General features: G+C 36.4%; 133 protein-coding genes, 1 tRNA gene, 8 pseudogenes and 2 riboswitches (1 of these 144 cut by a window edge). Of the genes and pseudogenes, 71 read left to right on the top strand and 71 right to left on the bottom strand.

Annotated elements, in window-relative coordinates:
* Positions 1-1,093: the 3' portion of an HlyD family secretion protein gene (locus tag HWV54_RS02050; protein WP_005864676.1), read on the top strand. It extends 17 nt beyond the left edge of the window; 1,093 of the gene's 1,110 nt are visible here — the last part of the coding sequence; its start codon lies beyond the left edge, outside the window; it ends in the stop codon at positions 1,091-1,093.
* Between the two features lie 7 nt (positions 1,094-1,100).
* Positions 1,101-2,672 carry a DHA2 family efflux MFS transporter permease subunit gene (locus HWV54_RS02055; RefSeq protein WP_005864674.1) on the top strand — a complete coding sequence of 524 codons (1,572 nt, stop codon included), beginning with the start codon at positions 1,101-1,103 and terminating at the stop codon, positions 2,670-2,672.
* A gap of 1,188 nt (positions 2,673-3,860) precedes the next feature.
* On the opposite strand, the gene HWV54_RS02060 is transcribed toward HWV54_RS02055, so the two are convergent.
* From HWV54_RS02060 to trhO, 3 genes are all read right to left on the bottom strand, one after another.
* Positions 3,861-4,445, bottom strand: a complete 585-nt coding sequence (locus HWV54_RS02060; protein WP_040296360.1) for a GNAT family N-acetyltransferase — start codon at positions 4,443-4,445, stop codon at positions 3,861-3,863.
* A gap of 50 nt (positions 4,446-4,495) precedes the next feature.
* Positions 4,496-5,629 carry a type III PLP-dependent enzyme gene (locus HWV54_RS02065; protein WP_005864671.1) on the bottom strand — a complete coding sequence of 378 codons (1,134 nt, stop codon included), beginning with the start codon at positions 5,627-5,629 and terminating at the stop codon, positions 4,496-4,498.
* A gap of 1,144 nt (positions 5,630-6,773) precedes the next feature.
* Positions 6,774-7,691: an oxygen-dependent tRNA uridine(34) hydroxylase TrhO gene (gene trhO, locus HWV54_RS02070; protein WP_040296437.1), complete on the bottom strand. Its 918-nt coding sequence runs from the start codon at positions 7,689-7,691 to the stop codon at positions 6,774-6,776.
* A gap of 318 nt (positions 7,692-8,009) precedes the next feature.
* Between trhO and HWV54_RS07140 the strand changes: the two genes are divergently transcribed.
* Both HWV54_RS07140 and HWV54_RS07145 read left to right on the top strand, forming a co-directional pair.
* A complete protein-coding gene (locus HWV54_RS07140; RefSeq protein ID WP_280641476.1) occupies positions 8,010-8,111 on the top strand; it encodes a hypothetical protein in 102 nt (33 codons plus the stop codon).
* Positions 8,112-8,172: 61 nt separating this feature from the next.
* Positions 8,173-8,364 (top strand): hypothetical protein, encoded by a 192-nt coding sequence (locus tag HWV54_RS07145; protein ID WP_280641470.1) that lies wholly within the window; start codon positions 8,173-8,175, stop codon positions 8,362-8,364.
* Positions 8,365-8,649: 285 nt separating this feature from the next.
* Here the strand turns inward: HWV54_RS07145 and HWV54_RS02080 are convergent, their stop codons facing one another.
* Positions 8,650-9,480 (bottom strand): ferredoxin--NADP reductase, encoded by an 831-nt coding sequence (locus HWV54_RS02080; RefSeq protein WP_005864668.1) that lies wholly within the window; start codon positions 9,478-9,480, stop codon positions 8,650-8,652.
* A 2,350-nt stretch (positions 9,481-11,830) separates the two neighbouring features.
* Between HWV54_RS02080 and alr the strand changes: the two genes are divergently transcribed.
* Positions 11,831-12,952: an alanine racemase gene (alr, locus tag HWV54_RS02085; protein ID WP_005864665.1), complete on the top strand. Its 1,122-nt coding sequence runs from the start codon at positions 11,831-11,833 to the stop codon at positions 12,950-12,952.
* A gap of 319 nt (positions 12,953-13,271) precedes the next feature.
* Here the strand turns inward: alr and gcvP are convergent, their stop codons facing one another.
* From gcvP to gcvT, 3 genes are read right to left on the bottom strand one after another with little or no spacing between them, the layout of a single operon-like run.
* Complete coding sequence (gene gcvP / locus HWV54_RS02090) at positions 13,272-16,067, bottom strand: aminomethyl-transferring glycine dehydrogenase (RefSeq protein ID WP_005864664.1); 2,796 nt, start codon at positions 16,065-16,067, stop codon at positions 13,272-13,274.
* A 4-nt stretch (positions 16,068-16,071) separates the two neighbouring features.
* Positions 16,072-16,440 (bottom strand): glycine cleavage system protein GcvH, encoded by a 369-nt coding sequence (gcvH, locus tag HWV54_RS02095; protein ID WP_005864662.1) that lies wholly within the window; start codon positions 16,438-16,440, stop codon positions 16,072-16,074.
* Positions 16,441-16,445: 5 nt separating this feature from the next.
* Entirely contained in the window at positions 16,446-17,564 is a 1,119-nt protein-coding gene (gene gcvT / locus HWV54_RS02100; protein ID WP_005864660.1) for a glycine cleavage system aminomethyltransferase GcvT, read from the bottom strand.
* 44 nt (positions 17,565-17,608) lie between these two features.
* Positions 17,609-17,702, bottom strand: a riboswitch (glycine riboswitch).
* Positions 17,703-17,802, bottom strand: a riboswitch (glycine riboswitch).
* A 437-nt stretch (positions 17,803-18,239) separates the two neighbouring features.
* On the opposite strand from gcvT, the gene HWV54_RS02105 reads away from it, so the two are divergent.
* From HWV54_RS02105 to HWV54_RS02115, 3 genes are all read left to right on the top strand, one after another.
* The gene (locus HWV54_RS02105) at positions 18,240-18,902 is read left to right on the top strand and encodes an LON peptidase substrate-binding domain-containing protein (protein WP_040296358.1); all 663 of its coding nucleotides are present in this window, start codon (positions 18,240-18,242) and stop codon (positions 18,900-18,902) included.
* A gap of 13 nt (positions 18,903-18,915) precedes the next feature.
* Positions 18,916-19,116, top strand: a complete 201-nt coding sequence (locus HWV54_RS02110) for a Trm112 family protein (RefSeq protein ID WP_005864656.1) — start codon at positions 18,916-18,918, stop codon at positions 19,114-19,116.
* 2,325 nt (positions 19,117-21,441) lie between these two features.
* Positions 21,442-22,473: an aspartate-semialdehyde dehydrogenase gene (locus HWV54_RS02115; protein ID WP_005864652.1), complete on the top strand. Its 1,032-nt coding sequence runs from the start codon at positions 21,442-21,444 to the stop codon at positions 22,471-22,473.
* 112 nt (positions 22,474-22,585) lie between these two features.
* On the opposite strand, the gene HWV54_RS02120 is transcribed toward HWV54_RS02115, so the two are convergent.
* A complete protein-coding gene (locus HWV54_RS02120) occupies positions 22,586-23,209 on the bottom strand; it encodes an SH3 domain-containing protein (protein WP_005864651.1) in 624 nt (207 codons plus the stop codon).
* Positions 23,210-23,722: 513 nt separating this feature from the next.
* Between HWV54_RS02120 and HWV54_RS02125 the strand changes: the two genes are divergently transcribed.
* Genes HWV54_RS02125 through HWV54_RS02135 form a run of 3 tightly spaced genes read left to right on the top strand, consistent with a single transcriptional unit; the run spans position 23,723 to position 26,235 of the window.
* Positions 23,723-24,541: a MetQ/NlpA family ABC transporter substrate-binding protein gene (locus HWV54_RS02125; protein WP_005864649.1), complete on the top strand. Its 819-nt coding sequence runs from the start codon at positions 23,723-23,725 to the stop codon at positions 24,539-24,541.
* A 7-nt stretch (positions 24,542-24,548) separates the two neighbouring features.
* On the top strand, positions 24,549-25,583 hold the full coding sequence (locus HWV54_RS02130; protein ID WP_005864647.1) for a methionine ABC transporter ATP-binding protein: 1,035 nt from the start codon (positions 24,549-24,551) through the stop codon (positions 25,581-25,583).
* A complete protein-coding gene (locus tag HWV54_RS02135; RefSeq protein ID WP_005864645.1) occupies positions 25,576-26,235 on the top strand; it encodes a methionine ABC transporter permease in 660 nt (219 codons plus the stop codon). Before HWV54_RS02130 ends, HWV54_RS02135 begins: the two co-directional genes overlap by 8 nt.
* A 5-nt stretch (positions 26,236-26,240) precedes the next feature.
* Here the strand turns inward: HWV54_RS02135 and HWV54_RS02140 are convergent, their stop codons facing one another.
* The gene (locus tag HWV54_RS02140; protein ID WP_005864644.1) at positions 26,241-26,720 is read right to left on the bottom strand and encodes a MaoC family dehydratase; all 480 of its coding nucleotides are present in this window, start codon (positions 26,718-26,720) and stop codon (positions 26,241-26,243) included.
* Between the two features lie 166 nt (positions 26,721-26,886).
* Between HWV54_RS02140 and HWV54_RS02145 the strand changes: the two genes are divergently transcribed.
* Positions 26,887-28,224, top strand: a complete 1,338-nt coding sequence (locus HWV54_RS02145) for an NAD(P)H-dependent oxidoreductase (RefSeq protein ID WP_005864643.1) — start codon at positions 26,887-26,889, stop codon at positions 28,222-28,224.
* A 255-nt stretch (positions 28,225-28,479) separates the two neighbouring features.
* Here HWV54_RS02145 and HWV54_RS02150 read toward each other — a convergent pair whose 3' ends face one another.
* On the bottom strand, positions 28,480-28,818 hold the full coding sequence (locus tag HWV54_RS02150) for a hypothetical protein (RefSeq protein WP_005864642.1): 339 nt from the start codon (positions 28,816-28,818) through the stop codon (positions 28,480-28,482).
* 1,483 nt (positions 28,819-30,301) lie between these two features.
* Here HWV54_RS02150 and HWV54_RS02155 point away from each other — a divergent pair.
* The 3 genes from HWV54_RS02155 to HWV54_RS02165 are packed head-to-tail and all read left to right on the top strand — an operon-like array spanning position 30,302 to position 33,068.
* Positions 30,302-31,045 (top strand): creatininase family protein, encoded by a 744-nt coding sequence (locus HWV54_RS02155; protein WP_005864641.1) that lies wholly within the window; start codon positions 30,302-30,304, stop codon positions 31,043-31,045.
* Between the two features lie 12 nt (positions 31,046-31,057).
* Positions 31,058-32,086, top strand: a complete 1,029-nt coding sequence (locus HWV54_RS02160; protein WP_005864640.1) for a CobW family GTP-binding protein — start codon at positions 31,058-31,060, stop codon at positions 32,084-32,086.
* Between the two features lie 10 nt (positions 32,087-32,096).
* Complete coding sequence (locus HWV54_RS02165; protein ID WP_005864639.1) at positions 32,097-33,068, top strand: WD40 repeat domain-containing protein; 972 nt, start codon at positions 32,097-32,099, stop codon at positions 33,066-33,068.
* 1,257 nt (positions 33,069-34,325) lie between these two features.
* Here HWV54_RS02165 and HWV54_RS02170 read toward each other — a convergent pair.
* The 4 genes from HWV54_RS02170 to HWV54_RS02185 form a co-directional block, all read right to left on the bottom strand.
* The gene (locus HWV54_RS02170; protein ID WP_005864638.1) at positions 34,326-37,457 is read right to left on the bottom strand and encodes an autotransporter outer membrane beta-barrel domain-containing protein; all 3,132 of its coding nucleotides are present in this window, start codon (positions 37,455-37,457) and stop codon (positions 34,326-34,328) included.
* 479 nt (positions 37,458-37,936) lie between these two features.
* Entirely contained in the window at positions 37,937-40,732 is a 2,796-nt protein-coding gene (locus HWV54_RS02175; protein WP_005864637.1) for an autotransporter family protein, read from the bottom strand.
* 466 nt (positions 40,733-41,198) lie between these two features.
* Entirely contained in the window at positions 41,199-44,147 is a 2,949-nt protein-coding gene (locus tag HWV54_RS02180) for an autotransporter family protein (RefSeq protein WP_005864636.1), read from the bottom strand.
* A 679-nt stretch (positions 44,148-44,826) separates the two neighbouring features.
* On the bottom strand, positions 44,827-50,109 hold the full coding sequence (locus HWV54_RS02185; protein WP_005864634.1) for an autotransporter outer membrane beta-barrel domain-containing protein: 5,283 nt from the start codon (positions 50,107-50,109) through the stop codon (positions 44,827-44,829).
* Between the two features lie 227 nt (positions 50,110-50,336).
* Here HWV54_RS02185 and HWV54_RS02190 point away from each other — a divergent pair, with 227 nt between their 5' ends.
* The 5 genes from HWV54_RS02190 to HWV54_RS02210 all read left to right on the top strand — a co-directional run bounded on the left by HWV54_RS02190 (position 50,337) and on the right by HWV54_RS02210 (position 54,185).
* Positions 50,337-51,275, top strand: coding sequence for a siderophore ABC transporter substrate-binding protein (locus HWV54_RS02190; RefSeq protein WP_005864632.1), 939 nt, complete (start codon positions 50,337-50,339; stop codon positions 51,273-51,275).
* 95 nt (positions 51,276-51,370) lie between these two features.
* A complete protein-coding gene (locus tag HWV54_RS02195) occupies positions 51,371-52,327 on the top strand; it encodes an ABC transporter permease (RefSeq protein WP_005864630.1) in 957 nt (318 codons plus the stop codon).
* Positions 52,320-53,270: an iron chelate uptake ABC transporter family permease subunit gene (locus HWV54_RS02200; RefSeq protein WP_005864628.1), complete on the top strand. Its 951-nt coding sequence runs from the start codon at positions 52,320-52,322 to the stop codon at positions 53,268-53,270. Before HWV54_RS02195 ends, HWV54_RS02200 begins: the two co-directional genes overlap by 8 nt.
* The gene (locus HWV54_RS02205) at positions 53,267-54,025 is read left to right on the top strand and encodes an iron ABC transporter ATP-binding protein (protein ID WP_005864626.1); all 759 of its coding nucleotides are present in this window, start codon (positions 53,267-53,269) and stop codon (positions 54,023-54,025) included. The genes HWV54_RS02200 and HWV54_RS02205 overlap by 4 nt, the downstream gene beginning before the upstream one ends.
* A gap of 86 nt (positions 54,026-54,111) precedes the next feature.
* A tRNA-Gln gene (locus HWV54_RS02210) sits at positions 54,112-54,185 on the top strand.
* A 77-nt stretch (positions 54,186-54,262) separates the two neighbouring features.
* Here the strand turns inward: HWV54_RS02210 and HWV54_RS02215 are convergent.
* From HWV54_RS02215 to HWV54_RS02230, 4 genes and pseudogenes are all read right to left on the bottom strand, one after another.
* A pseudogene (locus tag HWV54_RS02215) lies at positions 54,263-54,958 on the bottom strand (ParB/RepB/Spo0J family partition protein); the annotation flags it as partial.
* Positions 54,958-55,356, bottom strand: a complete 399-nt coding sequence (locus HWV54_RS02220; protein ID WP_005864623.1) for a hypothetical protein — start codon at positions 55,354-55,356, stop codon at positions 54,958-54,960. The pseudogene HWV54_RS02215 and the gene HWV54_RS02220, both read right to left, overlap by 1 nt.
* Complete coding sequence (locus tag HWV54_RS02225) at positions 55,340-55,480, bottom strand: hypothetical protein (protein ID WP_005864621.1); 141 nt, start codon at positions 55,478-55,480, stop codon at positions 55,340-55,342. The genes HWV54_RS02220 and HWV54_RS02225 overlap by 17 nt, the downstream gene beginning before the upstream one ends.
* Positions 55,481-55,553: 73 nt before the next feature.
* Entirely contained in the window at positions 55,554-55,859 is a 306-nt protein-coding gene (locus tag HWV54_RS02230; RefSeq protein ID WP_005864619.1) for a helix-turn-helix domain-containing protein, read from the bottom strand.
* 152 nt (positions 55,860-56,011) lie between these two features.
* On the opposite strand from HWV54_RS02230, the gene HWV54_RS02235 reads away from it, so the two are divergent.
* Both HWV54_RS02235 and HWV54_RS02240 read left to right on the top strand, forming a co-directional pair.
* Positions 56,012-56,542: a helix-turn-helix domain-containing protein gene (locus tag HWV54_RS02235; protein ID WP_005864615.1), complete on the top strand. Its 531-nt coding sequence runs from the start codon at positions 56,012-56,014 to the stop codon at positions 56,540-56,542.
* A gap of 80 nt (positions 56,543-56,622) precedes the next feature.
* The gene (locus tag HWV54_RS02240; RefSeq protein ID WP_005864613.1) at positions 56,623-57,153 is read left to right on the top strand and encodes a helix-turn-helix domain-containing protein; all 531 of its coding nucleotides are present in this window, start codon (positions 56,623-56,625) and stop codon (positions 57,151-57,153) included.
* A gap of 869 nt (positions 57,154-58,022) precedes the next feature.
* Here HWV54_RS02240 and HWV54_RS02245 read toward each other — a convergent pair.
* On the bottom strand, positions 58,023-59,156 hold the full coding sequence (locus HWV54_RS02245; protein WP_005864612.1) for a metallophosphoesterase: 1,134 nt from the start codon (positions 59,154-59,156) through the stop codon (positions 58,023-58,025).
* Between the two features lie 1,666 nt (positions 59,157-60,822).
* On the opposite strand from HWV54_RS02245, the gene HWV54_RS02250 reads away from it, so the two are divergent.
* A complete protein-coding gene (locus tag HWV54_RS02250) occupies positions 60,823-63,132 on the top strand; it encodes an autotransporter outer membrane beta-barrel domain-containing protein (protein ID WP_005864609.1) in 2,310 nt (769 codons plus the stop codon).
* 2,415 nt (positions 63,133-65,547) lie between these two features.
* Positions 65,548-68,148 carry an autotransporter outer membrane beta-barrel domain-containing protein gene (locus HWV54_RS02255; protein ID WP_005864605.1) on the top strand — a complete coding sequence of 867 codons (2,601 nt, stop codon included), beginning with the start codon at positions 65,548-65,550 and terminating at the stop codon, positions 68,146-68,148.
* 276 nt (positions 68,149-68,424) lie between these two features.
* Here HWV54_RS02255 and HWV54_RS02260 read toward each other — a convergent pair whose 3' ends face one another.
* The 3 genes from HWV54_RS02260 to parA form a co-directional block, all read right to left on the bottom strand.
* Complete coding sequence (locus HWV54_RS02260) at positions 68,425-68,868, bottom strand: hypothetical protein (protein WP_005864603.1); 444 nt, start codon at positions 68,866-68,868, stop codon at positions 68,425-68,427.
* 1,371 nt (positions 68,869-70,239) lie between these two features.
* Positions 70,240-70,470, bottom strand: a complete 231-nt coding sequence (locus HWV54_RS02265; protein WP_005864600.1) for a plasmid partition protein ParG — start codon at positions 70,468-70,470, stop codon at positions 70,240-70,242.
* Positions 70,467-71,096, bottom strand: coding sequence for a ParA family partition ATPase (gene parA / locus HWV54_RS02270; RefSeq protein WP_005864599.1), 630 nt, complete (start codon positions 71,094-71,096; stop codon positions 70,467-70,469). Before parA ends, HWV54_RS02265 begins: the two co-directional genes overlap by 4 nt.
* 1,316 nt (positions 71,097-72,412) lie before the next feature.
* On the opposite strand from parA, the gene HWV54_RS02275 reads away from it, so the two are divergent.
* Positions 72,413-72,742, top strand: coding sequence for a protein tyrosine phosphatase family protein (locus HWV54_RS02275; RefSeq protein WP_005864597.1), 330 nt, complete (start codon positions 72,413-72,415; stop codon positions 72,740-72,742).
* Positions 72,743-72,984: 242 nt separating this feature from the next.
* On the opposite strand, the gene HWV54_RS02280 is transcribed toward HWV54_RS02275, so the two are convergent.
* The 5 genes from HWV54_RS02280 to HWV54_RS06910 form a co-directional block, all read right to left on the bottom strand.
* Positions 72,985-73,986, bottom strand: coding sequence for a bifunctional riboflavin kinase/FAD synthetase (locus HWV54_RS02280; RefSeq protein WP_005864595.1), 1,002 nt, complete (start codon positions 73,984-73,986; stop codon positions 72,985-72,987).
* Positions 73,986-74,831: a TIGR01459 family HAD-type hydrolase gene (locus HWV54_RS02285; protein WP_005864594.1), complete on the bottom strand. Its 846-nt coding sequence runs from the start codon at positions 74,829-74,831 to the stop codon at positions 73,986-73,988. Before HWV54_RS02285 ends, HWV54_RS02280 begins: the two co-directional genes overlap by 1 nt.
* Positions 74,832-76,841: 2,010 nt before the next feature.
* Entirely contained in the window at positions 76,842-77,090 is a 249-nt protein-coding gene (locus HWV54_RS07150) for a helix-turn-helix domain-containing protein (RefSeq protein WP_005864592.1), read from the bottom strand.
* On the bottom strand, positions 77,030-77,410 hold the full coding sequence (locus HWV54_RS02295; RefSeq protein WP_005864590.1) for a helix-turn-helix domain-containing protein: 381 nt from the start codon (positions 77,408-77,410) through the stop codon (positions 77,030-77,032). Before HWV54_RS02295 ends, HWV54_RS07150 begins: the two co-directional genes overlap by 61 nt.
* A gap of 366 nt (positions 77,411-77,776) precedes the next feature.
* Positions 77,777-77,959: a hypothetical protein gene (locus HWV54_RS06910; protein WP_245256313.1), complete on the bottom strand. Its 183-nt coding sequence runs from the start codon at positions 77,957-77,959 to the stop codon at positions 77,777-77,779.
* Between the two features lie 318 nt (positions 77,960-78,277).
* Between HWV54_RS06910 and HWV54_RS06915 the strand changes: the two are divergent.
* The 12 genes and pseudogenes from HWV54_RS06915 to virB11 (HWV54_RS02355) all read left to right on the top strand — a co-directional run bounded on the left by HWV54_RS06915 (position 78,278) and on the right by virB11 (HWV54_RS02355) (position 88,530).
* Positions 78,278-78,861: pseudogene (locus HWV54_RS06915) on the top strand (hypothetical protein).
* Positions 78,862-79,371: 510 nt separating this feature from the next.
* The gene (locus HWV54_RS02305) at positions 79,372-79,719 is read left to right on the top strand and encodes a TrbC/VirB2 family protein (RefSeq protein ID WP_005864588.1); all 348 of its coding nucleotides are present in this window, start codon (positions 79,372-79,374) and stop codon (positions 79,717-79,719) included.
* A 26-nt stretch (positions 79,720-79,745) separates the two neighbouring features.
* Positions 79,746-80,069 carry a VirB3 family type IV secretion system protein gene (locus tag HWV54_RS02310; protein WP_005864586.1) on the top strand — a complete coding sequence of 108 codons (324 nt, stop codon included), beginning with the start codon at positions 79,746-79,748 and terminating at the stop codon, positions 80,067-80,069.
* Complete coding sequence (locus tag HWV54_RS02315; RefSeq protein ID WP_005864585.1) at positions 80,069-82,429, top strand: VirB4 family type IV secretion/conjugal transfer ATPase; 2,361 nt, start codon at positions 80,069-80,071, stop codon at positions 82,427-82,429. The genes HWV54_RS02310 and HWV54_RS02315 overlap by 1 nt, the downstream gene beginning before the upstream one ends.
* Entirely contained in the window at positions 82,426-83,139 is a 714-nt protein-coding gene (locus HWV54_RS02320; protein WP_005864583.1) for a TrbJ/VirB5 family protein, read from the top strand. The genes HWV54_RS02315 and HWV54_RS02320 overlap by 4 nt, the downstream gene beginning before the upstream one ends.
* Positions 83,140-83,162: 23 nt before the next feature.
* Positions 83,163-83,492, top strand: a complete 330-nt coding sequence (locus HWV54_RS02325) for an EexN family lipoprotein (RefSeq protein WP_005864582.1) — start codon at positions 83,163-83,165, stop codon at positions 83,490-83,492.
* A 32-nt stretch (positions 83,493-83,524) separates the two neighbouring features.
* Complete coding sequence (locus HWV54_RS02330; RefSeq protein ID WP_005864580.1) at positions 83,525-84,463, top strand: TrbL/VirB6 family protein; 939 nt, start codon at positions 83,525-83,527, stop codon at positions 84,461-84,463.
* 9 nt (positions 84,464-84,472) lie between these two features.
* Positions 84,473-84,766 carry a hypothetical protein gene (locus tag HWV54_RS02335; RefSeq protein ID WP_005864579.1) on the top strand — a complete coding sequence of 98 codons (294 nt, stop codon included), beginning with the start codon at positions 84,473-84,475 and terminating at the stop codon, positions 84,764-84,766.
* A complete protein-coding gene (locus tag HWV54_RS02340) occupies positions 84,763-85,434 on the top strand; it encodes a VirB8 family type IV secretion system protein (protein WP_005864578.1) in 672 nt (223 codons plus the stop codon). Before HWV54_RS02335 ends, HWV54_RS02340 begins: the two co-directional genes overlap by 4 nt.
* Positions 85,435-85,437: 3 nt before the next feature.
* On the top strand, positions 85,438-86,292 hold the full coding sequence (virB9, locus tag HWV54_RS02345; protein ID WP_005864576.1) for a P-type conjugative transfer protein VirB9: 855 nt from the start codon (positions 85,438-85,440) through the stop codon (positions 86,290-86,292).
* A gap of 24 nt (positions 86,293-86,316) precedes the next feature.
* A complete protein-coding gene (gene virB10 / locus HWV54_RS02350; RefSeq protein ID WP_005864575.1) occupies positions 86,317-87,453 on the top strand; it encodes a type IV secretion system protein VirB10 in 1,137 nt (378 codons plus the stop codon).
* Between the two features lie 12 nt (positions 87,454-87,465).
* A complete protein-coding gene (gene virB11 / locus HWV54_RS02355; RefSeq protein ID WP_005864573.1) occupies positions 87,466-88,530 on the top strand; it encodes a P-type DNA transfer ATPase VirB11 in 1,065 nt (354 codons plus the stop codon).
* Between the two features lie 86 nt (positions 88,531-88,616).
* Here the strand turns inward: virB11 (HWV54_RS02355) and HWV54_RS02360 are convergent, their stop codons facing one another.
* Both HWV54_RS02360 and HWV54_RS02365 read right to left on the bottom strand, forming a co-directional pair.
* On the bottom strand, positions 88,617-88,889 hold the full coding sequence (locus tag HWV54_RS02360) for a type II toxin-antitoxin system RelB/DinJ family antitoxin (protein ID WP_005864571.1): 273 nt from the start codon (positions 88,887-88,889) through the stop codon (positions 88,617-88,619).
* Between the two features lie 68 nt (positions 88,890-88,957).
* Complete coding sequence (locus tag HWV54_RS02365; RefSeq protein ID WP_005864569.1) at positions 88,958-89,812, bottom strand: BID domain-containing protein; 855 nt, start codon at positions 89,810-89,812, stop codon at positions 88,958-88,960.
* Between HWV54_RS02365 and HWV54_RS02370 the strand changes: the two are divergent.
* A pseudogene (locus HWV54_RS02370) lies at positions 89,797-89,895 on the top strand (type II toxin-antitoxin system RelE/ParE family toxin); the annotation flags it as partial. The gene HWV54_RS02365 and the pseudogene HWV54_RS02370 overlap by 16 nt on opposite strands.
* Positions 89,896-89,912: 17 nt before the next feature.
* The gene (locus HWV54_RS02375; RefSeq protein ID WP_005864567.1) at positions 89,913-90,200 is read left to right on the top strand and encodes a HigA family addiction module antitoxin; all 288 of its coding nucleotides are present in this window, start codon (positions 89,913-89,915) and stop codon (positions 90,198-90,200) included.
* 49 nt (positions 90,201-90,249) lie between these two features.
* On the opposite strand, the gene HWV54_RS06920 is transcribed toward HWV54_RS02375, so the two are convergent.
* The 3 genes from HWV54_RS06920 to HWV54_RS02390 form a co-directional block, all read right to left on the bottom strand.
* Entirely contained in the window at positions 90,250-90,426 is a 177-nt protein-coding gene (locus HWV54_RS06920) for a hypothetical protein (RefSeq protein ID WP_245256311.1), read from the bottom strand.
* Between the two features lie 1,052 nt (positions 90,427-91,478).
* Entirely contained in the window at positions 91,479-91,796 is a 318-nt protein-coding gene (locus tag HWV54_RS02385; RefSeq protein WP_005864561.1) for a hypothetical protein, read from the bottom strand.
* Complete coding sequence (locus HWV54_RS02390; RefSeq protein ID WP_005864560.1) at positions 91,793-92,485, bottom strand: ParA family protein; 693 nt, start codon at positions 92,483-92,485, stop codon at positions 91,793-91,795. The genes HWV54_RS02385 and HWV54_RS02390 overlap by 4 nt, the downstream gene beginning before the upstream one ends.
* Positions 92,486-92,732: 247 nt before the next feature.
* On the opposite strand from HWV54_RS02390, the gene HWV54_RS02395 reads away from it, so the two are divergent.
* Together HWV54_RS02395 and HWV54_RS02400 are read left to right on the top strand one after the other, a co-directional pair.
* Complete coding sequence (locus HWV54_RS02395; protein ID WP_005864558.1) at positions 92,733-92,984, top strand: AbrB/MazE/SpoVT family DNA-binding domain-containing protein; 252 nt, start codon at positions 92,733-92,735, stop codon at positions 92,982-92,984.
* On the top strand, positions 92,981-93,379 hold the full coding sequence (locus HWV54_RS02400; RefSeq protein ID WP_004857195.1) for a type II toxin-antitoxin system VapC family toxin: 399 nt from the start codon (positions 92,981-92,983) through the stop codon (positions 93,377-93,379). Before HWV54_RS02395 ends, HWV54_RS02400 begins: the two co-directional genes overlap by 4 nt.
* 221 nt (positions 93,380-93,600) lie before the next feature.
* Here the strand turns inward: HWV54_RS02400 and HWV54_RS06925 are convergent.
* The 5 genes and pseudogenes from HWV54_RS06925 to HWV54_RS06930 form a co-directional block, all read right to left on the bottom strand.
* Positions 93,601-93,759: pseudogene (locus HWV54_RS06925) on the bottom strand (recombinase family protein); the annotation flags it as partial.
* A gap of 41 nt (positions 93,760-93,800) precedes the next feature.
* Complete coding sequence (locus tag HWV54_RS02405; protein ID WP_005864553.1) at positions 93,801-95,036, bottom strand: MFS transporter; 1,236 nt, start codon at positions 95,034-95,036, stop codon at positions 93,801-93,803.
* Between the two features lie 156 nt (positions 95,037-95,192).
* Positions 95,193-96,308, bottom strand: a complete 1,116-nt coding sequence (locus tag HWV54_RS02410) for a radical SAM protein (RefSeq protein ID WP_156785826.1) — start codon at positions 96,306-96,308, stop codon at positions 95,193-95,195.
* Positions 96,280-96,738: pseudogene (locus HWV54_RS02415) on the bottom strand (recombinase family protein); the annotation flags it as partial. The gene HWV54_RS02410 and the pseudogene HWV54_RS02415, both read right to left, overlap by 29 nt.
* Positions 96,739-97,227: 489 nt before the next feature.
* The gene (locus HWV54_RS06930; protein ID WP_245256313.1) at positions 97,228-97,410 is read right to left on the bottom strand and encodes a hypothetical protein; all 183 of its coding nucleotides are present in this window, start codon (positions 97,408-97,410) and stop codon (positions 97,228-97,230) included.
* 603 nt (positions 97,411-98,013) lie between these two features.
* Here HWV54_RS06930 and HWV54_RS06935 point away from each other — a divergent pair.
* Positions 98,014-98,340: a hypothetical protein gene (locus HWV54_RS06935; RefSeq protein WP_246271235.1), complete on the top strand. Its 327-nt coding sequence runs from the start codon at positions 98,014-98,016 to the stop codon at positions 98,338-98,340.
* A 451-nt stretch (positions 98,341-98,791) separates the two neighbouring features.
* Positions 98,792-98,956: a hypothetical protein gene (locus tag HWV54_RS02430; protein ID WP_005864545.1), complete on the top strand. Its 165-nt coding sequence runs from the start codon at positions 98,792-98,794 to the stop codon at positions 98,954-98,956.
* A 32-nt stretch (positions 98,957-98,988) separates the two neighbouring features.
* On the opposite strand, the gene trbL is transcribed toward HWV54_RS02430, so the two are convergent.
* The 26 genes and pseudogenes from trbL to HWV54_RS02530 all read right to left on the bottom strand — a co-directional run bounded on the left by trbL (position 98,989) and on the right by HWV54_RS02530 (position 121,243).
* On the bottom strand, positions 98,989-100,617 hold the full coding sequence (gene trbL / locus HWV54_RS02435) for a P-type conjugative transfer protein TrbL (RefSeq protein WP_176953550.1): 1,629 nt from the start codon (positions 100,615-100,617) through the stop codon (positions 98,989-98,991).
* Between the two features lie 2 nt (positions 100,618-100,619).
* Positions 100,620-101,378 carry a P-type conjugative transfer protein TrbJ gene (gene trbJ, locus HWV54_RS02440; protein WP_005864540.1) on the bottom strand — a complete coding sequence of 253 codons (759 nt, stop codon included), beginning with the start codon at positions 101,376-101,378 and terminating at the stop codon, positions 100,620-100,622.
* Positions 101,353-103,857: a VirB4 family type IV secretion/conjugal transfer ATPase gene (locus HWV54_RS02445; RefSeq protein ID WP_005864538.1), complete on the bottom strand. Its 2,505-nt coding sequence runs from the start codon at positions 103,855-103,857 to the stop codon at positions 101,353-101,355. The genes trbJ and HWV54_RS02445 overlap by 26 nt, the downstream gene beginning before the upstream one ends.
* Positions 103,857-104,162 carry a conjugal transfer protein TrbD gene (gene trbD, locus HWV54_RS02450; protein ID WP_005864536.1) on the bottom strand — a complete coding sequence of 102 codons (306 nt, stop codon included), beginning with the start codon at positions 104,160-104,162 and terminating at the stop codon, positions 103,857-103,859. The genes HWV54_RS02445 and trbD overlap by 1 nt, the downstream gene beginning before the upstream one ends.
* Positions 104,162-104,560: a TrbC/VirB2 family protein gene (locus HWV54_RS02455; RefSeq protein WP_005864534.1), complete on the bottom strand. Its 399-nt coding sequence runs from the start codon at positions 104,558-104,560 to the stop codon at positions 104,162-104,164. Before HWV54_RS02455 ends, trbD begins: the two co-directional genes overlap by 1 nt.
* A 10-nt stretch (positions 104,561-104,570) precedes the next feature.
* Complete coding sequence (gene trbB / locus HWV54_RS02460; RefSeq protein WP_005864533.1) at positions 104,571-105,545, bottom strand: P-type conjugative transfer ATPase TrbB; 975 nt, start codon at positions 105,543-105,545, stop codon at positions 104,571-104,573.
* A 706-nt stretch (positions 105,546-106,251) separates the two neighbouring features.
* The gene (locus tag HWV54_RS06940) at positions 106,252-106,668 is read right to left on the bottom strand and encodes a primase/helicase family protein (protein WP_005864531.1); all 417 of its coding nucleotides are present in this window, start codon (positions 106,666-106,668) and stop codon (positions 106,252-106,254) included.
* Positions 106,669-106,803 carry a hypothetical protein gene (locus HWV54_RS07155; protein ID WP_005864528.1) on the bottom strand — a complete coding sequence of 45 codons (135 nt, stop codon included), beginning with the start codon at positions 106,801-106,803 and terminating at the stop codon, positions 106,669-106,671. It abuts the gene before it with no gap.
* Positions 106,804-106,919: 116 nt separating this feature from the next.
* Positions 106,920-107,219: a hypothetical protein gene (locus HWV54_RS06945; RefSeq protein WP_005864526.1), complete on the bottom strand. Its 300-nt coding sequence runs from the start codon at positions 107,217-107,219 to the stop codon at positions 106,920-106,922.
* A 137-nt stretch (positions 107,220-107,356) separates the two neighbouring features.
* Positions 107,357-108,091: a zincin-like metallopeptidase domain-containing protein gene (locus HWV54_RS06950; protein WP_005864522.1), complete on the bottom strand. Its 735-nt coding sequence runs from the start codon at positions 108,089-108,091 to the stop codon at positions 107,357-107,359.
* Positions 108,092-108,231: 140 nt separating this feature from the next.
* Positions 108,232-108,501 (bottom strand): annotated as a pseudogene (locus tag HWV54_RS06955) (ArdC-like ssDNA-binding domain-containing protein).
* Positions 108,502-108,718: 217 nt separating this feature from the next.
* Positions 108,719-109,237, bottom strand: a complete 519-nt coding sequence (traF, locus tag HWV54_RS02470; protein ID WP_005864517.1) for a conjugative transfer signal peptidase TraF — start codon at positions 109,235-109,237, stop codon at positions 108,719-108,721.
* The gene (locus HWV54_RS02475) at positions 109,234-111,159 is read right to left on the bottom strand and encodes a type IV secretory system conjugative DNA transfer family protein (RefSeq protein WP_245256310.1); all 1,926 of its coding nucleotides are present in this window, start codon (positions 111,157-111,159) and stop codon (positions 109,234-109,236) included. The genes traF and HWV54_RS02475 overlap by 4 nt, the downstream gene beginning before the upstream one ends.
* Before the next feature lie 79 nt (positions 111,160-111,238).
* Entirely contained in the window at positions 111,239-111,448 is a 210-nt protein-coding gene (locus HWV54_RS06960) for a hypothetical protein (protein ID WP_005864513.1), read from the bottom strand.
* Positions 111,449-111,547: 99 nt separating this feature from the next.
* Entirely contained in the window at positions 111,548-111,745 is a 198-nt protein-coding gene (locus tag HWV54_RS02485) for a hypothetical protein (RefSeq protein WP_005864511.1), read from the bottom strand.
* A gap of 46 nt (positions 111,746-111,791) precedes the next feature.
* Positions 111,792-112,070, bottom strand: a complete 279-nt coding sequence (locus HWV54_RS02490; protein WP_005864509.1) for a hypothetical protein — start codon at positions 112,068-112,070, stop codon at positions 111,792-111,794.
* Positions 112,071-112,163: 93 nt separating this feature from the next.
* On the bottom strand, positions 112,164-112,727 hold the full coding sequence (locus tag HWV54_RS02495; RefSeq protein WP_005864507.1) for a recombinase family protein: 564 nt from the start codon (positions 112,725-112,727) through the stop codon (positions 112,164-112,166).
* 445 nt (positions 112,728-113,172) lie between these two features.
* Positions 113,173-113,811 (bottom strand): P-loop NTPase family protein, encoded by a 639-nt coding sequence (locus tag HWV54_RS02500; protein ID WP_005864506.1) that lies wholly within the window; start codon positions 113,809-113,811, stop codon positions 113,173-113,175.
* Between the two features lie 738 nt (positions 113,812-114,549).
* Positions 114,550-115,845: a TrbI/VirB10 family protein gene (locus HWV54_RS02505; protein WP_005864504.1), complete on the bottom strand. Its 1,296-nt coding sequence runs from the start codon at positions 115,843-115,845 to the stop codon at positions 114,550-114,552.
* Positions 115,842-116,303, bottom strand: coding sequence for a hypothetical protein (locus HWV54_RS02510; RefSeq protein WP_005864501.1), 462 nt, complete (start codon positions 116,301-116,303; stop codon positions 115,842-115,844). Before HWV54_RS02510 ends, HWV54_RS02505 begins: the two co-directional genes overlap by 4 nt.
* Before the next feature lies 1 nt (position 116,304).
* Positions 116,305-117,186, bottom strand: coding sequence for a P-type conjugative transfer protein TrbG (trbG, locus tag HWV54_RS02515; RefSeq protein ID WP_005864499.1), 882 nt, complete (start codon positions 117,184-117,186; stop codon positions 116,305-116,307).
* 33 nt (positions 117,187-117,219) lie between these two features.
* The gene (locus HWV54_RS02520) at positions 117,220-117,897 is read right to left on the bottom strand and encodes a VirB8/TrbF family protein (protein ID WP_005864497.1); all 678 of its coding nucleotides are present in this window, start codon (positions 117,895-117,897) and stop codon (positions 117,220-117,222) included.
* Positions 117,898-118,142: 245 nt separating this feature from the next.
* Positions 118,143-118,601 (bottom strand): LPD7 domain-containing protein, encoded by a 459-nt coding sequence (locus HWV54_RS06965; RefSeq protein WP_005864496.1) that lies wholly within the window; start codon positions 118,599-118,601, stop codon positions 118,143-118,145.
* On the bottom strand, positions 118,508-118,915 hold the full coding sequence (locus HWV54_RS06970) for a hypothetical protein (RefSeq protein WP_246271236.1): 408 nt from the start codon (positions 118,913-118,915) through the stop codon (positions 118,508-118,510). The genes HWV54_RS06965 and HWV54_RS06970 overlap by 94 nt, the downstream gene beginning before the upstream one ends.
* Before the next feature lie 278 nt (positions 118,916-119,193).
* Entirely contained in the window at positions 119,194-119,883 is a 690-nt protein-coding gene (locus HWV54_RS06975) for a relaxase/mobilization nuclease domain-containing protein (RefSeq protein ID WP_245256309.1), read from the bottom strand.
* A gap of 616 nt (positions 119,884-120,499) precedes the next feature.
* Positions 120,500-121,243 carry a hypothetical protein gene (locus HWV54_RS02530; RefSeq protein WP_005864492.1) on the bottom strand — a complete coding sequence of 248 codons (744 nt, stop codon included), beginning with the start codon at positions 121,241-121,243 and terminating at the stop codon, positions 120,500-120,502.
* A 357-nt stretch (positions 121,244-121,600) separates the two neighbouring features.
* Here HWV54_RS02530 and HWV54_RS02535 point away from each other — a divergent pair, with 357 nt between their 5' ends.
* The 22 genes from HWV54_RS02535 to HWV54_RS02640 all read left to right on the top strand — a co-directional run bounded on the left by HWV54_RS02535 (position 121,601) and on the right by HWV54_RS02640 (position 151,700).
* A complete protein-coding gene (locus HWV54_RS02535; RefSeq protein ID WP_005864490.1) occupies positions 121,601-121,918 on the top strand; it encodes a TrbC/VirB2 family protein in 318 nt (105 codons plus the stop codon).
* Positions 121,919-122,230, top strand: a complete 312-nt coding sequence (locus HWV54_RS02540) for a VirB3 family type IV secretion system protein (protein WP_005864488.1) — start codon at positions 121,919-121,921, stop codon at positions 122,228-122,230. It begins immediately after the preceding gene.
* Positions 122,227-124,590 (top strand): VirB4 family type IV secretion/conjugal transfer ATPase, encoded by a 2,364-nt coding sequence (locus tag HWV54_RS02545; RefSeq protein ID WP_005864486.1) that lies wholly within the window; start codon positions 122,227-122,229, stop codon positions 124,588-124,590. Before HWV54_RS02540 ends, HWV54_RS02545 begins: the two co-directional genes overlap by 4 nt.
* Positions 124,587-125,024 (top strand): TrbJ/VirB5 family protein, encoded by a 438-nt coding sequence (locus HWV54_RS02550; RefSeq protein WP_005864484.1) that lies wholly within the window; start codon positions 124,587-124,589, stop codon positions 125,022-125,024. Before HWV54_RS02545 ends, HWV54_RS02550 begins: the two co-directional genes overlap by 4 nt.
* Positions 125,011-125,997, top strand: coding sequence for a TrbL/VirB6 family protein (locus tag HWV54_RS02555; protein WP_005864482.1), 987 nt, complete (start codon positions 125,011-125,013; stop codon positions 125,995-125,997). The genes HWV54_RS02550 and HWV54_RS02555 overlap by 14 nt, the downstream gene beginning before the upstream one ends.
* Positions 125,998-126,202: 205 nt before the next feature.
* Positions 126,203-126,517, top strand: coding sequence for a hypothetical protein (locus HWV54_RS02560; protein WP_005864480.1), 315 nt, complete (start codon positions 126,203-126,205; stop codon positions 126,515-126,517).
* Positions 126,471-127,175, top strand: coding sequence for a VirB8 family type IV secretion system protein (locus tag HWV54_RS02565; RefSeq protein WP_198001858.1), 705 nt, complete (start codon positions 126,471-126,473; stop codon positions 127,173-127,175). Before HWV54_RS02560 ends, HWV54_RS02565 begins: the two co-directional genes overlap by 47 nt.
* Positions 127,172-128,035, top strand: coding sequence for a P-type conjugative transfer protein VirB9 (gene virB9, locus HWV54_RS02570; RefSeq protein ID WP_005864477.1), 864 nt, complete (start codon positions 127,172-127,174; stop codon positions 128,033-128,035). The genes HWV54_RS02565 and virB9 (HWV54_RS02570) overlap by 4 nt, the downstream gene beginning before the upstream one ends.
* On the top strand, positions 128,032-129,192 hold the full coding sequence (virB10, locus tag HWV54_RS02575) for a type IV secretion system protein VirB10 (RefSeq protein WP_005864475.1): 1,161 nt from the start codon (positions 128,032-128,034) through the stop codon (positions 129,190-129,192). The genes virB9 (HWV54_RS02570) and virB10 (HWV54_RS02575) overlap by 4 nt, the downstream gene beginning before the upstream one ends.
* Positions 129,189-130,259 (top strand): P-type DNA transfer ATPase VirB11, encoded by a 1,071-nt coding sequence (gene virB11 / locus HWV54_RS02580; protein WP_005864473.1) that lies wholly within the window; start codon positions 129,189-129,191, stop codon positions 130,257-130,259. The genes virB10 (HWV54_RS02575) and virB11 (HWV54_RS02580) overlap by 4 nt, the downstream gene beginning before the upstream one ends.
* A 69-nt stretch (positions 130,260-130,328) precedes the next feature.
* Complete coding sequence (locus tag HWV54_RS02585; protein WP_005864471.1) at positions 130,329-130,535, top strand: antitoxin VbhA family protein; 207 nt, start codon at positions 130,329-130,331, stop codon at positions 130,533-130,535.
* A gap of 10 nt (positions 130,536-130,545) precedes the next feature.
* The gene (locus HWV54_RS02590; protein WP_005864469.1) at positions 130,546-132,186 is read left to right on the top strand and encodes a BID domain-containing T4SS effector; all 1,641 of its coding nucleotides are present in this window, start codon (positions 130,546-130,548) and stop codon (positions 132,184-132,186) included.
* Positions 132,187-132,343: 157 nt separating this feature from the next.
* Entirely contained in the window at positions 132,344-134,263 is a 1,920-nt protein-coding gene (traG, locus tag HWV54_RS02595; RefSeq protein WP_005864467.1) for a Ti-type conjugative transfer system protein TraG, read from the top strand.
* A gap of 534 nt (positions 134,264-134,797) precedes the next feature.
* Entirely contained in the window at positions 134,798-136,396 is a 1,599-nt protein-coding gene (locus HWV54_RS02600; RefSeq protein ID WP_005864465.1) for a BID domain-containing T4SS effector, read from the top strand.
* 315 nt (positions 136,397-136,711) lie between these two features.
* On the top strand, positions 136,712-137,737 hold the full coding sequence (locus HWV54_RS02605) for a BID domain-containing T4SS effector (RefSeq protein WP_176953551.1): 1,026 nt from the start codon (positions 136,712-136,714) through the stop codon (positions 137,735-137,737).
* Positions 137,738-138,051: 314 nt separating this feature from the next.
* The gene (locus tag HWV54_RS02610; protein ID WP_005864461.1) at positions 138,052-139,524 is read left to right on the top strand and encodes a BID domain-containing T4SS effector; all 1,473 of its coding nucleotides are present in this window, start codon (positions 138,052-138,054) and stop codon (positions 139,522-139,524) included.
* Positions 139,525-139,819: 295 nt separating this feature from the next.
* Positions 139,820-141,883 (top strand): BID domain-containing T4SS effector, encoded by a 2,064-nt coding sequence (locus HWV54_RS02615; protein WP_005864457.1) that lies wholly within the window; start codon positions 139,820-139,822, stop codon positions 141,881-141,883.
* Positions 141,884-142,181: 298 nt separating this feature from the next.
* Complete coding sequence (locus tag HWV54_RS02620; RefSeq protein WP_005864455.1) at positions 142,182-144,896, top strand: BID domain-containing T4SS effector; 2,715 nt, start codon at positions 142,182-142,184, stop codon at positions 144,894-144,896.
* Between the two features lie 2,895 nt (positions 144,897-147,791).
* A complete protein-coding gene (murJ, locus tag HWV54_RS02625) occupies positions 147,792-149,363 on the top strand; it encodes a murein biosynthesis integral membrane protein MurJ (protein ID WP_005864453.1) in 1,572 nt (523 codons plus the stop codon).
* 77 nt (positions 149,364-149,440) lie between these two features.
* Complete coding sequence (gene trpS, locus HWV54_RS02630; RefSeq protein ID WP_005864452.1) at positions 149,441-150,511, top strand: tryptophan--tRNA ligase; 1,071 nt, start codon at positions 149,441-149,443, stop codon at positions 150,509-150,511.
* A gap of 63 nt (positions 150,512-150,574) precedes the next feature.
* The gene (locus HWV54_RS02635; protein ID WP_005864450.1) at positions 150,575-151,066 is read left to right on the top strand and encodes a universal stress protein; all 492 of its coding nucleotides are present in this window, start codon (positions 150,575-150,577) and stop codon (positions 151,064-151,066) included.
* 55 nt (positions 151,067-151,121) lie between these two features.
* Positions 151,122-151,700 (top strand): NifU family protein, encoded by a 579-nt coding sequence (locus HWV54_RS02640; protein ID WP_005864448.1) that lies wholly within the window; start codon positions 151,122-151,124, stop codon positions 151,698-151,700.
* Positions 151,701-152,021: 321 nt separating this feature from the next.
* Here HWV54_RS02640 and HWV54_RS02645 read toward each other — a convergent pair whose 3' ends face one another.
* The 3 genes from HWV54_RS02645 to groES all read right to left on the bottom strand — a co-directional run bounded on the left by HWV54_RS02645 (position 152,022) and on the right by groES (position 155,063).
* Positions 152,022-152,357, bottom strand: a complete 336-nt coding sequence (locus HWV54_RS02645) for a zinc ribbon domain-containing protein YjdM (RefSeq protein ID WP_005864446.1) — start codon at positions 152,355-152,357, stop codon at positions 152,022-152,024.
* 687 nt (positions 152,358-153,044) lie between these two features.
* Entirely contained in the window at positions 153,045-154,688 is a 1,644-nt protein-coding gene (gene groL / locus HWV54_RS02650) for a chaperonin GroEL (protein ID WP_005864443.1), read from the bottom strand.
* A 78-nt stretch (positions 154,689-154,766) separates the two neighbouring features.
* Positions 154,767-155,063: a co-chaperone GroES gene (gene groES / locus HWV54_RS02655; RefSeq protein ID WP_005864441.1), complete on the bottom strand. Its 297-nt coding sequence runs from the start codon at positions 155,061-155,063 to the stop codon at positions 154,767-154,769.
* 213 nt (positions 155,064-155,276) lie between these two features.
* Between groES and fumC the strand changes: the two genes are divergently transcribed.
* A complete protein-coding gene (gene fumC, locus HWV54_RS02660; RefSeq protein WP_005864439.1) occupies positions 155,277-156,665 on the top strand; it encodes a class II fumarate hydratase in 1,389 nt (462 codons plus the stop codon).
* Between the two features lie 1,193 nt (positions 156,666-157,858).
* Here the strand turns inward: fumC and HWV54_RS02665 are convergent.
* Positions 157,859-159,484 carry an alpha-D-glucose phosphate-specific phosphoglucomutase gene (locus HWV54_RS02665; protein ID WP_005864437.1) on the bottom strand — a complete coding sequence of 542 codons (1,626 nt, stop codon included), beginning with the start codon at positions 159,482-159,484 and terminating at the stop codon, positions 157,859-157,861.
* A 202-nt stretch (positions 159,485-159,686) separates the two neighbouring features.
* Between HWV54_RS02665 and HWV54_RS02670 the strand changes: the two genes are divergently transcribed.
* Positions 159,687-160,211: a peroxiredoxin gene (locus HWV54_RS02670; protein ID WP_005864436.1), complete on the top strand. Its 525-nt coding sequence runs from the start codon at positions 159,687-159,689 to the stop codon at positions 160,209-160,211.
* 375 nt (positions 160,212-160,586) lie between these two features.
* Here HWV54_RS02670 and HWV54_RS06980 read toward each other — a convergent pair whose 3' ends face one another.
* Positions 160,587-160,790 (bottom strand): hypothetical protein, encoded by a 204-nt coding sequence (locus tag HWV54_RS06980; RefSeq protein ID WP_245256308.1) that lies wholly within the window; start codon positions 160,788-160,790, stop codon positions 160,587-160,589.
* A gap of 884 nt (positions 160,791-161,674) precedes the next feature.
* On the bottom strand, positions 161,675-163,168 hold the full coding sequence (hisS, locus tag HWV54_RS02680) for a histidine--tRNA ligase (protein ID WP_005864434.1): 1,494 nt from the start codon (positions 163,166-163,168) through the stop codon (positions 161,675-161,677).
* Between the two features lie 902 nt (positions 163,169-164,070).
* Here hisS and HWV54_RS02685 point away from each other — a divergent pair.
* Positions 164,071-164,456: pseudogene (locus HWV54_RS02685) on the top strand (recombinase family protein).
* A 1,006-nt stretch (positions 164,457-165,462) separates the two neighbouring features.
* Positions 165,463-166,080: pseudogene (locus tag HWV54_RS07235) on the top strand (IS607 family transposase).
* A gap of 348 nt (positions 166,081-166,428) precedes the next feature.
* On the opposite strand, the gene HWV54_RS07160 reads toward HWV54_RS07235, so the two are convergent.
* A complete protein-coding gene (locus HWV54_RS07160; protein WP_280641468.1) occupies positions 166,429-166,563 on the bottom strand; it encodes a hypothetical protein in 135 nt (44 codons plus the stop codon).
* 399 nt (positions 166,564-166,962) lie between these two features.
* Between HWV54_RS07160 and HWV54_RS06985 the strand changes: the two genes are divergently transcribed.
* Positions 166,963-167,187 (top strand): transposase, encoded by a 225-nt coding sequence (locus HWV54_RS06985; RefSeq protein WP_245256306.1) that lies wholly within the window; start codon positions 166,963-166,965, stop codon positions 167,185-167,187.
* Between the two features lie 359 nt (positions 167,188-167,546).
* On the opposite strand, the gene pyrF is transcribed toward HWV54_RS06985, so the two are convergent.
* On the bottom strand, positions 167,547-168,392 hold the full coding sequence (gene pyrF / locus HWV54_RS02695; protein WP_005864427.1) for an orotidine-5'-phosphate decarboxylase: 846 nt from the start codon (positions 168,390-168,392) through the stop codon (positions 167,547-167,549).
* 397 nt (positions 168,393-168,789) lie between these two features.
* Between pyrF and HWV54_RS02700 the strand changes: the two genes are divergently transcribed.
* Positions 168,790-169,878 carry a YrzE family protein gene (locus HWV54_RS02700; protein WP_005864425.1) on the top strand — a complete coding sequence of 363 codons (1,089 nt, stop codon included), beginning with the start codon at positions 168,790-168,792 and terminating at the stop codon, positions 169,876-169,878.
* Positions 169,879-170,000 lie beyond the last annotated feature (122 nt).

Below are 170,000 nucleotides of genomic sequence, written 5' to 3' on the forward strand. Positions count from 1 at the left end.
AATTGTTTCAAATAAACATTTTAATAGAATAAAAGGAAGGAAAATAACTAGTGCTCTTCTTATTGTTCTTGCACTTTTTGTGCTTTGGTTTAGCTATAAATGGATAACACATTGGCGTTACATGCTTACTACTGAAGATGCTTATGTACAAGGAGATATAGCGGCTATTGCTCCTAAATTAAATGGATATATTGAGGAAATTGCTATTAAAGCCAACCAAATTGTAAAAAAAGACGATGTCTTATTCCGCTTAGATAATGGAGATTATCAAATAGCCTTGGAACAAACAGAAGCCCGTCTTAACACACAAAAAAAAACTCTTCTACGTATTGATACACAAATTACAGCTGCTCACAGTGCTTTAGATGATGCACAAGCACAAAAAGCTGCTGCTTCAGCTGTAGCGACCAACACACAACTAATCTTAAAACGCATCACAGAACTTAAAGCTAGTCGTTATGCCCCTCAATCTGAAGTTGATAATGCTAAATCAGCTTATGAACAAGCCATTGCTAATGTTAACCGTGCGGAAGCACAAATAGCCGCAGCACGAGCAAATATCCAAGTTTTAGAAGCACAACGAAGTGAAACAGAAAGCCAAACAAAGAGTTTAGAACTTATGCGTGAAAAAGCACGACGTGATCTCAATTCAACTATTATACGGGCTCCATTTGATGGTGTTATTGGAAATTTAACAGCGAAAATGGGAGATTTTGTTATGAATGGACAACGTCTAGCAGCATTAGTCCCTATGCATGCACTTTATATTGAAGCAAACTATAAAGAAACGCAGTTGCAAAATATTCATGTTGGCCAAACAGCTTATATTACTGTTGATGCCTTCAAAAAAGAAGTATTTACAGGTACAGTACTTTCTATTGCACCTGCCACAGGAGCTGTTTTTTCTCTCCTCCCTCCACAAAATGCCACCGGCAATTTTACTAAGATAGTTCAACGCATTCCAGTCCGTATCTCTATTCCAGAAGAAGCATTGAAAAGCGGGCGTATTCGGGCAGGAATGAGTGTTTCTGTAGAAATTGATACACGCACAAAGCCGCAAAATAAAAATCTCTCAATAAATAAAAACGAATGATCTTACTATGATATCTTCCATACCAGAAACCACGCATTCTCAAGAGCGTATAGAAATTAGCAAAATCGTTGTTTTTATTGCCATGGCCTTTGGCATGTTCATGGCTATTTTGGATATCCAAATCGTTTCCTCTTCCTTAGCTGAAATTCAGGCTGGTCTTTCAGCAAGCTCTGAAGAAATTTCCTGGGTTCAAACTTCCTATCTCATCGCTGAAGTCATTATGCTGCCCCTTTCTGGATTCTTAGGAAGAATGCTTTCAACACGCGTTTTCTTTAGCATATCAGCTATCGGATTTACGATTACCTCTATCCTTTGTGCAACAGCAACATCTATTGAAGAGATGATTGTATACCGCGCACTCCAAGGCTTTATTGGTGGAGGAATTATTCCTAGCGTTTTTGTCGCCTCTTATATACTTTTTCCCCCTTCCAAACGCCCAATTGTTACTCCTATCGTTGGACTGGTCGCAACATTAGCACCTACTATTGGCCCAACAGTAGGAGGCTACCTCTGTCATATCACATCATGGCATTGGCTTTTTCTCATCAATGTACCCTGCGGAATTATTATCTCAATTCTCGCTTGGAAATTAATTGATTTCGATAAAGCCAACCCCTCTTTAATAACTCAACTTGACTGGTTAGGCCTCATTTCTATGGCTGTTTTTCTAGGAACTTTGGAATATATTCTAGAAGAAGGTGCACGTCATGATTGGTTAAATGACAATTTAATTCTAAACTTATTCATTCTCATGATTTTGTCTGCAGCCTTATTCTTCTGGCGTGCTTTTACTGCAAAAGAACCAATTGTTGATCTTTCAGCTTTTTCCAATTTCAATTTTTCAACCGCAGCGGTTTTTTCTTTTATGCTTGGAATAGGTCTTTACGGACTCACATATCTTTATCCTGTCTATTTGAGCCAAATTCGCCATTATGATGCTCTAATGATCGGAAAAACGCTGTTTCTTTCGGGATTTATCATGCTATTAACCGCTCCCCTTGCTGGATTTCTTTCAGCACGAATTGATGCACGTCTTATGATGGCAATAGGACTTTTTGGTTTTGCAATAGGAACCTGGATGTCTAGCGCCATCACAGACAACTGGGAATTTGAGGAACTCTTTTGGCCCCAAATTTTCCGTGGTGCTTCCGTTATGTTATGCATGGTTCCTGTCAACAATATTGCTCTCGGATCACTTCCACCAGAACGAATGCAAAACGCCTCTGGACTTTTTAATCTTACACGTAATCTTGGTGGTGCGGTAGGACTTGCTATTATCAGCACTCTTATAACAAAACGCACAGATTTACACTATGAGCGAATAGCCGAAACTCTCCAACAAGGAAACAGCCAAGTAACTGAAATGCTTTCAAAGCTTATGTTTTACCTCAAAACTGCAACTTTTGATCCACATGCTCTTGCTCTCCTCCAACTTTTTAATATGGCACGCATACAAGCAACGGTTATGGCTTTTAGTGACATTTTCTTCATAATAACCATTATTTTTAGTGTCTTGACATTCATGACTATTTTTCTCAAAAAAACACCACCACTTACCGATCCCTCTTCAGGTCACTGAATTTAACTCAAAAAAGTTGAGGAGTATCCTTTATTTTTCATCAATCGTTTTCTCCTATTCCCTATGATTTTTTAGATGACATCAGTGTCACAACATCGATACTGAGTGATTATTCCTAAGCGAAATCTTACTAATACATTAAATACCAAGTAATTGCGTATGTTCAAAAATTCCCCTTTCATAAATGAAAGAATTGGACAGTTTTAGATTATAATGAAAAGCTCTTATTTTATCTAAAGCACTTAAAGTTCTTATACTGTATAGATAAATTAGTTATTTCTATAAGATTTTTGCTTCCTGATCCTATAACAGGAAAAAACCATTGGAATAATGTTTGTATCTTTACTCCAAAGAGTATTGTGACGATACGTTATTTTCAAAGAAAAGCTGCTCTTAAATATATAAATTTACCGTTTTCAGCCCTAAAGAAACTAGATATCTAAATTTTGATCCCAATACTAAGAGATTCTCCCACCATTACTATTTCAACACGAACTTAATTCGTAAAAAATTCTCAAACTATTTATTTTTCTAAACATAATAACACATCGAACAGTATAAAACCAAACAACGCTTATATTCTCTTTCTATGACAGTTAGCTTCAAAACTGTTAAGCGCAGCAACAAACAATCGTATTATTAGAATGTACATTCACAACTTGTTCAAAGCCATTAAGAACTAATATTTTGCCTCATTTAACGCAGCAGAAAATACTTAAATACATCCTTCTCTATTTATAGATTATCATTTTCAATTTACAAAATTCTCAAGGTACAAACTTAATAATTGTAGTTGCATCCATAAATTATAAAAAACTAACCCTTTTAGCATCGTAATTTATGAAATACCACCACTATTTCAAAACAGCTTTTGATCAATTTCTGCTGGTTCGCGCCTTATATCTTATTACTCAATTAAGATTTTTTTCAACATCAACCAACTAAACGCTCTATAAAAACTAGTGATAAAAGATGACATCAATAACCTTACTAAAATCATCCAAGACACAGTAAAACACTGAGTATCCTCAAAAAATTAAAAGAAACTATTAAAGATTAAAAAAATGCAAATGAAAAAATCGTGCAATACAATAAAGCTATTCTAAAACTTTGCATTTCATAAAAACACCTTGCCATGAATAAAAAATGGATAACTCCTTTAATTACCATTTTTAGAAAATAAAACTCTCAAGCTACTTTATGAGGCTGAAAACGATGCAAATATTCTCGTTCTCCACTAGGAGCTAAAGTACCATGACATGCAGAAAGATGTCCTGGTATTAATTCCAGCGCCTGAAAACGGTGTTTCTCATAAGGGCCAGGCATCGCTAAATTTTTCGTTAAGCTGCTGGAAAAACCAAAACGCCGATAAAATGCACAATCACCTACAAGTAAAATAGCACCATAACCGAATTTTTTTGCCGTTCTAATTGCATGTTGCATAAGAACAGACCCTATGCCCAAACCAGAATATTCTGCTGAAACAGCCAGAGGCCCCAAAAGCAAAGCATGCTGTATGCCATTTTTCCCTTTGTTAAACCGCACATGCCAAAGACGTATACTGCCCACAAGCTCTCCAAGCGCATTTTTAACAACAAAGGAAAGCCCATACGCAGCCAACCGGCCCCGACGTAAAGCCTCTGACGACTTACGCTTACGCCCTTTTCCCAGAGCTAAATCAAGTAATTGTTCCCGATATGGCTTATCAGCTTCTTGTTCGCATGCAAGTGTAAAAAGTGCACCATCTTTTGTTTGAAAATTAATCATATTCATACTTGTTACACGCCCTACTATTCTACCCTTTGTTATCATAAAGTAAAGACTCAAATCACATAGGATCGCAAAGGCTCAAAACCATTAAAGGCAACAGATGCATAAGTTGCCGTGTAAGCACCAGTCCCATGAATCAACAACTCATCCCCCACCGTAAGAGATAGAGGTAACAAATAAGGTGTTTTTTCATAGAGAACATCTGCAGAATCACATGTCGGTCCCGCTAAAATACAAGGCTCCATTGCTTTATCGTCATGAGGTGTTTCAATAGGATAGCGAATTGCTTCATCCATAGTCTCAACAAGACCATTAAATTTTCCAACATCAAGATAAACCCATCGGACATTATCATTGTCTGCTTTTTTGGATATAAGAACAACTTCTGTGCGAATAACACCAGCATTACCAACCATTCCACGCCCTGGTTCAATGATTGTTTCAGGAATACGATTGCCAAAATATTTTTTCAAAGAATCAAAAACAGCCATACCGTAAACTTGTTCTGTAGGAACATCTTTCAAATAACGTGTTGGAAACCCCCCCCCCATATTAACTAATTTCAACGAAATTCCTTCTTGCTCCAAACGTTTAAAAACTGTAGCTGCATCCGATAAAGCACGATCCCATGCGCTAAGATCCGTCTGCTGAGATCCCACATGAAAAGAAACACCATACGCTTTCAAGCCTAATTGATGTGCCCGACGCAACACATCAACCGCCATAGCAGGAACACAACCAAACTTACGTGACAATGGCCAATCCGCGCCTTTTCCGTCGGTAAGAACTCGGCAAAAAACGCGAACTCCTGGAGCAGCACGCGCAATTTTTTCAACCTCTTCAATACAATCAACCGCGTAAAGTGAAATACCAAGTGCATATGCACGCGCAATATCGCGCTCTTTTTTAATAGTATTTCCAAAAGAAATACGCTCAGGTGTTGCTCCCGCTTTTAAAGCCATTTCAATTTCAGCAACAGAAGCCGCATCAAAAGACGAGCCTAAAGAAGCAAGTAAATTCAAAATCTCAGGAGCTGGATTTGCTTTTATCGCGTAAAAAATACGAGATTGCGGAAGAGCTTTTTGAAAATTTAAATAATTTTCACGAACAACATCAAGATCAACAACTAAGCATGGACCTTCAAAACAATGTGTCGCAAGAAAATCGCGAATACGTTGCGTCGCCATCTACCAATTCTCCCAAGGGAATAAAATCCCTACTCTATGCCTGGACAGCACAGAGCCGCCAATAGCCAAAGGACAAAATACACATAGCTAGCATTAGCACTCCGATTACTTTAATAATCAGGAAGAACTAACATTGCATGTAACGAAAGAACACCGCAGAAAATGCGTTGTCCTATCTTTTTCTGCCTTTTTGATTGGAATGAGAAAACCACTTCCGCACTGAAGGCAATGAGGTGTGCCTCTATAGTTATCCCAGCATTTTTGCTGGAAGACACCAGAAAGGCCCGCACCGTCGTTGCTTCAAGATGTCCTCACCCTTCGGTTGGCCGTAAGAATGACTGGAGCGGTTAGTTCCAGGTACCGTACCGGTTAATCTCACCATTTGAGAACCAGCGGACACCCACAGGCACGTGCGACTTTGGGCAAAAAGTTATATAAAACGAATTCTTATTTATTTCAATTATTTTTTTTGTTTTAAACATTTTTTAATTTTTAAAGACAAGATGATGTAAAAAAACAACATCTCCCTAACAAACTAAGTCTCTTTATCTTCTTTAATAGCTTACAGCCTTTATAAGATCCCCACATCATTGTGTTACGAATTCACAACTTTGTTTTTAAAAATCTCTGTGTGTGAACTTCTTGTTGGAAAGTTGCAGCTATTAATCCATAGTACAGTTCGTGCATCTCATCATAAGAATACTGATAATAGTACTCTTATAGCTCCATTATCCTTATGTTTATGAAATAATAAATCAGTCATCATCATATTTACCTACTACCTACCCCACAATAAACTTGCTCCTGCACTTAAATAGCCCGTTCATCGTATATTTTATTTTGAAAACTAATTTTCAAGTCACACGTCCGTCCTTTAGACTATTTTCGCCATTAAACTATCAATGAAAGCATTTTTACTGATTCAAAATTAAAAGTATTAAAATTAGCCAAATACCACAAGATTAAAGACGCCTGATCAAAATAGGCAGAAATGACTTAATTTATAAGTCAATAACTTAAATTTCACAGCTAACAAAAGACAGAACGATGCTCCACCTGCTAAAATACTTTCCCATTGGCACTGCAAATTCTTCTCTCTTCACAAGAAAAAAGTTAAAATTTTAAATACTAAAATACAATGTCTTTAGGACTCTTGATGGGAATCAATCGTACGCAATTTTGATAATTGAAATTGCCTATGGCGTTCGCGAAAACGTTGCCTATCAACTTCACTGCGCATACTATAACAAGCATCACACGAAACACCTTCTTCATAATGAGGAGACAATTTGCTCTCAGCATTAAGAGGAAAACGACATGCACGACATAACTCGCGCTCACATTCTTCAAGACCATGTTTAACAGAAACACGCTCATCAAAAACAAAGCACTCTCCCCACCACAAACTTTCTTCTTTTGGAATTATTTCCAAATATTTCAGAATCCCACCTTTTAAATGGTAAACCTGTTCATAGCCAAGTTCACGAACATAAGCTGTTGATTTTTCACAACGAATACCGCCTGTACAAAACATAGCAATTTTCTTCTTCTTCTTTAAATCAGCTTCATGCTTGAGTATCCATGCAGGAAATTCACGAAATGTCTTAATATGCGGATCAATTGCTCCTTGAAAGCTCCCAATAGCATATTCATAATCGTTACGCGTATCAATTAAAATTGTCTCTTCATCTTGAATAAGGGCATTCCAATCCTTAGGATCAACATAAGTCCCAACAACCTTTAACGGATCAACACCTTCAACTCCCATTGTTACAATTTCTCTTTTCAATCGTACTTTCATACGCCGAAAAGGCATTTTTGATGCCCATGAGTACTTAATTTCTGGTATTTGAAACGCTGGTTCAGCTTTAATAAAATCCACTAATGTTTCAATAGCAGCCCAAGATCCTGCAACAGTCCCATTAATACCCTCTTGTGCTAAAAGAAGGGTACCTCTGATATCCTTTGCTTGACATAAATCCTGCAAAGGCTTTTGTAATTTACGATAATGCTTCAAATCCGCGAAGCAATAAATAGCAGCAACTCTAATTTTTTTTTCCATGTGTTTTGCCATAACGCGGGTTTCATTCAATTTCAAGATTTATTCATCTATGCTTTAACATTTAACACATTGTGCTTACTCAGACTATAAACAATATCATCTCTTAGAGAAAAATCATGCGTGCCAGAAATAGATGACCTTTTATCACTGTCCAAAGAACAAACCATCGTACCTGTTTTGAGCATTGACAATCTACAAAAGTGTAGTATCCTTAACTGGTGCTCTTGTCAAAGATGGATTGAAAATAATTGAGATCACATTGCGCTCTCCTATGCGTACAATACAATAAAAGCAATAAGACAAAAAGCATCCAAAGCAATTGTTGGAGCAGGAAGAATTCTCAACATTATCCATTATAATAAACAAGCCGAATACACAGGAGCAAAATTTATCGTAAACCCCGGATTATCAATAAATTGATTGATTGTGCAAAAATAGTGAAATCTCTTTTCTTCCCAAAGCAATGAAACCAAATAAATTAATGCAAACATGGAACAAAGATTATTCATATTTTAAATTTTTTCCTGCTGAAACAACAGGAAGTATAACCTTTGTCCAAACCCTAGCATCTCCTTTATCTGAAATCCGATTTTGCCCAACAGGCGGCATTACAAAAAACACGGTGCAATGGCTCAGCTTTCTAACGTCTTTTGCGTTGGGGGTTCTTGGATAGCACCCAAAACAGCTTATTGCAGCAAGTGATTAAAACATGATCAGCACATTAGCACATGCAACAACAGAGCTATCCTCTCATCCTTCCAAAAGCACGCTCCGCAACATGAAGGTGCAGATGCATTATTGACACCTTCAAAAAGACCATCCTCTCATATATTCCTGTCATAATCCTTCAGCATCGCCATAGAACCACAAATCATCATATCTTGATCAGAAGTAATTTTGGATAAACACTTCTTTTAAAAAATATCATTTTCCAGATAAAAAAGAGAAAAATCCTCTCTCATCCGACAAAAGCTCGCTCCACAACATATGTAGCAGGTGCATTATTAGCGCCCTCAACAAGACCAAAAGATTCGCACATCCTTGCACAATCTTTTAGCATCGCTATAGAGCCACAAATCATCACGCGATCTTCATCAGGAGAAATTTTTGGTAGACCAGTCGTTTCAAAAAAAGTGCCACTCTCCATAACAACTGTAATGCGCCCCATATGCTCGGAAAATTCACGAGTAGTCATAGGATAAAATTTCAACTGTTGTGCATACTCACCAATCAATGGATCTTGTTGTAAAGAGGCAACAAGATCTTTTGCATAAACAAGTTCATCTCGCTCACGAGTTGTTTGAATAAGGACGACTTCTGAAAATTTTTCATAAGTTTCAGGATCACGAACAAGGCTTGCAAAGGGTGCAACCCCAGTCCCAGTTGAAAGAAGATATAGACGCTTTCCAGGAACAAGAGCATCAAGAACTAATGTTCCGGTAGATTTCTTACGCATTAAAACTGTATCACCAATTTTAATTTTTTGGAGATGCTCGGTTAATGGTCCCCCAGGAACTTTGATTGAAAAAAACTCAAGCTGTTCATCCCAAAATGGACTTGCAATCGAATAAGCACGATAAATTGGTTTTTCTGCATTTGGTAAACCAATCATAACAAATTCACCAGAACGAAAACGAAAACTTCTCGGACGATTCAAACGAAATTTAAACAAACGGTCTGTATAATGACACACTTCCTGAACAGTAAGAGCAAACACATTTTCAGGAATAGGAAAGCTCGATGCAATACCATTGATGTTTGGCTGAACATTGGTAGTAGACGTATTCATAAACGCTTCCCTATAGCTTTATTCAACGTTAAATCTTCAAATTGATATAATACTTGCATCACCATCTACCAATATTTTTCTCAAAACACAAACTAAGAGATTAACACTTTTGTATCAAAATTAGACGAAAGAGAAAAACTGAACAAAACTCATATCATCCAATAGAAACATCAAAATATTGAATATTAAAAAAACTCAACATTCTCATAAGTTGTAAGACATAATTAATATCAAACATTGCTTATAAAAATATAAAAAATCTCTAATTTTTCAAAAATTATAATCAAAAATATTTAAATAATAGAAATAAAGCTTATGTCTATTTAATGATAATTTTACAATTTCTTAATAAAATCCCCAATAAATTAGTTTTTCTGATTATTATTTGACAATTACGCTACAATACTTGAGAAAAGCTCACCAATACATTATTTTTATAATTAACCTATCAACATCAATAAATCCCTCTTCCCAAAAAACTTTTAAACTTTGCAATCAAAAAATATAAAACCCTGAATTATATCTGTACCTTGAATGAAACAGAAACGACCCCACAGTCTAAACAAAAGCTAAAGAAAAAACCTGTAAAGAACACTACATTGCATTACCGTTGTTAGCAAAAAAAGAAAATATAACACAGGCATCTTTAAAGGATCATCCAAACAATAAGTATAATATTCTACGCAAATATGCTCCTACTCAATCAAATCCATAACAATGAAACAGCAATGTGTCTACATTCAACACAATACATAACATCCACTACTATTCACGTCTTTATCAAAGTAAAATAGGACGTTTCAGAACAAATTTTCAAACACAAAATCACTTAATAATACCGCTCAATTTATGCTTACGTTCTTACTAGTAAACAAATATTAGCAATATCAGAAAGTAGATCAATAACTCGTTTTTAATGCGTTTTGATAGACTTTCCAGCGATAACCACCAAACACATATTACTGGTATTTTGTATTCTCCCATTGATCTCTGTTATCCCTATTATTAACATGAACAGATGAACTATAAGATGCTCAGTGGTCAATAAAATTCGATTTCTGCTTAAATAAACCAGTTTATGAGAAATAAATATAAGACACCCAATAACCATCTTTGGAACGAACAACAATAAAATCAACTGCTTTCAACACATCAGAAAGACTTTTCGCATTTAAATCTTTCCCATTAACCAAGAGCAACTTCATATGCATGAGATGACGCTATCACTCCAAAATTGCTTACAGTATTTATTAATGCAAGTATCATCACTATAGACAATTCGAACTACATAGGAATTATTGCAATCTCTGTAAGTTGGGTGCTTCTTTTACTTTGATTGTATTATCGTCTATAGGAGCTCTAAAGACTGAACTCTGCGTACCTATCATAAAATGAAACGTAAATTGCCAAACCCTTTAGGAATAGTTTCCAACGAAACTAAGAGAATTATAAAATTTATCAAATGTTTTTGAAACTCTAGTAACATCTATAATAGTTTTTGCACCATCTTCTTTTAAATTTGTTATGATAGCAGAAACCAAATTTTCATTTTTAAAAATATCTAATCTGTACTGATGGCCCGTTTTCCATGGAACTCCGATACGACATTGCTTTCCAAAGCCTTCAAGATTGAAATAATAACATTGATGACTCTTCCAATCTATAAACTTCCAAAGAGAGTAATTAACGAAATAAATGCCTTATATCCACCATTCCCGTTTAAAAAAAACTGGTTTGTCCCGTAATAATGAAAACTCGCTTCTCTATTTTTACTAATTTGCTCAAAGCAAGATAAATTATCAAATCCCAAATGAACAAGCTATACATGTCCAACAAGAACAACCCTACCAGCAATAACAGTGTAGCTTAGTGAGCTTATTAAAAACGAATAACATTTTTTGATTCTCCAATTAATGATGAATTTCTCCCTTCATTGATACAAATAAAGTTAAGTTTATTAAAATCACATTTTATAATCTAATGTCGCCAAAAGAGCTTTTGATTCTATTTCTGATTTCACTATGAATGATATAATGCTACAACTTAGCCTTTGTTTTTTAATGCTTCAAACAAAAAGAGTTAAGTAAAACACAAAAATCTAAGCCTTACCAATCATTAAATAAATTACGTGTTCATAAAAATACAAATAGAGAGTAAAATTTCTATTGATTATACTCAAAATAAGCATTTTACCTTAAAAGATTGCTTTGATGATATATAATTCAATGTAAAATGCTCATGATTTTGACAATAACAAACAATACGCACCTCTTTGCCATATATCACAGAAAACTATATGAAATAGTCAAAGGGAATTTCGTGTCTCACTGACTCGAGAGAAGATTTTGAAATGAACAAGTCCAGTAATGATGAAACAAATGCATTCTTTCCTTATACAGCTGTAGCAACCATCGATGTTAGTGCCATAGCTGCTAATTATACCACTTTAGCCCAACGCGTTGCACCAACAGAATGTTCAGCTGTTTTGAAAGCAAATGCTTATGGACTAGGTGCTGATAAAATCGCTCCTGCACTTTATCAAGCTGGCTGCCGTACTTTTTTTGTATCCCAAATTAAAGAAGCACTTCAATTAAAAGACATTTTACCATCAAACACCACCCTATTCCTTCTTAATGATATTCCACCCAATGCAGAAGAATTCACAGCGCAAGCTGGACTTGTTCCTGTCCTTAATTCTTGGCAAGCCATCGAAAGTTGGCAAACACTTTGTCAAAAAAAAAGCAAAAGATTTCCAGCAGTCATTCAAATTGATACCAATATGAACCGATTAGGACTTGATCAGGAAGAGCTAAAACAACTGATTAAACAGCCCACTCTTTTCGAAAAAGCAGAAATAAAATATATTATTAGTCACCTCGCTAACGGAGATGATAATACACATTCATCCAATTATGCTCAATTAACTGCTTTTAAAACTGCGCTTGGACAACTACCTACCTGTAAAGTTTCCTTTGCTAATTCTGGAGGTATTTTTCTGGGTCCAGATTTTCATTTTGATCTTGTTCGTCCTGGCATTGCACTTTACGGAATTAATCCCCATGAAAAAAAAACAACATCTCTCAAACCTGTTTTAAAACTTGAAGCCCAAATCATTCAAAGTCGTTCTATTGATGCAGGACGACCTGTCGGTTATGGAGGTAGCTTCATTACCCGTAGACCAAGTTATCTCATAACCATTTCTATAGGCTATGCAGATGGTTGGTTGCGCGCTCTTTCTAATAAAGGTACCGTTTATTTCAACGGATACAAACTACCCATTGTTGGACGAGTTTCTATGGATTCCATAATCGTTGACGCTACTGACCTTAAACATGCAAAGCCTCAAAGAGGTGATTGGGTAGAACTCATTGGAACATACCAGACACTTGAAAAAGTTTCCGCAGATGCCAAAACCATTCCTCACGAAATTCTAACTTCTATTGGTCCCCGTTATAAACGTATTTACATTTAGAACCACTAAAAAATGAAATAGGGAAAACATCATGATAGTTAGAACAGCAACCTTATCAGCCTTTTTATAAAATTCTTTACGACAATTAACCATATACTCTTGTATATCAATGGTTCCTATCCAACATTCTATTTATCAATATTGTCCATGAAAATTTTAAAAAAAATAATGGAAATCATTAATTAGTATTTTTTTAAGTACCAATAATAAAACGAATATAAATAAAAACTAAAAACAATATCACTCAAATTAATAATGGCTGATTCAAAAAACCCACACATTCTGTATGGGCTTTTCTCGTCAATGAAAACAAATAAATTTAGTACGTATTTTTCAATGGAGGACAGGAACAAATAAGTGTTCTGTCTCCTGCAACATTATCAATACGGGAAACAGGAGGCCAATATTTATCTTCTGGTTCAACAGAGGAATTGGGAAAAGCAGCCTCTTGCCGTGAATAAGGTCGTGCCCAAGCATCATCTAAAGTGTCTACCAATGTATGTGGTGCATTTACTAACGGATTATCTTCTTTTGGCCAAACCCCTTCACCAACTTTTTTAGCTTCTTCAGCAATAGAGAGTAAAGCATCACAGAAACGGTCAATCTCTGCTTTAGGCTCTGATTCTGTTGGCTCAATCATCAAAGTTCCAGGTACTGGAAAAGACATTGTTGGTGCATGAAATCCATAATCAATCAAACGTTTTGCAATATCATCAACACTCACCCCATATTGTTCTTTCAACACGCGTGTATCCACAATACATTCGTGAGCAACACGTCCATGTTTGCCTCGATAAAGAATAGAATAAGCCTGTGAAAGACGCGCAGCAATATAATTAGCATTCAAAATTGCCGTTTGTGTTGCATATTTCAAGCCATCAGCGCCCATCATCCGAATATACATCCATGTAATAACAAGAATAGATGCACTTCCGTAAGGAGCAGCAGAAACCGCATGTGTTGTTTTATCTTTTTCATGACCTGGTAAAAATGGCTTTAGATGCGCTGCTACCCCAATTGGACCTACGCCAGGACCACCACCACCATGGGGAATAGCAAATGTTTTATGAAGGTTCATATGACAAACATCCGCCCCAATATCTGCAGGACGAGCAAGTCCTACAAGCGCATTTAAATTAGCACCATCAAAATAGACTTGTCCTCCATTTTCATGGATAAGAGAACAAATGTCCTTAATACCTTCCTCATAAACACCATGCGTCGAAGGATAAGTAATCATTAAAGCAGCTAACTTATCGCTATGCAATTGCACCTTCATTTTGAGGTCATCAATATCAACATCACCATCACTTAAGCATTTCACAAAAACAACTTCCATACCTGCCATATGGGCTGAAGCTGGATTAGTCCCATGTGCCGATGCAGGAATAAGACAAATATTACGTTGATGTTCCCCACACGATTGATGATATCGACGTATCGCCAAAAGCCCCGCATATTCACCTTGAGCCCCAGAATTAGGCTGGAAAGAAACTTGAACAAACCCTGTGATTTCACACAACCAAGCATTTAACTGATGAATCATTTCCTGATAACCGACAGTATCCTCCTGCGGAACAAAGGGATGTATATTAGCTACCGTTGGCCAACTCACAGGCATTAATTCAGCTGCTGCATTAAGCTTCATTGTACAAGAACCAAGCGGAATCATTGTTCGGTCCAATGCTAAATCCTTATCCGATAAACGCCTCAAAAAGCGCATCATATCTGTCTCTGAGTGAATCGCATGGAAAAATGGTTGTGAAAGAAAAGCAGCATCACGGCCTTTCCCTAAAAGCCGAAAAGAAACCTGATCAACTAATTGTGCGCCCAAAAGCTGTGCCAAAGCACAAGCATCTTCTTCTGTTGACAATTCATCAAAATTGATTGCAATTCTATCATCATCAATAACACGTACAAGGCGCCCACCCATTTTCGCTTGACGAGCAATTTCTTGAGCTCTTCCTTTAACGAAAATACTTATACAATCAAAAAAGTATTTGCCTTCACAATGAATTCCGGCTGCCTCTAAACCACCAACAAAGCGGCATGTTAAATGATGAATCCGCCGAGCGATTTCTTGTAAACCTTGCGGCCCATGCCAAATAGCGTAAGCTGTTGCCATATTCGCTAACAAAGCCTGTGCTGTACAAATATTTGACGTCGCTTTATCGCGTCGAATATGTTGTTCACGTGTTTGCAATGCTAAACGAAAACCAACACGCCCTTTCGTATCCACTGATTGACCAACAATACGTCCTGGAATAAAGCGTGTTAAAGAATCATTTACCGCAAGATAACCAGCATGAGGACCACCAAATCCCATTGGAACCCCATAACGTTGCATAGAACCAACAACAATATCAGCGCCCCACTGAGCTGGTGGTTCCATAAGGGTAAGCGCCAAAGGATCTGCAACAACGATCACCAACGCTCCTTTTTCCTTTGCCTCCTTGATGACTTCGGTGTAATCATTAAAATAACCTTTTGTATCTGGCCAAGATAAAACAATTGCAGCTGTATCAAAACAAATTCCGCCCTTTTCGTCAATGTAAATACCTTGTGTTTCAGCACGCGTTTGCGCAACACTCAAAGTCTGGGGATGCAAAAAACTTTGAATAGAAATTTTTGTTCTTTTCTCACGTGCAAAGCGTACAGCTACCGCATTGGCTTCTGCTAAAGCTGTGGCTTCATCAAGAAGTGAAGCCGCCGCAACCGGCAAACCGGTGAGTTCACTTACTAATGTCTGAAAATAAAATAAAAGCTCTAAACGGCCTTGACTAATTTCTGCTTGATAGGGGGTATAAGCAGTATACCAAGCAGGATTTTCAAAAAGATTGCGCAAAATAACGGGAGGTACATCTGTTCCATGATACCCCTGCCCAATAAAACTTTTATGCACATGGTTACGCCCCATTATCTTGGAGAGTTCTTCCAAGGCTTCCCTTTCACTAACTGCCTTTGGAAGATTAAGTGAACGCCCCAAATGAATAGAGTGCGGAACAGCTTGAGAAATAAGTGCATCAAGGGAATCAAGCTTTAAAACATCAAGCATTTTTTGTGTTTCATTAGGACGAAGTCCAATATGGCGAGAAAAAAAATGACGTTCTTGCATAGACTCATCCAATCAATGCTTTATAAGCAGCTTCATCCAGCAACCCTTCAAGTTGCGTTGCATCCTGCAATGTCATTTTCCAGAGCCAACCTTCTTTTTCGGCTTTCTGATTTACTAGTTCAGGACTATTTGCCAAAGCTTCATTAATTTCAACCACTTCACCATCAAGAGGTGCATAAACATCTGAAGCCGCTTTCACCGATTCCACAACAGCAGCAGCATCCCCTTTAGAAAGCTGTATTCCACTTCTCGGCAAATCAACAAAAACCAAATCACCTAATTGCTCTTGAGCATAATTTGTGATCCCAACAGTAACCACTTCTCCTTCAACACTGAGCCATTCATGATCTTGTGTAAAATAAGTTTTAGACATAAAAATTATCCTTTAAAATAACGTTGTTCAACAAAAGGAAGTGAATGGACAGACAGTGCAATCCTTTTGCCACGCAACTCCGTAAAAACTTCCGTTCCTTCAGCTTTCCAATCAACAGGAACATATCCCATCGCTACAGGACCATCAAAAGAAGGACCAAAACCGCCTGATGTTACCCTCCCAATCTGATTACCTTTATCATCAAGAAGCACCGCCCCTGAACGAATAGGTTGGCGTGTTTGCGGTTTTAAACCAACACGACAACGAGAAGGTCCTTTCTGAACAGCTTCAAGAAAAGCTTTTGCCCCATAAAACCGCGCTTTTTCTCGAACATTCTTGGGAACCGCCCATGTCAGTGCTGCTTCAATGGGCGTAGTATCAGATGTAATATCATTTCCATGCAGACATAACCCTGCTTCTAACCGAAGACTGTCGCGTGCGGCAAGCCCCACCCACTCAACACGAGGATCGCTCAACAATTTTAAAGCCAATGTATGCGCTTGCTCTATAGGGAGAGCAATTTCAAAACCATCTTCCCCTGTATAACCAGAACGCGTCATGAACCAATCCTGTTGTGGTTCAAATCCTTGCATAAACAACAGCTCATTACCAGGTAACCCAGCATCAGCAATAACATCTGCAGCCTGTGGACCTTGGAGAGCAAGCAACACTCTCTCAAGAGCAATTATTTGACACTCAAAACCAACAGAACGTTTCTGAAGTTCAGCAACATCAGCTTGCGCATTACTAGCATTCGCAACCAGTATAAAACGGCATTCTGCCAAACGGGTAATGATAAGATCATCAAGAATACCAGCTTGCTCATTAAGCAAATAATTATAGCGTGATTGACCAATCTTTAACAGCGCGGCATCAACAGGGAGGGCATACGATAAAAATTCAGTAGCTTGTGGTCCTTCAACAGCAATCAATTTCATATGAGAAATATCAAAAAGACCTGCGTGAGCACGCGTATGAAGATGCTCTTTCATAACACCAAGTGGATAAGTCAAAGGCATTTGCCAACCAGCAAAAGCGCCAAATTTCGCTCCAGCTTTTTCATGTAATTCATATAAGGGAAGTATTTTAAAAGAAGATGTTTCAAATTTCTGCACTATGCCCATAATATCTCCGAAGTCGTGCTAACGACCACACGATGTGATCATCTCTGCACCCTTCTGTCATAAACCTGAGAGATTCGCAAAAAAAAGCTTTTGCTTACACCTTCGGTGCGGGCTTTCCCGACTTTCCAGATCTGTCTTCCTCCTTTTACGGTCCTCCGAGCCTGAGAGATTATGGGCTGTTTTCCCCTTCGGCGGCAGGTGCGAAAGTTTGCAGTCTGCACTCTCCCGCAAAAGAATGAAAGAAGCAACAATGCTCTTTCCGACATTTGTTGACCTATAAACTATCTTTTTCATACTGTCATCAGCAAAATGACTGAAGAGCTCTAATTTTATACTTGCATAGGCTGTTTTAAAGGACTTATAATATCGGGTTTTAAGAATTAAAAACATTAGGGATGAGCAGTTCAATAAACAAGGAAAAAAGAAATTACAAAAGGCCAAAAACAAAAATACCACTTGAGAATACAGACTAAAAGGTTCAAAAAACAATATCTTATCTTGCGCGGTTCAATCATAGCTACAAAGTTTGATACTTTCTAACAGTAAATATGCAAGGATATGAAGAGATGTCATTTTAATATATATAGGGAATAGTCTTTTTTGCCGTTAAGTAGTATCATAAACTATAGCTATTTACGCATCAAACTTCAATCGGATAAAGGTTCCAAAATACTCATGAAAGCTGGCAATATTCATTATAATTGTGAAAACGATCTACCAAAACAAATTGCTCTGTTTCCCTTAGAGGGAGCGCTTTTATTGCCAGGTGGTTTTTTATCGCTCAATATTTTTGAACCACAAGCTCTCGAAATGGTTGAAGACGCTATGATATCCAATCGTTTGTTAGGTATCATTCAACCCCTTTCATCAGGTATAGATCGCTTCTCCACACAACTTTACAAAACAGGCTGTATAGGACGCATTACGAACTATAACGAAACAGGAAGTGGGCAACTATTTATTATATTGCAAGGAGTTTGCCGCTTCACCGTAGAACAAGAACTCGTGAATACAAAACCTTATCGGATTGCTATTATCCAATCAAACACAAAAGACCTACAAGAACCAGACATTTCAGAAAGCATTAATCGAACAAACCTCTTAAACATTGTTGAGCAATATCTCACCATACATAAAATAGAATACAATTGGAGCAATATCTTACAAACACCCACGTCTACATTAGTGAATGCTTTTTCAACCCTTATCCCATTTACACCAGAAGAAAAACAAGCTCTGCTCGAAGCTCCAGATATCGGAAGTCGCGCCCAAACTCTTCTCGCTTTAACTGAGCGCTCACTCATGAAGCAAACAGGAATGCATTATCAATTAAACTAATGAATGTTAAAACATGAAAAAAATGTTTACCGACCCTAAAATGCTTGAATTGCTTATCTGTCCAATCACTGGAGGAACACTGTCTCTGAATCGAAAAACACAAGAATTAATTTCGCTCAAAGCAAAACTTGCCTATCCTATCCGTGACGGTATTCCTATTATGCTCCCCTCTGAAGCCCGTCCTTTGCGGCACAATGAAAAAGCAATGCAATAAGAAATATTTTCGTTCAATTTTTCTTTTGTAGCGAACTTTTAAAATAGTCGGCCCGCAAGAAATATTCCTTTGTTCATGTAATTTTTTCAATATTAAGCTGTTTCAGAAAAGTCGTTCCGTAAAAAACATTACCATTATTATAATCTAGCAACGTCCAATGTTGTGTTGCTTTTGTATAAAACAATTCATTAAAAAACATATTGACTCTTTTCTCAAAATTTTTTTTGCTCCTGAATACGAAAATACTCCTTCTATTCCTTATAGAGAAAAGTGAATAAAAATAATAAAAATTAGCATTTACAATGCACAATGTAATTATTATTGGTTACATTGTTCGTGTATAACGTTAATTTATGTAATGAAAAATTATATCAAATCGATAGCAAACAGGAGAGGTTAAAGATGGCTTTATTACCCATGTATTACCCACAGAGCTTGCCCTCCTCCTCACTTCCAAGAACAAATTTCTCCCCTCACTAATTTATAGATTGAGTTTTCCTGAAGTACTCCACTTAGCTACCACTTGTGTATTACTTCATAGGATCATTAGGAAAACTCTATTCTGAAGATTCAATTTAACTTTACACTTAAGTTAGTGCAAAAAAACTAAAACAAAGCAAAAACGACATTGCATTTTTTATATGCATAAATGTACCTTATATCTGTACTGAAAGATAATGTTTATAGCAGTATCAATCATGTTTTTGAAAAAAATAAATTGTAGTCATTCAAAATGTGTTAGTAATCTTGACAAGAAAATAATTTAAATTGGGTTTGACTAAAAAGCATTTCTTAAACTTTGCATCTTGATTTTTGAAATTTTATGCCTTGTCAATCAAACAGAATTAGCCCAAATATAGCAAGCGACATTTTAATCGTAGTGTAAAGCATTTAACTGCCATCAATGTGTTTTTAGAAATTCCGGGCATTTCTAGCAATAGATCTATCTCTTAAGTCAAAATTTTATAGAAAAGATAATACAAAAATTCAAATGATTTCAAACATTGAATTGAAGCCAGTATGGCCGAGGTTCTAAAAACAGTAAACCATAAAAACAAATCTAGTAGAATATTTCAAAGACCATGTGAGCTTTCACCACTTGCACATTTTAAACTCAAATTGAGAAACTTTTATCCGCTCAACTTCTTCTAAACGCTTACAGAAATCATGATCTTAAAAACAGTACTTCTATTGGAAGTAAAAAGGATGGAGAAATTAATTTAAATCTCATCAAAAAAGGCATTATAACAATTGCACTTTAATTTGAGAAAAACCAACAAAGACAACTGTTTTAATTCAAATTAACGATTTAAGGAAATTGATCTACGAATTAACCAATAGTTTTGACCTTATACGCAGCCTTCAATAGGATCTGGAAGCCTGAAACACTCGAACATGAAAATTAATCTGCTTAGCGGATTTCTCGGAATTTCCGGGAGCTGTTTTTATGTCCAAGTGCTATAAGCACTAAAAGCAAGAGGCTGATTCGAATTCAGTGTTTCCAAACTCTGGAATATCAATGCGAGGGTGCTCGCTACCGGCGGAAAGATAAGGTGCAAACCAAAAATCTACATTTTAATGATATTTCTGTAAGTAAAAAAATTCGCTTCAGAAAAAACGTTATGGAATTTTCTCAAAAACAATTAGACAACCACTTAGGTGTAACCTTTCAACAAATCCCAAAATACGAAAAAGGATTGAATCGGTGTTAGCAGGACGCTTAAAGGAAATCGCTGATATTATTGGATGTTCCTATTCCTTTTTTATACTGATATTTCAACAAAAAAAGATACCCCAGATTGTCATGATGATCGAATAGCGAGCAAAACCGAATATCTGCTTTTAAAAGGTTTCAGAGTGCTTAAACCCAAAAAACAGATGGCAATCTTGCGGTTAATTCCTGATTAGCGTGAAAACACCACCACATTTTCATAATTTCAGTGAATGTCCTTTAAATGAACGCCTTTAATAACCTTTAATGAAAAAAATTTACCAACGTAAGCAATGCGTGATGCAATTGTTTAAAACTCAAACATCTCAAGAGAAACAATTGACAGAAGATAAGCACTTCTCTAGATTGAGATACTGTCAAAGAAATATTCATACGGCTTGGCATAAAATATCTAAGCTTTCTCAACTCTTAAAGATCAAGAGGATAGTACATTCAAAATGACCCAACTCATATTTGTTGTAGGTCAGAATTAATGTCCACGAAAATGAAACCTCTGACATCAACAACAATATGATTTAATATAACCTGGCTAATGTACCCTCTCATAGGGTTTGCCTAGGAAACAAAATGGAGAAGGACAGGAGTATGGAAAAATGAGTTTTAAAGTTGCAGTTGTCGGCGCAACCGGAAATGTTGGTCGTGAAATGCTAACAATTCTGGAAGAACGCGGTTTTCCTGCTCACGAAATAATTCCTTTAGCATCACGACGCTCATTAGGGCAAACTGTTTCTTATGGTGAAAAAACTTTAAAAGTAAAAGCACTTGATACGTACGATTTTTCCGATATAGACCTATGCCTGATGTCTGCAGGGGGAAAAATTTCCAAAGAATATGCCCCTAAAATCAGTGCGGCTAATTGTGTCGTGATTGATAACTCATCCACTTGGCGTTACGATTCCAGTATCCCTTTGATTGTCCCAGAAGTTAATGCACAAGCCATTGGAGGATTTTCCAAGCGCAATATTATAGCCAACCCCAATTGTTCCACAATTCAACTTGTCTTAGCTTTAAAACCTCTCCATGATGCTGCTATCATCAAACGCGTTGTTGTGTCCACTTATCAATCGGTTTCAGGAGCTGGTAAAGAAGGGATGGATGAACTCTTTGAACAATCACGGGCAGTTTTTGTTGCAGATCCAATTACATCAAAGAAATTCACCAAACGTATTGCTTTTAATGTCATTCCCCATATCGATGTTTTCATGGAAGACGGTTATACGAAAGAAGAATGGAAAATGATGGTTGAAACGAAAAAAATTCTTGATCCTAAAATTAAATTAACAGCCACTGCTGTTCGGGTTCCCGTCTTTATCGGTCATGCTGAAGCCGTGCATGTCGAATTTGAAAAACCTCTAAGTGCCCATGAAGCACAGGAACTTTTACGCAATGCGCCTGGATGCCAGCTTATTGATAAACACGAAGATGGTGGCTACATAACTCCTTATGAAGGAACTGGTGAAGATGACACATTTATTAGCCGTGTTCGTGAAGATATCACTGTTGAAAATGGTTTAGCTTTCTGGATTGTTGCTGACAATTTAAGAAAAGGTGCAGCATTAAATGCAGTTCAAATTGCTGAATTACTTATTTCTCGTAATTTAATAAGACCTAAGTCAGCGACTTAAATAAAAAGCAACATGCCTCACGCTACTGTATTTTTTTCCTGCCATCTCAATAACAGTGTCTACCCTTATAACCAGTTCCTTGAAAAGAAGATCATAGGTGGTACTGGTTTCTTTATTGAGCAGGATATGTTACAATACGATAACGGTTTTCATTGCGTTCAAAGTTTCTGAAATTGACGCTATCAGGAAAAAAAGGATTATAAGCAGTCACGTGTTTTACAGATACATCATGCGTCTTCGGTGAGGGATTTAAAATTGTCCGTTCATCCCTTTTTTTTACACCTGTTGAATCGATAATCACATCTGTTCTGTACAGTTTTTGCACTTTTTTTTGCATTTTTTGAGGTACAGTAATTGTCTTAAAACCAGCGTTATTTCGCTTCATTTTTCCCTGCTGTGCTTTTATCATAGAGTTTAGCTCCATACGCATAGGTGCAAAAGAAATTATAGGGACGTTTTTAACATTTAAATAATGCGCAGACGTCCAACCAGCTCTTCCATTATAGTAAAGTGAGCACCAATTCTTATTGGAGAGACAGCCATTAATTAACACTTTTGCGCCAGTTGGGATTGTTGCAATAGCTTTATAAGTTATAGCTGGACCTGTGCGTAAAATTACATGACCTGTTGTTACACGAGCAACTGTCCCAGCACTTACATTAGAAGCAAATACTCCAACCCCTAATCCACCAAAAGATAAAATCATTGCAGTTGATAAAAAATTCTTCTTTAACATTCTCTCTTATTCCTCTTCTATAGTGTAAGAAGCCTCCAATTTGCTACACACCAAATAAAGTGGTGACCAATTCATTATTTCCTTCAAAGACCCACCATATTTAGAAAAAAGCTTTCTTACTTTGTTCCCGATCGCCTTATACACACAGCCCATTGTTCTGATTGCAGGATTCACCCCATAGGTACACTAGTTTCAAAGACGTAATTTGATCGCTTGCTTATAACGAAACCAAGCATCACTTAGAAAAGTTTTGAAAGCACTATTGGTTCCCTCAAAAATTATTGTAACATGAGAGCGTGTGCTTAAATTTGGAAGCAAGGATTCCTGCTCATGCATGTTGTTTACACGAAAATGCTTACAATATAAAAAATAATATTATTTTGAATAAAAATGATTGAATATTCTATTAAGCTTTTATACTGTTAAACTCCTTAGAAATAATATAGAGTATATTGGATCCTTCCTCAAAAATCTCTTGGAAAACTTAGAAAAGAAAAAGAAAGACAAACACACATGCGATTATATAACTTATCTTGGAGTGTATCTATAAAATTACTCCTTTTTTTCTTTACATTTTTCTTATCAACTACTTTTTCCATAGCAGGAGACAAATCAAAAATAAAACTTGGTATTATGGAAGGACATGAAGCGACTATTTGGAAAGTCGCTGCCGAACAAGCTAAAAAAACTGGTTTAGACATTGAACTCGTTTATTTCTCTGATTACGCTCTGCCTAACGATGCTGTTAATGCAGGAGAGATTGATGCAAATGCTTTTCAGCACACACCTTATCTTAATAATCAAATTGAACAGCGTGGTTACAAACTTTCAGTTGTCGGATATACATTTCTTACCCCAATTGGTGTTTATTCCCACAAGATCAAGGATATAAAAGAATTACAAAATAGAGCAGATGTTGGTATTCCCAATGACCCATCAAATGGTGGAAGAGCTTTGCTTCTTCTCAATTCTCTAGGCCTCATTAAATTAAAAGATGCTCATGATATTCTTGCGTCACCACTTGATATCATTGAAAATCCTAAAAACTTAAAAATCCGCGAATTGGATGCTGGTATTTTAGGAGGTGCAATCGATGATTTTGATATTGCAATTATAAATACAAATTGGGCTTTGGTATCTAGATTAAACTTACAAAAAGATGCCATTGCCTGGGAAAAAGCTGAAAATAACCCTTATAATAATATCATCGTCGTACGTACCGCCGACAAAGATGAGCCCTGGGTTAAAAAATTGGTTGCTGCCTACAATAGTGAACCGGTTCGGATAAAAATTAAAGAAATTTTTGGTACAACAGCCCAAACATCTTGGTAATTTTTGAATGGAAAAACCCGCTCTTATTTCTTTAAAAAACATCAGCCGTTGTTATAACAAGACGACTGGCACTCTAGCAGTTGATAATCTATCCTTGAATGTCTATGCGGGTGAAATTCTTGGCATTATCGGACGCAGTGGAGCAGGAAAATCAACACTTATTCGCTGTTTAAATGGATTAGAAAAAATTGATGCAGGGGACATCCTTTTTGAGGGAATAAATATTTCAAATTTATCCGAGACAGAATGGGCGCCTTACCGTCAACGTATTGGAATGATTTTTCAACATTTCAATCTTTTATCATCACAAAATATTCTTAATAATATCGCACTACCACTTAAATTAGCAGGCATAAACAAAAAACAACGTCACAAACGTGCCCTTGAACTCATTGAACTGGTAGGATTATGTGGTAAAGAATATTGTTATCCGTCAGAACTATCAGGAGGGCAAAAACAACGCGTTGGGATTGCACGCTCTCTAGCCGCTAATCCTAAAATATTGTTATCAGATGAAGCTACTTCTGCTCTTGACCCTGAAACAACACAATCTATTCTAGAGCTTCTCGCCGATATTAATAACCGTCTTAATCTTACCATTGTACTGATTACCCACGAAATGGAAGTTGTACGCTCCATTGCGCATCGTGTTGTTGTCCTTAATCAAGGACGTATTGTAGAAGAAGGACGTGTAAAAGATATTTTTACTTCACCACAAGATGATACAACCATTGCCATGCTCAAACTTGTCACTCCACAACTTCCTGAAAAATTTGCAAAAAATCTTAAACCCATAGGCAAAGAAGCTGTCATTGAAATCAATATTGCAGGTGCAATTGCTCAACAACCTTTTCTCAATCTTCTGGAAGATGAAACCGGTTTAAGAGCACGTATTTTGCATGGTGGCATTGATACAGTCCAAGGAGAAACTATCGGGCGATTATTCTTAGGTCTGCCCGCCCCAGATAAAGAATCTTTAGAAAAAGCCATTCAGTGGTTGACCGAAAAAGGACGCTATTGTGAGGTTCTAGGTTATGTTTAATGTTCTTTCTCACGAACTCCCCAATGCCGTTTTTGATACAGTATTGATGACGTTAAGTGCCTCTTTAATGGCCCTTATTATAGGGCTTCCACTTGGTCTTCTACTTTATACAACTGCACCTAGAGGGATCTTTGCCTCATGTCTTATCAATCGTCCTTTGAGCATTATCATTGATGGCATTCGTGCCATTCCTTTTATTATTCTTGCATTTTACCTTCTCCCTATTACGCGTATGGTTTTAGGAAGAGGTGTGGGAATGTCTTCTGTAATCTTTGTACTCACAATTTCAGCTATTCCTTTTTATGCAAGAATGGCAGAACTCTCTTTTAAAACAGTTGAAAGTGGTCTCATTGAAGCTGTTCGCTCCATGGGAGCAACTCGTCTTCAAATTATTAGGTACGTTCTTATTCCTGAAGCACTCCCTAGTTTGATCACAGGTTTTACGGTCATGGTCATTTCGCTTATCGGAGCCACTTCACTTGCTGGATATCTTGGTGGAGGTGGTTTGGGCGACATGGCGATCCGCTACGGTTATCAACGTTATAATACCTCAATTATGACAACAGTTATTATTCTTTTGATTATTCTTAATGTCATTATCCAATGGGCTTCGGATAAAATTGTACAGACACTTGACAAAACAAAGCATTAAAAAATTTAAGAATTTGAATACTTCTCCCCAACCATAGTAAGAATAAGCCACTGAGCAGAGAGAGCTGGCTTTTTAAAGTTCTCAATTTCTACCGTCACCTCATAATGAAAAACAACCCGGCCAGAAGGACGAATATCAGCATCATTTAAAACAAAACGAGCTCGCACCCGAGTACCCGTTTTCACAGGGCTTATAAAGCGTATTTTATCAAAACCATAATTAATTCCCATTGTTGTACCTTCCAACTCTGGAAGAGCCTCATAAGCTAGAGTAGACAAAAGTGATAATGTTAAAAAACCATGAGCGATAGTACCACCAAAAGATGTTTTTTTAGCCTTTTCCTCATCTACGTGGATCCATTGATGATCATCTGTTGCACATGCAAATTGATTAATCATATCCTGCGTAACAAGACGCCATTGCGATAATCCTACTTCCTTCCCAACAAAATTGGCTACATCTTGTACTGTTATTTTTCGCTGCATAACGCCATTCCTGTTTTATTTGCTAAAAACTGATACGCCCTCTTGCTTTTATAGAACTCATTGATTAGAGCAATCAATAATAAAAGATAAACTGTCTTAAAAGCAAACGCGCCTTATGAGAAGGAAAATATTTTTTCAGCAACGTAATTTTAAATAGGAAAAAATAATGGCAAGCAATGTCAGTCTAACGGGTTTAGCGCGTGATTTGAAACGACACGCAGAAAACCACCAGCCTATACGTATTGGACTGATTGGCTGTGGAGAAATGGGAACAGATTTGCTGTCAAGTATTGCACATATGGACGGCATAACAATTGCAGCTGTTGCCACCCGAACACCATCCCGTGTTTTTGATGCTGCAGCACTAGCCTATGGCGAAGATGGGCATGTACGTGAAATCAAAAATAGCAATGCCCTAACCCAAGCCATTGAAAAAAATTTAATTGCTGCCACAGACGATATTGATCTCGTTTTGCGCCATGAACAAATTGATATTATAGTTGATGCAACAGGCTATCCTGAAGCTGGTGCAGAAATTGGTTTCAAAACGTTTGAAAATAACAAACATCTTGTCACAATGAATGTTGAAACAGATGTTACAATTGGCGCTTATTTAAAACATGAAGCGGAAAAACGAGGCCTCATTTATACACTTGGCGCAGGTGATGAACCTACTTCCTGTATGGAACTCATTGAATTTGTCTCAGCACTTGGACATAAAATTGTTGCAGCAGGTAAAGGCAAAAACAATCCACTTATTTTTGATGCTACACCTGATACTTATGAAGAAGAAGCATTACAACGTAATATGAATGTTCGCATGCTTGTTGAATTTATTGATGGTTCCAAAACAATGGTTGAAATGGCTGCGATTGCCAATGCCACAGGCCTCCTTCCTGACTGCCCAGGAATGCATGGTCCACAAGCTTCTCTCCAAGATTTAAGCAAAGTCCTTATCCCTAAACGGGATGGTGGTATTTTAAATAAAGATGGTGTTGTGGATTATTCGACAGGTCAAGGAGTTTCTCCAGGCGTTTTTGTGATCGCAGAAATAACGCATCCGCGTTTACGCGAACGTATGGAGGACTTAAAAATTGGTCAAGGTCCTTATTTTACCTTTCACCGGCCCTATCATTTAACGGCAATGGAAGTTCCATTAACCTGTGCACGTATCATGCTTTATGGCAAAAAAGATATGGTGCCACTTAATACTCCAGTAGTAGAAGTTTGTGCTGTTGCCAAAAAAGATTTATATCCTGGTGATCAGTTAGATTTTATTGGACTTTACAGTTATCGTGCTTGGATAATGAGCACTTCAGAAGCACAAGCGCACCATGCCATTCCTTGTGGCCTCCTAGAAAGAGCAAGAGTTACAGCTAAGATTAAAAAGAACGAACTTATTACAGTGCATAATACTGCTATTCGAAAGGACCAATGGATTGCACATCTTCGTACCAAACAAGATCTTTTGCTTAATTATAGTAAATCGTCTACCCGCGCATGAATGAACTCTTGTATCCTTCCAATACAAAACAACCACATACCGTCAAAATAACCGAAACTCCTAATTTTAAAAAAAGAAGAACTAACTGGATAGTTTTATATTTATTTACAGATCCATATTAAAATAAACTAAATTGTCCTCAATATAAAATTCCCCCCCTTCTTCACTAGAGCATAAACTCTTTCAAATATCGATCTTTTAAAAAGAATATGATGATTAACAAATCTACCAATGAAATAGATAAACTACCCAGTTTTAAACTATTATCCCCATAAGTGATGCTAGAGCAGTAAGTAGATTACCCTTGTATAAAGCGAAGAAAGCTGAAGCAATACCAAAAATACCCCAAAATGCTACAAACAAAGTTACACTTACTTTTTCAACTTTACCATAAACGGCTCCGCTCTTTTCTCCAACGCTGTAATCTAGAACAGGAATATCTATCGCTCCAATCCTTGCATTTTTCCCTTCTACCGCAATAGCTCTATTATATTGAGATAAATCCTTTACAACATTTGCCTTAATGGCTACAGTTTGCATAAAACAAAGAATAACTGCTATAAAAATACGTAAACACACAAATTTTTTAAACATATATTATTTCACTCTTCTTTTTATTAATAAAAAATTGAAAAAATATTCAACAATATAAAAAATAAATTTGTATTTAAAATTACTATAACATGGACACTACAATAAAACATATAACACATTATGTGGTATATGTAAAGATATAATTAAAAACTTAAAAAAATAATAGTGATAAAATAATCTAAGTATTATAACCTATATTATTAAAAATTTTACTGAATAAAAGTAAACACTATTAGATACCCTTACCACATTATCTTCGCCAAAAGCTTTGAGAACACCCATTTAAGCACAAAAAAAATAACAAATTCATCAAAAAATTTTAGAAGCAAATCACAAATAAAAGAATTTAAAACTATTTTTCCTCTTTTTTATTAAATTCAAAAGAATATATTATTATGATAAGATATTCACTTATAAATATAATTTATAATTTTCTATATTAAGTGAGAGTACCGAATATAGGAACTCTTTCTCATTTGAACCCTTTTGATTTAGAATTAGAAAAAACTGTTAACTCGTACAACATAGAAGAGTTGATTTTAGATAAAGCCACTAAAATAAAGATTCCATATGCCTTTTATAAACCATTTAAATTAAAAGTGGATATAAAATTAAGATGGTTCATTAATTATACGTTAGAACCATTCTGCATTCTAAAATTGTTTTTCAATATGCAGGACAGCTCCTTCTATTAACCTGTTAGAGTATTTAAAATAACAAATATTACACCATCAAAAAATATAAGTATCAAAAATAATTTTATATAAAAATCAATATCTTACAAACAGTATACACCATGATAACGCAAAGGATCTACGTTCTTAGCCATCTACCTTAACTGTTATATTTTGCAGAAGAACATATAATCGCCTTTCCACCATACTAACTTTAACCAAACTTCCCTCAAATTATCCTACCCATTATGTCAATTTCTTTCATGTTCTCCCCCTCTCTCAAAAAATTGAGAATATGCTGTTAGAAGCGTTTGATCCAACAAACATTTTCACTATTTTGACAGATTCATACATGCACTTTCAACATCTCAGATGTCCCGAGGAAAAAAAGATAGGAATAACTTACTCTTCTATTCCTTGTTTTTTACCTCCTAACAGCACAATTGGCTCAGTCGTAGCTACATCTAAATTTGCATTTTAAACGGATAGAATAGAATTTATTTTGAACTTCGTAATGTGAATTATTCTATAATTCCTAGATATGAACTAAAAAAAACAAGAGAACTTACTAGAAAATCTTACAAAATATGCTTAATCCTTAAATTGAGAACACAATATTATTCATTAAAAATTCAAATAAGCTTTCAATGATATAACACCATTTTAACAAAGTTTCCTTCTCTATTGTATACATATCTGATGTGTAAACGCTCTGAGATTTGCCTTTTTTTGATATATAGATTAAATTAGTAGAAATAACCCCACTATGTTAGCCTCTCTATATCTGTTGATTTTTTAGGCAATAAATTATGATACCGGATATGCCTTTTCTTGCTCTTTTGCCCTTAGGTGCACACGAGTATCATGGAAATCATCTTCCTTTTGAAACTGACTGGATAATTGCGGAAGCTTTTGCAAAAGCACTTACTTTACAAACGGACACCCAATTCCCTATTGAACTTTTACCGGTTGAAAAAATTGGCTATTCAGTAGAACATATGGGTGCTACTGGCACACAAACGCTCACTTTTTCTGACGCTATAGAACGGTGGATAAACATTGGTGAAAACTGCTATCGTAAAGGTATAAAGCGTTTTCTTCTTCTCAATGCCCACGGTGGAAATTCACCCTTAATGAGTATTGTTATCACCGAATTACGAAGACGTTTTTCAATGCTCGCAGTAGCGACAAGTTGTTATCGTTTTGGCCTACCGCAAGGTTTAATGAAACCTTCTCAATACCATCTTGATATCCATGGAGGTTTTATCGAGACCTCTTTAATGCTTTATTTAGCACCCGAAAAAGTACATATGGAGAAAGCAGAAAATTTTCATAATAAGCAAGCTGATATAATGACCAACTATCAGTATTTACGCGCTTATGGTCCTCATGCCTTTGGATGGACAATGCGTGATCTTAATTCGCAGGGAGCAGCAGGCAATGCAAGTGAAGCAACAGCGCAAGCCGGTGAAGCAATTTTCTCTCATGTTCTTTGCGGGCTTCGTGGTTTACTTGATGATATCAATCGTTTTACAATAAACACATTATGCTAAAAAGGCGCAACCATGGAAAAAACGCAAAATACATCCTCAAAACTTCCTGTTACTGTTCTCACAGGCTATCTCGGATCAGGAAAAACCACGCTTCTCAATCGCATTCTCAGAGAAAACCACGGGAAACGTTACGCAGTCATTGTTAATGAATTTGGTGAAATTGGCATTGATAATGACCTTATCGTTGAATCGGATGAAGAAATTTATGAAATGAATAATGGCTGCGTTTGCTGCACCGTACGCGGTGATCTTATTCGCATTTTGGAAAGTCTGTTACAACGCTCTCATCGATTTGATGCCATTATTATAGAAACAACAGGGCTTGCTGATCCAACTCCCGTTGCACAAACTTTTTTTATGGATGATTCCATACATGAAAAAACTGCTCTCGACAGTATCATAGCAGTTGTTGATGCAAAGCATTTTTCGCTCCAACTTAAAAAAAGCCGAGAAGCTGAAGAGCAAATTGCCTTTTCTGATATTGTTTTATTAAATAAAATTGATCTTGTTAGCGCAGAGGAACGTGCACACGTTGAATCGCTCATTCTTGCTATTAATCCTGGAGCTATAATTTATGCAACAGAGCACGCTAATATCTCTCTTGATAAACTCCTCGATCGAGGTTCATTTGACTTACAACGCGTTTTAGATAATGATCCTCATTTTCTCGACCACCAGCACTTAGGCCATGTGTGTGGTCCCACTTGCAATCATGACCATAAATATCACCACACATCCGCTATCCATGACATTACAATAACCTCTGTAAGTTTAAAAACAGGTGCCCTGAAACCAGAAAAGTTTTTTCCATGGATCCAACAAGTTACTCAGCAACAAGGTCCTGATATTTTGCGTTTAAAGGGAATTATTGCATTTCAAGGAGACAATGATCGTTATGTCATTCAAGGCATACACATGATCCTTGAAGGACAGCACCAACGCCCATGGCATGAAGATGAAAAACGTGAAAGCCGTCTTGTTTTTATTGGCCGCACCCTTGATAGTGAAAAACTTAAAACCAGTTTTGAAAATTGTGCATAAGCGAGTAACAATGCCAAGCATTACCAATTACAATCTGCAAAATTATTGCCTTTCCTGCGGTTTTGTTGACAATAAACCAGCTTTTGTTTCGGTCGAAGGTTTAATTATTTTTTTAAATCCAACCCCACAAACCATTGAAGTTCACCAAGGAATAATTTCTAGCTATTTTTCTCATGATAATACAGCTATCATTACAGGTGGAGAAGATGGAAAGGTCTGTCAAACAACAGCAAATGGTCATACAGAAATTCTGGGTAAACAAGAAGGAAAATGGATAAGCAATGTCATTTTTGGACCACAAAAAGTTTTTGCCTTTTCCTCTTCACGTACTACGTTGGCAAATGTCGGCAAAGGACTACAAGAGCTTGTTCATAAACGCAGTGTGGAAGGTCTTGCTTTCGCCCCAAAGGGTTTACGACTTGCCGTTGCCCATTACAATGGTATTACTCTTCATTGGTTATCAACGCAAATACCTTCCACTACATTAGTATGGAAAGGAGCACATTTTGGCGTCACCTTCTCACCAGATAACCGCTATGTGGTTTCTACTATGCAAGAGAATGCCCTTCATGGTTGGCGTCTTAAAGATAATCAACATCTTCGCATGAGTGGCTACCCAAGCAAAGTCAAGAGCTGGTCTTGGAGCTCAAAAGGAAAATGGTTAGCAACATCAGGTGCATCAGCAGCAATTGTTTGGCCATTTCATACAAAAGATGGCCCTATGGGTAAAACACCATTGGAACTCGGCACACGAGCAAATGCACTTGTCAACAAAGTTGCATGCCATCCAAACAAAGAAATCGTAGCAATAGGCTTTAATGACGGAATGATTTTATGCGCACATTTTCACAATCGAGAAGAAATCCTTCTCAAAGATTCTGGAAAAAGCGGAATTTCAGCACTAAATTGGGATCAAACTGGACACAATTTAGCTTTCGGTAGCGAAAATGGGGAATGTGGAGTCATAAACATTACTTCTTAAGAAAAGCACTGATAACAACGTTCACCGTAATGTGAAAACAGAAGAATAATTTTCCAAAGATGATTTTGCATCAAAACCTGATTCATCTCTAAAAAAACAAACGCATAAAACTGCAAAAACCTCAAAAATAACAACCCATTTGTTCTCAAAAATCTCTAGACAAATAACTTACCCCTATGGTTATATCCACACGCATATTTCTAATCCCAGAAGAATAAAACTCAGGATTGTATCATAAATTTCTTTGGCGATATTTGAAAAAAATCTCAGAATACTTGGAAATAACTTAGTAAAAAAGCTTGTAAAACTATCTTTCGAGAAAGTCTTCGGAAAACATCATATGTTTTTTCTAATTTCAGCGCACAAAATCACTTTCTTAAGCTTTCACGCTAATAGTTCTTCCTTTTCTCCCATACTATCATCTAAAACATCAACACCTGCTTTAGGTTTTTTTAAATATCTTTTTACGTCACCGTAGCAAAACAATTTATTTATAAGAATAATTCATTGCCTCATAACTCGAGTGAAAACCATGCATAAAAGTAAGATTCTTTCATTTCAAATCCTCTTATATTGAATTACAAAAATGGTTTGCCTGCATGCCATAAGCGAGATTAGTGTATAAATAAAAATCGTTTTTAGAAAAAACTAAATATATTTCTAATGAATTACTTTTAACGCAAGAGCAGTCATATCATTAGGAGCTAGCAAATATAATAAAAGCGCTAATTTGGGCAACAAGACTAATGCGTTAAAACCCATCTTTTTCAAAATCTATAAAGAAAAAACACAAGAAGTACTTAAAGAAATAACCAAATAGGCATCTTAAAAAATAAGAAACTAAAACAAAGATGCATTTATTGCTTATCTTAATGTATAACAGTATAATGTATTTTATATTTTTATAAAGCAAATCGGCCAAGAAAAACGCCTACTAAAAACAATCCTGTTTCACTTATATTGACAGAAAATATTGACAGAAAAATATCAATGATAAACATATCTTAAAACATGGCATCATTCAAAAGTCTATGAGAATAAAAATGAAATTGCCAATCTATATCTCTATCATTGCTAAAAATCTCAGAGTATTTTATTCAACTATAGAAAAAGACAACACTGTTATCAGACATTTTCAATCACAAATTATAAAAAGTATAACAATACTGTGGTCTTTTTTATTAATAAATGAAATAATCATTTTAATAAAGCCGCAGTATGTGAAACCTTTTATGCAATAATATGCATCATACTTTATCAAAAAAAGTAACGCAAACCCGCAGAAAAATTCGTTCCTGAAAAGCCAGCTTTGGTAAGCTGCTTCTGATATGCTATATCTCCATAAAAGATAATTTTTGAAAATAATCGAGCATTAAAACCAAGCCCTGCTTCTAAGAAAGAACCAAAAGCACCTAATTGGAAACCTTTTTTAAAAGATACAAACTGTCTATCTCCAAAACTATGTGAAAAATAAAGCTTACTATAGACGGAAACAGCATGATCTTCCTTAGATGCTGAAAGAATTTTAGTTAAACGTTCACCAATGCGCACTGTCAATTGCTTAAATTTTCCCATATCAACATCCAAATTATCAATATCACGCACCCGATCAAACTGAAGATTCTGGTAAATAAATTGAACTTGCGGATCAAAAACAAGACCTTTATGCTTTATTGTAAAAGCTTTACCGCTAGTTAATGAAATATTGAGCAGCTTACCCTTTAACGTAGCTGTCTTGCCCCGTGTAAGAGTCCAAACATCACCTCTAAACAGACCATAAGATAATAAACCGTCCATATACAAACCTGTGTCATCCTGCATATTTCCATAAGCGGCAACGGACCATTTATCAAATGAACTCTTTTTGCTTTGCTTAACACGCCGAGGATATAGAGAGAGATTTCCATAACTTCCCATAACCCCAAAGGATGTACGACCATATAAATTCTCAATTGCTTCCAGCAAAACACTTACTTCAAGTGCATTATAATCGAGATCAGCTCCATATCCGTATTTAAAAGCAGATAAATTTGAAACATAATGGTGACTTCCACCATAACCGCGGACAAAAAATGGTGAATCTTCACCGCTCGTCAAAGAATTACGGAAAGTATTTCGCATTATATCCAAATTCTTATTCTGGGTAATAAGATCCATCAAACCAACATAGAATAAAGCATTTGGTAGAAGGAGATAAGTTGGCAATTGCGGAACAACAGCCCTAATTCCTGGATCAGGATGAATACCAGGCTTAACAGGAACAGGAGGTGCAGGTATCACGTCTTTAGGTGAAGGATCTACTGGATCAGAGGGCCTAGACGGAGATGGCATTGGTGAGACAGGTGACAATGGAACAGGTTCAAATTCTTCAGAAGAAGGATCTACTGGATCAGAAGGCATAGACGGAGATGGTATTGGTGAAACAGGTATAGAAGGAATAACCTCGGAAGAATCTGGTTCAGGATCATCATAAACGCCTTCAAGGCGGAAATCCCAAAACTTTCCATCACCTGCAACTAATCTATTCTTCGGATCTGCTTCCCCAAAAGAAGAACCGGGGCCATAACCACGAAGAGAATATTGATAAGGAAGACCATTTACTGTAACATACTCATTAAGTAATTTAAAAGAACCTTCTTGTGCTATTCCAGAAACTTGAATAAGTGAAACACTTTCACTTCCTTCTCCTTCATTCTCCATCTCTGTTTCCGAAATTTTTAGGGAATTTTGCATATCAACAAACGTAGTTCCAGAGACATCTCCATAGATCAAAACGCGATCGGTTTTTTGAGAATCAAACAGGCCATTACTCTTCAAAAATGCACTAAGTTTAATCTGGACATTACCCTGAGCACTGTATGCTTTCTTATCTACTAACTTGTGTAGTTTTTCTGTTTCATCGTATAACGTTGAACTCTCTATGCCATCGTCATTGATGTATCCTTCAACTGTTTTTTTTCCGATGCGTAATGTTTGATAACCATCGGATATATTTTTATTGAAAACAATAGTACTATCAGAAAGAGCTACAGATGAAATCGATGAATCTGTAGAATCAGATTCCTGAGAACCTTTATATTTACTTTGCGTTAGAAACCATGTCGAACCATTAGTTAACTGCAAATCAACAGTAGATATATCCTCAACACGAGTTCCACCTGTGAGAGAAGAATCACTAGCTTTAATAGATATAGAAGAATTATTTTCAGCTTTTAATAATAAATCTCCAGAGATCTTTGTTTCTTTAGATAATTCAATAGTACCTACAACCCCATTACCATCAGTCTCAGTAACATAAATAGCTACACCATCTGGAACTGTCAAAGTTGACTGTGACAAATAAACAAAGGCCTTTCCCGTAATAACTGATTTCGTTTTTAAAAGTTTCTCCTCATCTCGACCTACTAATTCAACTAATTCTTTGGGACCTAAAGAATCGAAATACAGACCACGTGCCCCCTCTCCTTGCACAGAAATAGTTGTTTTTTCAAGCTTAATCTCTGTATTTTTCAAAACATTTGATGAAGCATATTCTTGAACTAACTTGCCATTAGCATCTGCAAAGCCAGAAAAATTCTTAATCAAAAAACCATGCATATCGGTAAGCTGAATAATATTATTTCTCAGATGAACATTACCAGCTTGCTCTACCTCAAAAGCCTCTGGAAGCCTATCTATAAATTTATCATGATAATCATTGTCTTCATCAGAAACTTTAATCCTCTCTTTTTTCCCTTTTCCCGTAATCATCGTTGTATCAAGAAGATATCTCCCCCCGAACCGTGTTGAAAATGAGCCATTCTCCTCAAAAGTAACTGTACTATCTGACATCCTCACTATTGCATTAAAACCACTAATAATACCTACCCCTTTTACCTTCATATCGTCTGGTTCAATCTTAATATTTACAGTAACTAAAGCAATATCAGCTTTTTTCCCTGATGCATAAATAGCGTGTGTAGTGCCCCCAATAGACCCGTTGGTCATCTGAATTTCTCCATTCTGAGCACGAAGACCAGGTACACCCTTAAAATTTGAATCGATTAGATTAAGTGTACCCCCATCTCTTACATATGCACCATATGCAGAAACGTATTCTAAATTATTACCCAAAACAGTTATCTGAGACGCATCAAGAATGGTACCTTTATTTTTTACATAGATGGCAGCAATGGGAGCAGATTCAGGAGAATCTCCCTGATAATTTTCTAAATGATAGACTTTGTTTTGAATTGTATGTTTTTGACCATCACTACATGTATAAAACTGAGCATCTGGGCTACACAAAGTATCAGACGCCTTAACATTGACAATTTGTAAAAAATGAAAAACAGCCGCTATCGCTATGAAAATAGACAAAAAAATATGATTGCAAAACACGTTAATCATTACTCTTCTTTACCCTCATGCCTCTAAGAAAAATCCCAATAAATATCTTAAAATTCAAGAAATATAAAAAAAGAGTTGTATTAAAGAATTGTATTAATTAAATTATTGTACTCAGTCCATTGTGTATAACGTTTAATTTGTCGCGTATAATGTATTGTATATTATTTGTAAAGTTAAATAATGAAATTTAAGCCACTAAAAAATTGTTATCAACAATTATGTCCAGTTTATAATGATACAAAAGATATTACGAAGAATAATATTCCAAACATGTGCAATGATAGCAAGTACCCATATTTAATATCTTACAGAACTGAGATAAACTGAGAAATTGTCTAAACATACAAGAAGATAACACAATCATAAAATATCTTTATACTCTTTTCTTTCATCAATAAAAAAGAACAATTTTGATAAAATAATAATACTGATTTTAATGATGTGCTACCTTTCAAGCTGAAATGCATACCGCATCTTATTTAAAAACGATAGCTCAATCCTCCAGAAAAACTCGTTCCAGAAAAACCAGCCTTTCTAAGCTTATGTTGATAGAGGAAATCACCATAAAGGGTAAACTTTGAAGATAACTTCGCATTAAAGCCCAATCCAGCTTCTAGGGAAGAACCCAAACTACCTAACTGGAAAGCATCTTTAAATCGCACAGATTGTTTTTCTCCAAAACTATGAGAAAGATAAAGCTTACCATAGAAGGAAATAGCATTTACCCCATCAAATCCAGTCGGAGTTTTAATCAAACGCCCTCCAATACGTCCCACCCACTGATCAAGTTTCCCCATCTCAATGTCAAAGTTATCAATATCACGAGCCTTATCAAACTGAAGATGTTGATAAACAACCTGGATCTGCGGATCAACAACAAAACCCTCATAGCCCGTTGCAAATGCTTGTCCACCAGTCAAGGAAACGCTTAAAGGATTACCCTCCAATGTTGCTGTCTTACCCCGTGCTAGGGTGAGAACATCACCTTTAAACAACCCATAAGAGAGAAGACCATCTACATAGAAACCCGCATCATACTGCATGCTGCCATATGCTGTAGCTGTCCATTTATTAAATGAACTCTCTTGGCTTTGTTTAACATCCAAAGGTTGCAAAGAAAGTCTACCATAAGTTCCCATAACCCCAAAGGACATGGTACCGTACATATTTTCGATTGTTTTCAACAAAATACCTGCTTCTACAGCATTATAATCAAGATCACCTCCGTAACCATATTCAAATGCGGACAGATCTGAGGCATAACGGTAACTGCTACCATAGCCGCGTAAATATAAAGCAGGCTCTTTATGAATATCCACCATACCAATGGAAATAGTACGCAGTAACTCCAACTGTTTGTTTTGATTACTGATATCCATCAAACCAGCATGGAACACGCTATTTGGCAAGAGCAAATAAGTCGGAACCTGCGGCACAACAGATCTTATACTTATACCTCGCTCAGCATTGAAAATATCCTCAAAAGAAGGTGTTCTTGGAGGTGTACGGCCTAAAACAGTAGAAGTATACGCAGAATCAGTCGATTCAACATATTGATTTTCTAAACGAAAATCCCAAAAATCTTTGCCTTTCTGAGCCAATCCAGCATCAAAATACTTTACCTGCGAAGAAGCTTTTGGACCATAAGAACGAAGAGTATATTTATAAGGTGAATTCACCAGTGTTACATAATGACCATTCAGCTGGAAAGAATCTTTCTCTGCCTTTCCATAAACCTGAATAATTGAAACACTATGAGGAGTTTTGCTATGTCCGTCTTCCTCCATATTTCCTGAAACTGCGTTCACATGCACTACAGTTTTTCCAGAAACATCACCATGGATTAAAAGCTGATCGGTTACTTGATTATTGTCCCTATCATTAGGGTTTAAACGCGCATTAAAGTAAATCCAAGCATTGCCAGAAGCATTATAGACAACACCCTCTCCTTCTCCAATGTGAAGTCTTTGATAATTACCAGGTATAGTAGATTTTGGTTTTCTAAAAACAATAGAACTATTATTAAGTTCTACTAATGAGATAACTGAAGTGCCAACCATATTTGGATTTAGCTGAGAGTTATATTTCGGACGAAATATAACCCATTCTGAATTATTACTTAAATGAAGCTTAGCAATAGATTTTTCATCAACACGCGTTCCCCCTTCAAGTACAGAGGAATTAGCTACAACGCTTATGGCAGCACCTTTATCAACTCTTAATAATAAATCTCCAGAAATTTTTGTATTTTGTGAAAGTTTAACAGAACCGTCAAATTTATCACTATAAATAGCTGTACTATTGGGAATAGTGAAAATCGTATTTTTTAAATCCACTACCCCGCGTATACTTAAGGGGACTTTTAACTTTCCTTTATTCGATACATAGTATCTTTGCCCAAGTTTCTCCTCATGAAACCATATACCATAACTTTCTTGATTATTTACTCCTTCACTATTTATTGTGATAATAGAATCTTCGATATGAATATTATTATTCTTCCCTGTTAAGAAAAGGCCAGAGATATTGGCAACATTAACCTTCCCTCGTTGAAAACCAATATAACTATCATTAAAATACGTGCCTAAAACCGCTCCTCTCCTACTATTATTATTTCCGGTAATAGAAACACCATCTAAAATAGCTTTTCCTCTTTCTACTACTGTAACTGCATCACCACCTATAAAATGAATCGACCCACCTTTCATCTTAACTTCTGCACCATTTCTGATGTCAAGACCTATAGCCAAAGGGTCATTTACTTTAATGTGCATATTAGTTAGAATACTAAGGGAGTCGTTACCAATTACGCTAACACCTGTTTGAACTGCATCAATCGATCCACCTTGCACCTCGATTGTCCCATTATAAACATCCACACCTATTGTCATATCCTTTAAGGTTGAATTGATTAAAATAACTTTCCCTCCTTCTGTTATCTTTACGCCAGTCATTTTTTCAGGCACCTTAAAGTTCTTTCCTGAATGATCATTTTTGTATGAAATACCATTAATAGTTATATTCTCCGCTTCAACTAATGTATTCGTCCCTAATACCTTTACAGCTCCCTCAACGTTTTGACCAGTTAGCTGATAAATTTTATTGGAGATTTTATGTGTTCCACCATCATTACAATGATAAGTTACTGAATTTGATTCACAAGAAAATTGATCCTTCTTAGCAGACTGCATATTAGCACCAACATCATGCCCAACAAAAAGGATAACTGTTGTAAGAGTATATAAAGAGAGATGATTTTTAAACATTTTTATCATAATCCTACTGCAAACTTTCTCCCTCTCCTGGCTACAAAAAACACACGCTTGCTTGATTCAGTTGCGCGCCATTTAATGCATTTTGTTAATTATGTTTGTTTTATTTAACGCGCTTTGTATTTTCGTAAAGGTACAATCAAAAATTTATGGCTTCGCAAAAATTAACAAGAAGATAACTGAAAAAATGATAGCAAAATTCACCCCAAAGCCGTTGTCTAAAACAAATTTTAAGAAGACGCTGATAGAGAAGACCATTATTAAACACACAGATTTAAATCTCTTAGCCATACACAAATCATCTTCTAAAGAAGGAAGCCAGAAAATTTAACTGAAAGCACATTTAAGGGCTGTAAGGTTATTTATATCTTCAAAAACATTAGCAAAATAAAATCGATGGAGAAAAAGAAAAAAGTCACAGGCCATTCCTGTGACTTTTTAAGAAATTGATCAAAAATATAACGAAAAACTAGAAATTATAGCGTAGTCCGCCAGAAAAACTCGTTCCAGAAAAACCAGCCTTTGTAAGCTTATGCTGATAAGCCAGATCACCATGAAGCACTAACTTTGGAGACAATTGGGCATTAAAACCTAATCCCGTCTCTAATGAAGAACCAAAAGCGCCGAGTTGAAAAGCATCTTTAAAGCGCACAAATTGTTTTCTTCCAAAATCGTGAGAAACATGAATCTTGCCATAAAAGGAAATAACACGTGCCTCATCAGCTGCTGTAAGCGACTTTGTTAAACGTCCTCCAACACGTGCTATCCACTGATCAAGATTTCCTATCTCAACATCAAAGTTGTCAATATCACGGACCTTATTAAATTGGAAACGCTGGTAAATAACCTGAACCTGCGGATCCCAAATAAGATCCTCACCCCCTATCATAAACACTTTACCAGAAGTCAACGAAGCACTTAGAGAATTTCCCTTTAATGTCGCCGTCTTGCCACGTGCAAGAGTGAGAACATCACCTTTGAACAAACCATAGGATAAAAAACCATCAGCATAAAAGCCGGTATCCGACTGCATACCACCATATAAGGAAACTGCTCCTCTATTAAAAGTACTTTTCCGGCTCTGTTCAACCTCAAAAGGCTGCAGAGAAAACTTCTCATAGGACCCGATAACTCCAAAAGAAGTAGCACCATATGCATTTTCGATTGTTTGTAGCAAAACACCCGCTTCGAAGCCATTATAGTCAAGCTCTCCTCCATAACCATATTCAAGCACAGAAAGATTCGAAGTGTAACGGTGATTACCACTAAAACCACGTACAAACAAAGCAGGATTTTCACGCATTTCTAACATTCCATTGGAAACAATGCGTAACGATTCTAACCACTTGTTTTGATTGCCAATATTCACAAAACCCGCATGGAACAAAGCATTTGGTACAAGTAGATAAGTTGGAACCTGCGGAACAACAGTCTTAACTCCAGGTTTAGGTTCAGAATCAAAATATCGATTTTCGAGACGAAAATCCCAAAATTCTCCACTACCTTTAACTAATCTTTGTGCAGAATTTGCTTTCCCTAAATCAGATTCTGGTCCATAAGCATAAAGCGCATATTGATAAGGCGAATGTGCCAGCGCAACATAACCACCATCTAACTGAAAAGAATCTTTACTTGCATTTCCAGAAACCTGAATAATGGAAATACCTTGTTCATTTCCACCACTACCTGTATTCCCCCCAGGACTTCCTGAAACTCCTTGTACATGAACTGTCGTTTTTCCGAAAACATCACCATGTATCAAAATACGATCAGTCTTTTGATCTTCAAGAGAGCCTCCACTATTCAAATATGTGTTAAGATGAATATGCGCACCATCAAGCGCCTTATAAACCTCACCCGTTCCTTTTCCAATGTGGAGTGTTTGATAAGTATAATTTTGATCAGGCTTTGATTGTATAAACCGAATGCTACTATCATTCATAAGAGTAACAAGTGAAACAACTGAATTATTTGTAAAACTAAGTCGATTCGGTTTTCTCCTTTGTGTTTTTTGTAAAATCCATTCAGAATTATTGCCCAAATAAAGTTTAACAGTAGAAGTCTCATCAACATGAGCTCCTCCTTCAAGGCTAGAAGCAATAGCTCGAACTGTCAAAGAAGCGCCTTTTTCAGCTTTTAATAATAAATTCTCCGAACTCAAAGTACTTTGCGTTAAATTAATACTGCCATCAGTGACATAATTACCGTAAATTGCATCATCCTGAACAAAAAACATCGTTCGATTCAAATTAACAACTTCCTTTCTGGAACGAACTTTCCCTTCCTCTGAAGAAGCCTCTTTTTTAAGTCCATCTCCTGTCCCCGTCTTCTCTCCCCGAAAATATATACCATAAGACTTATCACCATTCACTGTAACAGAAGAAGATTGAACATTAACCTCCGTCATAGCAGCATAAGGTAACAACTTCTCACTCAGTGGAACCGAATTAGGAGTAATAACTGTATTTTCCAACAATATACCATGAATATCAGCAACATTAACAGCTCCCTTAAAAGTAACAGAGCCGCCTACATCCATCAAAAAAAGCGCATGATTTTTTCGATTATTTTCTTCGCCCTTCCCAGTAATAGTAACATCATTGAGAATTACCTTGCCACCTAACGCTGAAGAAACCCCATGACTATTCACAAAACCAACTAAACTATCCCCTATCTTAATTTCGGAACCTCCATAACTATAAAGACTGGCTTTCCCCTTACTTGTTTTAATTTTTGTATTGCTTAAAGCAATCCGCGTTGGCGTCCCTATTGCTTGGATAGCCATCTGACTTTCACTAATAACTCCATTGTTCACTTTAATCGTCCCATTGCTAGCATGAAGAGCAACCTGTGTATTTTTGAGAGTAAAATTAGACAAAGTAATTTCTCCCCCCTCTGATACAGTTACACCGCGTATAAAAGATTTAGCTGGTACTTCACTGCGAACAGTTATATCTTCTCCAATAACTTTTGCATTCTCCCCCTTTACCGTTATAGCAACAGGACTAGAGGAGTATTGGGAAACATTTTGCGCAGTAATCATATAAGAGTTATTACTACTTTTCATTCTGTCTTCTACACAACGATCACATACATAATATATCCCATCATATACCATAAGCCTGCCCGGCCCATTACCAGAGCCTCCATCTTTGACATAAACATATCTATATCTTGCACCACTGCTATCCCCTCCTTCGCCTTGCAGAGGCCGTCCAACATTACTCCCACTAAGAACACCACTATAATTAGACGTAGAAGAATTAGACGTAGAAGGCATATAAGTAACGGTGATCCTATAAGGCGCACTCTCACGCTTCTCTGCATTTGCATAAGCACCTATTCCACTTGGTAGCAAAAAAAAGATAGCCGTTGTGAAAGTACATAAACGTACATGATTCCTAAAAACTCTAATCATAGTTCCCTCGAAACTTTCTTTCCCCTCTCATTGACATAAAAACCCTGATAAAAACGTCTCCCTGAGCACCTCAAAACGCGAAAAGTGCAACCCAAAGAACGCATCTATCGCTCATTTGAACCGTGCCAATGAATTACCCTCATAAACTCTGCAGAAGATCTGTATGGAAGACAACGACTACCTATAAGAGAATAATTACTAAACACACTTTATAAGTGTATAATGCATTCTGTATTTCGTGTAAAGAGAAAATAAAACTATAGAGTGTAATTAATTATATAAACAATCTATCATTGTGAGTTTAAAAAAACTAACAAAAATGTGCATAAAAAAGCTTGCAAAATCAGTAAAAGATGAATTCAAAAACAGGATTTAGGGAGCATAAAATACCACAGTGGTTAAAGCGGGATATTGTACACTAACACTGCCCCCTGAGCATTAAAAAGCCCTGAAAATCAGTCGTTATATCGTACCATTAGCACCAAAATCTTTAAGAAAGTTCCCATAAAAAGACTTGAAACGGCCAACAGCCGCTTTCATACACAAAACAATAAATATATAACCTTTTTCGTTAATATCAAAAAGAGAGGAACTTTTTGATAATAACACAGATTATTACAAAGCAAAAAGGCAGCACATTGTGCTGCCTTCTGTATCAAAATACGTATTATATCTTATACTAAAACCGATAACGCAATCCTCCAGAAAAACTCGTTCCAGAAAAACCAGCCTTTCTAAGCTTATGTTGATAGAGGAAATCACCATAAAGGGTAAACTTTGAAGATAACTTCGCATTAAAGCCCAATCCAGCTTCTAGGGAAGAACCCAAACTACCTAACTGGAAAGCATCTTTAAATCGCACAGATTGTTTTTCTCCAAAACTATGAGAAAGATAAAGCTTACCATAGAAGGAAATAGCATTTACCCCATCAAATCCAGTCGGAGTTTTAATCAAACGCCCTCCAATACGTCCCACCCACTGATCAAGTTTCCCCATCTCAATGTCAAAGTTATCAATATCACGAGCCTTATCAAACTGAAGATGTTGATAAACAACCTGGATCTGCGGATCAACAACAAAACCCTCATAGCCCGTTGCAAATGCTTGTCCACCAGTCAAGGAAACGCTTAAAGGATTACCCTCCAATGTTGCTGTCTTACCCCGTGCTAGGGTGAGAACATCACCTTTAAACAACCCATAAGAGAGAAGACCATCTACATAGAAACCCGCATCATACTGCATGCTGCCATATGCTGTAGCTGTCCATTTATTAAATGAACTCTCTTGGCTTTGTTTAACATCCAAAGGTTGCAAAGAAAGTCTACCATAAGTTCCCATAACCCCAAAGGACATGGTACCGTACATATTTTCGATTGTTTTCAACAAAATACCTGCTTCTACAGCATTATAATCAAGATCACCTCCGTAACCATATTCAAATGCGGACAGATCTGAGGCATAACGGTAACTGCTACCATAGCCGCGTAAATATAAAGCAGGCTCTTTATGAATATCCACCATACCAATGGAAATAGTACGCAGTAACTCCAACTGTTTGTTTTGATTACTGATATCCATCAAACCAGCATGGAACACGCTATTTGGCAAGAGCAAATAAGTCGGAACCTGCGGCACAACAGATCTTATACCTTGCCTAGAATTGAAAATATCCTCAAAAGAAAGTGTTCCTGGAGGTGTACGGCCTAAAACAGTAGAAGTATACGCAGAATCAGTCGATTCAACATATTGATTGTCTAAACAGAAAACCCAAGGCTCTTTATCCTGAGACTCTTCCTCCGAAAGCTCTTTTGGAGCATAAGAACGAAGAGTATATTTATAAGGTGAATTCTCCAATGTTACATAATGACCATTCAGCTGGAAAGAATCTTCCTCTGCCTTTCCATAAACCTTAATAATTGGAACACTATGAGGAGTTTCGCTATATCCGTCTTCCTCCATATTTCCTGAAACTGCGTTCACATGCACTACAGTTTTTCCAGAAACATCACCAAGGATTATGAGTCGATCAGATACTTGCTTTTCATACATTAGGAGTCGTTGATTTACTCGCTTCATGTTCATATCATTAGAGCTGTCCCTATCATTAGGGTTTAAACGCGCATTAAAGTAAATCCAAGCATTGCCAGAAGCATTATAGACAATACCCCCCTCTCCTCTTCCAATGTGAAGTGTTTGATACCCATCGGATTCTGATACAAATTCAATAGTACTATTTGCAAGGCTTATAGATGAAATACATGAATCTGGGCAACTATTCGAAAGCTGCTGAGATACATACTCACTTCTTTTTAAGAGCCATCTCGACCCATTAGATAAATCAAATCGGGCATCAGAATCATTATCAATACGCACACGACCTGTGATTATAGAATCATTAACTAAAACAGACAAATCAGAGTTATTTCTAGAGACCAACAACAAATCACCAGAGAGAACTGTTTTCTTTTCTACGGTAATACGACCAAGAGAATTATAACCATAAATAGCTATACTATTAGGAACATTGAAATCAGTTTCTTTCAATGAAACATCTCCTACATTTAATTCTCTCTGTTTTGATCCTTCAAAATATATACCGTAGAATTTATTACCCTCTACCGTGATAGATGAAGACTCGATATTAGCGCGATTAATCGAGGAAAGAGCCTCAGTGTGCCTCTTTCTTCTTTGGGCATTTATCTGAACATCATCATCCGCATCATTATCCGTATCGTCCCTAAACGACAAAGCATTTGCATCCGTATCATCCCTAAACCACAAAGCATTTCCATCAGTAACAACACGTCCATGAGCAAAATCAATAGAGCTACCATCACTTAATAAAAAAGCCGCATACTCAGGCATTTCTACAGAATCCGGTATCTGGTTACTTTTTGCAGTAATATTAACTTCGTTTAATTTAATTCCTCCCCCTAATTCAGACCTCACTGCCACTCCATTTGTAAGGTTAATTGAACCAGAATTCATTGCTATCTTACCGCCTTGACTGGTAAGACCAGCCATAGCCGAAGGCCCTTCAACACTAATTTCTGTATCACCTAAATTAACAGAGGACTCAGGTCCCACAAGAACTCCTACATAATCAGCATTAATCTCTCCACCAGTCATGCTAATCTTTCCGCCTCTTTGCGCTTCAAGCCCAATCTGAGAAGACTGAATAGCTGACTGCTCACTCAAAATAATCTCTGCATTCTCTTCTGCAAGCACAGCACTGATAGGTAACTGAGAAAGTTCACTCCCATCTTCATTATCAGAAGAACCCATACTAATAATGTTCACTCCCTCCAGTTCAATAATAGTATTTTCACTATTCGCATGCACAGAATGCCCGACATCATCACTTAATTGAAATATATGATCTTTGATTACATGTGATTCGCCATCACCGCATAAATAAGAACTAGACAAACTCTCTGTATCATTCTGCTTCGTAATATAACATCCAGAAGAAACACTAGATACTTCAGATTCTTCTGTTAGAGATTTTACTAAAGCAGCAGAAAGAACACGTCCTTTAGGTGCAGTATGCTGAAACATGGTAGAAGGCGTACTCGATAAAGAAGTAGACACTATAGTCTCTTCAGAAGTTTCATCAGGTCTTCCAAATTCAGAAGGCCTTGTAGGCATATGATTTTGAGATTCAGCTGCCTCCTCTACCTCTAAGTCTTCATCTGTAAAACCCAAAAATCCGTCAGATTCACCATCAAATTCCTCAACAATTATCTTCTCTTCAGGCGGACTAACCTTGTTAGCAAAGGACTTATATGGAGTAATGTCAGGAACAATTTGCACATTTTCTAAACGAAAATCCCAAACTTGGCTGCTTTTATTAACTAGTGCCTTATCAAAATATTGCATTTTGGGAGGAATAGTCGGACCATAAGCATGAAGAGTATATTGATAAGGTGAACCATTCAGTGTTACATATTCACCATTCAACTGGAAAGAATTCTTCTGTGCATTTCCATAAACTTGAATAATTGAAATACTGTTTTTTTGCGGCGGCCTTGACCCTCCAGTTTCTAAAACATCGTGTACTTGCACCTTAGTCGTTCCGGAGACATTACCATGAATTAAAAGTCTATCAGAAATTTGTGCATCATTCGAATTGTTAGAACTCAAACGTGCATTGAGGTGAATCCAAGAATTACCAGTAGCAGAGTAAACCGTACCATATCCTTTACCAATGCGAAGTGTTTGATATCCATTTGCTCCATCTTGGCTGCTGGAATGTATGAATCTAAGAGTACTATCAACAAGAGATAAAGATGAAATACATGAATCTACACAACTGTCATTATCATTACGGCGTTGCAAGTGCTGTTTCCATATTTGTGGTCTTCCCGTTAAATGCCATTCTGAGCTATTTGATAAATAAATAGCGGCGTTAGCACGTTTAGCAATGTGAGCACCACCCTTAATTACAGAATCATTGACAAAAACCGCTAACCTGCCAGAAGATTCAACCTTCAAAAAGAGATCACCAGAAAAACGTGACTTGTCATCTATAAGGACAATACTGTCCAAATTACGGTTATAAATGCCTATACCTTCTGGAACATCTAAAATGCTCTGTCTCAAAAAAGCCAGACGCGGCTCTTTAGACGGCGTTTTAGGGAATCTATTAGATCCACTAAAATATACTCCATAAGATGTCACACCACGTGTTTTAATAATCGAAGAGTTGATACCAGTATCGAAGAACAGTTTTTTAGCATCATTTACATCAAACTGATAACTATGTGCGGAGAACGCTTTGTGGAGAGCAGTGCTAGCATGAGAAAAAACAGCTTCTTCAACACCATGGATAAGATTAACATGGGGAGCTTCCAAACTTCTTTCACTGGAAGCTTCCAAACTTCTTTCACTACGCGGAAGGCGTCCAGCAGAATTGGGAGGAAGCTTAGCAGGTCTAGAATTTCTAACAGGAGCATCATGGATCCATAGGATACCAGTATCAGAAACCTCAATATTTTGCTGATTAAGAGCAAGCATACCGTCAAATACAATAAAGAGAACATTTTCAGGTCCATGCAAAATATTCTTGCCGGAGAGTTGCAAACCGGAAACGCTCCGGGTAACATTAGGTTGACTATTTAATGTACCTCTTTCCATTTGTATTGTATAATAAAGACTCGTCAGTCCCTCATCAGAATCTACTCCTCTTTCTTCTTTTTTTAATCGAATATCAACCCCATCTAATGCAACAGTTGCTCCCCCTTGTAATATGACTCCAACCCCTCCTTTTGGTAGGGTAATGCTTCCATCTTTCATCAGTATTGCAGAATTCCCCAAACCATAAAGACCCATTGCATCCACCGCAATATCTACGTCTTTCAAAAAAATAGCTGCACCGGAGGAAGCTATAACACCTCCATAAGAATCTCTCACACTCCCACCATCCATCTTGATATTCCCATGAGCACTTACAAGACCAACAAAAAAAGACTGAATAGTTGAGTTTTTTAATTCAATATTTGCTCCCGAATCTGCTCCTACAGCACTATTGTTATAGTTGTCAAAATCCAAATAAGTCACACGACTACCATTCAGATTATCATTCCCAGCTGTAAAAGGCACACCCATGATAAAAGGTACACCCACGATGTTCACATTCTGTGCTTTAACAGATGTGCCCGCCGCATACAAACCCATACCTGGATTTGTAACACGAATATTTCTGTCTTTTATCGTATATTCACTTATCGTAGATTGACCACCACTCGTACACTCAATAGGTCCCTGCCGTTCTGGTGTCACGTCGCCAAGAATCACACGAGTTGCTGGATCAAGAACTTGACACGATGTAACATCCCTCTGAGAAATACCCTCGCCATTAGAAGGATTATTCCCAATACAAACATCCACACCTTGTAAAAAGAAGAAAGCACTTGTTGTTAATGCGCACAAACGTGTACGTTTTTTAAATACATTGATCATATATTAAACCTTCTAAATAAATTGCAAAAGCACCAGAATTTAAGTGAAAATGAGGTAATGAACAATTTGTAACATATATTAGTCAACTTTACAACATAATGTTATTTATTTATATCATTTTGTACATAAAAATGTCTAAGTTAAATTTTTCAGTGCACAATCCCTTATAATATTTTATAAGACTAAAGATGATTATAATATTTTATAAGATTAAGGATGGAACGATGATGATAAAATATCTAAAATGGGCAATCTTTGTTTTGGTTGCTGCAATCAGCTTTGCAACACTTTCATGGGCAAACGCGAATACAAATGTAGAAAAGGTGACTATTAATCACGTTTCAGGTACAACTTCTGTTCCTACTTCGCCACAAAAGGTTATTGTGTTTGATCTTGCCTCACTTGATAATATGAATCGCCTTGGAATTGAAGCGGTTATCGGTGTTCCTGAAGGAAAAAAACCTACATATTTGCAACAATTTGATGACACAAAATATGAAAAAATTGGTACTCTTTTTGAACCAAATTATGAAAAAATTGCCGCCCTTCAACCTGATCTCATTATTATTTCCTCTCGAACTCAAGCCAAATATAAAGATTTATCTAAAATAGCTCCAACTATTGATCTAACTATTGGAAATCAGCATGCTCTTGAAGAAATTGAACGTAATGTGTCTATTCTCGGTAAAATATTTGGCAAAGAAAAGGAGGCTGAAGAACAAATTGCGAAATTAAAAGAAAATTTAGCAGAAATTCGTAAAAACACCCAAGGAAAAGGTACAGGGCTTATACTCATGACATCTGGTGGAAAGATAAGTGCTTTTGGACCTCAATCACGTTTTGATATTTTCCATTCAACATTTGGAATTGCTCCTGCAACTGATAAACTAACCGTACAAAAACATGGACAACTTATTTCTCCCGAATTTATTCTCGAAACTAATCCTGACTGGTTACTGGTTATTGACCGGGATGCAGCAATTGGACGAGAAGGAAAATCAGCAAAACAACTACTTAATAATGAACTGGTTCAACGGACAACAGCTGGAAAACAAAATCAGATTATTTATCTGGACTCTTGGAGCTGGTATCTAGCGAATGGTAGTCTAACTGGACTTCATGACACAGTTCAAAAACTCAATGAAGCCTTTACAAAAGGCAAATAAGCATACAAATAACTTGCTTGTTATAGAGATACAATTTAAGAGCAAAAGTTGTTTATAGAAAACTTCTGCTCTTTTTTGTTAGGAAATAATTTAACGTGACGAATTACTGGATAGCCATAATAGTTCTCATCGTGCTGTCTATCCTAAGTATTTTTGTTGGTTATTCTGATGTAACACCTTCCGACCTATTATCAAGCGATCCACACGCGTGGCTCCTCTTCTGGCAAACGCGCCTTCCTCGTACAGTTGCAGTACTTTTGGTCGGTTCAGCACTTGCACTATCAGGCATGATTATGCAATTGCTTGTACGCAATCGCTTTGTGGAGCCATCGACTTCGGGAACTGATGAATCCGCTTCTCTTGGTATTCTTTTGGTCATGATTTTCCTTCCTGATATACCTGTGTTCGGGAAAATGGTTATTACTACGATTTTTGCCATGGTTGGCGCATTACTTTTTATGTTTTTATTGCGCCAGATTCCTCTAAAATCTGTTCTTATTGTGCCTCTTACAGGGATTATGCTAGGATACGTCATTGGTTCCTTAACCAACGCTATTGCCGATCATGAAATGCTGCTTCCTTCTCTGCAAACTTATTTATTTGGCAGTTTTGCGATGATTCTTGATGGAAAATACGAAATCTTATGGTTATCACTTCCCCTGTGTACTCTTGCCTACTTTACCGCTGATCGCTTTACAGTAGCTGCTCTTGGAGAAGATTTAACTAATAATCTTGGGCTTAATTATCGTAACGTTATGTTCTTTGGTCTTTTTATTGTCTCATCAATCACCGCCGTTGTAATCTGTACAATTGGCCGTGTTCCTTTCGTTGGACTGATTATTCCAAACCTTGTTTCAAACTTTATGGGTGACAATATGCGCCATACAGCTCCTTGGGTAGCAATCAATGGCGCAGGACTAGTATTAACTTGTGACATTTTAGGACGAATAATTCATCCTTCTCTTGAAATCCCCATCAGCACTATGATGGGGGTTATTGGGAGCTTTATCTTTATTATATTGCTTTTACGTTGGAGAAAGCGTCTTGGATAAAAAGAAAGCAACAATGCTTGTATTCACGACACTTATAGTAAGTGCAGGCTTTCTAATCAGCCTTTACATGACATGGAACATCAACAGCTATACGTGGACATTCCGGCTCACAAAACTTATCTCTCTTCTTCTTATTGCATATACGATTGCCGTTTCTACTATTTTATTTCAAACAGTCGTCAATAACCGTCTGCTTACTCCTTCTATTATGGGATTTGATCAGCTTTATATTTTAATCAAAACCATCATAATTTATTTTCTTGGCTCTCTTTCTTTGCCTTTTTTAAATGAAGAAGGACAACTCGTTCTTGAGGCTCTCATTCTCATTATTTTTTCAATAAGCCTTTTTCATTGGCTGTTTTCAGGAAGTATAAAAGGGCTTCACTTGACCCTATTGATTGGTGTTGTTTTAGGTGGCTTTTTTTTCAGTTTACGCATGTTCATGCAATTACAATTGAATCCAGATCAAATGATGAATTTAACGGACATCATGTTTGCAAATTTTAATAAATTTAATACGTCATTAATAATTTTTGCCACAATCATTGTCTTCATTGTAAGTCTGATTGGTTGGCGTTCACACCACCTGCTTGATATTCTAGCTCTTGGACGCGAGAATGCCCTCAATCTCGGAGTTGATTACCATAAAAGTGCTACAACTATACTCATTTTTGTTTCTATTCTCGTATCCATTTCCACAGCACTTGTAGGACCTGTTACCTTTTTTGGACTATTAGTTGCCAACCTTTCCTATGAACTTTCCCCACAAGCAAAACACAGTGTTATTGTTCCAATTACGATATTAGTAGCTGTTATCTGTTTAGTTGGTGGACAATTTATTTTAGAGCAAATTTTTAATATGGCAGGACGTTTAAGTTTTATTATTGAATTTTGTGGTGGAACTGTCTTCTTAACCTTACTGATGAAGGGGAAATTAAAATGATTGAAATTAATCATCTTTCCAAATTTTATGGAGCGAGATTAATTATCGATAATTTATCCCTTCATCTTCCAAAAGGAGGAATTATCTCTCTCATTGGTCCCAATGGTTCTGGAAAATCCACTCTTTTAATGATGATAAGACGTCTTTTGCCAAGTAATAAAGGTACAATTAACATCGACGATTTTAATATTGAGTCAATGCCCCACGATATTTTGGCGCAAAAACTTTCACTTCTACGCCAAGATAATCCTTTATCTGTTCGTCTAACCGTATACGATTTGGTCAGTTTTGGACGTTATCCTCACTCCAAAGGCCGATATAACAATGAAGATAAACAATTTATTGAAAGTGCACTCAGATATCTCGGTTTACAAGACCTAAAAAATCGCTTTTTGGATGAACTTTCTGGAGGACAGCGCCAACGAGCATTTATCGCGATGGTCATCTGTCAAGATACCGATTACCTTCTGTTAGACGAACCATTGAACAATCTTGACATGAAACATTCCGTTTCCATGATGAAGCAACTACGTCGGACAGCTGATGAGCTCAAAAAAACCATTATCATTGTCATACATGATATTAATTTCGCTTCATCCTATTCGGATATGATCGTCGCACTCAAAAATGGCAAAGCGGCTTATTGTGGAACACCAAAAGAAATTATGCAACCCAAAATCCTTAAAGATATCTATGATGTAGATATTCAGATTCAAACGATCAATGAAATACCAATCGCCTTTTATTATCAATGAATTTTTCTTATTATCAATAATTACTAAGATTCTTTTTTGAACTTGCGTACCCTACAAAATCTGCTAAAAATGACAAAATCTGCCACTGGGGAATAGTTTAATGGTAGAACAGCGGACTCTGACTCCGTCAATCTTGGTTCGAATCCAGGTTCCCCAGCCAAGAAATGTTTGTAGCTTGCCAGCAGGTTTTGTATATTTTGACACTAGGTTTTGTACCAATTTATTTTTTTTCAAATGTAGATGTCGAGAAATGCTGTTAAGACGTCTTACTGATTTTGGAGACAAACCAATACGATCCGCCACATGTTTAGAAAAGCATAAAGTTGTCCCTTTACCATCTTCTCCTTCTATTTGAGCAATAGGTGCAAGTTGCACCAGTTGCTCTAAATGCGCACCATCACCGATCAAAGGGACAAGTTGTCCCTTTGATTTTTTATCCCCTGCACCTGCGGTTTCATTGTCATTTGAAGAGGCATCTTCGTTTGTTTGAGCAATTCGGTCAACTTGACCGAATTGCTCTTTTTTGACTTTATGTTGATTACTGCCATCCCCACCACGCTTAATTTCCCCATACTTCTTTTCCCACAATTCGCGGTAAGTCTGGACAAAAAGCGCACGGTCAATCACTGACAATTCATTGCGAAACAGGTTTTCCGCCACCTCTAAAAGCGCAGCATTATCCTTATCAGCCTGCACCACAACCGCATCAATAGCGCTATAGCCCAAAAGCTCCGCAGCACGAAGCCGATGCGCACCAGCAATAAGCGTATAATTGCCCTCTTTCGCATTGGGGGTATGGCGCACCGTAACCGGATTCATCAATCCCTCCCGCACTATTGATTGTGCAAGCGCCTTGGCATGCTCATCATCCACAGGGCGTATACGCTCCGGCACCACAATCACATCAAGAGCAAGCTTTTGAAACTGTGCCATCACGCCCCCGCCTTTCTGATCTCTTTAAAAAATAAATCCATCGCACGCCCCGCCCATCTTCGATAAGCTTTCGCAAATACAGCTTCTTCCAAACGCCGATTAATTGTATGCAAAGAGCGAGCAACAGCAGTGCGTTCACGCTCTTGCATGGCAACAAGACGCCGCCGCGGCACCTCAAACTGATAATGCAAGATATGAATAACAATCTGCCGTGCTAACGCCGCATCAAATAAGCCATGCGGAGGGTCAATAATATACCGGATTGGTACATGCCTAAATCCACCACTCACGGCTTTTAAAGAACAGGAAAGCATCACCTGTAAACGTTCAACTTCTGAATAAGGATTAAAAATTTCTCTTTTGTCCTCTGGGGTCCATAAATTACAAGCAGCAACCATAACCACCCCCGATAAAAACAATATGACCACCCCCTAATCGCCAAAACCAACCTATCCAAACGGCTGTTCCATGATGCAACTCTCTGCAATTTATCTTGCCCATTTCGTATTGATCTTTAGACATTGATAAACCTTTTTATCTTATGGTATTTAAATTCATGGCAAATGCGCAAAAACGCAAAGCCGTGTAACGAAGTTTAAGCAGCATTACCGCGCAAAGCAGAATGCGCACGCGAATCTGTGTTGGCATGTTTTGCTGCTTTAAAAATGCGACGGCGACTTTTGGGGTAGCGGTCGCTAAAAACCTGCTCGACGGGCAAACCGATAAAATCGGCAATGGCGCGTTCAGCTTTCTCGTTAGACCGTGTCCAGATATGTTGAACACTGGATGACGAGAGTTGATAAGCTTTCGCGAGCTCTGCCAAGGTCATATTACGGCGGCGTAGCTCGGCTAAAATACTATGGCGATCCCATACTTGAATGCATGTTTGGGTGGTTGTCATAACTTTCGCTCCTGCTTCAAACGGATGCTCCCACATCCGTTTTTTGTGGGGTTAATTGTAAAATATCCGCCCTCTATATCAGGCGGTAATTAGAGGTATAAACAATTATAATTGTTTTGTCAAATTAATTATAATTGTTTTGAGGTGTTTTTTTGGCACGTCCAGAAGCAGAACCAAAAACAGAATTAGCGAAACGATTTCGTGAAGTGCGACGCGTCCTTGGGTTCGCAGAACGCAAAAAATTTGCGGAGCATCTTGGTATAACCGCTGCATCTATAGGAACGTATGAAATTGGCATAAGCGAACCTACCGCCTCTGCTCTATCTAAATATCAAGAAATATGCGGTATTTCATTAGATTGGCTTGTAACTGGCAATGGCGAAATGTTCATGGACATGGCAAAGGCAAAGGCGGCATGTTTTAAAGCTCCTATCCTTCCTTCTGGTCTCATGAAAAAACTCGGTCGCATAGCTTATACAACCTATCACGATGCAAATATAAAACTCCCCCCTGAAGATATAGCGGAACTCGCGGCGGAACTTTATGGAAAACTGCAAGAGCTTGTTCAAAACATCAACGACACAGAAGAAGTAGAACTTACTTTGCCTCTTCTAAAACTGCATTTAAAGCGTCAAATAGAGGCTGAAAGTGCACATCTAGAAGCTACACAAGATACGGCTTAATGCTACTCTAAAATGAATGGGGGAATCTCTTTTTAAAATCCTGTAATTTAAGCTAACCTAAATATGAATAAGGAGCACTTTTGGCACGCCCTGAAAGAGAACCTAAAACAGAACTCGCAAAGCGGTTGCGTGAAATAAGACGAATGCTCGGAAACGAAGAACGGGGCATTTTTGCGCAACGCCTTAATTTACAACGAGGTACTCTTGCAAATTACGAAATCGGAGCACATGAGCCAACATCCTCAGTAATTAACGCCTATCATACAGCCTATAACATTAATCCCTATTGGCTTGTCACTGGTGAAGGCGAAATGTTTAGTGACATGGCAAAAGCGAAAGCAGCAGGCTTTAAAGCACCTAGCATTCCTACTGGATTGATGAAAAAGCTTGGTCGCATAGCTTACACAACCTATCGCGATGCAAATATAAAACTCCCCCCTGAAGATATAGCGGAACTCGCGGCGGAACTTTATAAAAAACTGCAAGAGCTTGTTCAAGACATCAACGACACGGAAGAAATAGAGCTCACCTTGCCTCTTCTAAAATTGCATTTAAAACGTCAAATAGAAGCTGAAAAAGAACACTCCAAAGCTGCACAAAATTCGGCTTAATGCCTCTCTAAAATGAAAAATGAAAGTGGAAATCTTTTTACATTAAAAAATTTATATAAATTATTGATAAAAAATGCTTTTTACTCAATTTTTAGAGATTTCCACTTATATATGGAAATCTTTTTTGCTTTTTTGGTCATTTTTGGCTGATTTTGGAGTCAATTGAACGTTTGGATTGATTTTTTTTAAGGGGCTTCAAAGGCGGTTTTCTGGGCTTTCACAGACTTTTCAAAATTTTTCACAGGGTTTTCAAAGACCCTTCAAAGCCTTCTCTCATTTTTACCCCTAAATTCCAATTTTCGCTCTTTTTAGCTCTTTTTTACAATTTTAGGTGTCAAAATCTATTTTGACAAAACGCGCATTTAATGCTAAATTTTATACATAAAAACAACAAATTACCACGTATTCCTACCTAATCCCACCTTTTCCCACTTAGTATAAAACCTAGTGTCAAACTACATGCACACTAATAATTGGCTGCGCTATTGTGTTATATTGTATCAGACGGGTTATTCACAAAACTAGCCTCGTTGACTAGACCAGCAACCCAGCTTCTATTCTTTGTTGCTTTGCTTTTCTTTGTCTAGTGCTTTTAGTGTAATCTCTGTGGTATAGAAGATTTTCTATTTATGTATAAGAATTGGACAGAGTTAAAATAACCATTACAATCAACTACATACTCTGAACATGGGAACGCATAGCGCAAAAAGGACAGAAACTATTCCTCATTATAGTTATAGACGAAATTTCCTAGCAAAATTATCGACATCTCTCACATAATCTATACTCTTTTAAAAGATATCATTTCATTTAGAACGTCTAACAAGCTTCGTGTCCTCTTTTTTCCAATTAAAAAAGAAAAAACATCACTACAAATTACTACAACTAGTGGAGAAATGCTTATCCACCCCAATAACACCTAGATCCTTTATCAGAAGGGGCTTTCCTATTACTCCATTATAAGCTTTGACATGAATGTTTTTTCCCTTCACATCTATGAGGTAATAATCTCCATTAAAAAGCGCTCCAGCTGTATAAACAGGAATATTCCCAAAAACCTTGTCATTTTTTGCGCGGCAATAGGACTGATAATGTGTATGTCCAACGAATATTGCTTTGACATTATGAGAGGTAATGATCGACTTAAACATCGATAAATCTTTAGCATTCTTTTTACGAATAAAAAAGGATTCACCATCAATAGACGCTGCACGAGCATCATGAAAATTAATGATTGTAACTTTACCTCTCGCGTCAGCAGCAGCTAAATCTTTTTTAAGCCAATCCAAAGACTTATTGATTTCCACTTCTATGAACTGTTCTTTCAAACGAACCGTATAGCTCGGATAATTATGAAGCTGCACATAATGAATATCTCCATAATCCCAAGAATAACTCAAACTCCCCTTAATTAAATGAATATTCCCGCCCGAAATAGGAACTAAATTTTCAGAAATATCTGCACTAAAATGAGATAATTGACTACTATATTTTTTAATTTCCGATACCATTCTTGAAACCGCACTTATAGCACACGCATCTTTATAAAAATTGAATGCTTCAGGAATTGTACACTTACCAACATTATTAGCATAATCATGATTTCCTAACCCCTCATAGACAGAAGAAGTGAGCTTTTTATACACCATTGCGTAATCATCATAGTTTTTCTGTTGACCAAATTCTGTCAAATCACCATTTACAATATGGAAAGCAGCCTTATGCGCTTTTATGACACTTGCAACCCGCTCATTTATCTTTAACCAAGGCTCTCTATTTGACAAACTATTTGCATCACCAGAATTCAAACGCCATGGTTGTGGATCAGCCATAATGATGGCGGTATAATTTTTTACAAGAGAGTCTTTTTTCATAGACTGGACCGGTAATGCACTATGATAAAGCCCCGGGTCTCTTTTTAGCATTTCAGAATCAAGATTAAAACAACCAGAAAGAACAAAGACAATCATAATGATTGCGATATATTCAACTTTATATTTCATAAACATATCACCTAAAAACTTATATGTTTTATTGTATTGTAAAAAAAGCTTCTAAAGGCAATCTTTTAGTTCTTCTTGTCAATAATGTGACAAAAACAAAATCAATGAAAGTGCAATTGGATAATATCAAAACACCACTTCTCTGAACTTTCAACCTAAGGCACTTCATTAGTTAAGATTTTTAGCTTGAGATATGGCTATTGTAAAGATCCGTATGACAACCTCTTAATTAAAAGCCTGTCCTATCAAAAAAACCTAGCAAGCACTGGTATATTACAAAAATGTTCCAAATTAAGAAAACACAAGAGACCACTATATATTTTAACAGTCAAAATATTTTAACAGTCAAATTTTTTAGATATCAAGATCAAATACATTCAACAAAAAACTATTCATAATAAATGAGAAGCAATCAATATTGCTAATTATCTTTGTAATCTATTTTAATAATATAAAAAGTATTTATAAAAAATTCAATATTTTTAAATTTTAATAATAAACAAATATGTACAAAATATACTTCTATTTAATATAATAATAATTATTAAATTATTATATTGTTATTTTTATTAAAAAACCTATAACTTATACTTCTTATAAGCAGAAAAATATTAAAACTTATAAGCTAGGAAACTATTGATATCTAAAAAATCTCTTTATACTCTGCACAGCTATTGTAACAATTTTACTGTCTGGTGCATATCTTAATATACAAGCCAAAATCTTGAAATTTCTAATAGGAAAACAGAAACTGTATCCAACCAAACTTGTGTAGATTATCCATGCAAAAGATGGTGAAAAAATGATCAGCAAGCATATAACGTTAACCGAGAATAAAGAAACAGCTTCTAACTCAGGGCTAATCAAGTACATTGCAACAGTTGAAGATCTTAACCATATAATTGAGTTATTGGATGGCACAACAATAATTGGGACTGCCTCTGATAGTCCGTTGAGTCTTAACGCAAAAGACAGTGAGATAATCAAGATGATTTGAGAACCCATTACAAATTCTGAAATAGATGCTTCTTTATGAGAACAGCAAAAACTGGTATAACTGGAGCAAGTTTTTCAAGCGTAATACGCTATTAATTTTAGTACAAAACCACGAAAAAAATCTATTTACTCATTCATTTTAATACAAAGATAGGATACTACGCCGCATTTTGATTTATAAACCTGGATTACTGCATCACAATCCTCTTTTACTTTAATTGAAGAGAGCGAAATTAAAGAGAGCAAAATCTTTTCTGTAGTCCTATCTTATAAAACACTTTATGCACTCTTCCCTTTCCTTTTACGCAAAAGCACATCGTCTTAACACTTTATAATGGTGCTCAAGACGTATATGAGCAATATTTTCACCTTACCCCTATAGAGCTTTCATGACAACAAGCTTTGCCCCACGCATAATGCTGCAAAACATCATCTTTATGGTAATTCAATAAATAAACATGGACCTACTAGAATTAGTTTTTTGAATCTGTTGTTCACTGGTTTGCATTCCCATTTTGAAAGATTTTCTGAAGAAGACTTTCAAAGTAGAGGGCATATTATGTAATGCTTCACTTATAATTCATTTTGTTATTTACAATAATAACATATTGATATAAAATGGTTCCGGTCCTGTACCATTAAGAAGAAGTTAAGTCGAGGGAATATTAACATGAAGAACATCTCTAAGAAAAATTTTTTATTATGTACAATTGCTGGAGTTTTTGTTTTCTCTCATTTCAGTTCGGTTTATGCCAATACTACCTTTCTCGAACTCCCGAAAGTTAATATTACCGAAGGAGAAAAAACTCTAAATAATGTTAATATCCGTGATAGATATTATGCAGTGGTTGTTGATGGACCGCAGTCTGTTGCTACAATAACAAAAGCAAAAATAACCTCAGAAATGGTTGCATTGGGTGCAACAAAAGGTGGACATCTTAATGCTACAGAAATTGATGCAAAGGCTCTAATAAAGGGTCTAGACATTACAAATGGTATCATAAATCTTAATGATTCAGTCATAAATGTTAAAGGTAACCATGAAAGCTATGGTATTGTTTTTGGTAGAACACTAAATGCTCATATAAATAATGGCCAAGAAGTTATTAACAAGGCAATTTTGACCAATACAAAACTTCTTGTGAAAGACGGTATCGGTATTATCGGCCCATACTCAAACGCTGAAGTTAAACTTAAAAATTCAGAAATTCGTGCCGATATGTTATTAAAAAATATTATATCAACCGACCTTGATCCTGTTACTTTTACATTAACCGCTGATAATTCAATTGTAGAAGGAAGAACAAGAACTTTACAAAAAAATACAACGATTTTTACTCTGAGTAATAACAGCAAATGGTACTTAAAAATCAGTCAATACGAAGCAGATAATGATACCAATCTATTTAACTACCCGCTCCTTGATATTAATCAACGAGCGCAATCTACCGTTTCAATACTGAACCTTAATAACAGTTCTATCATCTTTAATGCTCCAAATGCACTAACACAGAACCATTATAAAATCTTGAATGTAGGAAAACAACCACAAGCTGAAGAGCTTCAACCACAAGAAAATAGGGCTTCCGATGTAGCAGCAGTCTATAATGCAACAGGCGATGCAGAGATCTATTTTAATACCGAATGGAGTGATGGCCTAACAAAAGAACAACAAAAAACGGACCGTCTTCTTATTCATGGTGATGTGTCAGGCACTACAACAATCTATTTCAACAATCTTTCAAAGAATGAAAATCCAAAAGAAGAAAATGCTATTCCTTTGAACACTCGCGGTCTGTCGCTGGTTCAAGTTTCTGGAAAAGCAAATGAAACTGCCTTTAAATTGACAAATGGTTATACCACAATAGGCGGTTTTCCTTATAAATATATACTAAACGCCTATGGACCAACTTCAAGTCATGGGAGAGCCAGTGTTGCACAAAGTCTTGTGGGAGAAAATAAAAATTTTTGGGATTTTCGTTTGCAAAGTGCCACTCTTGATCGTGAAGCAAAAATCAAAGCTCTTGTGCCCCAAGCAGCAAGTTATTTGGTGATGCCTAACGCTATATTTTCTGCTGGATTCGCTGATGTAAACAATCAAAATATACTGTTAGACAGTATGCGGACAACAAACTTTGGAGCAAATAATAAAAAGAGAGGGATATTTTCATCTTCCTATGGCAATAAGATTACGTTATCTTCTAACCGTAACCCATTACAATATGGCTATGGTGCAGATGTTCAGTATACTGCCCTACAAACAGGTATTACATTAGCAGTGTTAGAAGCTCAAGACATCACGACAAGTTTTGGTCTTTTAAAAACATACGGGAAATTAGCTTTTACTCCAAAGGACATAGAAGGAGCTGGTAAAAGTACACTGGATAAATGGTCTCTCGCAGCATATAGCAGCATCCAACATAACAATGGCACGTATGTTGATACGCTCTTCTCTTACGGAACCATCAAGGGGAATATCACCACGGCTCTCATTGAAAGTACCACAAAATTAGATAACACTGATACATTGAGTGCTTCAGCTACTATTGGACGAAAACTAGCAACCACTGTTGAGAAATTGATATTTGAACCACAAGCACAAGTTGTTTATCAGCGCCTCATGCTTGGCACTCTCTTAGATGTAGATGGCTTTAAAGTGAATATGGGCAATCCTCATCAATGGTTGGTACGGGTCGGCGGACGTTTAACACAAACTATGCTTCCTACTAAAGAAGACGTCACCATTTCTTTTTATAGTAAACTGAATATGATTAAAACTTTTAGTAATAATAAAACGATACAAATTGGTGATACTTTCTATCTTGATTCTATGGGGTCTTCAATTGAAAGTGGTTTAGGTGTTAATATACGCTTTGCTCAAAAGGTTGTGCTTCATGCTGATATCAATTACCAACGTAAGCTTCAAAAAGCTGGCGTATCCGGAATTAACATTTTCGGTGGAATCCGCTACTACTTTTAAAAATTTCTGATTTTTATTCTGAAACATAGGCAGCACAGCAATGAAAGCAGTCCTGCTTATGTTTCGTGCATTATAGAAAAATATAATTCAGAAGCATCTTCATACATAAGAAGCATTTATATTATGTACAAACACTTGCGCTTTGTTTTTTTCTTATTTTAACCTGATTTATACAAGTAACGCCTCTAATTTAAGTGATCAAAGACGCAATACACTTGAGCGGCTTAGCAATTTACCGGACAATACCTCCATGCTATTATTTAATCAATACTTCAGCGATAAAAGCAAACAACCGTAAAGCAGTAGATTCTTTGTGGTATCACAAAACAGATCCAGTATTTCAATTAAGGTGATTCAAAATGATTGAGAACAGATAAGAAATCACATTAACTGCTTTCTTCAGCATTTAGTTGTTATGAATCTAGAGCATATCAAAGCGAATTTATAGAAGAAACCCAGCCATGTATATATAAACATGTATATATAAACACTTCTAGCTAATAATAAAATTGTTGAGATTTTGAATAGCATTCCAATAGCAACAACAGAAGAATTTGAAAGTATGGTTTCTGGTAGAATGATGGAAGAAAATTCGTATTTCAGTAAAGAATTTTGACAGAAGTTGAAAAGATAAAAAATATGCATCAATCTCAAATAATTCCATAACATTGGTCGCTATAAGCTAGTGTACATGACTACGTATCAGTTGAAGACTCAATAATCTATATGTTCGTACTATAGCTAAGCAATATAATACAATGTAAAATACATGCTGCTAGCTAACGCAATCAATACCAATTTGAAAGAAAGCGTATAACTTCTCACAAAAATAAAGCAATACAACTACTAATCTTTTACAAAAAGCATTGATCCTTGATATCGATAAACAACAACATGTTGAAGCGAAACGCAAACAATAGATGATGCAAAATAATCGCAACTGGAATAAGCTGTAAATAAAGTAAATATGCTGCACAAAGTGATAGCCACATATAAGGTTTTCAATGATAAAATAAAGTGCTTTCCGATACTGTACGGGCAGAATTAAGAAATGCTTGAAACGCTGATATATAACAAAAGTGGAGGAAAAAACCTCGAATACCTTCTCATCCATCTAAGAGAACAAATTTTCTCTCATTTACTCTAATGCAGAGAAAAAAATGTGCTTGTAAAAAATTGCTACCTGATCATACTGAACTACCCTACATAAAGATAAGAACAATCCATTCCCAATAATAAATAGTGGATTACTCTATAACCTAAAATCTATGAAATTTTGTAATCTAATATTGATGGTGTTTCAGGAGCTAACATACTTCCTCAACACAGAAAATCACTTTTAACGCTTCCCCGGAGGTTCATGTGAATTTGCCTCAAAGGTTGAAACTGTTAACTAAACTGCTGCGGATATTGAAAAACCGTCTAAGTTTACAAACAATAGAAAAACCGCAGCTTTATCTTATGTTTCTCTCAATCCTAAAACAAAAACTAAAACACTTACACCATAAGTTGCGAACAATGTGACAATTCATAACATGATGTTCGCTATTGGATTTGTTGATATAAACAATCAACTTATTATTAGACAATATGCGAATAACAATATTTAAATCAAAAGATAATAAACAAAGAAAGAGATTTTTTGTCTACTTATGGCAATAGGATCGCCGTCATTTTCCAGTCCTAATCTATCACAAGATAGCAGTGCAGATATTCGCTATGCTACACTGCAAGCAGATCTCACATCAACAGCGCTAGACAATCAAAATATGCTTGATAAAAGATCACTCACCACATATGAAAGCGTTCAGCATAACTGTGGCTTATATGCATGTTCATTCCTCTCTTGCAAAATTCTCAAAAAAAATATCACCACCGCTCTTATCAAAAGTAGAAAAAAATAAATGATACAAAAACATTAGCAACCTGTGCTATCGGTAGACAAAAATTGCCAATCAGTGCTGAAAGAATAACGTTTGAACCAAATAATATGTTTATCAGTCTCCCATGCTTAGCACTCTCTCAGATACTGATAGCTTTAAAGTTTAAAAGAGCCATCCTTAATAAATGGTTACTACATATTGCAGACGTTTAACGCAAAACAAAAGCCCCGCCCGTTTCCTTCTATAAAAACTTCCGTTGAAAGTGTTTTTGATATTAACGCGCACTTATCGCACAATATTGTACTTCATAGTTAAGATTAGTTACCAATATAAACTCAAAAAAGTTGGCCTACTTGGAACACACATTTCTGATGGAATGCGCTATCGTTTTTAAAAATACTTTGTTTCATATCTTGAAATATAAAGAGCGCCCTATAGTTTTCTTTTCGTAATTTATAAAAATCCGTAATGAATTAAAATTTTGCCTTTTGTTAAAAAGGGGGGGGGAGTAAATATTTAGGAATATATCTATATGAAGAAGAAAAGTTTCTTACTTTACACAGTTTCTGGTGTTATATTTTGCTCTTCGAGCTTATCTTATGCCCTTAATTTAACGTCTCCCCTGCTGTTAACGAAAGATTTTTTGTCTACGCGTCCTACAGCCGATACCCCAACAGATAGATCTGCAAATTCTAAATCCACAGGAGATAATATTTCAGAGTCTATAACGACAGAAACAGATACTGAATCTAGAAGGCGTCAAGATACTTTCTCTCGTTTTACAAATCTCATCACCAAAAAAAATCTACCGAGTTCTCTTGTATCTACACAGGCAGATTCAGCAAAACCAGCACCTAAAAAACAAGAACAAATTGAAAATGTACACTCTACAGCTGAAGCTAAGGATGGTAAAACTATAACTCTGCATAATGCTAAAGTTCAAGATAGGAATTTTGCAGTAATAGCAGACGGGAAAAATTCAATAGTCAATATGCTAGAAGGAACAGTTACTGCAAATTTTGTTGCACTTAATGCATCAAATGGTGGAACTATTGACGCAACAGGTGTTACTGTAACAGCGGCATCAACTGGTTTGGTAAACATCAATGGTATAATCAACCTCAAGGATTCGACCGTACACGTCACGAGTATTCATGGGGCTGATGGTATTGTTTTCCGGAACAATCCATATATACAGCTAGAAAACGATATACATGCTAATGCTGAAAGAAGAGGCAATACCATCCAAAAGCAAAATCTTGCCAATCAAGTAACTTTGAACAATACGCAGCTTTTCGTCAAAAATGGTGCCGGTATTAGCATTTATGGTGCAAATATGGACGGTGAAGTCAGCCTTAAAGATTCAGCAATTTATGCGGACATTTTACTACAAAATACAAAAGAGAAGAGTGCTCCTGCACACAGCTTTATGTTAAATACGAATAATTCTTATTTAGAGGGTCGAGTAAAAATATCAGGAGAGAATGAAACAATTTTTGATCTCAAAAATGGTACAAAATGGCTCTTAAAAACTAATCAACATCCAGTGAATAATGATAAAAATCCATCTGACTATTCGCAGTTTTCGGTTGATGAAAAATCATATTCTAATCTTTCTACACTAAAGCTCACAGACAGCGCCATCATATTTGGCAAGCCAGTAGCAGGTCATTACCAAACTTTATTTGTAGGCTCTAACTCACAACAAGGAGACAAACCCCTCAATGCTCTAGCTGCTTATAGTGCAACAGGTGCTGCAGAGATTTATCTGAATACGAAATGGAGCAATCATTCTCCGGTGCTTCAACAGGAAACCGATCGCCTTTTAATTAATGGAGATGTGTCAGGAACCACTGTAATTCACGTAAATCTCTTGGAAAAGAATAAAAAACTGACCGATAGCAGTTCTGTTGGGGGAAAACATATGGCTTCTGCTCCTTTATCGACACAGGGAGTTTCAATCATTCAAGTTTCCGGGAAAGCAAATGAAAATTCCTTCAAATTAGCAGGGAATTATATGGCTATAAGTGGATTGCCTTATAAGTATGTGCTCACCGCTTATGCACCAGGTACTTCTCATGCAAGCCAGAACCTCTTTGGTAAAAATGATAACAATTTCTGGGATTTTCGTTTGCAGAATGCCTATATTGATAGCAATAAGAAAATTAGGGCACTTTTACCACAGGTAGCAAATTATTTGGTTATGCCCAATACGTTGTTTGCCTCTGGATTCTCTGACGTGAATAATCAAAACACGCTGTTAGGCAATATGCGTACAACAATGTTTGGAGCAGAGAATAACAAAAAAAATGCCATCTTTGTATCCTCATACGGTGAAAAACTTTCTTTATCTTCCAACCGTGACTCGTTACATTATGGCTATGATGCTGATGTAAACTATACTGCTATACAACTAGGTATCGTGTTGGCTACGTTAGAAAGTAAAAATATCAGTACACACTTTGGTCTATTAGGGACATATGGAACACTTACCTTTATTCCAAAGAATATGGAAGATTCTAAAAAGACGACACTTAATAAATGGTCTCTCACAGCTTATAATGACTTCCAACATAGCAATGGTATATATGTAAACACCCTTCTTTCCTACGGAACCGTGAAAGGAAACATTACCACTGCTCTCATCGGAAATGTTGCAAAATTGGACAGTACTGAAACATTAAGTGTATCCACCACTATTGGTCAAAAATTAGCAACTGGTACAAAGGGACTAATATTTGAGCCACAAGCACAATTTACTTATCAAAATCTCATGTTTGATGTACTCTCAGATGCTAATGATTTTGAAGTTGATATGAATAATCCCCATCAATGGTTAATACGGGTTGGTGGGCGTCTAACACAAAATCTCACAACTATAGAAGAAGATAATACTGTTTCTTTCTATGGCAAGCTGAATATGATCAAAGCCTTCGGCGATGGTGAAACGATAAAAATTGTTGACACGTTTTATCTTGATCCTACCGGCTCCTCAATTGAAGTTGGTGTTGGTGTTAATGCACTCTTCTCTCAGAAGATCGCGCTCTATGGTGACATTAGCTATCGGCAAAAACTTCAAAGAGCCGGTGTTTCTGGAACGAATTTTTCTGGTGGAATACGTTACCATTTTTAAAATAAATCAGTATCAATTTTAATAAAAGGCAGCATAGCAATCTGCCTTTTATTAATTAGTCTTTATTTCTCAAAAAATTCTTATAAAAGAGTGCTTAAAAATCATCTGGTACTAGAGAAAGATTTTTTCCAATCATCAAAAGAAATGACTTTCCTTTTCTCTAACAACGTCATTTTCTTAGTTAAGGAACAGATTTTTTGCTACGAGCACTAAGCTTGTACAAATTATTAAATGCACAACCGCTAGATAAATCGGTACGTTACATAATTATTTTAATCACTTAGAATATCCTGGATTAACCGAAATTGGATCACCAGTTACATTTGTTTCTTTCGTACAAGCAGTTATCTGCATAGCTTGCGAAAGATCGTTGATTGCGTCCAAATGCGTTTGAAGCAATTCGCTATTACGATGTAATTTTTCCTGTAAATCTGATAACAAATTTTCAACCTCATTTTCAATAGCTTCATTCATATAGCGCTTTATATCGTTTATAGATTTATTAAGGTCACGTAAACCACGTATTTTACATACATTTATTTCTTCATAATCTGGAACACCACTGCTCTCTAGCATATCGCTTTCATAATCGACTACTTGAGCCAATCCTTTAACAGCAGCAACAAATTTCGTCATCGCCCAATCACGATCAATAAGATTGTTATCAAAAACTTTTGCTTTTGATGCAAAGCTATCATCACCATATTGCACTACAGACATTTTGTTTCCCCTTCAACAGTGTTGCTTAACCTCGCTCCCAAACATAAAATAAGGAAGATTAAACAGCTTTCTCTTCAATGCCGATACACTCATCGAGTTCATTGTGCGAACATTGCTCTGACAACAGCACGATAATCCTAAAAGCGTATATCTATTCGACTTTCAATACATTAGTACATTCTATGAAATATTTCTCCTCGCTCTGAAATTACTATTGACGCAATAACCATTCACTAAAATGCTGCAAATCATCAAATCACAAAGCTCAAAATTTATTCTGCCTATTTTAAACAAAATAAAAAACGATAATATACTAACAACCACACCTGCCGACAAAAATCTGTAGCAGATATAGATTTAAACTTTTTAAAGATTTCAGCATTCCACCCTCCATAGCCTTGGCTTTCTATTTACCAAACTGTACGCCTTTTAACACTCAACGAAACCAACTTGTATATATCCAGAAAAATTTACTCTTACATACTTTCTTCTGCATACACCCAAAACCATTTCGCCTGAAATTCAAAAGAACACCTTTTGGACAGATCAGCCATATGGCAATACCAAAAAAACACCTTAAAATAGCCAAACAGCTATGAATCTACTTTTTCAGTTATTATCCACTTTTCTTTGCAATGAATGATTATATAGGATTTTGAAAATCCTTTCAAGAGTACCTAAAAAACTTACATTCATATAATCTTTCGATGCCATAAACTCCTTAGAGTTATCCTACACTGACATTGCTAACAGTTTATTTACAACATAAGCTTTTTGTAGTTCATTTTACTAAAAAACGTACAGTTTACTGTTTATATTATTTTTTTACGCTCACTCCATTACGTAAAAGAAAAAATCATAGAAACAACAATTTCTTCTGCAGAAACAAAGATCTTAGAAAACTCTATTTTTATTCCTAACCTTCAGGATGAGGTTATACTGTTCCTTCAATGACTATATTTGATATTTTGCATAAAGCAGCTTTAGCCAATCTTGCTATAGTGTAAAATCAAATAGAAAATTTGTATAAAAGAGTTTTTTGCCACACGATTTAACTGTTTAAATATCACAATCAATTTCCTTGTCATTTCCACGAGAACATGTATACACAAAAATGCCTATTTATTTATAACATTCAACATTTATCTTCTAATAATAATGTGGCTTATATAATGGTTCTGCCCCAATATCAAAATGACTAACCAATACCAGATTGACTGAATCCAACGCTTCGAAAGGATACAAAATGTATAAAGCAAATCCAACACAATGCACAATCACAATACATTCTAGTTAAATTGTACACTTATAACGTCTGCTTCCTAGGAAAATATATCAAGCCAATAAAAACGTATTACCGTATATCACTTTTTACACTTTTCCGTATTTCTGTGAAAGCAATTCGCGCACCTCATCTGCTATTTTTGTTCCACGACTTGCACAACTCATCTTAATTAAACGGTGCAAACTTTCGGGCACATCAATTGTGAGACGCTTCATACTTCCCTCTGTACTTCCTTTATGGTTTCCTACCCATGCATCAGCCGTTAAAGGAATTGATTTATTGGTTGGCTTTGTCCCAATCTTAATTTTTTTATTCATCGTGCTAACTCCTTGACTTCCGCAGCAACAGCTTCAATCTCTGCTGCTGCTGGTCCTTGCTTATCGACCTCATAAACAGCCTTCCCCTGTGCCGCAGCTTCTGCAAAAATCACACGCTGCGCAACACTAGCAGAAAGGACATGCACTGGATATACTCCAAGAGCCTCATCCACATCACGTCCTATTGCTGTATTAACTATTTTACGATTAACAACAAAAGCAGCTTTCAGACTTTCCTTATAGACGCGTGCCTCATCAATAAGCTTTATAATGCCATCAGCTGCCCAAATATCATATGGACTAGGTTGCACAGGAATGAGTACCAAATCCGAAGCCATGAGAACACTGCGAGCAAGATCTGTCACGCGTGGAGGCCCATCAATAATGATATGATCGTAGTTACGACCAATCTGTGTAATCTCTTTGTGAACCGTTGCACGTGGCAAACCGATAACTGAAAACAAAGGATCACCTTCACGGGCAGCAGCCCAATCCAATGCACTCCCTTGCGGATCTACATCAATAAGTAGCACACGTGCTCCAATACGTGCGAAGCTGGCAGCAAGATTCACACTCAACGTAGTTTTTCCTACCCCCCCTTTTTGATTTAAGAATCCAATGATCATTAATTACGCCTTTCAGCTTTACCGTTTTTACGATTATACAGAAAATAACAAAATAAGCAAGCTTCTGTCACACGCAAATAATCACTTCCCCTATTCACAGGTAAAAGCAACAACCCCCAATTTCCCCTTCACAACGTTGTTTTAGCATAACAGAAAATGTCATGAAGTTGGGGCTATTAGAGAAACAAGAATGAACAGGCAACAAATTGTTTCTTATATCTTTATCAATCCCTCAATTAATATCAAAAACAACAAAACATGAGCATGAGCAGGCTTTAAAACAACTATTTGGAATTACCCGATCAAAGAGATCATTACCAACCTGATTTTTCCAATCACTAACGCAGCGGTACACGAACATCTACCTATAGATACCTCGATTGAACACTTGAAACTCTCTCCCCCTTCTGAAAAAAGTTACTAAAATCAACTAAAGAGAAAAAATCACATTTCTTGAAACATGAATATCTCCTACTGGATTCATGAATTTCAATCCACAACGACACACCCTGCGTAAAGCAGCTTTTCTGAAAAATCTACCAACACACAATACTTTATAAAAATTTAGAAAAATGGTTTAGAATTGTATCATTTCTTTTGTTTTAGCTTCTTAACAACAAACCTGTCCTTCTATAAGAACTTTCCGCAAAGAACATGACCACATGACAAAGAGCATCATGATATGAGTCACCTTTTCCTGCACCTGCTCTTGCCTTAAAATAATTTACTAAACATATAAAGACTTTCTAAACGATTATATTTACCTTTTCACCCCTTTTGTAAGGTACAAGCAAACGATTTCTTGATTGAGATTAAGTAAAATAAACGTAAAAAATATGCCTCTATTTGGTATTTTCATTTTACATACCCAAAATATCAGCCTATCCTTCGTTCTGAAGAACGTAAGCTTCTTACCACCACAAAACCATCATCAAACTAGTTTTTCCTGCTAATCAATAATGTGAATTCATTTCATAAACTCACCCGGTAAGTTTTACTTTTGAACTCTGTCCAGTTTTACCTTTCTACACTTCAATTAATGCAAAAAATGAAACCAAATACAAATAACATTGTTATTTTAATATGCACAAATGTATCTTATATCATCACCCTAAAGACAATATTTTACAGCACTACGGATAATGAACATCTCACAGACAAGATGCATTCCACATCATCATTTATTTTTTATCAATCAGGTTTATTCTTCTGGACAAAAGGAACATTTTTTTAAAACATCATCAAAATCTTATCCTTATAATGTTCTTTTAGCTTACCAGAGAGCATCATAAAAATATTGCTATTGGAGATAAAAAATGCGCTTACAACAAATTGACTCTAACATTTTTATCAGTACTCAAATCAGCGTCAAAAATATTAAAACATTAGCACAAGCGGGATTTAAAACAATTATCTGTAATCGTCCCGATAAAGAAGAACCCCATCAACCTGATTTTTCCATTATTAAAGCAGCAGCACAAAAATATGGCATAAAAGCACATTATATTCCTATCGTACTGCCTACTATAAAACAATCAGATATTGAAACTATGAAAAGAATTTTAAAGACAGCCCCCGTACCTCTTCTTGCCTATTGCCTCCACGGAACACGCTCAATACATCTTTACCGGTTAGCCCACGTTTAAACACTTATCTTAACATATCAGAAAGAAATAAACTGTAAACTTCTGAGAGATAAGAAAAGCCATAGAATTTCGTAAACTTATGAAAAAGATAAAAACAATGCTTAAAACAGATCTCCAGATATTCGATTCCCCTACCCAACAACGAAAAACACACATATTTCATGATGTTTTAGAGTATATTTTCGTAATCATAGTCAGTTTAAGTGCTATTTTTGCCGCTCTTATATCTTTTTCAGATCAACTTAAGATTTATTTTTAAAAGTAAGTAGCTGATCCAACTGTGATAATGGCTGTACTTCTGCTAAAATTGCTTTTGCTGCTTTTTCATCACATTGCATTTGCGCAATCAAAGGCTCCAACCCATCAAATTTTTCCTGCCCCCGTAAAAATTGAAAGAAAGAAACGATGCAACTTTCTTCATAAAGGTTATCGTTAAAATCAAACAAATAAGTTTCCAACAGTGGAATACCATCTTTTACAACTGTTGGGCGACAACCAAAACTTGCAACTCCATCATGTAAAACACCGTTAGCACGACGCAATCGTATCGCATAAACACCATGTGCCAAACTAGCTTGAGGAGGTAACATCTGATTAGCAGTTGGAAACCCCAAAAGGCGGCCGAGTTTTTCGCCTTGGATAACATTTGAGCGTACTCGATAATGATACCCTAACAAATGAGCTGCTGTTTCCACCTGCCCTTGTGAGAGAAGCTTACGAATAGAACTGGAGGAAATGATCAACTGTTGGAGACCTTGTATGCTAGAGACACAAGGAACTTGCACTACATCAAATCCCAATTCTTCTCCCCTTTGAAAAAGAAGATGTGAGTTTCCCCTCTTCCGATGACCAAATTGAAAGTTTTCACCTGTTACCACCACCGAAACATCAAAAGTTTGTTTTAAAATCACATGAATAAATTCATCCGCTGAAAGAGTAGCAAAATGCGCATCAAATGGCTGTTCAATCACTCCATTAAATCCAAGCAATTTAAAAATTTCAGCTTTTTCAGCAGCTTCTGTTAAACGATCAACAGGATCTGAAGGACAAAAAAAACTCCTTGGGTGCGGTTCAAAGGTTAAAACAACAGCCGGCTTATTTTTTATGCGTGCTAAATGAAGTGCTTTTTGAAGCACCACCTGATGTCCACAATGAACACCATCAAAATTTCCAAGTGCCAACACAGCTCCCCGCCAAACCACAGGAAACTTATTAATCCCCTGAAAACGCAAAAAATCAGACATTACTGAAGTGCCCACATTACTGCTTGTGGCTTATAACCATGACGTTCAAGAAAAGATTGCAATGCTTGCTTATCCACCATACCGTTTTGCATATAGTCATAACTATGTATACCGCCCATAATATAAAGCGCATCAAGACCAAAATGAATAGCACCTTTTATATCGGTCAAAAGCCCGTCACCAATAGCTAAGATTTGTTTTTTTTCCACTGTTCCACGAATTTTTTGTAATTTTTCAAAGGCACACTCATAAATGGGCGCATGGGGTTTGCCAGCAAGACGCACTTCTCCCCCTAACTGTTGATAAAGCTGCGCCAGTGCACCAGCACACCAAAATTCTTGATTTCCATAACGTACAGTCACATCAGGATTAGCACAAATAAAAGGCAAATTCCGCGTCCGTATACGGAGAAACATATCCTCATAAGCAGAAGGTTCTTCATCAAGATCTTCAAGAAAACCACTACAAACTACGGCAGAAGCTTCCCATTCTTCAACCAATTCACAATCTAACCCTTCAAACAATTTTAAATCACGTTGTTGACCAATAAAAAAAATTTTACGCGGTGCAGCGCGAATGAGATCGCGTGTCACATCCCCTGAAGTGATAATAGCATCATAATAATCACTATGAACATTCATACTTTGTAATTGAGCAACAACATCTTCGTGCGGTCGAGGTGAATTGGTCAAGAAAATGACATTTTTTCCCATCTTTCGAATTTTATGCAACACTTGCAACGCCGGTTCAAATGCGTGCACACCGTTATGCACAACACCCCAAACATCACAAAAAACTGCATCATAATGCGCTATAACAGTATCAATATGGGTAAGTTCATTCATTTTGCACCTAGTTTATATATTTTCTATTTATCAAACTGATTTTTACTTCAAAATTACTTATCGAAAGATAATTCTTCTGTCATCTGGTTTCTTAACACTGTATTTTTCTCTGCATCAAACTTTGCATTGCGTATAGAGATCATGAGAAATGATAAAATAAAGAAGTTGTGTAAGGCGTGCAAAATTCTGAAAAGACTCATATCAAAAGCTTGTAATTCTACAATGCCATCTCTACTCATAAAAATTTCAATTTTAAATATTGCCTTGATACAGTTTCTTATTTGAAACACTCAAGATCTTATTTTCAAACTAAATGAATAAATATTTTAATGAAAAATTGTCCAAAAGAAAAAATCTCTTCTCTAAGAGAAACTTAATTTAAGTACAAAGAATATGCAGCATATAAACCATACATAACTATTTATATGCTGCATTGACTTTAAATCCTAAGAGGATGCTATATTCAGCATAAAAACATTTTAATATTTCAGCTTTCATGATTTCAGACACTTTTTACAAGACAATATTAGCAGTCATAATAAAAATTATATCAAATAATTCATCAGACGATATAATTTTATCTTTCGCAGAAGTTAGATAAACTGTTGTTTCTATAACTGTTTTCTTATCTTCTTTGATATATGAAATACTCATACATCATCGTACACGCTATTGTGTTGTTATGTTCTTGTGTCTGTCTCTACTAAAGTAATTTAACAACTATTTGAAGCTCATTTAATAAATTTTGGTATATTCAGCAAAAGGCCATTATAGATTAAAACTTACATTTTATCGCGTAGAAAAATATGAATTAAATATACAATTTTCATTCAGAAAAATGTTCATTTTTTCTGATATATAATATTATGCTAAGAACAGATATATTTTAAAATCTTGTTCGTTAAGGAGAACAAAGGCAAATAGGAAACTTACACTGAGCATGTACACAATAACAATTTCGATTTGGTTTACAGCTACTCGATAGTATAAGATAACTTGGATGAGCTACAATTTCTCTTAACCCTAATACTCTCTCACTTTTTTGATACAAGTATGGATACTCAGATAAAGGTAGCACAGACGCTTCTAGCAGTTTCTTCATTCCTCCGCACCACAGAATAGTTTTCACGTGCAATGTAAGTTAAAAATTTGACGTAAACCGCTACGAGCTGAATCTAACCAGACAATTGGTGCATTATAACTTTTTCTGTTCAGCAACAAATCGATCTATTACCGCTTCCATTTCAGCCATGACCTCATCATGCGCAACAACAGGATGCGAATTAGTAAGACTACTTGCTACCTTATACACAACCAATCAGTTTTTGCTCAACTATCTCAAGCTCTAAAACTAATGGAGAAAGAGCAGCCTTCATAGCGGTATTTTCTTTATATTTATCATGAATAATAATAGTTACTATCGATTACACTTGTAAACATTAAGATACTGAAAATACTTAATTTTAATGGTATTTTGTGAAATATAACTTCACATAAAATAGTTATAATATAGGTGTTGCTTTAACAGAAAAAAGCTCTTCTCTTTTAACATGATTTTGGTAAGCGAACAGAGACTTTAAACAGCTGTAGCTTGTGAAGAGAGATCATTATTTTTAAATGCTTATCCTGCAAAGCGTATCATAATAAGTTAAATGCTTACAAGCTCTCTGTTGATTACAGTATGCTAAAAAGCTCTCTTGGTTCTCGCCTTAGAAAGTTTTTGCTTTTGAGTAATCTCTTTTTCACAAGCTTTTTTTGTTATCGAAGGTCACATTAGTAGTCTGAATATGTTTAGATTTTTCTGAATACTTGATTTTGTTATAGTCACAATTATGGTTAGTGGTTGTATATTCTATGTGTATCTTATCAGTAAGATCTTTGTATCTTGTTTTTGATGTTTTTGGCCCCAAAAAATGTTGTAAAATCCACTCAAAAAGACGTATTGCTTTGTATAATTTCTCAAAAGAAGCTTTAGCCGACCGAACAATAATATGGATGATTTTTTGCATTCTAAAAAAAGCAGGACATAAACGGAGTTGCTTCCATTTCTGTATAAGAGGTTTTAATTTGCTGCACGAATCCCCTAAAATAATGCAAAGCTTCTTTCTGCTTTTCTTGTGCTTTCAAAACTTCATCAACTTTTTGCTTAAGTTCATGATATCGAGCAACAAGAATACGTAAATCAACACTACAAGCTGTCACGATATCATCGCTATGGTTACGTATAGGATAGCGTTTAAAGTTACCAGAGACGCACATAACAATAAAACTATAATCATAAAAGCATGAAAGTAAAAAACTAACACGTGACCACTACGTTTAATTTGAAACCTCAATCGTTTATTGCTTTTGAAAACAATAGGAACTCCTCCTTTTTCAAATGAATCTCTTGAAGCTGTATCCAGTAACTCAAGAAGAAGTTCGCCTTCTGGTTTTTTAACTAAACCAGTTTTTTTCATGTTTTTAGCCAATCCAATCAATTGACCACGGCTTACAGAACCAATCTCAGCAGTTTCTGCTAATTTTCTAAATTCTATATGATGTGCATCTATCCGTCTTCCAGATATTTTCTTAACCATAATTTTTAAAACCTCTCTATTAGAGGCAAAAAAATGTTAAAAATACCCTTTTTCTACAAAATTTCTCTTGCAGAATGCATCACGATAAATTAAATTAGGAGTTGTTTTAAAATTTAATTTATCTTTTATGATATTTCTAAAAACCCTTCTGTTAACGCAGTTTGGTTTTTATTTTTTTGCTATTATATTTCCCTCTATTCCGAACGACTCATTATCTGAAATAATGAGTCAAGACATAACTATATTGAAAAGAAAAATAAATTTAACATAGTTAAAACTTAGCTCCCCATCTTCCTATTCTCTAATTCAATATCGTTTGTGAAAACAATTTGCCTGCCGTTAAAACAAGGTTGGATTAATAAAGTACTAAGCTCTATGATCTCGTTTAGCAATAATACCAGCTTTTTCTAATTCAGCTACGCCCCGAAAAAAGGTTGTTGGTGACAACGCTAAATTTCTTTCTTGAGCTTCAAGAAATGTTTTTAAAATAGCCTTGTCTAAAATCACAGTATTCGTGCGAATTAATCTATTTTGAAGTATCCAAGCCAAAACAAAAAAACTTTTATTCCTGCTGCTTTTAAATCAAAAATTAGCGCCACATTGACAAGAATCTGCTCTTCTTGATCCTTAATAAAAACCACAATATCATTAATGAAAAGACTCTGACCGTGCCTAACGGTTTGCTTTCTTTGTTTAGCTGATATACTAACAGTCATTTATGGTAATACAATTGCCATATTAAAATAATAAATCGAATCTCAAAAATGGTAATCTGTATTCGCTAAAGTGTTAATATTACTTTTGTTTTTGCGAAGAAGAAGTTTCTTAAGTCGTAACAGGTGATAAAAAATTCAACAGACAATCAAAATGGATAAAATAAACTTGCGAAAGTAAAAATATTCCCCGTATGAAAATCCTTTTCTTAAAAATTCTGAAATATTTGCTGATAATAAAATTGTTAAAACGTGCATTATACAACAAAAGTTTATCAACGCTGACACTGATAAAATAGAGGTTGTACCTATAATTCACGTCACAGAAAAAATAAAGAAAGAAAATTTTATAGAAATATTTGCTGATGGCATTCAAGTAATTTTTAATTTATCTCGTACAGGCCATCGTGCTTTGATAATAGTTTTAGAAGAATACCAATCTAATAAATCGACAAACGAAAACCCCAGCAGCGTTACCTTAATTTGGTTTGATGGGAGTATAAATGGAAAAAAGCGCGATATGGTCGACAGAACTTTTCACAACAGTTTAAGAGAACTTATACAAAAAGGAATTCTGAAACCAAAATTGCCTAATCAATATTGGGTAAATCCTATTCTATTCTTCAAAGGAGAGAGAAAATTGCTTTTATGAAGGAATATCAAATGAAACCGTCTTCTGCTAAACTCGATATTCCATCCGATGAATACCAAATCAATATAGAAGATTTTACTAAATAATAGCTTATATTTTTCTCAGTTTTTTCACCTAAACGCCTGCTAAAGCCCTTTTAATCATGATTTCGGAGCCGCGTGAGAGGGACAAAACAAACCGTTATGGTTCTTTGTCAAGGACGCCGTAAGGCGCCCTGTAATGGTCTCCTTGACACTAAGAACCAAGACTTGTTAGTCCTCTCATTAAATGCGGATCTGATCTCATGATTTTGGTGAGCGTTCCGGAGAGTTTGAGAGGCGGAAAGCCTCTCATTCTAAAAATCGTAGCGAAGCGACATATAGGGAAGAGAACGCGCCCCCATATAGCACTGTAGTGACCAACCTATACGAGTAAGCAAGCTTAATAAAAACAACAATTTTCCATAACTAGAGTTGTCCATCATGACACGTAGTGGATTGTGGGCAACTCTAGTTGTGGAATATTGTTCAACCGATTTATAAAACAGTAGAAAAAAAATTTTTTTTAATTTATGAATTGCGTTTTTAATACAAATAGCGGAAAGGGGGAGAATTTTCATGTTGAAAATTCGTTGTCTGTCCATTTATGGGCGTTCTTTACAAAAATTAACCTTCTCAAATACTCAAAAAAAATGGTTAACCACAGCTTTTATGCTATTGATTGCCTATATAGCACTCAGTGAGCCAGCATTTGCACAAGACTTCGGAAAAATTCAAGGTGTTCTTGATAAAGTCGTAAAGGCTTTAACAGGACCCATTGCAAAAGCAATTGCAACAATTGCTGTTGCTGGTGTTGGGCTTGCTTGGATTGCTGGTTATATCGAAATGCGCAAAGCTTTCTTCGTTTGTGTTGGCATCGGCATTGTCTTTGGTGCTCCGCAAATTGTTGCAATGCTTTCTAATTAATTGATTTTCTCCGGCATTTTAAAATCATGAAAGAACGCGATAAGCTAACAGAAGATACATTATTCCTTGCTTGCACGCGCCCTGCAATGATTGCAGGTGTAACAGTGGAAGCTATGGGGTTAAATGCCATGGGCACACTGATATTGTTTATTATGACAGGCAATATTTTTTTTATCGCCTTTGGCATTGCTGGACATTTTATCTTCAAGGAAATTCTCAAACACGACCATAACAAATTTCGTATTCTTCTGACATGGCAAAAGACATCTATTTTTGCCAGAAATTCTAGTTTATGGGGTGGGGGAAGTATTTCTCCATTACGATTAATTCGTAATTATGAGGAATTATAATGAAGACAGCAGAGCGCAAACGTGAAAAACAGCCAGAATCCATTATTCCTTATGTGCGTCATGTTAACAAACATGTTATCGCATTGGAATCTCGCGCTCTTATGACGGTCATTCAACTTGAAGGTATTAATTTTGAAACGGCTGATATTGCTGATTTAAATGTGTTTCACGAACAACTCAATAACCTGTTTAAAAACATTTCTGATGAACGCATAGCCATTTACAGCCATATCATCAGAAAGCGTGAAACAGTCTATCCGGATGGCACTTTTAGCTCTGCATTTGCCAAGCAGTTAAATGATAAATATCGTGAACGAATGATCTCTCAGGAGCTTTATCGCAATGATCTTTATCTTTCAATTTTGTGGAATCCACACGTTGATAAGACGGATAAATTAGCGGAGTTTTTCAAACGTTTAGGCAAAGCCAAGCAAGAAAAGACAGAAGTTGATGCAGAATCCGTTCGTAAACTTGAAGATATTACGACAGATCTTATTCAAAACTTAGAGCGCTATGGAGCAAGAAGACTGAGCCTTTATGAATATGAAGGTAATATTTATTCGCAGCAAAGTGAGTTTATCCATCAATTAGTGGGAGGTCGTCGTGAACATATCCCCCTCACCTGGGGGACGATAGCTTCGACTGTTTATTCAGACCGTCTCATTTTTGGGAAAGAGATCATAGAAATACGCACCGAGGCGGGACAGCGTTTTGCGGCCATGTTTGGTTGGAAAGAATATCCAGCAAAAACTAGGGTAGGCATGGCGGATGGTTTGCTCACCCTTCCCTTTGAATTTATTTTCACCCAATCTTTTATCTTCAAAAGCAAAAACATTGCCAAGCAGATTATGGGACGCAAACAAAACCAAATGGTCAATGCTGGAGACCGCGCCGGTTCACAAATTCTAGAATTGGATGATGCATTAGACGATCTTGAATCCAACCGTTTTGTGTTAGGTGAACATCACTTATCATTGGCAGTTTTTTCTGATACGCCGCAAAAGTTAGCTGATAATCTTGCCAAAGCCCGTTCTCGTCTCACAGACGGTGGTGCAGTTATTGCACGGGAAGATCTTGGGCTTGCCGCTGCTTGGTGGGCACAGCTTCCAGGGAATTATGCCTATCGCACACGCTCTGGAGCGATAACAAGCCGCAACTATGCCGCCCTTTCTCCTTTTCATTCCTTTCCGGTTGGCAAGATAGATGGAAACGTATGGGGGCCAGCAGTCGCATTGATGAAAACTTCGGCTAGTTCACCGTTCTATTTTAATTTTCACTTTGGTGATTTAGGCAACACGTTTGTTTGTGGTCCCTCTGGTTCTGGTAAAACTGTTATTGTTAATTTTCTTTTAGCACAACTTCAAAAACATGATCCCAATATGATCTTTTTTGACAAAGATCGTGGAGCAGAACTTTTTGTGAGAGCGGGCGGCGGCACTTATATGCCGTTGAAGAATGGTCAACCAACAGGCATAGCCCCACTGAAGGGTTTAGATTATAACAATCCAGCAGATAGAGTCTTTCTACGACAATGGATTACCAAACTTGTTTCGGCAGAGGGTCAAGCGATGAGTGAATCCGAAAGACAAGATATTTCTGCGGCGGTTGACCAATTAGCCTTATTGCCTAGAGAGCAACGCACGATTTCCGCCCTACAAATGTTTTTTGATACCACCCATAGGGAGGGCATAGCGGGGCGTTTAGAGAGATGGTGTCGCGGCAATGCATTAGGATGGGTTTTTGACAATCCTGATGATGACATTGGCATTGATGCAAAATTCATTGGCTATGATATGACGGACTTTTTGGACAATGATGAAATTCGTCCACCATTAATGATGTATCTTTTTCATAGAATTCTTTCTTTGATTGATGGGCGCCGCATTATCATTGTCATTGATGAATTCTGGAAAGCCTTAGAAGATGATTCCTTTAAAGCCTTTGCGCAAGATAGGCTAAAAACAATTCGTAAACAGAATGGTTTGATGCTTTTTGCCACACAATCCCCGAAAGATGCCATCAATTCAACCATTGCCCACACCATTATAGAACAATGCCCAACCCAGATTTATTTTCCTAATCAAAAGGGCAATCATGCTGATTATGTAGAAGGTTTTAAATTATCAGACAGAGAATTTAACCTCATACAAACAGAATTAAGTAGGGAGTCACGGCGTTTTCTCATCAAGCAAGGACAAAGTTCTGTTGTAGCCGAACTGAATTTACGGGGTTTTGATGATGAAATAGCCATTTTAAGCGGCACAACAAAGAATATTGAACTTCTAGAGACCATTATGGATGAAGTTGGTGAATCTCCAGAAAAATGGCTACCTCTTTTTCAAGAAAGGTCAAAACAATGAAAAGGCTTTTTTTGGCAACAGCTCTTTGTGCAATATCTCTTAGCTTAAAAACAAATGCATTTGCCATAGTTGTATTCGACCCAACCGTTGCGGGTAAAATAATGCAACAAATTCAACAAGGCACGCAACAGTTAGACCAATTAAAGAACCAACTTGATCAAATGAAACAATTATATAGTTCTTTAAATGGAAAACCTGATTTATCCGCATTGCAAGAATTGCTCAACAAGCAAGGAAGCAATAGCGCTCTCCCCTCTGATTTTAATCATTTAGAACAATCAATAGATGGCACTGGTGGTGGTAGCGGAAATACTGAAAAATGGAAAGAAAAACTTTTATATAAAGAACCATCGGGTGGTAGTGGATCAAAAGAAGCCGTTGATGCTTTTTACAAGCAAGAAGTGGAAAAATTGCACAATCGCAATATAGGACAAGCAGCAACAGGGCAAGCTGTTTACGAAGATGCCGACAAAAAGAAAGAAGCCATTAGCAAGATCATTGAAAAACTTAAAAATGCTAAAACCGCTGCTGAAGTTCAAGACGCTCAAACACAATTAGCAGCTATACAAGCAATATTACAAGCAGAGGCTTTACAAACACAAGCCACGTCTATGATTCAACAAGCTCAATCTGAAGCTGAAGCAATACGGATTAGAGAAGAAACTAGTAAAAGATACCAAGACTATGCACGAAAAATCCGTGGTCATTAAAAATTAAAGAGAGGGAATTGAATATGAACAAGATCATCATATCAGCATTATTACTTTGCACAGGACTTATCACTGTTGGTTGCGAAAAAACCTACAGCGTAGAAGAACTTAAAAAAAATGAAAACTTAATAAGAAAATTTCAACGGAAATGTACATCTTTTGATAATTCTAAAAATTGTCAAAATTTCCGACAAGCCACTAAGGAACTTGAAACTGAAGAACGTAAAAAAGCTGACGAAAATTACGAAAAAGCTCTAGAGAAAATAAATAAAAGACGAGAGGAACGAGAAGCAAAAGAGCGCGTTAAAGCCGTACAAAAAGAGAAAGAAGAAGCTGAAAAAAACGCTCAATAGTTATCTTTATAAAAAAATAAAAAGGATATTCAATGTCGTTAATGAATTACGTTCCTACGTACAGTGATATAGATGACCGTTTAATGAATACTCTTGGGGACTTAATGGATAAGACCATTAACTATCTTTCAAGTTCTTTATCCGCTCCTCTTACGGCGTCTTGTATAATCTATATTGCATTTATAGGTTACAACATTATGTATGGGCGTTCTTCTATACCTTTATGGGATTTTATAGCGACAACTGTAAAACTTGCTATCGTTGTTACACTTACGACAAACGCCTCTCAATATAACGCTTGGATCAAAGACATATTTTTCACTGATCTTCCTAACGCTATTGCAAATGTCACCCAAGGAGCAAGTTCAGATAAAAATGTCTGGGACAATATGATGAAACATGCTTCTGCACATGTTTTTGATGCAGCAAATAAATACAACGGATGGACTGAAATAGGGGTGTATATTGTTAATTGGATTGCTGGTTTAATCTGTTTATTAATTGCTGCTTTTTTTAGCACTATTGGCTTTATCGTTACAATGTTTGCGAAACTTGGTTCATTTCTTGTCATATCAGTTGGACCACTTTTCATAAGCCTTTATATGTTTTCAACGACAAGACGTTTTACAGAAGCATGGTTAGGACAACTCGTAAATTTCATCATTTTACAAGTATTAGTCACTTTGCTTGGTAACGTATACGTAAGTCTTGCGACAGATATCCTTTCAGGTGACATTAAAGATATTATGTTTTCTGTAATTCAATTCATGATTATTGGCACTGGTGGGATTTATCTTTTCATCCATTTACCAGGAATTGCCTCTGCTTTAGCTGCTGGGGGTGCTTCCCTTACAAGCTCAACGCATTTAGCTAACCATTCTAGCAGACTAGCTGGTCAAGGTATTCTTTCCGCAGGTCGTGGAGGCTGGAGAGGTTTAAAAAATTTAGCATCAAAATTTCGAGGAGGTTAATACAACCAAATGCGGGAATTTAAAATAATTGGGGTATTTTTATCGCTCGTTCTCTTAAACGGTTGTATGTCTTCACCCAATACCCTGAAGTCATTACCAAAATGCGATGGATATTCTAAGCGACCATTAAACAAATCAATGTGGAATTGGGAAGGCAAAACGCCCTCCCCCACTCCTATCATCATCAGTAACAACACAGACATCAAACCACCCCCTCAAAAAAATGGTTTCAAAGCCCTTCTGGCACAAAAATTAACTGATGAAGAAATTGAATCCTACAAAGATTGTGGTCAAAAAGCATGAAAGAAAAAGACCTAGAGCAATATATCTCTGAAGCGCGCTTATTTGATCAAGATCGCATGTTAGCCTCACGCCGCATCACCCGCGTGTCACTGACCATTGCTGGTATAGCCGTTATAGTGGCCATCATATCCTCCCTTGCGGTTATAACACTCACACCACTCAAAACCGTCGAACCCTTCGTCATCCGTGTTGATAATTCAACAGGAATTGTCGAAGTTGTCGAAGCCCTAAAAGAAGGACCAACAAACGTCGACGAAGCAATCACACGCTACTTTGCTGCCAAATACGTCCGCTCCCGCGAAGGCTTTACAACCGAAGAAATACAACACAATTTCCAAACCGTCTCCCTGCTCTCTTCTCCTGAAGAACAGGACAGATTTTCTACATGGTATGGTGCTCGAAATCCGCAAAGTCCTCAAACAATCTATAAACACGCAACCGCGACAATAACGATAAAATCAATCTCTTTCATCAACCAAAATGTCGCACAGGTGCGTTACTACAAAACCGTCCGTGACAATGAAAACAATAGAGAATCCATCACCCATTGGGTCGCAACACTTACCTTTGAATATATCAATGCTCCCATCTCCGTACAAAACCGTTTGGTAAACCCTCTTGGCTTTATTGTTAGTGAATATAGAACAGATCCAGAAGTGGTTAACTGATCCATGAAAAAAAAAGTCCTTTTTCTTTTTCTCAGCGCTATCACCTTTTTTTCTGCGCATTGGGGCTATGCAAGTGTTTTTCCTACACGCGCTCTAAGCGACAGTCGCATTCGCTTTGTCAATTATGATGCCTATAATGTCACAAAAATTATTGGCTCCATACGCTCATCAGTCCAAATAGAATTTTCCGCCAATGAAGAAATTGCCCATGTCGCTATTGGCAACAGCGTCGCATGGGAAGTCGCTCCAGCTGGAAACATTCTTTTCCTCAAAGCCCGTGAAGTACAACCTATCACCAATCTCCAAGTTGTCACCACACGCCGTGATGGCTCAAAGCGCTCTTATCAATTCGAACTGATGGTGAAAGATGGAGAAATCGCCGCAGGCAATGAAACTTATTTCCTTGTGAAATTCCGCTATCCTCAAGACGAAGCAGAACAAAGAAGGCTTGAAGCACTCCTAAGACAAACAAAAAAACAAGCACAACGAATTGATGGTGTCTTTGATGCTTACGAACAATATGGACCACGCAATTGGGCTTATTCTGCTCAAGGCTCTATCACTCTTGAACCATCATCCGTGTATGACAACGGCAAAACAACAACATTTACATTTCCAGATAATCAAGAAATTCCTGCTATCTATATTGTAAGCAGTGACGGCACTGAATCCCTTGTTCCAAAAACTACCAAAGGCAATATGGTCATTGTCCATGCTATTGGCTCCAGATTCACTCTAAGATATGGAAAAAATGTTTTATGCATTTTCAATGAAGCCTATCAACGCCAAGGCATAAATCCAAAAACAGGAACAACTTCACCGTCTGTTGAACGCAAAATTGCATCAGATCTTGAATGAAATAGAAATGAGGGGAATTAACATATGAGTGATGAAGTAATCATTGAAGATCGAGGCGTTATTAACGATAACAGAAATAATATATCCAAAACATTTGGAGCAAAAATATTTGTCGTGATAATCTTTGTAGGATTTTGCGCTTATGTGCTCTGGAATATCTTCTCAACCCCAACAATAACAAAAGACACGGCAAAATCTCATAAAAACCAAACGCAAAACTTTAATAATTCACTCACACCTTTAGAATTAGTGCCTTCTACTCCACAAGCAAAAATTGCTCAAATTACATTACCGATACCAACAGAAACACCTAAAATAACGGTTAAAAATGATCCACTACTTGAAGCCGCACAACGCTCTCCAGTTTTAGCCTTTACGAATGACTCCAGATCTCACTCAGAGCAAATAAGAAACAATAATTATAGTAGTACAAATGAAATTCCTAATGAGAATTCCCAAAATTTTTCCGCACTTTTACAACCTACACGAATAGAAGGTACAAGAGCTGGAGTCATTGGGAATAGAAACTTTATCATCGCCATGGGAACATCTATTCCCTGTATCTTAGAAACGGCATTAAACAGTGACCAACCTGGCTTTGCAAGCTGCATCATTAACCGTGATATCCTCTCTGACAATGGTCGCGTTGTTCTGCTTGATAAAGGAACTCAAGTGGTTGGTGAATACAGAGGAGGTATAAAACAAGGACAATCCCGCCTCTTTGTTCTTTGGACAAGGGCAAAAACACCAAATGGTGTCATCATCACTCTTGCTTCACCAGCAACCGATAGTTTAGGTAGAGCCGGTTTTGATGGCAACATTAATACGCATTGGTGGGAACGCTTTAGTTCAGCTTTGCTGCTTTCAGTTGTTGACAGCGCTACAGCAACATTAACAAATAAAATGAAAAGCAATTCTAAAACAGGCGGCTTAAACAACTCTGGAGCAAACAACTTAGGAAAAGATGCTGCCAGTATTGCCCTTGAAAATCAAATCAACATCCCCCCTACCCTAGAAAAATTTCAAGGGGAACTCGTCAATATTTTCGTGGCCAGAGATTTGGACTTTTCATCCGTGTATAAACTCGCCGTCAAAGAAAGAAGGAACGGCATTTTTCCTCGCTCTATTCCAAGAAATTTCTTTCACCATTCTCAAAGGTAGCACAAATAAATTATGGCCACAGCGAAAAATACAGAACGCGCTTCCATCGTCTTAACGAAATTAAAAATATTAGAGAACTATCTGAATGACGACAATTTATTCGAAATTGTTATCAATCGCCCTGGTGAAGTGATCGTTGAAGGCCCCAATGGTTGGCAAACCCACATCCTTAAAGATTTAACATATGGTGAATTAGAAGGGATTGCAAAAGTCGTCGCGGCTTATACAACACAGAAGATTAGTGTAGAAAATCCAGTCCTCTCCGCAACACTGCCCAACAATGAACGCATACAAATTGTTATGCCTCCAGCAGTCGCACCAAATACAATCAGTATGACAATTCGTAAACCTTCATCACGCACTTTTTCTCTTGAAAGTTTACACGAAAACAATCTGTTCTCTGTCGCCCAAAACACCAGTTTCACACCCACGCAACAAATGACAGAACGGTTATCCGAACTCTCTGATACAGACAAAGAGCTAACAGATCTCTTTATCGCTAAAGATTTTTGCACCTTTTTAGAAAGAGCAGTTATCACACAACAAAATATCTTAATCTCTGGCAAAACCGGTTCGGGTAAAACCACACTCTCTAAAGCTTTAATTGCAAAAATCCCTGACTATGAACGGATTCTCACCATAGAAGATACTTCAGAACTTGTTGTTCCGCATTCAAATAAAGTGCAACTCTTTTACTCAAAAGACAACCAAGGACTAGCAAAAGCAGGCGCAAAAGAACTGCTTGAATCCGGATTACGCATGCGCCCCGATAGAATACTTTTGCAAGAATTGCGTGATGGTACAGCTTTTTATTATATCCGAAATATCAATTCCGGTCACCCAGGTTCAATCACCACGGTTCATGCCTCCACAGCACTTGCAGCCTTTGAACAAATGACTCTGCTTGTGAAAGAAAGTGAAGGGGGTGGGAATTTAGCACGAGAAGATATCCGTGGCCTATTAATCTCGATGATTGATGTCATCATTCAATGTAAACGCCTCGAAGGAAAATTCCGTGTGACAGAAATTTACTATGATCCCTTTAAGCGCCGAGACGCTTTTTTAAAAACAGTCTAAGTTAATCGAACAAATCAGAATGCGTTCCTGTACGTTCAAAATAAACATGATCACCACTAACAGTGTAAATCAACCTGAACGCATAATTAAATGTCTAATTTTTTAAACAAGTCGTCCATATCTTCCGCATAAAAAACATCTTCGCCCCTATCAGTTTTTTCAAAAATCTCAAGTGTTTCCGCATTAGGAACATACATATCAAATGGCAATCCCCTTTCATTGACGACTTTAGTTAAAGCAATCCGTATAAAATCAGACACCGTAAGTCCTAGAGTAGCTAATATTTCATGGGCTTCTTTTTTTAAATGCTTATCTATACGTGCGCGAACGACATCTTTTGAATCTACGGATACACTCATAGTAAACCTCCTTTAGTTACCTTCCTATTTATAGCCCAAATGAGTTACAAAAATAAGATTTCTATGCTTTAAGTTTTTTTACGCGACTTCATGACATCTTTTGACTTCGTTTGCGTTATCGCATTGTTTTGCTCTTCCACATGTCTCTGTTGCAAAAATTTAACAGCCGTTTGAAGCTCATTTACAAGCTTTTTATCATGACGCTGGTTTTGAGGTATCGCTTTTGACAAGTCAAAGTCTTGTTTATGAATGGCATCCTGTCCAAAACGTTTATCTAAAGCACTTTGAAGCTTTGAAAATTCTTTATTAACCTGCTCTGGTATCTTTGAATAACTATCACGACCAGCTTCAACATTTTTCATAAAAGTTACTGCTTCTTGTGAAAGCGAGGGAACTTCAACTTTCAATCGCTCCCACTCCCGTGTAAGCCTATTTATATGTGTCTCATAAGAATTCTTATAAAGGGATTGAAGCTTTTCAATAGAAGAAATAGTACGAGAAACATGAGAAAGCGCTTCTTTTCGTTCTTTTCCTGTAGATTTGAGTTTATCGATAAAACGATCTGACCCACGCAGTTCTCCTGCTCTATCAGGTTCCCTTTCCAGAATATCAGATAATTTATCGCCTTTTCCTGCTAAAATCGTTTGTTCAATCCTAAGGGCAACCTCTTGTGGATCTTTATAAATAAATGCTAAACGACTGTTTAACTCCTTAAACATATTAACATAAGATTTTTCATTCCTAAGAGCGCTTAGCGCTTTCTGTTCTAAATTAGAATTATCTATATAAGCAGCAAGGTATGGAGCTTTTTCTGTTGCTTTTGAAGAAACATTCAACTCTTTTTGTGATTGCTCAACCTCGAGCTGTTCTTTTTTAAGTTTGCTAAAAACTGTCGTTGCTCTCCCCCAAAGGGTATTGGTCAATTACTGTAAATGGAAATTGGCGTGTAATATTCCGTTTTGTTGGTATAGATGTCGAATTAGTTAATTATCTAGATTATCATTGAATAAGGAGAGCTAAAAAATGATGAAAAACCCTCCACATCCTGGAGAACTCTTGCGTGAAGATGTAATCGTAGAGCTTGGTTTATCTGTTACCGAAACAGCTGAACGGCTTGGTATGTCTCGTGTAGCTTTTTCTAGGGTTTTAAATGGGAAAGCTGCTATTAGTCCAAATCTCGCTATTAGGCTTGAAATGGCTGGTGTGAGTACTGCACGTGCTTGGCTAGCTATGCAAACAAATTATGATTTAGCGCAAGCTTTAAAACAGAAACAACCTAAAATACATCCTCTTTGTACTAGCTCTTGTTAGTACCATTCTATCGTATTGGAGAGCTTGACGAACATTCTCTAATAAGCTTTTACTTGAAAAGCATAAGATCAGAATCGGGAGGAGCTAACCGTAATAGGAGCGTATCGTACCCCCAATTGACAGCTAAACTTAGAAATATCAAAACTATATAACCAATAACCATTGCTGTTTGGTGTTCAAAAGGTGCAGAACCCGCTACATACCCAGTAAAAAAAATAAATAACACTAACAAACTCCCCCCTGCTATAAACTCTGTTAAAATAATAACCGGTTTACGAATAAGCAAAAGAAAAAGGAAAAGGGAAAAAAGGCAAATTTTCAATATCTTATGTAATATTTTATAAACGATAGAAAACACTCTACGCATTATAGTTATTAAAATTGATTGTTTGGAATTTGGATTTTTCTCTTTTTTATTTAATTTATTAGTAGACAGAGTGTCCATTACCCCCTCCAATATTTTTATCTATAAAACGCTCTATAGCTACATAATACGTTTTATTTACGATTATTTATATACCTACATAGATAATTATTTCAATTTTATAATTTTTTTTAGCGTTTAATGTAACATACGGTTTCTTTCTTTTTAAAAAGCAGGCACCCCCGCGCCGTTATTTACGCTGCTTTTTCACTAATTGCATCATTACTACAAACATCATCACGAAATGTTTTCTTTTCCTTAAGAGCAGCATTGCCATAAATTTTGACATCATTGTAAACAGCCGATTTTCCATAAACCCAAAACTTGAGCGGCCTTACCTATCCCAATAAACCTATCCATAATGTATATACAGATATAAATAGATTACAAGTAAGCTGTTAAAGCCCACCCTATAAGCTCCTCCCTTCTAATCATGATTTCGGAGCCGCGTGAGAGGGACAAAACAAACCGTTATGAGTTCTTTGTCAAGGACGCCGTAAGGCGCCCTGTAATGGTCTCCTTGACACTAAGAACCAAGACTTGTTAGTCCTCTCATTAAATGCGGATCTGATCTCATGATTTTGGTGAGCGTTCCGGAGAGTTTGAGAGGCGGAAAGCCTCTCATTCTAAAAATCGTAGCGAAGCGACATATAGGGAAGAGAACGCGCCCCCATATAGCACTGTAGTGACCAACCTATACGAGTAAGCAAGCTTAATAAAAACAACAATTTTCCATAACTAGAGTTGTCCATCATGACACGTAGTGGATTGTGGGCAACTCTAGTTGTGGAATATTGTTCAGCTGATTTATAAAATATTTATTATGTATTTCGTACGTAAATAATAAATAAATATTATGTATTTTCTATTTTATTACTATTTACGTAATTTTCAATAAGACGATTAAGAAAATCACCACCATCTTCATTAAGTTCGTCTGCTAAAGACCAAAAACTGTCTCTTACTTCTGGTTCAAGTGCAAGTGTTAATCGTGCTGTTTTTAAGCTACGTCTTCTACGTCCACTACCACGTTTTGTTTCTACATTATGACGTGTTGTAAAGCCATTTTTTTGACCTATCTCACCTAAAACTTGTTCATTTACTTTTTGTGCTTTTGTAAACGGTTGTAAATTTTCAAGATCCGGTAATACAATTTCAGCTCTTTTTGTCATGCTACTTTGTCCTTTAATAAATTTTCATTATCTAATACCTTCACAACAGCGTTAGCAAAAACCGTTGCATTTTCTTGTGCTGCTTGAGGATTATTCACATCAGAAGATGCTAAATCAAAGAGCGACCCCCCTATCTGAAAAAGAGCACTAAAAGCTCCTCTTTCAGTTAATGAAGCAGGTAAAATAGGAACATTAGCTTTTTCTAACGTTTTCTCTATATGCTGTCCTTCGCGACTGTTTAAGGTATTGGTCATAGAAAATACGATACGAAAAGGTATTTCTCTTTTAAAAAACTGACTCTGTTGTTTTATTAAAGCAATGATCTTTCCTATCTGATCTCCATCAAGTTGTTTTTTTCTCATAGGAACCAAAACTAAATCCGCTCTCCCTATAGCAAAAGAAGCCGCAAGATTAGCAGAGCCTTCAAGATCAACAATAACAAATGGAAACTTTTCTACAGCATCATCAATGCAAGAAACAATATTCTGTTCTGTAATATCTCCAGAAACTTCTATATTTTTGGGCGATGTATCTACAGATCTTTTCATCCATGTCACAAGTGGTTGATTTGGGTCTGCATCAATTAATTTCACCTTAGATCCAGCTTTAGCAAAAACGTTAGCTAATACTAATGCCATTGTGGATTTTCCAACACCACCTTTTGTTGAACACATAGTAATTACAGGCATTAAGATATTCCTTATTCAATGAATAAACACCAAATAAATAACATTTATTTATTTTGTAAATATTTATTATTTACGTACAAAATATGTAATAAATATTTATATATTATTAATTTCAAATAAGGTATAATCTGGTGCGCACATTCCAGTATGCAAATGAGTTTATTTCACAATTTCGTTTCTTAAGTGTAATTGATTTTTACATTACTTTTATATATGTTGGATAATTATATAGTAAGAGGAATTTTTTATGCCTTCATTAACAGTTACAGCAAAAGGACAAATTACGCTGAAGCGAGATTTACTACAGCATCTTGGTGTTAAACCAGGTGAGAAGATTGACTTTGATAAACTACCAGGTGGTGAACTTCGTATAAAAGCGTCACAACCCACAAGCACTATTGAGAGCTTTATTGGACGATTTTCTGGAAAACTAAAAAAACCTCTAACCATTGAAGAAATGAACGAAATTACAGCTTCTAGTTGGGCTGGAAAAAAATGAAGATTTCTGTAGATACAAATGTTCTAGCTCGTGCTGTTTTACAAGATGATAAAGAGCAAGGGGAGGTAGCAAGTAAGATTTTAAGAGAAGCTTCTCTCATAGCTATTTCTCTACCTTGTCTATGCGAACTTGTTTGGATACTTCGCCGAGGTGCAAGACTATCAAAAGAAGATGTAGCTGGAATGTTACGCGATCTGCTAGCAACCAGTAATATAGTAATGAATAGACCAGCTGTTGAAGCAGGGCTTGCTATTCTAGAGGCTGGTGGTGATTTTGCTGATGGAATTATATCTTATGAGGGAAATTGGCTAGGTGGTGAGACGTTTGTTTCGTTTGATAAATTAGCAATAGACCTGTTAAAGAAAAACGGACAGTTAGTAAAACTCCTTACTTAATGAGTGAGCTAATACCTATAAAAGAATAAGCTATAGATGTGGATTTTCCAACACCACCTTTTGTTGAACACATAGTAATCACAGGTATTAAGATATTCCTTATTTAGCGAATAAACAATAAATAAATATCATTTATTTATTACGTATTTTGTACGTAAATAATAAACATACTTTAATGCGTCACGTCATGGAAAAGAACTATCAACTTGGCGCAATTTATCTTAATTTTCCAATGTTCTTGGCATGGTAATGATAGGCTTAATTTTTGTAGACTTAATATTTCTACGTTCAATAAATAAACGCAAAGTATTTACACTAACTTCTAATGCCTTAGCAATACGGCTCTGTGACAAACCAACATTTATAAATGCTTGAATTTCACTACTGCTCTATTTTCTACTGCATGTAGATATCAAATATGTCAATGATCATCATCTACTGTCGTGTTAAGAGGTGTTAACTCTTTATTTTTCTTAATTTTTACAACGCCAATCATTCCAGTGGAAATAATGAAGGCAGACATCGCTAAAAAGGAGCTTAACAATCCCACGAGTGCCAAAAGTCCAGCAATAAAGCCAGACATTGCTTCCGCAGAGTTCGCTAAAGTTGAAAAAGTTCCAAAACTCTTACCAAAATCTTCACGACGAGAGTATAATTGAATAGCTGAGACTAAACTAATATCCACAAATGCACCAATAAATCCTAAAACAAGGGCTAACCCTAAAATTAGATTTAAATAAAGTTCTGCAGCTAAGGGCATAACAAACAGAATAACCCCATAAAGAAGCCAAAATACCATAAGCTTCAAAGATGTAACCTTGAATATAATTTTATGATATAACAAACCACCGACAATAGTTCCAACAGCCATGAGAGAAAAAATATAACTCACAAGGCTTTCCTCTCCACCCACAGAAAGCACAAAAGCTGGAATTAAAAATCTTAAAATTGCACCAGTAAAGAGAATAGCAAACGACGAGCCAACAAGCGTAATAAGTAAATTATTATTTTCTTTAGAAATATATTTAAGATAGGAAGCCGTTTCTCGATAAATATTTATAAAATTGAATGGTTTCTTCTCATTTGAATTTAAATTCATGAGATTAAACAACACGATAATAGATATAAAATAGGTAAAAAAATCAAAAATGAGTACTGCCGATTTATTGGCTAAAAAAAGCAGTAGAGAACATACCAAAGGACCCATGACGGATGCAGTTTCCTCTATAATTTGTGCAAGGCTATTTGCCTTTGTCAGATCCTTTTCTGAAAACATTCTGGGAATAGCAGCTTGAAAACTTGGTTGGAAAATACTTCTTCCTATGGTTGTGCATATTGCTGCGAAAATAAGAACAATAATATGTGCAGTCCCTGTTATAGTGGTTATAAAAACGAATAATGAAGCGAATAATCTCACCAATTCACTGAAGATCATATTTTTCTTCAAAGAAAAATTATCCGCTAACCAACCTCCTATAGGGCCAAAAAAGAGAAAAGGGATAAATCGAAAAAAATACACAAGACCTATAAAAAAGGTGTTATCTGTTAATTCTAAGACCAGTAAAACAAAAACAACTTCATAAGCATAATCACCAACTTTAGAAATAAAGAGAGAGGAAAAAAGAGTTAAAGGACTCTCTTTTAAAAATAAATTCATATCAGCTTTCCGATATTAAACTTTTCTACACTTAAAGTTACGCGTCTTTTATACAATTGGTAATATGAATTTCAAAAAAAACGTTTAAAGAAATCCGCATTTTGATACAAGAATTTAAAATAATATTTTTATTTTATTATAAAAAACAGAATATTATCATACATACACAAGTTCTTTTTTAGCTATAAATCTACCTGTTTCATTCAGTTTTTTTGCAATAAATGCCTTTAAAATACGTTGATCTTCTTCTGGCATCAACCAAAACATAATATTAATATACCAATACCAACCTAGTTTTGTAAGTTGCCAGGAGTCATTATTTTCCACTATAAGATCATTGGATAAAAGAATATCTAATTTAGAAAAAATACTTTTAGGCACAAAATCCATTTTTATTAAAGATTTATTCACTAAACCATGATAAGGTAGGTGTAGAATGATTGGCTTTATTTCATCTAGAATTGGAGAGTGCTTACTAATATTTGCGGGCATTTTTTCACTATTAACAGCTGTAATGTAAGCATTACGATTAGAAAAATTTGTTATTACGTGTTCACGTATTGATGTTACAGCATTTACTCCAAAACCATGCAAATCAAAATCTGAATATCCATAAACATGCTCATGATACACAAAACTATATTCATCCGTAACTATATCAGAGGTCACATTTGGGGTACGAATATAACCATGACCATTATGAGGCATAAATCCCTTACTTCTCATATAAGCATCTATTAGCATATTCATAGAAAATTTTCTTGTTGCTGTAGTAAAACCTAAATCACGATTTTTGATAGCTTTATGCAATTTTACTTGAGTTACAATATTGTCAATTAGGTATATATCTATATTAGATGTACCAAGAGATACAGCCATTTCGAGATCTTTAATGATTTCTTCTTCGTCTTGTCCATTCGTACCGTACAATATATCAAAAAGTACATACTTAAAATTCGCATTTAATATACTAGCAGCAAACTTAATATGTTCGTATGTAGATGTGAGATTAAAGAGCTTTCTCCATTCGTGGTTAAAAGTTTGAAGACCAAAGCGTGGATGTGTAACCCCTATTTCTTTCATAGCAATTACTTTTTCCTCGGTCAGACTTTTTATTTCAATTTCAAAAGAAAATTCACAATTAGATGCTATTTTAAAGTGCTTATGTATAGCTGCTCCTATTTTTAAAATATTAGATGGAGATAATAAAGAAGGAGTTCCACCTCCAAAAAAAATCGCGCGAACTGGCTTTACTTCCTTTTGGCCGGCCAAGTTTTATTCCTCGTTGACGAGCAACATTTAAGGCTTCTTTTGTGCGTGTTTGAATTAAATGCCGTTCAATTTGTGATACCATACCCAATACGTTTGCAATGATATCGCTTTGTAAACTTCCATCCATGATAAGGTTTTGTTTTGTTATATGCACAATTAAACCACGTTCACTGGCTGCTTTGAGAATTTCTAAAACAGCAAGAGAAGAACCAGCTATACGAGAAAACTCCGGTGTGAGTAACACATCACCACATTCAGCCTTTTCAATTAAAGCACCAAGTTTACGCTTACGCCAATCTTTTCCTCTACTTGCAATTTCTTCCTCAATATGAAGTGGTGCAAAGCCATCTTTGTTAGCATATTCTAACAACCCAAATTTTTGATTTTCTGTATCTTGTCCATCACGAGAAACACGTAGATAAGCGTAAAATTAGTCTGTTCTAGTTGATTAACCAATCCAATCGATTAACCACGACTGACAAAACCAAGCTCAGCGCTTTTTGCTAATTTTCTATATTCTATATGATGTGAGTTTAATCTTCTTCCCGATATTTTCTTAACCATAATTCTTAAAACCTCTCTATTAGAGGCAAAAAAACGTTAAAAATATCCTCTTTCTACAAAATTTCTCTTGCAGAATATATCGAGATAAATTAAGGTTCCATTTTATTTATCTTTAAGATATTTTTTAGGAGCCCTTCTGTTAAGGCAGTTGGGTTTTTATTTTTTTGCTATTATATTTCCCTCTATTCCGAACGACTCATTATCTGAAATAATGAGTCAAGACATAACTATATTGAAAAGAAAAATAAATTTAACATAGTTAAAACTTAGCTCCCCATCTTCCTATTCTCTAATTCAATATCGTTTGTGAAAACAATTTGCCTGCCGTTAAAACAAGCTTTTGATTAATAAAGTACTAAGCTCTATGATCTCGTTTAGCAATAATACCAGCTTTTTCTAATTCAGCTACGCCCCGAAAAAAGGTTGTTGGTGACAACGCTAAATTTCTTTCTTGAGCTTCAAGAAATGTTTTTAAAATAGCCTTGTCTAAAATCACAGTATTCGTGCGAATTAATCTATTTTGAAGTATCCAAGCCAAAACAAAAAAACTTTTATTCCTGCTGTTTTTAAATCAAAAATTAGCGCCACATTGACAAGAATCTGCTCTTCTGGATCTGGGATCCTTAATAGAAACCACAATATCATTAATGAAAAGACTCTGACCGTGCCTAACGGTTTGCTTTCTTTGTTTAGCTGATATACTAACAGTCATTTATGGTAATACAATTGCCATATTAAAATAATAAATCGAATCTCAAAAATGGTAATCTGTATTCGCTAAAGTGTTAATATTACTTTTGTTTTTGCGAAGAAGAAGTTTCTTAAGTCGTAACAGGTGATAAAAAATTCAACAGACAATCAAAATGGATAAAATAAACTTGCGAAAGTAAAAATATTCCCCGTATGAAAATCCTTTTCTTAAAAATTCTGAAATATTTGCTGATAATAAAAAATATTTGCTGATAATAAAATTGTTAAAACGTGCATTATACAACAAAAGTTTATCAACGCTGACACTGATAAAATAGAGGTTGTACCTATAATTCACGTCACAGAAAAAATAAAGAAAGAAAATTTTATAGAAATATTTGCTGATGGCATTCAAGTAATTTTTAATTTATCTCGTACAGGCCATCGTGCTTTGATAATAGTTTTAGAAGAATACCAATCTAATAAATCGACAAACGAAAACCCCAGCAGCGTTACCTTAATTTGGTTTGATGGGAGTATAAATGGAAAAAAGCGCGATATGGTCGACAGAACTTTTCACAACAGTTTAAGAGAACTTATACAAAAAGGAATTCTGAAACCAAAATTGCCTAATCAATATTGGGTAAATCCTATTCTATTCTTCAAAGGAGAGAAGATTGCTTTTATGAAGGAATATCAAATGAAACCGTCTTCTGCTAAACTCGATATTCCATCCGATGAATACCAAATCAATATAGAAGATTTTATAAGAAAATAACTTGTATCATTTATCGTTTCCTATATATTATGATACTGGAATAGACATAACATTAAAGAGGGGGGAAGTTCATAGCCAAAATACAAATAAGCAGAAAGGTATTGATTCTTTTTCTTTTATGGCTTCGTAATCCATTAAGAACTATACTACACGTATAATGCTCATAGGATCTTTAGAGCTAGTCATAGTTCCTGTTGCAGTATTTCTATTAGAAATGGGTTGGACAAAAGGATTAATGCGCCTTACAATTTCGTCATTTGTATTCAGTTTTGGCTCTTCTTTTCTAATTTTATACTATGATAAACTTATACGACGTCTGTCGTGAATTTTTCTATTATAAAAGCAAAGAAGTAATGATAACTCAAGCTATCCTAATATGTCACAAAAATGAAAACCCTTTCTTTTTTGGGGGTTGGTATATTAACAAATAAGATCTTTAAAGAGGGGTAAAATGAAAAAAATTATTTTATTATGTATGGTTATGTTAGGTGTAGGATTGAGTATTTCTGGTTGTGGTAAAAGCGAAGAAGAAAAACGCCGCGCAGAACAAGAAGAACAAGCTAAAAAGTTTTTTGAAAAAAAATTGCCTTCTACAGATGAGGGACATGAATTTTAAAAAACGTACCACTTCAAAAAATAGTAGCTTCTTTAATTTCTTTCTATTTCAGATGATGTTCCAGAAATTGTATTTTCAATAATACTGCTTGTTTCCATTTCATTAGATTGAGGATTGCTATTATTAGAAAACTGGATGTCATTATTTTCTGGTAGTAGATATGGAGTGTTAAGATTAAGGTTTTCCGCCCCTTCCATTCCAGGGACACAAAGAGAAGCCATAGTTCCACTAACCCTTAAACCTGTATCTGCAAAATTTCTAAGTTTTGAAGAAACTGACCCAGCTTGATCTGGAGAAATTGATCCAGCTTGATCTAGAGAAACTGACCCAGCTTGATCTAGAGAAACTAACCCAGCCTGATCTGAAGAAACTGACCCAGCTTGATCTAGAGAAACTAACCCAGCTTGATCTGAAGAAACTGACCCAGCTTGATCGAGAGAAACTAATCCAGCTTGATCGAGAGAAACTAACCCAGCTTGAGGTTGATTAGTTCTGGTAGACTGATTTCCCCCTCCAGCTACACGTGGATTTCCACCAAATTGAGGTTTATTACCACTATCTTTAAAAGAATTCCCCGTCATTTGAGAAGCATTTATATTGTTACCCGCTCCCATCACAGATCCACTACCACTTACTCCAGCGTCCGTTCCACCACTTGCTCCTCCTCCTAAAACACTACCTGTTCCACCAGCAGTTGATGCTCCACCAGCAGCAGCAGATACTCCACCACTTGCCACTGCAACAGCCGCCCCTACAGCAGCACCAGACATTGCTCCAATAGTTGCGCCTGTTCCACCACTTGAACCAGAAATTAAACCAGCAACAATTTCCGGAATAGTCTTTGTTAAATATGCAGATAACAAAGCAAGTCCTAGCAATGTCCAATTTGACGCAGAAGAATAAACATATGCGTTTTTCCATGATATCATGGAATCAGTAATCAGTGTTACTAAGAGTGTCATTACAAATAGTTTTGCACCAACAGAGACAGCATAACGAAATGTTGTTATGCTTATTTCTCGCGTCCATTGAGAAGCTCCAAAACCCATAAATATTACAGATGCATTGATTACAATATATGATTCAATAAGACTAATAGCTAATAAAACAGCAATAAAACCAAAACATAAAAAAACAATAACCGATTGAATAGCAATCAACACAGCAGTTATAGGATTCCAAGTGCTAACATTTGCCATAGCTTCCATGATCTTAGAAGCTTCACCCATAATATCTCCAGGGAAAAGTCCTCTGCCTCTTCCACTTGCATCAGCTGCTGCAGTACGGAAACTCTCAATAATAGCTGTCCCCCATTCTTGAGAATATTCTAAAAGAGCAGCAAAAAAACCTATAACAAGAATGAATTTAACAAACTCACCAAAAAAATCAGCAATATCAGATTGCTTAAACAAGAGAGGAATAAAGCTAAAAAGCAATTGAAAAACAGCTAATGACCAGAAAAGACGAAAACCATAATAATGTAATTTTGAATACCAATTGTTAGATTGTTTTTGTATCAAATCCAATAGACTATTAAATGATTTAGTTTGATCTAAGGAATCTGCAAAAGAAACATCTGTAAAGAAAACACAACCCAATACCAGTAAAAATAACATTAATAAAATGAGTTTTTTATTTTTTAGCACTTGGTCATTTTTCATTTTTAAAATGTATGTCCCCTGTCTGTAGAAGGTAATTTTGTTTCAAAAAACTTCTCAACATTAGCTTCATTTTTTGCTTTACGTTCTACTTCATCAGCTGTGTAATTTGCTTGCAAGGTAATATTATTAGCCACCAGTTCACGAAGCATTTGCAGTTGCTTAACTTGTTGGGTAGCAATTTCATTTCCAGCTTGAATGGCTTGCATACGCCCCTTTGCAGTTGCTGAGCGATTGAGGAGCCTCCGCAGAAAATTATCCTCGTTAACAAAACTACTTATGTTAATTCCAGCTGCCTGAATAGCAATACGCGCATTAGCAAAACCAGTTTCTGCCCATTTTCTAAAATCTTTTATCGGATTTTCTTTTCCAATCTTTTTTAAAAAATTTTCATAACCAGGATAACGTTCTTTAAATTTATTATGCAAGTTCTGCATATTATAAGCAATGATTTTAGCGTCTTGATAAGTTTTGTTCAATAGTTTCAAATCATTCTCAAATCTTTCAACGCTTATAGGATCAAGTTTTTTAGCCTGTTCTATCATATCTTTATATTGCTTAATCTCTACTGCGACCTGCTCTGCAGTGTTTATTGCAGTCTCCACAGCTTTTGCATACTCCAACACTTGAGTAAAAACAGTAGAACAATTGGTGCAAATAATTTGCGCGATAGCTTGTTGTGGAATAATCAGTACAACAAAGTTTGTTATAAAAAATGTGGTTATTATAGAAATAAATTTAAGTTTTTTCAAGATATTGCTCATAATGAACTCCCCTCATTTTAAGCCATTTCAAAGGCCAGTTTTGTGTATTTTCATTGATAAGTTTTTTGACTTCAGCAAGATCTTCTTTGCTAGAAATTGCTACAAAAGAGAGGGCTAGATCACCCAATCCTAATTCAAAAAGACGGCGGCCAAGAATAGACTTATAATAATATTGCCTCTTCTTTTTTGCTGTTTTGATAATTTGAATTTCTTTATCATTCAGTCCAATCATTCTATACAGATCAACCGCCCCTGGTACTCCTTCAGCACCCTTTGTTTCTGCTTCTTCATTAGGAAGCAAAATTTTGGTAGGGCACTGTTCGAGCAAAACATCAAGAATTCCGGAACGGGAAGCATCTGATAGACTTTGTGTCGCCATGATTACAAGACAATTCTTTTTTCTTAGTTCTTTCAACCATTCACGAATTTTTTCGCGAAAAACAGAATGGCCAAGCATAATCCACGCTTCATCAAGCGAAAGAATAGATGGTTGTCCCTTCAAGCCTCTCTCAAACCGCCTAAATAGATACAATAAAACCGGCAAACCATTTTTGTCACCTAGCTTCATGAGTTCATCAATTTCATAGACAATAAAATCATTATTCTCTTCAAGTGGTTCTTGTCCATCTAACAAATATCCCATACCACCAGAAAGCGTATAATGCATGAGTGCTTGACGGATTTCTTTATCTTGAACCGTCGTAACAAAATTACCTAGTGAACGCATATTTTTAGGCGTCTGCCTCATCTGCTTCATTGCGCGATGAATTTCTATTTTTTGTTGAGGAGATGGTGCTTTTCCGGTTTGCAATTCATAGCAAGTAGCAATCCATTCTTGCGCCCAAAGATTATCAGCTTCTGTATCAATATCTGCAAGGGGCATGAGAGCACCAATGGCACTATCACTTTCTCCAATATCATAATGACGACCATTTACAGCATAGCACAACGTATACAATGAGTGTCCTTTATCAAAAGCAGTAATATTAGCAGGTAGATGCTTGCCATTCTTATCTGTTGCTTTTGACCAATATCTGCGCGCTTGCGCTAATAAAAATGCTAAAAGTGTTGATTTTCCCGCACCAGTGGGACCGAACACAAGTGTATGACCAACATCATCAACATGTAAATTAATACGAAAAGCCGTTGCCCCTGTTGTCACCACTTGAGATAAAGCAGGAGAGTTATCTGGATAGAGTGGACAGGGATTATATTGTAAGCCTGGCCATACACTTGAAAGAGGCAACATATCAGCAAGATTTTGAGTATTAATTAATGGACGTCGAATATTTGGGTAGGTTTGACCAGCAATTGTCCCTAACCACGCTTCCATTGTATTGACTGTTTCAATACGAGCAGCAAAACCTTTATGTTCAATTTCACGTTTAATCAACCGAGCATTTTCTGCCAAAACTTCACGGTTTTCATGCATCAAAACAACCGTTGGGGAATAATAGCCGTAAGCAACAAGACCTGATCGAGCTTCGTTCATTGCTGCTTCAGCTTGTTGTGCCATTAATAAAGCATCGGTATTTATAGTTCCTTTATTGGTTTTAAAAACCTGTGAAAAGAAACCTCTAACTTTTTGCTGCCATTTCAATCTATATTTATTTAGTGCTGCAACAGCTTCATGCTGGTCCATAAATATAAAACGACTTGACCATCTATAGTGTAAAGGCAAACCATCAAGAATATCTAATATTCCAGGATAACTAGCCGTTGGAAAACCATCAATCGAAATACATGCAATAAATTTACCCCCAAGCCGTGGAGTATCTCCAGGCCACAAGTCAGTATAACCAAGCCATGAATCCAAATACATGGGACAATCCGGTATTCGCAGAGCAACTGCCTCACCATTAATGGCATAGTGTAAATAATTAACAAGTTGGTCACTTTTATAGGTTTCATCACCATTCTTAATAGTAACGGCTTTCATCCGCTGCATTTTAAGAAGATCACCAAGACCAACATAAAAATCCTCTATTTTCTTTTTAAACTCATCTAGCAAACGTTCAGCAGGTGTGGTTGTTTCAACTGTATCGTCTTCATAAACAATTTCCCCTAACTTTGATGACTTTCGAGTAGGTGGTAGATATTGAATTAATAAAGCATATTCTGTTTCATAGTGCGTCTCACTTCTTTTAAAATAAAAGCGTCTTTCTGCATCAATCAGTGCGGTAATAGGATCAGGGAAATGAGATAATCTCGGATCTGAATAGCCTGGTGACTCTACACGAATAGCATCCACCCATATCGCCCATCCCGAATAAAATCGAGACAGATATGTGTTGACCAGACCTGTGATATAATTTCTTTCTGTATCTGTCGCAGACATGGGGTCATCCCCACGAATGAAAAAGCCAGCCAACAAAGAACCATCTTTTCCTAAAATAATACCGTCATCAATTAATGCAGCAAAATTTAAAAGATCAGGTAGCCCTGCTAACGTAGAGCGAAAATGTTTTAATTTAAGCATCAATACACTCTTGTTGATTTTGCAACACGAAACGGTCGTGAAAAAGGAGCATAATACTTGTTATATTTCAATTGACGAATATAAATTCGAGACAAATTAGGATCAAACTTTGCCATTCTACGCAAAACATAAAGACAAACAAACCAGATACAAAGTCCAATAATTGCTGCTACAACATTCATTGCTGAGACAATAAGAATACCGGTTAAAAGCATTGATAAAAGCATTAATTCGCGTTCTCCTCCCATAATTTGTTGGGGTCTATGTAGAGAACGAAACAACTGTGTATACCGTTTGCCTCCCATTAAAACCCTCCAACCACAACGTTAGCAGGAACAACAGCACCAGAAAAGAGAGCACCTGTAAGGAGAGTGTTTGCAAAAACAATCACACTGATAACCAAAACAAGATAAATAATACGCTTTACAAATTCGCTAACTTCACCACCAAAAATTAGTGTAGCTCCACCAGCAACAAGCCCAAGCAAAGAAACAACAAAAGCAACAGGACCTGAAACTGATTTTTTCAACTTTTCAAGAGGTTTTTCCCACGGAAGAGATGCTCCACCACCCGCTGTTGCATCAGCAGCATGTGCAATATCTCCCAAGATAAGAGATAGAAGCAATGCCGCCCCTATGATAAGAAGAAACATCACAATATGATTGTATGAGTTATTCCTAGTTTTTATTGAAGATAATTGCATATTATGCTCCTTAGTGAATAAGATTTGTTATATATTTACCGACTGCTGGGTCATACCCACAAACTTCTATAATTTCTTTGACTTTTCTACCCGATGGATTTTTTTCAATACTTAAAACCACATCAATTGTTTCTGCTATTAGTGATTGCATGGGAGCAATAGTTGCTTCTGATATTAATTGTTGAATTCTTGTTAATCCTGCCGATGCATCATTGGCATGAACTGTTGCTATCCCTCCTGGATGTCCAGTATTCCAGCTTTTTAATAATGCTAAAGCCGCACCATCTCTCACTTCACCAACAATGATGCGATCTGGAGCCATGCGCATAGTCACCTTTAACAACCGTGTCATGTCAATATATTCGACAGCTCGAAATGTTACGGTGTTAGGTGCCGCACATTGAAGTTCGGCTGTATCTTCAATAATCACAAAGCGCTCTTCAGGAAATGTGTCTGTCATTTCCTTTAAGATTGCGTTTGTTAATGTTGTTTTTCCTGTTCCTGTTCCACCAACAACAAGAATATTTTTGTGATCTTTAACAGCAGCACTTAAAAGCAATTTTTGATGTGGAGTTATGATGTTTTTTGTAACATAGTCATCCAAAGTAAAAATTCGTGTTGCTTTTTTTCGAATTGTAAATGTTGGTGCAGAAACAATAGGTGGAATAACCGCTTCAAAGCGGCTGCCATTCATTGGCAATTCACATTCAAGAATAGGACTTTCCTTGGTAATTTGTGTTCCAAGAGCTGTAGCTACTGTCCCCATAGCAGCTTCTGCTTGGTGCGCATCCATTGTGCCCACTGCTTTTTTAGATTTTCCCAAATGTTCAACCCATAAGGTTCCATCGGGATTCAACATAATTTCTATGACTGTAGGATCATCTAGGTAATCACATACCTGCTGTCCAAATTCAAAACGCATCTTTTGAATGAGCCGTCTATCTTGCTCTAAACTTTGCCCATTTTCAAATACCGTGACAGCCATTCTTAGTCCCCGCCCTTAAGAGTTCACTGGTCTTTCCCTTTGTGCTAAAAATGAGAAGAACGTAAAACTTAAAGCCCCATTGTAATAAAGATTACACTTTAATTTAAAGTTTGAATCTAAACAACAAAAAACATTTTATGCGATACCATGTATCCACATTCTTGTTACAAAAACTATTCAAATATTAGAGTTTATAGTCTTTTATTCTCAGAGAGAATAACCTTTATCGCGTGCTGGCCGTAGCTTTACTATTAACATACCGAAGTAAATCATCTTTTATAAAATCACTCCGCATATCATGCAATTTTTTGGATGTTAGTGTTTTCTCAAGATCTTGTATGTACATATGTTTTTTTAAAAAAACTCTTCTATTTCTTTAGAAATGATGGACTCCTATCACAACACCTTTATCTAACCAGATAGAAAATCCCTTATCTTATTGTATGTTCACATACTAATTTAAAGGTTAAATCTGAGCAACAAGTAAACTGTTAAAGTTCGCTTTCAATTTCTTGATTTTTTCTTTCCCTATATGAAGCTGTATTAGGCTTTTGAGAAAGTCTTTGTTCTTTATCTTGCGAAAGATGATACTTTACACGAGAAATCATGGCTTTATCATTTGAATTAATATTATGGCCATTAAGCGTTATTGCTCTTTGACGAAGCTGATTAGCGGCATCGCGTTCATCATTAACGTATCTATCATCTAGCGAAGTGTTGGGTCATCGACAACATATTGATCTTGTATATTTGCAAGTGTTTGAAGTCTGTCGGCCAACACTCTTGCTTCTATTTTGGTTATCTTCATTTTAGATAGAAAATCATTTCTGGCTTTATCACTACCATGTACTCTTTTGTAATCATCCCAATCAGAAAAATCTTTCTCTTCTCTCTTAAACTCAGGATAAATCACCCCACCACCAATATCTGCCGCTGCATTATAAGCCGCCTTAATTCCAACATTAATCCCCTTCTTTCCATTAAGAAGTAATTTTTCTTGCGCAACATGATCATTATCTGCAACAAATAAAATGATCCGATTTGGATATTTTTCACGCATTACTCTGGCTACATTTTTTAAATTACCAGAGTCAAAAGCCACCACAATGGACACATGAGTCATCTATGCGACAGCAAAAGCTGTTGCATATCTCTCTGCAATAAGAATAGGTTTTTCTAAATCATTATTAAAGGCGGATATTCCTACATTATCAGAACCTACAATTGTAAAACACTCATGTTTTTCCCCATCTTTCATAAAAGATTTAAAAGTAGGATTAACCGTCTGAATTGTAGTTAGATTATCATCTTTATCCCTTAATGGAATAATTAAATCTCCTGCTAAAAACAGGCGTATATTAGGGTTATTTTTCTTTATTTTTTTGCTTCCTCAACAGATTTTGCAATCATTACGCCTTGCTTCTTTATTTCCTCTGGAAAATCCTTTGGAATCTCTTTTAAATCATTTGTTTGGATAATCCCTTTAAGCTTGCAATACGCATTATCTGGAGTTGCTATTTTACTAGCCTCCCATATTTGTGATGAAAGTATCGCTGCATTATTTTGTTTTTCGACTATTTCTTTTTTTAAGATTTCTTGTCGCTCTTTAGCTTCTATGGCTAATCTTTTTTTTCTTCTAAAGATAAAAAAGAGGAAACCTTTTCGGATTTCCAATAAATTTTCTCACCAGTGCGAAAATTTTGAATATAGCCACCATCAAATGAGGAATAACCAATATAAGCTCCACTCTTTTGACTTCTTTTATCATTTTCAACAGAAACTCTATGCAATTTTCCATCCATAAGTGGATTCTAAACAATCAAACCAGCAGAATGGAGTGCCTCCTTAAACTGTTGTTCAATCGGCAAAACTATGTTTTGTTGTGCATCTTCATGAGAAAAACGAGCCAAGCCTTTTTCAATTAAATTTGTACCAGCAGGAACATACCAAGATTTTGCATCTTTATCCCACTTAGCCCCAGATTTTTTTGCTTCTTCTTTTTGGGAATAAGGAACATTCAAAAAAATCTTTTCTGTATTATCTGGTCTATTATCTTTGCTAACCGATACAGATGACTCTTTTTCAACTTCAATAACTTTAACAGTTTCTAATCCCATTATGAAATTTTTGATTTTTTCCGCTTCGAAAACAGCTCTAAAAATTTCTTTTGGATTATTTTTTATAATTTCAATCCATGAAGAAACATATGAAACATTATGCCTTGGATCATAACCTATATTCAATTCCTCCCCAATCATAAGAGAGGCAATCGTTGTACGAAGCTTTTCTTTAGCATATCCAGTAGTCCCAATAGGATACATTATATCACGATTAAGTCTTGAAGAATGTCCAGTCCAATGTCCAAGTTCATGTAAAGCTGTCGCGTAAAAATAATCACTTGAATCAAATTGATGCCGCTTTGGTAAAAAAAGAGTATCAATATCACCACCACGATAGAAAGCATGATTTCTATCATCAGTATCAATTCTTGCACCTGATGCGGCTAAAAGTGCTTCAGCTCGTGCATGTCTTACCTCTTCTGACAAAATAGAAGATAATTCTAATGGAGGTAATCCATCAATTTGTTCAGCATTAAAAATTTTTGCAAAAAAATACGAGGTCTAGAAAGTTCTCTCAACTTTTCATGTTGTTTTCCATTTTCATTATAAGAAGAAATTGTTTCATCCTATTTCCAATAAATAATATTCGTACTTTTCATTTCTTTTTTAATTCTACAGCCCATTTCATTTGCTTGATGATATGTAAGCCAGCGTGGATCAGTATATTTTTAGCTTGCAAGCCAAAGGTTATTAATACCGCTATAGTTTCTACCTGTTTGCGGATTATAAGGAGATCTAACACATCCAGGAAGTAATACTTGTTGCCACGGCGCTATTCCCTGTTGAAGTTGTGTAATGAAATGATCTGTTACCGTTTTAGCATACTCAAAACTCATCTTTCCCCCCTATATCATCAAAAATCTCAGTTTCAGAAGGATCTGTAGTACATGAATCCCAAGCGTCTTCTTCTGAAAGAGCTATTTCTAAAAAACTCCATAATTTTTTGCTTCTTGTGAATCTAACTCAACCTGTATTCCAGGTATAAAAGCATCATTTAAAATTGAAGAAATCACAAGAAATACTTTTATTCTAGTGTTTTTCATTGTTAAAATCTCACTTCTTAAAAGTTAGAATTGGGGAAGCCTTACCCATAATATTCATAACCGAAACAGCCCCAAAATAACGGCTATCAAAACTTACAGGATCAAAACTTGAAATAAACCAAGCATATCCTTCTGCAACAAGGTATTCTCCATTCGGTACACCTGATATTCCCCTCATTCTTTGGCTATTTTTTAAAAAATGACCATTAACACTAATACCTTTTCCCGTTATACTAACTACATCACCAGCAATAGCTACTAATGGTTTCAAAAAGGAAATAGAGCCGCTAGGACAAGCCCCAGATTGAAGATACCCTTTTTCAACAAACTCCTTAACGATAGGTGCATCTGGTGGACAAACCTCCATAAGCTCTCCTCTTTGCATTTTCTTTTGAAAGTAATTAACTTTCCAAATCCCTATAGGAGCGGAACGCGAATAATTAATTCTATATCCCTGAGAGAGAGCAAATAAAATAAAACAGGCACTAGCAAGAGAACATAAAGTAAGAATGGCCATAGCTTGTTTCATGAAAGAACAAAGCCTTTCTTATTTTTTATGATTTCATTTCTCTGATGCAAACGATTTGTAACAGGAGGAGGAATTTTTGACCTTTCTGAAAAAATGGGATCTAAAAAATAAAGGATTTGTGTTCCCCTAATGACGCTATTTCCAGCTACAAAAATAAGCATTTCACCAGGTTCAACAATATTCCCTAAATTGTCTTTTTTGGCTCCAGGCAAGCGCATGATCTCATCAGGCGTCATCAATGGGCGGCGTGTCTCCTCATAAGACGTTGAAACCTGTTCAAGTGCCATACCAAAACGTTTTCCAGAAGTGGAAACTTTTTCGCGAACAACCGTTGTCTCCCCAGCCATTTTACTCATCCATTCAGCTGTTTCGACCTTATTAGGTGCAGACGCAATACGAATATGACAATTCGAAATAATGCTTTCATTCGTTGTATAAGCCTTGTACAATTGCTGCACATCTTGAGTGATTATATAAACTTTAAGTCCATACCCAGCAATATAGGCAAGTGCCTTTTCAAAAATATCCAATTTTCCCAAAGTTGGAAATTCATCAAGCATTAAAAGCAAACGATGTTTGTGACTTGTTTTTGATCTCCCATCATCAAATTCCATACGATCTGAAAGAGAAAGAACCATTTGTGTCAACAACAATCGCGCGAAAGGTCTCATTCTATCCAAATTGCGCGGCGTTGTAATAAAATACAGCGAAACGGGACTTTCACTATCCATTAAATCATTAATATAAAAATCACAATATTTTGTGTTCTCACCAACAATAGGGTCATGATAAAGAGACAGAGCATTATTTGCCGTCGAAATAATAGACCCTAACTCACGCGCCGGTGTTCCAGCCATACGACGGCCAACACCGTTGATAACAAGTTTTGCTTCTCTATCTGCATCTTGAAACAAAAGATTATCACTTTTTATATTAAGATTTTCCATTTCATGAAACAAAGTAGAAAGTGCTTTTGGATCACCATCTTCATCAAAATCATCATTATCTTCAACGACAGCGGCAAAATCTCCTACTCCCGTTAACATGTGTGCACAGTCTTGCAAACAAGGGATACGTACAATTTTCTCTGCTTTGTAAAGAGCGTGAAGAATGAGACCATTCAAAAGTTCAAAAGCAGCGGATCTGAAATGGTCACCTGCAATCCCTTTTCCATCATCATCAATGACCATTAAAGCTATGTTTTGTGCATCCGCTACTTGATAACGTGTTCTGAAACGAATTTCTCCTAATGGATTCCATGAACATCCAACTTCGGGTTCTGCCGGATCAAACCTTAGGATCTTATTCCCTGCATGCTTTTTCCGCCATCCAGCAGTCATGGCATAATTTTCACCTTTTGTATCAAGAACAAAAAGACTGTGTGGCCAACTCAAAAGAGTGGGTACGACTAAACCAACACCTTTACCAGAACGTGTAGGTGCTAAAGCTGCTATATGCTCTGGTCCATCATGGCGTAAATAATGCAACATTCCTGTTTTTGGACCAGGAAACGCCCCACAATATACGCCTCTTCCTTTTTGATTATGCGGAACAAGCCCCATTTCTTGAATTTCATCAAATGTTGCAAAATGCGCTGTTCCATGTAAATCATCGGTACTTTTGTTACTCCTTGAAGAAAAACCTGCCCAAAGAGTAAAACCAATTAAAAGACCAGCACAAAAGAGAACAAATATTACATTACACCGACTAGGAGCATAATCATAAAATTTAAAAACCCAGGGAAACCAAGAAAAAAATAGATAAATTCCTTTAAAATTGGACCCAAGAGAAGAACTATAATGAAAAATATGTGCTAAATACTGTGTGCAACACTGATTGAGAACAACAAAATAGATCCCGAAAAAAAAGATAAATATTAATCGAGATTTTCTTTTAAGTGTGTGTATAGATTGATTTCCCAATTTTCCCCCCATTGAACTTCAGCATTCTCTGTATACCTATACACAATACAAATGTACAAGAGCTCTTATTTTTTCCCTCTCAAAGAGAATGACCTTTATCGCGTGAAAGATCTATACCTATAGCTTTGGCTTGCATTTTTTCGTAGAGCCTGCACATCACCTTCATATTGTCACGACGTACATCAATAATTGCTTTTTTAACCGTTTTTAAACGGGCTTTATCGAGATTTCCTAGTCGTGTATAATGGGAAAACATTGCTTTTCGCGCTTCATCTATAGGGTAAACCACCTTTTCGGTGCTTTGATAGACTATGTCCTCTATTTATCACATCATATTGATCAGAATTAGAGACTAGTTTTATGTAATCCTCAACAACATCTATTTCAGTTAATGCTGTTTTAAGGCTATTGGCCATTTTGCCTTACTATTGGAATACCTAAACAAATCATTTTCTACTATACAACGTTCCGTATCAAGAAGTAATGAGAAATCACCGCTTTTCCCAATCTTACGAATATGATTACATAAATCATTTCGTACACCATTCAATTTCTTTGTTATCAATGCTTTATCAAGACTTTGCACATAGCTATCTTCTTATGACAATATCCAATCTAATTTTTCGTATTCTTTAGAAATGATGACCTCCTATCACAACACCTTTGTCTAACCAATCTGGACCATATTCTTTATCAGCATTCTTTGTAAGAAAACCCATATCACGAATAAACTGTGCACCACGCCGATTTTTAAGAAACAAAAGCGTATGAGCAGGTAGTTCAACCATTGCGAACCATTCCCATACTGCTTGACTGTCATTTGCTTTAGCAGCAGCTTCTGACTCGGCAGTATAAATACTATCTTGATCTAAGCCTCCTGCTCGCAATTTTTCGCGTTCAGCATCAGTCATATAACTTTTTGGCAATTTTTTTTCATAGAAAACTCCTTTCTGTAATATGTATTTAAATGTTAATTTAATGGTTTAATTAAAACAATAAAATATCTATGGTTTCTGTAAAGAAACCTGTTTTTTCAGTCTAAAATAAGTAGCATGAGAGATCCCCGTTTTTTCCTTAACAATTTTAGATGATACTCCTTGTTTAATCAGCGCAAGTATTATTTTTGTCTTTGGATGAGGCTTTCGACCGAATTTTACACCTGCTGCCATAGCAGCAGTTCGTCCATCATTGGTCCGCTCCAAAATACGCGCACGTTCAGCTTCTGCTACAGCTGCCAAAATTTGAATAACCATTTTTCCCATTGTACCTTCGGTACTAAGACCGTTTTCCAGAAAACGAATAAACACCCCCTTCTTGTAACAACTATCAACGATAGAAATCATATCAGCAGTATTACGCCCAAGCCGGTCCATTTTTGTACAAAGAATAATATCATCTTTTTCTGCACGCCCAAGCAGCCGCTGTAAACCTTCACGTTTATCTGTAGAACCTGTCCTTATATCTGTAAAAATACGGTCTTCGCGCACTCCAGCATTTTTAAGTTCATCAATCTGAAGCGCTAGCTTTTGTTGATTGGTTGATACTCTTGCATAACCTAAAAGCGCCATTTCATAATCTCATAAATCGTTTTTAATACAAAATTAGTATCATAATTTAAAAACTCGATTTGTGATACATATTTTTGTATTTTTTTGAAGAGTATCAAATATTATAATTTTTGAAACAAAACGCCTCGTAAAAAGGCTATGTCAAATAGTCTTAAAATAATAAGCTTTATTAATGGGCATCTACTCTATTCTCTGCTCATAAGTATCCATGAGAATTTCCAAAAACTCACCATGACGATAGCGCTCTTTTTTAGCCATAGCACGAAAACCATTGATGATAACTATGCTAGCTTTGATATTGATCTGTGTTTCATTTAACTGCTCCCTGCTTGGAAAAGCAGCTGTTTTATCTATCTCTTTGCGGTTGACAGTTTGTAGAGAAGATACAGTTTTGCGAGGCTGAAAATCGTCAAGACAGAAAAATCTAATGGTTTTCTTTCTTCATTCATTTTTGAATTTCCTTCTGTTGAGTTTGCTTTAATTTCGTAATGACTTCTGCAACAAATGCTTCAACATTGCTAATCGCAGTTTCTAAATTATTAACTTCTTTTCGATTGAGATTACGATGAGAACCACCAGTGGCAAAAATTGCGGAAAAAGCATCACGTTCATTTATTTCTGTTTCAAAAACATCTATTTCTGGATTTTTTCTGAATTGGGTTGAGACAAAACGAGCTGTTCTAGATTTGGCAACGACTTTGGATTGAGTAAACAAAACCGCATAAGAGATGCGACGCCTTACAGCTTTCATATCTCTATGAATTTCTTTAATGATCTCAATGGCTGCTATAGCATCTTGCTGTTGTTCCTTCATTGCTACAATAACAAAATCAGATTGGCTAATTGCGTAACTAGTTAAACGAGATGCTGTACCTTCTAGATCAACAATTATGAATGGATCTCGAGCGGCAGCAATTTCTATTTCATCTAAAATTGTCTTTTCAGATTCATTGATAACAACAGTTAAATTGTGTGGTTTACCTGGTAACTCTGACCAAGTAGTAATTGGGTGGCGTGGATCTGCATCAATAATCGTAACAGGCTTGGCATGTGCAAGTTCACAAGCAAGAAGTTGTTTTTCCACTACCACCTTTGGAATTAGCAAATGAGATAACAGGCATTTAGTTACCCTCTAAATAGGGTAGGATTATAATATTATACTAGGTATAATAAAGTACTCAATTATAAGTTAACAAAGAAGCAAAAATGACACATAAAACAGAAAAACGTTAGCAAATTTTTTGAAGCTTTTAATCAAAAAATAGATAGCTTTAACAACCCCACTCTTATACAGCGTGATGGATTTACAGAAGCTAAAACAAAGAGAGGGGATATCATAAAAAGTAGGATTCCAGAGGCTGCACTACAATTGGCTCTAATGATAGACAATGGAACAAAATTTTGGAAAGGTGATATAGAAAAAAATAATTTCTTCTATAATGAGTCATCAATTAAGCATACCATACTGTACATATAATATCGTACAGGATGGTACTATACTACAATATACGTTAATATAAAATGAAGTAAGAAACTATACAAAATCCTTTTTAATGCACATGGCATACGTCAGTGATTGCCTTTTCCATTTTCTACTTGGTTCATATAATTTCCAAAAAATCTCTACTCAAAATCAAAAGTTCATTTTATTATTTTTTCATACCGTAAGCCCACTCAGGATTAACCATTATATATCACTTATAAAGCTCTCTAACTTCTACACAATCATTATAGGATAATATGTATAATTAAGTACTGTAAAGTATAGTACTGTACCTTATGGTACTGTATTTAGAAAGGAACTAAAGCAGTCTTTTTAAAATTAATAAGGAAGTGCTGCCATTGGATGACCTTGCCAAGCAGGCAAAATGATATCTTTCGTTACCATAACGTTGAAGTTATAACCAGGACGAATAATAATTGTTGGTTGAATTCCTAGATTTTTACGAGTCATTTCAATACCAACCTCACCCCATTGTCTACCAAGCTCTTCCGCTAATGTTTCTTTTGTTGTGGCTAATTTACTATCTTCATTGCCTATCTTATGTGTTTTTTGAGACATTTGTGAAGCTCCTGAAATAACAGAAAGCATAAGAGCATTACCAAAAATTTTTAAATAGTGATTATTCACTTTATCATTAAATCCCGCATAACCAGATTGATCAGAGCCTGGCATATTTCCAAGAGATAAAGAAGAACCATCAGGATAAATAACTCTTGACCAAGCAATAAGTACGCGTTTTTGTCCAGTGGATACCTGACTATCATATGTTCCAATAAGCCTTGCCCCCATAGGAATTAAAACATTTTGACCAGTAGCTGAATCGTAAACGCTTTCTCTTACTTGAGCTATAATTTGTCCTGGCAAATCGCTGTTCACACCACTTATCATAACACCAGGAATAATGGTTCCGGCCTTAATTTCAAAGCTTGCTTGAATAGCCTCTTGCCGTGTATTTTTTAAATAAACTTCTGCTTCTGGTGATTGCGATAAAAAAGCAATTTTTTGTGCTTGCATGTTAGGATCACGTCCTCCATCACCATTAAATGATGCGTTCGACGCTACTCCAGATCGACCAAGTAAATTTTCAAGCATCGTTTTTTGAGGATCTTCATTCTGCATTTGAGTTTGATCTTTTATCCTTGAATTTATTGTAAAAGAAACCATGGGTTCAGAGTCTAAAGCAGCCTCCATTTTAGCCAAACGTCTTTCTATAATACGCGTTAACAATCTCTTCTGTACTTCATTTTCTTCATCTAAAGCTTTGTCGATTTGTTTTTGTTCTAAATCTTTTTCTATTAATTTTTGAGTTTCCGTTGGGTTGGTTGACACTAATGGCAATATCTCTGGTAATTTTGCTTGAACATAATCATCACCTTTTGGTCGCACCGGTACAGGTGTTTCATCTACGAATAAAAGCTGTTTTTCTTCTCTAGCAATATTATTAGATTGCTGCCGCAACATAAAAGTATAAGTGATACCAATAAGTGCAAAAGAAATAATACCTATAGCACCTATCAAAGGCACATTGTTTAACCGCCGCACTCCACGTCCTTTAGGTTTTACGGAAAAAAAATCTGGAGAATTACCAGCATCAAGTTTTACTTTATCTTTCATTCATTACCTCCATCATCTATACGAACAGAAAACGGGGCGGACGGTACAATAACTCCAGTTGTTAAACGGACATAATAACGTGTTATTTCAGTCAAACCATATTGAGCAACCAACACGATACCTTTATCCATTGGCATAACTTTATAGGTCAAATTTATACCTATTTTTTGAGATTTTTCTGGTTGATCTGTATAGATCACACCATAACCATTCCGTTGCAAGAGATCTATTAATAAAGGAGTAAATTTGTCTTCTGTATCACTTGTTTTTATAATCAGTGTTGTTGTGGCAGGAGGTAAAGGATCTCTAAGATAGTGCACAAAATCACTGGCAATGAATTTTGCATCATTTTCAGTAACGTTTTGATCAATATAATTGGACAAGAAAGAGGATTTATTCTGCAGAGACGCACAACCGACTATTAACGTAAGAGATAACAGCACTAAATATTTTAACATGTTAAAAACCTCTCATAATCGTTACTCTCTGTTGAGAACTTCCTACACCAGAAATAAGGGCAACTTTGCTAATGACTGTATCAACAACATATCGATTGCCGATGATGCGATAGTTGATCAATTTTTCGCTAGGCTTTTTCAAAAAACCACCATCATTACCAATAGCAATTAGAGCTGGAGCTGTTCCACTAACCCCATCTCCAGGTAATTCAATGTAAGTTTTAAAACCATCTGTATAAACACGCCTTGGATACCATTTAATTTTTGGATCACTAATCGTAATACGAAAGTTAAAATCAAGAGCAGCTAAATTTTGACCCGTTGACAATGTAGTACGACGCCTATCTATTGCTGATTTATATGCAGCCCAATCTTGATCTGTATCATCTGGATAAACGAAAGAAAGAATAGGAATTGAAGAACTTTGTGTACTGGCCAATTTAATCATGTAAGTCCGTCTATCGGTCGTAATAAAGAGATTTGTTGTTAAACCAGCATCAGTAGGCTTTACAACAATATAAGTTGTTTCTGCTGCTCCTATTCCACTTATGCTGGGACTAATTTTCCATCGTGCTGTATCACCGGCATGTAAAGAATTTATAGTTTCGCCTGCTTGTAATTGAATTGTACAAACTTCTAATGGCGTACAAACCAATGTAGGTAAAGTAACTCCATAAAGATATTTAACACTACCATCACTAGAACGTATAGGTTTTGTTGGATTATTTTTCCATTGATTTGCTAACTTAATTCCCCATGCTTCTTTACCAGTAAGGAATATTTTCTGAGGAGAAATAAAATTGACGTTGTGTGATACATCAGTTGCCATGGCTGTTGATGTCATAAAAACAGTAGCGCTTACAAAGATAATTTTTTTTAACATAAGATTCCCGCTTTACTCATTTACTATTGTTTTTTAAAGTCTTGGTGTCCAAGCAAATTGTTTAACGTACAATCCAATTGGATTTAGCATTATTTGCTGTTCAGTTCTTGGCGTTGCTAAAATGATCGTAGCTGTAGCTTGCCAAAGTTTAGTATCAATAATGATACCTGTTCGTGCTCTTTTCTTTTCAGTCCATTCAATTTGCCAAGTATCATCAGAAACAGGAACAATTGCATTAACTTGAACTTCTACTGTTTCATTTGCTGCACGAGAATAAGGATCATTTTGTTTATGATATTCAACAAGCATGCTATAAGCTGGCGATTGCGGCAAAGTCATAGAATATGTTTGATTAACAAGACTTTCTTCTGCTCTCATATCCACATAAACAGTACGTGCACCAATCAACCAATTACGCAACGCCGCACGAATGTGTATAGCATTTGGTTTAGCGGCAATATTTGCTTTTGATAAATGCGTTACCTCACCTACTGAATTTGTTTGCACGATGTAAGGAACAATGGTTTGTTCATTTACTTTCCAAATGAAAGCTCCTACAGACATTGCCGTAATAATAATCATTCCAAAGGTTGCTAAACGCCAATTATTGGCAGCGTGAATATAGTCGCCATACCTTTCCATCCATTCCTTACGCGCCGCAATATATGGATTAGATGGTTTATCTTTTACAGAATCTTCAGTTGTATTCACAACGCCCCCCCAATTGGCAAAAAAATAAGTACAATTCTTTACAAAAAATTAATCTCTTTATGAATGATTTTTTAATCGATGTGAAGAAAACAATCTTCACTTATCCATAAAATAATTACCTCAAATTAAAAAATTGATGTTTTTTTCAGAAAACAATACACTTCAGGTCTCCCTTCCTTTATCGGAGAGAGTTTTGACACTGTTTTTAGTAACTTTAACTTTTACGCCTTTTTCCAAGATCCAGCTTAGATAAAACCTCTTTTTGATATTTCCTTAACAAAAATCTTACTGTTTATTTCAAAAAGAAGAACGGTTTTTTCTCCAATCTTTCGACGACCTGCATAATAATTAAATATATCTTCCTCACCTCTCCATGCAACATAAAAGAGGCTTCCAGCATATTGATTGCGGTCTTTTATCCATTCTTGGATTGAGTCATTGGTGTTATTTCTGTCATGTTGGCCTACTTCATTTTTTAAAATATTAAGAACGGGATCAGAAAAAACAACATTCATGCCGTGAATACCAGCCAATCGAGCAACTTCTTTTTTAAATTCCTCTGTACCATTTAACACGAGTGGCTGGTCTTTAAATTTTTCAACAGCAAGACTTAATGCAATATAAGCAGACCCTGTGGTGAATTTTTGCGCATGAATTTTCTCACCAGCATCAATGATAGTGCCTCCATCAACACTTTTATACAAAACATTTCCATTAAAAAAAAAGGGTTTAAATTTTTTCGTAAGAAACCACCGGTTTTTAAGGCCGTTTTTGTAGTCAATAAATTATCAGATAAAATAGCACAACGTCCATTCATCGAACGCAAAACATCTGCTGCCTCTCTATCACCCATATTTGCTTGTTGATGTAACCAATCACGCCAAACAGGAAATTTAGTTTCTGCCAATTTTCTTTTAATCTTTTCCTGATTTTTCCTTAATTTTTGTTGCTGAAGTGTTTTTTGTAATTTCAATGTATTTCGAAGTACAGCACGTGAACTTTTAGGTATTAATTTCAACAAAGAACACTGTTGTTTGTACCAAACAAAAAGCTTGCTATAAAAAGCAGCCTTTTGCACCCGTAATGTCTGATATCTTTTTTGTCTTTCTAACTTGTTTACCTTTTTTTGTTCTTCATATCGAGAATATAAAAGCGTCTTGGTTTGGCTATTTTTTCCATAAGGAACTGGTACATATTGTTTATGCACAGTTGGCTTCACAGACTTGTAAGGACCAATTTTTTTCAAGAGCAGGCAATGACAATCCTTTATCACAACTGCTGGCTTTAACCCACAAATTAAGATCTTCCGCTCCTATAACCAAGCCATTTCCTTGTTTTTTTTATAACAAGACCATGGTCTGCAAAACTTCTATGAAACTCTGACCAATCTGTATAGTTAAACTCCTTAGTTATCCTTCCAACATATGTTGAGAGAGATTCTATCCCCGTTCTGTACTCAAAATCTTTTATTTGTGATTTTGTATTTTCAATATTATCATTTCCATGTGGTGTATTGACCAAATTATATTCTTGTTCAACTTTTTGACAGACTTTCATAAGTGTGCGTTTATCAAAAAAAGGCTCGTGATTTAGAAAACTTTCAGGATTAATTTTATTAATGGCAATATGAACATGCAAATTAGCTGTATCTTTATGGATAGCTGAAATACGCTGATGAGTTCCATAACCTAATGCATCACAAAATTTATCTTCAATTGCATAGAGTGTTTCTCTCTCTGGAGTTTCTCCAGTGGGAAAAGATAAGACCAAATGATATGTTTTATCAGTCTTTGATCTTTTATTTTGATCTTGAGTTTTTAAAATGAATTCTGTTGCCATAACAGGATCATCTGTATGACAATTTGTAACTCTTACTGATGCTACTTTTGCGCTATTTTGTATATTATCATCAATTACGTAATCGGATGTAAGTTTCCAATCTCTTGGTGAAATCCCCCCATCTAAATCCATAATATAACGAGCCAATCGCGCCATATCGGATGTTGATTTTTTCTTTCAAAATGCATCACGATTAAATTAATTTATCTGTTATTTTTAATTTATTGTTACAATATAACTTTGAATATTGAGTATTTTTAGGGCTCCTTCTGTTTCAGGAGTTGTTTTTTTTATTACTACAGATTAATCAGCTTTGAAGAATCGAGTAAGATAAACGACAAAATTTTAGTTTAAAACCTTTAGCCATGAACTCTTCAAGTCATTGTACAATATTCTATCAGCTACATCAAACTTTACATCACTTTTTGAATTTGTTTACTTCTTGTACTTTACATTGATCAATTCCACTCTAGGAATTCCATTTCTTTGGCATTTTGTATTTTATTCTTCTCCGTCCAAACATAAAAAATAAAAAATCTTCTGCCACCAACAATCACAACTCCTTCTTCTGTAAAGCACATAAGTAAAAATAGAGAGGATATTTTGAAAGAAAACATATATTGAAAATAGATGCATAATTAGTTCATCGCTATGAAAAACTATACAAAAGTTCTCACAGCTTACTTCAATTTTTTCTATAAATTGTTTTAATTCTCTTTGTAAGATTCTCGTTATAAAACATAGAATAGATCCATAGAGCCAACTATAAACCTGCAAAGGGATTGTAAAATCCATTATTTCGCCGCCATTGTAAAGGTTCAGCAAAATCGCTAGACCAAAGACCAATTTTTTTGTTGCGTGCTGTTTCTTCAGTATAACGATACTGTACTGGAACAGGATTTTTATTTTCTTTTGAAAGCACCAACATACCTTCTGCAAGACCTGCTTCAGCTAAATCAACCCCATCAACAAAACATTGAGCATAAGAAATACCATTATGCATAAGAGCCTGCTTACAGGATAAATTCTGACCAAGTGTTTTGGTGACAAGCCAAGCCGTTGTAACAGCACCACAGGGCCATTCTTGATCATTTAATTTTGCTTTTTGACGCGGTGCACAAGTATCCACACCATATAAATGAACATTGCGCGTAATATGCCTACGCCAAGATTGCGCAACAGGTGTAAGCAATTTAAATGTGACTCCACTGGTAACAGATGCCCTCCCCTGAAAAACAGCCGCATTATTTAGTGAAACGCTCCTCTGCAAATCAACAACCGATTGATTTTTTGCTAATTGCTGTTTGATGATAGATTTTGTGTGTTTTTTCTCTCCCAAATGCATATCAATAATATCTTGAACATCTTGCATCGTAAATATCTTGAAAACATTCAAATCTATTTTATCTTTATATTGGATTCCTCCCCATATTATAGAGCCCATAATGTAAATAATAATGATCAGTTTAAAATGCATTCGCTTTATACATTCGCTCAAAAAATTCATTATTTTTGCCCTTTCACATTCTTATCAACAACTTGCTACTCTTTAAAAAAAATCCTCTAAGGAAAACGAGTTGAGCCTTAGCTACATTTGTAAACAAAAAATATTTCTTACAGTGTTGGCTATTGCTATCTTGAAAAGTGATATACAACTTAAAATTGCCATTTTTATGCAAAACAATCTTAACAAGAAAATCTTCTATCTCTTTGACAGAATTTTGAGAGTGAGAAAGAACCACTATCAAAGCTTTTAAAACAACAAAGACAAAAAAGTGAACTGTAAGGTGAAAGAATGGAGTCTTTTAACCATGAGAGATAAGAGGATATCAAGAGACAAATTATTCTTTTCAAGAGAGGTAAAATGACAAACAATATATCCAAGAACATCATATTTATCATTATCATGTTACTTTTAACGGCGGTTGTTATATCAAATCCTTCTTATGCTGCCCCTACTGCTACTGGTGGATTTGGTAACCTTGATACTGTCTTAGGTAGTATTGTTAATATGATGACGGGAACAACAGCAAAACTCATTGCGATTATATGTGTTGCTGCCGTAGGTATTGGTTGGATGTACGGCTTTATTGATTTACGCAAAGCAGCTTACTGTATCATTGGTATTGGTATTGTTTTTGGAGCCCCTGCTCTCGTTAATAAATTAATAGGCACAACATAAATGAATGAAGATCCCCTTTTCCTTGCTTGTACAAGGCCAGCTATGTTTGCCGGTGTCACAATGGAAGCGATGGCCCTTAACATTATAGTCACTTCCATTCTCTTTATTCTAACAAGCGGGTTTACTATGATTGGTCTTGGCATTGGTATGCACTTTGTTTTGCGTGAAGTGACAAAACACGACCACAATCAATTTCGCGTATTATTTGCTTGGCTCAATACCCGAGGAAAACAAAAAAATCTCAAAAGATGGGGAGGAGGATCAACATCGCCGTTATGCCTTATCCGTAATTATAAGGAATTAAGCAGATGAAACAAACGTCAGTCATGAAAAGGGAGTCTTTACCTGAAGAATACATTCCCTATACACGACATGTTAATCAACATGTGATTGCCTTAAGTTCACGCTGCTTAATGACAGTGATAGCCATTGAGGGTATAAATTTTGACACTGCAGATATCGATCAATTAAATTCCTTACATAACCAACTAAATACGTTCTTGAAAAATATTGCGGATGAACGTGTTGCTTTATATTCTCATATTATCCGTCGTCGTGAGATGCTTTATCCAGAAGGACATTTTTTTTCGTCCTTTGCAGCAGCATTAGATGAAAAATATAAAAAGAAAATGGTTTCACAAGAGCTTTATAGAAATGATCTGTTTGTTTCACTGCTTTGGAATCCGGCATCAGATAAAACCGAACAGCTTGCCTCATTTTTTCAGCGCTTAACAAAAGCGAAGAAAACACAATCTGAACCTGATATGGAAGCCATTCAGAAACTCGAAGAATTAAGCCAAGATTTTATCCAAGGTTTGGAAGCTTATGATGCCCGCTTGTTATCAATTTATGAACATGATGGCATTTTATTTTCTGAACAAAGTGAATTTTTACACCAATTAGTGGGAGGAAGGCGTGAACGTATTCCCCTCACATTTGGTACTATTGCTTCAACGATTTACTCAGATCGTGTTATTTTTGGTAAAGAAATTATTGAAATTCGCCATGAAAGCAATGAACGCTTTGTTGGCATGTTTGGGTGGAAAGAATATCCCTCGAGGACACGCCCAGGTATGACCGATAGTTTACTAACAGTACCATTTGAATTCATTTTAACACAATCCTTTGTCTTTAAAAGTAAAGCCGCTGCCAGTGTCATTATGGGCCGTAAACAAAATCAAATGATTAATGTAGCCGATCGTGCCAGCTCACAAATTGAAGCACTTGATGAAGCACTCGATGACTTAGAGTCAAACCGTTTTGTTTTGGGCGAACATCACATTTCTCTAGCTGTTTTTGCGGATCATCCAAAAATATTGGCTGAAAACCTATCTAAAGCACGTTCGCATTTAACCAATGGAGGCGCAGTTATCGCCAGAGAAGATTTAGGATTGGAAGCAGCATGGTGGGCGCAATTGCCAGGAAACTTTAGCTATCGTGCACGCTCTGGAGCCATTACCAGTAGAAATTTTGCAGCTTTATCGCCCTTTCATTCTTTTCCCATTGGCAAACTGGAAGGCAATGTTTGGGGTTCCGCTGTAGCATTGTTGAAGACACAAGCTGGTTCACCTTATTATTTCAATTTTCATTATGGTGACCTTGGCAACACCTTTGTTTGTGGTCCATCAGGATCTGGTAAAACAGTGATTGTTAATTTTCTTCTCGCACAATTACAAAAACACAATCCTACAATGGTTTTTTTCGATAAAGATCAGGGAGCAGAGATTTTTGTGCGGGCAGGAGGTGGAAAATATAAACCTTTAAAAAACGGGCAGCCCACTGGCATTGCACCGTTAAAAGGTATGGAATATACCGAAAAAAACAAAGTCTTTCTGCGCAATTGGGTCTTAAAGCTCGTAACAACTGAAGGACAAACAGTAACAGAACAAGAGCGACAAGATATCGCTAAAGCCATTGATTCGTTGGAAAGTTTACCCCATGCACAACGCTCTCTTGGCGCTCTTCAACTGTTTTTTGATAACACATCAAAAGAAGGAATTGCTATACGATTACAACCCTGGATCAAAGGTAATGCCTTAGGCTGGGTATTTGATAACGATCAAGATGATCTCAATTTAAACGCGCAGTTCATCGGCTATGATATGACAGATTTCTTAGACAATGAAGAAATTCGGCGTCCCTTGATGATGTATCTGTTTCACCGCATTCTGCATCTTATTGATGGACGACGCATTATTATCGTCATTGATGAATTTTGGAAAGCGCTTGAAGATGATTCATTTAAAGCTTTTGCACAAGATCGCCTCAAGACGATCCGTAAACAAAATGGCATGATGCTGTTTGCGACGCAAAGCCCTAAAGATGCTTTAAACTCAACAATCGCCCACACAATTATTGAGCAATGTCCTACTCAAATATTTTTTCCAAATCAAAAAGCAAATTACGACGACTATGTTGAAAATTTTAAACTGACTGAGCGTGAATTTGAATTAATACAATCAGAATTAAGCAGAGAATCTCGTCGTTTTCTCATCAAACAAGGACAAAATTCTGTCGTCGCAGAACTTAACTTACGTGGAATGAATGATGAAATCGCTGTCTTAAGCGGCACAACTAAAAATATCGAACTTATGAACCAAATTATCAACGAATATGGAACAGACCCCGCCAAATGGCTGCCCATATTTCATCAAAGGAGAGAAAATCAATGAAAAAATACGGCTTAGTCACACTGTTATCTTTGTCTTTCATCTCTCATGCAACGTCACAAAACACATCATCTGTTGATGAATACTATAAAAGTGCAGTAGAGAACACCCAAAAACTAGACACTGCAGAATCGGACACAGCTCAGTCAATTTTCGAAAGTACAACGACAACTATAACAGAAATCCAGAAAATAAATAATAAATTTAACGCAAAACAACCACCCAAATCAGAAGAACTGCAAGCTCTTCAAATGGAACTGGCCCTTGTGCAGGCAAAGATTCAAGCAGATGCTTTAAAACTTCAGTCTCTTGCTATGATTCAAGAAAAAAACAAAAAAACAAAAGAAGAAATCCATGAAGAAAAAGCACAAGAAGAACACAAAAGGATTGCCGAAAAATTAAAAGAAGAACTTGAGAAATCTGATGTCCAATTTTAGTTTTGCTCCGTTCGAGAACATCTCTAATTATATTTTAGCCCCTCTTGATAATGTAATGAATACAACGGTGAGTGGTTTATCTTCTGCTATTTCAGCACCACTCAATCTTGCGTCAATCATTTTCATTTTTCTGTATGGCTATAATGTTATGACGGGTCGCGTTGCTCTTTCCATGCATAGTCTTCTTAACAATGTTGTTAAAATCGTTGTTGTTACAACAATGGCAACGAATGCGGATACATTTAATATCTATGTTAAAGATATTTTCTTTAATGATTTAGCAAACGCTATTGGGAATGCGCTCAACAACAACCCAACAAAATCCAATGTTTTTGATCATATTTTGTTAGAGGCAAGTTCACGCTATAATGAGGTCTTATCTAAAGCTTGGTTTCTTGAAAAGATCATGGTTGGCCTTCTTGGTTCTTTAATGATTTTGGCTGTTATTGTCTTTTGTATAGGTGGTTTTATCGTGCAAATGTTTGCACAGGTTGCACTTGTAATGATTATAGGTCTTGGGCCGCTTTTCATTAGTTTTTATTTATTCAATGCAACCAGAAAATTCACTGACGCATGGATTACTACATTGGTTAATTTTACCATTTTGCAAGTTTTAGTAATCATGCTTGGTACGATTATGTGTCAAATTATCATACACGTTCTCAAAGGTACATATGATTCGATCTATTATCTCTTTCCCCCTGTTGTTGTCATCTCGATAGTAGGAGCTATTCTTTTCCGTGCATTGCCTGGCATTGCTTCTGCTCTAGCTTCTGGTGGACCATACTTTAACGCTGGCTTCTCTTCAGGAGGACCGGTTTTATCGATGCTTTCTGGTGGTGCTCAAGCTGGTAGTAATGCAGCAAAAAGCGCAGTTTCAAAAATCTCTGGTGCAGCAGGTGCTGCAAGAAAAGTGGCAGGAACCGCAAGCAAAGCAGCAAAAATGGGAGGACAAGGCCGTGGCAACTTTTAATATCAAACACCTCTTAAAAAAAACCAGAGTTCTTATTTTTGCATTGCGTGCGTTCTCTAATGCACGCTCCGCGCACCTCTTGTATGAAACATCTGATATTCTTGGTTTCACAAAACCAATAAAAATTTTTTATCAGATGCTTTTGTAAGATGGTTCAGAGCAAAAGCCCCATGCGTTGTATTTCAAAGTATTTATGAGTTCAAAAATGAAACGAAAAATAACTTTTTTTGTGATTCTAACCATTGCTCTTACCGGCTGTGCTTCTCTGAGCGGCCCCAAAAAACCACCCCGATGTAATGGCAAACATACCCGTGCTTTAAATCAAGATAAGTGGGATTGGAACAATAATGGGTTCATTCTGCAAGAAAAAATCATAAAGCCCGTCACAACACCTATTATTCTCAACACCCTAGAAAGTGAAAAAGCAACAGCTGACGTAAGGATTAATACAGCTTTATTAAATCCTATAAACCATGAAACGCCTTTTGAGAAAACTGTGGAGGCCACGCGTGAAAAGTGATGCATTTGATAAATATGTAAAAGAAGCTCGCTCATTCGATATTGATCGTATGCATGGCATGCGTTTGCAAATGAAAATTGCCATGATTTTAACGGTGCTTTTTGGCTTAATAATAATTGCCTTAGCTTTGGCTGTGGCAGCACTAACACCCTTAAAAACCGTAGAACCTTTTGTGATCCGCGTTGATAATTCAACAGGTATTGTTGAGACAGTGAGTGCTTTAAAAGAATCTCCAAACAACTATGATGAAGCGATAACACGCTATTTTGCTAGCAAATATGTTCGTGCACGCGAGGGATTTCTGGCATCAGAAGCAGAAAATAATTTTCGCTTGATCTCTCTTTTATCTTCACCAGGAGAACAAAATCGTTTTGCAAAATGGTATGCAGGCAACAATCCAGAAAGTCCGCAAAATATCTATCAAAACATGATTGTTACGGTCACGATAAAATCAATCTCCTTTTTAAGCAACGATCTTATTCAAGTGCGTTATTACAAAACAATCAAAGAACCCAATGGAAAAGAAAGTATTTCCCATTGGGTTTCGATTTTAAACTTTTCCTATATTAACGCACAAATTTCAACAGATGACCGCTTAATCAACCCACTTGGCTTCCAAGTGTCGGAATATAGATCCGATCCAGAGGTGATAAAATGATTCAATTTTCAAAAACAATCTTTTTCGCTTTTATTGTTGCGATAAGCTGTCATACGATTCCGTCATTTGCGGAAACAGCACCTGTCAGTGCACGTAAAGACAATCGCATTAGATTTGTGAATTATGATCCATATAATGTCATACAAGTGATTGGCTCTATTCGTTCTTCAGTCCAGATTGAATTTGCTGAGGATGAAGAAGTAACTTATGTAGGGATAGGCAATTCCGTTGCTTGGCAAGTTGCCCCAGCAGGTCATTTTGTTTTTCTAAAACCACGTGAAGTTCAGCCCATCACGAATTTACAAATTGTAACAAGCCGTCAAGATGGCACAAAACGCTCTTATCAATTTGAACTCCAAGTGCGTGAAGGCGATGTTTCAGCAGGAAATGACACATATTTTCTGGTAAAGTTTCGTTATCCAGAAGATGAAGCCTTACGTAAGCAATTAGCCGAAGCAGCAAAAGCTGCACAGCGCGAAGAAAATTTTGTCAATGATATTTTTAATACCCATGAAGACTTTGGTCCACGCAATTGGGCTTATGAAGCGCAGGGCTCAACTCTAATTGAACCTACATCTGTTTATGACAACGGTAAAACAACAACATTTACATTTTTGGGCAATACTGAAATCCCGACTATTTATCTTGTCTCACGTGATGGACAAGAATCTCTTGTTCCAAAATCAATTAAAGGCAACAAAGTCATTGTTCATGCCACAGCTGCACAATTTACTTTGCGCCGTGGAAACGACGTGTTGTGCATTTTCAATAAAAGGTTCGTGCCTGAAGGAATTAATCCTGAAACTGGGACAACATCACCCTCTGTACAACGTAAAGTGAACATAGGAAATCAGCGATGAATAACGAAATGGATGAAAAAAATATCAATGATCGCGATATGATAAAAGACTTTCAAGGAAACAAACAACATAGTAATATAGGCAAAGCAGTTGCTCTTGTTATTCTTTTTGGTGTCTGTATTTATTTAGCATATTCAACGCTTGTCACAGACAAAAAACAACCCGTTGAACTTCCCAAAGAAGGAATTATTAAACAAACAGAATTTTTTCGCCCTACACAACTAAAGCCTGTATCTTTTGAACAGACCCAAAAAAATAGCGTTCTGTTGCCCAAAGTCGAGCTACCAACACCCAAAATAAATCAAAAAAAATCCAATGATGATTCTCTCATGGAAGCTGCACAACGTGCTCCTGTATTAGCCTACGCAAGTACACAGCAAAACAAAATGAGCACAGCAATAAATGCCGGCGTTTTGTCTAACAAACTTGAAAACAAACCTGATGAAACAGCACAGCGTTTTAATCATCTTCTCAAGCCAACAACCCTTGAAGGTATCCGCGCTTCAACACTTGGTAATCGGAATTACATCATTACGATGGGGACTTCCATTCCCTGTATCTTAGAAACAGCAATCAGCAGTGATCAACAAGGATTTACCAGTTGTATTGTTTCCAGAGATATTTTATCAGACAACGGACGCGTTGTTCTCCTTGATAAAGGCACTCAAATTGTTGGTGAATATCGTGCTGGATTAAAAAAAGGACAAAATCGTCTCTTTGTCCTCTGGAATAGAGCCAAAACACCAAATGGTATCATTATCACTTTAGCTTCACCAGCAACGGATGCTTTAGGACGTTCTGGTGTTGATGGTGATGTTGATAATCATTGGTTAGAACGGATTGGATCTGCGCTTCTTGTATCAATTGTCAAAGATGCAACAAATTATGCGAAAGGTCGTTTATCAAAAGGACCAGAAAAGAACGACACTGAAACACTTTCTTCTGGACCCAATATTGCAAATATCCTCGTAGAAAATTACGCCAATATTCCGCCAACATTAACCAAAAACCAAGGAGAAATGGTGAATGTTTTTGTTGCTCGTGATTTAGATTTCTCCAATGTTTATAAATTGCAAGTAATCGAAAGCAAAAAACAAATCACCAATCGAGCCCTTTCAAGAAACTTCTATAAAAATTCCACGGTAACTTTGAAATGACCCAAAATTTGGAAAAGCTGAATGATGAAACCGTCGCTATTGTTTTAACAAAACTTAAACCAATCCACACTTTTCTGAAAGACGATAGTCTTTTTGAAATTGTCATCAATCGTCCCTATCAAGTGATGACCGAAGGAATTGAGGGGTGGAAAACAATAGAAGTACCAGCCCTCTCATTTCATGAGCTTATGGGAATTGCTAAAGTTGTTGCTTCTTATTCTAAACAAAATATATCGGACAAAAATCCGATATTATCTGCTACCTTACCGAATAATGAGCGTATTCAAATTGTCATTCCTCCGGCAGTAGAAAAAGATACGATCAGTATGACAATTCGCAAACCCTCATCACGGAGTTTTTCTCTTGAAGATCTTTCAAATAACGGTCTTTTTTCGCTGTGTGAACAAGTGACATTCACACCTTTAAATGATTATCAATCACATTTTAACGAACTCAAAAACATTGAGCATAGCTTAGTAACCGCTTATTATAATAAGGATTTTGTCTTCTTTTTAAATCAGGCTGTAAAACGTCAAAAAAATATTTTGATTTCCGGAAAAACCGGCTCTGGTAAAACAACATTGTCAAAAGCATTAATCGCTAAAATCCCTAGTAATGAGCGTATTATAACTATCGAAGATACACAAGAATTGGTTGTGCCTCAACCCAACCACGTTTCTATGATCTATTCAAAAGACGGCCAAGGTTTAGCCTCTGTTGGTCCCAAAGAACTGCTCGAATCTGCATTACGTATGCGTCCTGACCGTATTCTTTTACAAGAACTTCGAGATGGTACAGCCTTTTATTATATCCGCAATGTCAATTCAGGACACCCCGGTTCTATTACAACAGTTCATGCCTCGACAGCACTTGCTGCTTTTGAACAAATGACTCTTTTGGTCAAAGAAAGTGAAGGAGGAAATAATTTAGAGCGTGATGATATCCGTGGTCTTTTGATTTCAATGATTGACATCATCATCCAATGTAAAAGGATTGAAGGAAAATTTAAAGTCACAGAGATTTATTACGACCCGTTCAAACAACGAAACATCTTTGGTGGTAATTAAAAAAGAGTTACCCCTTTTTAAAAAGGCTTTTTAAAGGCAATTATTGAAAAACAAAAAAGGAAGAATAGATTGCAAATAAAGACAACAGAAAATCTTTTTCCAATAACAGCGGAAGAGTTGAAAAAACGACGTGAAGCAGTTGATGCAACCATCAACAGTCATGCACTCGAAGGGATAACGCTTCATTCTAAAACGCTCAAGATTTTAGAAGAATATGCGAAGGGAAATATTTCATTAGAAGAATTTAACACCCTTATGGACAATGCTACATTATAAGGAAGGAATGATGCCAAAACTAAAATTTAAAAAAACAAATGCCTCATCTATCATTCCTTCCCCTCGCCATTATACTTATCCTAATAGTGTTACACTGAAAAATAAATATGGAATAAAGGATCTTAAAACTCTTCTCGAAAAATGTTCACATGATTCAGCAAAAGCAATGATCAACCTGCGCCTTGAATCGGCTCCAGAACGTTTTGATTCCTCCTATCTAAAATATCTTCATTTTCACTTGTTTAAAAATACATTTGAATGGGCTGGTCATACCCGTGATGAATACTTTAAATTTTCTGATGGTACCACTGCCACCATGCCAGAAATGCAAAGAACAGGATGGACACTTCCTTTTGCAATCGGTGATCAGATCCAAGAAGGATTACAAAAATTAGATCAAACACTTGTTGAAAAGAACAATTTGAAAGGCTTAACACGTGAAGAATTTACCCATGAAGCAGTCAACTTGTTCAACTCCCTCAATCATATTCACCCTTTCAGAGAAGGAAATGGACGCACACAACGAATTTTCTTTGAAAAACTTGCACAAGCTGCAGGCCATCAGCTTGAATTTTCGCTTGTGACAAAAGAGCGAATGATGGTTGCCAGTGTTGCGGTCGCAGAAGATGGCAACCTAGAACCTATGCAGCATCTGTTTGAGGATATCTCTAATCCAAAAAAAATTCGTGTTTTAAAAGAATTCATGGATAACATAAAAGAGACAGGACGCAATGTAAATGATCGTCCTGTTATGGTTGCAAAAGAGGGTGAAACTTACTCAGGCATCTATAAAGGTGCTGGTTTTGAAGGTTTTGCGTTTAACGTGAAGGGTGCTTATATCATCGGCAATAAAGATGATCTTACACCAGAACAATTAAAAACATTAAAACCCGGTGATAAAATTACCTTTACAGCTCCAACAGCCGAAAAGCTTGAAAATACGCTTATTCCAAAAGAGACATTAGCCTCTTTGACAAAAAATGAAACTGCCAGATTAATTGCAGAAGATGCTCTTGTCCAGACAACTCGACAACAAATTCAGCTTTTGTCAAAAATTGTTTATGGCAGTTCAAAAACATTAAATAAACAGACGATAGAGATAATTAAGAATCCAAACTTCGGAAACATACTCGCTAGACAGATAGCGGACTCTCCTCGCTCTGTTGCTAATCTTGCAGGTATCGACCTTATTTGCTTTAAAAATCAGGCTCGTATAAATGCTGAAGAACATACTTTGCTACTCAGTGATGCAATTGCAAATTATACCTATGTTGTAAGAGATGCTGAAAAGCAAATCACACAAGAGCATAAAGCAGAACAAAAACGCCGAGAACAAGTGGTAGAAATGCCGAGTAAAAGCTTACAAGAACTCCTTTCTTTACCACAAGAACAACAAAGAGAAATTTTGTCTTCTTCCCCTACACTAAAACAAGAACTTAATGTTTTGAGGAACAAAATACATAATCGTCTTTCCTTAAACGAGCATAAAGCACTCAAGAACCATGATTATGAGAAACTCGCTGAAAGTATTGGCACATCCGTATCTAAAGCAAAAGAGCTCACACAAACCATTCAGAAAATCAGAGAAGCTCACCAGCAAATACAAAAACGTGCAGTAAATCGTTCAGAAATGCTCTCTATGGCTATCTAAAAAGTATGAGACTTTATGTCCTCTATTTGAATACAAAAACTGAGAGGTATTTAACATTTTTCCGCTCATGAAAAAAGTAAACCGTTTAATACTCTACCGTCAATTTTAAAAATATTATGAATAACATATCTGGAGAAAACTGAAAGATAAGGTAAAAATGAAATATACAAAAACACAGCTAGCGCTTATTTTAGCGCCAATTGCTTTAGGGATTTTAACAATATTCCTCATACCTCATTTGCTGTCGTTTTTCACAAATGGGCTAAAAACTTCTCAACTTTATTGGTATCTTCGTTTAGAGCCTTTATTGATGTTGGTAATGGTTGCTACCGTATCACTGTTTTATACTCTCTCACAACAACTGCACTTGCGCAAAAAGATCACATTTGTATCAGCTGTCTTTTTTGGGATCATTGCTCTATATCATATTGGTGGTGAGATACAACGTTTAAGTCCCTATGTTGGCCAACAAGGCATAACTTGGAGCTATGCTCTAAAGTTTATGGATCCTATGGTAGTCTTTGGCACTATCATCGGTGTTGCGCTTTTAGCAATTCAGGTTATAGCGGCTTCCCCACGCACAAGTAAGATCAAGCGTGCCAAAAAAGGAATTTTTGGTGATGCTTCATGGATGCGTTTAAAAGATGCAGCAAAAATTTTTCCGGCTAATGGTCAAATTGTTGTTGGTGAAAGATACCGCGTTGATCAAGATAGCGTACGTGATATACCCTTTGCGCCTGGCAATAAAACAACATGGGGAAAGGGTGGAACAGTGCCTTTGCTGTCCTTTAATCTTGATTTCGGTTCAACCCATATGATCTTTTTTGCCGGATCTGGTGGATATAAAACAACAAGTACAGTCATTCCAACATGTTTAACATATCCAGGATCTATTGTTTGCCTTGACCCTTCAACCGAAGTTGCTCCTATGGTTAGATTTGCGCGGAAGAAAATGGGCAATAGAAATGTTATTGTTCTCGACCCCAACTCAATCATAACAAAAAATTTTAATGTACTTGATTGGCTTTTAGACGATAGTATTCCGCGTACAAGACGTGAAGCTAATATTGTGGGTTTTGCTAAATTGCTTCTCACGGATAAAAAATCAGAGAATTCTTCAGCAGAATATTTTTCGACACAAGCGCATAATCTTTTAACCGCTCTTCTTGCGCATGTTATATTTTCTGATGAATATGAAGACAGTGAACGCAATTTAAAAACATTGCGCGGCATTCTCTCTCAATCAGAAACAGCTGTCGTAAATCAATTGCGTATGATTCAAGAAACAACACCTTCTCCTTTTATTCGTGAAATGGTTGGTATTTTCACAGAAATGGCAGAACAAACTTTTTCAGGTGTCTATACAACAGCATCAAAAGACACTCAGTGGCTTTCCTTGTCCAATTACGCTAATCTTGTCTGTGGCAATGATTTTGCATCCTCGGATATCGCAAACGGAAATACAGATGTTTTTCTCAATCTTCCCGCTAGCATTTTAAACAGTTACCCAGCAATTGGACGTGTGATTATTGGTGCCTTTTTAAATGCAATGGTTACAGCTGACGGAAATTACAAAAAACGTGTTTTGTTTGTCTTAGATGAAGTTGATCTTCTTGGTTATATGAATATTTTAGAAGAAGCGCGCGATCGTGGCCGTAAATACGGTACATCCTTAATGCTCTTTTACCAATCTACTGGTCAGTTGGTCAATCACTTTGGAGAAGCAGGAGCACGATCATGGTTTGAAAGCTGTTCATTTGTAAGTTATGCTGCCATTAAAGACCTTCAAACAGCCAAAGACATTTCAGAGCGCTGTGGTCAAATGACAGTGGAAGTAACCGGAACAAGCAAATCGAGAGGTTTATCTTTTGGAAAAGGCTCTTATAACATTAATTATCAACAAAGAGCACTGATTTTACCTCACGAAATTATTCAAGAAATGCGTCAAGATGAACAAATTATTCTGATGCAGGGTCATCCCCCTTTACGATGTGGTCGAGCGATCTATTTTAGAAGAAAAGAAATGTTAGCGGCTGCTGAAAAGAACCGTTTTGCCCCACAAGCAAAGAACAATTGAAAAGATCCCTAAGTTCTGTTTCATAAAAGCCTATTTAAAAGGAATTTTCACATGACTCAACAAAAAAATATGGGAAAGAAACGTTTTTAATTCTTTCTTTTAGGCGTGTGCTTACCAGCACTATTATTCTTTATGAAAGACTCCAAAACAACCAGATTATCAATGGCGAGCATGACTACAAAATTCATACTCTACCTCTCCATAAAAGAATTTTTGCAGAAAAATACTTAGAAAGACTGTCATTTTTACCCCTAATAAACAAGGGAGAAAATCCACCAAACAAGTGTTCCATAAAAAAATGAAAAAAGACAACGTGCATAAACAACCCGAACAGAGCACTCTGTATTTCTCACATAAGAAGAATTACAAAATTGCCCTAAGAATTAATATAGCTATCAATCGCCTATGTACTTAAGGAAATGATGCCCATCCATAAATGCTCAAAATCTCAAAACAATACGCGAAGGGGGAACTTTTTACACAAAAAGTTTAACACATTCTCATCAGTCACCCTAGCCTATAAGGAGAGAATATATGTTAGAGCAAAATTATCTATATAAAAATAGCAACACCTTGAAAAATAAATATGGCATCAAAGATCCTAAAAAATTGTATGAACGCTGTGCCCATGATGCAGCCAAAGAAGCCATAAATTTTCGTTATGAACCACTACCACAAAGATTTGATGCTGCTTATTTGAAAACAATTCACTGGGCACTCTTCCATAAAAGTTTTGCGTGGGCCGGTCAGACTCGTGATAAACCTTTTACATTTGAAGATGGCAGTACAGCCCGTATGTCAGCAATGCGCCCTAAAGGCTTTGAAGTTCCTTTTGCCATCGGTCCACAGATTCAAAAAGAGCTTAAACAATTAGAGCAAATGCTTAGCGCAAAGAATAATTTACGGGGCTTATCACGTCAAGAATTTGCTACAAGTGCTGCTGAAATCTTTATACTTCTCGACCATATACATCCTTTTAGAAAAGGTAATGGACGCACACAGCGAATGTTCATGGAAAAACTTGGACAAGCTGCAGGCCATCAGATTGACTTTTCTTTTACAACAAAAGAACGTCTGAAACAGGCAAGTATTCAAGCAATGCAACATGGCAATCCAGAACCAATGAAACATCTCTTTGAAGATATTACGCATCCCCAGAAATCGCTTGTTTTAAGGGAATTTATTTCTCACATGAAAAATGCCGGACTTGTGGAAATCAACGATCGTATTGTGATCGCGGCAAAAGAAGGTGAGATTTATGACGGCATCTATAAAGGTATGGGAGCAGAAGGTTTTGTCATAGAGGTTGGAGATGTTTTTGTGGTTAGCAACAAAGATGAACTCTCACCAGAGCAAATTAAGACATTACAAAACGGTGCACGCATCTGTTTTGAAAAACCAGATGCGCAGAACTTAAAAGAAGTGCTCATTCCAAAAGAGACATTAGCACCTCTTACAAATGAAGAATTAACCATAAGAATTGCAAAGGATCCCTTTGTCGAAGTACGACGAAAAGAAATCGAGCGCTTATCAAAGATTATCTATAATAACCCGCAAATCCTAAATGTAAAAATGGATATGATAAATGCAGATCCAAGCTTGGGCAGAATATTCGCTGATCACATTGCTGAAAATCCTCAATTGATCTGTAAATTTGCGGGAATAAAAATGCTTTGCATAAAAAGTTCAGAACGCAAACGAGCTGAAGAGCATATACCACAGCTTAGTGAAATGCTTAAAAATTATACGACAACTGTACAACAAACAAAGGAAGAAATTCTAGAACAGCACGCAAGAGAACAAAAACGCTTGAGCCACTCTATCAAAAAACCGGAGCAAGACTTGCAAAACTTTCTTGCCTTACCACCAGAACAACAAAAAAACGCTTTGTCTGATTCTTCTACACTACGACAACAACTCCATGTTTTTGCGCATCAATTACACAATCGTTTATCACCAGAGGACCGTAAAGCCATACAACAAAAGGACTATAAAAAACTTTCTTGCACGCTTGGTGTATCAGAAAGCAAAGCAAAAGAAATTACACACATCGTAAATCTCACCAAAAAAGCGCAATGTCAAATGCGAACCCTCAAACTTAGTTGCCCCTCATCGATAGCTCTTACTAGCTAAATACAAATATAGCTTTGGCCTTTCCTTTGATCCTTGGTGCAAGTCATTTTAGCTTGGTTGTTCCCAAAAATTGTTAGAAAATATTACAAAAAAGTTTCATCAAAATACATTTCGTAATTTTATATAACTTATTGATAAAATTTCACAAAAAAACTGTATAAAAGACATAAATGTTGTTTACTTTCCTCTTTTGAATAGCGCGAGTCTTTGGAGGTCATTCAGATTAATATCTTCCTTTTGGTATAAAAGCTATCAAAGCATAAAGGTGGAGAGTGCACCAAAGAGGTTTTTTAAAAATATTGAAAGGAAACATGCATGAAAAAAAGTCACCCACACCCTTCTACATCAGCGAATCCAGAGCCCCTCTACGCAAAGGTTAATAAACCACATCGAGGACAGGGTCCCTCGCGACCAGAAGAACCTGTCTATGCAGATCTTGATTTTGAAAGACGTAGAGGGCAGCATTCCCGGCAACTAGAGGAAACTGTTTATGCAGCAATTGCTGCAGGCGGAAATGGGAGACGCTCCCCTCGACAATCAGAAGAAATTGTCTATGCAGATCTTGATTTTGAAAGACGTAGAGGCCAGCATTCCCGGCAACTAGAGGAAACTGTTTATGCAGCAGTTGCTGCGGGCGGAAATGGGAGACGTTCCCCTCGACAGTCAGAAGAAACTGTTTATGCAGATCTTGACTTTGAAAGACGTGGAGGGCAGCATCCCCGGCAACCAGAAGAAACTGTTTATGCAGCAGTTGCTGCGGGCGGAAATGGAAGACGTTCCCCTCAACCGTCACAAGAAGCTACCCGTGCAGCAGCTCACCCAGGAAGGTCAACCCCTCCCCTAGGAGATATTAATAAAGAGCTTAAAAGGCACGTAGGAGTCCGATATGGTGAAGAAAAAATCTCACATTTGTGCGCAATTGTTTATGGTAACCCGGATGCTTTAAAGGAGAAACTTAACTCCATTATTGAAAACCCTGGTACAGGAGAAGAGGTCTTATGGGATCTAGCTTCAAACCCTCAGAGTGTGGGTAAGTTAGCAGGTAGAAAAGTTTTCGGCATAAAAAGTCCAAAACGGAGACAGGCTGAAGGAGAATTTAATTCTCTTTGTTCGGCTTTTGAAAAACATGTAAATATTGTAGAGAAGGTGCGTAATGATATTGAACGTCAGTACCGAAAACACAAAGGCCCTGAAAACACAAGAGAACAACAGGTAGAAAGAGAAGAACAGGTAAAAGTAAAATCTCATCATCACACAAGAGAAAAACAACCCACTGTTCCAGAGCAAAGTAGGCAACCACGCAAAGCTGCTCACTCAAAAGGAATGGCTTTTGCTATGTGAGCATGCATAATATAAAAACGCATAAATTTTTACCTTTTAGTTGATTGCTTGGCACAAATCATTTTCTTTTGATTGTGCCAAGAATTGTTATGAAATGTTACAGAAAAATTTCATCAAAATACATTTCGTAATTTTATATAACTTATTGATAAAATTTCACAAAAAAACTGTATAAAAGACATAAATTTCATTTACCCTCATTGTCGAATAGCGCAAGTCTTTGGAGCCATTCGAATTGAGATCTTTCATGAAAAACATAAAGGTGGAGAGTGCGCCAAAGAGGTTTTCTAGAACATTATTGAAAGGAGACATGCATGAAAAAAAATCAACCTTCTTTTTCTCCACAGCGTTCGGTACAAGAACTTATAAGACTCTACGAACAAAGGGCCCAAGAGGCAGCTGCTTCGCAGGCTTCTTCCACGAAATCTTCTCTAAAAAACAAAAAAACGTCTCCTCACCCAGAAGAAAAAGAACAACAACAATCTACAGGAAATATACAACAATCTGCAGGAAATCAACAATCTGCAGGAAATATTGTGACTAGAGAGCAAGAAGGCGGTCTGCCTTCATCGGTTAATCCCAAATCGACATCCTCTTTTATGCAAGAAGGAGATGATGGAAATCCTGAACCCATATACAGCACAATTAATCACGAACCCATATACAGCACAATTACGAGACCAGGAACAAGGCTTCCTCCGATACCTGAAGAGGATGAAAATTCTCTTTTTGAAGAAAATATTCTCGATGCAGGACAAACTTCAAGAAAAGAAGAAGCTGTCTACGCAACAGTACCTCCACGAAGGGGAAGAATTGTTCTCTCAGAACAACAAATTTCAAGTTTAATTTCACACAACCAATTGGTGAGAGCATATAAAGAAGAAATCCATCAGTGTTGCCGAGTTGTTTATGGCAATTCATATGTTTTGCGAGAACAAATTGGAGAACTGTTTACAAATCCTGGTAAAGGAGAAGAACTCTCAGGGCAGCTTGCAGTAAATCCTGAAAGTGTTCATGGACTTGCCGGTAGGAAAACATTTGGCATAAAAAATAGGATGCGCCAAGAAGCAGAAGGAAGTCTTCCTCTCCTTTGTGGGAGTGTTGAATGTTATGCAGAAGCTATAAAACATGCAAGACAAGGTTTGTCTTCGACTCCAGAAGTAGCACTAGCATCCTATGAACAATTAATAGGGCGCGATGCAGTAGACAAAATTCTACAAAGTCCGCTTCATTCTGGAAGTGAAAGAGACCTCCTTTTAAATAGTGAGATTTCCGAACAAATTAACCAAAAACCAATGGTCAAACTACATGCTGCACAAATTCGATATTGGTGCAAAGTTGTTTTTGGCAACGAGAATATTTTGCAAGAAAGAATTGGGGAGTTGTTTACAAACCCTGATATGGGAAGAGAATTCTCATTGGAAATTGGAGAAAGTCCTAAGGATTTTGGTAAATTTGCCGGTGTCAGTATGTGTGGCTTAAAAAATAAAGCGCGCAAACATGCCGAAGCAGGTCTTTCACACTTATGTTGTGCTGTTGAAAATTATGCAGTCACTGTAAAACAAGCAAGAGAGAGCATTTTCCAAACCCAACAAGAAGGGCAAAAACAGAGTGAAATGTCTGTGAGATCAAGTCAAGGCTTATCACAATCTCTTCAACCGTCTGAGGGCTTATCAGCAGCTGCACCTCAGGAAATACCTGAGAGTTCTAGACGTGTTCCGGAAAGACAGCAAGACGTTAGACCACGCAGAGCTCTACAATCAAAAGCGATAGCTTTCGCCAGCTAAACCTGCATAAACTTTCGCTTTTTCATCTGGTTTCTTGGTGCAACTCCTACAGAATGTTTTGCACCAAGAAAGGTACGTAATTTAAGGAAAAGTTTCATCACAATCCCTCATGATTAACCTCATTAATTAATTGTGTAAGTAAATGTTACAAACATCAACCATGATCTGCATAACAACACAAAATCATTTGAAATCATTCAATTTGACATCCTCTTTTGAAAGAAAAAATTTATGAAAATGAAGAGTACGTCAACAAAGTTTTCAAAATATTGAGACAGCTTGAAAGGAAATTTGCATGAAAAAAAATCAACTCTCCCCTCTTGTAGCGCGCATGGTGGAAGAATTTGAAAGACGCAATGAACAATCGGCTGCAGCACCAGCTAACCCTAGAGTTACGCAAAATGTTCAAAAATCATCTCATCCAAAATCTCCAGAAAAAGGTGAACATACAACGGCTACTCCACCTACAACGTCTTATGTAAGAAACACGGAGCAAAGCAATATAGCTCCACAAGATAGCCAAACTCTACACCTAAGGGCCACTCCACAAAGATCATCTCGTGCAAAAGACCATGAGCGCATAAAAACACAAAATCCTGAAGTTCTATATGATATACCTGTCTCGCAAAAACTGTCACACTTGGGAGAAAAATTAAATAAAGCAAAGCTAGAAGAAGAGCCACACTATGCCACACCTGCTCCACAAAAACCACCGCGCGCAATAGATAAGAAGCAAGACAATTCATCAGACCAAGAAAGTGAAATCCTATACGCAACTCCTGCGTCACAAAAACCATCTCACATAAAAGAGTCATCTCCTAATATAATGCAACGAAACCTATTGCTCGAAGCATATCAGGAAGAAATTCGATTTTGGTCTGGCGTTGTTTATGATAACCGACTTATTTTAGAAGAGGAAACAAAAGAGATTAAAAGAAATCCTGCTATGGGAGAACAATTCTCATGGAAGATTGCAACATACCCTCATTCTGTTTCTAAGCTTGCTGGTAAAAAAATTCTTGGCATAAAAAATAAGAAGCGCAGACAAGCTGAAGAAAGTGTTTCTTCCCTATGTTCTGCTATTAGTAGTTATGCATATACTGTAAAATACTCACAAGAAAGCAGTTTGTTTGTTTCTCATGCAGAACAAAAAACTGAAAAGGCTACGCTCCCTCTATCAAATAGAGAAATTGCCAATAGAGTTCAAAGAGATCCTTCGGTTCGATATGCTCAAGAAGAAATCTGTTATTGGGCCAATATTGTTTATGGCGACCCATTTATTTTTCAGCAAAGAGCTGAAGAGATTCAAAAAAGTCCCAGAATGGGAGAAGAGCTTTCATGGCAAATTAGAAGTTATCCTACATTTTTCTCACCACTTGCTGGAAAGAAAGTGCTTGGCATAAAAAATAAAACACGGAAAAGAGCTGAAGCATATCTCCCCTCTCTATGTATAGCCATTGATGATTATACGGAGACTGTAAAACAAGTAAGAGAAAGTATTGCACAAGCCCATCAGACACAACAAAGACACCAAGAAGCAGCTACTGGATTGGATAAAAGCTTGCTAAGACAGGAAAGCATCTTGCAATCGTCTCAACTCACTGAAGGCCAATCAAAAAGCAGGCTTCAAGAAACTGCCGAAACCTCCAGACAAACAGAAAAGAAATTACAAGATGTACGACCACGCACAGTTGCGGCAACCTCAAAACGCACTGAACAACACTTACAAGAAAAAGTTTTGCAGACTTCTCATGCAAAACAAAAACGCCATGAACAAAAAACTGAAAAGGTTATGATCCCTCTATCAAACAGAGAAATTGCCAATAGAGTTCAAAGAGATCCTTCGGTTCAATATGCTCAAGAAGAAATCTGTTATTGGTCCAATATTGTTTATGGCGACCCACTTATTTTTCAGCAAAGAGCTGAAGAGATTCAAAAAAGTCCCGGAATGGGAGAAGAGCTTTCATGGCAAATTAGAAATTATCCTACATTTTTCTCACCACTTGCTGGAAAGAAAATGCTTGGCATAAGAAGTGAAGCACGTAAAAGAGCTGAAGCAAATCTCCCCTCTTTATGTACAGCCATTGATAATTATACGGAGCTTGTAAAACAAGTAAGAGAAAGCATTACACAAACCCATCAGAAACAACAACAACAAAGACACCAAGAAGCAGCTACTGGGTTGGATGAAAGCTTGCTAACACAGGAAAGCGTCTTACAATCTTCTCGATTGACTGAACACCTATCAGAAAGCAGGCTTCAAGGAATTGCCGAAACCTCCAGACAAGCAGAAAAGAGATTACAAGATGTACGACCACGCACAGCTACACCAGCAAAAGCAATGGCTTTTGCGAGCTAAATTCCATAAGCTCTGATTTTTAACCTAAACCCTTGGTGTAATCATTTTACATAGATTACACCAAATATAAGACAAAACGTTTTTGTTATTCTACCTAACTAACTGATAAATTTATATAATAATACCTCATAACAATTACAAACATTAGTCATGATCCATACAAATAAAGCGAAATCTTTTGAATCACCTAAGGAGCGGTCTCCTTTAGATAAAAAGCTACAAAGTCAGAGATAGGGTGTGCACTAAAGAGGCTTTCAAAACAAATATTGATATTGAGAAAACGTGAAAGGAAATCTCCATGAAAAAAACTCAAGCTGGACAGTCTGCATCCATGATGGAAGAAAAATTACAAGAACAGCACGGAGCAGCTAAAACAGAGCCCCAGAAGAAAGCAAATGTAACATCGGAAAATTTCTTTTATCCTCAGAGCAAAGTACTTAAAAATAAGTATAACATCAAAGAGCAAAAAGTATTAAATGAACAATGTGCTCATGATGTCGCACAAGAAATGATCAAACTGTACCAAGAACCTCTGCCAGAAAAAATTGATTCTTCCTATTTAAAACATATTCATCAGCGCTTGTTTCGGCATACATTTGAATGGGCCGGTCATACCCGTGATACCTCCTTTACCTTTAAAGATGGCACTGTCGCTTCGCAATCAGAAATAAAAAGAAAGGAATTTAAAACGCCTTTTGCCTCTAGCAAAAAGGTAAGGGAAGGGCTGAAAAATTTAGATCAAGTACTTTCCGAAACAAATTATTTGAAAGGTTTAACCCGAAAAGAATTTGTTGAGTATACAACAGGGCTGATGATAAATTTGCACCATATGCACCCTTTCAGAGAAGGTAATAGGCGCACGCAACGTATGTTTTTTGAAAAACTTGCCCAATCGGCAGGCCATAATCTGGATTTTTCTCTTGTACCAAGAAAACGCAAGCTATTTGTCAATGTTGAAGCGATAGATCACGGCAACCCAGAACCAATGAAGCATCTCCTTGAGGATATCTCCAATCCAGAAAAAGTGCTTGTTTTAAAGGAATTCACCAATGCCATGAGAGAGCTCGGGCTTGATGAAAGAAATTATCGTTTTGCTGTTGCAGCAAAAGATGGCCAGACTTACGATGGCATATATAGAGGCGCGGGGGATAATGGCTTTATGATAGATGTTAAAGGTACTTTTATTGTAGGAAATAAAAAACATCTTTCACCAGAGCAAATAAAGACATTAAAAATTGGTGACCGCATTTCCTTCACGGCACCAATGGCTGAAGACTTGCAACAAACACTCATCCCAGGAGAAAAAGTACCCTCTCTCACGAGAGAAGAAATTGCTGAAAGAGTTCAAAATAGCCCACTAGTCCAGAGGTGCAGAAAAGACATTGAAACTTTGTGCAAAATTGTTTACGGTAACCCGCATATTTTGCAGCAAAAACTTTCAGAGATTGACATTCCAATAACCCTTGAAGATATCTCTAAAGGAGAGAGATTTGCACGGCAAATTGAAGAATCTCCTCAATCTATCCGTAGACTTCGTGGTATCGGTATAGGTAGCTTAAAAAGTGGTGCACGCTTACATGCAGAAGTAAATGTTTTACCCTTGAGTCATGCCATCTTTGATTATGTACATTTCATAAGATTGGAAGAAAAGGACATTCTGGAAAAGCATCACGCAGAACAAAGACGTTGTGAAAAATCGATAGAAATCCCGGGTGAATGGATGCAAAATCTTTGTTCTTTACCAAAAGAACAACAACAAGAAATTTTATCGCAATCTCCTGAACTAAGAGCAGAGATAAACACTTATATGCGCCAATTACAGGAGCGTCTCTCACTAAATGAGCGTAGAGCCTTAAGGTTAAATAATTACGAAGAACTAGCTAAAAGTATTGGCACATCAGTAAATCATGCAAAAAAAATTACAGAAATCGCCAAAAAAGGACAAGAACTACAACAGAATATGCAATCTTTATCCTCCCACAGATTAGAAGCATATTCAGCACCTAGCCTAAAAGCAATCAAAGCAGAAAAAGTAACAGTAACTGTAGAGAAAACAACAGGAATCATACAGAAAACAAGACAAGCCGACAAGTCAGTAGCAATAACTGAAGACTTGCAACGAGCACTCATCCCAGGAGAAAAAATAGCGCCTCTTACAAGAGAAGAAATTGCTGAAAGAATTCAAAATAGCTCACTAGTCCAGAAGTGCAGAAAAAAAATTGAAACTTTGTGCGAAGTTGTTTATGGTGATCCGTATATTTTGCAGCAAAAACTTTCAGAGATTAAAATTCCAATAACAAGTGATGGTGTCTCTGAAGGAGAGAAATTTGCACGACAAGTTGAAGAATTTCCTCAATCTATCCATAAACTTCGTGGTATCGGTATAGGTAGCTTAAAAAGTGGTGCACGCTCACATGCAGAAATAAATGTTTTACCCTTGAGTCATGCCATCTGTGATTATGTACATTCTATAAGAACTGAAGAAAAGGACATTCTGGAAAACCATCACATAGAACAAAAACGTTGTGAAAAATCAGTAGAAATGCCGGGTGAATGGATGCAAAATCTTTGTTCTTTACCACCAGAACAACAACAAAGAATTCTATCGCAATCTCCTGAACTAAGAGCAGAGATAAACACTTATATGACCAAATTACAGGAGCGTCTCTCACTAAGTGAGCGTAAAGCCCTAAGGGAGGGTAATGAGCAAGAACTGGCTAAAAGTATTGGCATACCAGTAAATAATGCAAGAGAAATTATAGAAATCTTCAAACAAGGAAAAGCACTACAACAGAACATGCAATTTGTATCCTCCCAAAGATTAGAAGCGTATTCAACACTAAGCACGCATCAATTAAAGGAAAACAAGGGTGAGAAATACACTAAATCTGCTAGCCCCAAAGCAATCAAAGCAGAAAAAGTAACAGTAACCATCGAGCCTGAAAAAGCAAAACAACAAGACATTTTACCGCGGAAAGTTGAGCATGCAAAAGTGGTCGCTCTGACTCACTAAGCATACATAAATTTAGCGTTTAATCTGATCTTTTTGCATAAATTACAACTAAGGGGGGGGTGATGTCACCGTAAAGTTTCATCAGACAAATTGCGCTGTACCCTAAACAATTGATAAAGCTAAAAAAAGCAATGATTACGTTCCACATAAACAATACAAAATTTTTAAATCATTCAGATAAACATTCTATTTTGCAAAAAAACGATCAGAGCATAAAGAGAGTACACAAAAAGGCTTTCTAAAAGAGAATGCTGAATAACCTTAAAAGGAAATATGCATGAAGAAATCAAACCGACTATCTAACATCTTCCCCCCCAAAAAAGATGATAAAAGTATAGCGAAGTGATTGACATAACTATCAATCCTCATATGCTTTAAAAGATAACACTTCATCACGAAATGCTCTAAATTTTAGAAGGATATGCAAGGGAGTACTTCATACGAGAAGTTTAATACTTTCATAGTTCGAGTTATGTTTAGAGAAAAACACACAGATATTTGCGAGAAGTTTTTATCGCAATAGCAAAACACTCAAAAATAGATATGAAATCATGGACAAAATAGCATGTAATGTACTCATAATGTATCACGAGAAATGACCAATATGTACAAGAAATATCTGACAAAAAAATTGTTCTTTTCTATCTAAAATACATTCGTCAATGCTTGTTTCAACATACATTTGAATAGGTTTATATACCCGCGATAACTTCTTGACCTTTGAAGATGGCAGCATTGTTAGTATGCTGAGCTATACAAAAGAAATACTGAAATTCCTTTTGCTACTGTACCACAGATTCAAAAATGGCTTGAAACTTTAGATAAAACACTCATCGAGAAAAACTATATGAAAGACTCTACCGCGCGAAAATTTCTTGAATACGGGAGATTTCTTTCAACCCTCCCCCTTTCAAAAAAGGTATGAGCGCTCACAAACGAATATTTTTTGAAAAGATCGGCCAATCTGCAGGACGTAATTTAAACTTCTCTCTTGTAACAAAAGGACGCATGGATAATCGCCAATGTTGCAGCAACGCAAAATAGCAATCTAAATCTGGGCCTAACAAAACATCTATCTGAAGAAATTTCCAATCCCCAAAAGTGCTATATCTTAAAGAACTTCTTGGACCCTATGAAAAATATAAAACTTGAGAGCATTAACCACCAACTTACGTTGACTGCTAAAAAAAATGAAACCCCTACGAGCTTCTATAGAGAGAATGGACCAAATAGCTTCATAATAAATATTAACAGCACTTTCATTATAGGAAATAAAAAACACCTCACACCAGAATAAATAAAAATATTGAAACTTGGTGATCTCTTCTCTTTCACTGTACCTCTCGTTCAAAAATCGCAAGAAATATTTATTTCAAAAGAATAACATAACATCTTTTACATGTAACGTAATTACTGAAAAGACTCAAAACAATGTACGTGATCAAAAAAGTAAAAAAAGATCAAAAATTTGTGTAAGAGTATTTGTACTACCCTCATAATGGACAAAAAAATAATGTTGAAGACCAAAACTCTAGTAACGAACAAAAATATCTCTATAAAGCAAATTTCGCATAACAGACTGGAGAATTCCCTCCATCTATTTCTAGGTTCGCTGGTTTCAAAATATGTGGCGTAAAAATAGTGTGCACACAGCATACTGAAGAAAACCCTTACGCCACAGCATTTCTGATTATATAAATGCTATAAAACAAGCAGCAAAGAATATTCTACATGACTATTACATGGAACAAAACGGTGTGAAAAATAAATAATAATTTCCTAGGGAACAAATAAAAAATTTATTTTTTCTATCCAAAGAAAAACAACAAAAGCTTTATCGAAATTTCCTGAACTGCAAAGGCAGATAAATGATCATATTTCGACAATTGCAAAACTGCCCTTTATCAAGCAAGCTATGAAGATATAAAAGAAAAAAATCCTCAAGAACTTACTAAAACCATTGGTACATCAAAAAATAAAACAGATTCTCCAATCGCAGCACTTTTTGTTACCACGAATTCGACCAATAGAAAAACTTAAACCCACATCATTCTACAAAGCAAAACAGTTACGAGAAATGCCCTATAATTCCCGATAAGACAGCAATTAAAACAGAGAAAATAACAGAAACTATCAAAAATAGCAGAGCATTCAAGTGCATAAAAGTTAATGATTATGTGTACACATAATTTTAATATTTTAACTTTTTTTCAAGCTGGATTATCGCTTTTAGATATCTTTTCTCCATCGGTTAATACCTCTGAGAAGAGGATAAGTAAACGTAGGTTTATGAGAGTATAGCAATTGCAATTCAGAAAGATAATGTGAACACATCCCTACGAGAATATAGGCAGTATGTTTCTGCACATATGAAGACACTTTCCATAGTTTTAAGCATTTTAAATCACTATAAAAAAGTTTAGTTAGTGTGTTTAACCATTTTAGACACTTTATAAAGCCAACATGTAAAATAAAGACATTTAACAATTAGTTATATTTTGCTATATAAACTGTACTCTACAGCAATAAACTGTAAAGAAGCAAAGAGATGCCATGCATGTAACATCGAGAAAAAACAAAAACAATCATAAATATAGATACTATCGTTTCATCTACTCTCTCCACGTTTTTTTTAATTCGTCACACTTGTCCCATATATTCAATTTGAGAGAAAAAATTTTGTTGTTTTATGAACATAATAAAAACTATTATATGTTAACAACAATACAATTTAGAACCCTTTGTGTGCCCTTGTTGATAGAAAAACAAACACCATCGTAAAATGCTTCAAAAATGTATTATTGTATGAGCTTACTGCTCAAATTTTCATGATCTAAAATATTTTTATTTACCTTTTTAGCTTCTCTACTTTTATGACAAACTTGATGTGTTTTTATGATTCTGTTTAAAAAATTTGCCACTGTTGCTTCTGGCACTCTAATGAGCCGCATTTTTGGCTTTATACGTGAAATGTTGATGGCAGCAATGTTGGGAACTGGTCCTGTTTCCGATGCATTCAACGCCGCCTTTCGTTTTCCCAATACATTCCGCCGTTTTTTTGCTGAAGGGGCCTTTAATGCGGCTTTTGTTCCTCTTTTTGCAAAAAAAATTACCGAAGATGGTCAAGAAACTGCATGCAAATTTGCAGAAGAAGTTTTTGGTATTCTCTTTTCACTGCTCTTACTTTTAACCATCGCCATGGAATTAAGTATGCCTTTTTTAGTGAAAACAATTATTGCTCCAGGATTTGCAGAGGATACCACAAAATTTAACGCTACGATTCATTTTACCGCAATCATGTTTCCCTATTTAACATGCATGTCTTTAGCAGCAATGATGGGGGGAATGTTAAATGCCTTGCGACGCTATTTTATCGCAGCTATTGCCCCTCTTTTTCTGAATATTATTTTGATTGGCGTTCTTGCCTATGCCTGGATATATCAACTTGATGCTTGGCATATCGGTTTAAATCTTTCTTGGGGCGTCTTAGCAGCAGGAATTATCCAACTCACTTTAATCTCTGTTTCTTTACGTCAAAGTGGGATGAAGATTTTCCTCCGTCGTCCCTATTTCAGCCCCAATGTTCGGAAACTTTTAACTTTAGCCCTCCCTGTTGCAATCACAGGAGGCATTACGCAAATCAATTTATTAATCAATACTAACATTGCTTCCAGCCAATCAGGTGCTGTATCTTCTTTGATGTATGCTGATCGTCTTTATCAATTGCCACTAGGCGTGATAGCAATTGCCGTCGCTACTGTTCTTTTACCAGAATTAACAAGAGCTCTACGCAGTAAAAAACACAAAGAAACGCACGATTTACAAAATCGATCTATTGAATTAACCTTACTGTTAACTTTACCCGCATCCGTTGCCTTTTTGCTGCTCTCCACTCCCGTTGTCAGTTTGCTTTTTGAACGTGGACAGTTCACCAGTGAATCCACACACCATGTAGCACAATTAGTTGCACTTTACGGCCTAGGACTTCCCGCTTTTGTACTGATCAAAGTATTTATTCCTAATTTTTTTGCTCATGAAGATACAAAAACACCAATGATTTTCACTGGCATTAGCGTTTTCATCAATATTAGTCTTGCCTTAACATTATTCCCCATTTTATCAGCACGCGGCATTGTCATTGCGGAAATTACCTCTGGATGGGTCAACACCTTATTGCTTTGTGGTATCCTTATCAAACGCGGCTATTGGAAATACGATGTACAACTGTTAAAATGCATTACATGTTTGATCATTGTCACTATTTTGTGCGCCATGATCCTTTATTATCTGCTTCATGTGCTTGGCTTTTTATCTTTTTCTTTATCCTCACAAGCATCATTCTTCTTGCGTGCTAGCACCTTAGCAGGGATAATGCTTGTCATATTCGTGGTATATTTGAGTGCCTATTTTTTACTTGACACACGTTCCTTTTTCCGCACCCTCAAAAATATCAAAAAACACCTATAACATTTTATCTTGCTTTCAGAAAAACACTTTGTCACAAAATACAAAACGAATATTTACTTAAAAGAAAGAACTTTTCTATGGACACTTTCACACCGCTTGTTTTTTCTGGCGTACAACCGAGTGGTAATTTACACCTTGGTAATTATCTTGGAGCCATCAAACATTGGGTTGAACTGCAAACGTCCTATGATTGCTTGTATTGCATTGTCGACATGCACGCACTCACCGTGAATCCAGATTCAATAATCTTACGTGAATCAACCAGAGCAGTTACAGCAGCCTTTTTAGCTGCTGGTATTAATCCTCAAAAACACATTATTTTCAACCAATCTCGGGTTTTTCAACATGCTGAACTGGCTTGGATTTTAAATTGTATCGCTCGTATTGGTTGGCTCCAGCGCATGACACAATTTAAAGATAAAGCAGGAAAAGATCGTGAAAAAGCATCCCTTGGACTTTTTGCTTATCCAAGCCTGATGGCAGCTGATATTTTACTCTACCGTGCTACACATGTTCCAGTGGGCGAAGATCAAAAACAGCATGTTGAACTGACACGTGATATTGCACAAAAATTCAACAACGACTATGCTCACCGCATTGCAGACTTAAATTTTGGTGTTCCGATGCAAATGGGTGAAGAAACAAAACAAGGTTTTTTCCCAATGCCAGAAGCGTTGATAGGGAAAACAGCCACGCGCATTATGTCATTGCGTGATGGTACAAAAAAAATGTCAAAAACAGATCCTTCAGATTTTTCACGCATTAATTTGATGGATGATACTGATCTTATCGTAAAAAAGATACGCAAAGCAAAAACCGATTCCGCACCTCTCCCCGATACTTCTGCAGCCCTAAAAGAACGGCCAGAGATCGATAATCTACTTGGTATTTATGCAGCTTTTGCAGAAATAAGCAAGGAAAAGGCACTTTCAGAGTTTTCTGGACAACAATTTTCACTATTTAAAAAAGCTTTAGCTGACCTTGTCGTCCATAAACTTGAACCGATAACACAAGAACTACACCGTCTTCTTAAAGACAACGGATACATCGATTCTGTTTTACGTGATGGCGCAGAACGTGCCAGTACTCTGGCAGAAAAAAATATGAAAAAAGTCCGTGAAATCGTTGGATTTCTACAAAGTACATAAAACAGTAAAATTTAAAATGCAAAGAGTAAAAAAATTTTCTGTAAAAAACTAAAGAGAAAAAGCATGGTTTCTAAGAAAAAAAATCCGAAAACAGATCACAAGCGGAAAATTTTAGTTATTATCGATGAAACCCCAGAATGTCGTCGTGCTGTTACTTTTGCTGCTTACCATGCCAAAAATACCAAGAGAACATTGGTATTACTTTGTGTTGTTGACAATGTTGAATTTCAACATTTTCTGGGTGTAAACGACGTTATGCGATCAGAATCAACGCAAAATGCCTATAAAATGTTGGGAGAAATTGCTAATGATATACGCACTACACACGCTCTTGAAACAGAAATCATGATGCGTGAAGGTAAAAAAATCGATGAAATTTCTAAACTAATTAACGAAGATAAAGAGATTGCACTTATTGTTTTAGCAGCTAGTGAACACACAGAAGGACCAGGACCACTTGTTCAATTAATCGGTAATCGGGGAACAGCTTTTTCAATTCCTGTCACCGTCATTCCGAGCAATCTCGCCTATGAAGATATTGAATCAATTGCCTAAAAAAACTTTTGGGATACAATGATTTTCCTAATTCCTCACAGTAAAAGGAGAGTGTATGTTTATTCAAACTGAAACCACACCAAATCCTGCAACACTGAAATTTCTGCCAGGCCGCGTGGTTCTTTCCGAAGGTGTCTTAGAATTTCGTAACCGTGAAGAAGCCGCTAAAAATTCGCCTTTAGCTGCTAAGCTGTTGAATATACCAAATGTCAATGGTGTTTTTTTAGGTTATGATTTCATCACCGTAAGCAAAAAAGAGGGTGAATGGCAACATCTTAAACCGATCATTTTAGGTACAATTATGGAACATTTTCTGTCTGGTGATCCAGTTATCATCACCAACGCCACGTCACAAGCGCAGACCGATGATCTTAACGAAGAATTTTATGACGAAAAAGATGCTGATATCGTTCTAACAATTAAAGAGCTCCTTGAAACGCGTATTCGCCCAGCAGTGGCCAATGATGGTGGAGATATTACTTTTCGCGGATTTGAAAACGGTATTGTTTACCTCAACATGCGTGGTGCTTGCTCCGGATGCCCCTCCTCAACCGCAACGCTAAAACATGGTATTGAAAATCTTTTACGGCATTTTATTCCAGAAGTTTTAAGCGTTGAAGCAATGCCACAATAAAATGAGAATAATCTTACAAAATACCGATAAAAACAAACACACTAGCGAGAATATTACTTCCTTAAAACGCCATAATAAAACTCAAGTCGCAACCCAAAACATTACATCACGTTTTCTCTACAGTCACAATCTCATAGGAGCTAGAACATTACTTCACAGAGCTATATCAGATCTATCACCCCAGAACGCATCAGGATACCACCAGAGTATATTTTCTTTAAGGATTCATATCATTTAAAAGAATTAAAGCAATTCTACCCCTGAAAATATACCTTTGGTTTAAAAAAATATGCTTTAACAAATCAGAAACCACTCTACAAACTAAATTTTTTTAACGAATTCCGATTTTAAACCAATCTGGCCAATCCCAGGAATCTTACAATCAATATTATGATCCCCTTCCACGAGGCGGATATTTTTCACCTTAGTTCCACTCTTGAGAACGGATGCAGCCCCTTTTATTTTAAGATCTTTCATTACCATCACGCTATCTCCATTTGTCAAAACCTGACCATTGACATCACAAACGATAGCAGTAGAAAAAGACTCTTCACTCTTTTGTGGCCACTCATGTGCACATTCAGGACACACAAAATTTTCACCCTCTTCATAAGTATAAAGACCACCACAGTGAGGGCACTTAGGATATTGGTTCATATATCTCCTCTTCCATTCAAGAAAAATTATGCCTTTCGGCGGTCATAGAGCAACACGAATACCGAATAGATTGTCTATTGTTTCAGAAAACAGCTCGCTTTTTTCTGATCTTATCACCCCCTCAGCCCCAATGCAGAATATAATGCAAAATTCAATTGAGACATCATCATCTTTACACTTAATCAAGTCAGAATCATCATTCTATTTCCGAACTCTCAATGTTGCATCGTGCTTTTAAAGACAGCTCATAAGAAGTATATGGTATTCACATCTTAAGATCTTAAACAATCTTTTTTCCCTACACTCCTCTCACTTGTAACATGTAAATAAACAAACATTTTTTACTCTTAAAACGAGAGAGCTCTCACAATAAAAAAGTTTCTTATACTTAAAAATTTTATTCAAGTTGTAAAAATAAATTATTACTATAAATTAAATAGTTGAATTTACCAAAGCGAAACACTTTCAAAGTGCAACCACTTGTAAAAAAATATTTCCTCTTAGTAGAAATCTTATTGTGTAAAAAACTGCATGAAAGAAAAGCAATATCTCTTAACACAAGCGATAAGAAGTAAAAATTCTAAGGAAAGAGAAAACCAATATTAAAAAAAACAGCAATAAACAAAGAGGAGCACACAAAAAACGGGCCTATTTGGCCCGTTTTTCTTAACCTTTAGTGAAAGGAGCTTAGAAATCCATTCCGCCCATTCCACCCATTCCACCGCCAGGCATTGGAGGCATTGGAGTTTCTTTCTTTGGAGTTTCAGCAACCATTGCTTCCGTTGTGATCAGAAGGCTAGCCACTGAAGCAGCATTTTGGAGCGCAGAACGCACAACTTTCACAGGATCAACAATTCCCAAAGCAATCAAATCACCAAATTCACCGGTTGCGGTGTTGTAACCAAACGTATCTGCCTTATTTTCCAATACTTTGCCAACAATAATCGCTGCTTCTTCACCGGCATTGCTAGCAATTTGACGTGCTGGTGCTTGTAGAGCACGACGAACAATATTAATACCAGCTTCTTGATCAGGATTGCTTCCTTTAACGGTCAAAGCACTTGCTGCACGCAACAATGCCGTCCCACCACCAGCAACAATACCTTCTTCTACAGCAGCACGTGTTGCATTCAAGGCATCATCAACACGGTCTTTCTTTTCTTTCACTTCCACTTCTGTAGCACCACCGACACGGATAACAGCAACACCACCAGCGAGTTTAGCAAGTCTTTCTTGCAATTTTTCACGATCATAATCAGAAGTGGTTTCCTCAATCTGAGCCTTGATTTGATTTACGCGTGCATTAATCTCAGCTTTTTGTCCAGCACCATCAATAATCGTGGTATTTTCTTTAGAAATATTGACTTTCTTAGCACGTCCAAGCATATCCAAAGTGACATTTTCAAGCTTAATGCCTACATCTTCGGAAATAACCTGCCCCGAGGTTAAGATTGCAATATCCTCGAGCATAGCTTTACGGCGATCACCAAATCCTGGAGCTTTTACAGCAGCAATTTTCAAACCACCGCGCAACTTATTGACAACAAGCGTTGCTAAAGCTTCGCCCTCTACATCTTCTGCGATAATGAGAAGTGGTTTACCGGACTGAACAACAGCTTCAAGCACAGGAAGCAAAGATTGTAAATTAGACAATTTCTTTTCATGAATGAGGATGTAAGGATCATCGAGATCAGCCACCATTTTCTCAGCATTCGTGACAAAGTAAGGTGAAAGATATCCACGATCAAACTGCATTCCTTCCACGACTTCTAATTCGGTTTCAGCCGTTTTTGCTTCTTCGACAGTAATGACACCTTCATTGCCAACTTTTTCCATAGCGTTAGCAATCATTTTGCCGATTTCAGCAGCACCATTAGCGGAAATTGTTCCTACTTGTGCAATTTCTGCTGAAGTTTGAATTTTCTTTGCTTTTTTGAAGAGATTTGCCACCACTTCATCAACAGCAGCATCAATTCCGCGTTTAAGATCCATTGGGTTCATGCCTGCAGCAACAGCTTTTATACCTTCTTGTACAATAGCCTGTCCCAAAACGGTTGCAGTGGTTGTTCCATCACCAGCAATATCATTGGTTTTGGAAGCAACTTCGCGCAACATTTGCGCACCCATATTTTCGAACTTATCTTCCAGTTCGATTTCCTTTGCAACGGACACACCATCTTTTGTGATGCGAGGCGCACCAAATGATTTATCAATTACCACATTACGACCTTTAGGGCCGAGTGTTACCTTTACAGCGTTAGCAAGGATATCAACACCGCGCAACAAACGCTCACGCGCTTCACGGCCAAATTTGACTTCTTTAGCAGCCATTTAAATTCTCCTTGGAGTTGTCTTAAATCAAAGAACAAAGTGCCAAATAATACAAAACGGAAATATTAAAAGGCTAAATCAGCCTAGAATTCCCATAATGTCAGATTCTTTCATGATTAAGAGGTCTTCCCCATTAATCTTTACTTCGGTTCCAGACCATTTTCCAAATAGTATACGGTCTCCTGTTTTTACTTCTAAAGGCACACGTTTTCCGTTATCATCGAGAGCACCATTGCCAATAGCAATAACTTCACCTTCTTGAGGTTTTTCCTTTGCTGTATCAGGAATGATAATCCCACCAGCAGTTTTATTTTCAGATTCAACCCGACGAACAACGACACGATCGTGCAGTGGGCGGAATTGTATGTTAGCCATGTTTTAAATCCTTAAACTTAATATAATTGAATTAATCTTAAGTTCTTGCTAGCACTCTTAGTTTAGGAGTGCTAGCATTGCTCAAGATATAAAATTACCCTTCTTCAATGTCAAGGATTCTTCAAAAAATAATTTATCTTAAAGTCTTGCCTCTTTTTCCTATTTTGCTTTATCTAGCTTTTTATTAATCCGCGAACATAAAAGGAGCTTATCATGGTTGAAACACGTCAGGAAACGGATAGCTTTGGAACGATTTCGGTCCAGCAAGACCGTTATTGGGGCGCACAAACTGAACGCTCACTGCATAATTTTAACATTGGTATAGAAAAACAACCCCTCACCATCATTTATGCTTTAAGTCTTATCAAAAAGGCCGCAGCACTTGTGAATATGGAAAAAGGAAAGCTCTCGCAAAATATCGGGAAAGCAATCATTACTGCAGCCGACGAAGTGCTCGCAGGTGCATTCGATACACACTTTCCCCTTTCTGTTTGGCAAACAGGCTCTGGCACGCAAAGCAATATGAACGTGAATGAAGTTATTGCCAATTATGCCAACATGCTTTTGGGAGGAAAATTAGGAAGCAAAACACCGGTTCACCCCAATGACCATGTAAATATGAGTCAATCATCAAACGACTCCTTTCCCACAGCGCTTCACATTGCCACCACACTGCAAACACACCAACACTTATTTCCCATTCTCGACGCCCTTATTACTACTTTACGAAAAAAAGAAGAAGAATTTGCTGACATCATTAAAATCGGACGTACCCATACTCAAGATGCAACACCCTTAACTTTAGCACAAGAATTTTCAGGCTATCGCGCCGCACTAGAAGCCAACCGCCACCGCATTAAAACAGCTCTTACCGATGTCCAGATGCTTGCCCAAGGAGGAACAGCCGTTGGAACAGGTCTCAATGCACCGAAAGGTTTTGATGTTGCCTTTGCCGAAACAATCAGCACCCTCACAGGAATAACCTTTAAGACTGCCAGCAATAAATTTGAAGCCCTCGCCCATCATGGAGCCCTTGCACATTTCCATGGAAGTTTGAATGCTCTAGCCGCTGATCTGTTTAAAATTGCCAACGACATCCGCTTCTTGGGATCAGGTCCTCGTTCAGGCTTAGGGGAACTAAACTTGCCCGAAAATGAACCAGGCTCTTCTATCATGCCCGGCAAAGTCAATCCTACACAATGCGAAGCAATGACAATGGTTGCCTGCCAAGTCTTTGGTAATCATACCAGTGTAACATTTGCCGCCAGCCAAGGGCATTTTGAACTAAATGTTTATAAACCCGTTATTGGCTATAATGTTTTACAATCGATTACACTTCTTGGTGATTGCATGCGCTCTTTTGATCTGCATTGCATCCAAGGGTTACGTGCCAATCGAATCCATATTCACTCTCTCATGGAACGCTCTCTCATGCTCGTAACAGCACTAGCGCCAGAAATTGGTTATGAAAAAGCCGCCGAAATTGCCAAAGCAGCGCATAAAAATGATACAACTTTGCGTGTTGAAGCACTAAAAGCAGGCGTTTCAGGGGAGGATTATGACCGTCTAGTTGACCCCAAAAAAATGATCGCTCCACAATAAACGACAGAATGTAAAACTCTCTGAAATAAACCTTTTTGTAATGACAATCGGATCGTGAATGGTCTCTGATTGTCATTACATCTTCAACAATTTATGCATGATCTCTTGCAAAGTTCTATTAAACGCTACCTTTTAGCAAAGCTAAGAAAATTTCCAGATTTTGGGCATATTGGCACGGATAGCTTTTATGTTGTGCATAAAAAGCCATAAGAGAGTATTTTTTTCTATTTTTAAACTTAACACATTGACGATATGGATAAATCACTATTTTACATTTTGAATTTAAGAACCCTAAATACAAGCATATTTTTTCATTTTAAACCCTTGTTAAACCCTTGTATTTAAAATCAATAAAAATCATTTAAGATAGAAGTAAAATGCCATCATCTTAATACAAGACAGGCACAACATTTTGAGCTGTAAAACAAAATGATGGTGATAGTTTATACCTTACACAAATAAAATTTATACCTTACACAAATAAAAATAGTAGCGTCCAATGTGTCTTGCATCATTGCCTTAACAAACCATTGTAATAAAAAATCTTTAGAACAAAAAAGATATTTCTTCAAATAAAGTGCATACAACAAAAACATAATGGTGTACTGTTTTCTTCAATAAAGGACATGCTCCCATTAAACAGCTCAATAAACACGCAAAAAAACGTGAAGAAATATGCAATTCTCAATCTTTAAATATTGCTCGAGCTACTTTTAAAAAGCGTAAAACCGAATGAAAGAAGAATGATAAAGCTTTCTATTAATTGTCACTTTGCATCACTCACAAGCATTCTTGAAAAATATATGTCTTACTGAACGCTGTTGCAAAGGCTAGAAAAATTCTTACGTATAATGCATAAAATGACACAACTTTACACCCCACAGCAGTAAAAGCAGAAGTTTCTAAAAACGGATATACAGTGACTTATTGATCCTCAAAAGATAATCTATCTGTAATAAACAATGAAATACAAACCTTCTTGAAATAAAATCCTCTACTAAGAATATTGGAGCATTCGTACTACAATTCTTTTTGCCAATGGCATTCAGTTGTTGAAATCAAATCCGTGCACAAGCTTAAGTGAAAGAAAATTTCTGGAAAATGAAGGAAAGCTCTTCCATCATAATAAACAAAACTAACCCCAGGCATAAAGAAATAATGATTCCCCTAAAAAGCAATTTAATATAATGTTTTCATGTGATAATACTGGGGCGCTCACGGTCTAATTGCTTTTGTATATCCAACAATTCTAATGCCGCCTGTTGTAAAGGTTGGAGAATTTTTTGCGGATCTAGATTGTGCTTGCGTGGATCACCTTCATACTGCTCAAAATAAAGCCGTAAAGTGGCTCCTAGCGTTCCTGTTCCCGATAAGCGCACCACAAGCCGTGCTCCATTCTCGAAAAAAACGCGTATACCTTGTTTAGTGCTAACAGTCTGATTAACGGGATCATGATAGGTAAAATCATCTGCTTTTTCAACCCGAAGTCCCGCAATTTCTGTTCCTGTCTCTGGTAAATGTGCACGCAACTGCTCCACAATTGCGTGAGCTTTACAGGCATCTACTTCTTCATAATCATGGCGTAAAGAGTAAAAACGTCCATAAGTATACCAATGCTGTTGAACGATTTGTGCTACAGTTTTCCCTGTAACTGCTAAAAGATTTAACCAAAATAAAACAGCCCATAAACCATCTTTTTCGCGGATATGGTGAGAGCCCGTTCCAAAGCTTTCTTCACCACAAAAAGTTACTTTTCCTGCATCCATAAGCGCTCCAAAAAACTTCCACCCCGTTGGTGTTTCAAAACAATTCAACCCCTTTTTTTCAGCGACCAGATCAACAGCGCGTGCTGTTGGCATAGAACGAGCAATCCCCACAATTCCTTGACGATAACCTTTAATGAGATGTGCATATTCAGCCATAATAGCCAAAGAATCAGAAGGCGTGATATATTGTTTCCGACCAATAATGAGATTACGATCTCCATCACCATCAGATGCGGCCCCAAGATCAGGACTTTGCTCTGACATCAAAAAATTATAAAGTCCCTTAGCATACACTAAATTAGGGTCTGGATGCCTTCCTCCGAAATCTGGTAAAGGAACACTATTAATCACTGTTCCTTCAGAAAATCCTAAACATTTTTCAAAAATTTGCTGTGCATAAGGCCCTGTAACAGCATGCATCGCATCAAAGCGCAAAGTTAAACCTTCTTGCACCGCCTTGGCAATTTGATCAAAATCAAAAATCTCCTGCATCAAAGCTACATAATCTGTTACAGGATCAAGGATATCAACCCGCATCGACCCTATATAGGTTGTACCCTCCCTCGCTAAATTAACATCTGGAGCCTCAAAAATTCTATAAAAAGAAAGACGTTGCGATACTTCAAAAATGGCTTCACATAAAGAATCGGGAGCAGGCCCGCCGTTAGAAATGTTGTATTTGATGCCACAATCCCCTTCTACTCCACCAGGATTGTGACTTGCTGAAAGAATAATACCACCATGAGCATGATATTTGCGAATAAGATGCGAAACAGCCGGTGTAGAAAGAATTCCTCCTTTTCCTACTTTCACACAAGCAACACCATGAGCTGCTGCCATTTTCAATACAATTTGAAGAAGTGAGTGGTTAAAATAGCGCCCATCCCCTCCAAGAATCAGCAATTTTTTCTCAACAGATCCAATACTGTTAAAAAGAGATTGTATAAAATTTTCAACATAATGAGGCTGTTGAAAAACGGACACTTTTTTGCGCAAACCAGATGTTCCAGGTTTTTGATCATCAAAAGCCTTGGTCAAAACTGTCGTTATCATCGAAAAATGCCTTTATAGTATTTCCTTAATTTTAAGGTGAATATTGACCAAAGTCGACCACTAATTCTACTTGACGGAACAATGAAATACTTGCACACTGAATAAAAAGAGAGGATTTTTTTAAGATGCCCTCTTAAATGTGCTTTTTAAAGACAAAACTGTTTTAAAGCGCAATTCCCATAAAAAATACAGGAGCATGATTATGATGAGAAAAACAGTTCCCACGACCACCTTCCATACACGTGTACGCGATGAATCGATAGGTGGAGATAATCCTTACCGGTGGCAAGAAGTAAATAGTAATACATATTTTAAAGGAAAGCGGGTTATTCTTTTTTCTCTTCCTGGAGCCTTTACTCCTACTTGTTCAACTTTTCAGCTTCCTGATTTTGAAAAACTCTACGATGAATTTAAAAAAGCTGGCATTGATGAAATCTATTGTCTTTCCGTCAATGATGCTTTTGTTATGAATGCTTGGGGGAAAGCGCAAAATATTAAAAACGTAAAATTAATTCCTGATGGTTCTGGTGAATTCACCCGCAAAATGGGTATGCTTGTTGCTAAAGACAATGTTGGATTTGGAATGCGCTCATGGCGTTATGCTGCTGTTATCAACGATGGTGTGATTGAACAATGGTTTGAAGAAGCAGGTTTTTCAGATAATTGTACAACAGATCCTTATGAAGTTTCTTCACCACAAAATATTTTAAAAGCCCTACAAAGCTAATTTCAAACTCAGTTTACGCATTTACAAAATACAAGTTTGATGGCACAAATTCCTTTGCAAAGGTAAATTTGTGCCGTTTATATTTTAATTATAAATTGCAACGCTTGTTGTCGGAATATTTTTACTACGAAAGCGTGTAACTAATCCATCATCACACCTTCTCCCACCAGCGAACCAAAAGACAACTTTTATCCATCCTCATTGAAAATATTAAAAAGTAATACCACCTTAAAAAAGGTCTTATATATATAGCAATGCCAGCCTCTCAATGGACTAATTTTGGTGCAGAATTTGATAACCTGTTATTCTAAATTTTATTTTCCTGTGATCATTTACGCTAAAGATTAAGATTTCTTTTTAAATTAAAAATGACTGTTAAAGCAGACATTCACTTAAGTGTTCTGCCATAAATACCTCATTTATTTCTTCATCTAGCTTAAAATATTCATCATATCTAGGAAGTCCAAAAATGTGTGAGTTTATAAAATAACAATCTTTTTTTATTTCCTTCACCACAATTTTATTATTTTGTAACTCATTAATACCCTCTTTAAAAGTTTCAAAATCAAGATATCTCAATTATTCCGTTAAAAAGTCGTACGCTAAAAAGTTATTTAGAATATTATGATCTACTGTTATCTGACCAAACCATAAATTCATATCACCATCTGATATTTTACATACTTGCCACAACATAATAAAAAAGTTTCCACACCAATAAATAAAAGCCCAAGAATCATACACCAACTATCGAACGCTCCTGAAAACGTGTTTTGGAAAAGAACTGCAAATAGGATATTTGAAAGAAGAAATTCAAATGATTTCCTAATATTCTTAGGTTTTTCAAAAATAAAAAGATTTTTTCATATAACACGGTAAAATTCTATTAGATTATTGTATTTCTTCATTAAAAAAATTTTTATAAAAAGTTAATATTATCAAGTGATTAAACATTTTAGTATCTTACAATTTACCCAAAATATTTTTTTATAAGAATTGTCTGATTTAAAGTTGTGCCATTTTTTTTGAAAACTTAAACAAGTCTCCTAGAATAAAATGCGCTAGCTCCCCTCCATTTTTTCTAATTCTAAATTTTGTGCTACCCACAAAATAATACAAAAATTTTATGTTCAAAAATGAAAATCCGAAGATTAAATCAATACAAACTGTCAATATTTTTTTATAAACTACTGACCATCAACTTTTTTGAACATGATAACGTAAATAGCTTGAACTTCTCTCATATTTTGGTTCACTAAGATGCTATTATCATGCCCTAAGAAAAACTGGTCCATAGAGAATGAGATTCATTTTCATTTATTAAAAAAATCCTCACTTTATGCCACACAAGCACAAAAAAACAACCGGATTTTAAACTTATGCGTAAGCATGTTTAAACAAGCAAAGTACCCACCTTGAAAATTGAATCTAAAATTTCTAAAGTCTGCCGTACGGTTTCTTTCCTACAAATACCGCTTTTGAGCTTCCAAAACATCTTGTACTGTTTTAACCAATTGTTCTTCATCAACCGTCACTTGCGCTGGTCGACTTTCACGCCACGTTTGATTGTCCTTAATTTCATGAGACAAACGCGCCCCTTCAATCAAATCTTTGATCTGTATTTTTCCACTTTGGCGCTCTTGTGAACCCTGGATCACCACACAAGGAGCCCCACGACGATCGGCATATTTCATCTGTGCTTTCATGCCTGCTGCCCCTAAATAGAGCTCAGCACAAATTCCCGCACTGCGCAACTGCATCACCATTTTTTGATAGCGTGCAACAATTTCTGGTTCTTTATCCATCATCAGTACCACAACCGGACCTGGCGTTTTCTGCACAGACAATTTTCCAAGATTTTGCAAAGCAGTAATTAAGCGTGAAACACCAATTGAAAAACCTGTTGCCGGAATATTTTCACCACGAAAACGTGCCACTAATCCATCATAGCGCCCTCCTCCACCAATAGAACCAAAGATAACTTTTTGTCCATCATCATTAAAGACATCAAAAAGCAATGCAGCTTCAAAAACAGGACCCGTATAATATTCCAATCCCCGTACTACAGACGGATCAATTTTGATACGGTTCTGAGTGCCATTTGCAGCAAAGATTGCCTGCATCTCTTCAAGTTCACGAACCCCTTCAAGTCCTTGCACATGATGACCAACGACTTTTCTAAGAGCGTCAAGCGTTTCTTCTGCTGTTTCAGCCTCTACGGTAAGCAAGGAAAGAATATAGTCAATCTCTTTATCCTTAAGCTCTGCTCCTTTCGTAAAATCACCACTTTCATCCAAACGCCCCTTGCCTAAAAGCAAACGCACACCTTCAAGACCAAATTTATCAAGTTTATCAATTGCTCTAAGAACCGTTAAGCGCTTTTCAACCTGCTCACTTCCCCCCAAACCAACTTGCTCTAAGACACACTCCAGAATTTTTCGGTTATTAAGACGAATGGCATAATCATGCTGTTGAATTCCTAATTTTTCCAAACTATCAGCTGCCATCATGCAAATTTCGGCATCTGCCGCAACAGTTGGTGTACCAATAATATCAGCATCAAACTGCATAAATTGCCGAAATCGTCCGGGACCAGGTTTTTCATTACGAAAGACAAAACCGAGACGATAACTTCGATAAGGCTTTGGTAAAGTTTCAAAATTTTCCGCAAAATAACGAGCAAGAGGTGCTGTAAGATCATAACGTAAAGACATCCATTGCTCATCATCATCTTGGAGTGAAAAAACTCCTGCATTCGGGCGATCTGAATCAGGCAAAAATTTGCCCAACACATCTGTGTATTCAAAAATTGGTGTTTCAAGTGCTTCAAAACCGTAAAGTTCATAAACTTCACGAATCTGAGCAATCATGGTCTCAATTGCGTACAATTGCGCACTTGTACGATCAACAAAACCACGAGGTAAACGAGCTTTGGTCTTTTCTTGTTTTGGTGACATATGATTCTCTAGCAACAATTCGTGTTCATGGATAACTTGTGTCTTATCTTATAGAAACAAACGCCGCAATGCCTTTATCAAACTAAGCCTTCTGCAACACACACACCAGCTTTTGTTTTACAAAGATATTGCCATTCCTCAAGATAATTCTCTGAAAGCGTTTGCGCCTTCAATTTTAGGCCTCCCTCTTACTAAACATTCAATGAAAAACCATTTGTGAAAAACCATCTGTGCTTTTTTAAAGACACCACCAAGCAACTCTTGATTTCAGCCTCACAAGCTCCCTTCTTGAAAGCCTCAACAATATGTATTTACAGACAACTTGTATTTTACAAATACTGTAATGACTGTATCAACCTGAGCCTCACATGCACTAACTTTTTCTTTACAAAGGTGCTGTCCCCAACCCTTAAAAGGATACGCTATAAGAACACGTGCACTCCCAACATCAGAATCTAAACTTCATCTTTATACTCTTTCATTTGGTGATGCAAAATGATGCGTTCCTCCACAACCCAAGCATTTCACCTCAAACCTGCCTTATCTCTTCCTCCCTCCCCACTACTTTTCCCCTTAACTTATCTTCTTTTAAGCACATTTCCCTAAACGCATTTACCATACGCTCTACATTTTCTTCCATAAGAACTTTTTTCCCAACCCCTTTTTGTGCATTTACATCCCTCTCCTAACATAAAATGCGAGATACATACCTGCTTTTAGGGATATAAAAGCAACTGTCGATTTTGAATAAACTGAAGCTGCCTGCTTTCAAACAAGCACCATGTTTTATAAGAGTTTCACGAATTTATAATATTTGGTACACTCTAAAAATAATAATGTATAATAAATTAGTCTTTATATTATGATACTGATTTATATTAAAAGTAATTTATAAAATGAAAATGGTACTATTAGATTATGGAAGAGTATCAACTAATCAACAAAAGTTAACACTTCAAATTACAGAACTTAAAAATGCTGGAGTACACGAAAATCATATTTTCACTGATATAAGAACAGATTCTATAGATAAACGTGAAAGATCGCAGCAACTACTTATGTGTGCAGAAAGAGATGATACTGTTCTCCGTACTAAAATGGATCGCTTGGAATGCGATACAGCCGATATAGTCATATAATTGGCAGTTGTTACAAGAAGGGAATTTTTATTCGTTTTCTGGAAAACGGTTTAAGTACCGAAGAAACGATGAGAAAAATGATTATTCAAATTCTAGTTGCTGTAGCAGAAATCCAACGTGCACATATTTTAAAACGGATGAATGAGTGATGAATTGCTGCATTGGCAGCAGGTATTTAAAATTCGGGTGAAAACCTCATCCGAAAACAGAGAGGGCACTTGCACTAATTTAGCAGGAAATTCCATCCTAGATTATTAAGAAAAAAACAAGAATTTCTCATATCACTTAATTTTAGGCTGAAAAAACGATTTTCTGTAAAGAAACCATAGGTATTTCGATTGTTCAGAATCAATCATTAGATCACTACGTAAATATGTCCTATAGAAAGAAGTTTTCTATAAAAAGAAATTATCCAAAAATTATGTAATTGATGCTAAATGTGAAGAATTGCGGGTAAGTTGCTTAGCTCAGGATAATATTGATACTGCTGAATCAGAGGAAGCTACTAAAGCAAATGATAATCAAATAATGTAGGAAAGATTAGCGATGTCCGAATTTCCAGCTTATACACTTTTGTTACTCAAACTTCGATGTATAGAACAATTTATTCGCATTATGGGTTTTCTACCAAGGATGTTGATAAAGAGTGAGTCCAGATTGGTTAGATAAAGGTATTATGATAAGAGATTATCATTTTTAAAATGATCTGAGATATTAAAATAATTTCTAGCACAAGAAAATAACTATATAGAAAATCTTGGCAACTCATTGATAAACAAGAAATTACATGGTGTACAGAATGATCTAAGTGATCACATCCCCGTAAAGTTGGAAAAAAGGGAAATTTATCACTATTCCTTAATACGAAGCGCAATTTCGTAGAAAATGATTTGCTTAAGTATGTCAATAGTGAGAAAGACTATGGCCGGTAACCTTAAAACAGCATTAACTAAAATCAATATTAAAGAAGCATGTAGTTCTTGTTTGTGATTCTAAGAAATATCAACCGATCAATGAAGCTTATAGTTTATCAAAAACTCAACAAGGTACTTTATCTTATAGCGAAGCACAGCACACATAGTACTCTATTATACGCGGTTGAAAGCTTTAACAATCTCGTTGTAATCTATTTGTATCTACGTGTTAATGTCTATTATGAATAGATTCGTTGGGATAAATAAGGCACCTCAAACTTTGGATGTTTCAATCAGCACTTTACGGCGTTGGGAAGCAGAAGACACAATTATTTCTAAACATACAGCCAGAAGTCACCACCGTTACAATCTTTCCAAGCTAAGGCTTAAGCTTTTTCGTTCAGAAGAACCGACACAATGAAAAACCATAGCTCATGCCCATGTATAAGCCATGGTCAAAAAGATGATTTAGAAAAACAAAAACAAACTCTTGAGCTTTATTGTACAAGCGAAAGCTAGACTTATGAATTAATCTCTAATTTAGAGTCTGGAATAAACTATCGTAAAAGGATTTTAAGCGTTTACTAATTGCTCTTATTGAAAATGAAGTGGGTCGTTTAATTATCATGCATAAAGACCGTTTATTGCGCTTCGGTGCCGAATTGTTCTTCACCAGTTGTGAAGCCATACGCGTTGAGGTTGTTATTCTCAATCAGAGAGAAAACCAGTTTCGAAAAAGATTTAGCTAAAGATGTTTTAGAAATTATTACTGCCTTTAGTGCTCACCTTTATGGAAGTCATTCTAGAAAAAACAAAATTATTAGAGAACATTTGTCAAGTCGTAGAAACATCGCAATAATTGTTTCTCACAAAATAGCGCTAAATTTAAATAATAAACAAGGAAGCTAGAGAACTCGTGCAAGTGATTGCATACACTGTACTTATAATTGAGCATTGAAAAATAGTATCAGCATTATGAAGCATGGAAGAAAAATAGTATTTTACCCAAGCTTAATCATTCTGAGTAGACAATTCAATTCTCTTAAACGAGAATAGTTTTCATAGATAATGGAAGTCACTAAGAATGCTCCACAAATGGGCAATCATTCAATTGGGTATGTTTTTTAAAAATTTACTTCCAGGAAAAATCTGGTATCTAACTGTTAGCAAGATAAGGAGAATATGGCTGTTTTACTGTAACTAATGATTAAATACAGCCGCCAAAATCAAGGTAAGAACTCTCAAACTTAATCGGACGCATATGCGCAAACAGTCGCGATTTCAGAGAAAGATCTTGTCCGTAACTATTAGCCGTAAAACGAACCCGTGGTTTGTTTAGCATTAAAGCAAACAATCTAAAACCACCGAGCGAGAACAAAACTTCGTTGATGTTGATTTGAGCGGCAATGCATTTTCAATACTCTCAACAGAAGAAACCATAGGAAGAAAAAAATTTAGAAAGCTTTGATGAATCATTTATAGCATTATCATAGCGTTTAAATCGTAAGCAAAAGGCTCGAACAATCATCATAAAGAGAAGTAAAAACTAGCTAAGCTTCACGCATGGATAGATGATAGCAAAATAGAGAGCTTGCATAACTTACAACAGATTTAGTTCAGCATTTTGCTACGCTTTATCTTGAAAATCTTCATGTAAAAAGCTTGCTGAAAAATCCGCATTTATCGCATGCTCCAGCATAGATCAAAGCTTTTCGCATTTCACCATTAATTAGTATACAAGATGGCACACTATGAGCAACAGATCATTGTTGTAGACTGTTGGTATGCGAGAAGTAAAATTTATCATCATTGCAGATGGAAAGTTGAACAATTTCCTCTTAACATACGTCAATGGAAATGTTTTCATTATAGTACGCCCCATGATCGAAATATCAATGCAGCAATCAATTTAAAAAACTTGACAGTGAATTGCACCGTGTCAGTCTGTAGAGAAGAAAACCCCTAGCTAATGTCTTGTAACTTTAGGTGGAGCTAACCTCAAAAAATGAGAAAATCAATAGAATATTGAATCAGAAATAATCATATTTAGACAAGCTTGATAGAACGGAATCTCGAAAAATTTCATTTAAAAAATATCAAAAAATTTATCATTGACATGCGTAGAAACAATATGAAAGCGATACGTAAACTCTGTAAAAAATACAAACCAAAGCTATTAATGTAGATTTTTCGCACAACAAAGGTCATTCTCTTTGAAAAGCTAAAAATAAAAAATTCGGTGTTTTCATTTTTTGATTTTATGAGAGGCTATCCCTCTCAAACTCTCTAAAATGCTCTTCAAAATTATGGTATAAGCAAAAATCCTCAAGACATAAGAGTATTTTTAGTTTGCTGTGCAAAATCATTGATGAGCGTTTTTAAAGAAACAGTATTTCGACCAGCATCTGTAATCGACCTTGAAATAGAAGGAATAATATTCTGCCATAAATTTTTAGGAAATTGATGAGTTAATTGCATTATTGTTCCTCCTTGAGTACCAATACCAGGAACAAGAAACAAGGTGTTTTTTAACTGTTCGATAGTGTCTTTTGATTCACTCCCCAAAGTTGCCCCAATGACCGCACCGATAGGTCCAACAGGATGATGCGTACCTAAAAACTGGTTATTATAATCACAAATACGCTGTGCCAAATAAACAGAGAGAGTCTGATCACCGATAAGCGCATTTTGGATTTGCTTTCCCTGTGGATTAGAGGATTGAACAACCACAAAAACCATTGTTTCTGTTTCTTCTGCAATCCTTATCATAGGAATAAGAGCATCAAAACCAAGAAAAGCATTGACTGTCATGGCATCCGCTTTGAACGCACTATTGGGACCGAGCCAAGCTCTACCATAGGCTTCAGCAGTAGAACCAATATCGCCTCTTTTTGCATCAACAATAACCAATAAACCTTGTTCCTGTGCATTTTCAATGAGTTCCTTAAGAGCTTGAAGCCCCTCAAAACCATATAATTCAAAAAATGCAACTTGCGGCTTTATGATGCCCACTTTGCCAACAACTGCCGCTAAGAGAATATCACAAAAATCTTTCAAACCTTTATAATTAAAACTTAGTTTCCATGAATGTAGAACCTGATGACTAGGATCAAAACCAATACAAAGAGGGCCATATATTTCACGATTTTTTAAAAAAGCTGAATAAAACATTTTATCACCAAATATGGGCTTTCTTCAAATTTTTGGATACTCTATAAAAGGAATTCGTTTTAAAAATTACCGCCACCGGTAACATGTTTTTCTAAAGAAGAAAAGATTTTCAAATTTTCTGGCATCACAATACAAGCGCTGCAAAATTATAAAAAATTTATATATTTAATTTTATTAAACTATTTATGATATTCAATTGTTTGTTTTGAAAAGCGCGCTATAAGCTGAACTTTTGTACAGAGATTTCAGCCACATACGACTTGATATGTAGTTTTGGTGAGAACAACATGTTTTGTTTTTTGTATTCTCTGTTTATTTCCAGCCACCCCGTATCTAATTTGGAACATAATTGCTAAAGAAGCATTTTATCTCCAGCATCATTCAAGGAGATAAAAACATGGAAACCCGCATACCTGAAGAGACACCATTTGATACACACTTTCTAAGAGAGACCTCACAAGAAGAACAGTATTCACTTTTTTACAGCCCGATTTCATGGTCTGCAATTTTTGCCGGACTAGTGACAGCACTTGCTACTTCAATCTGCTTATCTTTTCTGGTTACAGCTTTAGGCTTAAGCCAAATTGATCTTTACTCTTCCTCGCCATTAGAAGGAAGCTTTTTATCTTTTGGTATAGGTTCACTTATTGTTATGGTCATCAGTCTTGCCCTAGGAGGCTTTATTTCTGGACGTTTTGCAGAATCTTCAGGCGCACTTCATGGTTTTTTAACTTGGGCTCTATTAACACTTCTCATGACCATCCAAGCCATCCATATAGTTTCAAGTGCAGCAAGTTTAAGTGCTAAGGCTGTTTCAGAAAACACTGCGCCAACACAACAAACTGCCGACAGCCTTAAAACAAATTTCGTTCCTCTTCTTTCAAAATTAAAGGGCGAAAGTTTTGAAAGTTTTTTGCATGATAAAAAAGACAATAGGGTCGATTTTGATGAATTGGGCAATGAATTACGCGCACTTCTCAAAAAAAGTGACATTCCTGCCCTAAATCCTGACCGCTTAAAGCAATCCTATCAGGAGGCTCTTAAAGATATTGAATCGACGATATCCGCTTTCAAAAATGATCCTACTCGCTATCGCACCTATTTAAAAGAACTCAGTGATCATCTTTCTGATCGTGCAGACGCCATTACAACAAAGTTTGATCGAAGCGATATCATCAACACTCTTATGAACAATGGTATGACGCGTGCCGATGCACAAACAACCGCCAACCGTGCGATCCATGTTTACCAGACGGCAGAGGAAAAAACGGAACAAGCTATTGAAGCTCTTGAGGAACAAGCTGACACCCTTTCTAAAAAGCTTGATGCTTCCCTAAAGGAAGCACGCCGCACTGCGGATAAAGCTACCAAAACAGCATCCAGCATTGGATGGTGGGGTTTTTTAGGAGGTCTCATTGGCGCCATAATTTCCAGTGTTTGTGGCTATTATGGCTACAGAAGCCGGAAGGAATCTTTCATGCTTTAAAAACTGTTTCTTCATAAAGCATAAAACAAATAAAAAAGCTGTACAACTGGTGCAGCTTTTTTTTTAAGTATCATGGAGTGCGAATGGAAGCATCAAGCTTTTTAGAAAGAGATAATGTGGTA

The sequence above is a fragment of the Bartonella alsatica genome, from assembly GCF_013388295.1.
Classification (GTDB): domain Bacteria; phylum Pseudomonadota; class Alphaproteobacteria; order Rhizobiales; family Rhizobiaceae; genus Bartonella; species Bartonella alsatica.

What these genes read in the sequence shown, in the direction of transcription:
- HWV54_RS02055 (WP_005864674.1), top strand. Translation starts at nt 1,101, where the DNA reads ATGATATCTTCCATACCAGAAACCACGCATTCTCAAGAGCGTATAGAA.
- HWV54_RS02060 (WP_040296360.1), bottom strand. Translation starts at nt 4,445, where the DNA reads ATGAATATGATTAATTTTCAAACAAAAGATGGTGCACTTTTTACACTT.
- HWV54_RS02065 (WP_005864671.1), bottom strand. Translation starts at nt 5,629, where the DNA reads ATGGCGACGCAACGTATTCGCGATTTTCTTGCGACACATTGTTTTGAA.
- trhO (WP_040296437.1), bottom strand. Translation starts at nt 7,691, where the DNA reads ATGGAAAAAAAAATTAGAGTTGCTGCTATTTATTGCTTCGCGGATTTG.
- HWV54_RS07145 (WP_280641470.1), top strand. Translation starts at nt 8,173, where the DNA reads ATGCAAACATGGAACAAAGATTATTCATATTTTAAATTTTTTCCTGCT.
- HWV54_RS02080 (WP_005864668.1), bottom strand. Translation starts at nt 9,480, where the DNA reads ATGAATACGTCTACTACCAATGTTCAGCCAAACATCAATGGTATTGCA.
- alr (WP_005864665.1), top strand. Translation starts at nt 11,831, where the DNA reads ATGAACAAGTCCAGTAATGATGAAACAAATGCATTCTTTCCTTATACA.
- gcvP (WP_005864664.1), bottom strand. Translation starts at nt 16,067, where the DNA reads ATGCAAGAACGTCATTTTTTTTCTCGCCATATTGGACTTCGTCCTAAT.
- gcvH (WP_005864662.1), bottom strand. Translation starts at nt 16,440, where the DNA reads ATGTCTAAAACTTATTTTACACAAGATCATGAATGGCTCAGTGTTGAA.
- gcvT (WP_005864660.1), bottom strand. Translation starts at nt 17,564, where the DNA reads ATGGGCATAGTGCAGAAATTTGAAACATCTTCTTTTAAAATACTTCCC.
- HWV54_RS02105 (WP_040296358.1), top strand. Translation starts at nt 18,240, where the DNA reads ATGAAAGCTGGCAATATTCATTATAATTGTGAAAACGATCTACCAAAA.
- HWV54_RS02110 (WP_005864656.1), top strand. Translation starts at nt 18,916, where the DNA reads ATGAAAAAAATGTTTACCGACCCTAAAATGCTTGAATTGCTTATCTGT.
- HWV54_RS02115 (WP_005864652.1), top strand. Translation starts at nt 21,442, where the DNA reads ATGAGTTTTAAAGTTGCAGTTGTCGGCGCAACCGGAAATGTTGGTCGT.
- HWV54_RS02120 (WP_005864651.1), bottom strand. Translation starts at nt 23,209, where the DNA reads ATGTTAAAGAAGAATTTTTTATCAACTGCAATGATTTTATCTTTTGGT.
- HWV54_RS02125 (WP_005864649.1), top strand. Translation starts at nt 23,723, where the DNA reads ATGCGATTATATAACTTATCTTGGAGTGTATCTATAAAATTACTCCTT.
- HWV54_RS02130 (WP_005864647.1), top strand. Translation starts at nt 24,549, where the DNA reads ATGGAAAAACCCGCTCTTATTTCTTTAAAAAACATCAGCCGTTGTTAT.
- HWV54_RS02135 (WP_005864645.1), top strand. Translation starts at nt 25,576, where the DNA reads ATGTTTAATGTTCTTTCTCACGAACTCCCCAATGCCGTTTTTGATACA.
- HWV54_RS02140 (WP_005864644.1), bottom strand. Translation starts at nt 26,720, where the DNA reads ATGCAGCGAAAAATAACAGTACAAGATGTAGCCAATTTTGTTGGGAAG.
- HWV54_RS02145 (WP_005864643.1), top strand. Translation starts at nt 26,887, where the DNA reads ATGGCAAGCAATGTCAGTCTAACGGGTTTAGCGCGTGATTTGAAACGA.
- HWV54_RS02150 (WP_005864642.1), bottom strand. Translation starts at nt 28,818, where the DNA reads ATGTTTAAAAAATTTGTGTGTTTACGTATTTTTATAGCAGTTATTCTT.
- HWV54_RS02155 (WP_005864641.1), top strand. Translation starts at nt 30,302, where the DNA reads ATGATACCGGATATGCCTTTTCTTGCTCTTTTGCCCTTAGGTGCACAC.
- HWV54_RS02160 (WP_005864640.1), top strand. Translation starts at nt 31,058, where the DNA reads ATGGAAAAAACGCAAAATACATCCTCAAAACTTCCTGTTACTGTTCTC.
- HWV54_RS02165 (WP_005864639.1), top strand. Translation starts at nt 32,097, where the DNA reads ATGCCAAGCATTACCAATTACAATCTGCAAAATTATTGCCTTTCCTGC.
- HWV54_RS02170 (WP_005864638.1), bottom strand. Translation starts at nt 37,457, where the DNA reads ATGATTAACGTGTTTTGCAATCATATTTTTTTGTCTATTTTCATAGCG.
- HWV54_RS02175 (WP_005864637.1), bottom strand. Translation starts at nt 40,732, where the DNA reads ATGATAAAAATGTTTAAAAATCATCTCTCTTTATATACTCTTACAACA.
- HWV54_RS02180 (WP_005864636.1), bottom strand. Translation starts at nt 44,147, where the DNA reads ATGATTAGAGTTTTTAGGAATCATGTACGTTTATGTACTTTCACAACG.
- HWV54_RS02185 (WP_005864634.1), bottom strand. Translation starts at nt 50,109, where the DNA reads ATGATCAATGTATTTAAAAAACGTACACGTTTGTGCGCATTAACAACA.
- HWV54_RS02190 (WP_005864632.1), top strand. Translation starts at nt 50,337, where the DNA reads ATGATAAAATATCTAAAATGGGCAATCTTTGTTTTGGTTGCTGCAATC.
- HWV54_RS02205 (WP_005864626.1), top strand. Translation starts at nt 53,267, where the DNA reads ATGATTGAAATTAATCATCTTTCCAAATTTTATGGAGCGAGATTAATT.
- HWV54_RS02220 (WP_005864623.1), bottom strand. Translation starts at nt 55,356, where the DNA reads ATGGTTGCTGCTTGTAATTTATGGACCCCAGAGGACAAAAGAGAAATT.
- HWV54_RS02225 (WP_005864621.1), bottom strand. Translation starts at nt 55,480, where the DNA reads ATGTCTAAAGATCAATACGAAATGGGCAAGATAAATTGCAGAGAGTTG.
- HWV54_RS02230 (WP_005864619.1), bottom strand. Translation starts at nt 55,859, where the DNA reads ATGACAACCACCCAAACATGCATTCAAGTATGGGATCGCCATAGTATT.
- HWV54_RS02245 (WP_005864612.1), bottom strand. Translation starts at nt 59,156, where the DNA reads ATGAAATATAAAGTTGAATATATCGCAATCATTATGATTGTCTTTGTT.
- HWV54_RS02250 (WP_005864609.1), top strand. Translation starts at nt 60,823, where the DNA reads ATGAAGAACATCTCTAAGAAAAATTTTTTATTATGTACAATTGCTGGA.
- HWV54_RS02255 (WP_005864605.1), top strand. Translation starts at nt 65,548, where the DNA reads ATGAAGAAGAAAAGTTTCTTACTTTACACAGTTTCTGGTGTTATATTT.
- HWV54_RS02260 (WP_005864603.1), bottom strand. Translation starts at nt 68,868, where the DNA reads ATGTCTGTAGTGCAATATGGTGATGATAGCTTTGCATCAAAAGCAAAA.
- HWV54_RS02265 (WP_005864600.1), bottom strand. Translation starts at nt 70,470, where the DNA reads ATGAATAAAAAAATTAAGATTGGGACAAAGCCAACCAATAAATCAATT.
- parA (WP_005864599.1), bottom strand. Translation starts at nt 71,096, where the DNA reads ATGATCATTGGATTCTTAAATCAAAAAGGGGGGGTAGGAAAAACTACG.
- HWV54_RS02275 (WP_005864597.1), top strand. Translation starts at nt 72,413, where the DNA reads ATGCGCTTACAACAAATTGACTCTAACATTTTTATCAGTACTCAAATC.
- HWV54_RS02280 (WP_005864595.1), bottom strand. Translation starts at nt 73,986, where the DNA reads ATGTCTGATTTTTTGCGTTTTCAGGGGATTAATAAGTTTCCTGTGGTT.
- HWV54_RS02285 (WP_005864594.1), bottom strand. Translation starts at nt 74,831, where the DNA reads ATGAATGAACTTACCCATATTGATACTGTTATAGCGCATTATGATGCA.
- HWV54_RS07150 (WP_005864592.1), bottom strand. Translation starts at nt 77,090, where the DNA reads ATGTGCGTCTCTGGTAACTTTAAACGCTATCCTATACGTAACCATAGC.
- HWV54_RS02295 (WP_005864590.1), bottom strand. Translation starts at nt 77,410, where the DNA reads ATGGTTAAGAAAATATCTGGAAGACGGATAGATGCACATCATATAGAA.
- HWV54_RS02305 (WP_005864588.1), top strand. Translation starts at nt 79,372, where the DNA reads ATGTTGAAAATTCGTTGTCTGTCCATTTATGGGCGTTCTTTACAAAAA.
- HWV54_RS02310 (WP_005864586.1), top strand. Translation starts at nt 79,746, where the DNA reads ATGAAAGAACGCGATAAGCTAACAGAAGATACATTATTCCTTGCTTGC.
- HWV54_RS02315 (WP_005864585.1), top strand. Translation starts at nt 80,069, where the DNA reads ATGAAGACAGCAGAGCGCAAACGTGAAAAACAGCCAGAATCCATTATT.
- HWV54_RS02320 (WP_005864583.1), top strand. Translation starts at nt 82,426, where the DNA reads ATGAAAAGGCTTTTTTTGGCAACAGCTCTTTGTGCAATATCTCTTAGC.
- HWV54_RS02325 (WP_005864582.1), top strand. Translation starts at nt 83,163, where the DNA reads ATGAACAAGATCATCATATCAGCATTATTACTTTGCACAGGACTTATC.
- HWV54_RS02330 (WP_005864580.1), top strand. Translation starts at nt 83,525, where the DNA reads ATGTCGTTAATGAATTACGTTCCTACGTACAGTGATATAGATGACCGT.
- HWV54_RS02335 (WP_005864579.1), top strand. Translation starts at nt 84,473, where the DNA reads ATGCGGGAATTTAAAATAATTGGGGTATTTTTATCGCTCGTTCTCTTA.
- HWV54_RS02340 (WP_005864578.1), top strand. Translation starts at nt 84,763, where the DNA reads ATGAAAGAAAAAGACCTAGAGCAATATATCTCTGAAGCGCGCTTATTT.
- virB9 (WP_005864576.1), top strand. Translation starts at nt 85,438, where the DNA reads ATGAAAAAAAAAGTCCTTTTTCTTTTTCTCAGCGCTATCACCTTTTTT.
- virB10 (WP_005864575.1), top strand. Translation starts at nt 86,317, where the DNA reads ATGAGTGATGAAGTAATCATTGAAGATCGAGGCGTTATTAACGATAAC.
- virB11 (WP_005864573.1), top strand. Translation starts at nt 87,466, where the DNA reads ATGGCCACAGCGAAAAATACAGAACGCGCTTCCATCGTCTTAACGAAA.
- HWV54_RS02360 (WP_005864571.1), bottom strand. Translation starts at nt 88,889, where the DNA reads ATGAGTGTATCCGTAGATTCAAAAGATGTCGTTCGCGCACGTATAGAT.
- HWV54_RS02375 (WP_005864567.1), top strand. Translation starts at nt 89,913, where the DNA reads ATGATGAAAAACCCTCCACATCCTGGAGAACTCTTGCGTGAAGATGTA.
- HWV54_RS02385 (WP_005864561.1), bottom strand. Translation starts at nt 91,796, where the DNA reads ATGACAAAAAGAGCTGAAATTGTATTACCGGATCTTGAAAATTTACAA.
- HWV54_RS02390 (WP_005864560.1), bottom strand. Translation starts at nt 92,485, where the DNA reads ATGCCTGTAATTACTATGTGTTCAACAAAAGGTGGTGTTGGAAAATCC.
- HWV54_RS02395 (WP_005864558.1), top strand. Translation starts at nt 92,733, where the DNA reads ATGCCTTCATTAACAGTTACAGCAAAAGGACAAATTACGCTGAAGCGA.
- HWV54_RS02400 (WP_004857195.1), top strand. Translation starts at nt 92,981, where the DNA reads ATGAAGATTTCTGTAGATACAAATGTTCTAGCTCGTGCTGTTTTACAA.
- HWV54_RS02405 (WP_005864553.1), bottom strand. Translation starts at nt 95,036, where the DNA reads ATGAATTTATTTTTAAAAGAGAGTCCTTTAACTCTTTTTTCCTCTCTC.
- HWV54_RS02430 (WP_005864545.1), top strand. Translation starts at nt 98,792, where the DNA reads ATGAAAAAAATTATTTTATTATGTATGGTTATGTTAGGTGTAGGATTG.
- trbL (WP_176953550.1), bottom strand. Translation starts at nt 100,617, where the DNA reads ATGAAAAATGACCAAGTGCTAAAAAATAAAAAACTCATTTTATTAATG.
- trbJ (WP_005864540.1), bottom strand. Translation starts at nt 101,378, where the DNA reads ATGAGCAATATCTTGAAAAAACTTAAATTTATTTCTATAATAACCACA.
- HWV54_RS02445 (WP_005864538.1), bottom strand. Translation starts at nt 103,857, where the DNA reads ATGCTTAAATTAAAACATTTTCGCTCTACGTTAGCAGGGCTACCTGAT.
- trbD (WP_005864536.1), bottom strand. Translation starts at nt 104,162, where the DNA reads ATGGGAGGCAAACGGTATACACAGTTGTTTCGTTCTCTACATAGACCC.
- HWV54_RS02455 (WP_005864534.1), bottom strand. Translation starts at nt 104,560, where the DNA reads ATGCAATTATCTTCAATAAAAACTAGGAATAACTCATACAATCATATT.
- trbB (WP_005864533.1), bottom strand. Translation starts at nt 105,545, where the DNA reads ATGGCTGTCACGGTATTTGAAAATGGGCAAAGTTTAGAGCAAGATAGA.
- HWV54_RS06940 (WP_005864531.1), bottom strand. Translation starts at nt 106,668, where the DNA reads ATGACTCATGTGTCCATTGTGGTGGCTTTTGACTCTGGTAATTTAAAA.
- HWV54_RS07155 (WP_005864528.1), bottom strand. Translation starts at nt 106,803, where the DNA reads ATGAAAGATGGGGAAAAACATGAGTGTTTTACAATTGTAGGTTCTGAT.
- traF (WP_005864517.1), bottom strand. Translation starts at nt 109,237, where the DNA reads ATGAAACAAGCTATGGCCATTCTTACTTTATGTTCTCTTGCTAGTGCC.
- HWV54_RS02490 (WP_005864509.1), bottom strand. Translation starts at nt 112,070, where the DNA reads ATGACTGATGCTGAACGCGAAAAATTGCGAGCAGGAGGCTTAGATCAA.
- HWV54_RS02495 (WP_005864507.1), bottom strand. Translation starts at nt 112,727, where the DNA reads ATGGCGCTTTTAGGTTATGCAAGAGTATCAACCAATCAACAAAAGCTA.
- HWV54_RS02505 (WP_005864504.1), bottom strand. Translation starts at nt 115,845, where the DNA reads ATGAAAGATAAAGTAAAACTTGATGCTGGTAATTCTCCAGATTTTTTT.
- HWV54_RS02510 (WP_005864501.1), bottom strand. Translation starts at nt 116,303, where the DNA reads ATGTTAAAATATTTAGTGCTGTTATCTCTTACGTTAATAGTCGGTTGT.
- trbG (WP_005864499.1), bottom strand. Translation starts at nt 117,186, where the DNA reads ATGTTAAAAAAAATTATCTTTGTAAGCGCTACTGTTTTTATGACATCA.
- HWV54_RS02530 (WP_005864492.1), bottom strand. Translation starts at nt 121,243, where the DNA reads ATGAATTTTTTGAGCGAATGTATAAAGCGAATGCATTTTAAACTGATC.
- HWV54_RS02535 (WP_005864490.1), top strand. Translation starts at nt 121,601, where the DNA reads ATGACAAACAATATATCCAAGAACATCATATTTATCATTATCATGTTA.
- HWV54_RS02540 (WP_005864488.1), top strand. Translation starts at nt 121,919, where the DNA reads ATGAATGAAGATCCCCTTTTCCTTGCTTGTACAAGGCCAGCTATGTTT.
- HWV54_RS02545 (WP_005864486.1), top strand. Translation starts at nt 122,227, where the DNA reads ATGAAACAAACGTCAGTCATGAAAAGGGAGTCTTTACCTGAAGAATAC.
- HWV54_RS02550 (WP_005864484.1), top strand. Translation starts at nt 124,587, where the DNA reads ATGAAAAAATACGGCTTAGTCACACTGTTATCTTTGTCTTTCATCTCT.
- HWV54_RS02555 (WP_005864482.1), top strand. Translation starts at nt 125,011, where the DNA reads ATGTCCAATTTTAGTTTTGCTCCGTTCGAGAACATCTCTAATTATATT.
- HWV54_RS02560 (WP_005864480.1), top strand. Translation starts at nt 126,203, where the DNA reads ATGAAACGAAAAATAACTTTTTTTGTGATTCTAACCATTGCTCTTACC.
- HWV54_RS02565 (WP_198001858.1), top strand. Translation starts at nt 126,471, where the DNA reads ATGAAACGCCTTTTGAGAAAACTGTGGAGGCCACGCGTGAAAAGTGAT.
- virB9 (WP_005864477.1), top strand. Translation starts at nt 127,172, where the DNA reads ATGATTCAATTTTCAAAAACAATCTTTTTCGCTTTTATTGTTGCGATA.
- virB10 (WP_005864475.1), top strand. Translation starts at nt 128,032, where the DNA reads ATGAATAACGAAATGGATGAAAAAAATATCAATGATCGCGATATGATA.
- virB11 (WP_005864473.1), top strand. Translation starts at nt 129,189, where the DNA reads ATGACCCAAAATTTGGAAAAGCTGAATGATGAAACCGTCGCTATTGTT.
- HWV54_RS02590 (WP_005864469.1), top strand. Translation starts at nt 130,546, where the DNA reads ATGCCAAAACTAAAATTTAAAAAAACAAATGCCTCATCTATCATTCCT.
- traG (WP_005864467.1), top strand. Translation starts at nt 132,344, where the DNA reads ATGAAATATACAAAAACACAGCTAGCGCTTATTTTAGCGCCAATTGCT.
- HWV54_RS02600 (WP_005864465.1), top strand. Translation starts at nt 134,798, where the DNA reads ATGTTAGAGCAAAATTATCTATATAAAAATAGCAACACCTTGAAAAAT.
- HWV54_RS02605 (WP_176953551.1), top strand. Translation starts at nt 136,712, where the DNA reads ATGAAAAAAAGTCACCCACACCCTTCTACATCAGCGAATCCAGAGCCC.
- HWV54_RS02610 (WP_005864461.1), top strand. Translation starts at nt 138,052, where the DNA reads ATGAAAAAAAATCAACCTTCTTTTTCTCCACAGCGTTCGGTACAAGAA.
- HWV54_RS02615 (WP_005864457.1), top strand. Translation starts at nt 139,820, where the DNA reads ATGAAAAAAAATCAACTCTCCCCTCTTGTAGCGCGCATGGTGGAAGAA.
- HWV54_RS02620 (WP_005864455.1), top strand. Translation starts at nt 142,182, where the DNA reads ATGAAAAAAACTCAAGCTGGACAGTCTGCATCCATGATGGAAGAAAAA.
- murJ (WP_005864453.1), top strand. Translation starts at nt 147,792, where the DNA reads ATGATTCTGTTTAAAAAATTTGCCACTGTTGCTTCTGGCACTCTAATG.
- trpS (WP_005864452.1), top strand. Translation starts at nt 149,441, where the DNA reads ATGGACACTTTCACACCGCTTGTTTTTTCTGGCGTACAACCGAGTGGT.
- HWV54_RS02635 (WP_005864450.1), top strand. Translation starts at nt 150,575, where the DNA reads ATGGTTTCTAAGAAAAAAAATCCGAAAACAGATCACAAGCGGAAAATT.
- HWV54_RS02640 (WP_005864448.1), top strand. Translation starts at nt 151,122, where the DNA reads ATGTTTATTCAAACTGAAACCACACCAAATCCTGCAACACTGAAATTT.
- HWV54_RS02645 (WP_005864446.1), bottom strand. Translation starts at nt 152,357, where the DNA reads ATGAACCAATATCCTAAGTGCCCTCACTGTGGTGGTCTTTATACTTAT.
- groL (WP_005864443.1), bottom strand. Translation starts at nt 154,688, where the DNA reads ATGGCTGCTAAAGAAGTCAAATTTGGCCGTGAAGCGCGTGAGCGTTTG.
- groES (WP_005864441.1), bottom strand. Translation starts at nt 155,063, where the DNA reads ATGGCTAACATACAATTCCGCCCACTGCACGATCGTGTCGTTGTTCGT.
- fumC (WP_005864439.1), top strand. Translation starts at nt 155,277, where the DNA reads ATGGTTGAAACACGTCAGGAAACGGATAGCTTTGGAACGATTTCGGTC.
- HWV54_RS02665 (WP_005864437.1), bottom strand. Translation starts at nt 159,484, where the DNA reads ATGATAACGACAGTTTTGACCAAGGCTTTTGATGATCAAAAACCTGGA.
- HWV54_RS02670 (WP_005864436.1), top strand. Translation starts at nt 159,687, where the DNA reads ATGATGAGAAAAACAGTTCCCACGACCACCTTCCATACACGTGTACGC.
- hisS (WP_005864434.1), bottom strand. Translation starts at nt 163,168, where the DNA reads ATGTCACCAAAACAAGAAAAGACCAAAGCTCGTTTACCTCGTGGTTTT.
- HWV54_RS07160 (WP_280641468.1), bottom strand. Translation starts at nt 166,563, where the DNA reads ATGCTAAACAAACCACGGGTTCGTTTTACGGCTAATAGTTACGGACAA.
- HWV54_RS06985 (WP_245256306.1), top strand. Translation starts at nt 166,963, where the DNA reads ATGGCACACTATGAGCAACAGATCATTGTTGTAGACTGTTGGTATGCG.
- pyrF (WP_005864427.1), bottom strand. Translation starts at nt 168,392, where the DNA reads ATGTTTTATTCAGCTTTTTTAAAAAATCGTGAAATATATGGCCCTCTT.
- HWV54_RS02700 (WP_005864425.1), top strand. Translation starts at nt 168,790, where the DNA reads ATGGAAACCCGCATACCTGAAGAGACACCATTTGATACACACTTTCTA.